Origin of the sequence: Moraxella marmotae (genome assembly GCF_042219885.1) — a bacterium.
In the GTDB taxonomy this organism is placed as follows: domain Bacteria; phylum Pseudomonadota; class Gammaproteobacteria; order Pseudomonadales; family Moraxellaceae; genus Moraxella; species Moraxella marmotae.
On record NZ_JBHJHR010000002.1, the window covers coordinates 576,714 to 807,399 of the forward strand.

Below are 230,686 nucleotides of genomic sequence, written 5' to 3' on the forward strand. Positions count from 1 at the left end.
TTTGGTAAAATAACAAAACCAAATCAGCAAAAATAAAAGCAAGTTTAAATTTAGACTTGCTTTTTTTATTTGATCAAATATGCTAATAAGTCTGGCGGCTGACCGAACCGACATAAATCGCCAACATGGTCAATGTCGCCCCAAACCACTGCATGGCATTGATGGGCTTATGCAACCAAAAATAATCCAAAACCAACGCCGCCACAGGCTCGGTCAGCAGCAGCAATCCTGTCAAGGCAAGGCTCAATTTTGGGATACTATAAGCAATCACACCCCATGCCAAGCACTGCATCACCACGCCATAAACCAAAATCCAGCCAACTTCTGTCATTGACACTGGTAACAATTTATCATAATCAAGCCACAGCATCAAAGGCAGCATCGCTAGCGAACCGCCAATGCCTACCAAGCTCATCAGTGGCAAAATCGCCACCGTCGCCTGCCGATGTGCCTGCCGTATCCAAGTCATCGAGATGGCAAGGCACGCCCCAGAGACAATCCCCGCCACCAAGCCAAAACCTGCCTTGGCATTATGCCCAAACTCAGGGCTGGCAATCAAACCCACGCCAATCACCGCAAGGACTAGGCTTGCCAGCTGAATTTTGCTTTGTTTTTCTTGATAAAACACAAAACCAATCAACGCCAAGAAAAATATCTGCAAGCTGTTTAGCAGCGTTGAGATGCCTGGCCCTAGTGCATAAATGCTTTCATGCCACAGTGCCAAATCCAGTCCCAATGCCGCCCCTGACAGCAGTGCAAATACCATCGCTGGGCGTGATGTGGGGAATTTTTGGCGAAAAATGCACGCCAACAACACAAAAATCAGCGACGACACCACCAACCGCCAAAACGCCATCGCATACGCCCCAAGCGACACATGGGCGACAATCAAGCTGCCCATGCCAAATAGCACACAACCAATCAGCAATCCTGATATCGGTAGCGTCTGCGAAGTTTTGTGCATGGGTTTGCTCCTTTTTATTTTTTGATAAGGTTAAGTTATGACTGATAAATATTCACCAATTTTGGCAAATTATCCGCCCAACTTATCCGCCCAGCCGCTCAAGCAATGCCAAAAATTCATCTTCGCTGACAACGCTCACCCCAAGCGTGGTCGCCTTGTCAAGTTTGCTGCCTGCTTTTTCGCCAGCCAATAGCCGTGTGGTCTTGGCAGAGACGCTGCCTGACACCTTTGCCCCCAGTGCCAGCAGCTTATCTTTGGCTTCATCACGCCCCATCGCACCAAGCGTGCCAGTAATTACCCAGGTCTCACCTGCCAGTGGCAAATCGGCAGTATCAGCGGCGGCAAGCGGCTGCCAAGTTACGCCAGCGGCAAGCAATGCCTGCACCACTTCGATGTTATGCGTGGCACGAAAAAAGTCATAAATTGACTGTGCGGTTACTTCACCAATGTCGGCAACTGCTTGCAAATGCTCAAGTTTGGCGTCCATAATCGGTTGTAAGTCGCCAAATTCTTGAGCGAGCGATAACGCCGTGCTTTCGCCCACACCACGAATGCCTAGAGCGAAAATAAAGCGTGGCAAGGTGGTTTGTTTGGATTTTTCGATGGCGGCAAGCATTTTACTAACCGATTTTTCGCCCAAACCTTCTAAAGTCATCAAATGCTCGGCGTGCGTGTGCAGCTGATAAATATCGGCAACACTTTTGATCAATTTCATCTCAAAAAACTTAATCAGCCACTGACCGCCCAAGCCATCAATGTCCATCGCACGGCGTGCCACAAAGTGGATCAACGCCTCTTGTTGCTGGGCACTGCAGTACAATCCGCCTGTACAGCGTGCCAAAGCCTCGCCCTCTGGCAGCACCACAGGCGAATCACACACAGGGCAAGCCGTAGGCAGAACAATTGGGCGTGCATCACTGGGCCGCAAATCACCAATCACGCCAGAGACCTTGGGAATGACATCGCCAGCACGATGGACATTGACCATATCGCCAATCATCACATCAAGGCGGTTGATTTCACCAAAATTGTGCAAAGTTACATTACTCACCGTCACGCCGCCGACATTGACAGGCTCAAGTTTGCCCACTGGCGTTAGTGTGCCAGTTCGTCCCACTTGCCACTCAACATCAATCAAGCGTGTCGGCACGGTTTCGGCAGGGAATTTGTAAGCGGTTGCCCAGCGTGGCTCACGACTCAAAAAGCCCAAGCGATTTTGTAGTGCCAAATCATTGACCTTAACCACCATGCCGTCAATCTCAAACGGCAAACCGCTGCGAGTTTTGATGACATTTTCATAATAAGCCTGAATTTCATCATGCGTATGAGCGATGGCAAATGGCGAAGTCTCAAAACCCAAATCGCCAAGCCAAGCCATCGCCGATGACTGCGTGGCGATATGCTCAGGCAAGCCTTGATTGACCGAATAGCCAAAAAACGCCAACGGTCTGGCAGCAGCGATGGCAGGATTGAGCTGACGCAATGAGCCTGCTGCTGCATTTCTGGGATTGGCAAAAGTTTTTTCGCCACGCTCGATACTTTGGCGGTTGAGCTTATCAAAACCTGCCTTGGGCATCAGCACCTCGCCACGAATCTCAAGCCATGCAATCTGCTCGCAGCCTGCCAAAGTCAGCGGCAAATTGCGAATGGTTTTGACATTGTGCGTAATGTCCTCGCCAACTTGTCCATCGCCTCGAGTAACCGCCTGCACAAATTTGCCGTGCTGATATTTTAGCGACACCGCCAGCCCATCAAGTTTTAGCTCCATCTCATATTCGCCGATTGGCACGCCGAGCCGCTCATTGGCTCGCCGCAAAAATCCTGCCAAATCTTCACTATTAAAGACATTACCCAAAGACAGCATCGGCACATCGTGTGCCACTTGGGTAAAAAACGGCAACGGCTCACCGCCAACCGTATTAATCGGACTGTCCGCCTGCACCAGCTGGGGGTATTGATTTTCAAGTGCCAACAGCTGCTGACGCAAGCCATCATATTCACCGTCCGAAATGCTCGGCTTATCCAGTACATAATAGGCGTGATTGTGCCGCTTTAGTAGCGTAATCAACGCACGCATTTGCTCGATAATGGTCGATTCGGTTGTCGCTTTGGCTGTGGCTTGATTTGTGCTGCCATCATCGGTAGCGTCATCAAAAAAAGAAATCTGCTGATTTGTCATATCGCTCATCGGTTTGTTATTTATAAAATTTAAATGATAAATTTAACAAAATTATCAATTTATAACACATATTAAAACTTGCATATTTAATCAGCCTTGAGCAAGCAAGTCAATAACAAAGCAGCCACTGCCAAACTTTTATTTATTGGCTGTTCAATTTTTTGTCATCAGATTTTAAGGGATTTTGGCAAATTTGCCCTGTATCATTCAACGCTAAAGTGTAACAATTTGCTTAAATTTTATACAAAATTTTGACTTCGGTGGCAAAGTGCGGTAAATTTGATTAAATTTTGTACCAAATCAAGGGAACTGTCATGGCCAATCACCCAACCAATGCACTGCAATCCGCCCATCTGGCACTAAAAAACCATCTGCAAAAACAAAATATCCACATCTCATGGCAACGCTACGGCATCGAAGCGTTAAATTTTATGGCGTTGGGGTTGTTTTGCTCGTTGATTTTGGGATTGATTATCAAAAATATCGGCACTTGGCTGCAATTATCATGGCTGGTTGAGATTGGTACGCAGGCACAAGCCATGATGGGAGCAGCCATCGGTGCTGGCGTCGCCCACGCACTCAAAGCACCGCCACTGGTGATTTTGACATCGGTCAGTACAGGGTTGGCTGGGGCAAGCATGGGCGGTGCGGTTGGGGCGTTCGTGGCGGCATTAATCGGTGCTGAATTTGGCAAATTTGTCCATCGCACCACGCCGATTGATATCATCGTTACGCCAATGGTAACGCTGATTGTCGGCATGGCGGTCGCTGGCTTTGTCAGCCCTTGGATTGATGCGTTAATGCTGTCACTTGGTGAGCTGATTATGTGGGCGGTCGAGCTGTCGCCTGTGCTGATGAGCGTGGTCGTGGCGGTGGTGATGGGCTTGATGCTGACTTTGCCCATCTCCAGTGCTGCCATCGCCATCAGTCTAAACTTGAGCGGTCTGGCAGCAGGGGCGGCAACCATCGGCTGTGTATCGCAGATGGTCGGCTTTGCAACAATGAGCAAAAAAGACAACGGTATCAGCGGCGTGCTGGCTTGCGGCTTGGGAACGAGCATGATTTTGATGCCAAATATCCTAAAAAATCCCAAAATCTGGCTGCCACCAACCTTGACCAGTGCGGTTTTGGCACCGTTTGCCACCGCCATGTTTGGCATGAGCAATATCCCATCAGGGGCAGGCATGGGGACATCTGGGCTGGTCGGTCAAGTCGGCACGCTAAATGCCATGGGCATGCAGCCGTCTACTTGGGCATTGATGGCGGTGTTTCATTTTATTTTGCCTGCGTTTTTGACTTGGCTGTTTGCCAAATGGTGTTATCACAAAAACTGGATAAAAGCTGGCGATTTGACGCTCAATCAATCTTAGCTCTTGCAGATTTTGGGTGCATTTGGCAAAAGTTTGGCGAATGCTTGGTAGTAAATATTTGGCAACTTACAACCAATCTTGGCACAATGTTATTTGTCCATGCTGCCGATAATATAGCGATAATATTACCGACAATTTGCCCAAAAAAGCCAATCAAAAGTGATGATTTGGCAAATTTTACCGCCAAAGCCAGTGCAATTTTTTGGGAAAATTGGTATCATTGGCGGCATCAATCGCCATGCTCGGCAGGCGAAAACCGCAACCATTTTAAGGTAATCACATGAGCGTCCCATTAAATATCCATGTTATCGACCACCCTTTGGTGCGTCATAAGCTGTCCTTGATGCGTGAAAAAGACACCAGCACCTACAAATTTCGCACCCTGACCAATGAGCTTGGACGGCTGATGGCGTATGAAGCCAGCCGTGATTTTAAGATTGAAAGTTTTCAAATGCAAGGCTGGTGCGGACAAATCACTGGCGAACAAATCAAGGGTAAGACCGTTACCGTTGTGCCGATTTTGCGAGCAGGTCTTGGTATGCTTGATGGTGTGCTGGACCTACTGCCGACCGCCAAAATCTCGGTTGTCGGCTTGCAGCGTGATGAAGAGACGCTTGAGCCTGTACCGTTTTTTGAAAAATTCGTCAATGACATCGACCAACGCCCTGCGTTAATCTTAGATCCGATGCTCGCCACAGGCGGCAGCATGGTCGCCACCATTGATATGCTAAAAAAACACGGCTGCACCAACATCAAAGCCTTGGTACTCGTGGCAGCTCCTGAAGGCGTGCGTCTGGTCAATGATGCTCACCCTGATGTCAAAATCTACACCGCCGCCCTAGACAGCCATCTTAACGAAAACGGCTACATTATCCCCGGCCTTGGCGATGCTGGCGATAAAATCTTTGGCACTAAGCAGTTTGATTGACCAAGTTTTTGGTTTAAATAAACTGGGCAAATGGATTGTTATCTGTTTGCTCGGTTTTTTATGGAATATTGGGAAATGATCAATTTATCAATCATCTAAAAACACCCCAAAATCTCGTATTTGGGGCGTTTTTAAGATTTTTTAGAATTAATGATTAATTTAAATCAACGATCAAAACGGAATGTCATCATCAGCCATGCCTGATGCTGGGGTGATGACATTTTTGTCAGCGGCAGGCGTGGCAGCAGGCGGCGGTGTCGCTGGGGCTGCTGGCGGTGCTGGCGGCTGCTGGAATGAATGGTTTTGTGCCATCGTATTGCCTTGAGCCATGCCTTGGTTTGGTGGATTTTGGGCAAAATTGTCCTGATAACCTTGATTCATCGGAGCGGCATTGCCTTGCGGATAGGTAGGCTGACCGCCAAACTGATTGGCTTGGTTAAAGCCGCCTTGGTTCATGCCGTTGCCCATGTTGTTTTGATAGGCGTTTTGATTACCTGCTTGGCGTGCGTAGTTTTGGTTGCCTGCTTGGTAGCCGCCTTGATTGCGGTAGTCGTTTTGACCGCCAGCGTAGTTATTTTGATAGCCGCCGCCATTGTCATTACCGCCACGAGAGCCAAGCATCTGCATGGTGTCGGCACGCACTTCGGTGCTGTAACGCTCTTGTCCTGTTTGTGCATCTTGCCATTTGCGAGTCCGCAGGCTGCCTTCGACATAGATTTGTGAGCCTTTACGCAGATATTGGGCGGCGATTTCCGCCAGTTTATTATTAAACACCACACGGTGCCACTCGGTATGCTCTTTACGCTCACCTGTGTTGCGGTCATTCCAACGCTCAGAAGTCGCCACCGATACCGTGGCAATCATGCCGCCATTATCAAAATTACGCACTTCTGGGTCGTTGCCCAAATTGCCCACAAGAATGACCTTATTAACGCTCATACGATTTCCTTTGTTGCTTTAAAAAGTTAATAACCAAAAATTTTAGACCAAATTTGATAATTTTTGATATTAAAGATAACGATTGCTCAAATTGTTTACTTTACGAGATTTTGGTCAAAATTGCCATCAATTTTTGCAATTTTTGCCAAATTCACCAAAATAATGGCAAATGGCGTCGCCTAGCTTGCCAGCATCGGCCGCAAAAATCTGCCAGTGTGCGAACGCTCGTCCGCTGCCACCGTCTCAGGCGTGCCAGTGGCGACGATTTGACCGCCATTGCTGCCGCCTTCATAGCCCAAATCAACAATCCAGTCGGCGGTTTTTATCACATCTAAATTATGCTCAATCACCACCACCGTATTGCCACGATCACGCAAAGTGTGCAAAATGTGCAGCAGTTTGGCAATGTCATGAAAATGCAGCCCTGTGGTCGGCTCGTCCAAGATGTACAAAGTCTGCCCTGTGTCTCGCTTAGCAAGCTCTTTGGCAAGTTTGACACGCTGTGCCTCACCGCCTGAGAGCGTCGTCGCTGACTGCCCCAAGCGGATATAGTCCAGCCCCACCTCATGCAGTGCCTCAAGTCGGCGATGAATGGCAGGAATCGCCTCAAAAAACACCATCGCCTCCTCAACCGTCATATCCAGCACATCGCTGATGGATTTGCCCTTGTATAGCACTTCTAAGGTCTCACGGTTATAACGCTTGCCATGGCAGGCATCGCATGGCACATACATATCTGGCAAAAAGTGCATCTCAACCTTAATCAAGCCATCGCCTTGGCAGACCTCACAGCGGCCACCTTTGACATTAAAGCTAAACCGCCCTGCTTTATAGCCTCTGGCTCTGGCCTCTGGCGTCTGGGTGAATAAATCTCGTATCAAGGTAAACACGCCTGTGTAAGTGGCAGGGTTACTGCGTGGTGTGCGTCCGATGGGGCTTTGGTCAATGTCCACCATCTTATCCAAATGCTCAAGCCCTGTGATTTTTTCGTATTTTTCAGGGACCAGCGTGGTGGCGTTATTGAGCGATGTGGCGGCCAGTGGCATCAGCGTGCGGTTAATCAAGGTTGATTTGCCAGAGCCTGACACGCCAGTGATGCAGGTCATCACGCCGATGGGGATTTGCAAATTGACATTTTTTAGGTTATTGCCACTTGCTCCATCAAGGCGGATAAATAGCGGCTCTTGGACGGTTTTTTTGCCTTTTTGGACGCTGATGGTCTTAGGCGTGTGGCGAATGCTTGGCACGGCGATGCGGCGTTTGCCAGACAAATATTCGCCCGTCAATGAGCCTTCGGTATTTGCCACTTCTTCGGCAGTACCTGCCGCCACGATACGGCCGCCATGCACGCCTGCACCGACGCCGATGTCAATGATGTGATCGGCTTGGCGAATGGCATCTTCGTCATGCTCAACGACGACCACCGTATTGCCCAAATCTCGCAAATGCGTCAAAGTGGACAGCAGGCGGTCATTATCACGCTGGTGCAGGCCGATAGACGGCTCATCAAGCACATACATCACGCCCATCAAGCCTGCACCGATTTGGCTGGCAAGTCGTATCCGCTGTGCTTCGCCGCCTGAGAGCGTCTCTGCCGAGCGTGCCAAAGTCAGATATTCCAAGCCGACTTTGGTCAAAAAGCCCAACCGCTCACGGATTTCCTTAAAAATCTTATCGGCAACTTCGCCTTTTGCACCGTCAATTTTAAGATTTTCGTAATAATGCCACGCTTCGCCGATGGGCATTTGGATAATATCACCAATGCCCTTGCCGTCCACACGCACATGGCGAGCGATGTCGTTGAGTCGTACGCCACCGCAGGCATTACAAGTGGTGTCCGACAGATATTGCGACAGCTCATCACGCACCAAATTGCTGGTCGTGGTGGCGTAGCGGCGTTCTAAATAAGGCAAAATGCCTTCAAACGGCACGGTCTTGGTCGTCTTGCGTCCACGCTCATCTGTGAAGTTAAACTCAATTTTATCTTTGCCAGAGCCATTCAAAATCACCGCTTGCTGCTTGGCTGGCAGCGACTGCCACGGCATATCCATATCAATCTGATAATGACGGCAAACGGTGGACAGCAGCCCAAAATAATAAGCGTGCCGCTTATCCCAGCCATGTATCGCCCCTTGGTTGAGCGATTTTTCGGGGTGGGTAACGATGCGTTCGGCAGCGAAATATTGCCGCTTGCCCAAGCCATCACACACAGGACACGCCCCAGCAGGATTATTAAAGCTAAACAATCTTGGCTCAAGCTCACTCACCGCACGGTCGCACACTGGGCAGGAATGTTTGGCGGATAAAATCTGCTCATCATCGCCATCAGGATTGCTGTCCATGTGGTGTAAGATGGCAATGTCATTGCCCAATTTGAGTGCCACTTCCAGACTTTCGGCGACACGATTGCCCAAGTCTGCACGCACCTTAAAGCGATCCACCACCACTTCGATGCTGTGTTTTTTGTTTTTTTCTAGGCTGGGCAAATCGTCCGTTTCATAGATCACGCCATCGATACGAACACGCATAAAACCCTGGCTGGGCAACTGCTCAAGCAGGGCAATATGCTCGCCTTTGCGTTCACGCACCACAGGTGCTAAAATCATCAGCCGTGTATCGTCAGGCAGGCTCATGATACCATCAACCATCTCGCTGATGGTCTGTGCCACCATCGGCTCGCCATGCTCAGGGCAATGCGGCACACCCACCCGAGCAAACAACAGCCGCAGATAATCATACACTTCGGTAATCGTGCCGACCGTTGAGCGTGGATTGTGGTTGGTGGATTTTTGTTCAATGGCGATGGCAGGGGACAAGCCTTCGATGCTGTCCACATCTGGCTTTTGCATTTGGCTCAAAAACTGGCGTGCATACGCCGACAGACTCTCCACATAGCGGCGTTGTCCTTCGGCATACAAGGTATCAAACGCCAGCGACGATTTGCCAGAGCCTGATAAGCCAGTAATCACGACAAATTTATCTCGTGGAATGTCCACATCGATGTTTTTTAGGTTGTGCGTGCGTGCGCCACGAATGGCGATTTTATCGTGAGCCATAAGATGCCTTTTGTTGATTGACTTTTGGTAAATGCTCTTTAATTTAAATTGCTTTTAGATTGCCTTTACATCGTCTTTGGGTTGTTAATTGAATGATCAAATTTCTATAAAACACCCTTATCATGGGGGCGATTGTGGATTTTTAAAGTCATCAATGATGGCATGATGGCGACCAATCATGCCGCTGATTGCCCATAATTCAATAACCTTGTTGTTTTAGCGTTTTATAGCCCAAGCAGCCGTCTTTTGAGCCGTTATCACAGGCTTTGCCGTACCAAGATTTGGCGGCTTTTAGGTTTTTGGCGACGCCTTGCCCATATTCGTGCATCACGCCTAAGCTGTACTGGGCATCTTCGTCATCTTGGGCGGCGGATTTTTGATACCAAGTTCTGGCTTTGGCGTAGTCTTGCTTAACGCCTTGACCATAATAATACATCTCGCCCAGATAATACTGAGCCACCGACTCGCCCTTATTTGCCGCCGAAGTCAGATAACGCAACGCTTCGGTGTTGCTTTGGCGTATCACCGAACCATCAAAATACATCATACCCAAAAACATCTCAGCCACTGGCTGACCTTGTTTGGCAGCTTTTTCGATCCATTCCTTGGCATCAAAACTCATCTCGCTTTCTTCTTCAATGAATGCTATCGCCACCATCAACTGAGCATCGGCATCGCCTGCCATGGCTTTTTGGGCGATTTGCTCGGCGTCAAGTGCCAACAGCTCTGCCGAAGGCTGCCAATCTGCCAGCACAGGCTGGGCAAATACAGCGGCAGCAAGCGACAATAAGGCAAATAATTTTTTCATAGCATCTCCCTAAACTGAATCAACTGACCCAAAATCAGATAAAAAAAATTATAAACAAGACCATATTTGATTGCAAGGTGTGGGGCGATCGGCTTGCCGTCTATACTTGCATTTCTAACGATTGCAAAAAAGCAACCAAAGCTCTTTTTTGGTTTTGGTTAAGATTTTGCCAACTTTGATCCAATTCATCATTACCGTCAGTTTGCTGCATAAAATCGCTGAAAAAATAACTGATGGGCGTTTTTAAAAATGTCGCTATCGTCACCAAATGAGCCACATTAATCTTATTTGTACCCCGCTCATAGCGAGAAAGCTGCGGCTGAGAAATGTCCACTTGTTCGGACAACCATTCAGCTGTATAACCTTTTTCTTTGCGTTTTTGTTGAATCCGCTGACCTATCAAATAATCCACATTGGTAGGGGGAAATTTTGCCATCACAAGCTGCCTTAAAAAAATATTCAATGAATGAATATTTTTCTTTATTTTTATGCTTGATTACAGGAACATAAAAGTATATTATATGAATAAAATATTCTTTTATGTTATATTCACTATTTGTTGCGAGGAAATTATGAATACGCTTAAAAAGTTAATTTTGTGTTTTGCTGGCATTGGTGCTTTACTATGCTCAACTGCCGCAAATGCGTTTGGTGCGTCCGACTTATTTGGGTCAAATGATTTGTTTGGTCCTGGTCCATTTGATAGTCCATCAGGCAATTCATGGGTAAATGCAGACAGAACTGGTTCTGAGGCTCGTGGTTATTCTTACGCTGTTTGCTACTACCAAACTTCAAGTTACTCAAACTTCCCTGATCATAACTTTTCAATAGTTATCAAAGGCAGTGAGTACAACTGCCCATATTCCATTAAATACAACCCTGTAACTGGTCAATGGAAATAATGTTTACGGTTAACTATCTTTTTATCATTTAAAAACACAGACAGATTGGGAGATTTTCTCAATCTGTTTTTTTTAATTTATCATTGATATAAACTTGCTATAATAGCCGAACTCATACGCTATTTTTAGATATATTCATGACCAAAACCATTCGCATCTTTTTGGGTGGCTCGTTTGACCCTATTCATCACGCACATTTGCAGATGGCATTGGCTGTTTATCGCACTTTACAAGCGGCGACACAGCAACCCATCAGCATTCACCTGCTGCCCACCGCTGGCAATCCCTTCAAAAATCCGCCCACGCCTGCGATCCATCGCATCGCCATGATGCAGCGTGCCATCGCATCTTTATTAACTCAAGGCATCGCCATTGGCATTGATACTCGTGAGCTTGAGCAGCCGCCGCCTGTTTATACCATCGATACGGTAGCACAGCTGTGCCAATCTTATGCCGATGACATGCTGATTTTTGTCATCGGTGGCGACAGTCTGGCTGGACTGCATCGCTGGAAGTCGTATGATGCACTGATTCGGCAAATCAAGATTTGGGCATTTGAACGCATCGGCGATGATGGGCAAATTGATGCCGATATTGCCAAGCGATGCACCGATGATTTGGATAAGTTTTTGGCAACAGACAATCAAATTTTTATTGATAAAACACCCATCGCCGCCATGTCGTCAAGCCAAATTCGCACACTGATTGCCCAAAATCATCAACAAGCCGCCGCCACGCTCATCGATGATGATGTTTTGGCGTATATTATGGCAAATCATCTGTACCAAGACGCCAAAACTGTGGTATAATTTACAGTTATCGTGTTAAAAATACTTAAATTATGACCGCATTAACTTTAGAACAAACGCTCAATTTGGTCATTGAGACCTTAGACGACCTAAAAGCCAAAAACATCACCACCTTGACCATCGAGCATCTGACCGAGATTGCCGAGCGAATCGTCATCTGCGACGCCACCAGTAAGCGTCATGTCAAGGCATTGGCGGACAAACTGGGTGCTGCTATGAAAGATGCAGGACTCATGCCACTGGGCCGTGAAGGCGACAAAGACAGCGATTGGACACTGGTGGACTTAGGTTCGGTGGTGGTGCATATCATGACGCCACAAGCTCGTGAGTTTTATGACCTTGAAGGCTTGTGGTCATCGCCAGATACTCTTAAGGCTTTGAGCGTCCAAAAAGACTGACAAAACCGATGGGCGATTGACTGCCCTACCCAAAACCCAAACTGATTTACCCATCATCATACGGATAACTGGACTGACCAAAGGCCCAAGTTATCCGTTTTTATTTGGCTGAATTTTGGTAAGTTTGGCGGGTTTGGTGATTTTAGCAACTTTGAATGGTTTTGATAGCTTTGGTGGTTGTGATAATTTTGCTAAATTGTCTATGCTCGCAAGCGATAATACCACGGATAAGACACGCCATAGCCAATGTGCAAAAAATTTGCCAAAATTTTGCCAGTCAAACCCCAAACCACTTCTGCTTGCCCATCGTGATTGTTGTCAGTGCGACCATCATTAATCAGCCACGCTGGCGTGTGCAGTTTTTGCTTTGTCAATGCCTTTCGATAAAACACATAATCACTGGGCGGTGTGCCGATGAGCTGTGGCAAATCCGCCCAAAACAGACGGCAAATCTCATCTTGACTGGCAACCAGTCGAGACGCCATCTGGCTGGTGATGCTAGCGACCACAGGGCGGACGAGCAGCCCTTTTTGGGAAATCTGCATCGGCAAAAACCCAAGCAAAGTGCTGTCATCAGCCAGTAATCCCACTTCTTCAAACGCTTCTCGCAGTGCCACCTGATAAGATGAGCCATCGCCCACATCACGCTTACCACCCACCAGCGACACTTCACCTGCGTGGCTAGACAGCGTGCTGGCACGGCGAGTGAGCAAAATGCGTGGCGTGTCTTCATCGGTAATCGCCAACAAAACGCAAGCGTGTGGCTGCGGCTTGGCGACCAGTAGCCGCTGATAATCTTGGTGCAGTTTGGCACGCATCGCCTTATCCAGCAAATCATTATCATCAAACAAAAACAAAATGTCCTGACTGCGGTGCTGCATCAGTGCTTGACTTAACGCAAAAAATCGGTGCTGTGGTGCGACGCTGACTGGCGTTTTGTCCAAAAAATCATGAGCAAACAACAAAGGCTTGGTAAGCAAAAAATCATTCATGGCAGATTCATCGATGGCTTTTATTTGTGTTTTTGGTCAAATTATTTTAAACTAAACTTGGCTTTTTGGCTGATTTTTTAGCAAATTTATGGGAATTTTATGCCTTATTGTATGCAATGCGGACACGCCGCCCACCACACCATTCCTGATGGCGACAGTCGGCAACGCCTTGTCTGCCCCAATTGCGGCTTTATCCATTATGACAATCCCAAAATGATCTGTGGCATGTTGGTGTGCCATCACGACCAAATCCTGATGTGTCGGCGTGCCATCGAGCCACGCTATGGCTATTGGACGCTGCCAGCAGGTTTTATGGAAATTGGCGAAACGATGATCGAAGGGGCGTTGCGTGAGACCATCGAAGAAGCCGCCGCCACCGCAAGTGATGCCAAATTGTACTGCTTATTTGACATTCCCTATCTGGGGCAAATCCACGCCATGTATCTGGGCAAGCTGGGACAAGATGGCCGCTTTGGTGTGGGCGTTGAGAGCCTAGAATGTGCCTTAATTGCCCAAAACGACCTGCCTTGGGACGATTTGGCATTTCGCACCATTCGCCTGACACTACAAAAATACCTTGCCGACAAACAAGCGATTATTGATGACGGCAAAGACCCTGACGATTTTGCCAATTATCCATTGCACCAAATCACGCTTGATGAGATTGTCGCCGAAGAATTGCAATAATTTATCGTTAATTTGGTCATTAAGTTAGCGTCAATTTATTGCCAATTTGCCGTCAATTTATCGTCAAATAGCAACGCCGTAATGGTAGTAATGGCAAGGCAAGGGTTAAACTTTAAAATTGCTAAACTTCCAAAATAAAGTTAATCGGGCCATCATTGTGGGCAATCACTTGCATATTTGCCCCAAATTGCCCTGTGGCGACCATCGTGTGGCGTGATTTGGCATAATCCACCAATTTAGCAAACAACGCTGCCGCTTCAAGCGGTGGCATCGCTGGAGCAAAATCAGGGCGGCGACCCTTGTCGGTCAATGCCATCAGCGTAAATTGCGACACCAGCAACAAGCCACCGCCGACATCAACCAGACTCTTGTCCAGCTTGCCCAGCTTGTCGGCATCGGTGGTATTTTCAAAAATGCGATAGCCCAAAATCTTATCCACCAAACGGCACGCTCGCTCATAGTCGTCTGCCTTGGCGATGCCGATATATGCCAGCACGCCGCCATCGATACTGCCGACAATCTGACCATCAACTTCTACTCGTGCCTGATGCACACGCTGTATCAGTGCTTTCATTGGTTTTCCTTGTGAGTTTTTAGTTGGTTGTAAAATTTAATTGCTAAAGTGATTTTAAAGATTGTTCAAATTATCCAGCTTAGGGATATTCCACCACTGTGCCGATGGGTGATGTGCTGCCAGATACACCTGCAAATAACGCTGGGTATCATTGCTAATGATGGCATTATCGCTGTCATCGGCGTGATTATAGGCGATGGCGGCAAGCGTAATGCCACGCTGTGCCAATACCGACAAACTGAGCAAAGTGTGGTTAATGCTGCCCAATCTGCCTGAAGTGACCAAAATCACTGGATAGCCGTTATCAGCAATATAATCAATCATCAAACCGCCATCAACCGTGTCCCAAAGCGGTACCATCAGCCCACCCGCCCCTTCGATTAAGACCACTTCATAACGCTCAGACAGCTGGCGTGTGCAGTCGGCAAGGTGCTTGCCATCGATGGGCTTATTATCCAGTCGGCTCGCCAAATGCGGCGATGCTGGATAGGACAATAACGCAGGCATGGTCAGCTTTGCCTTGTCATCATCAGTCAAGGGCATCGCCATCAGCTGCCGATGCACCAAAATATCATCACTGATGGCATCGCAGCCCGTCTGAACCAGTTTTTGGGTGATGACCGATTTGCCCAGCTGCCTAAGTGCCTTGGCAATCTGACCTGTGGCGATTGTCTTGCCGATGTCGGTATCAATCCCACTGATAAAATAGCAGCCGCTCATCTGTTTCATGCTTGTTGTCCTTGTGGTGCTTGTTGTGTGTTTTTTTTGGGCTTGTTGATGGTTTTGTATGGGTGATTTTGTATGGGCGGTGGCTTGTCAATCGGCTGGCTTGGTGGGCTTATGTGCGATGATCAAAACTGGACAATAAGTCAAAGCATAGCCCAAATCGGTTGCCATGTTGGCATAATCATCACAAAACTTGGCAAGTCGCCCCTTATCCCAACGAAATGCCGCACCAGCAGCGGTTACGCCTGTGGCTTGCATATGCCGAAGTACCGACATCGGCGAATCAAAATACAGCACCGATTGATAAGCGTCCAGTACATCAACCACAAAGCCTGCTTGGACAAATCGACAAGCCAACTCATCGGCAGTGTCATAAGTCAGCCCCTGCCCTGTCAACTGGTGGATTTCGCCAAGATTGCCCTTGACAAAGCTGCCAATCGCCAACACGCCGCCATCTGCCATCGCCTGATACAGCCGTGCCAACAGCTTATCGGCAGGATAAATCCATTGCAGCATCGCCGATGACAGCACCAAATCCAACTGGCTGGGCAATGAAATTGTTTGGATATCGCCAATCAGATAGCGATGATGAGCAGGCGGCGGCGTGAGCGGATTGAGCCGAACCTGCCGATATAAATCGTTCAGATACAGGCGATTGACCGCAAAACGCCCCAAAAAAGCATCTGTCAAAAGCCCACTGCCAACGCCCATCTCCAGTGCTTGATCGATGGGCTTATCCTTGATAAATTCGGACAAATAATCCATCAGACGGCTTGCCATCTCGCCTTGTACGCTGGCATTGGCTCGGTAGCTGGCATATGCCTTGGTAAATCGCTGGGCAAGGCGGTCAGAGTCAATCACAAAAGATGGCGTAGTCATGATACTTGGTCAATGTGTCGGTTATGGCTGTGGTTATGATTGTCGTTGTTGGCTTAGGTTTCATTTTGGCGATGGGTTTTGGCGGTTGCTTGCTGTTTATTATTTATTAATGATTCATTCATGACAAATCAACTTAGGTATCATCAAACACATGCACCGCCCAAATATCGGTACGCATAGACTAATCGGCAAGCTGCTGCTGCAATGTCTGCATAAACGCACTCAGCTCATCATCACCAATGCCAGCATTTAGGCAAATCCGCAGCCGTGCCTGACCTTGCGGTACGGTCGGCGGACGCACAGGCAGTACATAATAGCCTGTCGCCCAGATGTCGGCAGCCAGTTTTAGTACGCTGGCATTATCCCCAATAATCACAGGGACTATTTGGCTTGTCGATGGCGTGGGCAAATTCAGCTCGGTCAGAAGCTGGTTGAGCTTATCGCTCATCGCCGACAGACGCAGGCGTGCATCGTTCATTTGGGTGATTTTGGTCAATACAAAACTCGTCCAAGCGGCATTCATCGGCGGCAAAGCGGTGCTAAAAATCAAAGGACGCACATGGTTAATTAAAAACGCCTTTAAAATTTCATGGCAAATCACATAACCGCCGACAGATGCCAACGCCTTGCCAAACGCTCCGACGATAAAATCAATCTCATCAATCACCCCAAATTCTTCAACGCAGCCCAAGCCACGCTCGCCACGCACACCGATGGCATGGGCTTCATCGACATACAGCATCAGCTGGCGATACCGCCGCTTCATCGCTACCAGTGCAGACAAATCGGTTACATCACCGTCCATACTAAAAATGCTCTCAGTAACCACGACAATGCGGTCAATGCTCGCATCTTGGCTGTATTTTTGGACTAGGCTTTCTAATTGGCTCAAATTTTGGTGCTGATAGCGGACGGTTTTTGTGCCGTTTTGGGCTGCCAGACGCATACCATCAATGATGCTGGCATGTACCAATTTATCCGCCAAAATCAGCGTCCGCCCATCACAAATGGCAGGCAAAATCCCCACATTGGCATGATAGCCGCTGTTAAATAACAAACACGCTCGCCCAAATAACGCCTGCATCTGCATCTCAAGCCGATCCATGCTAGCAAAATTGCCAGTCAATAGCCGTGATGATGACGAACCAAGTGGCTGCATTTGTCCAGCCACGCTCGCCAAAAACTCATCATAATAAGCACGATTTTGGGCGATGCCCAAATAGTCATTGCTCGCCAGATTGAGCATCAAAACATGATGATCGATGCTAATATGGCGAAGGCTATGCTCGGTGTGGCGAAACGCTCGGTAATTGTGCGTCTTTTTTAGCTTATCCAAGCGGTCTGCATAATGGCAAAGCAGCTCATCGTTCATACTTAAGATGCTCCTGACAAATCGCCAATCAGTGCCACAAATTCGCCCAGCAAATAATCCAGCTCATCATCACTGATCACAAATGGCGGCATCAGATAGACCAATTTGCCAAACGGACGAATCCAAATGCCACGCTGTAAGCACTGCTGTTGAATCTTATGCATATCCACCGCAAAATCCAGCTCAACCACCGCAATCGCCCCCAGTACACGACAATCCACCACATAAGGCAGATGTCGAAGTGTCGCCAAAGCCGACTGGCATTGGCGGCTGATATGGGTAACTTTGGCTTGCCAATCGCCATCTAACAGCAGCCGAGTACTGGCAAGAGCAGCGGCACACGCCAAAGGATTTGCCATAAAAGTTGGGCCGTGCATAAACACGCCTGCCTGCCCATCACTGATGGTATGTGCCACCGCCTGCGTGGTCAGTACCGCCGACATGGTCAGATAGCCGCCAGTCAATGCCTTGCCCAGACACATCACATCAGGCACGACGCCAGCATGATGGCAGGCAAATAATTGCCCTGTCCGCCCAAAGCCTGTGGCAATCTCATCAAAAATCAGCAACACATCGTACGCATCGCACAACTGTCTGAGTATTTTTAGATAATTGGGGTGATAAAAACGCATACCGCCTGCCCCTTGCACCACAGGCTCGATGATAAATGCCGCCACGCTGTCATGATGCTGCTCAAACGCCGCTTTTAGCACCGCCGTTTCGTCATCAGACCAAGGCTCATCAAAGCCAATGCTCGGTGCTGGCACAAAGATACGACTGGGCAAACTGCCACCAAAAATCTGGTGCATGCCAGTAACAGGATCGCACACGCTCATGGCATTCCAAGTATCGCCATGATAGCCTGAGCGTGTGGTCATGATGTTGGTTTTGTTGGGTTTTTGGCGAGCGTGCTGATATTGCACTGCCATCTTGAGTGCCACTTCCACCGCCACCGAACCAGAATCGGCATAAAAAATGTGCTGCAGCGGCTCTGGGGTGGTTTGTAAAAGTAACTTGCCCAAGGCAATGGCAGGCTCGTGCGTCAAGCCACCAAACATGATGTGCGACATCTTGCCCAGCTGCTCGGTGATGGCGGCGTTTAGCACAGGGTGATTGTAGCCGTGAATGGCACACCACCACGACGACATGCCGTCAATCAACGCCGTGCCATCATCAAGATAAATCCGACAACCTTCGGCAGATGCCACCTTAAACGCTGGCAAAGGATTGGTCATCGAAGTATAAGGGTGCCACAAATGCTCGGTGTCAAATTGGTCAATCATAAGCTGCAAAACTTGGGACAAATTGGCTTATCATAACGAATTTATACAAAAAATGATAGCCTTTCATTGACCAATCGCCCCAGTATGGGTGTATTGAGCATTAAAACACCAAAAATTAAAATTAAAAATTAAGCATCAGGCAATCTGGCGATCCATATCCCTGCACCGAGTGAAATTGCCGACACCAGCCACGCCAACCATTGTAAATCGCTCGGCAATCGCCAAAACAGCAGCAACGCCGACACGCTCATCATCAGCCAAGCCAGATATTTGGCAAATCGTGGCATCGCTCGGCGTGTCTGCCAATCAATAATCATCTTGCCAAACAATCGATGCGACAACAACCACAGATAAAATCGGCGTGAACTTCTCGCCCAACAATAAGCAGCCAGTAGCACAAAAACCGTCGTCGGCATGCCCGGCACCACCACGCCAACCAAACCCAACGCCAAAAACAGCACACCCAAAGCAAAAAACAGCACACGCATGGGCGTGCTTTGGTAAATCAAATCATCAACAGGGCGTTTGTGCATATTCAAAGCTCCATTTGCTGGCTTGTTGGGCGTTTTTGTTGGGTTTTGTTGGTTTGGCAAATTGGCAAAAATCGATTGGCAAAATCAATCAAAGCATCAAAATTACGCCCATTTTATCGCATTTGCCCCAAATAGGCTATTAAAAAATATAAATTATTCTCATTATCGTTTGTTATATTGTCAATAATGCGGTTTGTGCCTGATGCTTTGTAATTGATGCTTTGCGTTGCGTTGTGTCATTTAAAATGTACAGTTTGCCCAACCAAACGCAAGCGGTGAATTTGTCTGGTATTTTGTGCTAAAATAGGCAAATTTACCAATTTACCAATTTACCAATTTACCAATTTACCAATTTACCAATTTACCAATTTAACAATTTAACAATTTAACAATTTGATTATTTTGTTATTTGATAATTGATTAAAGGATATTTATCGTGAATTTATTTGCCCTAGCCCAAAACATCGTCCCCCAACAGGCATTGAGCGAGCTGGCAGGTGCTTTGGCAGCCAGCAAAAACCCATATCTAAAAAAGGCATTGATTCGCAGCTTTGCCAAGGCATATGATATTGGCTTGGACGAATACGCCCGTGGCAGCTTGGACGATTATGCCAGCTTTAACGACTTTTTTACTCGTGAATTAAAAGACAATGCTCGAGCGATAGACACCGCCAAAGACAGCATCATCTGCCCTGCTGATGGTACGGTATCGCAGGCAGGCGTTATCCGCCAAGGTGCGATTGTCCAAGCCAAAGGGCGTGATTATGAAGTCGGTCAGCTGCTGGCGGATTATGACGATGGGCGTGAGTTTGTCGATGGCAGCTTTGCCACCATTTATCTGGCACCAAGCAACTACCACCGTGTGCATATGCCGTTTGATGGGCGGCTGATTGCCACTCGCTATGTGCCAGGGACGCTGTTTTCGGTCAATGACACCACCGCTCAGTCCGTGCCAGATTTGTTCGCTCGCAATGAACGCTTGGTTTGTCTGTTTGAGACGGCATTTGGGCGAGCGGCCGTGGTGCTGGTTGGTGCGATGATTGTGGCAGGGATTGAGTGCGTCGCCACAGGGCAAATCAAGCGGACGCCTTATATTCAGTACCGCACGCACGATTTGCCACTCACCAAAGGCGACGAGCTGGGCAGATTTTATCTGGGTTCAACCGCCATCGTACTGTTGCCAAAAGCCGCTAGCAACGCTTGGCTGGACGATGTCCGCCACGGTCAAAAAGTGCTGATGGGGCAAGCCATCGGACGCTGTGATTTGGGCAGTATGGGTAATTTGGCTAATGCGGCGGTTAATTCGTCAGACAACCCAGCAGATAGCTGAGCGGATAATTTTGCTAAGATTTTCGCCAAAATTTGCTAACTTTCGCTAATTTTGTCAAAATTTACCAAAGCCAAATCAAAACTGGCAAATAATTAAAATGCCCATTGATGATTTGGCAAATTGGCAACATTACCCAAATAACAGCTTTGGTAATGACAATCAGCGTCAGTCTTGAACGACTTCATCAATATCCACGGCGTGCAGTGCGTCCAATGCATCAATCAACGCACGATAATCAGGACGCATGGCGATAAACTGGCTGGCACTCACCGCCTGAATGTCAGCACGGCATTTTGATTCAAAGGCTTCGGACGCTGCACGCAGTCGTGGCACGCCTGCATAGCGTGCCGCCCCCACCATGCGATGTGCCAGCTCGGACAGCGTGGCACGGTTGCGATCCGCCCACGCACGCTCTAGGGCTTGTTTTTCGTTATCGGCACTATCAATCATCATCTCCAGCAGTTTTTTGGCAAGCTGCGGCTTGTTCGCCGAGCGTTCCAAAGCATCTGCCCAATCCACATCGGATAAGGTGCTAGGTGTGTCGGTCAATTCATCGACAATCGGCAAAGTTTCGCATTCTTCAAGCACATCTGGCGGTGCTTGGGTGTTATCACTGCGATTGAGCCATTTTTGTAGCGTCTGCACCAGCTGCATCTCACCAACTGGCTTGCCCACATAGTCGTTTAGCCCTGATGACACCAAGCGATCTTTTTCGTCAGACAAGCCATGGGCGGTCAATGCCACAATCGGCACAGGCTCAGCCAGATAAGTCTGCTCAATCTTACGAATCTGAATCGATGCTTCTAGCCCTGACATTCTGGGCATTTGCATATCCATAAAAATCATATCAATCGGCGGAATCGCCCCTGTGATGCTTTGGGTCATTTTTTCGATGGCATCAAAGCCGCTGTTTGCCGTGACCACTTCCACACCAAGCTCACCAAGTAAGGCATCAAGCACCAGCAGATTTGGCAAATGATCATCGACCGCTAGGATACGGCGACCGACAAATTTGGCTTGGCGTGTCGGCTGGGCGGCCAAGTTTTGTTGATTTGATAGCATCGCATACAGCTGCCGTCTGTCCATCGGCTCGTATAGGGCGTGCGTCTGATAACGAGCAATTAGCTGCTCATTCATGCCCACTTGATAGCCGTAACTGGCCAGTTTGCCACGATAACGCAGGCGAATCTGCCGTAAAATCGCACCGACATCGTCCTTGGCGGCATCTTGTCCAAAATTATCCACAATCACCCAGTCATACTCGGTGTCGTTTTTGTCCAGTCGCTCCAACAAATCCGCCAAACCGATAGCCACCGTCAGCTGCACTTTGGTATCCATCAGGCTGGCTCTCATCACTTGCAAGGCAGGGGCATGGTTAATCCAAACCAACAGCTGCATCGGCTCATGCAGCACATCAGGTATGCTTTGTAGTCGCTGATCCAGCCAAGTTTCATCATCACCATCGACAATCCCTGTGGGCATCTCAAACCAAAAAGTCGCCCCAGCGTTGGCGATGTTTTCGCTTTGATTGTCAAAAAAGCCAATACTGCCGCCCATCAAATGCGTCAGCTGCTTACAAATCACCAAGCCAAGCCCTGTACCACCATAGCGGCGAGTTACCGACAGATCACCTTGGCTAAAGCTCACAAACAGCTGTGCTTTGTCGCTTTCGCTCACGCCTTTGCCGGTATCTTCCACTTCGATTCGCAAAAAGCCGTGTTTTTTTGCCAAGCTGACACGCACCACCACGCCGCCTGTGTCGGTGAATTTGATGGCATTGCCCACCAGATTGGTCAAGATTTGTTTCACTCGCAAACTGTCGCCGACCACTTGCGTTGGCACATCATCATAAAACAGCACCGCCAGACGCAGGCGTTTTTCTAAGGCGGCAGGCGAGAGCATATCCACCACATCATACACCGTGGCGTACAAGTCAAAATCATGGCTGTCCAAAATCAGCTTGCCTGCTTCCATCTTTGAAAAATCCAGCACATCATTGACCAATGCCAATAGGTGCGCACTGGATTTTTTGATGGTTTGCACATATAAATTTTGTTCGCCAGTCAGCTGGGCTTTGCGTGCCAAAAGATTGATAAAACCGTCAATGCTGTTGAGCGGTGTGCGTAACTCATGGCTGATATTTGCCAAAAATGCCGATTTGGCTTGGCTGGTTGAGATGGCAGCATCTCTGGCGTTGCGGATTGAGATGTTTTGCATTTCCATCTCATCAAAGGCTTGTTGCAAATCTCGCTCGGTTTCTTCGGCATGGGTTTTTAGCTCAGTAAAACTGTTGTCAAGCCGTCTGATGGCACGAGCAAAATCATCACGTAATAGGGCAAATTCGCCATCGGTTTTTAGGTTTGGCACACGAGATAAATTGTCAGCGTCTAGCCGCTGCAAGTACAGCCGCATCTCATAAATCGGTGCAATCCAACGCTTAGAATAGATATTTAAAATCAGCAATAGCAGCAAAATGGTAATCAGCCCTGTGATGGCCAATGCCAGCCCCACACGATAAGAAGCGATGGTAAACGGCGTGCTGTCCATGTCCACGACCAGCCAGTAGCGTTTATTATCAAAGATGAACGACTTGCCATAAGCCATGCCCACTGGCGTCTGCACACGCCAAATCTCTTTGGCCTGTAAATCAAACTCCCCCCAAGACAAATCGGTCTGCATGCCTGTGCTAAACAGTACCTGTCCGATGCCGTCCATCACCGCCACTCTAAGCACATGATGGTTGCGTGATTGTTGTAGTTTGATGAACCAATTTTCATTAACAAAAGGCGATGCTGGCTCTAGGCTGTCCGCCGACTCGCTGTCCATATTGGGCGTGATGACGGTCAAAAGATCATCATCATTCATCTGTGCCACCGTCTGCTCAAGGCGTCTTTGGCGATGCTGCAAATCGGTCAATAGCGGCCGCACGATGTCTTCGTAGCGTACCAGTGCCGCCGTCGCCATGGTGTCTTGTTCGGACAATATCGCTCGGCGTGTCTCGCTCATCACCAGATACGCCCCTGCCATCGCCAAAATGACAATCGGCAAAAACACCAACAAAATCAGCTGCCCATACGCACTTTTTATGCCAAATGCCTTATTAATTTGCATCGCCTTTATCTCTATCCAACCAATCGTCCAAAACGCCCAGATATACCAGCACTATACCAAAAACACCGCCCCAATGACAACCAATCCGCCCAAACAAATTGATCGCAAGTGTTTAACCTGCTTGTTAATATGCTATAATCAAGCGTTATTGGTGATTGTACCATCGGTTTTTTAGTTTATTTAAATTTATTGATTTAAATGATTGATGTTTTGATATTAAACCGATCAATTTACCCATCAATCCACCCATTAAAATGACAACTTGAGCCATCGTTTATGACAACTGACTTTATCCATCACGCCAGCACTTTGTCCGACTGCGTGGGCAGCACGCCACTGGTTGCCCTAAAAAGCCTTGGCAAAGACACGCACGCCACTTTATTTGCCAAACTCGAAGGCAACAACCCAGCAGGCTCGGTTAAGGATCGCCCTGCGTTTAATATGATTTATCAAGCCGAGCAGCGTGGACAAATCAAACCCGGCGACACGCTCATCGAAGCCACCAGTGGCAACACTGGCATCGCACTTGCTATGGTCGCTGCCATGCGTGGCTATCAGATGGTGCTACTGATGCCTGCCAACTCCACCCAAGAACGCAAAGACGCCATGACCGCTTATGGGGCGACATTAATCGAAGTTGAAGAAGGCATGGAAGCGGCTCGAGATTTGGCATTGCAAATGCAAGCAGACGGCAAAGGCATCGTGCTGGATCAGTTTAACAATCCAGACAACAAACAAGCCCACTATCTGACCACTGGCCCTGAACTGTGGCAACAAACTGGCGGTAAGATTACCCATTTTGTCAGCTCAATGGGAACCACTGGCACCATCATGGGTGTCAGCCAATATCTTAAAGAACAAAACCCTAATATCCAAATCATCGGCCTGCAGCCTGACGAAAACTCTGCCATCGCTGGGATTCGCCGCTGGCCAGCAGCGTATTTGCCGGGGATTTTTGAGCCATCATTGGTCGATGTCGTCATGGACATCAACCAAGCCGACGCCGAACGCTATATGCGTAAATTGGCTCGTGAAGAAGGCATCTTTTGTGGCGTATCATCAGGCGGTGCAGCGTGGGCAGCCCACCAAATCGCCAAAACCAACCCCAACGCCCAGATTGCCTTTATCGTCTGCGACCGTGGCGACAGATATTTATCAACAGGGCTGTTTGGCGTTGTTGATGAGTGATTTTTAATGATTTTGATTGATTAATGGTAAAAAAATTTTAATTGATATTTTTAAATATTTTAAAATTTATAATTTTTTTTAAAATGTATTAATAAAAATTATTAATCAATTAAACTTAGCAAATACAGCAAAAGGAACAGCCATCATGCTAAATCATGCACCGATATTGGTTTTTGATATTGAGACTATCCCTGATGTTCAGACTGGCAAACGCCTATATCCCGACATCGCCACGCTGGACGAGCATGATGCACTGACGGCACTGATTGCCCTGCGTCAAGCCGAAGCAGGCACGGATTTTATGCGTCTGCCACTGCACAAAATCGCCTGTTTGTCGTTTTTGTGGTTTGATGGCAATCAATTTCATCTCAAATCATTATCGCTTGAAACGATGGGCGAAAAAGAGATTTTGGCGACTTTTTTGCGAGCCTTTGACAAAAAACCGACGCTGGTCAGCTGGAACGGTGCAGGCTTTGACCTTCCTGTGATGATGTACCGTGCCATGCACCACAAATTAAGCTGTCCTGCCCTGTTTAACTCCGCCCAAAAGCCAGATTATCTGCACCGCTATGGCGAGATGCACATTGATTTGATGGACAAAATGGCACTGTACAACGGCTATCAACGCCAAAAACTTGACACGGTCGCAAGCCTATGCGGTTTTGCTGGCAAAGGCGACATTGACGGCTCGCAAGTGGTGCCGATGGTCGAAAATGGCGAATGGGCAAAACTTTGCACTTATTGCGAATCTGATGTGCTAAACACTTGGCTGATTTATCTGCGATGGCTGATTTTGGTCGGCAGAGCCGATGTGTCGCTGTGTGATGCTTTGATTGATGGCACTTATCAATTTGTCGAATCGCTACAAAACGCCGATGGTACACGCCGCCATCAGAGCTTTTTGGACGCTTGGGTGCGATAACCGTAAAGCGGTGCGATTTCACCATAAAGCTATGCTATAATAGCCAGCCATTTTCATTCAAAATACCCATCTAACGACAGGCAACGCTTTGATATGACAGCACAACATTCTTTAATCGCAAGCCCAAGCAAAAAAGGCAAGTCCAATGCTCGCACCAGAAAACGCTTGGCAGACGCCCCTTTGATTGATTTTACCATCACCAACTTGGCACACGATGGGCGTGGTGTCGCTGTTTATCAAGACAATCACCCAACGCACAATCCTGATAAAGTCGGCAAAAAAGTCTTTATCAGCTTTGCTTTGCCCAATGAGACGGTGTCGGTCAAGCTCACCAACAGCAAAAAAACCTTTGAAGAAGGCGATGCCCAAGCCATCATCGCCAATCCGCACCCAGAACGCCAAACGCCGCCATGTCCGCATTTTGGCGTCTGTGGCGGTTGCAGCTTGCAGCATTGGGACGCTGATGGGCAGATTGCCTTTAAGCAGTCGGTATTATCTGAGCTATTGACGCACCAAGCTGGCGTACAGCCTGAGCATTGGTTGCCGCCTTTGGTGGGTGATCGCTTGGGCTATCGCACCAAGGCACGCATGGGTGTGCGTTATGTCGCCAAAAAACAAACGGCATTGGTTGGCTTTCGTGAGCGTGCCAGTAATTTTTTGGCGGCGTTGGACGAATGTCATATTTTGGATAAACGCATCGGCTTTGAAATTGAAAATCTCAAAGCACTCATCACCAGCCTAGATGCCAAAGACGCCATCGCCCAGCTGGAAGTGGCGATGGGCGAGACTTTGCCACACATCGCCGACAGCCAAAAATCGGTCGCTGTGATTATCCGCCACCTAAGCGAGCTGTCGGACGCTGATATGGACAAATTACGCCAGTTTTTTGATGAGCGTGATTGGCAGCTGTTTTTGCAGCCCAAAGGCTCAGACAGCGTGCATCGCATTGACACCGACAACGCTCGTGCCAGCTCATTGACCGTGCCACCGACTGGCGGACTGTTTTATCATTTGCCAAATTTTGATTTGACTTATGAATTTTCGCCACTGGATTTTACGCAGGTCAATTTGTCCGTCAATCAAAAAATGATGGATTTGGCTTGTCAATTGCTGGATTTGCAAGCTGGCGAGCGTGTGCTGGATTTGTTCTGCGGTTTGGGCAATTTTAGCCTAGCTTTGGCAAGAAAAGTGGGCGAAACTGGCTTTGTGGTTGGTGTCGAAGGCTCAAGCGAGATGACCGAACGAGCCAAAATGAACGCCCATGCCAATGGCATTCATCATGCCGAGTTTTACGCTCAAGATTTGACCCAAGATTTTAGCCATCAGCCGTGGGCGACAGGCGAAAACCGCTTTGATGCCCTGCTGATTGATCCGCCCCGCTCAGGTGCGTGGGAAGTGATGGCGTATCTGCCAAAATTTAACGCCAAACGCATCGTCTATGTCTCGTGCAACCCTGCCACGCTGGCTCGTGATACCAAAGCACTCATCGATGCTGGCTATCGCTTGACGCACGCTGGGGTGATGGATATGTTTAGTCACACAGGGCATGTTGAGAGTATCGCCAGATTTGAGCGTGCCTAACTGGTAATTTTAAAGATTAACATATCATATTAAAAATATATCAAAAATCAAATCGGATTTTGGCGGTCAATTGTCAAATTTTGCAACCTTTTATCATTGACCGCTTGGTTGTTTTGATTAATAATTTTAATCAACATCTAAAGTTTTATGATACAAATAAACACCCCCCCAACGCCTAAGCATTGGGGGTTATTATTGTCATCAATTTACCCAAATGGGCAAAAGCTGCCAAGATTGTCAAATTTACAAATCGCCAAATTTACGCTTGGCTTTTTTGTCCTGACGCTTGGCAAAAAACACTTCTTCGATAACCTTTGGGCGTGGTTTGCCAGCGGATTTGTCAAAACGCTTGGGATTGCCTTGGGTTTTGTTATCTGCAAATTTATTGTCCGCAAATTTGCCACGCTTTGGGCGGTCAAACTCAGCCTTGGCGGTGAATTTGGCAGGCTTGGCAGCTTTGCCAAAACGCTTTTCACGGTTTTCATAATTGCCACGGCTTTCACGACCATCACGACTGTCATAATTGCCACGACTTTCACGACTGTCGGCTTGATAAAAATCACGCTGGCTGCGTGTGCCATCGCCTTGGCGTTCGCCTTGACGGTCTTTGTTGCCAAAGCGTCTGTCGGCTGACTGCTCAAAACGACTACCACGGCTATCAGTACGCTCACGAGTAAAGCGGCTTTCACGGCTGTCATGGTTTTCACGGCTGTCACGACCATCAAAACGGCCATCTGTGCGAGCATCGCCACGCTCACGACCAAATTGACGCTCACCACGCCCAAAACTGCGGCGGTTGTCATTGCGACCACGCCCTTTGCCACGACCACGACGCTCTTTTGGCTCAAAACCAAAATTGCGAGTCGGCTCCATGCCTTCGATGCTTGCCACCGTCATTTGTCGCTTAAGGTAGCGATTGATTTGATCCAATTGGCGGTTGTCCTCGATGCTGCACAAATTCACCGCCACGCCTGTGCGTCCTGCCCGGCCGCAGCGACCGATGCGATGCACATAATCCTCAACTTGGCGGGGCAAATCGTAATTAATCACATGACTGATGGCAGAAATATCAATGCCTCGTGCTGCCACATCGGTGGCAATCAGCAAGTCGCATTTGCCAGCTTTCATGTCGGCAACGATGCGGTTTCGCTTACCCTGTGGCAAATCGCCATGCAAATAGCGCGCCTTGTAGCCTGCTTCGACCAGCTGATTTGCCAGTTTTTCGGTGGATAATTTGGTTGCCGCAAAAATCACCGCCTGCTTAATCTCAGGATTGTTTAGCAATTCTTGCAAGATTTTATTTTTGTGGTGAAAATCATCGCAAAAATACACACTCTCGTCAATGTGTGCCGACTCTACCTTGATAGCGATTTTTTCAGGATTGGTGGTGAAACTTTCGGCAATTTTACCCACTGCACCATCCCAAGTCGCTGACGACATCACCGTCTGGCGAGTGCTTGGCGTGTTTTGTAAAATTTCTTGAATATCATCAGCAAAGCCCATATCCAGCATGCGATCGGCTTCGTCCAAAATCAGCATCTCAAGCCCAGACAAATCCACACGACCTGCTCGCATATGGTCAATCAGTCGCCCCGGTGTGGCAATCACCACCTGCACGCCTTTTTTTAGGGCGCGCAGCTGACCGCCATAAGGCGCACCGCCCACCAAAGGCACGCTAAACATATTACGCATGCCATCACCATAACGGCGGACGCTGTCTTGTACTTGCAGTGCCAGCTCTCGTGTCGGAGTCAAAATCAGTGCATGAATGTGCTTTTCAAGCTTAGGCTTGCGGCTCATTTTGTCCAAAATCGGTAGCACAAACGCCGCCGTCTTGCCTGAGCCTGTCTGTGCTGACAATAGCAAATCTCGGCCGTTTAGTGCATGGGGGATTGCCGCCGCTTGAATGGGTGTTGGAGTGGTGTAACCGCTTTTAATCAGTGCTTTTAGCAGCGGTTTGTTCAGTCCCAAATCGCCAAATTGCACAACAAATTCGCCATCATCGCTCTGGCTTTGGCTGGCTGCTGCATCAATCATATCTGTCATAATTTTCTCAATCGTTTTAATGCCCCACTGATGAGTCAATTTTTGCTACAAAAAAGCAGCACAGACCACCCAAGCTGTCGCTTTGGTCTGCTAAATTGCATTTTGAACTGGTGGCAAGTTGGTCGCTGTTGCTTACTTTTACGCCAGATGCCAAGGCATCGGCACAGACTTTATCCGTCATCATTTTCGGATTGGCAAGCCAAAATCATCGCAACAGTATTATTAAGATAAACTATCAGATAGACTGGGAAAAATCCGCTTAAAGCACATAAACCGTGCTTAAGTGAGATTTGGTCATCGGATAAAATTGATAAAAACTGGACAAACAGACAAAAATCTGTTTCCTATCGGCGGCGATGTCATCAAATAGCGAGTGTGAACAATTCACAGAACGGTCATTATAACACAAATCATGACAAAAAACGCATTTTGTTTTCATTTAAAATAAACAAACACGCCTGCAAGCGATAAGACAGATTTTGGTAAGTAAAATTTACGCTTTTTTGCTTTAAAATTTGCCCACAAGGTGCCATAATACCAAAATAGCAATAGATTTTGTCAAGTTTGCAATCTTTTAGCGTTTGTGAACATTTTTTGAAAAGATACAAGGATTTGCCGTGGTACAGATTCGTGATAGCCTGCCCCTATTGGGCGGCAACAGCAGCAGCATGGATAGTGCAACAATGGCAGCCAGCCTAGTCGCCAAGCAGTTACACCCTGATTTTCGAGCACAGCTTACCAATCACAAGCTAAGCAGCACGCTTGACCACACCGACAGCACGACCACGCCCAGCGAGCTAGATGTTTCAGACATTGATGTGGATACTTGGATTGCCAGCGTCGCCGCTCGCATCGGTAAGACGGATTTGCCCATCTTGCGGCAGGCTTGCCAATTTGTCCAAATCCAAGTCAATAAGCCGCATGTAACTCGCTCAGGGGCGTATATCACTGGCATCGGCATGGCAGATATTTTGGCTTATCTGTTCCAAGATGAGAACGCCCTTGCTGCCGCCATGCTGTATCGCACCGCACGCCGTGAGCTGGTGAGTATCGACACCATCAAAACCAACTTTGGTGAAGACATTGCCCACTTAGTACTAGACACTCTGGCAATGGGTAAATTATCCGAGAGCATCGAGAACAATCAGCGATTGGAAGATTTTTTTGAGTCCAATCAGCGTGATCAATTGTCCAACATTTATAGCATGCTCATCAGCACCACCAACGATGTGCGTGCCGTGCTGATTAAACTTGCCGAGCGAACCTTTGCCATGCGTGAGCTGTCATTTTCGCCACCTGACCGCCAACAGCGAGTCGCACGAGAAGTGATGGCAATTTATGCACCGCTGGCACACCGCTTGTCCATCGCCCAGCTAAAATGGGAATTGGAAGATTTGGCGTTTCGCTATCTTGCCCCTGATGAATACAAAAAAATCGCCGCCTTGCTTGCCGAAAAACGCAGCGAACGAGAAGCGTACATTCAGCTGGTACAGGCCAAACTGGGCGAAGAGCTGAAGCGCGCTGGCATCGAAGGCGAAGTCTCTGGGCGAGTCAAGCACATCTACTCCATCTGGCGTAAGATGAAATCCAAAAATCTGTCCTTTGATCAGCTGTACGACATTCGTGCCTTGCGAGTGCTGGTCAATAGCAACGCCGAGTGCTACTACACGCTAGGCATCGTGCATGGCTTGTGGCGGCATATTCCTGAGCAATTTGACGACTACATCACCAACCCCAAGCCCAATGGCTATAAGTCATTACATACCGCTGTCATCGCCGAAAATCGCACCTTAGAAGTGCAAATTCGCACCTTTGATATGCACTTTGAAGCAGAGCTGGGCAAATGCTCACATGTCAGCTACAAAGAAGGTCTAAAAGCCAAAAAAGACGACTATCTGACCCAAAAAATCAGCTCACTCAGACAACTGCTTGCCAACGACAAAACCGACATCGAAGACGACACCGAGCTTGACATTGACAATGCCGAACGCATCTATGTCTTTAGCCGTGATGGCGATATTACCGAGCTGCCCAAAGGGGCAACGGTGCTGGATTTTGCCTATTATGTGCATACCGAAGTCGGCAACCGAGCCCAAGGTGCGCGTGTCAATGGCCGCTATGTGCCGCTGACGCACCAGCCCAAAACAGGCGATCAGATTGAGATTATCACCAAATCCAGCCGAGAACCCAACCGTGATTGGCTGATGGCATCGCTTGGCTATATCCACACCAATCGAGCCAAATCCAAGCTACGCCAATGGTTTAATAAGCAAGACCGTGATAAAAATATCGAAACTGGCAAAGGTCTGCTCTTGCGTGAATTTGACCGCTTGTCCATCTTGCCCAATCAGGTCAATTTGGCAGAGTATTTTGGTGAGCTTAATGTCAAATCCGAAGACGATTTGTATGTCGCCTTGGTCATCGGCGATGTCAGCGTTACCCAAATCAGCAACCTAGTCGCCCAAAAACTGGAGCTGACCGCACCGCCTGCCGATGAGTCTGCCATTGACATCAAAACCCCGGTACGCACCAACAAATACAAAATCGAGCTTGAAGGCTTTGACAATGTCGAGCTGCACCTTGCCAAATGCTGCAATCCTGTGCATGGCGAGCCAATCGCTGGCTTTATCACCCTATCAAGCGGTGTCAGTATCCACAACCAAGGCTGCCCTGAATATCTACGTTTGGTAGAGCGTGAGCCAGACCGCTCGGTAATCGCACGCTGGCAGGAAAGTTTTGGCCGCTATCAGCCCGTGGTTATCCATGTCGAAGCCCAAAATGCCAATGGGCTGCTGCGTGATTTGGTGCATGTCATCGACCGTGAGAAGGTCAATATTCACCGTGCCGAGACGGTGAGCAATGACGGTGCAATTAGCCATATGAAGTTTTATGTGGAAGTGGCAGGCATTTCGCATTTATCACGCCTGCTCAATAAAATCGAACAACAGCCCGGCGTACTGCACGCTCGCCGAGCCACAGCCTAGGTGCATTATGCCAGAGTTACCTGAAGTTGAGACGACCAAAGCCAGCCTAACGCCGCTTATTGGTAAGACTGTCCGACAAGTACAAATCCGCTACCCAAAGCTACGCTACGAGATTCCAAGCGATTTGCCCAGCTTGGTCGGCTTTCGTCTGACGGCGATACATCGGCGTGCCAAATACCTGCTGCTTGATTTTTATCACGCCAAGGACAATCGCCAAAAAACGCTGCTAATTCATCTGGGCATGTCGGGCAGTTTGCAGCAGCATATCGATGAACCACCTAAAAAGCACGATCATGTGTTGATTGACTTTGGTGATGATGGCGATAACGGCAGTTTGAATAATGGCGACAGCTTAGATAGTATCACCCTGCACTATCACGACCCCAGACGCTTTGGCATGATGCTGTGGGTGGTCAATGACGACTATATCGGCACGCTTGACACTGCCGAACGCTTTTTGGAAAAACTCGGCCCTGAGCCGCTTGGCAATAAGTTTGACCTAAATTACCTAAGACGCATCATTCACCGCACAGGCGAAAAGCACAAAAAACCCATCGCCAAACCCATCAAGGCACTCATCATGGAACAGGCTATCGTGGTCGGTGTCGGCAATATCTATGCCGCCGAGAGTTTGTTTTTGTCAAAGATTCACCCTTTGACGCCAGCGTGTCGGCTTGATGATGATCAGTTGTCGCTGCTGATTGATAATATCAAACAAATCCTACACCGTGCCATCGAGCAAGGCGGCTCAAGCCTAAAGGATTTCACCGTCGGCGAAGGCAAAACTGGCTATTTTCAGCAGACGCTCTTGGTCTATGGGCGTGATGGTCAAAGCTGCACCATGTGCGGCACGATACTTGAAAATGTCAAAATCGCTGGGCGTGCCAGTGTGTATTGTCCGCATTGTCAGCCGCTCACGCCCTAGGTTTGGCATAAAAATAAAAAAAGATGGCTTGGTTGCCATCTTTTTTTTATTATCAATTTTGGACATCAAGCCCAAATGGTTAAATTTTCGATAAGTATATTGAGATAATCAGATTTTTAATTAAAACTAATTGCCGTAATTGTCAGCAATCACCGAACGCAACTTGGCAAAATAAGCATCATCAAGCAAATTGTTATTCTCATCAAGCAAATCGGCGGATAAATCTTGGGCAAGCATATTTGCCACCGACACCATGCTATCAAAGCCACGCAAGGCGTGCTGCTGCGGCAGCGTCAAAAACAGTACCAATCCCAAAAACTGCTCTTCAGGCAGCGTGTTTAGATCAAATCCTCGCACGCCCCTATGCTCCATACCTGCCATACAAAACCACAAATCGCCCGTGCCGTCCTCGTTTTCGTGGCGATAAAACAGATTCATCGCCCCATATTTCATGCCATAAGTGCGGACAATCTCCAGCACCTTTTTGCCAGCCAATCCTGCAAACGAACCTTGCGGCATGATAACGATGGTGATGATTTCTTTGGCGTGTGCCAAGGCGTCATTGTCATGGTTAAACTGCTGACGCTCGTCCAGATGGCGGTCTAGGATTGGTGAGTTTTGCTCAAATTTCATATCTGCCGCCGACAGCTGATATTTGGTGGTGTCGTCATGCTCACTGGCCCAAGCGTCATCGGCTTGGCGATTGTCAGCAGCGGCTTGATGGCTGGTGTGGTGGCTGGTGTGATGATTGTCGTGGTGATAGCCATCGGCTTGGGCAGGCTCTTGATGGACTGGCTCAGTGCTGGCTGCTTGGGTAGGCAGGACAAACTCGTCATCTTGCGGCTCTTCATGGACATCACGCTCTGGCAGCTGTCTGTCTTCTCGTGGAATGATGGGCAAGCCGTATTTGGTCTTCACCCCAAGCTCATCGGCGTCCAGCACCGTATTGGCACGGCGAAGGCTGCGTGCCACCATCAGCACACCCACCAAAACAACCAACAACGCCAAAATCAACCACAGACCATTCCACTGCATAATTACCCCAAAATGTCCCAAAAGCATCTGGCAATACCGATGCCAACTTATCAAAATCCAATCAAAAAATTGTCAAAAAAAACTATAAAAACACGCCCAGCTGTCAAACACTGGCAAGCAACATTAGTCTAGCAGATTTCTGTTTTTTCGTCATCATTTACACAGTAAATCAAGAAAATTGTTACAATTTTTTGGTTGTCAATTGCCCAAATCGTCCACAATTTTCCAAATTGACCACACTTGCCGCAATCATCACAATTGCCACAACCGATTGACTTTATGCCAAATTAAAAAATAAAAAAAAATCGCCCCAATATGGAGCGACTTTTGACAAAGAATAAAAATTATTTTTTGCCACGGTTTGCGAATGCACCAAAACGCTTGTTGAAGCTCGCCACACGACCTTCGTTGGCGGTTTTGCGTTGTTCGCCAGTATAAAATGGGTGTGATGCACTAGAAATATCCAATGGGAAGTATGGGTATTCTTGACCTTCGTACTCACGAGTTGTCTTGGTAGTAACGGTTGAACGAGTCAAAAAGTACACATCAGCATTGGTGTCATGGAACAATACTTCACGGTAATCTGGGTGAATGTCTTTACGCATAATTCATCTCTTATCCAATAAACCTAAGCACCAATAAGCACTGCCAAATCAAGCTTAACAGTGGAACATAGCCACGCCATCACCAACCAACTTCAGCATGTCGCACCATGTTTTTCTGTGTTATTAGCCAACTTAAGTGGGAACATAAAGTCTAAATTTTATCAAAAAGTCCTTTGATTTTCAAGTATCTTTTAATAAAATTACCAATAATAAACAATCACAAAAAATCTCAATCACCTTGGCGGCTGTCAATCCAGCCACGCAGCTTTTGCCCTGCCTTAAAAGTAACCACACGGCGAGCCTGCACAGGGACGCTTTCGCCAGTCTTTGGGTTACGGCCGGGGCGAGATTTTTTGTCTTTAAGCTCAAAATTGCCAAAGCCAGACAGCTTGACTTCTTTGCCTTCGCTCAGGCTTTGGCTAATTTCATCAAAAAAACCATCGACCAGCTTTCTGGCCTGCTGGCGTGTCAATCGCAAGCGAATCGTCAGCTGATCCACCATGTCCGCCTTGGTTAATGCACTCATGATTTATCCTTATTTATCAATAAGTTGATGAAATAATTAATTTATTTGCATTTGATAATTTTACACTTGATGACTTATTAATGCAAATTAATTTTTTAGCCATTGCACATTAACAATGAGCCGCCAGCATCACAGGCAGCCCATTGTCAAGCCATCAAACACCGCAAGCGATGATTGGGTAATTTGGCAAAGCGTCAGACACGCAAAGCATCAATCACGCAAAGTTGCACCGTGATTTTGTGCCAATTTGGCAATCACCTTATCAACAGCGGCTTTGATTTGCTCATCTTCAAGCGTGGCGTGATGGTCTTGGAACACCATGGCAAATGCCAAAGATTTTTTGCCCGCCGGCAGATGCTCACCAGCATAAACATCAAACAGCCACAAATCTTGCAGATATTTGCCCGCCTGCGTATAAATCTCGCCAGCCAGCGTCTGCCAAGTAACATCGATATCGACCAGCACCGCCAAATCACGGCGAACCGATGGGAATTTGCTTGGCGTGGTGATACGCACTTGATGGCGACCAAGGGCAACCAAAGCGTCCAAATTCAACTGAGCCACCCACACTGTCGGCAAATCCAAAGCCTTGGCAACGCTTGGGTGCAACTGACCAAACCAGCCCAGACGCTCGCCATCAACGAGCAGATACGCACTTTGCCCGGGGTGCAAAAACGCAAGTGCGGCACGCTCATACTGCACCGACGCCTTGTCCAGCGTACTTGGTAATAAGCTCTCAATATCACGCTTCAGATCATAAAAATCCATCGCACGAGTGGCGTGGCTTTGTTCGTGCGTGATGTCGCCTGTCGCCACGATGGCAAGGCTTGGCGTCTGTACCAAATTGGCAACATCTGCCCCCACAAAGCTCAAACCTGTTTCAAACAAACGCACTCTGGTTTGTTGGCGGTTTAGATTGTAGCTCACCACTGGCAATAGGCTTGACATCAGCGTACGCCGCATGACCGCCAAATCGCTAGAAATTGGGTTGGCAAGCGGCAAAGTCTCGCCTAGGCTAGCATCATCAAACAACGCTTCAACCTTGGCATCGCTAAAGCTAAAACTCACCGCTTCATGATAGCCTGCGTCCGCTAGGTGCAGCTTGAACTGATGAATCAAATCGGCAGTATCGTCATAACGCATATCCACCGCAAACTCTGGCAAGGCTGGCGAAATGTTGGCATAGCCATAAATGCGTGCGACTTCTTCGATGATGTCTTCAGCGATGGCAATATCAAAGCGATGGCTTGGCGGCTGACAAGTCAAAACACCATCTTGGCAAGTGCTGACAATCTCAAGGCGATTTAAGATGGCGACCATCTCGTCAGCTTTAATGTCTGTACCCAAAAGTTTATTGACCTTTGTCACAGGAACGCTGATGGCACAACGCTTGGGCAAATTGTCCAAACTTTCGACACAAGCGATGGTGCTGGCTTGACCGCCTGCCACGGTGGTAATCAAGCTGGTGGCACGGTCTAGGGCTGCCTGTGGCAACTCAAAATCCACCCCACGCTCAAAACGCTGCGACGCATCGGTATGCAGACCAAAACGGCGCGCTCGCCCAGCGATGCTCAACCGATTAAAATGAGCGCTTTCTAGCACGATGCTGGTGGTATTGTCCGTTACCGCTGAACGCAAGCCACCCATAATCCCTGCCAATGCCAGCACACCGACATCATCGGCAATCACCAGCTCATCGCCAGTTAAGGTAATGGTTTGCTCGTTTAATAATTCGACGCTCTCGCCAGCATTTGCCAAGCGTACACAAATATCACCGACAATTTTATCGGCATCAAAGGCATGCAGCGGCTGACCCAATTCTAGCAAAACATAATTGGTCACATCGACCAAAAAATTATGCACACGCACCCCTGACGCTGTCAATGCATCAGCGATCCAAGCTGGCGTCGGACAAGTGCGATCAATGCCATCGATTCGCTGTGCCAAATAGCGTGGGCAAGCGGCTACTGCTGCCACTTGGATATTTGGGGCGTAATTGGTGCTTGGGTTGGGGCGGTCAATCGCCACGGCATTTAGCGGTATTTGGTTAATTGCCGCAATCTCACGAGCCAAGCCTTTGACACTTAGGCAATCGCCACGGTTTGGCGTGATGGCAATTTCAAAAATTTTGGCGTCCAGATTCAGATACTCACGCACATCAACACCAATCGGTGCATCAGCAGCCAGCTCCATCAGACCATCGATTTTATCTTCTAAGCCAAGCTCGGACGCACCGCAGAGCATACCTTGGGATTCGACACCACGCAGTTTACCCTTTTTAATCTTAAAGCCTTTATCGTCATCGCTGGGCAGCACCGCACCGATGGTCGCCACCACCACTTTTAGGCCGACACGCACATTGGGTGCACCGCAGACGATTTGTAATTGCTCGCCTGTGCCGATGTCCACTTTGGTCACACGCAGGCGGTCGGCATCAGGGTGCTGCTCGCAGGCAAGCACTTGCCCCACCACCACGCCACCAAATGGCGGTGCTACCGTCTCCACGCCGTCCAGCTCAAGCCCTGCCATCGTCAGCTGCTCGCCCAAGGTGTCGCTATCCACGCTTGGGTTTGCCCATTGTCTTAGCCATTGTTCACTAATTTTCATTGTAATCTCGATTCAAATTGATGAAATATGTTTAATTGTTTGACAAAGATAAATTAACCAAATTGTCTTAAAAAGCGTAAATCATTTTGGAAAAATAGGCGTAAATCATCGATGCCATAATACAGCATGGCAAAGCGTTCAATCCCCAAACCAAAAGCAAAGCCAGTGTACTCGTCAGGGTCAATGCCGCAGTTTTTTAGTACTTGTGGGTGTACCATACCGCAGCCCAGCACTTCTAGCCATTTGCCGCTGTCGGATAAGATATCCACTTCCGCCGAAGGTTCGGTAAATGGGAAAAACGATGGGCGAAAACGCACGGTCATTTGTTTGCCAAAAAACGCATTCAAAAACTCATGAATCAAGCCTTTTAATTCGGCAAAATTGCTTGATTTGCTAATCATCAAGCCTTCCATCTGGTGAAACATTGGCGAGTGCGTCTGGTCGCTGTCGCAGCGGTACACACGGCCCGGGCAGATGATGCGAATCGGTGGCTGGCTATCTTGCATGGTGCGAATCTGCACGCCTGATGTGTGCGTCCGCAGCAGATAATGAGCATCAAAATAAAAAGTGTCGTGCATCGCTCGAGCTGGGTGGTGGCTTGGGATATTGAGTGCTTCAAAATTATAATAATCGCTCTCAACTTCAGGTCCTGTCGCCACGCTAAAACCCGCCTGCACAAAAAACTGCTTCATGCGTTCGGTGGTCTGGGTAATCGGGTGCAATCCACCCTTGGCGATGCCACGAGCAGGTAGGCTGATGTCAATTTGTTCGCTGGCAAGTTTGGCGTCAAGTGCCGCCTTGGCAAGCTGCTCACTCTTATTATCCAACGCTTCGCCCAAGCGAGTACGCAGCGTGTGCAAATACGCACCGTATTGTTTTTTTAGCTCGGCATCAAGCGTACCCATTTGCTTGGACAGTGCGGTCAGGGCGGATTTTTTGCCGGTGAGATTCACACGCAGCTGCTGCAAATCACGCTCATCGCTCATCTGATCAATCAAGGCACTTGCCGCATCACCAAAAGCCGTCAGTTCATCTTGGCTGATTTGCTCAAGCGGCTTATCCAGTACAGGTAGAGAAGTAAAATCTGGCTGTATCATAGTATCATCTTTACATTTATTGGCAAAAATACGCAAAAGCACAACTTTGGTGCTTTTATCCTTTGTAATTTATTTTAAAGAATTGAAAAATTTTTGCAAATCTTTTCAAATGCTTTGGCAAAAATAGTCAAGATTTGACCAGTTTGGCTGATTAATTTATCAGTTTATCAACAATTAATTATCAAGTTGTGTTATCAATTGATTCATCATCGGCTGTCTATCATCAGCATATCCGCCCATGATATACAAAAACCCCACTCAAAGAGCAGGGCCTTGTATGTATTGACAAGCAATTATGCCAAAGCAGCTTTTGCTTTTTCTGCGATTGCAGTGAAAGCAGCAGCGTCATGCATCGCAATGTCAGCTAGGATACGGCGGTCAATCTCAATGTTTGCCTTTTTCAGACCATTGATCAGACGGCTGTAGCTTAGGCCATTTAGGCGAGCACCAGCATTGATACGAGCAATCCACAGACGGCGGAAAGAACGCTTTTTGTTACGGCGGTCACGATATGCGTATTGACCAGCTTTCATAACAGCTTGTACTGCTACACGATACACACGAGAGCGTGCACCATAGTAGCCTTTTGCACGAGCTAGAACTTTTTTATGACGGCGATTTGCTTGTACACCACGTTTTACACGAGCCATTTTATTCTCCTAAAATATCCGAAAAGTTGATTAGATGTATGGGCACATACGACGGATAGATGCCACGTCAGATGCGTGAACCATAACGCAACCACGAAGTTGACGGATACGCTTTGGAGATTTTTTGGTCAAAATGTGACGCTTAAATGCTTGCTTACGCTTAAAGCCGTTTGCGGTTTTTTTGAAACGCTTAGCCGCACCACGTTTGGTTTTTAGTTTCATAGTAGCCTCTTAGATTAAGTTGGTTGCCCAACGACAAAACCTTTTTGCCTAGCATCGCTGATGCTGACGGAAGGTGGGAGCCATATTATAGTGGATAATTTGGCCAAAAACAAGCTTATTATACCTTTGATGAGATTGTTTCTTTACTTACAGCATCGCAAGCGGTACAATACCAATGTTTGAATGCATTTTTAAGTATTGGCAAGATAATCACTTTGGTGGCTGGCTTGATTATTGATGGTCGCCGATTTGTCAATTTATCTTGACACATCATCAATCCAACAAGAGCTAAAAGCACATGACAAGCTGGCTTGACACCCTAAAATTTAATGACAATGGCTTGATTCCTGCCATCGCCCAAGACCGCAGCACAGGACAGGTGATGATGGTCGCTTGGCAAAATAAACAAGCCCTGCAGCTGACCTTTGAGACTGGCACGGCGGTGTATTTTTCACGCTCACGGGGCAAGCTGTGGCACAAAGGCGAAAGCTCAGGACACACCCAGATTGTCCACGATATCTACACCGATTGCGACAATGATGTCATCATCTTATCCATCACCCAAATCGGCGGCATCGCTTGCCATACAGGGCGGCAGTCGTGCTTTTTTCAGCGATTGGACAAGGCGGGCAACTGGCAAATCATCAGCGATGTCATCAAAGACCCTGATGAGATTTATGGCAAAGACAGCAAATCAGACCAGCCAAATCCGCACACACCAAGCGTGGCGATCGCAGACAGCCTTGATGTGCTAACCGAACTTGATGCCATCTTGGAGCAACGCAAACAAGCAGACAAAGAAAGCTCGTATGTCGCCAGCTTATACCACAAAGGACTGAACAAAATCCTAGAAAAAGTCGGCGAAGAAGCCATCGAAAGCGTCATCGCCGCCAAAGAGCTGGAGCGTGCCAAAAACGCAGGAACAAATGTCGATGAGATGGCACACGATTTGGTTTATGAAGTGGCAGACACTTGGTTTCATCAGATGGTGGCACTGTCGGCATTGGGACTGTCATCAAAAGATGTGATTAATGAGCTGGCTCGCCGTTTTGGTGTGTCGGGCATTGACGAAAAAAACAGCCGCAGCCAATAAATCACACGGTTTTGACACGGTTTATCGATTATCAAAGATTGATAATCTATTAAATACAGATTGACAATTGGGCATTTTAACAAGCGAAAGGCTAATAAGCATTTTTGATAAATTTAGATAACTGTTTTATTTATCATTGATAAACACATAAGGGGCAAACTATGGGTTCATTATCCATCACACATTGGCTGATTTTGTTGGTGATTGTTGTTGTCGTTTTTGGTACAAGCAAACTTAAAAACGCTGGCAAAGATCTTGGAGCGGCGGTCAAAGGCTTTAAAGACGCCGTCAATGAAGACGACAAACCAAAGATTGACAACGCACCAAAAACCGTCATCGCCGAAGAAATCAAAGCCGAAAAACCCAGCGAGAACAAACCGACTGACTTATGATTGGTAATCTTGGTTTTTTTGAGCTGACGCTGTTTGGCATCATCGCACTGGTTGTGCTAGGCCCTGAAAAACTGCCCATTGCCGCACGCACGGTGGGGCGGTGGTATGGTACTTTTCGCCGTGCCAGCCAGCGGCTACAAAACGAGATTTCTAGCGAATTGCAACTGCTTGAAACCCAAGAGATGCTCAAAAAAGAGCTGGAGCAAATTCGCCAATCTGAACAGCAAATGAAAGCACAAATGGACGCTTTGCAGCAGTCACTCAATCGCAGCAAACAGCACATTGACCACCAAACTGCCGCCACTTGGCAACAAATCAATGCAGCGGCAGATCATTCATCAACAAATAATCCTGCGGCGGTCAGTGTCGAAAATACCACCGCACCGATGAACAATTATTGGTTTTTGCTTGGTGATTATGATCGCCGTCGCCGCTTGCCAAAAGCACCGTTTTTGCCAAATTACACCGCCGATCCGCTTTTATCCCAACCACAGAATCACCCATGAGCCAGCAAGATTTGTCCACCGATGATATGCCTTTGATGTCGCATTTTATTGAATTGCGAAGTCGCTTTATTCGCATTTTTATAGCGATATTGCTGGTATTTTTGGCATTGGTTGGCTTTAGTCGGCAGCTGTACGATTTTATCTCAAATCCGCTGGTCGCCCTACTACCGCACGAAGCCAGCCTGATTGCCACCGATGTCGCATCGGGGTTTTTGGCACCCATTCGTTTGACTTTTTTTATCACTTTGTTTGTAACCGTGCCGTTTATTTTGGCACAAATTTGGGGCTTTATCTCACCGGGGCTGTATAAGCACGAAAAACGAGCTGCCATACCGCTGCTACTTTCATCGATTGTGCTGTTTTATATTGGCGTGGCGTTTGCTTATTTTGTGGTGCTGGTTCCTGCACTGAAATTTTTTGTGATGTTTGCCCCTGATAATGTGCTGCCGATGACTGACATTGACAGTTATCTTGGCTTTGTGATTAAGCTGTTTTTGGTGTTTGGGGTGATGTTTGAAATCCCTGTGGTAACGCTGATTTTGGTGATGATGCGATTGGTGAGCGTCCAAAGTCTGGCCGATAAGCGTCGCTACATCATTGTCGGCTGCTTTGCCATCGCTGCCATCGTTACGCCGCCTGACGGAGCCAGTATGCTGATGCTTGCCATTCCCATGTGTTTGTTGTTCGAATTTGGCCTGATATTGGCACGGATTTTGGTCAAAAACACCGAGCCAAACCCCACCGATGAGCATTTGCCATCAATTCATGAATAACCACGGAGCATTATCGTGAGCGAAAACAATTTGCAAGCCAAACTTGACCATATCCAATCGGTGTACCGTGATTGGCTGTCTGCCAAGTCCGCTCTAGCCGATGCCCAACAAGAGCTGGAGCGAGCATTGAGCTTGATTCAAGAAATCGAAACGGCTTATTACAGTGCCGATTTTGCGGCATTATACCAAGCAGATGCCGAAGGCAAACTCAACACCGCCACCGAAGGCGAGTACAGCGTCATGGGCGAAGATACGATTTATAATGAATTTATCGAAAAAGACCAAATCCTATGGTCAATGCTCAAACTGTGCGTTAAACATTTGGAAAGGTAGTCACAAAAAAACCGCAAAACCATCTTAAAAAAAACAATCTTAAAAAATCATCGCAAAAAACTACATCTGCAACGCTGGCGTATCGTGTATCAGCAAATATCAAATTGCCAAAACGCCTGTATCAAACCCAAAGACAAGAACAAAAAACCATCGCAACAAATCCAAATATGGGTTGCGATGGTTTTTATTTTGGCGGTTATGTTCCATGTGAAACCTAACCGCCATTAGATTAAGTTCAAATATCAATATAATCAAGCATTAATCAAACATCAAGCACTGATTTGATACCGATTAATGATGCGATTCGTGCAAGCGGTTGCGTTCGTTTTCGGCATCGACAATTTTATCAGCAATGCTCATCGCCTGAAAACTGTTGGGGTCAGCAAGTTTCCACATATCATCAAGCACACGGCGACCGCAATCGCCTGTCAATAGCGAACCTGAATCGATAAATTGGTAATGCTCGGATAACAGCTTAATCCAACCGTCTGGCTGACGACGCACGATGTGGTGCGGCTTTAGCTCGGTGGGGTGAGTCAATCCTGCACAGCCGACAATCTCCGCCAAGGCTTTTAGAGTGTTTTGGTGGAAATTTGCCACACGCATTGACTTATCAGGCACATCAAGTGCCTTTTGGCGTGCAGGGTCCTGAGTGGCGACCCCAGTTGGGCATTTGTTGGTGTGGCATGAGCGTGATTGGATACAGCCGACCGCAAACATAAAGCCCCGTGCCGAGTTACACCAGTCAGCCCCCAGACTCATCAGCTTAGCAATGTCAAATCCAGAAATCACCTTGCCGCTCACGCCCACCTTGATTTTGTCACGAATGCCTGCACCGACCAAAGTATTTTGGACAAAAATCAGTGCATCGACCAGCGGCATGCCCACCGAATCCATAAACTCAACTGGTGCTGCCCCAGTGCCACCTTCGGCACCATCAACCACGATAAAATCAGGGTAATTGTCTTCTTCAATCATCGCCTTGACAATCGCCATAAATTCCCACGGCATACCGATGCACAGCTTAAAGCCCACAGGCTTACCGCCTGACAGCTCACGCAAGCGTTGCCAAAACTGCACCAGCTCTTTTGGTGTACTAAACTCTGGGTGCGTTGGCGGTGAGATACAATCCACACCCATCGGAATGTCTCGAGTGGTGGCAATCTCTTCGGTGATTTTTGATGCTGGTAGTACGCCGCCTTTGCCTGGTTTTGCCCCTTGCGACAGCTTAATCTCAATCATCTTCACCTGCGGCAAGCTGGCACGCTGCTTAAAGGTCTCTGGGTTAAATCTGCCGTGCTCATCTCGGCAACCAAAATATGCCGTACCCAGCTGCCAAACCAAATCGCCGCCGTGCTTTTGGTGATAAGGGCTGATACTGCCTTCGCCAGTGTCATGGGCAAAGCCGCCCAATTTCGCCCCTTTGTTTAAGGACTCAATCGCCGCCGCCGATAACGCCCCAAAGCTCATCGCTGAGATATTAAACACCGACAAATCATAAGGCTGCAAACAACGCTCATTGCCCACTTTGACACGAAAATTGTGATCGTCAATTTTATGGCTACGCCCTGAATGCAAAAACCAATCCGTGCCGGGTTTAGTCAAATCGTTCAGACTGCCAAAAGCGGTGGTGCTATTGACATTTTTGGCTCTCTGATAGACGATGGATCGCTGCAAGCGTGAAAACGGCACTTCTTCACGGTCGCCTTCGATAAAATACTGACGCACTTCTGGGCGGAAATTTTCAAACAAAAAACGAATGTGTCCGCTGATGGGATAATTGCGTAAAATCGCATGGCGTTTTTGATTGATGTTATAAATTCCTAGGCAAGTCAAGCAAGTTGCGATAACCAGCAGCCACCAGATTTTAAAAAAAAACGCAATCGGAATCAGGGCGATACATACCCAAAAAATCGCATAGCGGGGCAAGACCAAAAACAGATAATTGGCAGAATCTTGAGATGGTTTTGATGGAGTCATGTGATTTGTATGCTAAGTTGGTGTACACTTGTGTACAATTGTTAATAAATTAAAGCGTTATTATACCACAGCCGATTTATCATAATAATTTGCCAATAATGATAAAGCTATTAAAAAATCAAATAAAATAAATGACTGCCAAGTAAATGCTGCTAAAACGGCACATTTTGCCAAAGTATTTGAAAAATCAATGAAAAAATTGTCAAAATGTATAAAATATTGCAATAAGTTGCTTTATTTTTGTATAAAATTTAGCTACAATGGCGACAATCATTTTCCATTAATTTTTAGCGAAAAGCCAACTTATGCCGAATAAAATTCCTGCTTATCTACGCATTAAGCACGCCATTTTGGACAAAATTCACGCTGGAGCTTGGAAGTCTGGCACTGCCATTCCTGCTGAAGTTACCCTTGCCGAGGACTTCGGTGTCTCACGCATGACGGTCAATCGTGCGGTCAAAGAGCTGGAGGCGGAGCGAGTTTTGGAACGCCGCCAAGGTTCAGGCACTTATGTCGCCCAACAAAAATACAACAACGCCCACATCGAAATCCGTAACATCGTCAAGGATATCAATGAGCATCATGGCAGCTATCATGCCAAGGTGCTGTCGATGACGACACTGGACGCACAGGCGTTGGCGTTGGCGGACAATCTGTGGCTGTCGACGCTGTTTTTTGACAATGTGCTGAGCGACGACGCCAAGCTGTACCGAGTGTGCATCGTGCATTATGGCGATGATTTGCCGATTCAGTACGAAGAGCGTTGGGTCAATGCTCAAATCGTCCCTGAGTTTATCAGTCAAGATTTTCACCAAGTCAATACCAGCGATTATCTGATTGACCATGTGCCACTGGAGTATGGCGATTATCAAATCCACGCCAAACTGCCACCTGAGCCAGTGCGTCAAGCCCTACAAATGCAAGAGTATGAGCCTGCACTGCTGCACGCACGCCACACCAAAGCCCAAGGCGTGTCGGTGGCGTTTGTCAATATGTGGCACCCCAGCAGTCGTTTCTCATTTGGCGGTAAATTGTAAGCCTGCCCAGTTTGATATTGGCATGGTAAGTTCTTGATTTTATTTAAATTGTATTTAATTTAAATCAGCTTATCATGCCAATTTGTCATACCAACTGCCCAAACCAAAGCACCGATACCGCACAAAGCAAATCCCTTATGCCAAAGCTATGGTATAATGGTGTTTTTGTCAAATCAGCGACCGACAATGCCCAGCGACTACCAAAGCCCTGCAATTCACCGCACGCCCACCAATCACACTCGCCCCACGCCAACCCAAGAGCAGCTGGCGGCACTGGATATGGCACGCACAGGGCAATCGTTTAAAATCGTCGCCTACGCTGGTGCTGGCAAGACCACAACCCTAAGCCTAATCAGCGAAAACCTGCGTGGTCGTGGGCTGTATTTGGCATTTAACAAAGCCATCGCTACCGAAGCACAGGGCAAATTTCCTACCAATGTCCGCTGTCAGACTTTTCATTCTTTGGCGTTTCGTCATGTCAATCGCAATATCACCGCCAAAATCAGCCTGCCACGGCTCACGCCCACTCGCCTTGCCGATGAGCTAAAGCTCACCGCCATCAGCACCGAGCGACTGATTGACGGCATCAAAAAACCTGTGGTACTCACGCCTGCCAAACTTGCCAACATCATCAGCGAAGCGATTGGCACTTTTTGTAAGACTTCATCAAGCTACCCTGCTCCACGCCACATCACCGCCCCTAGCTGGATGAGTGAAGCGGACGCAGCAGCACTTCAGCAGACGCTGTATCCTGCCTTTGAGCAGCGGTGGCTACAATCCATCGACCCACGCCACCAAGCAGGCATCAGCCACGACATTTATCTAAAATTGTGGACACTGACAAATCCAGTGATTCCTGCTGATTTTATCTTATTTGACGAAGCCCAAGACGCAGACCCTTTGATGATGGGGGCGTTAATTCGCCAAGACAAACAAACCATCTATGTCGGCGATGCTCATCAGCAGATTTATGAATGGCGTGGGGCATTAAACGCCATGAAACGCCTGCCCTATCCGCAGACGCTATTGACGCAGTCTTTTCGTTTTGGTGAAGCGATTGCTGATGTCGCCAATGTGTTTTTGACCGCCTTACAAGAAACCGTTCCGCTCAAAGGCAATCCCAATTGCCACTCAACCTTGCACAAAAGTCTGGTGCATGGTGCCAAAGATGCCATCTTATGCCGCACCAACGCCACCGCCATGAGCCACCTGCTCGATGGGCTAAAACTTGGGCATAAAGTCGCTTTGCAAGCAGACAGCCAGCGGATTTTGCGGTTTTGTCAGGGGGCAGAGAGCCTAAGAAATGGTAAATCCGCCTATGGTATTCCTGAATTGGCGTATTTTAACCACTGGGCAGAAGTCCAAGAATTTAGCGAAACTGACGAAGGCGGCGATCTAAAAACTTGGGTCAAGCTCATCGAAGAGCACGGCACAGCAACCATCATTAACGCCCTAAACAGCCTAAGTAACCCACACCATGCCGACTATGTGGTCTCAACGGCACACAAATCTAAGGGGCTGGAGTGGAATCGTGTGCAAATCAGCGATGATTTTTTGTATGACATCAATTCTTTGGCGGTCAAAATCACCCCAGAAGAGCTACGCCTGCTGTATGTCGCCTGTACCCGTGGCAAAACGGTGCTGGACATTCACCACATCAGCGAGCTTTTGCACAGTCTGCAGCACAAAAAACTCATTTACGGCTAATGCTTATTGATTTGAATAATTTATTTATAAGTTATTTAAAAATTTATGATAAATTGACAAACCCAAAAACCAAATAACAAACCCCAAAACCAATCCTTAAAAATGAATACCACCATGCCCTTTGCTCATCTGTTTGCCAAACCTGTTCGCCTGCTTGCACCGATGGAAGGCTTGACCGACCCTTTGATGCGGCGGATTTTGACCGACATCGCTGCCACGCTGGATGCACCTTATGATTGGGCGGTCAGTGAGTTTATCCGTGTGACGCATTATCCGCTGCCTGAGCATGTGTTTTATAAATTCGTCCCAGAGCTGCATCACGGCGGCTGCACTGCCAGTGGTACGCCAGTACATGTGCAGCTGTTGGGTAATAATCTTGAGACGATGAGCCAAAGTGCCGCCACTGCTGCCAAACTTGGGGCAAAAGCCATTGATTTGAATTTTGGCTGCCCTGCCAAGACGGTCAATAACCACAAAGGCGGCTCGGTGCTGCTTGAAGAGCCAGACACGCTGTATCGCATCATTCAAGCGGTGCGGCAAGCCGTACCAAGCGATGTGCCAGTCTCTGCCAAAATCCGCCTAGGCTACACCGACACCAGTCTATCGCAGGACATCGGCATGGCGGTGCGTGATGGCGGTGCCAACTGGCTGACCGTCCACGCTCGCACTAAGGTTGATGGCTATAAGCCGCCTGCCTATTGGGAAAAAATCGCCCCTTTTACCGCATTGGGCTTGCCAATCATCGCCAATGGGGAAATCTGGAACAAAGACCATGCCGACCGCTGCATCAGCCAAGCTGGTACGCCCCATCTGATGCTCGGCCGTGGTGCGGTAACACGCCCTGACTTGACGGCACTCATCGCCAGCACAGGGCAGCTAGACTGGGCGGATTTGTGTGCTTATCAATTGCAATTTTTAGCCGACAAGACGGACAATCAAAATGGACTCATCGGACGCTACAAACAATGGCTTGGCATGCTCACCAAAGGCTATCCACAGGCAGAGCAACTGTGGCAAACGGTCAAAAAAATCAAAGACAAAGGCGAAATTGAGCGATTAATTCGCCAAAGCCAAAGCGGTCAGTGATGGGATGTTTTGCTGCCTTGTTATTGTTATTCATTGCCTGCGGTTTTGTTTATCTGCTTGTGGCGTTGTACTGTCAGCACCTTGGTATGATACTCAAGCAAAGTGCTGCGATGGCCGACACTCACCACAACGCTGTGCGGCAAATGCTGAATAATCAACCGATAAGCAAGCTGTTCATTGGCTTCATCAAGTGCTGAAGTCGCTTCGTCCAAAAATAGCACATCAGGACGCACCAGCAATACTCGCACAAAACCAATACGCTGCACCTGCCCTGGTGTCAGCTGCATTTGCCACGGACGCACTTCATCAAGCCGCTTTGCCAGTTTGTGCATACCCAAAACACCAAGCCAATGGCGAATCGTTTCATCATCAGCTTGGATATCAGGATAACAGATAACATCACGCAAGCTGCCTTGGGGAACATAGCTACGCTGCGGCACAAACCAGGTTTTTTTGCCCAAATCAAGCATCATCGCTCCCACAGTCGGCAGCGGATAAATACCCGCCATCGCTCGCAGCAAGCTGCTTTTGCCCACGCCAGATTCACCCTGAATGAGCAGCCGCTCTCCGTGTCCAAGCGACACATCGATAGGCTCAAACAACAAGCCGCCGTCCACCGCAGTCAGTCCAAACTGCTGCAACGCCAACATGGCATTGGCTGGAGTCGGCAAATCTGCTTGATAAGATTTAGGCTGGCTATGCTGCCGCTCGATACACGCAAGCGAATGCAAAAATTCATACAAACGATTGATCCGAGCTTGATACAGGGTAAAACTTTCATAAAACAAACGAAAAAACGACAAAGCACGCATCAGCCGATTAAACGACTGCACTGTCTGATGCACATCGCCCAGCTTAATCTGCCCAGCAAAAAATCTGGGTGCTTGTAGCATAATCGGCATCAACATCGCAAACTGCGTAACGCCTGTATTAAAGCCACCCAAACCAAGCGAACGCTTGATGATAGCCCAGCGGTTATGGATAATGGCATCAAAACATGCCATCAAGGTCAGCCGTTCACGCTTTTCGCCTTGATAAAAAGCGATGCTCTCAGCATGATCTTTAATGCGTACCAATGCGTAGCGATAATCGCCGTGGCGGTGTTCTTTTTCAAAGTTTAGCCAAATCAAAGGCTTGCCAATCCATACTGAGATTGCTGTCGCCGCCAAAATAAATCCATAAACCAAAAATACCGCCCCTTTGGGAATCTCAAAACCTGCCAGCACCAACACGCCTGACAGCCCCCACAAAATCAGCGTAAACTCAATCGATGACAAAATGGCATTTAGCACGCCACGCACCATCTCAAGGGTGTCGGTAATAAAGGCGGTGGCGTCTTGTTCGATACGCTGATCAATATTATCAGGTGCATCGGTGTGCGTGATGCGGTAATAATTTTGGTGATCAAGCCATTTATCCAATAAGACTCGGTTAAGTTTTTCCAACCAGCGAATTTCAAACACTTGTCCAATGAGAATATCGATAATCTCTTGGATAACTTTTAGACCAACCAAACTGGCATTAATCAAAGCAAAAAACCAAAATGCCGCTGGCTGCATCTCTTGCAATGCGGTATAAAGTCCGTTATAAAAAAAGGTGTTCAGCACGCTGATTCGCACTTCGATAAGCACAAAGGCAATCAGTAGCACCACCATCAAAATGACCTTAATCAGGCGTGTGTCTTGCAAGCAAGGTTTGCTGATTGCCCAAAATTTTTGTCCTGTAGTTGTCCAACGCACCAAACCAAACAGACTGATTGCAAACAGCAAACACACCCACGCCAAAGTCTGCCCAAACCATATCAAAGAGCCATTTAGCTCACTTTGCCAATCCATAAAATCCCCATCAAATCACCCAAGTGTCGTTTTATCATCAACCAAAAACCCTTTTTGTCCAAAACAAAAAGGGCTTATCGTTAGCAACAATCGTTAGCAACAACCGCCATCAAAACGCATAAGTGTAGCCGATGGTATAATTGCGACCCCGACCGCCTGAAAATCTGTCCGAAGTCGGCAAAACCGCCGTCGTTAGATAATTCAGATATTCTTTATTTAGCAAGTTATTGACGCCCAAGCTCAATTGACCTTTGCCAAGCGGCTGTCTGTATGACAAATCCACCAAAGTGTAGCCATCAAATTTGGCAGGGTTGGTTGCCGCTGGATAATTTTTTGAGAACAGATGCGTCGCCGTCATCACAAAACGCTTATCGCCTGCCATCGTGTGCGTGATGCCGACACTCAGCTTATCTGGGCTGATATTTCGTGCTGGCATATCAACCATGATGCCATTGCCCAAAGCGTCATATTTGCCTTTGGTGTGAGCGTAGCTGGCACTTAGCTGGGTGCTGTCAGTGGCTTGGTATCGCACGGCAATTTCACCGCCTTTGATGTCGGTTTTTTGGCGTTTGGCTCGATAGCCTTCGACATCGGTATCATATTCTAAGGTTGAACCCATGTCCGATTTGGACTGATACACGCTGGCATCTAAAGTGAGTTTATCATTGACAAAGCGTACACCAACTTCGGCGTTATCTGTAACAATTGGCTCAAGGTTAATGTCATTGACGCTGCGGTTAATGGCATTAATCGCACGCAAAGTACCGCCAACATCTGGCATACCCAGACCCTTGGCATAATTGGCAAAAACTTGGGTATTATCAGTCACATCATAGACCACGCCAACGCTTGGCAGCAGCTCGTCAAATTTTACCTTGCCGCCTGCGACCGCTGTCGGTGTCCATCGGCGATTTTCTTGGCCAAAACGAGTCGCTCGTGTATAGCCTGCTAGCGTTTGATAATCATCGACTTTTAGCTCGCCGTTTTCATAACGCAAGCCAGCAGATAGATTAAGACGCTCTGCCAAGCGAACACGAGCCTGCACAAATGGCGACACATTGCGATAAGTCATCTTGGGCGCCCATACTCGATGATAGCGAATCAAGTTTTGGGCGGTATCATCTTGCATGGCGTCCACGCCTGCGGTAACAGCCAGCTTATCCTGCCACAAATCAGCCTTATGCAGCGATAGCTTAACGCCAGCTTTGGTGGATTCGTTTTGGGATTGGTCAAGTAACTTACCATCTGGCAAAATGGCAATATCTTGGTAATTATTGGCATAGTTGGCACCATAGCGTGCGGTAAAATCATTATAAAATGCCTGTGCCGACAAACGAGTGCCAAAGAAATCTTCGTCATCATAAGCAGCGTTAATGGTCAAGACATCATTATAAGGGTTTTTGCCCTGCTCACCATCGACGGCGGCATCGTATTTGCGAGCTGTGTCGGTATGGCCTGTGGTGCGATCGCCCTTCACATTGACATAATCTTGAGTGCCTTCTAGGTGATAATAATTCACCGAAGCACTGACGGTCTTATTTTCGTCCAAACGATGACTGCCCTTGACCAGCACATCTAGGCTGTCTGAACCTTGGATATCGCCTTGGTTACCGTAGATGCCCATCATGCGGCCATCGGCTTGATAATACATGCCTTCTTTGGCATATTTGATGGCAAATAGGGCATCGCTTTTGTCATTGCCATAGCTGGCTTGATAACGCACATCACCGCCCAGACCTGCTGCAGTCAACTGGTCTGATGAGCTTGCTGATACACGAATTTCTTGGCGGACACCATCGTCTCGGTTGGATTTGGTGATGAAATTCACGATACCGCCTGTTGCACCCAAGCCCTGTTCTGCTGATGCACCATAAACCACTTCGATGCGATCCACCATCGACAAATCAATGGTGCGGCTCTCACGGCTACCGTTACGCAGTGGATTTGACTGCGGTACGCCATCGATCATAAACAGCACATCTCGGCCACGAAAACTCTCGCCTACTGTACCAAGTTTTTCGCTGGCGGGGGCGTAACCTGGGATTAATTTTGCCAATGCTTGCGATGTGTCGCCACTGATTGCCAATTGGTCTTCAAGCTGCTGACGGTTGATAATCAGCACTTTTTGGGCAGATTCTTTAAGCGTAACATGGTTACGCTTGGCGGTTACATATTCGGTTGCCAATACCACGCTTGGTGTCTGCTCAGCAAAGGCAGGCGACATCGCCATCATCAAAGCGATGGACAATGCCGATGGCATTAGGCTTAATTGCTTGGCTGCTAAAGGGTTGCGGTACATCTAAAATTTCCTAAACGATAAATCAATCAAAACTTCGCCATCATTTATCAAATCCAAAATAAAACCCACTTACCGACTGGCAAGTGGTGTTATTTTTCCTAATCGCAAGATGCCTACAAATGATAGCGGTTATCATTATAATTGTATTTGTAAAATAAGTCTATACTTCAATACAAATTTTGTCCGATAAAATCACTTTAGCACGCCCACCCATCACAAAGTATCGACAATAATCGGCTTGCCTTGATGCGTCAAAACCGTCACATCAACTTGGTACAGCTCACGGATATTTTGGGCGGTCAGCACTTCAGATGGTGTGCCGACTGCTTTGATTTGCCCTGATTTCATCATCACCACCGTATCGGCAAACTGTGCCGCTTGGTTAATGTCGTGCAGGACGATGACGATGGTTTTACCCTGTGCTGCCAGCGATTTTAGCTTTCGCATCAACTTGCCAGCGTGGTACATATCCAGATTATTGAGCGGCTCATCAAGCAGCAAATATGGCGTATCTTGGCAAACAACCATCGCAATCAGCACACGCTGCCTTTGACCGCCAGACAAATCACTCAAAAACCGCTCCGCCAACGGCTCAAGCTCAAACGCCGCCATCACCGCAGCGACTTTTTGGGCATCATCGGCAGTGGGGCGACCTTGGTGGTACGGATAACGACCAAACATCAGCAGCTCTTTGACTCGCAATCTGCCTTGGATATGGTTTTCTTGGGTCAGCATAGCAAGCGTCTGAGCCAGCAGGCGATTGTCCGTATCGGCAACCGACAGACCGCCAAACGACACCGAGCCAGTCTGTAAAGGCGTGATGCGAGCCATCAAGCTAAACAGCGTGGATTTGCCAGCACCGTTTGGGCCAATCAACGCCACGACTTGCCCTGTTGGTAAATCCAGATGAATGTCTTGTAAAATGGTGAGCGATGGATTCACCTGATAAGACACGCCAGTAACTGCAATCATAGCACCGCCTTTTTATTATTGTATTGATGAAAAATTATCCACAAAAACACCAAGCCGCCAACCAGCTCAATGACCACTTCGAGTATGCCTGCCATCTTTAGCACTTGCTCAAATACCAACTGCCCTGCCACCAAGCACAGCATGGCAAGCAGCGACACCAGCACCAGACGCACGGCATGGTGCATGCTCGGTGCGATGCGATTTGCCAAGGCACAAACCAACAGCCCAAAAAAAGTGACTGGCCCAACCATCGCTGTCGATACCGCCACAAGTAACGCAATCATCGCCAGCAGCCCCAGCGTCAGCCGATGGTAATTGATGCCAAGATTAATCGCAGGCAAGCGGCCAAGCATCAAAATATCTAGGGGAAATCTGAGCCGATACATCAGCACAGCACAAACCACGCACACAGCGACGCCCACGCCCAACACTTCCGTATTGACCGTATTAAAGCCTGCATAGCTCACCGATTGGATCGTAACAAATTCTTCAGGATCAATCATGCGTGCCACCAAAAACGACAAACTGCGAAACAACAAGCCACAGACCACGCCGACCAAGATAAGCCGTGTCAAATCCTGACTTTGTCGCCCAAAAAGCAGCTGAAACATCAGCAAAGACAAGCCGAGCATGATGGCAACTTCGATGGCAAATTTACCCAAAGTCGGAATCGCTGCCATGCCCACCGAACCCAACACAAACACCATCACGCTTTTGATGAGTAAATACAAACTGTCAAAGCCCAATAGTGCTGGGGTGAGAATGGGGTTATTGGTCAAAGTCTGAAACAGCAAAGTCGATGCACCGATGGCAAAACCGACCGTCATCAGTGCCAAAAGTTTTTTGCTTCGTAGGCTTAGGACAAATTCCCAACTGCCAGACACATTGACGGTCAAAAACAGCACACAGCAGATGATGAGCAAAACAGCAGCCGTCAAAACAGGGTGAGCCTTGAGATGATAAAAAATACCAGACATGGGTATGAACACACTTTACTTAACTATATCAATAAAAATCGATGAAAATATCAAACTATCGCACGGCTTGGTACAAATTTTGCACAGGTTTGGCAGGTTTGTTTTGGCGGTGCGGTTATTTTGGCAGCTTGGTTATTTTTGGCGATATAACAACCACAAAAACACCATCGCCCCCAGCACGCCAAACACCACCGTTACGGGTATCTCAAAAGGATAAATCAGCAATCGCCCAATGATGTCAGACAACAGCACCGCCGATGAGCCAAGCAATGCCACCGCAGGCAATGACAATCGCAGCCGATCACCAACCAAGCGGCTGATGATATTTGGCACGACCAAGCCCACAAAAGGAATCATGCCCACCGTCGCCACCACCACCGAGCTGACCAAAGCCACCATCACCACCGACAGACGCAGCACTGTTTGTTTATTGACCCCAAGGTTGGTGGCAATGTGATCGCCAAGTCCGATGATGGTCAATTTGTCTGCCAATACATAAGCCAGCACCGACACGCCACCGACCAGCCAAAGCAGCTCATATCGCCCTGCCAAAATGCTCGAAAAATCACCAAATCGCCACACGCTCAAGAGCTGCACCATCTCGGTTTGATAAGCGATAAAAGTACTTACCGCATCAATAATACCGCTAAACACGATGCCCACCAGTGGCACCATCAGATAATCGGTGGCTGGCAACCGCTTGACCAATCGCATAAAAACCATCATGCCAAACATCGCACATACGGTGGCAATGGCGATTTTTATGCCGACCGCCGCCGATGGCAATAACAAAGCCGTCAGTAGCATACCCAAGGCGGCACTTTGGGTAGCTCCCACCATCGATGGCTCAACAAAGCGGTTTTTTAGCACCACTTGCATCATCATGCCAGCAATCGCCATGCCTGCCCCTGTTAGGATAATGGCAAGCGTTCTGGGAATGCGGCTTTGGATCAAAATCATGGCGTGATTATCGCCATCATGACCCAAGCCAAACAAACCCTGCCAGCTAAAATCCGCCACACCGACAGACAGGCTCAGCAGCACCAGACCGCCCAAAATCAGCAGACTGATGGCGTTAATCAGCATGGCTTTTTGCCATGCATGGTTGGTGGCGTTGGTTGTCGCCGTGTCAATTTGCCCCATCATCAATCAGATATCCAAAACAAGCACACACCGACCTGCCCACTGGCTTTGTCGCAGTGAGCAGGTGTCGGTTTGTCGATAAATAGCTAAGTAGGCATCAGTTGCCCAAAAAGAATTTAATCCAGTCCGTGATTATTTGGCAGCAAAGGCATCACGCACCAATTTGGCATCGTTGAGCCATTGATAATAGCCGCCAAACGCCAAATAACTGTCAGCACTCAGATAGACGATTTGTTGGTTTTTCCAGGCTTTGGTGCCGTGCATCAAAGGATTGTCCAGCACCGCTTTGGCAGATTGACCTTCTTCACCAATGGCAGCACCACGGTCTAGGACAAATAGCCAATCTGGATCGACTTTTTGTAGGTATTCAAAGCTGATCGGCTGTCCGTGGCGAGCGTCTTGGATATGCTCATCTGCCATCGGAATGCCAAAAGTGGTGTGCAAAAAGCCATAGCGAGAGTTTTTGCCATAGGCGGATAATTTGTTGCCATTGACCAAAATCGCTAAGCCGTTGCCCTTATTTGCCACAGCCGCTTTGGTTTTGGCAATCTCATCGTCAATGCTGGCGATGGCGGCATCAGCTTCGGCTTGTTTGTCAAACAATTTACCAAAATCCGTCAGCTGCTGCTTGGTGGCTTCATAGACATTTTGGGTGTCGATGGTCAGATTGACCACAGGGGCGACTTTGGCGATCTCTTCGCTTTTTTCTGCCATGCGTGAGCCGACAAATACCGCCTTAGGCTGCAAGGTGTTCAAGGCTTCCAAATTCGGCTCAAACACCGTGCCGATATCGGCAGATTCTGGCGTATTTTCCGCTTTGACATTCGCCAGACGCAGATTGGCAGGCATACCTTCGACAGGCACGCCAAGCACGGCAAGGTTTTGTAGTGCCGTCATGTCATAGACCGCCAATGGGTGTGGATTGGCAGGCAAGGCCAGCTCGCCATTGGCAGTGTGAATGCTCACCTGACTTGGGGCATCGCTGGCAGTTTCGGCGGCTTGGGTGCTTTGGTCGCTCTCTGGCTGTGCTGGAGCGGATTTGTCGCAGGCACTCAGACTCATCATCGCCGCCAATGCCATGCCTAGGGGTAAAAATTTATTGGTTGTCATACATCACCTAAATTCAATGGTTGCAAATATTGCAAATGTCTCAATCAAAACAAATCGGCACAATGTCCAAATGTTGTATTATCAAATTTTGCTATTATAAAGCAGTATCGGCAATGATTCAAACCAAATAAGAATATTTTTTATTTGCAAATAATTAATGCTACAAAAAACTACAATTGCGTGATGATTGGGATAAATTTGCCCAAAAATTGCCCATCTTACTTTCTTACTTTGGGCAAAGGTTATTTTGGTGTTAAAAATTTTGAATAAAAAAACACCAAATCGGCGGACTTGGTGTTTACTTTTAATAACTTAACAATTGATTAATTATTACTAATTATTAAGTGATGAGCCATCAGTTGATTGTGGCACGGTATTTGACCACGGCGGTCGCACCGATGCCCAAATCTTCGATGTTCCAACGCAGGGCTTGATATTGGCTAAATGGCACATTTTGCACCACACCATTGACCGTGGTGCGTAGCGGCATAAACACAAAGCGGCCATCGCTGACGCTGGCTTGCGTGCCTAGAGATGGCGAAACATGACCATTAAAACTTGCCCCTTTTGGCAAGCTCAACGCCACCAGCATATTACGCACACGGTCTTTGCCGTTGTTGGTGAGCAGTGTCTGATACTCAATCAAATCGCCAGATTTAATAACGGTATCGGTGGTTACTGGCTCAAGCACTTCTTGACCATCAACCATACGCACGATAAAGGCATTCATCACCGTATCGACATCATTACTGGTAATCACCGTCGGCGTGGTGGTCGGTGTCTGTGCCGCTGCTGGTGCGGTCTTGGCAGGGGTGCTTGGTGCGGTGGTTGGCACTGCCGAACACGCCGCCAAAACCAGTGCAGACAAACTTAATGATAAAATCGCAGAAATTTTCATAAAATTATCCTTATTTGGCAAAATTAACATAAAATCAGCATAAAATTGGCATAAATTTGCTATAAGCATACCACAGCTTGCCCAAAGAGTGAATTTTTTGACTGTTTAATTATAGTAACTTATTCTAATCGCTTGAAAAACGCACAAAAAACTTGGCATTGCCCAAAAACTTTGCTATCTTATCCAGTTATGGCGATGTTTTTGTAACATTCTATCAATCCAGCCATCAGCCCAGCTTGATAGTCATCGCCAGATATTTTTATCATTTATTATTTGTAGCAAATTTACACTGATTTTTTATTGTTGTTATAGCAAACTACTGCCTGTTAGCCTGCCTTGCCATCTGGCTTTGGAGAAAATATGCACCCTATCCAATCATCTGCCGACACTACCACCAATCTTACGCCTGTGCATTGGTTTCGCAATTCTGCACCTTATATTAACACGCACCGCAACAAGACCTTTGTGGTGATGTTTGGCGGTGAAGCGGTCGCTCACGAAAATTTTGTTAGCTTGATTCATGATTTTGCACTGCTGCACAGTTTGGGCATCAAACTGGTGCTGGTGCATGGTGCTCGACCACAAGTCGAGCAAAACCTACAAGGGCGTGGACTGACCGCCAGCCTGCATGACGATGTGCGAGTAACGCCAAAGTCGGCGATGCCTGCCATCTTAGAAGCGGTCGGCTCAATCCGCCTACAAATAGAAGCCCAGTTATCCATGGGGCTTGCCAACTCGCCGATGTACGGCTCTCGCATTGATGCGATTTCAGGCAATTTTGTAACCGCACGCCCCTATGGTATCCGTGATGGCGTGGATTATCAGATGACTGGCGAAGTTCGCTCCATCGATGTCGATGCCATTCGCCACAATTTGGACAATGACCACATTGTTATCCTAGGCCCGACAGGATTTTCGGTAACAGGCGAGATTTTTAATCTGCTTGCCGAAGATGTCGCCTTGACCACTGCGGTGGCATTACAAGCTGATAAGCTGATTTTTTTGGGCAATGAAGATGGCATCATTGGGCGTGATGGTCGCTTATTGCATGAACTGATTCCCAATGAAGTCGATCGCCTGCTCAGAGATCGTGGCGACCAAGAAGAAATCGCCCACTTTTTACGCTGTGCGGCTGCTGCCTGTCGCCAAGGGGTGCATCGCACACACATCATCTCTTATACCAAAGATGGGGCGTTAATCGAAGAGCTGTTTACCAGAGACGGCTCTGGCACTTTGGTGAGCCACGATCCATACGAAGAGATTCGCCGTGCCACCATTCATGATGTGATTGGCTTATTAGAGCTATTAAAGCCGCTCGAAGAACAAGGCATTTTAATCCGCCGCAGCCAAGAGCGACTGGAGCAAGAAATTGAGTTTTATAGCGTGATTGAGCGTGATGGCACGATTTTGGGCTGTGCCGCTTTATATCCGCTCGATGAGCAGTCGGCAGAAGTCGCCAGCCTTGCCATTCACCCAGACTACCGCAAAGGCAGCCGTGGCGCGGATTTGCTGGCGTTTTTGGAGCAGCAGGCACGCAGCCACGGACTGCATCAGTTGTTTGCCCTAACTACGCACACTTCGCATTGGTTTGTTGAGCAGGGTTTTGGCGAAGTGTCGGTGGACGATTTGCCAAACGCTCGCCAAGGCAGCTATGATCACAGTCGCAATTCAAAAGTGCTAAAAAAACAGCTATAAACCGCTGCTAATACTACTCATATCGCTAGTCAGTATTGTTAATCAAAACTTCAAGTTGGACGACTTGAAGTTTTGTGTTTGCTACTGCCAAATTGTCAAAAAGTTATTGCCAAAAATGTGGCTGGCACAACAGCCATCTTTGGCCTTTTAAACGCAATGGCAAAGCAAGTCAGTGCTTGACAAATAAAGCGGTATTGGTAAAAACGGTTATCGTTTATCAAAGCAAGATATAAACTTATCACTTGTAATATCGCAATGCAAAATGTGCAGTAACGCCACAAATTAAAAAATAACCGCCTTAATCAAAGCGTGGATATAATCCAAATCGCCATGATGATTAAGATAAACATCGCTGCCACCAATGCCCGCACCCAGTAGTAATAAAGGGCTGCTTTTACTATTATTTTATTTTTTAATATTTTTAGATATGATAATAGGTGCAACCATTAAGAAGATAAATAACAACCACAATTGTCCATTCGATAACTCAAAAGTTGATTTAATCATCAGGTAAATTACCATTCCTAAACAAACTGGTATCATGTGATTGCTACCAACAATCTTTGTCATCAATTTTCTCATTGTAATATCTCTCATGGTTTGGCAGACTTGCTCTAAGCGAAAAATATTATAATCTTTGGGATTAATATTTTTAAACAAATATTAACATAATGTTTTTAAAAAAGAAAATTCCAACACAACCCCAAACAAAAACCCAAGCGATGACTTGGGTTTTTGCTATCTTAAGTTTGTTGTTTTTAGCGATTATTTGTCGTGTATTCATTGCCAAAATTAGCCAAAAATGCCGATAAAACTTTGCAAAATGGCCACATTCATCAAATCCACAAAAAACGCCCCCACCATCGGCACAATCAAAAACGCCTTATGCGATGGCATATAACGATCGGTAATCGCCTGCATATTGGCGATGGCGGTCGGTGTCGCCCCCAGACCAAAGCCACAATGCCCTGCCGCCAACACCGCCGAATCGTAGTCTTTGCCCATGATACGGAAGGTAACAAAATACGCATAACCAATCATGGCGATGGTCTGTGCCACCAAAACCACCAAAATCGGCCCTGCCAAACCTGTCAATTCCCACAATTTTAGCGATAGCAACGCCATGGCAAGAAATAGCGACAATGCCGCATTGCCAAAGACATCGATGGCACGGTCAAACATATCAAAATTAAACACCATCGTCAAAGCGTTGCGAATCACCACACCGCCAAACAATGCCCAAACAAAGGTCGGCAGCTCAAACCAAGTGTCTTTGGCAAAAGCGGTCATAATGTCGGCAAATGCCAAACAAGCAGCAAATAACGCCAAAGTCTCGATGGCTGATGAAGCGGTGATTAGGCGAATGTTGTCTGGACGCTCAAAAATCTCTTTGTGAGCGGTGTCGTCGCCCAAGTCGTGCTTGGTGCTGTACAGTGATTGATTGTCGGCAAGCTGCTCAACTTGTGAAGGGTTGTCCTTATTGGCGGTTGGCTTGATGCCCAGTTTGTTGGTCAGGCGTTTTGCCACAGGGCCACCGATGATACCGCCAGCAACCAAGCCATAAGTGGCACAAGCGATACCCAAAGTCGTCGCTCCCACCAAGCCGTATTTGTCTTCAAGCGTCGAACCCCACGCCCCTGCCGTACCATGTCCGCCTGTCAGCGAGATAGAGCCTGCCACCAAACCCATCAAAGGATCTAAGCCCAAAGCGGCCGATAGTCCAACGCCGATTAAGTTTTGGAAAATGATAAAACCTGACACCACAAACAAGAAAATCAGCAATGGCTTGCCGCCTGCTTTTAGCCGGCCAAAATCTGCCGACAGACCGATGGACGCAAAAAACATCAGCATGCACGCCGTCTGCAATTCTTTTTGGAAGGTAAAACTGTAACCAAAAAACCAATTTAGGCAATAAATCACCACCGCAGCGATTAAGCCGCCAGCCACAGGTTCTGGGATATTAAAATCGCCCAAAAACTTCACACGCTTTACCAAAAAGCGTCCAAGCAGCAACACCAATGTCGCCAAAATCAATGTATAATAACCGTTTAATACGATTTCCACCACAATCCCCTTTTGAATTTGTAGCACATATAACACCAAAAAGCGTACCGCCAAGGCACGCCGATGGATAACCAAAGGCATTACTAACTATTTAAAAATATTTAAAAATTTATGGATAATTAATAACATAAGCAATGCCATGCACTACAGTATATACAAAGTTGCTGGCATTTGCCAAATAAATCCGCCAATTTTTTGGTTTTTAAAATGTTATTTATCGTTTGTCTGTGCTTTTTTTTGGCGGTTTTTGGGTGATTTTGATAGGTTTGTGGTCATTGCCCATTTGATCATTATCACAAACAAAAACCCAAGTCATCGCTTGGGTTTTTGCAGTAAGTTTTGTGGTGAATTTAGCAAAGATTAACGCAAAAATGCTCGTGCGTTGCGGAACAATCGCATCCAAGCACCGTCATTTACCCAGTCGTTCGGCTTCCAAGAATGGTTCACCGCTCGCAAATTACGCTCTGGGTGCGGCATCATCAAAGTTACACGGCCGTCATTGCTACACACGCCTGTAATGCCTTCGGGTGAGCCGTTCGGATTGAGCGGATAATGCTCGGTTGGCTTGCCTTGGCTGTCCACATAACGCAGGGCGATTTGGCCATGCAATGCCAGCTCGGTCATGGATTTTTCGTCCAAATCGGCATAGCCTTCACCGTGTGCGATGGCAATCGGCAAAATGCTGTCTTGCATGCCTTTTAGCAGTACCGACTTGGTACGCTCAACACGGACATTGACCGTGCGTGCTTCAAAGCGTGCGGATTTGTTGGCTCTAAAGCGTGGGAAATGCTCTGCTCCCACCATCAAATCCTTTAACTGACTCATCATCTGACAGCCATTGCACACGCCTAGGGCAAAGGTCTCAGGGCGGTGGAAAAAGCGAGCAAATTGCATACGCAGCTCGTCATGGAACAGCACTGAATTTGCCCAGCCAGAGCCAGCACCCAGCACATCACCATAACTAAAGCCGCCGCACGCCACCAAACCTTCAAAGTCTCGCAGATTGATGCGTCCGCTCATCAAATCGCTCATATGCACATCAATGGCATCAAAGCCTGCACGCACAAAGCCTGCACCCATCTCCAGATGGCCGTTCACGCCCTGCTCACGCAAGATGGCGACTTTTGGGGTGCTGGTGCGGCTATTGACATACGGTGCTTCGACTGCCAAATCCAAATCATAATTGGCAGCGGCAATCAAGCCATGATGATTGACATCGTCAATTAGGGCAAATTCTTGGTCGGCACAGGCAGGATTATCACGCAAGCTGGCGATGGCATGGCTGACTTTGCTCCATTCTTGTTGCAGCTGGCTGCGGCTGATTGCCAGCGATACGCTTGGCGTGTTGATGCTTAGCACATCTAGCCCTGCACCGCCTGCTGGCGTTTGTTTGGCTTGACCAATTAGGCTAACAAATCGCTCAACGCCACAGTCTTTGACCAATGCCATAAACGCTTCGGTGTCTTCTGGCAGCACCTGCACCACCGCACCCAGCTCTTCGGCGAATAGCTGACCAAGCAAATTGTCATCGCCAAGTGCCAGATTGACCGCCATACGACTGGCAAACTGCATCTCGGCCACCGTCGCCACCAAGCCACCGTCACCGATGTCGTGATAAGCTCTGATTAATTTGGCTTTGGCGGCGGTTTGGATAAAGTTAAAGAATTGGATCAAATCGTCTGGCTGCTCCAAATCTGGGCAGTCATTACCAAGCTGGCTTAAAGTCTGTGCCAAAATCGAGCCGCCCAACCGCAATTTGCCTGCTGATAAATCGATGCGATACAAGGCTGAGTCTTGATTGACCAACGCTGGTGTCAGCGTGTTTGCGACATCTTGGACAGGAGCAAAGGCGGTGATGATCAGACTCATCGGTGATGTGACAGATTTATCCACGCCATCGTCTTGCCAAACGGCTTTCATGGATAAGCTGTCCTTGCCCACAGGAATGGTGATGCCCAGTGCAGGACACAGCTCTTCGCCCACGGCATGCACCGCATCGAACAAGGCGGCATCTTCTTGTGGGTCGCCACATGCTGCCATCCAGTTAGCAGATAGGACGATGTCGCTGATTTTATCAATGCGTGCCGATGCGATGTTGGTTACTGCTTCACCGACTGCCAAGCGTGCCGATGCCTTGGCATCAATCAACGCCACTGGTGCTCGCTCGCCCATCGCCATCGCTTCGCCAGTTTTGGCGTGTAAGCCTGTGCTGGTCACGGCACAGTCTGCCACTGGCACTTGATAGCGGCCGACATATTGATCTTGAGTAACCATACCAGTGATTGAGCGGTCGCCAATGCTGATTAAGAACGATTTGCTGGCAACGGTTGGGTGGCGAAGTACATCTTTGATGCTGCTTGCCAAATCGACCGCTTGGATGTCCAGTGCTTTTAAAGCGACCGCTTGACGCTCAAATTGACGCTGCATTTTTGGCGTGCCACCAAGCAGCACCTGCATTGGCATATCCACTGGCTGCTCTGGCAACAGCGGATCATCAACCACCAACTGACGCACCGCCGTCGCCACGCCCAAAATCGCATATGGGCAACGCTCACGCTGGCAGATTTCATCAAATAACGCTTGGCTGTCTGGGCGAATTGCCAAAACATAACGCTCTTGGGCTTCGTTTGACCAAATGGCCATCGGCGACATGCCTGCTTCTAGCGATGGCACTTGACGCAAGTTTAGGTGTGCGCCCAGCTCGTGATCGTCCACCAGCTCTGGCATGGCGTTTGATAAGCCGCCTGCACCGACATCGTGGATTGAGATGATTGGGTTATTGTCCACGCCATCTTTGGTCATCGCCCAACAAGTGTCAATCACTTCTTGGCAGCGGCGTTCCATCTCGGCGTTGTCACGCTGTACTGATGCAAAATCCAAACCTTCGTCCAGCTCGCCACTGTCCACCGAGCTTGCCGCACCACCGCCCAAGCCAATTTGCATCGCAGGGCCGCCCAGCACGATGAGCAGATCGCCTTCTTGAATGGTGTTTTTTTGTACCAAATCACGCTTGATGTTGCCATAGCCACCAGCGATCATGATCGGCTTATGATAGCCACGCATTTGGCTGCCGTCTTGGGCATCAGAAGTGTCTAGCTGAAAAGTTCTAAAATAGCCGTTCAAGTTTGGGCGACCAAATTCGTTGGCAAATGCCGCACCGCCCAATGGGCCTTCGATCATGATATCCAGCGCTGATGCCATGCGTGCAGGCTTGCTGTAATCGGCTGCTGACACCACCCCAGAAGTTTCCCATTTTTCAGGCATATTTGGCAGGTGCAAATGCGATACGCTAAAGCCAGTCAAGCCAGCTTTTGGTTTGCCGCCACGACCTGTCGCCCCTTCATCACGAATCTCACCGCCTGCCCCAGTCGCCGCCCCAGCAAACGGTGCAATCGCCGTTGGGTGGTTGTGCGTCTCAACTTTCATCAAAATGTCAATTTGCTCATCGTGAAAGCCGTACTGTGCTTCGCCTGCGTCGTTTTTGGTGGGATAAAAACGCTTATCCATAAAGCCTTCCATCACCGCCGCATTGTCCTTATATGCCGACAAGATGCCGTCCGAGTGTTTTTCGTGCGTGTTGCGAATCATCTTAAACAGTGACTTGGGCTGCACCGCACCGTCCACCGTCCATTCGGCATTAAAAATCTTATGGCGGCAATGCTCGGAGTTGGCTTGGGCAAACATCATCAGCTCAACATCGGTCGGATTGCGTCCCAATTTGGTGAAGTTTTCGACCAAATAATCGATGTCTTGGGCAGACAACGCAAAGCCGTATTTGGCGTTGGCATCGATCAAGGCTTGCTTGCCGTGATTGATGATGTCCACCGAGTTTAGATGTTCAGGCTTGCCATCAACGAACAACGCCGACACCGCCGCCAAATCATAAACCAAACTTTGGGTCATGCGGTCGTGTAAAATCGCTTCGGCGGCCGCTGGCAAGCGTGCTGGTAAATCATCGCCAGTCAAGGTATAAACCACCACTCGCTCAACACGGCCAATCGGCACACCGCAGTTATTAAAAATATCGGTCGCCTTTGATGCCCAAGGGCTGATTGTGCCAAAGCGTGGGGCGACAATCACCTGAATTTGATTATCGGCAGCAGGCTGCTGGGTCAGTTTTTGACCTTGATTTAACAAATCAATCGCCTTGTTATAGTCTGGCTCAGACAGCGGTGCATCAAAAACATACACCTGCTGGCTGCTCAAAGCGTGAATTTTCAGCCCAGCTTTGTTGCGAAGTTGATCCGCCAATTTTTGTGCTTGAAAATCTGTCAAAAAACCCAAGCCTGCGATGGTACTCGTCATGGTATTTACCCTTGCAAAAGATGCCAAAATCGTGGTCGTTTCAAAAGGTGGTGGCTAATTTTTAAATATGATTTAAATTATCATTTAATCCATAATATAAAATCTCTGGCATTACCCAAAGCATCGCCACGCCCCAAAATAAATGCTTATCATTATAACAGATTTTTAATGAGAATTTTAACCAAAAACAACAAAGAGAGACGAAAATTTCATCTCTCTTTGCTCATCATCAATCACAAGCACCGCCAAAAATTATTGATAAAAATCAATAATCATTTAATCAGTCAAATCTTAACGCCAAGGACTAACACGCATCGCTTCTTGGATTAAGTTTTCATTTTTGGTGATTCGTTGGCTGATTTCAGCGATTTTATTGGGCAATTCTAACAAATGCTTGCGGGCTTCTTTTTCACTGCCAAAGTTTAGATTATCGCCTTCTTTGAGCTTTTTTAGTTGCTCTTGATAAGTAGCGAGATTTTTCTTGTCCGCTTTGATCAAGCCTTGTAACTTATTGATATTATAGCCATATTCGTTGGCACGATACAGCTTGGGCTGCAGTTGTGCTGGGCAATTGTGGGTGTTAATGTAGCCGCCAGACAGTCCCTTATAATAGGCGTTTGACGGCGTGCAATATTGCACCAGCCCAGCGTCTCGCCCACGCTCCCACGCCGCTTCGTCTGGGACGATGCCCACCTTGGCACAGGCTTTGCCGTGCTGCATCAAGCGTTGCCACGACTCGCCACGGTTGCCGTCTTTGACACCGACAGCGTACCAATCCGCCGAACGGCACTCGTTGGCAGTCATGGTTGCACAGCCTGCCACCATGCCCATTACCGCCAAAATGCCTATCATGATATATTTCATCGTTACTGTCCTTGAATTTTATTAACGATTAAATTAATAGCGAATTATAAAAATTGACAAATGAGCGTGTCAAGTTTTATTCCACGCCAGCCAAGTCCAGTTTTGAGTCAATGCGAAATACCAACCACGCACCGACCACCACCAAAATACTGACAATCATACCCAATTTGACCACAGGATTTAAGTCAAATAAGCCAATGAGCAAACCGCCAAAAATCCCCACCGAAAACTGCAGCGAACCCTGTAAGGCACTTGCCATGCCTGCTCGCTTTTTTTGAAATGCCAAAGCGATGGCGGCGGCGTTCGGCTGAGTAAATCCCAAACCTGCAATACAGCTAAAAATGCTGGCAAAAACCAAATAAAAATTGGCATCACCACCAAAAACAAGCCCAAGCAGCAGCAAGCAGCAAGCAGCCACCAACTGCATCAACGCCCCAAAACGCAAAAGCTGCACCAAGTGAAAGCGTTTGGTCAAAAGCTGATTGACCTGCGTTAAAGCGATAAAGCCAAAGGCATTTAGCCCAAAGGCGATGGCAAATTGTCGCTCATTTAGCCCATAATTGACCATAAACAGCTCGCTTGAGATGGACAAATAGATAAAAAACGCCCCTTGTAGCAGTCCTGCCGCCATCGCTGGCACCATAAATCTTTGGTCTTTCATCAAGCTGACATATTGAACAAAAGTCTGGCTCATCGGCTTGGTGTTGCGGTTTTCTTCAGCCAAAGTTTCTTTTAAAAACAGCTTGGTCAAAATCAGATTGACCACGCCATAAGCCGCCAAAAACCAAAAAATGGCGTGCCATTCGGCGACTTGTAAAATCGCCGCCCCCAAGCTTGGAGCCAAAATCGGTGCTACGCCCATCACCAAAATCATCAAGCTAAACGCTCGTGCCGACTGCACAGGCGTCAGCGTATCACGAATGGCGGCACGACTCACCACCGCCGTAACGCACGCACCCAGTGCTTGCATTGTCCGTGCCGCAAACAGCACATATTCGCTGCTTGTGGTCGCACAAATCATCGACGCTATCACAAAAATCGTCATGCCGATATACATGGGCTTGACCCGCCCCACACGGTCGCTAAACGGCCCATAAAATAACTGCCCCAGCACCAAGCCGACAAAATACGCTGGCACGGATTTGGCGATGCTTGAGACGCTCACCCCAAAATCTGCCGCCATGCTCGGAAAGGACGGCAAATACATATCAATCGACAAAGGGCCGATGGCAATCATCACGCCCAATATCATCACCCACAAGACGGGAAAGTCTGTTTTTCGCTGTTGATTCATGGTTGTCATTGTTGTCTTATCTATTGTAAAAATTTGGGTAAAATGAAAATAAATTTTGGTAAAATAAGTTTGTCTAATTTGCATAAAAGTTGCATTTAAATTTGAATTTCGATAAATAAACTCGAACAAATTGAATAAAAAATTGAGCAAACTTAAGCAAATCAAGACAAACTGGGCAAATAAAACGCACCATTGTAACATATTTTGGGCGGATTTATTTTGGCTAAAATGTCAGCAAACATTGCCCAATTGACAAACCGCACCAACAAGCCAAATCGCTTGGGCAATCCGCTATCATGCTCAGCATTGCCCAAGATTGTTGCATAGCCCAGTATTGTTCGGTATTGCCCAAGATTGTTTTTAACATGAATCATTTGTCATATTTGATTTAAAATTGAATGAAAAGTTTTATAAAATTAAAGAGCCGTTATGCCAAACCCATCGACACTACCGCCGATTGCCCAACTGATTGTCCGCCATCGACTGCTTGAGCCTGCTGTGTTGCAGCAAGCCATCATCGACGCTGCCGCTGCCGAACGCCCTTTGGTGCATCATTTGGTGAGTCAGCGGCTACTGTCTGCTCGTCAGATTGCCGAAATCCAAAGCAAAAGCCAAAATGTCGCCATTTTTGACCTTAGCAGTGCCAATGAATTTGTCGATGCTGGCTGCGATGAGCAGGTGTTTTTGCAGCACCGAGTTTTACCGATTAGCATCAAAAATGGCGTGCTGTCCTTGGCGACCAGCGACCTTGGCGATGCCGCTGCCTTTGCTGCCGTTCGCTTTCATACACGCCTGCAGATTTTGCCGCTTTTGGTTGAAGAAGATAAATTATCGGCACGCTTGGACAGCCTGTATCTAGGGACACAAGTGGCTTTTGATGATGGCAGTGATGAGCTTGATAGTCTTGATGAGCCAAGCCATGCTGTCGATGATGCACCGACCGTGCGTTTTGTTCAAAAGCTGCTTATCGATGCCATTCGCCTAAAAGCATCAGACATTCATTTTGAATTGTACGAAAAAGTGTACCGCATTCGCTTTCGTATCGATGGCGTGATGCAAGTGATACAAACGCCGCCCAAAGCCCAAGCCGCCAGAATCACTTCCTACATCAAAGTCATCTCAGGGCTGGACATTGCCGAAAAACGCCACGCCCAAGACGGACGGCTCAAGTTCTCAACCGCCGATGGGCGTTCGGTGGATTTTCGTGTCAGCACGCTGCCGACCCTATACGGCGAAAAAGTGGTTTTGCGACTGCTGGACTCAGCCCAAGCACTCATCGGACTGGACGCACTGGGCATGAGCGATGTGCAAGTGGCTCAATTTACCCAAGCCCTACAAAAGCCCCAAGGCATGATTTTAATCACCGGCCCCACTGGCTCTGGCAAGACGGTTTCGCTGTACACCGCCATGAGCCTGCTTAATACGCCCACAGTCAATATCCTAAGCTGCGAAGATCCCGTGGAGATTTATTTGACTGGTATCAATCAGGTCAATATCAACCCCAAAATTCAGCTGGATTTTGCCGATGTGCTGCGAGCATTTTTACGCCAAGACCCCGATGTGATCATGATTGGCGAAATCCGTGATAGCGACACCGCCCAGATTGCCACCACCGCCGCCCAAACAGGGCATCTGGTGCTATCGACACTGCACACCAACACCGCCGCCGCTGCCATCACTCGCCTAAACAGCATGGGCGTGCCGTCTTTTCATCTGTCCAGCAGTCTAAGCCTAATCATCGCCCAGCGACTGGCTCGCAAGCTGTGTGAGCATTGTAAGCGTGCCGTATCCATGCCCAGTCAAGCTCTGGCTCAGGCAGGATTTGGCGATGATGACATCGCCAACTGCAGCACGGTCTATGAGCCTGTCGGCTGCCATCATTGCAAAAACGGCTACCGTGGGCGTGTGGGGATTTTTGAGCTGCTGCCTGTGGTGGCTCAGATTGAGACGCTGATTTTGTCTGGAGCATCGGCGGCCGACATCGAAGCGATGAGCCGACAATTGGGCAACGACAGCCTAAAACAAGCTGGCATCAAAAAGGTGATGGCAGGCGAAATTAGCCTGTCTGAGATGCACCGCATCATCAATCAATAACTGTGCAAACATTGTGGATAACTGCTAAAAAATCTATGGAAAATAAAAATAAAACTTATATAAATCAAAAGGTTATAAACAATCACTCAAAGCAAAAATTACCTGTGGATAACTTGTCAAAAAGCCAAAATACAGCCGCAGATACCGTATTTAAATACAAAGCACTCACCGCCCAAGGCAAAACCGTCCATGGTCAAATTAGTGCCAAAAACGCCCTACTGGCAAAGGCACAATTACGCAAGCAAGGCCTTAGTGAGATTGTCCTAAGTGCCAAAGGCGTCGAGTGGCACATTCATCGGCGTATCCCTGCTCGGCAAATTCTGCTGACTTTACGCACACTGAGCACGCTGGTCGGCTCTGGCATCGTGCTATCGACCGCCTTGGGCATCGCTGCCAAGACCACAAACCATGCAAAACTTGCGACCAAAATTCACCAAATCAAAACCGACATCGAACAAGGCAACAGTTTTGGCCATGCCATCGCCAAGCACGCAGAATTTGACACCTTGACCGTCGCTTTGATTAATGCTGGCGAACAATCAGGCAAACTGGACACCATGCTCGATCGTGCCGCACGCCACGCCGCACACCAAGCCCAGCTCAAAGCACAGCTGACTCGTGCCTTACGCTATCCGCTGTTGGTGGCTGTGGTGGCAGTTGTCGTTACTGCCGTTTTATTACTCATGGTTGTGCCAAGTTTTGCCGCCACTTTTGAGAATATGGGCAGCAAGTTGCCCACGATTACCCAGTGGGTGCTTGGGTTGTCAAATTGGCTGGCGGCATATTTTTGGACGCTGCTGATTGCCTTTGGCATCGGCGTGGCAATATTGGCTTATTTGTACAAAACTTCTGCTGCTATCCGCCTTTGGTGGGCATCAAAAAGCCTGTCGCTGCCTGTGTTTGGGCAATTAATCACCGCCGTGAGCAGCGCTCGCTTTGCCAGCACGCTTGCCACGACTTTACAAGCAGGCGTACCCTTAACCAAAAGCATCGATTTGGCAGGACAAGCCGCCAATCAGCCCATCTTTATCAAAGCCAGCCAAGCGATTGCCCTTGATGTCGCAGCAGGCATTTCGCTGGCCGATGCCATGAAAAATGCCCAAATATTCCCCGCAGTCAGCACGCAGATGGTCAGCATCGGTGAAGCGTCAGGCAAACTGAGCGAAATGCTCGAACAAGTCGCCGCTTATCACAACAAACAAGCGGCTGAGCGTACCGATGCATTGGTTGCGATGATTGAGCCTGCCATTATCTTAACCATGGGCGTGCTGATTGGCGGCTTGGTGCTGGCAATGTATTTGCCGATTTTTAATATGGGAGCAGGGCTGTGATGGCGGTGATTGAGACTTTGGCAAACCTACCCCATGGGCTAACGCTTGGCATGGTGGCGGTGGTGGGAGCGGTGATTGGCAGTTTTATTGCACTGGTTATCCATCGCTTGCCCCAGATCATGATGAACGAATGGCATGACGATGTGGCAAATTTTTTGTCCCAAAACGGCATCGATACCGCCAAAATGACTGGCATTACTAAAGACAACAGTACGCACGCCGATACGCACCCAAATCTTAGCCTAAGTTATCCATCATCGCACTGTCCGCACTGCTGCTCATCGATTGCTTATTATGACAATATCCCCATCATCAGCTATCTGATACTACAAGGCAAATGCCGCCACTGCCAAGCTGCTATCTTGCCCATGTATCCACTGGTGGAGCTTGGCTGTGCCGTGCTGTCGGTCTGGGTCGTCATGGTGCAGGGCATGACGGCAGCAGGACTGTTGTCGCTTTTGTTTGTTTGGTTTGGGGTGGCATTGGCAGGCATTGATTGGCGAGTGCAGCTGCTGCCTGATCGCTTGGTGCTGCCGTTTGGCATGATTGGTCTTGTCGCCAATGGCTTTGGGCTGTTTACCGATAGCAGCGATGCCATCTTTGGGGCGGTGGCAGGATTTGTGTTATTATGGGCAATTAACGCCATCTACAAAATCCTGCGTGGTCATGACGGCATGGGGCTGGGCGATGCCAAATTGCTGGCTGCCTTGGGTGCGTGGCTGGGCGTGTGGCAGCTGCCGTGGCTGGTGCTGATGGCGTCTGCGTTTGGCGTGGTCGCTGGCGTGATTGACCGCTACCTGTCAGGCAAGAGCAGAGCCTTTGCCTTTGGGCCATATTTGCTGATTGCTGGATTTATTTTGTTATTATACGGTGAATCATTGACCGATTATTATTTAAAATTATTTTATTAAATTAAATAGATAAATTTAATAAAATTTAAATACCAAAAAGGAAAAATCATGTTTATCTTGGGACTGACTGGCGGCATCGGCAGTGGCAAAACCGCCGCCAGCGATTATTTTGCCGCCCAAGGCATCACGGTGGTCGACGCCGATGTCATCGCTCATCAGCTCACCTGTGCTGGCAGTCCGCTGCTAAATGCATTGCAGGCGGCTTTTGGCGATTGGGTTATCGATGAACACGGCAACTACAACCGCCCCGCCATGCGTCAGTATGTCTTTGACAATCCCACAAAACTTGCTACGCTTAACGCCATCATGCACCCTGCTATCCATCACGCCATCACCAACGCACTAGCACAGGCGGCATCTGCCTATGTCGTGCTGTCCGTGCCGCTACTTTTTGAAGGTCGGCACAAATCGCCCAATTTGCTTGGGCTTTGCCATCAGGTGCTGGTCGTCGATGCGTCAGTAGATACGCAGCTGGAGCGTGCAGCACACCGAGACAACAGCAGCTGTGAGCAAATTGCCGCCATCATCGATAAGCAAATCAGCCGAGCAGACCGCCTTGCCATCGCTGCCCAAATCGGTGCTGACATCGTCAATAATGACGGCGATAAAGACGCCTTGTATGTCAAACTTGCTGCATTGCACGCCAAATATCTGAGCCAAGCGGCAGATTTTGGCAAAGAACAAATTGATAAATAATGTATTGATAAACTGATAAATTGGCCAAATTAACGAAATTAGCTAGCCCAAACCGCCAAAGCAGCCAGCATGCCACTGGCTTAGCGGCTAATCGCCCTTGCGATGGCCAAGTTTTTTGCGGATATGCGTCAGCATTTGCCGAGACATTCTTAAATAAGAACTCAAATCAGACACCGACAGCCGTGCCGCCAGCGTTGGGTTTTCTTGGATAAATTTGACATAGCGAGCCTGAGCGTCGCTGATGAGCAGATTATCAATGCGGTCGGCGTTTTGCGTCAGCACCTGCATCAGATGCTCATTGATGTGCCGATAAAAAAACGGATAACGCTGACAGCAGTCGTGATAGTGCGTCTGGTCGATGGTCAAAATCACACTCGGCTCAATGGTCTGCATGCTGTATTTACAAGGCTCACCATCAAAAAACGCACGATGTTCGATAACGCATTCGCCTTCTTGGATAAACTGCACATTGACCACGCCGCCTTGTTCGTCTTGGTATTCAAGTTTGCCAAGCCCTGCCACCAGCACGCCCATCTGCGTTTGGGATTGTCCTGCCTTGAGCCAATAACTGCGAGCAGGCAAGCGGCACACGCCCCAGCCTGAGACGACATCGACAAGCTCGTCATCACCAAGCTCAGGCACGCTGCGTGCCAAATGTGTCACCCATCGCTTGATGATCTGGGCGTCAGTCAGCCGTTTGGCATCAGCAAATAATGCCAAGCTGTCTTTATCAAACATTGACATAATCCTTTGATTCTGGTAGCCAAGTATTCATAATGGCACTGGCTTTGGCAAGCTTATCAGGCGTGCCAATCAGCTCATGGGCAATTTGCCCTGCCGCTTCAAGCAGCGACTCATCACGCACAATGTCCGCCAAATAATAGCCCATATCGCCCGTTTGTCGCTTGCCAAGCAGCTCGCCTGCCCCACGCAGTGCCAAATCTTTTTGGGCAATGACAAAGCCGTCAGTATGACTTCTTAGCACATTGAGCCGCTCAATGCCTGTTGGGGATAAGGGCGACTGGTACAACAACACACAAAAACTTTTGGCACTGCCACGCCCCACACGCCCACGCAGCTGGTGCAGCTGTGATAAGCCTAGGCGTTCGGCATTTTCGATCACCATCAAAGACGCATTTGGCACATCGACGCCCACTTCGATGACCGTGGTGGCAACGAGCAGATCAATGCTGCCTTCTTTAAAAGCCGTCATCACCGCTTGCTTTTCGGCGGCTTTCATTTTGCCATGCACCAAGCCGATACTGATGTCCAGCCTTTGAGCCAAATCATCATAAGTCAGCTGTGCCGATTGGGCGTCAAGCGTGGCGGATTCTTCGACCAGCGGACAGACCCAATACGCCTGCTTGCCCATTTTGCAATTTTCACGGATACGCTCAATCACTTCATCACGCCGCTCACGGCTGATGGTTACGGTGGTGATGGGCGTACGATTAGGCGGCAGCTCATCAATCACCGACACGTCCATATCGCCATACATACTCATCGCCAAGGTGCGTGGAATGGGCGTGGCGGTCATGGTCAGCTGATGCGGTGTGCTGCCCATCACGCCTTTATTGGTCAGCTTGAGCCGCTGCTCAACGCCAAATCGGTGCTGCTCATCGATAATCACCAAGCCCAGTTTGGCAAATGCCACATTGTCCGAAAACAAAGCATGCGTCCCCACCACGATTTGCACTTGATTGTCGCTGATGGCTGACAGTGCTTGACTGCGAGCTTTGGCGGTTTGTTTGCCGACCAGCCAGCCGACACCGATACCTAAGGGCGTGAACCATTTTTGAAAATTGAGCAAATGCTGCTCTGCCAAAATCTCCGTCGGTGCCATCACCGCCACCTGCCAGCCGCTATCGATGGCATAACAAGCCGTCATCGCCGCCACCAAAGTTTTGCCAGCACCAACATCGCCTTGGATTAGCCTGAGCATCGGCTGCGATGTCGCCATATCCGCCACCGCTTCGCCAATCACTCGCTTTTGGGCGGCGGTCAAGTCAAACGGCAAAGTCGCCAAAATCTTATCCGCCAGCGGGCTTTTGCTGTCGCATTTGGGGGCTTTGTGCCGATAGACATTATTACGGCGAAATAAAAAACTTAACTGATGAGCGACCAGCTCTTCGATAATAATCCGCCGACAAGCAGGGTGCGAACGGTCTTTTAGTCCAGTCAATAATGCCGTCTGGCTAAAAATATCGGCATGAATGCTCGGCAGATGAATCTGTGTCAAAGCTGGCAACAAATCGCCAGACAAATCCACGCCAGCACGCATCAATTCTGCATCGGATAAGCAATGGATACCATCGTGGCGTACCGCTTGTAATGCCAGTCGCACCAGTTGGCGGATTTTATTTTGGTGAAGTCCCTTGACCGCAGGATAAATCGGCAACAGCCCTGTTTGTGCCTGCTGCGTGCCTGTGATGTGGTATTCAGGGTGCGACATCTGCGTACCATAGCGGCTGATTTTGATTTCACCAAAAGCGGTAATCTTCGCCCCAACGCTCATGGTGTTTGTCAGTCCAGCATAAGTCTTAAAAAACCTAAGCACAATCAAGCCAGTATCATCTTCTAGCGTTACCGACAGCCCTGTGCGGTTTTTTTCGACCCAAGTTACCGTCCCTGATACCAATGCACTCATGCCGTGGACGACATCACCGATTGGCACGATGCGGCTACGGTCTTCATAATCTCTGGGCAGGTGCATCAGCATATCAAAAATGCGATAAATGCCCAATTCTGCCAAGCGATTTGCCAACGCCTGCCCCACACCAGTTAGGGCAGTTACAGGCAGATGAATGGTCATGGTCGGCTGAGTCATGGTGGTTTTTTTGTTTTTGTTGTTGGTGTTAGACTGATTTTAAAATAATTTGCCCAAAAAAGCAAAAAGCCGACCAATGATGGCCAGCTTTTTGGCAATATTGTCAAGCATCGGCATCAAAAATCATCAGCATCTTCTGCCAAAATCATACCGCCTGCCACGGTGTGATAAGTCGCTTCATCAATCAAAATAAACGACCCTGTGGCGGTATTGTCAGCATAAGCGGTTGCCAAAATCGGCTTTTGTAGGCTAATGCTCACTTCGCCAATGTCGTTCATGTTTAGGGTGCTTTGGTCGCTAAAGTTTGACAAAGTATGCACGTCCCAAACATGGTGAATCTCGCTAACCTTGGCAAAAACAGTCTGTGTGGTGTGCTTGAGCAGATATTTGCGTGCAGGATTTAGGGCTCTGGCATCAAACCAGCACAAGGTTGCCTTGATACGCTTGGTTGGTAAATTGGCAGTGTCCGCCGCTACGATAGTATCGCCACGAGAGATGTCCACATCGTCCGCCAGACAGACGGTAACTTGCTCGCCCACATAAGCGGCATCGACGATACCATTTGGGCTGATGATTTGCTTGATGCTGCTGGTCTGTGCCGATGGCTCGACACGCACCAAGTCGCCGACAGCGATTTGCCCTGCTTCGATACGCCCTTGATAACCACGAAAATCGTCCTGCTTATCACCATCAGCTCTTAGCACATATTGTACAGGCAAATGAAACGCCGCCTTGTCCGTAACCGCTTGCTCACCGACTGGCAAATTCTCCAAAATCTCAAGCAACGCTCCGCCATCGTACCACGGCGTGTGCTGGCTTTTGTGGACGATGTTATCGCCATTTAATGCCGACACTGGGACAAATTGCACATCGCCCAAATCCAGCTGTGCCGCCAAATCTTGATAAGCACGCACAATCGCCTGAAATTTGTCTTGGCTAAAATCCAGCAAATCCATCTTATTGACCGCCACCAAAATGTGCGGACAACGCAGATGCTTTAAGATTGCCGAATGCCGCTTGGTTTGGGGCAATAATTTGACTGGATTTTCATCAAAATTAATCTGTGAAGCGTCGAGCAAAACCACCGCCGCATGAGCTGTGGACGCTCCTGTTACCATGTTGCGAGTGTACTGCTCGTGGCCTGGGGTATCGGCGATGATGAATTTACGCTTGGCGGTCGAAAAATAGCGATACGCCACATCGATGGTGATGCCCTGCTCACGCTCAGCTTCCAGACCGTCTGTCAATACCGAAAAATCAATGGTATCGCTGGCGTTTTTGGTCTTATCAAGGTTTTTTAGCTGATCGGTCAATAGTGCCTTGCTGTCATAAAGCAGGCGACCGATCAGCGTGCTTTTGCCGTCATCGACACTGCCTGCGGTGATGAATCTTAGCGGTGCATGGGTGTTTAGATTGCTCATTGTTTTATCCTTTTGATAGTCGTCTGGTTTTGGCTGGTTGTGGCTAAATTTGCCTAAGTTTTTATTTGCCTAAATTTTCTCAATTTTGTCAAATTTGCCCAAGTTATTGGCGATTTAACAATTTAACAAATTGGCAATTTGACAGTTAAAAATAGCCTTGTTTTTTGCGTGCTTCCATCGCCGCTTCGCTCACCTGATCGTCCAGACGGGTTGCACTGCGTTCTGAGATTTCCACCACGGCAGTTTCTTGGATAATCTCATCAGGCGTGCTGGCAGTACTCGCCACAGGGCAAGTACAAGAAATGTCGCCCACCGTGCGAAAACGCACCGAACGGATTTGGCTAATCTCGCCGTCTGCCTTTGGTGTCAGTGGCGTAACTGGTACTAGCAGTCCGTTTTTTTCGACCACTTCACGCTCATGAGCATAATAAATTGACGGCAATTCCAGATTTTCACGAGCGATATATTGCCAAATGTCCAGCTCCGTCCAGTTAGAAATCGGAAAAACTCGCATATTCTCGCCTTGGTGATGCTTGGCGTTATACAGCGACCACAACTCTGGACGCTGAGCTTTGGGATCCCATTGACCAAACTCATCACGGAACGAAAAAATCCGCTCTTTGGCACGGGCTTTTTCTTCGTCACGGCGAGCCCCACCCATCAAGGCATCAAACTGATGCTCAGCGATGGTCTCAAGCAAAGTTACCGCCTGAGCGCCATTGCGTGAATCCGTCTCACGGCGTAGCACCACCGTGCCTTTGGCAATCGAATCTTCGACATGACCGACCACCAATCTGGCTCCCAGCTTGGCCACTTGCTCATCACGAAATTGGATCACTTCAGGATAATTATGCCCAGTATCAATATGCACCAAAGGAAATGGCAGGGCAATTTGGCGACCTTCAACGGCAAACGCCTTGCGTGCCAAAGCCAGCAAGACTACCGAATCCTTACCACCTGAGAACAACAACGCAGGGTTGCGACATTCAGCGATGACTTCACGGATAATGTAGATGGACTCGGCTTCAAGCCAATCCAGATGTTGGTTTTGTAGCGTGGCTGATGTTGTCATAATGCTTACCTATAATTAATAAATTTTTACTTAAAATGCTAAATCAATGCTCAAAGGCGATTTGTTCAAAGGTATTAAATCGACTAAAAATCGGCTTATTTATGCAAGCCGCATTCCTTGCTGTCACGATTTTCCCACCACCAGCGACCAGCACGAATGTCTTCGCCTGCCTTGACCGCAATCGTGCATGGCTCGCAGCCGATGGACGGATAGCCTTGATGATACAGCTGATTAAAAGGAATGTTAAACCGCAAAATATATGCCCAAACTTCCTGCTCGCTCCAGTCGTAGATGGGGTTATATTTGGCGATGCCACGGCTGTCGTCCTGCTCGGCAAAATCCAGCGTCGTGCGTGTTACCGACTGCTCACGGCGTTGCCCTGTCAGCCAAGCATCGGCATCGCTTAAGGCACGATTGAGCGGCTCAACTTTACGGATAAAACAGCACTGCTTACGCAAATCCACACTGTCATAAAACGCATTCGCCCCATGCGTCTGCACATAGTCCGCCACCGCCGTTTCATCAGGATAATACAGCTGAAAATTTAGCATCGGATAATGCGACTGCACCTGCTCAATCAACGCCAAAGTCTCGGCGTTTAGCCTGCCTGTCTGCAAAGTAAACACTTCGCCAGTTGAGCCAATCTTTGCCAAAACATCGGTAATCACCATATCTTCGACCGCCAAACTGCTGGCAAATTTGACCTTGTCGTGCTTGGCGTGGATATCGGTTAGGCGTTGGGCTAAGGTGGCGATTTTGGCATCAAGCGTCTGTAACACCAGCTCGCTGGGTGTTGGGATTTGCCATAACGCAGGCTTTATAATCATGATTTTGCTTCCCAAAGGTGGCTGTTGGCATCACTTTTGTGCCATTGGCAATTACATTTACGATTTAATTGATAATCGTGTCATTAGCAATCGCTTGGCTTTGTCAGTGTTGCAAGTTTTGCAAGCGTTGCCAATTTGGCGATACATTTATAAGATATAAGATAAATGAGAATGCGATTGCAAGCATTTCAAACATTTTAGGATACAAAGTACCACCACCCCAGCAAAATCGAAAATAACTTTTTGTAAAAAGTAAATCGCTTTTTGGCATTAGCGATTGATGACTACAAAATGTTTACACAATGCCATACATTTATAAAACATCACCGCCTAAGATGTGCTATATTTTGGCAAATTGGTTTGCTTTTCATTGAATTGGATTGAATTGGATTAATTGAATAAGAATAAGGCTTAATGATGAAACGATACTCGCTTGTTGCCCCTGTACTGCTTGGCTTGGCTGCCTGCACCAGCCACGCACCGACCGCTTTGACGGCTGTTGCCACACCCCAGCCAAAACGCCCCATCGTCGCCTTGGTGTTGGGCGGTGGCGGTGCTCGTGGCTTTGCTCATGTCGGTGCGATACAGTCGCTGGAATCGCACGGTATCCGCCCTGATTTGGTGGTGGGGACGAGCGTTGGGGCGTTGGTCGGTGCGGTCTATGCCAGCGGAAAATCGCCCAGCGAGCTTGAGCATATCGCCACCACCATCACGCCCAAGGACATCATTGACATCAGCCCATCTAAGCAGGGCTTGATCGATGGCACACGCCTGCGGCACTATGTCAATCAGCAGGTCAATCACCGCCCTATCGAAAAATTCCCCATGCGTTATGCCGCTGTCGCTACCTTGGCGACCACCAAGACCGCCACCGCATTCACTCTGGGTGAAGCAGGCATCGCCGTGCAAGCGTCTGCCAGCGTGCCGAATTTATTCATCGCCCCACGCATTCCTGACAAATACGGTCAAAAATACACCGACGGCTCACAGTCTGCCCTGCTGCCTGCCCAAATCGCCAAAAATCTGGGGGCTGATGTGGTGATTGCGGTTGATTTGATGAGCGATAACCGCAGCGATACAGCCAAAGCTAAAACCAAGCCAGCCAAACCAATAACCACCGATAACCCAAGCACCAGCACCGATGATGGCCACCGCATCAGCATCGGACACGACCAGACGCATATCCATGCCCAGTGGGGCGAGCAGCGTGTTGCCATTCCCATCAATTTGGGTCAGCTGAACGAAGCGAGCAAGGCGTTGCCGTTTGAGCTGCCGCTTGGCGATATTGTTGGCAATATCATCAAATCCATACCTGCCAACACCGAGCTTGACATTCCCAAAGGGCTGCCCAATCGGCTGCCGACTAATGCCCATGAGTTTTGGCAAGTCTTTGGCAATATCGGTGCTAACGCCCGAGCCGCCGATGCCGACATCAAAGCCAGCGATGTCATCATCGAGCCTGAGATTGCCGACATCTCGGTGATGGACATGGCAAGCCGCCGCCAGCTGATTGAGCAAGGTAAAATCGCCACCGATGCCAAGATTGACGCCATCAAACAAGCCATCGCCGCCGCCCAAGTTGCCCATACCAAAAGCCCAAGCATTCAATAAATCCCAACAGCCAAATACCAAAAATCCGCCAAACTTGCTCTGATTTGGCGGATTTTTATAATTTTTAGATAAATTAAAAAATAAAATGGCAAAACCCATCATTATAAAATTTGATAAATTTAGTCAAACTTTATAAACTTTGGCTTATTTGCCCACATCATCAACATCGCACCACGGCGTGACAGTCTGTGTATAGCGATATGTAAAATTCAGCCCTTCTGGGAAAAGCTGTGCCAATTCACCATCAAAACTTTGATTGAGCATCATCGCCTTCTTTGGCACTAACGCCACGACACGCAGATAGGCATAAGTTTCTTTGGTCGCCATCTCAGTAACCGCCAGCCGATCTTGGGCAGGTGATAACACATTGATCTCAGTATCTAGCCGCTGATATTTGCCATTTGGCAAACAGCGAAAGCTAATGTTTTCGCCAATGATCAAGCCATTATCCGAGCGGCGAAAACTCACCACAGTACTGGTATCATCGTCCAATGCACTGCCTTTGGGCATCGCCCAGTAACCATCAAAAGCCGCCGCTGGCAGTACATCGGTAGGCAGTTTATCATTGTGCGGTTTGGCAGTAGCGTCAGCGGTCGTCAGTGCCATGCCTACTGCAAACAAGCACGCAAATTGTCGCCATGGTTTCATCGTTTTATCCTTGTTTGTTTTAAAAAGACAACACCCAAACATCTGGCAGATACTTGGGTTTGTCATTAAGCCAATTGGATTGTTAAGATAATTTAATAAGATTAATCTATCAAATAATCATTAATCCAATCATTTATTTAGCAATATTAATCAATCAAACTCGCTCAATGATGGTAGCAATCCCTTGACCCAGACCGATGCACATGGTGGCAAGACCGATTTGGGTGTCTTGTTGCTCCATGACATTGAGCAAAGTTGTGGTGATGCGAGCCCCAGAGCAGCCCAGTGGGTGACCTAAGGCAATCGCACCGCCGTTTAAATTGACGATGTCTTGCTTGTCCAGTAGATCCAAGCCTTTTAGTACCGACAAGCCTTGAGCGGCAAAGGCTTCGTTTAGCTCGATGGTCTGAATGTCAGACAGCGACAAGCCAGCTCGCTTGAGTGCTTTTTGGGTGGCAGGCACAGGGCCATAACCCATGATGGCGGCATCACAGCCTGCCGTTGCCATCGAGCGAATGCGAGCCCGAGCTTTTAGCCCTAAGGCTTTTGCCTTGGCGGCACTCATCACCAGCATCGCCGACGCACCGTCTGACAGTGCCGATGAAGTCCCTGCCGTTACCGTGCCGCCTTTGGGGTCAAAGACAGGACGCAATGCTTCAAATGCCTGCAAATTGGCATCAGGGCGAATCACTTCATCAACCGTACAAAGCTGCAAATTGCCATCGGCATCATGACCTTCAACGCCGACGATTTCGTTAGCAAAGCGGCCTTCTTGGGTGGCTGCCCATGCTTTTTTGTGCGAATTGACCCCAAATTCATCTTGCATCTGGCGAGTGATGCCATTTAAGCGGCCGAGCATCTCGGCGGTTAGCCCCATCATGTTTGACGCTCGAGCGTAGTGCTTGGACGCTTTTAGGTTGGGATCGACACCGTGCATCATCGACACATGACCCATGTGTTCCACGCCGCCGATGATAAACATATCGCCTTGGTTGGTCATAATCTGAGCCGCTGCCGTGTGCAGTGCCTGCATGGACGAGCCGCATAAGCGGTTCACCGTCTGGGCTGGGACAGATTTTGGGACATCGGCCAACAAAGCGGCATAGCGTGCGATGTTCCAGCCCTGCTCTAGCGTCTGATTCACGCAGCCCCAGATGATGTCTTCTAATTCGCTAGGATCGATGCCGTTACGCTCAATGAGTGCCTTAATCAGCTCAGCGGACAAATCGTCCGCACGCACATGGCGGAACATGCCGTTTTTGGTTTTACCCATCGCTGTGCGTACGCCATCAACGATGACCACATCTTTTGGACTTAAAACTGTCATTGTATTTTTCCCTTATTTTTAATATTAATTAAATATTAATTTAAATATCAATCAAGCCGATTAATAAAATGTCTCGCCTTGCTGTGCCATCGTGCGTAGTTTTTCTGGGGCTTGGTACGCCTTGCCAAGATGGGCATATTTATCGCACAACGCCACATAATTTGCCACGCCGATTTGGTCGATATAGCGGCATGGGCCACCACGGAACGGTGGGAAACCCACGCCCATAATCATCGCCATATCCGCTTCGCTGGCACTGGCGACGATGTTATCTTCTAGGCAACGCACGGTTTCATTACAAAACGCAATCATCATGCGATCGATGACTTCTTGTTCATCAAAGGCTTGGCTGCCTGACTGCACTGCTTTTAATAGCTCATAAGTGGCATCATCAGCCAGTTTTTTGGGTTTGCCTTTTTTGTCGGTTTCGTATTTATAAAAGCCGACGCCGTTTTTTTGGCCCAGACGCTGATGCTCATACATCAGCTCAGTCGCCCCTTTGTAGTCAGGTTTCATGCGGTCTGGAAAACCTTCTGCCATCACCTTGGCGGCATGCACGCCAGTATCCATGCCCACGACATCAAGCAGATAAGCAGGACCCATCGGCCAGCCGAATTTTTCCATGATTTTATCAATCTGCACAAAATCAGCACCGTCTTTAATCAGCAAATCAAACGCCCCAAAGTACGGAAACAGCACACGATTCACCAAAAAGCCTGGGCAGTCATTGACCACAATCGGCGTTTTGCCCATTTTTTGGGCAAGGGCAACCGTCGTCGCCACCGCCGCATCGCTGGTTTTTTCGCCACGGATAACTTCCACCAGTGGCATGCGATGCACAGGGTTAAAAAAGTGCATACCCACAAAGTTTTCTGGGCGTTTTAGGGCTTTGGCTAGACGAGTGATGGAGATGGTTGAAGTGTTCGATGCCAAAATCGCATCGTCTTTTGTCAAGCTCTCAACTTCTGCCAGCACCGCTTCTTTGACCGCTGGGTTTTCGACCACCGCTTCAATCACGATGTCCGTTGTACCAAAGTCGCCATAATTAAGCGTTGGGCGGATACGGCTTAGGGTCTCGCCCATCTTGGCAGGGGTAGATTTGCCACGCTCCACTTCTTTGGCAAGCAGTTTACTGGCTTCACTCATGCCCAGCTCCAGCTGCTCGCCTTTGATGTCTTTCATGATAATCGGCAAGCCCTTGGTCGCTGCTTGATAAGCGATGCCGCCGCCCATGATGCCTGCACCCAATACCGCCGCTTGGCTGATGTCGTGGGCGTTTTGGCTGTGAGCTTTGGCCAGTTTTTTGACCGCTTGATCGTTTAAGAATAAGCCGACCAACGCCGCTGCTTGCGGTGTCGTCGCTGCTTTGGCAAAGCCTTTGGCTTCAATCTTGATGGCGTCATCACGGTTTAGATTGGCGTGCTTTTCGATGCTCTCAACAGCAATCGCCACCGCAGGGTATTGTTTTGGATTGGCTTTGGCAAAAATCATGCCCTTAGCGGCATTAAACGCCATCGCCTGCTCCAGCTGATTGAGCTTGACAGGTTGTAGCTTTTCGGCACGCTTGGCTTGCCAGTCCAGCTCGCCTGCGATGCATTTTTTGACCAAATCTGTCGCCGATGCCAGCAGAGCATCATCAGCGACCACCGCATCGACCAAGCCCATTTTTAGGGCATCGGCAGGCTTATACGCCTTGCCTGTGGCGATGGCTTCTAGGGCGTTATCGATGCCCAATAAGCGTGGCGTCCGCACCGAACCACCGAAGCCCGGGAAAATGCCAAGTTTGGTCTCAGGCAAGCCAATCTGTGCCGATGTGCCAGCCACTCGGTATTCACAGACCAAAGTCATCTCACAGCCACCGCCCAGTGCTGCCCCATTGACCGCAGCGACTTTTGGGAATGGCAAATCTTCAAAGCGGTTAAAGGTGTCGTTAATGTCAAGCAACCACGCTTCTAGCTCGCTGGGATCTTTTTTGAAATAATCGACAAACTCGGTGATGTCCGCCCCAGCGATAAAGACTTTTTTGGCAGAAGTAACGATTAAGCCCTTGATGTCCGTGGCTTGCTCCAGTGCAGTAACGGCATCGATAAATTCTTGGTTAGTGGTTTTGTCAAATTTATTCACGCTTTCGCCGACAGCATCAAAACGAAATTCGACAATGCCTGCCGATTGGTCGAGATAGTCCACGCCAATGGTTTTTCCTTGATAAATCATGAATACTCCTTCTGAGTGCTAAAAACTAAGCTGCAAGCCGCCCTACACACCAAAGTGGGGCAAACCGCCTGCAACAACACGCCTAATATAGCACACCGCCATACAGATTTCATCTACTTAGCCGACCTGCGATCATGACCAATGGGTCATCAATAAATACAGCCAAATGGCAGCATCTTGTGCTAATTGACGGTAAATTTTGCCAAAATCTTAAAGACAGATTTACAACAATCTCAATTTTTTGTAAGATAGCTGATAAGACAAATGCGATGCGATTGTTAATCAATGTGATTGTTAAAACTGTTATAAGTTGTCAAAATGAGCCAACAAACTTACTACGATATTTTGGGCATCTCGCCAACGGCAGAGACGGCGGTTATCCATGCCGCTTATCACGCCTTGAGCAAAAAATACGCCAACCCATCGGCGGACACCGCCCACATGGCAAGCATACTCAGACAAGCCTATGAAGTGCTGTCTGATGCCAAAAAGCGTGCCGACTACGATGCTTGGCTACGCCAGCAGTCAGCACAGCAAGGCAGTGCCAATGCCGCACCGCCACCGATAAACCCTTATCAGTCGCCCAATCCGTACGCATCGACCAATGATAATAAGCCATCAGGCATTACCAGTTATCGCACAGCAAACCGCTCGGATAAATTGGTAGCCTTTTGGCTGGTCGGTATCGTGCTGGTACTCATCATCGCAGCGGTAGCGATGGCGGCTTATTTATTCTTATCACAGGACACCACCACTGATGACGAACCTGTCGCCCCCATCGCCACCGAGCAACTCGCACCGAGTGAGCCGCCACCGCTGATGCCAGTTGAGCCGACTGTCAGCGTGCCGACTATCTCCCCAGAGCAGCAAAACGCCTATACCCAAGCCCATGCCGACTATCTGGCAGCGGTCAGACGCATTAATGCTGTATGGAATAGCCTGCCCAAGTCCACCAAAGACGCCCTACGCACCGAGCAGCGTGCCATCAACGCCAACCGAGAAGCCTTCTGCCAATCTCAGGCCGCCAGTCAGTACACCGCCGACATCGACATCAAGACCGCTCGCTACTACTGCGAAGTGCCACAGCTGGACGCACGCACCGAAGAGCTAAAAGTCTATGCCGCCACGGTAAACGCACGCCCAAGCAGTATCACGCCTGAGTATCAGATCGATGACACGCCCAGCTACCAAGCACCCAGCAACGACCCTGTGGACAATACCACGCCTGCCGAAGCTCGCGCCCTGTACGATGACGCAGTCGCCAATATCAACGCCATCTGGAACAGCCTGCCTGACGACATCAAAGACGAGCTAAGAGCCGAGCAGCGTGCCATCAACAGCGATCGTGAATCACGCTGCAAGGCATACGCCAAAGCCGCCTACACCAGCCGCCAAGACCAAAGCGTCGCTCGCTATCTGTGCGAAGTGCCAGAGCTGGACAGCCGAGCCATCGAGCTACAAGAATACTACTGATAACCAACAACAGACGATGCACAACAGATACACAACAACGGAGAACACCATGCAACGCCTAGCCATCACACGCCCACTCACCGCCCTACTGGCGGCGGCTACCATCACCGCTACCCTACCTGCACAGGCGGCTGAGTGGGTAGAGATCGATGCCAGTGGTGTCGTGGACAAGGAAACTCGCTATGCCGACTACGACAGCCTACAACAACACAGCTTTGGTTATGGCAGTGGCAACTATTACACCATTTGGTTAAAGACAACCTACCCCAAAGCCCAAAAACTAGCCGATGGCAAACTGTATCGAGAAGCCAAAAGCTACTATTATATCGACTGTCAAAATAAAAGGTTGATTAGTGATGCTGTCCATTATTACACCAGTACAGGCAACACAGTGGACAGTGTCAGCCAATATGTCAGCACCAGCTCATCAAGCAACTGGAGCCGTGCCATTCCTGATAGTGTTGGCGATGGCATCGTTAATAGCGTCTGTAAGCTGGCGAATATCAAATTCGGTCCGCTCTGATTCTGACGATCATCACACGGATAGTCATACCAAGATACCACCAATAAAAATCCGCCTGATTTGGCTGTCAGGCGGATTTTAGCTGTCATAGCTGACAGCTTAGGGCTTGAGTGTCGGCTCATCGCCGTGGGTGATCACTTGCTCATTGACGATAATCTCGCTCACCCCCTGCATGCTTGGCAGCTCGTACATGGTCTCTAGCAGGGCATTTTCGATGATTGACCGCAGACCCCGTGCGCCAGTCTTACGCTCCATCGCACGCTTGGCGATGGCGGTGAGTGCGGCAGGCTCAAAGGACAGCTTGACGCCTTCCATACCAAACAGATATTGGTACTGCTTGACCAGTGCGTTTTTTGGCTCGGTCAAGATCTGCACCAGTGCCGCTTCGTCCAGCTCTTCTAGGCTGGCAATCACTGGCAAGCGGCCGATCAGCTCTGGAATGATACCAAATTTGATCAAATCTTCGGCTTCGACATCACGAAACAGCTCGGTGATGTTGGACTCTTCTTTGGCTTTGACATCGGCATTAAAGCCAATGCCAGTTTTTTCGGTGCGTTGGCGAATCACACGATCCAGCCCAGCAAATGCCCCACCGACAATCATCAAAATATTACTGGTGTCCACCTGTATCATCTCTTGGCGTGGGTGCTTGCGGCCGCCCTGCGGTGGGATATTTGCCACCGTGCCTTCGATGAGCTTGAGTAGTGCCTGCTGCACGCCTTCGCCTGAGACATCACGAGTGATGGACGGATTTTCGCTTTTGCGTGAGATTTTATCAATCTCATCGATATAAATGATGCCTTTTTGGGCTTTTTCGACATCATAATCGGACGCTTGCAGCAGCTTTTGGACGATATTTTCCACATCTTCGCCGACATAGCCTGCTTCGGTGAGCGTCGTGGCGTCCGCCATCGCAAACGGCACATCTAGCATTTTTGCCAAAGTCTGTGCCAGTAGGGTCTTGCCTGAGCCAGTCGGCCCAATGAGCAAAATGTTACTTTTGTTCAGCTCGACACGCTCGCTGTTACCGCTTTCATCATTGCTTGTGTCATCAGCGGCGACTTTTAGGCGTTTGTAGTGGTTGTACACCGCCACCGACAGGGCTTTTTTGGCGGCATCTTGACCGATGACATACTCGTCCAGATGGGCTCGCAGCTCTTTGGGTTTGGGCAGTGGCTTGTTGAGCCATTCGCTGTCGCTGTTTGGCGTGTCAGGGTCATATGATGCTTTTGGCTCGGATTTGTCGGCTTTATCAGCCTTGTCTTTTGTCGATTGGGCAGGCTTTAATAAATCGCCGCACGCTTCGATACATTCATTACAAATATTGGCATTGTCGCCTGCGATGAGTTTTTTGACTTCGTCTTTTGATTTGCCACAGAACGAACAGCTTGGCACTTCGGTTTTGGTCATGATTTATCCTTATTTGGCAAATGGGTTGATGCTTGGACTATAAATTTTGTTGATTGCTTGATTGATTAGTTTATCAGTCAATCACAACGCTTTTGGACGCTTATCCAGCACCACATCAACCAAGCCGTATTCACGAGCTTGCTCGGCACTCATAAAGTTATCACGGTCGGTATCACGCTCCAGTTTTTCAAAAGGCTGACCAGTATGCTCTGCCAACAGGCGGTTTAATTTGGCTTTTAGCTCAATGATTTCTCGTGCGTGAATCTCAATGTCTGACGCTTGACCACGGAATCCGCCCAGCGGCTGATGAATCATCACTCGTGAGTTTGCCAAGGCGTAGCGTTTGCCTTTTTCGCCTGCCGACAACAAAAACGAACCCATCGAACAGGCTTGACCCAAGCAAATGGTCGAAACATCTGGCTTGATAAAATTCATGGTGTCATAGATCGCCATGCCTGCCGTAACCACGCCGCCCGGTGAGTTGATATACAGATGAATGTCTTTGTCTGGATTGTCCGCTTCCAAAAATAGCAGCTGGGCGACGATCAGATTTGCCATGTTATCTTCGACTTGACCTGTCAAAAAAATGACACGCTCACGCAATAATCTTGAGAAAATATCAAATGAGCGTTCGCCACGGCCTGACTGCTCGATAACCATCGGCACTAGGGCATTTTGGGGAGCGTACAGGGCGTCGCTTAATTGATCATAAAATGGGTTTTGTTTGATGTGATTCATAATGTTCCTTGTTGCCATCAGGCGTTGGTATTCTTGAATTTTAAGCTGTTATTAAGCCGTTATTAAGCTGTTGAAATGTTCGGCAGCTTAAGATTTGGCTATCTGCAAGAACAAAAACCCCACGCATACGCTTGGGGCATTTGTCCAAATCACTCAAAACGAGCAATCTGCAACACAGTGTGATTATACAGCTTGTTGTTGTGCTGCCACCAACAAATCTTGGTATTTCACTTGTTTTTCGCTGACTTTAGCTTGGCCAAGCAGATAATCAACCACTTGATCTTCTAACACCACAGACTCAACTTGAGCGCGCTGGGCTTTGTCGTTGGTGTAGTATTCGATGACTTCTTGTGGGTCTTCGTAGTTTTCGGCAGCTTCAGCGATAAAGGCGGTAACACGCTCTTGATCCACTTGCAGCTCTTGGGTTTCGATGATTTGGCTAACCAATACACCCAAACGCACTGCACGCAATGCTTGATCTTCAAACAGCTCATTTGGCAGCATGTTTGAGTCAAAAGTCGCTGGGTTTTGGCCAAATTGTTGGGCAAAGCGGTTTAGCATCATTTGACGCTGGCGGTCAATTTCTTGCTCTAACATCGCTTTTGGCACATCAAATTCGTTCTTTTCTAGCAAAGCATCAAACGCTGCTTGCTTGACTTGGTTGCGGCCAGCGTGCTTAACTTCACGCTCCATGTTTTTGCGGACATCGGCTTTTAGCTTGTCTAGGCCGCCTTCGGTAACGCCGAACAGAGCAAAAAACTCATCGTTCAACTCTGGCAAAGTCGCTACTTTGACTTCTTTGACAGTGATGATAAATTGGGCTTCTTTGCCAGCTAGGTTTGCGGCTTGATAATCTTCTGGGAAGGTTACGGTGATGGTTTTTTCTTCGCCAGCTTTCATGCCTTTCATGCCGTCTTCAAAGCCAGGAATCATGCGGCCTGAGCCGATAACTAGGTTATAATTTTCGGCACTGCCGCCTTCGAATTTTTCGCCATCGATAGAGCCGACAAAGTCAAAAGTCGCTTGGTCGCCGTCTTCTAACGCACCGTCTTTGGTTTCAAAGGTTTGGCGTTGTTTTTGCAAGTTTTCGATCATGCCATCGACATCTTCGTCAGAAACGCTAGCAACTTGGCGTTCAACTTCGATTTCGCCCAAGCCTTGGATTTCAACTTTTGGGAAAGTCTCAACAGTGGCTTGATATACCAAAAAGTCGTCTTCTAGCTTGACATCGTCAATGTTTGGCACGCCAACCACACGGATTTTTTCGTTTGCTAGAGCTTCAAAAACGGTATCACGAATCACATCATTGATGACTTCTTGTTGGATACCTGCACCGTATTGGGCACGAATGTGCGATACTGGCACTTTGCCTTTGCGAAAACCGTCGATTTTGGCGGTTTTCGCCACGCTGCGGATACGGCTTTCAACTTTGCTTTGGATATTGCCCACTGGTACTTTGACGGTCAATTGGGTTTCTTTGTCAGATAAAACATTGACAGCTACTTGTAAATCGCTCATAACTCACCTTAAATAATGTAGAAAAATAAAAAAATGGTCGGTCCAAAGACCAAAATCTGGTTGTATCATTACTGGTTATGCAATTATTATCCATTCTGATTTTAGAACAATTAATAATGAACATTAATAATGTACACATAAATCTATTATAAGCAATACAGTATAGCCAATCATCGCCAAAATTACAACCATTACCGCATCTAAAACCACATCTAAAGCACAAAATAAGGCACAAAAGTTTGCCAAAGTTTATCAGCAAATGACCGCCAAATCAGCTGCCCAGCGTTCGGCAAATGCGCGTTGAAAATGTACATCGATTTTTTGGTCAATTGCTGATAAATTGTCAATAAAACACTGGCAAATTACGGCACGCCAGCGGCAATCTTAAGCGTCCGCTTGTAGCTGTGCCAGTAGGCTTTGCAGGGCTTTGGCACGGTGGCTGATGGCGTTTTTGGCACGCTTTTCAAGCTCGGCGGCACTTTTACCAAGACTTGGCACAAAAAACAGCGGATCATAACCAAAACCATGCTCGCCACAAGGTGCGGTCAGTACTTGCCCATGCCATTTGCCGATGGCAATCAGCGGCATCGGATCGGTGGCGTGTCGCACCAATGCCAGCACGCACACAAAAAACGCTTCGATTGGCTCATCACCACGAAAAGGCAACAAGTCGCTCAGCAGTTTGGCGTTATTGGCAGCATCATCGCCGTGCGTGCCAGCATAGCGTGCCGAATAGATGCCGGGGGCGTTGCCCAGCACAGGCACGCACAGCCCTGAATCATCAGCGATGGCAGGCAGTCCGCTGGCATCGGCAGCGTGGCGTGCCTTGATGATGGCGTTTTCGATAAAACTTGCCCCATCTTCGATGGCATCGCCAATGCCCAAGCTGCCTTGGGTGATGATTTGCACATCTAAGGCGGCGGCATCAAATAACGCCTGAAATTCTGCCACTTTGCCTTGATTATTACTTGCCAAAACCCAACGCTGGGCGGTTGTCTGATTCATGATTTATCCTTAATTTTCATAACAAGTTAACCAAAATTTTGCTCATCTGACAGCAGCGAGACGACGGCACTGATTGGCAAATGATCCGATAAGACAGACCACGGCACGCCATCATGCACCATCGCACGCTGCACCGCCAAGCCACGCACATAGATGCGATCTAGGCTTAAGATGGGCATCTTGGCAGGAAAAGTCGCTGGCTGGCTGGTTTGCACTTGCCCAAACACTTCTGTCATGCCAAGCGATGCCAGAGCTTGGCAGGATTTTTTTGACCAATCATTAAAATCCCCTGCCAGTATCAAAGGCAGCTTTGGCGGCAATTTGGCAATATAATCACCAATCGCACGGTACTGCTTGATACGATCTTGGTGTCGCAAATTCAGATGACAGCACAGCACAATCACAGGCTTCGCCCAGCCATCAGGCTGCACTTGGCAATGCAGCACGCCCCGCCGCTCTAGGCGATTGACGCTGATGTCCAGATTGTGCCAAAAATGCAGCGGATAATGCGACAGCACGGCATTACCATGATGACCATGTGGATATTGGGCGTTTTTGCCGTAATGACAAGTCGCCCCCAGCGATTGGGCGAGCCATTGATGCTGCACGCCATCAGCAAACTGGCGTAACTTATCGATACGCTTTAGGTTTTGCCCTTGCACTTCTTGTAGGCAAAGCACATCAGAGCCAAGCGTCGCCAATGCTGCCGCCATCTGACCCAGACGCACCTGCCGATTTAGCGGCGACATGCCTTTATGGATATTATAACTGGTGATGGTGATGGCTTTCATATGTGCGTGAGTTTGGGCAGATTTGGGCAAACTTGAGTGAATTTGGGCAAATGTGAGCAAATTAACAGCATCAATTAGCCAAAAAACACAAATATTGTAGCACAAATTGACGGCTGATTTGCCAATATTGCTAAGATTTGGCAAAATATTGCCCATGCCACTTGTAAAATCCAAAATCGTACGCACTTATTATGGTACGCTTTTTACGATATGCTTTTGCTTTGATGATATATTTGATCACATACTTGCCGACTTTTGCCCAGATGGATTGATTTGGCAAACTTGAGCTTGGCAAATTTATCTGACAATGAGCGACTTGATTTAATTTTAATTTAATTTGATTTAACTTAAGGATATGACATGACAACGCCGACTCAAACACACATCAATTTGACCGACAGCCCGCTTGATGCCGCCTTGCAGTTGGTGGATTTTGATAAAGCCACACCAGACACGCTGCTAGTGCTTATCCAAGACGCCTTGGCAGCTGCCAACGCCAAACTGGACGCCATCGAGTCAAGCGATCGCCCTGGTACTGCCACCGCTGCCTTGGCGGTGATTGATGAATTTCATGCACTCAATGAGCAAATCGAGCGACATTTTGGCATCTTATCGCACCTAAACAGTGTCGCCAGCACCGATGACATTCGCCATGCCCATCATGAGATTTTGCCAAGCCTATCCGCCTTTGGCACACGAGTGGGGCAATCGGTGGCTTTGTTTGAGCTGTATCAACTGCTTGATGAGCAATTTGGCACGCTGCCAGCTGATAAGCAAAGTGCCGCCCAAAAACAAGCCATCAAAAAAGCCCTGCAAAGTTTTCGTCTGTCAGGAGTGGCGTTAAGCGATGATAAAAAAGCGAAATTTGCCGAAATCCAAAGCAAATTATCCCTAGCATCTGCCAAATTTGCCGACAATATCATGGACGCCACACGCCACTTTGTCCGTCCGCTACAAGCCGATGAGTTGTCTGGCATCAGCGACAATGGCTTGGCACTGCTAAAATCAGCTGGCGATGCCTATCGTGCCAAGCACCCAGATGCCACTTTGCCGACCGACTATGTCGCCACGCTAGATGTGCCGATGTATCTGGCGGTGATGCAATTTGCCGACAACCGAGAGCTAAGACAGGCACTGTATCACGCTTATAACACTCGTGCGTCCGACCAAAGCCCTGATACCAAAGACTTTGACAATGCCGCCATCATGGTGGAGATTCTTAATCTACGCACCCAAAAAGCACAGCTTTTGGGCATGGCAGATTATAGCGAATATTCTTTGGCGACCAAAATGGCAGACAACAGCGATGAGATTGAGAAATTTTTGCTGACGCTGACCGCCGCCGCCAAGCCGCAAGCCATCGCAGAATATCAGCAGCTACAAGACTACGCCAAAAAACTTGGCTTGGGTGAGCTACAGCCGTGGGATATCGCCTATGTGAGCGAAAAAATCCGCCAAGACCAGTTTAGCCTAACCAGCGATGAGCTAAGACCGTTTTTCCCATTGCCTGTGGTGCTTGATGGCTTGTTTGAGATTTGCCGTGCGTTGTTTGACATTGACATTCGTACGGTGGATAAGCGTGCGTATTCGGCATGGCATGACGATGTGCTGTTTTGTGAAGTGTACGACAACGCCAGCGGTCAGCTCTTAGGCGGTATGTACTTGGATTTATTTGCACGCACTGGCAAACAAGGCGGTGCTTGGCTTGACGATTTCCAAAAACGCCAAATCAAAGGCAACAACAAACGCCTGCCTGTGGGCTTTGTGGTGGGTAATTTTGCCCCACCGACAGGCGACAAGCCAAGCCTGCTGTCGTTTGACGAAGCCAATACCCTATTCCACGAATTTGGCCATGCCCTGCACCATCTTTTGACCGAAGTGGACATTGCCGATGTCGCTGGCATCAGCGGCGTGGAGTGGGACGCTGTCGAGCTGCCCAGCCAGTTTATGGAAAATTTTGCCATCACTGACGAAGGTATCCGCCTAATCAGCCGCCATGTCGAGACTGGCGAGCCGTTGCCTGATGACAAAAAAGCCGCTCTCATCGCCGCCAAAAATTTCCAAACTGGACTACAAACGCTGCGTCAGATGGAATTTGGCTTGTTTGATTTGCGACTGCACACCAAAACCATGCCAAACTTTGGTGATATTGGCTATCAAGACATTTTAAATGTCGCCGACACCGTGCGAGATGAAGTCGCAGTCGCCATACCGCCTGCCTATCAGCGGTTTGGTAATGGCTTTAGCCACATTTTTGCTGGCGGCTATGCGTCAGGCTATTATTCTTATATTTGGGCAGAAGTGCTGTCGGCAGATGCGTTTGGCAAATTTGAAGAAGACGGCATCTATAATGCCGACACAGGTCTGTCATTTAGAAAGCAAATTCTGGCAAAGGGCAGCTCTCGTGATGCCAAGGCAAACTACATCGCCTTTCGTGGGCGTGAAGCAACGGTCGATGCCCTGCTGCGTCATCGTGGTCTGAGCAGTCAATAAGCCAAGCATAAGGATAAATCATGCGTTATCAATCAAAACGCCCAAAACGGCAATTTTTGGCATCGGTCGCTTGCCCAAACTGCCAAAAAACCGATGTCATCGTGCAGGTGCAGATTTTTGAACCTGTTGCCGATGAGTACATCGAGTGCATCGAATGCGGCCATCAAGAACGCCGCCCAACGCCAGAAGAGACGCTGATTATCCAACAAAACAACGCCCAAGCGGACGGCGTGGGCGTGGTGAAATTTAAATAATCATCAATCAACCTGACGGAATATCTTCAGCGTCCGTCAGGTTTTTTTTTTGCTATGATTGATAAAATTGATAAATTTAGACAATTTGACCAAATGATTAAATCGACAAATTTAATCATTTGAGCAAATCAAAATTAAATCAAGCCCAATCTACTGGGTAATTTGCCAAATCGTCTCCACGCATTGCTTTAATAATTGCAGGCTCGGATTGTCTTCGTATTCGTGGGTATAAATAAAATGCAGCGGCAGGGTCTGGCGATATTTTTCGATAACCGCAATCGGTCGCCCTTCGTCAATGGCTGCATCTGCTTTATTGCTTGGCACCATCGCCACGCCGATGCCATTTGCCACCAAGTCAATAATCGTCTGCGGATAATCGCACCAAATTTGTCGCTTGGGCAGCAGGCGGTTGGCTCGCCAAAATTTGTGCAAATGCTTGTGGCTGCTTGCCACGCCAGACATCTCAATCCAAATATAGCTTTCAAGTGCTGCTGGCAAATTTTGCTGAATATTGTCGTATTCTTGTTTTGGGCAAATCAGCGAATAAGCAATGTCCTGCAAAAACAACGCCCGAATGCCCCGATGTTCAGGATAACCCAAGAAAAATCCGCCGTGCAGCGTTTTGTGCTGAATCCGACTCAAAATCTCGCCGCTCATGCCGTACTGAATGTGCAGCTGCGTGCGTGGTGCAGCATTATCAATCATCGCCGTAACGGCAGCCAATTTGTCCGAATCCACGGGGTGAATCAGTCCCAATTTGACTTCTTCGGCATAATTTTCTGCCAGCGTTCTGGCAAAATAGTCCAGTTTGTGCTTATGGCGTAAAAACGCCTCCGCCTCAGGCAAAAATGTCTCGCCTGCCCGTGTCAATACCATACCGCTGCTGGTGCGAATAAACAACGCAACGCCCAGCTTGCCCTCCAGTGCTTTAATCTGTGCCGATACCGCTGGCTGAGATAGGCAAAGTTGCTCCGATGCCTGTGTCAAATTGCCCTGATGAGCGACGGTAACAAACGATTTGAGCTGGTTGGTATCCATTCTTTCTCCCTTTTTGTCCATTTGTTGCTTTTTGCAACAAATCTTTTTACCATATTTTTACCAACTATCCAAGCAAAATTTTTATAAAAATCAAAACCCTTTGCCCTATCCATCAGCAAAACTGATGGCTTTCATTAAAAAATAAGATTAGCATTCATCGCCATAGTGCTTTTAAATATCAGCAACAGTGGAAACTGTTGTTAATATAATTAAGGAGAAAGATATGGAACAGCAAACGGTGCATAACATTTTGCGTCATCAGGAGTTTCAAAAAATGGCGCGTCAAAAGGCTTTGCTGGGCTGGGGATTTTCGGCGGTGATTTTTTTTATGTATGTCGCCTATATTTGGATTATCGGCAGTATGCCAGAGTTGCTAAAAGTGCCTGTTTCACCAGACGGTATCACCACTTGGGGCATTTATGCTGGTATTTTTGTCATCATTTTTTCATTCATTACCACTGGGATTTATGTCAAAATCGCCAACGGCAAATTTGACAAAATGACGCAAGATGTCGTCAAAACTGCACAGGGAGAGTTATCATGACCAAAGCAAAATGGCTGGCAGCAGCAGCGGCATTATTTGCCCATAATTGGGCTTATGCCGACGCCATCAGTGGCGAAGTAACCAAGCAACCTTTGAACATTCCTGCCATTGTGATGTTTTTTGTCTTTGTGGGTTTTACGCTTGGGATTACCGCATGGGCTTCTAAGAAAAACAAATCCACCAAAGACTACTACACCGCTGGCGGTGGCATCTCAGGTTTCCAAAACGGCTTGGCGATTGCAGGCGACTTCATGTCGGCAGCGTCATTTTTGGGCATCTCAGCGATGGTGTTTTCTAACGGCTATGACGGCTTGATTTATTCTACTGGCTTTTTGGTCGGCTGGCCGATTGTACTGTTTTTGATTGCCGAGCGTCTGCGTAACTTGGGCAAATTTACCTTTTCAGATGTGGCCGCTTATCGCTTAGAACAAACGCCTGTCCGCTTGTTTGCCGCTTCTGGCTCGATTTTGGTGGTGATTTTTTATCTCATCGCTCAGATGGTCGGTGCAGGCAAATTGATTCAGCTATTGTTCGGTATGGATTATCTGTATGCCGTTGTTTTGGTTGGATTTTTGATGGTGTGCTATGTGCTGTTTGGCGGTATGCTGGCGACCACTTGGGTACAGATTATCAAGGCGGTAATGCTGCTGGCTGGGGCAAGTTTTATGGCATTTGTTATCCTAAAAAATGCTGGCTTTAGCCTTGAAACCATGTTCCAACAAGCCGTTGATATTCACGAAAAAGGCGTGGACATCTTAGGTCCCGGCTCATTGGTACAAAACCCAATTGACGCATTGTCATTAGGCTTGGCGTTGATGTTTGGTACAGCAGGTTTGCCACATATTTTGATGCGGTTTTTCACCGTGCCTGATGCCAAAGAAGCTCGCAAATCGGTCTTTGTCGCCACTGGCTTTATCGGCTATTTCTATCTTTTGACCTTTGTGATTGGTTTTGGTGCGATTATCTTTGTTACCAAGGACAACCCACACTTCTTTACCGAGATGATCAAAGAAGGCAAAACGGTCTTTGAAATGGTTGGCGGCACAAACATGGCGGCAATCCACCTATCAGAAGCCCTTGGCGGTAACTTGTTCCTAGGCTTTATCTCTGCCGTTGCTTTTGCCACCATCTTGGCGGTCGTTGCAGGCTTGGCATTGTCAGGTGCATCAGCAATTAGCCACGACATTTATTCATCAGTTATCCGTAAAGGCAAAGCCACTCAACAAGAAGAAATGCGTGTCTCTAAGGCTACAACCTTGGCGTTGGGCGTGTTGGCGGTGTTATTCGGCGTGATGTTCGAAAAACAAAATGTCGCCTTTATGGTTGGCTTGGCGTTCTCTATCGCTGCCTCTGCCAACTTCCCAATCTTGATGTTGTCAATGTTCTGGAAAGGCTTGACCACAAGGGGTGCGGTTGTCGGTGGCTTTACAGGTCTGATTTTGGCTGTTGGCTTGATTGTCCTAGGCCCAACCGTTTGGGTCAGCGTACTGGGTCATGAGCAAGCGATTTTCCCATACGCCAACCCTGCGATTTTCAGTATTCCAGCAGCGTTCATCGTCAGCTGGCTGGTGTCAGTGTCTGACAACTCTGCTCGCAGTAAGCAAGACAAAGCTGGCTTTGAGAGCCAATATGTCCGCTCAATGACAGGCATCGGTGCTGCCGAAGCGTCTGATCACTGATCGACAGTCGTCTTGTACTCATCAGGCAATGGTCAGTCCATTGCCTGATTTTTTTACGCTCCATTTTGCCAGCTTATCGCACGCCCAAGATGGCAACAAATCAAATCCAGCCAGTCATGGATTGATTGCCGATTGAGTGATAAAATAAAATGGATTAATAGGCTTTGGCGTATTTGTCTTATGTTTTATATAAAGAATGAATATTAAATGACTTAAAAATAAAAATGGGAAAATGCAAGAATGAACGATAATAAAACAAGCTTTTTAGAACATAAAGAAACCTACGATAAGCCCATGTTCTAAAAAAAATATCTTTTTATTTTTAAATCCTGCCGTTACCTGTTTAAGTTTTTTATTAATGGGGTTTTATAGTATTGTCATCACCGCTGTTTGTCTGTATGCCACCATGATGGTTTTTGGTAAAAAAATCATTGCCCTTGGTGTCATCAGCCGTTTTTTATATACAGAGCATGGGATATGTGGGGTTGATTTTATTTTTCAAAGCCAATGTATCAACTGCGGACTATGAGCCGCCAACTAAATAAAGCAAGCACGACAAATACCGCAAAATTTAGATAACCAAAAATAAAAACAGCCCCAATTTTCACTAGGGCTGTTTTTAACGCTTGATATTGGATTATTTGCGTTTTTTGCGTTGGATAGCGTGAATCGCACGACCATCAGCAGACAATGCCGCTTCGTGTACCGCTTCTGACACGGTTGGGTGGGCAAAGGTCATCAATTGCAAATCTTCGATACTAGAAACGAACTCCATCGCAATCATGCCTTGATGGACGATGTCGCCTGCACCAACAGCCACAGCGTGCATGCCTAGCAAGCGGTCAGTCTTAGCATCGGCAACGACTTTAATCAAGCCCACGCCTTCGCCTTGAGCCAAAGCACGGCCGTTAGCAGCTAGGCTAAATGAGCCAGTTTTGACTTCGTAGCCTTTTTCGATGGCCGCTTGCTCAGACAAGCCAACCCACGCAATCTCAGGGTGAGTATAAATCACGCTGATGATGGTGTCATAATTGACTTGGGCTTTTTCGCCATGAATGCGTTCAACCGCCATCATGCCTTCTTCCATCGCTTTGTGGGCAAGCATTGGACCACGCACCAAGTCGCCGATGGCATAGACACCATCAAGGTTGGTTTTGCATTGATCATCAACCGCCACCAAGCCACGCTCGGTAAGCTCGATGCCACAGCCTTCGGCAAGCAGTTTTTCGCTATAAGCACGGCGACCGACACAGACAATCAGCTTATCAAAGGTTTCTGTTTTGGTCTCGCCTTTGACATCGATGGTAACGACCACTTCACCATTGACCACTTCAGCATTGGTCACTTTGGTATCGACACGGATATCCAAGCCTTGTTTTTTGAGCAGTTTTGCCGCTTCTTTTGAGATTTCTTTATCCGCTACCGCCAAAAACTCTGGCATCGCTTCATAAACAACCACTTCAGCACCCAAACGACGCCATACCGAACCCAGCTCCAGACCGATAACGCCAGCACCGATAACGCCCAGACGCTTTGGCACTTCCGAAAATTCCAACGCACCTGTTGAATCGACGATAAATTCGCCGTCAGTTTTGGCAACTGGGATTTCGATTGGCACAGAGCCTGCCGCCAAGATGACATATTTGGCGGTGATTTCGGTTTCGGCATCGTCTGCCAAAGCGGTAAATTTGACTTTTTTGTCCGCTGATTTGCCATCAACCAGCGTACCCCAGCCTTGTAGCCAGTCCACGCCATTGCCTTTTAATAGGCCAGCGACGCCAGCGGTCAAGCCTTTGACGATGCTGTCTTTACGCTCTAGCATCTTGGCAATGTCAATATTTACATCGCCAGTGCTGATGCCGTGATCTGCCAACTCGTGCTTGGTGGCTTCGTAGCGGTGTGAGCTGTCAAGCAAGGCTTTTGATGGGATACAGCCGACATTTAGGCAAGTACCGCCCAATGCAGGCTCTCCTTTGTGAACACGCTTTTCGATACAAGCCACGCTAAAGCCAAGTTGCGCACCACGAATGGCAGCTTCATAACCGCCCGGACCACCGCCAATCACGACTAAATCATAAGAAGTTTTCATAAGTATCTCTTTTGTGAAATTTTACCACACAAACAACTGCCAGTTGATGCCAGCAATTGTTTGCCAATTTATATTGCGTATGATAAGTATTTGGGATAAATATCAATCAATATTAATCAATTAATCAATTACAAATCTAGCAATAGCATTGATGGATCTTCGATAAGCTCTTTGATGGTAACAAGGAACTGTACCGCTTCTTTACCATCAATCAAGCGATGGTCATAAGACAATGCCAAATACATCATCGGCAAAATCACCACTTCGCCATTGACTGCCATTGGTCGCTCGTTGATGGCGTGCATACCTAGGATAGCGGTTTGTGGTGGGTTGATGATTGGTGTTGATAGCAGTGAGCCGAACACACCACCGTTAGTGATGGTGAATGTGCCGCCAGTCATCTCTTCGATTGCCAATTTGCCTTCACGGGCTTTGATGGCATAATCACGGATACCTGCTTCGACATCTGCCATGCTCATGCGATCGGTATCACGCAATACCGGCACAACCAAGCCACGATCTGACGATACCGCCACACCCACATCATAAAAACCATGATAGATGATGTCGTTGCCGTCAATCGAAGCGTTCACCGCTGGGAAGCGTTTTAGGGCTTCGGTGGCTGCCTTAACAAATAGCGACATAAAGCCCAATTTTACGCCGTGGCGTTTTTCAAAGCGGTCTTTGTACTTGGCACGCAAGTCCATCAACGGCTTCATGTTCACTTCGTTAAAGGTGGTCAGCATCGCTGTTTCTTGAGTGGCTGATAGCAGACGCTCAGCGATACGCTTACGCAAGCGAGTCATCGGCTCACGCTTCTCGACACGCTGACCGACCGCTGTGGCAATCACTTGGCCATTGTCAGATTTTAGGGTTGGGTTGACCATATCTGACTTGGTTACACGGCCGCCACGACCTGTGCCTTGGACATCGGCAGGATTGACGCCAGTTTCTTTGGCAGCTTTACGCACGGCTGGGCTTTGATCTTTGTATTCAGCTTCGGCAGCAGCATCTTTTGGCTGCACTGGAGCTGCAACTGATGATGGGTTTACAGTAGTATTGCCGTCAGCTTCGTCTGTGCTGGCAACTTTGGTTTCACCAACTGGAGCAGCAGCACCCGCTTCAAAGATAGCAACCACTTCGGCTGATAGTACGGTGTCGTCCACATTTTTGACGATGCTGGTGATCACGCCATCATCAGGGGCAACGATTTCTAGCACAACTTTATCGGTTTCAACTTCAGCAAGCAACTGATCACGGCTAACCGCTTCACCTTCGGCAACATGCCACTCAACGATTGTACCGTCTTGAACTGATTCTGGAAATACTGGGGCTTTGATTTCAGCCATGATAAACTCCTTAAAGTTTATAAATCATTAAAAATGAATTTATTTATAAAAAGAAATAATAGCCAAACCACCCCAAGTGATTTGGCTAAAAATATCACTTCAAATCTTCGACACGAACACCCAAAGCATCAGCAATTAACGCTTTTTGTTGGTCTGCGTGCATTTTTGGCGAACCTGTCGCTGGTGCTGCTGCCGCTGGGCGTGCAGATGGCGACACAATCGTCAAGCCTTGTGGCACAATGCGATACAGCTCAGGTGCCAAGTAATACCACGCACCTTGGTTCAGCGGCTCTTCTTGCGACCAGATGATTTCTTTTAGATTTGGATACTTGGCAATTTCGTCCAAAATGCGTTGTTCTGGTAGCGGATATAGCTGCTCGATACGCACGATGGCGACATGGTCTTGTCCCAATTTGCGGCGTTGGTCTAGCAAATCGTAGTACACCTTACCACCGCACAAAATCAAGCGAGTAACTTTGCTGTTGTCCATCGCATCAATCTCTGGCAACACCGTCTCAAACTTGCCTTGTGCCAGCTCTTCTAGGTTTGAAGTTGCCAATGGGTGACGCAGCAAGCTCTTTGGTGACATCACAATCAGCGGTTTGCGGATTGGGCGTACCACTTGGCGACGCAACGCATGGAAAATCTGTGCTGGTGTTGTCGGCGTGATGACTTGCATATTGTCTTCGGCACACAGCTGCAAGAATCGCTCTAGGCGTGCTGATGAATGCTCAGGACCTTGACCTTCAAAGCCGTGCGGCAATAGCATGGTCAAGCCACAGACACGCTGCCACTTGGTTTCGCCAGATGAGATGAATTGGTCAATCACCACCTGCGCACCGTTCACAAAGTCACCAAATTGGGCTTCCCAAATAATCAAAGCATTTGGCACTGTTGTGGCATAGCCGTATTCAAACGCCAATACCGCTTCTTCTGACAACAATGAGTTATAAGTGGCAAAGCGTGCTTGATTTGGCGAAATGTGCTGCAACGGAATGTACATACTGCCATCATTCATATTGTACAGCTCAGAATGACGGTGTGAGAAAGTACCACGACCCACATCTTCACCTGTGATACGCACCAGTGAACCTTCGTCAGCTAGGCTGGCATATGCCAAAGTCTCGGCAGCACCCCAGTTAAGCGGCTCTTCGCCAGTTTGCATTGCCAAGCGTTGTTCAACGACTTTTGCCACTTGACGCTGCAAAGTAAAACCTTCTGGAATTTTTGCCATCGCACGGCCGTAGGCTTTGAGTTTTTCGATATCAACGCCAGTTTCCCAGTCGTCTTGCAATTGATGACCCAAATATGGCTTCCAATTGACAAACAGCTCTGTGTTTGGCTCACTGACCAAGCCGCCAGCGACGAACTCACCACGGTCTAGCGACTCACGGTAATTGTCTTCAAATTTGGCTCCTTCTTCGGCGGTGATGATGCCTTCTTTGACCAATTTTTCGACATATTGCGTGCGTGTGGTTGGTAGTTTTTTGATGACGGCATACATCAGCGGCTGAGTGGCTGAAGGCTCATCAGATTCGTTATGACCGTTGCGGCGGTAGCAGAAAATATCCAGTACCACATCTTTGCCAAATTCACGGCGATAATCCACCGCCAACTGGGCAGCAAAGACAACCGCTTCAGGATCGTCGCCATTGACATGTAAAATCGGGGCATGCACCATCTTGGCAACATCGGTACAGTATTCGGTTGAACGAGCATCTTCCATGCGTGATGTGGTAAAGCCCACTTGGTTATTAATCACGATATGCACTGTGCCGCCTGTTCTGTAAGCACGAGTTTGCGACATTTGGAAGGTTTCTTGGTTGACGCCTTGACCAGCAAACGCTGCATCACCATGCACCACAAGCGGCATGACGGTGCTGTTGTCAATATCAAAGCCATAATGCTCTGAGCGGCGAGCTTGGCGTGCACGCACCGAGCCTTGTAGCACTGGCGAGACAATCTCAAGATGCGATGGGTTAAACGCCAAAGCAAGATGCATCTCACCGCCCGGGGTCATTACATTCGATGAAAAACCGTTGTGGTATTTGACATCGCCTGAGCCTTGTACTGGCTGGATTTTGCCGTCAAATTCGTCAAACAAATCGCTTGGATTTTTACCCAAGATATTGACCAATAGGTTTAGGCGGCCACGGTGTGCCATGCCGATAACGACTTCTTTTGAGCCATAACCACCAGCACGCTGCACCATTTCATGCACCGCAGGGATAAAGCTTTCGCCGCCTTCTAGACCAAAGCGTTTGACACCTGTGTATTTGCGAGCCAAATATTTTTCCAAACCTTCGGCAGCGGTCAGACGCTCCAAAATTTCCAATTTTTTGTCTTTGCTAAATTGCAGATGACCGTGGTTAGACTCGATGTAATTTTCGATCCAGCTTTTTTCGGTCGCAGTAAAGACATGCATGTACTCATAGCCGATGCTGCGGCAGTACACACGCTCTAGGATTTCGATGATTTCACGCAGCTTGGCTTCTGGCTTACCAATTGCCAAATCGCTGGTAGGAAATACTGTGTCCAAATCCGCTTCGCTCAAGCCATGGAATTGTAGGCTCAAATCTTCGACTTCTGGGCGTGGGTGTAGCCCTAGCGGATCTAAGTTGGCTTTGCGGTGACCACGGCGGCGATAGGCAGAAATCAATGACGATACTGCCATTTGTTTTGGGTCGCAATCGCCAGTAATCACAGTCGATACGGCTGTCGCTCCTGTTTGGTTGCGTGCCAACAACAAAAACTGCTCTTTGATTGCGTTATGTGGTGCATCGCTATCTTGACGATAATCGGCAAAATAACGCTGCCATTCTTCGCTCACACTTTGGCTGTCCGCCATGTATTGTTCATACAGTGTCTCAACATAGGCTGCACTGTCTGCAGCCAATTCGGTGTTCAAAAACGCCACCTTATCTTTACTGTTTGTCATGTGTCTTTCGCCATTTATTTATTAGAAAAATTGACTGTGTTATGCAAAAAACTGATGCAAATACACAACTTTCCACAAGCATCAAAAATTGACGCACATTACTGCATAGTGTACGCCATTTGAATAAATATAACAAGGGCATGATGTATTTTTGAAACAGAATAATTTATTTAAAAATACCAATTCAACCACCCATTGACAGCGATTTTCGCCATTTAGCTATACTTTAAGCCAATTTACCGACGCCATGCGATTGGTCATACTGGGCATCACGATTGAGTCTAGCCATCAGCCTTGGCTTGTGCAACTGCCATTCGTCCGCCAGCATACTGTACGCCACCGTATCACGAACGCTGCCATCTTTTCGCAAAGCATGATGGCGTAAGATACCGTCTTTTTTGGCTCCCAGCCTTTCGATTGCACGCTGACTGTTGATGTTCAAAATATCCGTACGCCAGCCAACCACAGGGCAGCCCAGCGTCTCAAAAGCGTGCGTCAAAAGCATTACTTTACAAGCGGTATTGACATGCGTTTTTTGAGCGGATTTGGCATACCAAGTGTAGCCGATTTCCACTCGCTTGATGCCATCAATAATGTCATGATAACTGGTACTGCCCAGCACTTTGCCTGTGGTTTCATCAATCACCGCAAAGGCAAATCGGTTACTCATCATCAACGCCGTGTCAATATAATCCTGCACTTGCTCAGGACTTGGAGCGGAAGTAACGATCAGCTCCCACAGCTTGCCATCTTGCACCGCCGCCGCCAAGCCGTCTCGATGCTGACTGCCCAACGGCTCTAGGCGGACACCGCATAAGGACAATTCAACAGGCTTAACCAAAGTTTGCATCGCTTTTCCCAGTTTGTGTTAAATGATGGTAATTTACCAAAAAAACCAATTTATTCAAAAAACCTATCCAAAAATCAAAAAATAAATCAAGCCGTATCCAGCTGGACACGGCTTTTGGATTGGTTAATTTGTCTAAACAATTAGCCCGCTTGGTCAAGTAGCATGCTACGGATATGACCGATGGCTTTGGTTGGGTTTAGACCTTTTGGACAGACGCTCACGCAGTTCATGATACCACGGCAGCGGAACAGGCTAAATGGGTCGTCTAGGCGGGCTAGGCGTGCCTGAGTGTCGGTATCACGGCTGTCGATGATAAAGCGATAGCCATTTAGCAAGGCTGATGGGCCTAGGAATTTTTCAGGGTTCCACCAGAAAGATGGGCATGAAGTTGAGCAGCATGCACATAGGATACACTCATAAAGACCGTTCATTTTTTCACGATCTTCAGGTGATTGCAGACGCTCTTTTGGTGGTGCAGGCTGATTGTTGATCAAATATGGGTGAACTTTTTCGTATTGCTCATAAAATTGGTTCATATCCACAACCAAATCTTTAATCACAGGCAACCCTGGCAATGGGCGAATGGTGATTTTGTTTGGTAGGGTGTTCATATTGATCAGACAAGCCAAGCCGTTCTTGCCGTTGATGTTCATGCCGTCAGAACCACAGATACCTTCACGGCATGAGCGGCGGAAAGTTAGGGTTTCGTCTTCACGCTTTAGGCGTAACAGAACATCAAGCAACATACGGTCTGAATCCAACAGCTCAACGGTGTATGTTTGCATGTATGGGGCTTTGTCTTTGTCTGGGTCGTAGCGATAGATCTCTACGATGCGTGTGCCTCGACTCATTATTTTTCTCCAGTAATTGGTTGGATATGGCTGGCGATACACCAGCCCTCCGATATTTGGCTAATGAAATTAGAAAGTACGGACTCTCGGTTCGCAATAATCAACAGTCAGCGGCTTTCTGCGAACTGGCTTATACACCACCTTGTTACCTTCTGAGTACCATAGGGTGTGTTTCATCCATTCACGGTCGTTACGACCCAATGGGGCTGGTTCATAATCCGCTGGGTGTTCATAATCAACCACCATGTGCGCACCACGGCACTCGTGGCGTAGCGATGCAGAAATCATGGTTGCTTTTGCCACTTCGTACAAGTTCGCCACTTCCAAGGCTTCGATGCGTGCGGTGTTAAATACTTGTGATTTGTCCGCAAGGTGGATTTGATTGACTTTTGGTTCAAGTGCCAAAATACGCTCAACACCTTTATCCATCAGCTCTTGGGTGCGGAATACGCCAGCATGGGCTTGCATGATTTGGCGGATTTCGTCACCGATTTCTTGGGCGTTAAAGCCTTCGGTAGATGCTTGTAGCTTGTCTAGGCGTGCCACGGTAAAGTCAAGCACACGGGGGCTTAGCGGCTTATAAGTGTGGTCGGTGTTGTGGAATTGGTCAAGGATATGCTGACCTGCTGCACGACCAAATACCACCAAGTCAAGCAGTGAGTTTGTGCCTAGGCGGTTAGCACCATGCACCGAAACGCAAGCACATTCACCGATGGCATATAGACCTTTGACAACTTTGCCTTCGGTGTATAGACCTTGCTCGTCCACTGGACCTTCTAGATTTGGTACAGTTACCTGACCATGGATATTGGTTGGGATACCGCCCATCATGTAGTGAATGGTTGGTACAACAGGTACTGGCTCTTTGGTGATGTCCACATTACCGAAGTTTTTGCTGATTTCAAATACCGATGGCAAACGCTTCATCAAGGTCTCAGCACCCAAATGCGTCATGTCCATGACGATGTAGTCGCCATTTGGACCGCAGCCACGGCCTTCTTTGATTTCTTGGTCCATTGAGCGAGAAACGAAGTCACGAGGCGCCAAGTCTTTTAGTGTTGGGGCATAGCGTTCCATAAAGGCTTCGCCATGTTTGTTACGCAAAATCGCACCTTCACCACGGCAGCCTTCGGTCAAAAGCACGCCTGCACCAGCGACACCTGTTGGGTGGAATTGCCAAAATTCCATGTCTTGTAGTGGAATGCCTGCACGCACCGCCATGCCCAAGCCGTCGCCTGTGTTGATGTAGGCATTGGTTGATGCACGGAAAATACGACCAGCACCGCCTGTTGCCAGTACAGTGGTGTGTGCTTGGAATACTGATACATTACCAGTTTCTTGTTCAAGGGCGATAACGCCATTGATGTTGCCGTCGGCATCTTTGATCAGATCAAGAGCGATCCACTCAACGAAAAATTGTGTGCCTTTTTCAAGGTTCTTTTGATATAGCGTGTGCAATAGTGCATGGCCAGTACGGTCAGCGGCTGCACAAGCACGAGGTACAGGTTTTTCGCCGTAGTTTGAGCTATGACCACCGAATGGACGCTGATAAATCGTGCCATCAGCGTTACGGTCAAATGGCATACCCATATGCTCAAGCTCATAAACCACTTTTGGGGCTTCACGGCACATGTATTCGATGGCGTCTTGGTCGCCCAGCCAGTCAGAGCCTTTGACTGTGTCATAAAAATGGAAATGCCAGTTGTCGTTGCTCATGTTGCCCAATGACGCACCGATACCGCCCTGTGCTGCCACGGTGTGCGAGCGAGTTGGGAATACTTTGGTGATGACAGCCACTTTCATGCCGCCATTGACCAGTTGTAGCGATGCACGCATGCCTGAGCCACCGCCGCCAACGATGACAGCGTCAAAGTTTAGCGTTGGGATATTATTAATTGTATTATCTTGGTTTGTTGCCATGTTAGTTCCTAATTATTTCACTTTAGTGTTAATGGTTTGGGTGGCAAAAACTGCCACAGATTTTTGGTCAATTACCAAAAAATCATCACACCCCAAAACAAATACACCAAAACAGCGATAATCACCAATGCTTGAATCACCAAACGCAGACCTGATGATTTGACATAGTCGGTCAATACTGTCCACATACCCACCCATGCGTGGAATACCAAAGACAAAATCGCCACCAAGCTAAACAGCTTCATTGGTAGGCTTAGCATAAAGCCTTGCCATGCTTCAAAATTGACATCATTGAATAGGAAAAAACCTACCACAACAACACTATATACCGCCAATACCACAGCACTCAGACGCTGCAAGACCCAATCACGAGAACCTGAGCCAGTTAAGCCGGTCGCACTTTTAATACCAGAATTATTTCTCATTAGAACATCACCCATACAAACGATGCGACAATCAGTACAGCAGCGACAATAAAGCTAATCACCGCAGCGGTACGCCCAGAATTGAACTCTTCGTTCATACCAAGGTCAGCAAGCAAGTGCTTGATACCCATCACAAAATGATAAGCCGTTGCTGCCACAAAAATCCAAGCCACAAAACGCAAGGCAATATTATCAAAAACAGCAGCAAAACCTTCAGCTGAAGACAAAGAGGTCTGAAGAATACATAACATCACAGGAACGAGCAAAAACAGCACAATCCCAGAAACACGATGCAAAATAGAGGCCATAGCGATTGGTGATTTTGCGTTCACCGCAAGCACTTGGCTTAACGATAGGTTAATCGGTCGGTTGCTTTTCACAGCGGGCATCCTTATCTAATTTACGCCGAAAAATGGCAAGGAGTAGCTGGCTGGCCAAGTAAGTAAAAATTAAATTTGGCAACGGCGGATAAATTCGCCCACCAACTTAATTCACACTCACCACTTATAAAAATCATACTTGCTTATAAGTTCAGCGAGCACCACAAAAAAATACAAATTCCATCACGAACCAGCGGCATTTTTTGACCGTATCAAATCATCGGTGCCAAACTGCCACCGCCAAAAGCCTTAAGATGCAACTGATTATCGTTTAGAAAAATGCGTACAATAAATAATTTAAATTATAAAACGCTTGGTCAATAATTACAAACAAATTCCGACATTTTGTGCAAAATTTCCGTGATTTATTAAAAAAATGGTACAAAAACGGTGGATTTAATTGTTACAAATGGTGTCAGTCGCCCAAAACCACTTGCCAAGCTGTCCAAGGACTTTTAAAATCAATTTTTACATTTTGGATAAATCTTTAAGAAAATTTCGCCAAAACACGAAAAGTGCTTGTAACTTTGTCAAAGTTTTTGTATTATCGAAGATACTCAGATCCATTGAGTACTTCTGCATGATTTACCCGCAGATGTCAATTTATAAAACAACAAGGATGACACATAAGTATGAGCTGATGGCTTAGCTGGCTTGTGTGAAATTTTCGTCTGATTGCATCGTGCATCATCAAGCACCCCAAGGAAGCAGGTGGCTCTTTTTTATGTACTGTGCAAAGCATTCAGGCGTTATCTAACCCCAAATGAGGTCAATTATGTCAAAGAAAGTTACCCTTACGGTCGATGGGACCGAATATGAAATGCCAGTGCTGGAGAGCACGCTTGGTCGCCCTGTGCTTGATGTGAGTGCAATTGCCAAAGCAGGTCTGTGGACTTATGACCCTGGCTTTATGGCAACTGCCCCAGTTGAATCAAAAATCACCTACATTGATGGCGAAAAAGGCGAATTACTACACCGTGGCTATGCCATCGATGAATTGGCATCAAACGCCGACTATCTGGAAGTTTGCTACGCCTTGTTGTACGGCGATTTGCCAAATGCTGAACAAAAACAAGCTTTCTACGCTCGCATCTCTGATCATATGTCCGTGCATGATCAGCTGCGTAAATTCTTTGAAGGTTTCCGCCGTGATGCTCACCCAATGGCGATTATGGTCGGTGTGGTCGGTGCGTTGTCTGCCTTCTACCACAACCATCTGGACATCTCTGATCCTGCACACCGTGATGACACGGCAGTGGATTTGGTAGCTAAGATGCCAACTTTGGCGGCGATGAGCTATAAGTACTCAATCGGCGAACCGTTCATGTATCCACGCAAAGACTTCAGCTATGCCGAAAACTTCCTATACATGATGTTTGCCACACCGGGTGAGCCAAATTACAAGGTCAATCCTGTGCTGGTCAAAGCGATGGACAAAATCTTTACGCTACACGCTGACCACGAACAAAACGCTTCAACTTCTACCGTGCGTCTGGCTGGCTCAACAGGTGCTAACCCTTATGCGTGTATCGCTGCTGGTATCGTCGCCCTATGGGGTCCATCACATGGCGGTGCTAACGAAGCGGTACTAGAAATGCTGGACGAAATCGGCTCTGTTGAACATGTCGAAGAGTTCATGGAAAAAGTCAAACGCAAAGAAGTCAAACTGATGGGCTTTGGTCATCGTGTCTATCGTAACTTTGACCCACGAGCCAAAGTAATGAAAGAGACTTGCGATGAAGTGCTGGGTGCATTGGGCATCAATGATCCTAAGCTAGAGCTTGCCATGAAACTGGAAAAAATCGCCCTAGAAGACCCATACTTTGTTGAGCGTAAGCTGTATCCAAATGTGGACTTCTACTCTGGCATTATCCTAAAAGCCATCGGTATCCCAACTTCAATGTTTACCGTAATCTTTGCCTTGGCTCGTACGGTAGGCTGGATCAGCCACTGGACAGAAATGCACTCTGAACCATTCAAAATCGGTCGTCCACGCCAGCGCTACACTGGTGCAACACACCGTCCATTTGTTAAACTTGAAGACCGCAAATAATTTATTTGGTAATTCAAACAAAATTCCTTCAGTTCGCTGGGGGAATTTTTTTATTTTTAGCTTGTGCTTTTAGCTTGTGCTTTTAGCTTGTGGCTTTTAGAACTTTTAGCTTTTGATTGTTTTATTACCCAAAATAAGCAACTCACAGGTCAATCGCATGGGTGAATAAAAACAAAACCTGCCAAAGACATTCGGCAGGTTTTGTTTTGATGGTGAGCAGATTAAGACTTGCCCAAGCCAGCTTGTTGTAATAACGCCCCAAAGCTGCCCATAGTTTTTGCAGGTTTTGGTTTGTTGGCGGATTTGGCAGGCTTTTTATCGCCAGCCTTACGCTCAAACTTACCGCCTGCTTTGCCGTCTTTGGCTTTTGGCGATTTGTCCTTGGCAGACTTTTGGTTATCGGCTTTGGCACGGTCGCTTTTCATACTAAAGCCGATGCGTCCCCGAGCTTCATCAACCAAAATCACTCGCACCGTGACAATGTCTTGTGGCTTGACCACGGTGGCAGGATTTTCGACATAATCGTCCGACAGCTCAGAGATATGCACCAATCCGTCTTGATGCACACCAACATCAACAAAGCAGCCAAAGGCGGTCACATTAGTTACCACACCTTCAAGCACCATGCCGATTTGTAAGTCTTTGATTTCATTGACATCATCACGGAATTTGGCGGTGCGAAACTCGCCACGGGGATCGTGTGCTGGCTTGACAAGCTCAGCAAGCACGGTAGCAAGCTGACTAAAGCTGTCGCTGCTGTCATTGAGCGACTTTGCCAGCGTCTCGTTGCCCAGCACTTCGTCCAGTGGCTTATTGTGCTTGGTCAATATCTCATAAACCAAGCCATAGCTCTCAGGGTGTACACCTGTGGCGTCCAGTGGCTCATCGCCGTCCTTAATACGCAAAAAACCTGCCGACTGCTCAAAGGTCTTCACGCCTAAGCGTGGGACATTTTTTAGCTGCTCACGATTGGTAAATGCCCCATTGACACGGCGATATTCAACGATTTGTTGTGCCACATTTTTATTCAATCCAGAAATGTGTGCCAAAATCGCCGCACTTGCGGTATTAACATCGACACCGACGGCATTGACGCAGTCTTCGGTAACTTTATCCAGACTGATTTCAAGCTCGGTTTGATTGACATCGTGTTGATATTGACCAACACCGATGGCTTTTGGCTCAACCTTGACCAGCTCGGACAAAGGATCTTGTAAGCGGCGAGCGATGGATACCGCACCACGCACCGACACATCCAGATCAGGCAGCTCGTTAGAAGCGATTTCGCTGGCGGAGTACACCGACGCCCCTGCTTCGGACACCACCAACGCCGTCGCTGGCAATGACGCATCACGAATGACGGATTTGACCAAGTTTTCGGTCTCTCGGCTGGCAGTACCGTTGCCGATGGCCACCAGTTGCACCTGATACTCACGGATCAGATCTGCGATACGCAAACGAGCCTGCTCAAGCTGATTGTGTGGATTAAACGGATACACCGTCTCAGTTGCCAGCACTTCGCCAGTGCTGTCAATGACCGCCATTTTGACGCCGTGGCGAATCCCCGGATCGACACCCAAAATCACCTTACGCCCAGCAGGGGCAACCATCAATAGATGCTTAAGGTTTTCGGCAAAAACAGCGATGGCATCAGACTCTGCTGCCAAGCGACGCTCGGTCAATAGGCGATGCTCAATCTGCGGCCGCCATTTGACTGACCACAGTTTTTTGGCGGTGTCGGTCAAAAACTCACCATTTGCCGCCTGCCTATCAACAGCAAAATGGCTGATGATGGCATCAATAAACGGCTCATCTTCGCCATCAACATGCAGCACCAGCACATTTTGCTGACGGCCACGCAGCATCGCCAACAAACGATGGTTGGACAACTTAGCAAAAGGCTCGCTATGCTCAAAATAATCCTTGAATTTTTCGCCAACTTCTCGCTTTTCTTCGCCAATCAGCACCGAACGAATGCTGGCGGTGGCATTAAAGCCAGTACGCACCTTATCAAGCAAATCCAACGCCGTCGCCCACTCGTCCAAAACAATCGCCTGCACGCCTGCCAATTGCTTATCAAAACTGGCAAAATCCGCCTCAAACACTTCGCCTGACTCATCGGTCAGTGTCTGGGGAGCGACAAAACCTGCCAGTGCCTCGCTGGGGTTTGTCCCTGCCAAAACTGCCTCGGCAATCGCCCCAAGCCCTGCCAATTTTGCTTTGGCAGCGACCGAGCGGCGGCGTGGGCGATACGGCTGATAAATCTCTTCAAGCTCAATCTTGCTGGCAGCATCATTGACACGCTGGGCAAGCTCATCGCTTAGGGCATTTTGAGCGGTCAATAAATCCAAAATCTTTTGGCGGCGAGCTGCCAATTCTCGCTCAGCAATGAGTGATTTTTCAAGTTTACGCAAAATTTCATCGTCCAAGCCGCCAGTCTGCTCTTTGCGATAGCGAGCGATAAACGGCACGCTGGCACCTTCATCAAGCAATTTGGCAAAGGCTTCAATCTGCGATGCTCTGACGGCGTGCGTACTGGCAAGTTTGGTATAGATGGCATGCTGGTCGATGCCAACATCAATCTCGGTGGTCGGATATGTCATAGTACTTCTTTTGATTACGCCAAATGGCAGGGAAAGATTTGCCCATTATAGCAAGTTTCGCCAAAAATACCAAAACCTAACACACCAAGCTGTGCCCAAATTTATCCACGCCAGTCAGAGAAAATCTGAGCCAAATTGGCAGAATGTGGTATGATAAGGAAAATTAACATAAAAACAGTTACATTTTTTTGTGCAATATTGTACACTAATCAGATAATAATCAATCCAAATGAGCATAACATAAGGATAATCGTATGACAGAAACTTTAGACAACATGACGCACCGCATTTTGGTGGTCGATGACGATGCTCGCCTGCGTACGCTGTTGCAGCGTTTTTTGGAAGATGATGGCTATGTGGTGCGTGTGGCACATGACGGCAAGCAGATGGATAAGCTGATTGCTCGTGAGATGTTTTCGCTGATTGTGCTGGATTTGATGCTGCCTGATGAAGATGGCATCGCCATTTGTAAGCGTCTGCGTGCCGAAAATTCGGGCATTCCCATCATCATGCTGACCGCCAAAGGTTCGGACGCTGACCGCATCGCAGGGCTAGAAGCCGGTGCTGATGATTATCTGCCCAAGCCATTTAACCCAAAAGAACTCTTGGCACGCATCAAAGCGGTGCTACGCCGCCACAACCGTGAGCTGCCCGGCGCTCCCAGCCAGCAGGTTGAAGTGGTGGATTTTGGCCCTTGGACGCTGGATTTATCGACACGCACGCTCAGACGAGACGGCAATGTCGTTACCCTAACCACTGGCGAATTTAGCGTACTAAAAGCCCTAGTCCAGCACCCCCGTGAGCCGCTGACTCGTGATAAGCTGATGAATCTGGCTCGTGGTCGTGAATGGGGTGCGATGGAACGCTCTATCGATGTGCAAGTCTCTCGCTTGCGTCGCTTAATCGAAGACAATCCATCACAAGCACGCTATATCCAGACGGTCTGGGGCGTGGGCTATGTGTTCGTGCCAGACGGTGCCGAAGGCTAATGCCAAATTCACCGACTGACAAATGTGCTATAATGGGGTAAATTTATTTGCCCCATTGTCTTATATCCCATGCAGCTTAACCCCATCACGCAGACACCGACTACCATCATTACTGGCTTTCTCGGTGCTGGCAAAACCACACTTATCAACCAACTACTCGCCCACAAAGACGCACAGCCTTGGGCGTTATTGATCAATGAATTTGGCAAAATTGGCGTTGATGGCGATTTGATCACCAAGGACAGCACCCTTGCCATCAAAGAAGTCAGCGGTGGCTGCATCTGCTGCACCAGTCAGCTGCCATTACAAATCGCCTTGGTGCGGCTTTTGGCGGAGCATCGCCCCCATCGGCTGATGATTGAGCCGACAGGGCTGGCACACCCTGATGAGCTGCTTGAACAATTAAGCCAACCACATTGGCAAACCAGCCTAAAGCTGACGGCAGTGATTTGCGTTCTATCCGCTGCCCAGTGGCAACAAGACAAATACCGCCAGCACGATGGCTACATTGCCCATGTTCGCCATGCCGATGCCGTGGTAGTGAACCGCTTGGATTGCCTAGAGCGTCCTGATGAGCTGATGGCGTGGCTCAATGACATCAGCCCCACCGCCCAGATTTTTACCGATACCATCGATGCGGCAGCGGCAACAAAGCTACTGGATATGCCACATCACACCAAAACTGCCAAACGCCAAGTACCTTTAACCCTTATCCGCCCTGCCAGTCAGCAGATGAGCAAGCCAAGCGATGACACCGATGGTACTTTGCCCTATCGCTACCACGAGTCCATGGCGGGTTATCAAGTCGGTGGCTGGCGGCTGCCTGATGATTGGCAATTTGACAGCTATGAATTACAAAAATGGCTGCTGGCTCGCCCCAACTATCTGCGTATCAAAGGCATTGTCCACACCAATGAAGGCTGGCTAGCACTCAACATCACCGCCGACAGCATCAGTATCAGCGACAGCACGCCGCACAGCGACACCAAGATTGAGCTGATATTTGACAGCAAAGACAGTCTAAGCGATGACACATGGCAAGATTGGGATAACCAATTAATGACGCTGATTTGTGCAGATAGTTAAATTTTTATTAAATATAAATTTATCAAAATTTTCAGCAAATAAAAAAATACCTTGAGCCATCGCCAAGGTATTTTTGATCAAGATATTTTGATAAATCAATCAATTAGCCACGATGGGCAAATTTGGGATCTGCCGCTGCGGTAAACAGCACATCGGTCGATGAGTTCAACGCTGTCTCTGCCGAGTCCTGCACCACACCGATGATAAAGCCGATGGCAACCACTTGCATGGCGACATCATTTGGGATATTAAACAAGCTGCACGCCAACGGAATCAAAAGCAGCGAACCGCCTGCCACGCCAGACGCACCGCACGCTGACAAACTGCCCACGACCGCCAGCAACAATGCCGCCCCAAAGCTCACTTCGATGCCCAAAGTGTGTGCCGCCGCCAAGGTCAGCACATTGATTGTAATCGCTGCTCCTGCCATGTTGATGGTTGCTCCCAGCGGAATACTGACCGAGTAGGTATCTTCGCTTAAGCCCAATTTGCGTGCAAGGTTCATATTCACTGGGATATTTGCCGCCGATGAGCGTGTAAAAAACGCCGTCACGCCAGACTCACGCAGACAAGTCAGCACCAAGGGATAAGGGTTTTTGCGAGTGATGGCTGCCACGATGATGGGATTGACCACCAAAGCAATAAACAACATCGAGCCAAGCAGCACCGCAAGCAAGCGTGCATAGCCCATCAAAGCATCAATACCCGTCTCGGCAACGGTCGATGCCACCAAGCCCAAAATACCAAACGGTGCCAAAGCAATAATCCACTTAACGACACTGGTTACTGCCACGCCCAAATCAGAAACCACTTGGCGAGTACTCTGCTCCACATGACGCAACGCCAAGCCGATCAAAATCGCCCAAGTCAAAATGCCCATGTAGTTGGCATTGGCAAGCGATGCCACAGGGTTTGCGACCAGATTCATCAACAAATTGGTCAAAACTTCTTTTAGGCTTTGTGGAGCGGCTTGTTGAACACTGTCAATATTTGTCAAAACCAGCTCGGTTGGGAACATAAAGCTGGCACCGACCGCCACCAACGCCGCCGAAAATGTGCCAATCAAGTACAAAAACAAAATGGGCTTAATGTGCGTATCAGCACCGATTCGCTGACCAGACACCGCCGCCAACACCAGTATAAATACCAGTACAGGGGCGACCGCCTTTAATGCACCAACAAAAATCGAACCCAAAATGCCCAAACTTAGCCCCACCGCTGGTGCTGCCATGCCAATAATCGTCCCAACAATCAATGCCGCCACAATCATCGGCACCAGCCCCAGACGCAAATAACCATTCACAATCGAACGCATAATTTTTCCTAAAATAAACGAACAAAATCGCCAATCAAGCCATTGATTGAGTTTTGTTAATAAAAATTTTTACCAGATGATTGGTATAGTCAGAATTTGGCAATGAGTATATCAAAAATAACTTCAATAAACTATCATTTATCATGCAATTATCGTGCAATTTATGGTGTAGATACCAAAAATACCAATAAAGCCATAAAGACAGCCTATAAAATCCAAAGGCACGGTTTACCAATGGGGCAAATTGGCTTAGCGGCTTGATATTGATAATGCAATTTAAAAATTGGCGGTTTTATCAATTGTAATTGATTTGATAAACTTGGACAAATGGCTTAAAAATAGTGTTTTGCGTGTTGTTTTTGGGTGTTATCTGTAAATACAGTTCAAAGTGTTGGCAATTTGCCCAAAACCATCGGCACGATCTTGGGCAAATTTGGTAAATTTAGGACAGATGGGCAAATTGTGCAAATGGTTTGGCAAATCTTAATAAAATCGGCGAAATGACAAAATCAGCACGACCGCCAAGCTCATTCACTCGCCAAAAAGCCGCCGCTTTGTCTTGCCCACAGCGATGCGTACACGCCATTTTTGGCAATCAATTCATCATGGCTGCCCATCTCAACGATACGCCCTTGGTCCATCACCACCAGTCTGTCCATCGAAGCGATGGTTGATAGGCGATGGGCGATGGCGATGACCGTTTTGCCGACCATCATATCGTCCAGACTTTGGGTAATGGCATGCTCAACTTCACTGTCCAAAGCACTGGTCGCTTCATCAAGCAATAAAATCGGTGCGTTTTTTAGCATCACACGAGCAATAGCGATACGCTGACGCTGACCGCCAGACAGCTTGACGCCACGCTCACCCACTTGGGTGTCCAGTCCTGTGTTGCCGTTTTTGTCTTGCAGCGTTTGGATAAAATCCCAAGCGTGTGCCGCCTTGGCCGCAGCGATGATTTGCTCATCAGTGGCATCAGGTCGTCCGTAGGCGATGTTTTGGCGGACGGTGCGATGCAATAGCGAAGTGTCTTGGGTTACCATGCCGATGTTTTGGCGTAAGGATTCTTGGGTCACTTGGCTGATGTCTTGCCCATCAATACAAATGCTGCCGCCATCGACATCATAAAACCGAAGCAGCAGATTGACCAAAGTGGATTTGCCTGCTCCAGAACGCCCCACCAAGCCGACTTTTTCGCCTGCTTGAATCGTCAGGCTAAACGAATCGAGCAGCGGTGCGTGATTGGTTTTGCCATAATTGAACGCCACTTGCGAAAAAACGATGTTGCCCTGTTCCACATGAAACGCCTTGGCATCAGGTTTGTCAGTCACTTTGTGTGGCGTGGTCAAGGTCAACATGCCGTCTTGGACAGTACCCAGATGCTCAAACAAACCTGCCGTCTCCCACAGCACCCAATGTGTTATCCCTTGTAAGCGAATGGCAAGTGCCGCTGCTACCGCCACCGCACCTGCACTGACATAGCCTATCAGCCACAGATACACGCCCATCGCAATCGAGCCTGTTACCGTTACCACCGCAATCACCGACACCAAAATCTCAAGCAGTGACACCAATCGCATCTGCTGATGTACCGTTCCCAAAAAATGCCGCATCGCTTCTTTGGCATAGCCAGACTCACGGCGTGAATGGCTAAACAGCTTGACTGTGCTGATATTGGCATAGGCATCGGTGATACGCCCTGTCATCAAAGCACGAGCGTCCGCCTGCTGACGGCTGGTTTTTTGTAATTTTGGCAAGACAAATATCAACAGCCCCACCACCGCCAAAACCCAAAACACAAAAGGTATCGCCAGCAGTGGGTGAATGCCTGTCAATATCGTACCAGCACCCACCAAAAATGTTACGATAAACACAAACACGCCAATGACGGTCATCACCACATCTCGCACCGACAGTGCCGTCTGCATGACCTTGGCTGAGACACGCCCAGAAAATTCATCTTGATAAAACTGCATCGACTGACCCAGCATATGCCGATGAAAAATCCACCGCAGACGCATCGGCACCACGCCTTGTAGCACCTGATGATGCACCATCGTCTCAAACAGCAGCACCACAGGAATGCAAGCACTGATGGCAAGCATCATCAACAAATCGGATTGTTTTTGTTGCCAAAGCTCTGTGGGCGTATAAGTGGTGAGCCAATCAACAATTTGCCCAACCCAAGCATAGACATACGCCCAATAAATGCCAGAAATTGCCGTCAATACAGTAAACAGCAACAGCCAGCCACGAAAACCAAAAGTGCAAGCATAAATGAACGACAGCAACGAGCCTGAATGCTTGGGCAAGCGGACATCAGGAAAGGACTCTAAGCGTCTCTCAAAATACGAAAACAGCGACATGGGATAACCAATTTATGAATCAAATTTCCCATTATAACAGAATTTTTGTCAAATTTGCCGATACAACTGACCGCCTTGTTCGTGAAATTTTTCTTTCATCTGCTGCAAACCTTGTTCGATATTCAAGCCTTCGGCGTATTCACGCACATTTTGGGTGATTTTCATCGAGCAGAACTTGGGGCCGCACATAGAACAAAAATGTGCCGATTTGTGGGCTTGTTTTGGCATGGTTTCATCATGCATACTGCGTGCGGTGTCAGGGTCAAGTGCCAGATTGAACTGATCTTCCCAACGAAACTCAAAGCGTGCCTTGGATAGAGCATTATCACGCACTGCCGCCGCTGGGTGTCCTTTGGCAAGGTCGGCGGCGTGGGCGGCGATTTTATAAGTGATGATGCCGTCTTTGACATCTTTTTTATTGGGCAAGCCCAAATGCTCTTTTGGAGTAACATAACAAAGCATCGCCGTGCCATACCAGCCAATCATCGCCGCCCCAATGGCAGAAGTGATGTGGTCATAACCTGGAGCAATGTCTGTCGTCAAAGGCCCCAGCGTATAAAACGGTGCTTCATGACACAGCTTTAGCTGCAAATCCATATTTTGCTTAATCATCTGCATCGGCACATGACCGGGGCCTTCGATCATCACTTGCACATCGTGCTGCCATGCCTTGGCGGTCAGCTCACCCAAAGTCGCAAGCTCGCTAAACTGCGCTTCATCGTTGGCATCTTGGATACAGCCTGGACGCAAGCCATCGCCTAGGCTTAAAGACACATCATACGCCTTGGCGATTTCGCAAATCTCATCAAAATGCGTGTACAAAAAATTCTCTTGATGATGTGCCAAGCACCAGCCTGCCATGATTGAGCCGCCACGAGAGACGATGCCTGTCAAGCGGTTTGCGGTCAATGGCACATAGCGAAGCAGCACGCCTGCGTGAATGGTAAAATAATCCACGCCCTGCTCGGCCTGCTCAATCAAAGTGTCTTTAAAAATCTCCCAATTTAAATCCTTGGCGATGCCGTCCACTTTTTCAAGTGCTTGATAAATTGGCACAGTGCCGATAGGAACGGGGGAATTGCGGATAATCCATTCACGAGTTTCGTGGATATTTTTGCCAGTGGATAAATCCATGATGGTATCCGCACCCCAGCGTGTCGCCCAAGTCATCTTTGCCACTTCTTCATCGATGCTTGAGCCTAATGCCGAATTGCCGATGTTGGCATTAATTTTTACCAAAAAATTTCGGCCAATAATCATCGGCTCGCATTCAGGGTGATTGATATTGGCAGGGATAATCGCCCGTCCAGCCGCCACTTCTTGCCGCACAAACTCTGGGGTGATGACTTGCAGATTTTTTGCCCCAAAATTCTCGCCAGCGTGCTGACGCATGTCCACACCAGCGCGCTGTTTTTGGTTTTCACGAATGGCGATGTATTCCATCTCAGGGGTGATGATGCCTGCTTTGGCGTAGTGCATTTGGGTGATGTTTTTGCCTGCTTTGGCTCGTCTGGGCTTGGCGATGTGGGCAAAGCGAATGTCGGCTGTGCGAATGTCGCTTTGTCGTCTTCGCCCAAAATCTGAACTGGGGGCGTCCAGCTGCTCGGTATCATCACGCTCAACAATCCAGTTTTGGCGGATATGTGGCAGCCCTTGATTCAGATCAATCGCCACATCAGGATCGGTATAGACGCCAGATGTGTCATAGACCAAAATCGGCTCGTTTGGCTCACCGCCATTGGCAAGACCTGTCGGCGTGTCGCTGAGTGTGATTTGCCGAAACGGCACTCGGATATCGGCTCGTGAGCCTTGCACATAGATTTTTTTGGACGCTGGCAAAATGCGTGTCAAATCCTTGGCATCTTGTTCATACTGGGCGATGACAGGGCTTTGATTTGTATTGGGATTAGAATTGGGGTTGGTGTTGGGTGAATGGGTTGGATTTGTTAATTGGCTCATGATATTTTCCTTAACTTAGCTTTAACAAATCAAGCCATTAAAGAAAATTAATCAATGGTATTGCCAAAAATTGAGAATTTTAACTTTAATTAACTTGATTCCTACGCAGGTCTTAACCTTCAGGTTCAACGGTATCTGCCTGCAATCTTAAAGTTAAATTTCACATTAAAAATCTAAAATCTAAGATAAGGCAATCTCAACAGCTGCTTGGCTGTACTCCGTCAAGTTAGGTGCAGTATAACACGATTTTGGGCAAAGTGAATATTTTTTGGGCAGATTGTGTTTATCGCTTGTCAGTCGTTATGGCTGCCTGTTATCATATAGCCACCAGACATATCGCAACCCAATGTGATTTTATTAGGAATTAACATGAAAGTTTTAGTCCTAGGCGGTGGCGTCATCGGCACGACCACTGCGTATTTTCTTGCCAAACAAGGGGTGGAAGTTACCGTCATCGAACGCCAGCACGCTGTCGCCGAAGAGACCAGCTTTGGTAATGCTGGGCAAATTTCACCCGGCTACTCGACACCGTGGGCAGCCCCACAAATCCCTACCAAAGCCATCAAATGGCTGTTTCAAAAGCACGCACCACTTGCCATTCGTCCTGATGGCAGTGCTTTTCAGATGGCGTGGATGGCTCAGATGCTCAAAAACTGCACCGATGAGCGTTACGCCATCAACAAAGAACGCATGATGCGAGTTGCCGAATACAGCCGTGATTGCTTGCGTCAGCTGCGTGCTGATACCGACATCAACTATGAGCATCGCACGCTTGGCACTTTGCAGCTGTTTCGTAGTCAAGCCCAGCTTGAGCAAGTCGGCAAAGACATCGAAGTGCTAAAAGAATGTGGCGTGGCGTACGAACTGCTTGACAAAAACAGCCTAAGCCAAGCCGAACCTGCTCTGGCACACGCTGCTGCCGAACTGGTTGGCGGTCTAAGATTGCCACATGATGAAACAGGCGATTGTAATTTATTCACCAAAGCCTTGGCCAAGATTTGCCAAGATATGGGCGTGAAATTCTTATTTAACACCACCGTTGAGCGTATCACCACCGACGGCAGCCAAATCACAGGCGTCATCGCAAATGGCGAGTCGCTCACTGCCGATAACTATGTGCTGGCTTTGGGCAGCTATTCTCGTGCGATGGCGTTATCCTTAGGGCTAAAATTGCCCGTATATCCTGTCAAAGGCTATTCTTTGACCGTGCCGATTGTCGATGAAACACTCGCCCCACGCTCGACTGTCTTGGACGAAACCTACAAAGTCGCCATCACTCGCTTTGATGAGCGGATTCGTGTCGGTGGCATGGCGGAGCTGAGTGGATTTGATTTGTCGCTCAAACAAAGCCGCCGTGAGACACTCGAGATGGTGGTCTCTAGCCTGTTTGCTGGCGGTGATTTGCCAAACGCCACCTTTTGGACTGGCCTGCGTCCGATGACCCCAGACGGCACGCCCATCATCGGCAAAACGCATCTAAACAACCTATATCTAAACACTGGACACGGCACGCTAGGCTGGACAATGTCCTGCGGCTCAGGCAGTCTGATTGGCGATATCATCACTGGCAAAACACCCGCCATCAGCCTAGAAGGTCTGTCGATTGAGCGTTATCGCTGATTTTGGTTTTATCGCCAAAGCAATTTGGCATGATTTGATGATTTAATTTTACTTTTAATTTAAATTTAGTTTTTAGTTTTAATGTTAGGAAAACTTATGACAACAATCGAAAAATTTGACAGTGGCGAAGTGTTGAGCGAAGTTGCCGTGCATAACGGCGTGGTGTATCTGGCAGGACAAGTGCCTGATGATGATAGCCTAGACATCGTGGGTCAATCACGCCAAGTATTTGCCAACATTGACAAAGCACTGGCACAAGCTGGCACGGACAAGCACCGCCTGCTGTCGGCTCAGGTGTTTATCAAGGATTTGGCGGACTTTGAAGGCTTTAACCAAGAATGGAAAAACTGGGTGGCTGGCACAACACCGCCTGTGCGTGCCACCATTCAGGCAAATTTGGTCAATCCCAACTGGCTGGTTGAGATTATGGTCATCGCCGCCAAATAACTTACTGGCAAGCATTTTATCGCCATGCCCAAAATCCGTACGATTTGTGCGGATTTTGGGTTTTTATGGATTGGTAGATTGGTCAGTTAGTAAAAATGCAAATACCAGATAGCAATTAGATTAAAGTTGTTATTATTTTTATCATAATTTTTAATAATAACACTTGTATTTTTGACATACTATTGGTTATTATATAACCCAATTTTTCCCATCAAGTAGTGATGGTGCTTTTTGACAAGGATAGACCAAGGAGAGATGTCTATGAAGTTATCACAAGTCAGCCTATGTGTGCTACTATCTGTTATCAGCGTCAATGCCTTTGCCGAAGCAAAAATTTATGGCACATTTTATGCCAAAGCCTTTGGCACGCATACCAGCACAACCGACAAAGCAACTGGTGTAACAACCACTGGCTTTGACCGCCCTGGCTTTTATGATGATGCTTCTCGTGCTGGCATACGCGGCAGCGAAAAATTAAACGACACCTATGAAGTGCAGTACCGCCTAGAATATCGCATTCCTTTTGATAATGAGAAACGCAGCCTAGAACAGCGTGATACTTGGCTGGCTGTTAAGCACAAAAAATACGGCACAATCAAAGCAGGTCGCCTACTAAGCCCAGAGCCATACTTAGAATACTCTCTACAAAGTACAGATGCGGACGGCTATCGCACCAATAACAGCTTTCGCTACGAATCGCCCACCATCAAAGACACACAGCTGTGGGTGCAGTATTTTATGGACGAAAACAGCGACAAGGACAGTGTCGGCAGCGATGGTTTTGCCGTCATGCTTAAGCAAGAAAAAAGCAAATACGGCATCGGTGTTGCCTATATCCGTGCCACCGCCACCAAATCGCTGCACGGCTATAAGCTCGATGACGCTTTGCGACTGTCTGGCTACTACCAAGCCACGCCAAAGGTTCGCCTAAGTACGCTGTATCAGCACAACAACCATGTGGATTTCCCTACCGAAAAAGGCATCACTGCCACCATTGAGCATACCAACGATCACGAAGTTGGCAAAAATATCTGGGTATCATACACCGACAATCATGTCGGCTATGGCGAATCTGGTGGCACGCAGTACGGCATCGGTGTGGGTGCTAATAAAAACTTAAGTAAAAGCGTCAATGTCAGTGCAGACCTAGAGTACTATCACAGCAGCTATCCTGCCAAGGTCGTCCGAGAAACTGGCCTGTATTTGGGTGCATCTTATCGCTTCTAAGCTGTTTTTGGATTATATACAAAGCTTGCCATCATATTGGTGGCAGGCTTTTTTTTGACATTTATACCCAATCAAAACACCCCAAAGACGCTGATCTTTGGGGTGTTTTGGCAGATTGCGATAAATCATGACAGATTGGACGCTTGCACCAGCATGCGAGTGTAGTCCTGCTGTGGCTGATGGAAAATCTGCTCGGCAGTACCCATTTCCACCACTTCGCCACGACTCATCACGATCACACGGTCGGACAAAGCCTTGACCACCGACAGATCATGACTGATAAAGATATAGCTTAGACCGTATTTACGCTGCAAGTCGTTTAGTAGCTCAACCACCATGATTTGGGTAGAGCGGTCTAGGGCAGATGTCGGCTCGTCCAGCATGACAAATTTCGGCTCTAGGATAATCGCTCGTGCGATGGCGATACGCTGACGCTGACCACCTGAAAACTCGTGCGGATAGCGGTTAATCATCGCAGGCGACAGATTGACTTCGGTCAGCGTTTTGGCGACTTTTTGGCGACGCTCTTGCTTAGTCATGTGCGGAAAATGCACAATCAAACCTTCTTCGATAATCTCGCCTACTGTCAGACGGGGCGATAGCGAATTGAAGGGATCTTGGAACACCATCTGCATGTCTTTTTTTAGACGCTGGCGTTCTGCCTTTGATAAATTTTTAATCTCTTTGCCATCAAAGCAGATTTTGCCTTCAGACTCGATGATTTGCATAATCGCTCGTCCAAGCGTGGATTTGCCCGAACCTGACTCACCGACAATGCCCAGCGTCTCACCGACTTTGAGATCTAAGCTAATGCCTTTGACAGCATTAAAAAACTTGCTGGGCTTACCAAGAAAATTACGCTTGACCACATAATTGACCACCACATTATCAGCGGTGATGATGCGTGGTGCGTCATCAGGCAAGGCAGGCTTAAACTCGGTCGGAATTGGCGTCAGCAGCTCTTTGGTATAAGGGTGCTGCGGATTGTCAAAGACTTCTTGGGTCGTGCCACGCTCAATAATCACGCCGTATTGCATCACGCACACATCATCGCTGTAACGACGCACCAGACGCAAGTCATGCGAAATCAGGATAATCGCCATGCCCATATCCTGCTGCAGCTCTTTCATGAGATCCAAAATCTCTGCCTGCGTGGTAACATCTAGGGCAGTGGTCGGCTCGTCAGCGATGAGCAAATCAGGCTGATTGACAATCGCCATGGCAATCATAATCCGCTGCAACTGACCGCCTGAAAACTCATGCGGATAGCAGTTCATTTTTTTGTCAGCTTCAGGGATTTTTACCTTTTGTAGCATTTGCAATGCCATCTGTCTGGCTTGTGCCTTGCTGACCAACTTGTCATGAAAACTGACCGCTTCAGCGACTTGATCGCCGATTTTCATATAGGGATTTAGCGATGTCATCGGCTCTTGGAAAATCATCGCCACTCGGTTGCCACGAATCTCTTGCATCTGACGATCAGACATGCCGAGCAACTCTTTGCCATCAAACAACACCGATGAGTTTTGGCTGTGGCTGACGATTTTTGATGGCAAAAGCTTCATCACCGCCATCGATGTTACCGATTTGCCCGAACCTGACTCACCGACGATGGCAAGTGTGCGGCCTTTTTCAACACTGAATGACGAATCTTTGACAGCGTGTACCACTTCCCCATCGGTTTTTAGGTAAACATCTAAGTTTTTGACTTCTAATAATTTCATGGTGAATCCTATTTATCTTTAGGGTCTAGTGCGTCCCTGAGTCCATCGCCTAAAAAGTTAAAGCAAAACAATGTCGTTACCAAAAATACCGATGGCACCAAAATCTGCCAAGGGGCGACTTGCATCGACTGCGCACCTTCTTGGAGCAATGCACCCCAGCTGGTCATTGGCTCTTGGACACCCAAGCCCAAAAAGCTTAGGAATGATTCAAACAAAATCATGCCCGGCACAATCAGCGACGCATAGACCACCACCACACCCAAGACATTGGGAATGATATGGCGAGTGATGATGCTGCGATTGGACACACCAGTAACACGAGCCGCTTCGATGAACTCTTTGTTTTTTAGGCTCAAAGTCTGACCACGCACCATGCGAGCGACATCTAGCCACGAAACCAAACCGATGGCAACAAAAATCAGAAAAATGTTACGCCCAAACAGCGTTACCAATAAAATCACAAAAAACATAAAAGGAAAGGCGCTTAAGACTTCGATCAGACGCATCATGACGATATCTACTTTGCCGCCAGCATAGCCTGAGATTGCCCCATAAATCGTACCAATCAGCACGGCGACAAATGCCCCAGCCACGCCCACCATGAGCGAAATACGCCCACCGATGGCAACTCGCACGAGCAAATCTCGACCCAAGGAATCCGTACCAAAATAGTGCTTGCTCTCAATCGATGGTGCTGCACCCATGTGAGCCCAGTCAGTGTCGGCATAGCCAAATGGCACAAGGCTTGGCGTTACGATAACAAAAACGGTGATAATCGCCAAAATAATCAAACTGGCGATGGCCGCTTTATTGCGTTTAAAGCGTTGAAAGGCGTCCTGCCAAAGGCTGCGACCTTCAGGGGTGGTAATAGTGTCAGTTGTAGTTGCTGTAACAGACATATCCATTCCTTTTTAGTATTTGATTTTTGGGTCAATTACGGCATATAGGATATCCACTACCGCATTAAAGAAAATCGTCAAAACGCCCACCAAAATGGTCAGGCTGAGCACCAAGCTATAATCACGGTTCAATGCACCATTGACGAACAGCTGTCCGATACCCGGCAAGCCAAAAACCGTCTCAATGACAATTGAGCCTGTGATGATGCCCACAAAGGCAGAACCCAAAAACGAAATCACTGGCAACATCGCTGGGCGTAATGCGTGCTTAAAGACAATGTGCGAAGTCGGCAAGCCTTTTGCTTTGGCTGTGCGAATAAAAGGACTGTTTAGCACTTCGATCATCGAACCCCGTGTTACCCTAGCGATACTCGATGTGTAGGCAATCGCCAGCGTACCAACAGGCAGGATAAGGTTTGGGATAGCACCGCCATTCCAGCCGCCAGCAGGCAGCCATTTTAGCGTTACAGAAAACAGCAGCACCAATAAGGGTGCTTTGACAAAACTTGGCATCACCACGCCAGTCATCGCAAAGGTCATCAAGGTATAATCAAAAAAACTGTTTTGGCGAAGTGCGGCGATAATCCCCAGCGTGATACCCAATACCAAAGCGATGATGAATGCGTACAAGCCAATCTCCACCGACACTGGCAAGGCCTGAGACAGCAGTTCATTGATGGTGTGATCTTTGTATTTAAACGATGGCCCAAAATCACCCATAAACAGCTGTTTTAGGTAGTTTAGATATTGTAGCCACATTGGGTCGTTTAGGTGGTATTTGGCTTCGATATTTGCCAATACCGCAGGGGGCAGATTGCGTTCGCCAGTAAATGGACTGCCCGGAGCCAGTCGCATGGCAAAAAATGAAATGGTAATCAAAAGCAGCATGGTTGGAATCGCTTCAAACACACGCTTAATGATAAGTTTGAACATAAAAACCTCGTTGTCTTCCTTAGACTGACATGATGGCAAATGGCGATTTGGGTGCTTTTTGGTGCTACATTGGTCAATACTCACCAAAATCCCATATCCATTTGGCTAGCTGAAATCCTAAGCGATCAGCCCTACTTTGGAGTCGTCCAACAATATCCACCTAGGCAGATGCGTAGGTGGATTTTTAATTATAACCCATAATATTACACTCGTGTAGCAAATATTTTGCCAGACTGCGACTTTATTGCGGTTATTTTTCAATATATTTATTAAAATATCCGATATATCGGCAGTATCCACGGCAAATGCTTGGGCGTGCTATTATTTCACAATTTTGGCATTTTGACCATACAAATATGCTACAAAAAAACACACATCTGCGGTAGATGTGTGTTTTTGGCGTTTTGCCATAGCACTTGGTGCTGGCAATTATTCGATGTACCAATCTTTAATCAGCCAGTTGCTCGCTGGATCTTTAAGCGAGACGGCTTTTAGGTTGGATTTGACCAAGCCTGATGATACAGGCTGATAAATAAAGGCAGCAGGGACATCTTGTTGTAGTAGTCGCTCGGCTTCGTAGTATTTATCTAGGCGAGCTTCTGTTGAGATATCGCCGTCCAAGGCTTGATCCAGTAAGGCATCGTAAGCAGGGTTGGCATAGAACGCTGAGTTATTGCCGCCGCCTGTGCGGAACAAGTTATAAAAACTTGACGGCTCATTATAATCCGAGCACCAGCCTGCTAGAGCAGATTGGTATTTGCCTTTGCGGCGAGTGTCTAGTGAGATTTTCCATTCTTGGTTTAGAGCGGTGGCATCAACCACGCCTGATTCTTTTAGCATGGCGACTGTGGCGGTGGTGAATTTTTTGCCAATGTCGCTGGTGCTGTATAGCAAATCAAATTTTAGCGGCTTAGACTCATTATAGCCTGCTTCAGCAAGCAGTTTTTTGGCCGCTTCGATACGAGCTGGTCTGTCTAGAGCTGCCCATGCTGGCTTGATTTCTTTCATGCCTTGGACATTGGTCGGCGTCAGCTGATACACAGGCACTTCACCACGACCCAAAATCTGCTCAGTCATCACTTCACGGTCGATCAGCATGGAGACAGCTTGGCGGACTCGCTGATCGGTAAACGGTGCTTTTTGGGTGTTAAATTCATAATAAAACACGCACTGCTTAGGATAGCTCTGCACTTCGTCTGGGCGTTCAGCTTTCATTTGCTCAAAGCGTTCGGCAGGCAAGGCGGCAATATCAATCTCGCCTGCTTTGTAGCGGTTGATGTTAGTGTCGCCACCTGAAACGATAACAAAATTAAAGCTGTCAATCTTGGTGTTGGCGTTATCATAATAATTTGGGTTACGCTCCAAAGCAGTGTGGCTATTGACCACTTTTTCTTTGAGTTTATACGCACCGCTCACCACGATATTGGCAGGGTCTGTCCATTTGTCGCCATAAGTTTCGACGGTTTTTTGATGCACGGCATAAGTAACTGGCAAGGCAAGCACATCGACCAAATACGGCACAGATTCGGTTAAGGTGATTTGTAAGGTATAATCATCTAGGGCTTTGACACCTAAGGTCTCAAGGTCAGCTTTGCCTTCGCTGATGGCTTTGGCATTGGCGACTTTGGCATCGACCAGATACGCACCATAAGGCGAGTCGTTCTTTGGATCGGTCAAGCGACGCATCGTATAAACAAAGTCATGGGCAGTAATCGGATCGCCATTAGACCATGTCATGCCTTGGCGGATTTTGAATGTCCAAATTTTACCACCTTCATCTGACCAGCTTTCTGCCCCCGTAGGAACGGTCTTACCATCTTTATCCGAGCCGACCAAGCCGATAAACATCTGGCGGATAATGTCAAACGACAGCGTTTCTGATGCTCGCTGTGGGTCAAGCGACTCAGGCTCTGTCGGCTGGGCAAAGTTAAAATGCGTCTTTGATGCGGTTTTTAGCGGTTCGCCACTGCCAGTGTCATCACCACAGCCTGATAAAGCAAACGCCCCTGCGATGACGGCAGCAGCAAGCAGTGATTGTGTGGGTACAAATTTTTTCATGATATCTCCTTATATAAATAAAGCAAAAACAAAGACCGATGGCAGACATCGACCGCCATCAGTCCAAAAATAAATCAGTGTTTCAAGATTTTTAGGTCTTTGACATGATAAAAATTCATGGCATCAGACTCGGAGAATCCAGCCACATAAGGCTTGACCAAGCGTGGTGCAGTGTAATGATACACAAAAATGGTCGATGCGTCTTTATCCAGCACCGCTTCGGCTTGGCGATACAGCTCGCCACGCTGCTCTGGGGTGATATTAGCATCGAGCGTTTGGTTAAGCAGCTTATCAAACTCGGCATTTTTATATTTGCCGTTATTGTTACCGCTGCCGCTGGTAAAGGTCAAAAGAAATGACGATGGTTCGTTATAATCGGCACACCAGCCGCCACGAGCCATTTGGAAGTTTTGCTTAGAGCGGTTATCCAGATAGGTTTTCCATTCTTGGTTGGCTAGGCTGATATCCACAAAGCCCAAAGCATCTTTATAAAACGACGCCACTGCCACCGCCAAAGTTCTGTGGTTTTCGTTGGTGTTATATAGCAGTTCAAATTTTAGTGGGTTAGACTGGCTGTAACCTGCTTCGGTGAGCAGTTTTTTGGCTTCGGCGATACGCTTATCTCTATCCCATGCCTGCCATTCTGGGGTGAAGTTTTTCATGCCTTGGGTAAAGGTCGGCACATATTGATAGGCGGCAGTCTGACCTTGGCGTAGGATTTTATCGGTGATGGTCTCACGATCCATCGCCAATGCCAACGCCTTACGCACACGCACATCATTAAACGGCGGTTTGGTGTGGTTAAATTCATAGTAATAAGTACACAGTCTTGGCTGTACATTCACTTGACTGCCAAGCTCTGCTTTTAGCTGCTCAAACTGCTCTGGTGGCAGCTCTTCATAAGTGATGTCCACTTCGCCTGCCTTGTAGCGTGCCACATCGGTGGTGGCTTGTGGAATCGCCAAGAAAGTCACTTCATTAATGGTAGTATTGGCATCGTCAAAGTACGCAGTATTACGCTCTAGGACGATTTTTTCGTTAATTTTCCAGTCTTTGATGTTATAAGGGCCATTGACGACAAAGTTACCCGGTGATGTGAATTTATCGCCATGAGCTTCGACAGATTTTTGATGCACAGGCATCACTGATGAGTGGAACATGGCATCAGGCAAATATGGCACAGGCTCGGTCAGGGTAATCTGCAAAGTCTTATCATCTAGGGCTTTGACGCCTAGGGTCTCGGTTTTTGCCTTGCCTGCATTGATGGCTTCAGCATTAAGCACTTTTAGACCGACCAAATAAGTTGCATAATCGCTGGTGTTGCTTGGGTCAGTCAGACGGCGAAAGCTGTACACAAAATCATGGGCGGTAACAGGGTCGCCATTGGACCATTTGGCATCTCTCAGCTTAAATGTCCACACTTTATTATCAGGGCTAGACCACTCGGTCGCCATGCCGGGGACAGTTTTACCGTCTTTATCTGAATCGGTCAAGCCAACGAGCATTTGCCGCAAGATGTTACTCTCGCCCACGCCTTTTGCCTTTTGGGGGTCTAAGGTTTCAGGTTCAGCACCATTATTGATAACAATGGTTTGGGTATCTGCCAGCTCGCCTGTGGTTGATACCGTGCTGGCGTCATTACTGGTGCTGCCACTACCACCGCAGCCCACCAATGCCAAGCCAACAGCGACGCTAAGAGTGCTGAGTGCAAGTTTTAAGGTCATAAATTTTCCTTTTAATCAACAAAAACCTAAATTATCTGGCAAAATTCCTTTACCAACTGTTACCAAAGTTAAGTGTTATATATATAATCCAAAGACGACATAAAGTCAATACAGCAACGAAAAAATACCCACAGGCAAGCCATCAGCGTGGTTTTATTTTTTAAAATAGCAAACAAAACCCACCCAAAGCCGTGTCAGCCTTAGATGGGTTCAATTGATGGGTTCAATTTTTGCTTTTATGATTTTGGTTTGATTGATTACCACCAAATAAATTGTCACCGAATAATTATCACCAAAGACAATTTACCAAATCAGCGACAATCATAAATGGCACGCACCACTTCACCGATGGTGGCGATGCCTTTATCCAAAGTCGCATCGTCTTGGGCGATAGATAAGCGAATACACTCACGAGCGTGCGGATAATCGGCGGTATCCATACCCACAAAAAAATGCTCACTTGGGATAATCAGCGTGCCTTTTTGCTTGAGTATCTGATACAGCTCGGTGGTGGAAATTGGCAGATTTTCAAACCACACCCACAAGAAAATCGCCCCTTCTGGCTTATGGATATGCACCGAATAATCGGCAAATTCTTGCTGCAAGCGGCGAATGGCAAAACTCGCCTGCGTCTGATAAAACGGCTGGATAATCTCATCAGAGATGCGTTTGATTTCGTCATTTTCGAACAATGGCGTGGCAATCGCCGCCCCAAAACGCACTGGCGACAGATTGACGATGGCGTTCATATTGCTGATGGTTTTGACGATTTTTGGATCAGCGATGATGATGCCTGTCCGCACACCGGGCAGTCCGATTTTTGATAAGCTAAAGCACAAAATCGTGTCCGTATCCCAAGTCAAAGTCGTGTCCGAATGGATAATGTTCGGAAATGGCATGCCGTACGCATTATCAATAATCAGCGGAATGTCGTGTCGCTTGGCGATTTGCTTTAGGTGTGCCATCTCGTCATCGGTCAGCACATTGCCCGTGGGGTTGGTTGGGCGTGAGCAGCAGATGGCACCGATTTCGTTATTTTTTAGACTTTCTAAATTTTCTAAAGCATCAAAATCCACTTTATATTTAAAAAACCCTTCGCTGCCATCGTGGCTGACTTTTTCGATGATTGGCGGCAATGATACAAAATTTGACCCTTCAACCTGCACATCGGCATAGCCAACATATTCAGGTGCCAGTGGCAATAAAATGGATTTTTGGCTGCCATCATCAAAGCTGCCTGCAAATAGGTTAAACAGATAAAAAAAGGCGTTTTGTGAGCCATTGGTTAAGACAATATTATCAGCGGTCAAGTTCCATTGATAATGTCGGTTAAAAAATGCCACCAACGCTGCGATAAACTTGGCATCACCCTGCGGTGCAGCATAATTGCTCACGCTTTCAACGGCAGTCGACTTAGCAACGATTTGCTCAAGCGTCGCCTGAAAGACCGCCGACACTTCAGGAATGTTGGCAGGATTGCCACCGCCTAGCATATTGACAGGTGTTGGGCTGTTTAGGGCATTGCCCAAGTCGTCCATCAGTTGCAAAATGGGGCTGTCTTTGGTGAATTTTTGCCCAAAATTAGAAAATTTCATAGTTTACCTTAATTATCTGTATTGTGCTTACTTATGAAAGGCTGGTATTACTCGATGTATTTGACTTTGAGCGGCGGAAAGCCGTTAAACTCCACCGATGAATACGAATTGGTATAAGCCCCTGTGGTCAGCCAGTACAGTTTGTCGCCAATTTCAAGGTTTTGGGGCAGTTTATAGGCGGCGTGTTCGTACATGATGTCGGTGCTGTCACAGGTCGGCCCTGCCAAAATCACCGTGCCTTTTTCGGTGGCAGTTTCCATTTTTGGGGTATAAACTGGGTATTTGATCGCTTCGCCCAAAGTCTCTATCAAACCTTGGAACAAGCCGACATCGGTATAGACCCAGCGAGTCAAATCGGTGCGAGATTTGCGGCTAATCAGCACCACTTCACTGACCAAAACGCCACTGTCGCCAACCATCGAGCGGCCCGGCTCTAGGATAATCTCTGGCATCTCATCTTCATCAAAATCTTCGGACAAATAGCGGTGGATCTCTTCGGCATAGACACGGATTGGGTTGACTTCGCTGATGTAATTGGTCGGAAAACCACCGCCCAAATTAATCATTTGCAGCTTGATATTTTCTTCGTACTTCATCCAGTCAAACATATATTTGACCTTGGCAAGGGCATCGTCCCACGCAGCGACATCTTTTTGTTGGCTGCCGACATGAAACGAGATGCCATAAGGGATTAGCCCCAAGTTTTTGGCTTGCACCAACAAATCAATCGCCATATCAGGGTGGCAGCCGAATTTGCGTGATAATGGCCACTCGGCGGTGTCCGCCCCATGCACCAAAATGCGGACAAATACCTTTGAGCCGGGTGCATTGTTGGCGATATTGATAAGATCTGCTTTAGAATCTGTGGCATATAAGGTGATGCCTTTGTCATAGGCGTATTTGACATGGCTGGCTTTTTTGATGGTATTGCCGTACGAGATACGCTCAGGCGAGACACCGCACGCCAGCACTCGATCCAGCTCATAGATGGACGCACAGTCAAAATTTGAACCCAAATTTGCCAAATATTCCACCACTTCGGTGGCAGGGTTGGCTTTCATCGCATAATGAATTTTTGCCTTGGGAAATAGCGTTATCATCTCATCGTATCTGGCTTTGATACGGCTAAGATCAACCACGAGCAGCGGCGTTTCTTGACCTTGTGCCGCTTGGGTGAATTTTTGCCATTGTTGCTGGCTAAAATATTGATCAATCTTAATCACGAAGGCTTACTCCTATAAAACCACAGTCAAAGACAGCCAAAATGCCAAACCGACTGCCATTTGTTCAAAAATATCAAAAGCCTGCCATCATTATAGCAGGCTTTGGCAACTTGGGCGATAATTTTGGGCAAGTCTGGGCAAATTTGGCACACAAACACAGCCAAAACCTGCCCAAATTTTACAAGTTTAATTTCACAAGTTTAATCGTTAATCATCACGAGTGCGAACTTCAAGCAAAGTGATAATAAAGCGTAAATCCGAATTTGGCGGAATCTTGCCCACCGTGCGTTCGCCATACGCCAAATGTGCTGGCACAATCAGCTGTCTGGTACCGCCGACTTTCATCGGAGCGATGTGCTGCTCACCATCATCAAAGCCCAACACGCCCAAATCCCAGCCCTTAATCACACGCCCTGTGCCAATCACGCACTCAAAGGCACGCCCACGACTGGCAGACGAATCAAACACCGTACCGTCCATCAGATAGCCTGTGTACTCGGTGCAAATCAACGCCCCTTTGACGGCGGTTTTGCCATCGCCGATGACCGTATCTTGTACTTGTATCATCATCGATTACTCACTGGTGGCTGACAGATTGCCCGCCAAGGTGATGCGAGTGGTGCGGACGGTTTTTAGTGGCTCTTGGCTGGCAAAGGCATCATTTTTGGCGATTTGCTCAGCAGCCAGATTGCCTTGACTTGGCTCAAATTGGCTTGGCTCAAGTCCGCCCTGCTCATCAGCCGCCAGCATCGATGACTCCACTGGCGTGATGGTTACTTTGGCACGCCCCTGCCCCAAGGGTGCGATTTTGGCAAATGCCGCTTTTGACAAATCTAAACTCACGCCATATTTATTAAAGCCGCCACGATCATTGACACGGCAGATGACCGATTTGCCATTGGCGGTGTTGGTAACTTTTAGGTGCGTGCCGAATTTGTGGCTGTTTGACGCACAGGTCAAGGCGTTTTGGTTAAATCGCTCACCGCTTGCAGTTTTGCGGCCATGAAATCTGTCGCCATAATAAGTTACTGATGCCGCCTGAGCGGTACACGCCGCCAAAGCAATCGCCGCCACCAAAATCTTTTTCATAAATTATCTCCACCAAAACTGGACGCTTGAGCATGATGTTTTGGTATTGTTTAATTTTGCATTTAAATTCAATTAATTTAACTGAAATATCTACATTTATTGACGAATTATGATAGCCAATCACTGCCAAAAATACAAGTTTTTCGGGCGATTTTGACAGTTTTATAACAATTGCTATTTAATATTGCTCAATTATTACTGTCGCCAGCACTCAATTGCCAATACCAAAGCAAACAAAACCCCAAAAATTTTGCCTTTTGGGGTTTTGTAGTTTTAGTTTAGACAGCAGCTTGCAATTGGTGATGGTTAATATCTCACTGCATTCGCTATTGATTAGTAAAACTTAATAAATAGCAGCAAGCATTAGTAAACATTTACAGAATTGTCAAAAATTTCTACCGTCACATAAGGGTTGCCATTGACGATATTTCTGATGACCGCTGGCGATAGGTTGCTGCGGCGAACTTTGGCTTCGAACTTGGCACGGTTGTTGGTGTTGTGCAGACCGCACGCCGTTGAGCCTGAATACACACGGTTTTGGCGTAAAATCGCCGCCGCTGAACTCTTGCTCACCGAGCTGCCCAGATAGACGCCATTGCTGTTGTATTTATCGCCATCGTCGATGTAGGTTGAATAACTGCAATAATAGGCAAAAGTGCTGGAGCTGGCAAGCATTAACAGTGCTGCTACAAGTGATTTTTTCATCGTCAAATCCTTAAACACAGATTAAAAAACTTAGTGATAAAAATGTACCACAATCAAAAAAAAAAAAAAAAACAATCTGAATTTTTAAAAATTTCACCAAAATGACAATAAATTGCCCAAAAATCACCGATTTGACAACCTGCTTTTATCAATCGCTCGCTTTGATAAAATGTACCCAAAAAACAAACCGCCAATCAAGCAACTGGCGGTTTTGTGGTATCTCAATCACCTACAACAATCGGCAAAAGCGGCGTGGATTATTCCCATTCAATCGTCGCTGGTGGCTTGCTGGACACATCGTACACCACACGAGAGACATCTTTGATTTCGTTCATGATGCGAGTTGAGATTTTGTCCACCAATTCATAAGGCAAATGGGCAAAGCGTGCGGTCATAAAGTCCACCGTTTCCACCGCACGCAGGGCAATCACCCACGCATAGCGGCGGCCGTCGCCGACCACGCCGACCGATTTGACTGGCTGAAATACGGCAAAGGCTTGGGCAGTCTTATCGTACCAGCCAGACGCTCGCAGCTCCTGCATAAAAATATCATCAGCCAGACGCAAAATGTCGGCGTATTCTTTTTTGACTTCGCCCAAGATACGCACGCCCAAGCCCGGCCCCGGGAATGGGTGGCGGTAAATCATGTGATGCGGAATGCCCAACGCCACACCCAGTTTTCGCACTTCGTCCTTGAACAAATCACGCAGCGGCTCAACCAGCTCAAACGCCAAATCATCAGGCAATCCACCGACATTGTGGTGCGACTTGATGACATGAGCCTTGCCTTGCTTGCTGGCTGCCGACTCGATCACATCAGGGTAAATCGTCCCTTGTGCCAAGAATTTGACGCCGTCCAACTTGCGAGCTTCTTGGCTAAAGACTTCGATAAACTCTCGGCCGATGATTTTTCGCTTGGCTTCAGGGTCGGTTACGCCTGCCAATGCCCCCAAAAAGCGGTCTTCGGCATCGGCACGAATCACACGGATACCCATGTTATCGGCAAACATCTGCATCACTTGGTCGCCTTCGTTTAGGCGTAACAAGCCATTATCCACAAACACGCAAGTCAGCTGATCGCCGATGGCACGGTGCAACAATGCTGCCACCACCGAGCTGTCCACACCACCTGACAAGCCAAGCAGGACTTTTTGGTCGCCGATTTGCTCTTGTAGCTGGGCGATACGCATCTCGATGATGTTCTCAGAATTCCACAAATTGGCACAGCCACAGATGATATGCACAAAATTAGAAATCAGCTCAACGCCACGAGCTGTGTGCGTTACCTCTGGGTGAAACTGCACGCCATAAAAACCACGGCTCTCATCACTGGCAGACGCAAACGGACAGCTTGGCGTGCTAGAAGTCGTCACAAAGCCCTCTGGCAGACGAGCCACCTTGTCGCCATGACTCATCCAAACTTGTGATTGGTTGTTGTCATCGCCAATTTTGCTAAGTAGCTTGTCTTGGTGCAAAATATCAATTTCGGCATAACCAAACTCATGCACCAAACCTGCTTCTACCTTACCACCCAACTGCTCTGACATGGTCTGAAAGCCATAACAGATGCCCAGCACTGGCACGCCCAATTCAAACACAATCTGCGGTGCTCTGGGACTGCCTGCCTCATGCACGCTTTCAGGGCCGCCTGATAAGATGATGCCTTTTGGGTTAAAGGCTTTGATGTCTTCGGCAGACATATCATAAGCGTGCAATTCAGAATACACGCCTGCCTCACGCACACGGCGGGCAATCAGCTGGCTGTATTGTGAGCCAAAATCTAAAATAAGAATACGATCAGAAGTGATGTTGGTCATGACAAACAATTTCCATCTTGAGTGAACTTGGGTAAACTTGGGTAAATGTGGCGATATTTTAACATTATTTTAGCATTTTTTATGAATAAACATAAGTGGGCTTTGCAATTTCCTAATAAAATCGTTAGCCGCTGCACAGTTTATACTATCAATCAAGTTATATTAGCAATCAAGCCAAATATCACACCAGCCAACCAAAGCAAAAAACCAAGTCTTGAGCAGCTCAAAACTTGGTTTAATTTGACCAATTGGTTGTCTTGGTGTCTTGATATTTTGGTATTGTAGCGTTTTGGTGTTTTATGCCAAATTGACCAAAATCAATCCAAGGTTTGACAAATTAGTGGATTTGGATATGGTCAGCGTCGATTTTGACCACTTTGCCAAAGTTTTTGTCCACTTCGCCATAGATGGTAACGGTTTTGCCAACCAGCTCTTGTGGGTTGTAGTAGTAATCGTCATCGATATCTACCACGATGGTGCCAGTGCGGTCTTGCAGTTCAAATTTTTCGTTGCCCAAAAAGCGAACCAATTTGCCCTTAACGGTGATGTGTGCGTCATCGTGAGCGGCTTTGGCGGTGGCAACGGTGCTGATGCCTGAAGTTGCCGACACAGGGTGAGCGTTGGCGGTGCAAGCGGTCAAAACAGCGATGGCAAAGGCTGATGCAGCGATTTTATTTAGTTTCATAATAAACTCCGAGAATAAAAATTTACAATTATTTGCAATTAAAGCATCTGATTAAAGTGTGTGATTTTGATTATCTCAATAATCCAAACAAACTTGGCGAATGCTTACAACAGCGACTGCTTGCAATGTTGTATAGCGTTCTTTGTTTTGTTGAGCATATTAAACCACATCAACCTTAAGCGAATCTTAAGCAAGCCAAATAAATTGTAAAAATTACAAAAATGTCTATAACTGTTTGATTTTTAGGGAATTTAAAATCACCAATAAACTGTGCTGTGATAAATTTGAGCTTTTTTGGGTCTTTTTATGCCCAAATTTGACCAAACTTTGCCCAAAATGTGTATTTTTGTCGCAAAAAAGCATCAAAAATCGCCAGCGAAATTTGATTGCCCAAGTTTTGGCTGGTAAAATTTGTCGCTGCTTTATCGCCATTTTGTCGCTGAAATGAATGCCCAAAAAGACTCAAATCAGTGGTTCTTTTGCGACAATGATGCCGTTATTGTCGGCATAAATATAGTCGCCATCGTGAATGCTGACACCGCCAAAATACAGCGTAATGCCTGTTTCGCCCACGCCTTTGCGGGTGGATTTTTGGGGAATGCTCGCCAATGCCTGCACGCCCAAATCCATCGTCGCCAGCTGATCGACATCACGCACGCAGCCATAGACGATAACGCCTGCCCAGCCATGCTGCACTGCCGACTCAGCAATCATATCGCCCAATAACGCACAACGCATGGACGCACCGCCATCAACCACCAGCACTCGCCCCATGCCATCGGTTGCCAGTAGTTCTTTGACACGAGAATTGTCTTCAAAGCATTTGACAGTAACGGCAGCACCGCCAAAACTGTGCCGTCCGCCAAAATTTCTAAAACTTTTGCCGTCAATCGATGGGCTAATCACGCCGATGGTTTTGTCGCCATTATCGTCCAATAAATCACAGGTGACAAACTGGGCTGTTGTATTCATACCGCACTCCTTTGTTGATGTTGTGGATTGGCTGTTGGTTTTGTGCAATTTGGTTTGAATTTTAAGATAAAATTAAGACGAAAAGTAAACTAAATTCAAATTAACTTCAAATTTAAAAAATTCAAACGCAACAAGCACGGTTTTAAACCATTTGCCAAAGTTTACTATAATCGCCCAAGCTGACTTTGTCAAATTTAACAAATGCCAAATATTCACTGCTAAATGCCAAAGCCAGTCAAAACTAATCAAGCACTGGCAGATTGGTAAAATCCAACTCAAATCCAGACTCAAACGCCATCGCTTCGCCTGTGATGGGATCGGTGAACGCCAAGGATTTGGCAAGTAGCTGCAAGGGGCTACCAAAATCGTCTTGGGCTTTGTGGCGTACCTGTGGGTAAAACGAATCGTGAGCAATCGGTATGCCCAAGTGATTCAGATGTACTCGCAGCTGATGCAGCTTGCCTGTACTGGGGCAGAGCTGATATTTTGCCCATTTGCCATCATCGCTGTATGCCAGCACATCGATGTCGGTGTGCGTGTTTGGCACGCCGTCCGTAACTGCCATGGTGTAAAACGGCTCGCCACGCTCAAGGCGTAACGCCACCGACAAGGGAAAGCGGTGCGTACTGGCAGGAGCGATGGCGTGATAGACCTTGTGGATTTGACGACTGGCAAAGAGCGACTGATAAGCGGTGCGTGCCGCCATCGTCTTGGCAAATAAAATCAGCCCTGCCGTCTCACGATCCAACCGATGCACAGGCGAAATGTCGGCATTGCCCGTCTGTGCTTTTAGGCGAGTCAAAAGCGTCTGCTGCACATATCGCCCAGCTGGAGCAACGGTCAAAAAATGCGGCTTATCCACCACCAAAAGCTGCTCATTTTCAAAAATCACTCGATGAGCAAACGGCACAGCCACTTCATCGGGCAGCTGCCGATAATACTGTATCGTTACGCCATGCTGATAAGGGCTGTCAATATCCAGTGGCTTATCATCACACACCACCAAGCCATCGGCAAATCTGGCACGCCAAATGTCAGCACCGATATGGGGAAATTTGGTACACACATACGCAAAAATCGTCGGTGGTGCATGGTCAAGCTTGGGCAGATACAGCTTACTGGGTGAGACACCTGCTCGCATCATCGCTTGATGCCCAATTTGGGTAATCGCATCGCCAAACCAGCCATCATTGTGGTGCGTGGTCGATGCAATAAGCGGTATAAGGCACGGCAGTTAGGCGACCTTCGTCAATCAGCTCACCGCACTCCACGCAGCTGCCGTATTCGCCTTCTTCGATGCGTCTTAATGCACCATTGACCTGCCCCAAGCCCTGCTCTGCTTCGAGCAATAACGCCTTTCTCATCTCATCACGGCTGGCAGCGACCGCCTGATCGTCCCAGTGCTGCTGCAGCTGGTCTTGGGGGTGGGCGATGTGGTCGCTGATTTTGTCAATGCGGGCTTGATATTCTTGCTTTAGGGTTAATAACGCTTGCTTGTAGCTGTCGATATTTTGCATCACAAAACTCCTTGGTTGGCGATAATTGGCTTATCTTTCTACAAAATATTATTCATCAAATACACAAAAAAGGCAATAGCCAGATGTGCTATTGCCTAAGGTTTTTGGGTGATTTTGGGGATTGACCTGACGCATTGACCAGTTAAAGATTGGTCAATCGGCTCAATGCAAGCGGTTAAAATTGCCAATTGATACCAAAATTGACGCTGCGTCCCATCTGCGGAATGTACGACAAAAACGATGCGTGATTGTACACTTTGGCGTTGGTCAAATTATAGCCATTGATAAACGCTGAATAAGGATAACGCCCTGCCACGCCGTCATAGTGCAGCCCTGCATTTAGCAGTGTATGCCCTTTGGTGGGATTTTCTAGGATTGCCACATGATTTTGGTCAAAAGTATGCACCACTTCGGCACTGGCTGTGATGCCGTTATTCCATGTCGCCGTGCCACGCAAACCCAAGCGAGCCGCCGGGATTCTTGGGGCATCGCCATCAGGCTGCGTGCGATAGCCCAGCACTTCATCGCTGCGATATTTATAGCCTGTTGGCAAGGCAGGCAAATCAAACAATTTGCCACGCACATAATCGCCAAACACGCTGGCATGATAAGTTTTGTTAAATTGATAACCAATCTTGGCTTCAATACCATAAATCTTGGCTCGAGACTGGTTATAGCGGTTGAGTCTTAGGCTGTATTTGTCATTTAACGCACGGCTGCAGCGTCTGCCAAGTTTTGGATAACAGATGGCATTATTTAGGGTTGCCAAATAAATGTAATTATCAAAATCATTATAATAAGTGGCAAATTTGCCGTCCCATTTATCGCCAGTCAGTGCATAGCCGAATTCGATGTTATTTGACCGCTCTTTGCTCAGATTTTTATTGCCTGTGTCAAAGGTATTGGTTGCCAAATGCTTGCCGTGAGCGTACAGCTCTTGGGCGTTTGGCAGGCGTTCTTGATGCGACCAAATCAAGCTAAAGCGGTGCTTGGCAGTCGGCTCAAAACTTAGGCTGGCAGCATAAGAATGGGCGGTAGCCTGATGGGGCTGTTTGAGCTCATCAGGGGCGTCTTCGTTTTGGAATTTGCCCAAATCTTGGTTAAATGCCATTTGGATTTTTTGTTTTTCAAGGCGTGAACCAAAGTTTAGCTGCCATTTATCAAATGCCAGCTGCTCCACCCAAAACAGGCTTTTTTGGCTGGCGGTGTGGTCTTGTAGCAGATGCTGGCGGCGGTGGTTTTGTGTCTTATTATCCAGTGCGTGAGACGACTGGGTCAGATATTGCCCACCAAAGACCCCTGTCAATTTGCCAGCACCGACCGACATCGGCAAATGCGTCAGCTCCAGTCGCCAGTTTTTGCCTTGGTTTTTAAAGGCATTATCCACCACTGAGTCGGTTTTTTCGTCATGGCGATAGCGGACAAAGCCAGCGTTTAGGCTAATGTCTTGTATGCCCAACGCATTGGCACGCCATTGCCCCCGTATATCCCATCGCTTGGTGCGTAAGTCAATATGGGGACTGCCATGCTCGTGCTGTGATTCATCTTGGCTGCTGTCGGTATCATAATTATAGTTATGACCATGGTTATGCTCATCATCGCACAGGTTGCCATGCGAGTGATAGCCTTTGGTGATGCACTGAATGCCGGGGTTATTATAATTGATGTCCGTCTCTTCCATCAAAAACGGATAATGCTTTAAATAGGGCTTTTGATCTGGCCATGTTTTTTCGATAGGAATGATATCCAGATAATATTTTTCGTACAAATGCGTATGAGCTGGCAAGCCATATTTATCCTGACGCTCGCTGTACGCCACGCCCACATAGCCATCATCACCAATCCAAGATGCCCCAAGACTGCCACTTTTGGCGTCCGAAAAGCTGTCTTTTAGTCGCTTGAGCGTTTGGTTTTGATATTCATAAGTCGGCGTGCGATAATCTTTGGCATCACGATTTAGCCCTTGGGCGTGGATAGCGATGTGCTGACCTACCGCCGACTGTGCCGACAGACTGACCAGCTTTTCTTGGCTGGCGGTGTCAAATCGCAGCCCCAGCTCAGCACTGGCACGCTCAGGCAGCTGGGTTGGGATTTTATCATCTGCCACATTGACCACGCCTGCTGAGTTGCCTGAGCTGTATCGCAAGGTCTCCACGCCACGCACGACTTGTACTTGGTGAGCCAAGACACTATCGACCGTTACCGCATGGTCTGGCGACATAAACGACATATCCAGCGTCTCACTACCATGGCTTAAAATCTTGATACGCTTGCCTTCTTGACCACGGATAACTGGCGCTGATGCCCCACCGCCAAACTGATTGGCATGCACGCCCAGCTCACCTGCCAACGCATCGCCCAGATTGACCCCACGCTGTTTTAGAACATCTTTATTGATGCGGATATCTGATGGCGATGTACTCATAAAAACGCCAGCCGTCCCCTGTGTCGTGCTGACAACTTGCTCAGTCGGCAGCACTACCGATGGCAGTTTACTGTCAAAATCAGTGGCAGGCAAATCATCGTCTGCATACGCCACCGGTGCGATGATGGATAAAATGGCAACAAATAACGGGTGTTTTTTGGTCATGTCGATACTCTAACTGCTTATCTTAAATCTTAAAAATACTTGTCTTAATTTGCTCTTAATGACAATTTATAAAACAAAAAATAAAAGCATTGGCAGTCGGTTGCTATAAGCTGATGAACTGCCAACGCCATGGGCTGATTAATAATCAGGCAAAATGTTATAACATTACTATAAAATAGTCAATCAATTTGTCCAATTTTTATGCAAAATATTGCAAAAAATTATCATTTGCCAATCATTTGTATCCAATAAGCGAAAAATGCCAAGATTTTGGCTGGATTTTTGGCAATTGTTGGTAAGTTTTTTTTTGACCTTTAAACGATTTGTAAGAAATCTCTTACAAGCATTGATGACTTTTGCCACTATCGGTGGCGGTGGCAGTTTGGCATAATACACCCAAGCAGCAAGGAGATGATACAGGTAAGTATCCATGGACGAATCGCTGCCACTAAGGACAGAACTTAAGGAAATCGCAAGTAATGCACCAAAAAAACCACAGGCATCATGCTTGTGGTTTTTGCTTTTTTGGGCGATTTTTATTTTAGGATTTATTACCAAAAACACCCCTAATTATCAAACTTGGCACAATTTTTGTTCTTTTTTACCTTGCAAAAATCCCATAAATTATTTAATTAATTTTATTAATAAAGTAAGCAATACTACTAATTTATTAGCCATATTAATTTTATTTTTTGCTTATTTTACAATGAGTTATCGCAGGTTTTATTTAGCACTAAATTGCATCAAATAGTCATAAAAACCACTTGACTAAACCGCCCAAGCAAGGTATAAAATAAACATATGTACATTAATAAAAAAATGTATGTTTATACAAAACAAAAATCTAATAATTGAGAAATTTGGTGTTTTTATGTCTGGTTCAATCATTTTTAAAAAAGCCATTTTGGCAGCGTCGATTGCTGCCGCCATTCACACTTCTCATGCTGCATTTGTGCGTAATGATATTGACTACCAATATTTCCGTGATTTTGCCGAAAATAAAGGAGTCTTTGCGGTCGGTGCCAGCAATGTGGCAATTTTTAATCAACAGGGGCAAATGATTGGCACGGCTTTGCCCAATGTCCCCATGCCAAATCTTGAAGCCATCGTCAAAACCGAAGGCATGGCGACCTTAATCGATCCGCAATATGTCGTGAGCGTCAGACACAATAGCGGCTATCAATCCGTCCAATTTGGTGATGACACACGAAGTCCAGATGCACATTTGTTTGATTACAAATTGGTTGCCAGAAATGAGCATTCGCAATACGACCTACACACCCCAAGATTGCATAAAATGGTTACTGAAGTTGTGCCAATGCAAATGAGTACGGCACATACAGAAGCTGGGGCGAATATTGCCACTTATTTAAATAAACAGCGTTTTCCTGTCTTTGTGCGTGTTGGTAGCGGTATGCAGTGGCAGCGAGACACCGCTGGGCGTAATACCTTCTTAAAAGCCGCCTATGTCAGCAAAACTGGCGGTGCACCGCTCACTTTACAAGAAGCCAATAACAATCAACTGGTTACCGAAGGCTCTGTATTTGATACCACTTATGGGCCTATTGCAACCTATGGCGCACCGGGGGACAGTGGCTCGTCTTTGCTGGCTTTTGATACCAAATTAAACCAATGGCGAGTGATTGCGGTAACCAGAACCTACACAGGCGAAGAAGGTTCTCGCAATACTTATACAGGCGTTTTACCCAATGAATTTGCACAAACCAAAGCCAACGATGGCGTCAGTATTAACAGCCAAGATCAAAATGCGTTCATCAACTGGAAAGATCTTGGCAACGGACAAAGCGAGTTGCGTCGCCAAAATGCCAATACCTATTTGACCGTTGGCGTGCGTCGTGGTGCGGATTTACAGCACGGCAAAAATATCTCGTTTAACCAAAGCCCAGCCACATTGGTGCTACAAAGCAACATCAACCAAGGTGCAGGTGCTTTGATTTTTAACACCGATTTTACCGTAAAACCACAAAGTAACCAAACTTGGGTTGGCTCTGGTATCGTCGTTGAACAGGGCAAACAAGTCAATTGGGCAACGCCAAACCCCAAAGGGGATCGTATTTCTAAATTGGGGCAAGGCCGCCTAAACATCAACGGCACAGGTGCGAATCAAGGCAGTATCAGCGTTGGCGATGGCACAGTTTTTCTTAACCAAAATGCAGATGCCAGCGGACGCAAACAAGCCTTTGGCGAAGTGGGCATTGTCAGTGGTCGCCCAACGGTGATTTTGGCTGATAGCAATCAAGCCATCAGCGATAACATTTATTTTGGCAATGGCGGTGGGCGGCTTGATGTGAATGGCAATGACATTGCCTTTTCCAGAATTCAAAATGTGGACGCAGGGGCGCAGATTGTCAATCACAATCCCGGCCACCCCGCAGAAGTGCTAATCTCCGATTTACAGAGCATTGGCGGGCATAAAATTGAATGGGCAAAATGGCATAACGCCCCAAAAACCAATCTGGCACTTTATGAATACACAAACCCCTACCAAAACTATCGCAAGGATTATTTTTTCTTAAAAGGCGATCCAACGGCTTATTTTCCAACCAATGGCACCAGCAACAGCCATTGGGAATATCTTGGCAGCGATAAAACTCAAGCGGTCAATCGGCTAATGACCAATCATTTGCCACGCAATTTTTTCAGTCAAGATATCGAATGGGTGCAATGGAGCGAATACCCAACCAGCAAATTGGCACTTTATGAATACATTAATACGCACAAAAATAATCGTAAAGATTACTTTATCCTAAAAAATAATCCAAAAGCCTATTTCCCAACGGACGCAACCAGCAATGAACATTGGGAATTTGTGGGTCATGACAGAACACAGGCGATTAATAAATTATTGCTCAAACAAACTGGCTCAAATTACGATACTTTTAATGGTTATTTTGGCGAAACTGATCCAAACCGTCCTAATGGCGTGTTAAATGTCACCTATGATAGCCCTAAAAAATTGCACTTAATTTCAGGCGGCACAAAATTAAACGGCACATTACATGTACAAAGTGGTAGCCTGTTGTTATCAGGTCGCCCAATGCCGCACGCCAGAGATTATCAAAAAAACCAAGATGTTATTCGTGATGATGAATGGCTAAACCGCCAATTCCAAGCCAATACCTTTGCAGTTACCAATAACGGCGTGCTTTACTCGGGGCGTAATGTGTCTGATATTCAGGGCAATTTTTTGGCAAGATCACAAGGTAAAATTCAACTTGGCTTTGTGCAAGGTAAAACCCCGCTTTGCACAAGATCTGATTTTTCTGGCGAAACGCAATGTAATCTGCAAGCTCATTTATCCACCGCCATTTTTAATAGCATTCCAAGCACTCGCATTATCGGCAATGTGGATTTGTTGGACAATACGCAATTTACTCTGGGCAAGGCACAGCTGTTTGGTCGGATTAATGCAACGCCAAATACCAAAGTCAGCCTAGAAGAGCAGAGCCATTGGACGATGCGAAACGACAGCCAGTTGGGGCATTTGTCGCTAAACGATGGGCAAATCACCCTAAATCCTGCTTTTGCGACGGCAAATAAAAATAGCCGCATTGCAAAATTTAACACTTTGCAGGTTAATGGCGAATTAAATGGCTATGGGCGTTTTAATTATCTTATCAATGCCGCCGATTCTCAAGGGGATCGAGTGGTTGTTAATGGTTTGGCAAAGGGGCGTTTTGAGCTTGATGTAAAAAACACTGGTGCAGAACCAACTACGGTCAGCCCAGTCAGCTTATTGCGTTTGGCCAATCCAAAACAGCAAGCCGACTCGGTCAGTGTCAGCCTAGTCAATCATTATGTGGATCTTGGTGCTTATCGTTATATCCTAAAAAATCTAAATAATGATTACCGCTTATATAGCCCTGTGCGTGATGCACAAATTCAAACACCACTACAAACGCCAAATACCGCCGCTTATAGACGAGCGGTCAATTGGGCAAAACTAAAAACCAATGATGTCGTTCGTAGCTCAAAAGATGTCGCCTACAAACAAAGCTTACTCGACACCGCCAAACAAAAAGTGGCAGATCAAGAGCGTGAACTTGCTCAAAAAACGGCAGACGAACAACGAGCCAGACAAAATCTGTCACAGCCAAACCTATCTCGTGTCCAAATTCGTCAATTAACCACGGCATTAAGACGAGCTGAAGCACAGACTCGCCGAGCCAGAAGTTATCTGAACACGGTCAAAAACCGAGAAAGCAGCCAACAACGCATCTTAAACAATGCCCTAAATTCATTAGAAAAAGCAAAAAATATATTAATACAAGCAGAACAAAGTGTAGAAAAACTCAAATACGCCAATGGCCGTGAAGATATCCGAACACAGGCACAAAAATTCTGCACGCAATCACAGTACAGCGAGCAAGTCTGTGCAGAAGTGGCACAAAATATCTCTGCCCAAGTTGATGCCAATCTTGACGATTTGGCGGTGCAAATAGACACCCTAAATCAAGCGACTCAGGCTTATGAAGCGGCTTTGGCCAATCTTGATGCAGCAAAACAAAGCAATGATGAAACGCAAATTCGTCTGGCCGAAGAAGCCGTTGAATACGCCGCCAATATTTTGCAAATGGCGACACAAAATGTTGAACAGCCTGTATCATTGGCGGCAGCACTGGCTGACAATTTGGATTTAAATACCAATCCAAATCAAGCGGATTTTGGCACCAGTAATGCCCAAAGCCATGCCGCACAAGCCACTTGGATCAGCCAATATACCAACACGGCATTATCCGAGCTGTCGGCACAGACCAACCAAATGCTGCGTGTTGGGCATAACCTTGATCGCCAATTGTTATCACTGGATAAGCCTGCCAGTGGCTCAGTGTGGGCAAATGTCGAAACTTTGCGTACCAAAGACACATCACCCATGCACCGTGATTATGAGCAAGAGCAGACCAACACCCAAATCGGCGGTGAGCTGTCGGTGGACGACCGCTTGAGCGTCGGTGCGGTATTCTCACATTCGCTGGCACAAAATGACTTTGCTGATAATTATAAAGGCAAAGGCAAACTGGCATCGCTGCACGCTTATGCCAAAGCCAGCAATGAGCAAGGCTGGTTCGGCACGGCAGATTTGGGCTATGCCCACACCACCAACCGCCTTGACAAGCAACGAGATGAGTTGGCTCGATTTGGTCGTGATATTGGTAGTATCGGTGTCAATGCTGGCAAGCAATGGCAGCTGGCTGGGGCAACCGTTCAGCCATCGGCAGGCGTTCGCTATTATCATATCTCTGGCGTGGATTATGAACTGGATCAGGCTCAAGTACATCAAGATTCATTTGGTTTGATGAGCTATCATGTGGGTGTCAAACTGGGCAAGCCGCTGCAACTGGGGCAATTTGAACTCACGCCAACACTCGGCAGCCAATATGTCAATACTCGCACCGTCCACGGCAGTGCTGGCAAATTGTCCGTCAATAACCACGCCTTTGACACCGCCGATGGGCATTATTTTAACCACGAATTGAGCCTAAACGCCAAGCACAAACAATGGCAAATTGCCGCTCATGTCGGACAGATGAACGGTGATGAAATCGGCAAACAAAACACCGCTGGTCTAAAAATCGGCTATGTTTGGTAAGGCTGATTGATTCGCCAAAAAAATCCGCTTTGGTAATCAAGGCGGATTTTTGTCATCAAAAATATCATAAAATCAACCAATAAGCTTGGCTACACTGGCTCATCAACCACGCCATGCACGCCCAAACTTGCCACAAACTCTGGCACTTTGGCAGCGTCAATCTGTGCCTTTAGATGCACTTGCGTGTCATAATCCACCGCCAGTATCTCGCCACCGACTGCGTCCACCAAATAGCGTACCTGAGCTTCGTTGGCAAAATCGCTACGCACGGTCACGCTCTGACGCAGCACAAACTGGGTCAAAACCATCGCATCAACCGCCATCTGTGCGGCTGCGGCATAGGCACGAGTCAAGCCGCCCGCCCCCAGCTTGATGCCGCCAAAATATCGCACCACCACGATGATACAATTGCCAATCGCCTTATGCTGCAAGACATTGAGAATCGGCCTGCCTGCCGTGCCGTTTGGCTCACCATCATCATCAAAGCCTGCACTGGTGGTATTGTGCGGATCACCGATGATGTAGCCGTAGCAGTGATGGCGAGCGTCAGGATAGGACGCTCTGAGCGATTGCACATGGCTCATCGCCTGTTCACGGCTGTCAATCGGATAAGCAAATGCCAAAAATTCGCTTTTTTTGATTTCATAAACGGCTTGGCACGGCTGGCTTGGGGTTTGGTAGCTCACAATCTGGCTCACATAATAAAAGATGTGTCATTTTCCCACATTTTGGGGTTTTGTACAATTCGCTTGAATTTACTTGGCGGATTATTGGCAGATTATCGATAAATGGTCAATAAAATCATGCACAAAATATTAACAAACTTGCTAAAAATTAACCATTTTTACCAATTATTATTAATACATATTAATTACACTGGCAAATTATACTAAAATTATCAAACTTTAGCAAAACCAGTGCAAAATATGCTAAACTAATTGGTTTTAGTCTGATTATTCTTGGAAAATGCCCATGCGTCTGGATAAATTTCTTAGCAAAGCCACCGAACTGTCTCGCAAAGACGCCAAAAAAGTCTTGCACGCTGGCGAGATTACGGTCAATGATGTCATCATCAAAGACGGCAGCCATCACATTGATGTCGCTTGTGATGAAGTGCTGTGGGCAGGCGAGCCGCTCAGTGTCGCCGATGGCAACCGCTACATTTTGCTGTATAAGCCAGACGGCTTTGAATGCACGCTAAAGCCCAAAGAATACCCCATCGTTACCGACCTTATCGCTGTGCCTGAAGTAGCAAGCCTACGCATCGCAGGCAGGCTCGATGTCGATACCACAGGGGCGTTGCTGCTGTCTGACGATGGCGCATGGCTGCACCGAGTGACCAGCCCCAAGCACCATCAGCCCAAGCGTTATCAGCTCACCCTAGCCGACCCCATGGACAGCGATGCCCAAGCACACGCCATCAAACAAGTGGCAAATGGTATCTTGCTTGACGGTGAAACCCAAAAAACCCACCCTGCCGAGCTGTCCTTTGACGATGAGACGCATGCGGTGCTGACACTCACCGAAGGCAAATACCATCAAGTCAAACGCATGATGGCATATTTTGGCAATAAAGTCATCGCCCTACACCGAGCCAGTATCGGCACTATCACCCTTGACGGTCTGGAGATGGGCGAGTGCCGCTTTTTGAGTGCCGATGAGATTGCCCAATTTTAATTTTTGATCAGATTGCCAAAACTTTTGATGCCAACACGCCTGCCAAAATTTGTCTGTTGAACAAAGTGGCGGGCGTGTTTTATTTTGGCTCAGTTTTGCCAAGTCAAGTTTGGTCAATAAGTTTGGTCAATTTAAGCCCAATTTGGTAAATCAACCAACCAAATCATCGCAAATTCATCGTGCCAATATTTGGAATTTGAGATTTGGGCAATGTTAAAAGTTTCATGTGAAACATCGTTTTTGCAAATCTGGTCAATTGGCAATTTGACAAATTGGTAAATCGATAAATTGGTAAATTAACAATTTGAAAAATCGCCCACCAAAATCCGACCAAAACCGCACAAATGCCAAGATTGGTAAAGATTTTTTGGGTTTTGGCTTGATAAATGCAACAAAGAACACCATATTGAGCAATATTTTGACTGATTTTAATTGTAAATTTATTGTAAATTGTATTGAGTTTTGGATATGAGCAAAGATTTTTATGAGATTTTGGGCGTGAGTCGCTCTGCCGACGAAAAAGAAATTAAAAAGGCATTTCGCAAAATTGCGATGAAATACCACCCTGACCGCAACCCAGACAATCCAGAAGCCGAAGAAAAACTCAAAGAAGCCACCAAAGCCTACGAGACTCTAAGCGACGCCGACAAGCGTGCCACCTACGACCGTGTGGGGCATGCCGCCTACGAGCAAGGCATGGGTGCTGGCGGCTTTGGCGGTGGTGGTTTTGGTGGTGGCAGTAGTGGCTTTAATGACATCTTTGGTGATATTTTTGGCCAAGCGTTTGGCGGTGGTTTTGGTGGTGGCAGCTCACGCCGTCAAGCTCGCCAAGGGGCAAACTTACTGTACAACATCACCTTGACACTCGAAGAAGCGGTCAAAGGCTGCAAAAAACAAATCACCTATCACACATCAACCACTTGCGGCACTTGCCATGGTAAAGGTGCGGTCAAAGACAGCGACATCGTCACTTGCTCGCACTGTCATGGTCAAGGTCAGGTGCGTATGCAGCAAGGGTTTTTTGTGATGCAGCAGACTTGCCCTGAGTGTCATGGCACTGGCAAACAAATCAAAAACCCTTGCCCAGATTGCCACGGCAACGGCAAAAAACAAGAGCAGCAAACTCTAGAAATCAGCATTCCTGCCGGTGTCGATGATGGCGACCGTGTGCGTCTGGCTGGCAAGGGCGAAGCTGGCGATCACGGTATGCCAAGCGGCGATCTGTATGTGGAAGTGCGTGTCAAGCCGCACGAGATTTTCACCCGAAACGGTGCTGATCTGCACATGGACGTCCCAGTATCGATGGTGTCAGCAGCACTGGGTGATGAAATCGAAATCCCAACTCTAGATGGCAAAATCAAAATCAAAATCGCCGAAGGTACGCAGTCAGGCAAACTTTTGCGTGTGCGTGGCAAAGGTGTTACCACCGTTCAAGGGCGAATGCTGGGTGATTTGATTTGTCGCATCATCGTGCAGACGCCAGTCAATCTCACCAGCGAGCAGCGTGATTTGCTCAGACAGCTACAAGGTACTTTGAGCAGCGACAATCAAGGCGAAGCCAAGAAAAAAGGCTTTTTTGACAAAATCAAAGACGATGTCAAAGATTTGTTTGATTGATCCTTTTTTGTTGTTTTTTATTTTAAATATAAAAAACCATCGCTTGTCGTGCAGGCGATGGTTTTTGGTTTTTGATTTGTGTTTGATTTGGCTAGATAAAAACGGCGAACTTGGTGTTTTTTACATTTTTAAATCACTCAATCGTCATTTGATAATTATTTGACAATTAAACAATTACACATCACGCATGGATTCGTAAATTTGCAATTGGCTTTTTTGGTGCAAGGACTTGCGTTGATAATAATACACACCGCCACCAACGACAAGCCACACCGCCAAAGCACACCACGCAGGCAAACTCAGCACCGCTGGCGAAAACGGCAACACCAACAACGCCAAAAACCCAAGGCTAACCACACAGCCCAACGCACCGATGATCGCTTGAGTGCGATTTGGCGACTGGAACACTTTGCCAGACAGTTTGCCTGTTTTGCCCAAGCGATACGCACAAAAACACGCATAAAAAAAGGTGATGGCGATGCCGACACTGGTCATGTCCACAACCCACAATAACGCCGCTCTGCCAAACCATGGACTGATCAGACACACTGCCATCACCGCATAAATCGCCACCGATGGCGTGCCGTGTTTTGGGTGCAGTCTGGCAAAAGTCGCTGGCAGCATCTTGGCTCGCCCCATGGTCAATAAAATCCGACTGGACGCCAAATAAAAGCCATTTAGCCCTGTCAGCACGCCCATGCTCACCGCCACAATCAAAATCACCAAGCCCGCTGTTCCCATGACATCACCAATGGCAGCCCCTGTTGCCCATGATTGACTGGCAAAATCCGCCAAATCCGTGCCAAAAGCAAACGCACTGGCAACCACCATCGCCAAATATAAGGCGGTGGCACTGACGACGCTGGCGATGAGCAATTTCATGATTTTTTTGGTCGAAAAATTAAACTCGCCTGCCATCTGTGGAATGCTATCAAAACCAATATACGCCCAAGGTGCAAATGCCACAATCGCCGCCACCGCCGACCAAAAAGCCGTGCCAGCAGGCGGCTGCCAAGGCAAAACACTGCCATATTGCACAAAATGAGTACCCGTCCCCAGCACAATCACACCCACTGCAAATAACATCAATAGCACCGCCAAAAACTGCACACGCCCCGAAAAAGCGGTATTTTTGACATTCAAATAAGCAAAAATCAACAAAAACAGCGATGAAGCCAGCACTTCAGGGGCATAAATCACCCAATCGGCGACCTGATATAGGGCAAATTGCTGCATCACATCTGGCATAATCAGCCGCAGCACCAACGCCACCGCAGACGCATTTAGGGCGACGATACCCATATAGCCAAGCATCAGCGACCAGCCAGCGATAAACCCATGCCGATGCCCCAATGCCAATAAAGCAAAAACCACCCCACCGCCAGTAACTGGCAGTTTGCAAGTGGCGTAGCCGTAGTTAATCGCCACCACGCCAATCAGCACTGTCGCTAGCATAAAACCCGCCACCACCGCCAAAAGCCCAGCCGACGACAGCCATTGATAAGGCAGCACAAACGCTCCCCAGCCCACCGCCGAACCCACTGCCATCGCATACACTGAGCTTAATTTTAGGCTGCGACTTAAGGTTGATTTTGACACAATTTATCCTTTTGTTCATGTAATGATCACTTTTAAAAATGCAAAAATTCATTGCGGATAACGGTTTTATCCGCAATGTCATCAGCTGGCAAAATGGCTGGCAGATGGGCGATTTAATTAATCAAATCAACCAAATTGACCAATTAAACCAAATGAACCAAAGCCGTCAATCAGTTGGCCTTGTAATACGGCTCATCGCCATTGACCGTGGCACGGTGCATGATGCGGTGAGCATCGCCATAGTCAAATAACGCCTTATGCTGGGTTGAGCGGTTGTCCCAAATCGCCACATCGCCTTCTTGCCATTGCCAGCGTAGGTGGAACTCTTCTTTGACGGCGTGCTGGGTCAAAAACGATAGCAGCTCTGCAGATTCGCTCTCGTCCAGTCCGTTAATCTTGGCGGTAAAGCCTTCGCTGACAAACAAAATCGGCTCGCCAGTCTCAGGGTGCGTGCGTACCACAGGGTGCGTGACTGGGGGATTTTTGGCGAATACTTCTTCGAGTCTGGCACGCTCTTCATCGCTATAACCAAACCGCTCCACAGGGAACGACAAGCGAATATCATGCTCGGCGGTCAGCGGCGTGATTTTGTCCTGAATGTCTTTATCCAGTGCCTTAAATGCCGCAATGCCGCTCGCCCACAGTGTATCGCCGCCATGTTCTGGGATTTTTACCGCACGCAGCACGCAGCCCATCGGTGGCGTTTTGCTAAAAGTTACATCGGTATGCCACAGCTCATTATCTCGCAAATCCAGCTTATGACTGTCCAGCACAATCACTTCTGGCACATCAGGCACAGTTGGGAAAATCGGGTGAATGTGCAAATCGCCAAAACTTCTGGCAAGGCGAACTTGTGCCTTAGAAGTCAAATCTTGATTGCGAAAAAAAATCACATGATGCTTTAGCAGTGCCTGCTTAATAAACGCCAACAACGCATCATCTACTTGATTCAAATCAATGCCATCAATCACCGCACCGATGGTCGGTTTGATGGGATTGATGGTCGGTTGGTTGCTTTGGCTGCTCATGGCTTGCTCCTAATAATATTAAGATTATCTTAAATAATTTTAAATGATATAAAACTTATCTGGCATGTCAATCTAAAATTTGGGCAAAATCATGCCACTTTTTGATACTGCTATATATTAAAGCGTTCACAGGTATATTGAAAAATCCATTTGTACCTTTTGATATGCGATTTTTTCATAATTTAACCTTTGCCAACGAGCAGGTTGGTGGATTTTGGTAAATTGTGGCAAATTTGTGGTGCATTTGTGGCAAATCTTGGTAAAAGGCACGCCATCACCAAGCACGCCCAAGCGTCAGCCATGGCGTAAAATGTTTTGATTCGGGCAAATTTTTGGGTATAATCTTGGTATCTGTTTTATTTGGCTTTTGGTGTTTGGATTATCCAAGCGACAAATTTATCATCATTATCAAAAGAGGATTTTATGGCAGCAATCAATATCGGCATCATGGGTGCATCAGGACGCATGGGGCGTATGCTCATCGAAGCCACCCTAAACAACCCCAATACCAACCTTGGCGGTGCGTATGTCCGCAGTATCTCAAGTTTAATCGGTGTGGACGCTGGCGAATTTATCGGCAGCAAAAAAGCAGGCGTGCTGCTCTCCACCCTAGACGCTGCCAAGATTGATGCGATGATTGATTTTAGCTTGCCTGAAGCACTCGATGAAGTGCTTGAGCAGTGCATCACGCACAAAATCCCACTGGTGATGGGCGTAACTGGTCTTAGTAGTGAACAAGAAGCCAAGCTGCACGATGCCGCCAAACACATCGCCATCGTCTATGCTGGCAACTACTCAACAGGGGTCAATCTGTCCCTAAATCTGCTACAAACCACTGCACGAGTACTGAGCTTGGACGCTGATGTTGAGATTATCGAGCATCATCACAAGCACAAGATTGACGCACCATCAGGCACGGCGATGATGATGGCAAAGGCTGTAGCAAATGCCCGTGGGCAGCAGCTGAATAATGTCGCCGTGCATGGCCGTGAAGGTGTCGCCAAGCGTCAAGCAGGCGATATTGGTATCCATGCGGTGCGTGGCGGCGAGATTGTCGGTGAGCATACGGTTGAATTTATCATGGACGGCGAGATTATCGAAATCACCCACAAAGCCCAAAGCCGTGCCACCTTTGCCACAGGGGCGGTGCGTGCTGCACTGTGGGCAGCCACACAGCCAGCAGGTCTTTACGATATGCAAGATGTGCTGGGGCTAAAGGGTTGAGTATTTTAAATCATCATTTAAAATATTGATAAAAATAAAACAAAGCCAAGATGGTTTTAAACTTATCTTGGCTTTTTGATTTTTAAATAAATTGGACAATGAATACAATCAATCTATCAAATTGGCGGCTGCGTTGTCATCATTGACCATCACTGCCCAATGAATGTTATAATGGTTGCAATATACAAAAACAATGAAAAAATAAATCCCAAGAACCTGTAAATCTGCCCATCGCTACTTTTTATTGACGAAAAAGATATAAAATCCTTCCCAAGAAAGTAATCCTTCATGGACGATGAAAACACATACAAACCCATTGATGCTATAACAAAGCCTTTCATATCAATATAGTATTTTTTACCAAAATCTACCGAGATCAGCACAGCAATCAATATATTTAATATCACCACCACAGTCCATAAAGACGCCTTCTTATTTTTCATTTTTGTCGATTTATCGCCCTAATTATCCGCAAAAAACGCCAGTGCCGTGCGTGCGACATAGCCTAAGTCAAATTGCCGTGCTTGATAATCATAATCCACAAAGCCGATATGACCACCAAAGCGTGTATCTAGCAAACAAACATCAGCCGACACATCGCCCGGCTCGGCTGTCACGCCCAAAAACGGATCGTCCTTGGCGGTGATGATGAGTGTCGGCTTGGCAATCTGTGCCAAATAAGGCAAGGCAGATGCTTGGCGGTAATAGTCGTTTTTTGAGCGGTAGCCGTGGCGTGGTGCGGTAAAGGCATTGTCAAAATCTGCCATGCGTTTGGCGGATTTTAGTGCTTGGATTTCATCGCTACTAAGCTGATTGTCCAAAGCTTTTTTGATGATTGGATTGAGCAAATACGGCGTATAGACATGGCGACCAAGCAGCCGCTCCATCGCTACCGATGCACTCGCCAAATCCACAGGTGCTGAGACGATGGCGGATTTTTGGGCGATGGCGTCCGTGCCACGCTCGCCCATGTATTTGGCAAGGGCATTGCCGCCCAGCGACACGCCCACGGCATAGATTGTGGTGAATTGTTTTTGTAGTATTTGTAAATTATGTGCCACTTCGGCAGTGTCGCCAGCATTATAAAACACCTTGCCAGACACCGCCACGCCGCCGCATGAGCGAAAATGCACCACCACAAAATGCCAACCACGATGGCTGACATGCTGTGCCAAAGTGCGAGCATAGTGGCTCTGGCTTGAGCCTTCCATACCATGAAACAGCACCACCACAGGCGTGGTGTATCTGCCATCGGCATCTTTATTGTCATCAGATAGCAGATAATCAAAGGCGACATCGCTTTGATCTAGCGAATCTTTGACCAGTTGTCGCTCATAATTGGGCGTGTATTTGATTAAAAATCTTGGCAAAATGGTTTGTAAATGTGGGTTTTTTAGCCAAATTGGTGGAGAAAAAGTTGATTGATTCATAATGACTGACAAAAACTTAAAAAGCTCTATTTTAGCATTATTTCAAAACTATTTTTTTAAAATAATACGCCACAAGATGATTTTGTATTTACAAATACCACACAGGCAACGCCACCAAATCTTTGTCCAACCACAGTCTGTCTGGATATTGATTGATAATAACACCAGTGCCAACACTAATTTCATTGTCTGGCAATTGCTCTTTTAGGGTATTAAAGTGTGCGGCGTGCTTTTTGGTAGGCTTGGCGGTCATTTTTATTTCCACAGGGTAGACGACACCATCTTCTTCGATGATGACATCAATCTCTTTTTGGTTAGTGTCTCGATAAAAATAAACAGGCGGCTCAATGCCCTGATTGTAGAAAGATTTTAAAATCTCTGCCACCACAAAACTTTCAAAAAATTGCCCATTTTTGGCACCATGTTGTAACACCTCTGGGGTCAGCCACTTGGTTAGGTATGCCATAAGTCCTGTGTCTAACATATAGATTTTTGGGGTTTTAATGGCTCTTTTTAGGTGATTGTGATGATAAGGTTTTAATAAATAAACAATGCCTGAAGTTTCCAAAATCGTAATCCAGCGTTTAACCGTATCCACAGACACGCCCACCTCTTGGGCAATGTTATTATAATTTAACAACTCACCACTTCGTGCAGCCACCGCTACCATAAAGCGAGTAAAGTCGTTTAAATCTCTGATATTGGCAATGTGGCGAACATCTCTTTGCAGATAAGTACTAACATAAGAAGCATAATAAATCTCCCAGTGTGTTTCTTGCTCATATAATCTTGGCATTTGTCCTTTGTGAATCATCTGCCACAGCGTATCTTGTCTGCCTTGCCCATCTTGCATCGCCATGGCAGACTCATATGCCTTTAAATAATCTTGTGTTGGCACAAACCCATCAAAAAACTCCACGCCCCGAATTTCACGGTAAGACAAACCCAACAGTCTTAAAACTGCCACACGCCCTGCCAGACTTTCATTAACATGCGTCATCAGACTGAATGCTTGAGAGCCTGACAATAAAAACAGACCATTTTGCTTTTTTTGATCAATGTGCAGTTTTAACACCGAAAACAGCTTGGGAGCATATTGTACTTCATCTAAAACCAGACGCCCTGCATGATTCATCATAAAAAGCATGGGGTCATTTTGGGCTTGATCTAAACGCATTGGGTCGTCAAAGGTGACATAGTCATACTTTTCATCTTGCTGACTGGCGGTGTGCTGTAACAAAGTGGACTTACCCACCTGTCTTGCCCCTGTGACCATAACCGCAGGGAACTGAGCAATGAGCTTTGTTAAAATGTAATGTAAGTGGCGTGGAATGTACATAAGCGTTAAATCTAGTTTAATTTAAGATTATATCGTAAATTAAACTAGATTTAAAGTCAATTGGCTTCACAAACCAATTTGCATATGATTATCAATGACAGCACCATTGGTATGGTATGTAAAAACACTATCATTTAAGTTATTTTTTAAACAGTAGTATTTTTACAAGATTTTGATAAAATTGACCCTAGAAAAATCAATGTTTTTCACAACAAAAAACACTACTGTTGAAGCACCTCAATAAAACACACTACTTCGCTACAAAGCTACTAAACACAGGCTGAATTAATGTATCAGATTGTTTTAAATCTTCAACAAAGCGATCTTCAAACATCAGTCGGACAACCAAATCTTGAAATACCAAGATTTTCATTGCAATGCGATGATAAATTTTTAAATCATCAATTTGCTCAATAAGGCGATATTTATCAATGCTTAAGATGGCATGATCTGAAAAATCATCTGCGTACTCAACTTTTTTATCCAAATCAATCCAATCGTGAGCGAAATGCCAATAATGCAAAATACACTGATTCATCAAATAGGCACAATAATGCTCTAAATTTTTATTATCATAGCGACTGTACGCACGCACAAACAGCGACTTACTCGGGGGCAAATCATAATCTTCGGGGTGATAGAAAATTTCAAATTCTTCTGCTTCACCTGAGCTTAAATCTGATGAAATGTCTGGTTGGGGAATGTGTGCAAAAATCCAATGCTGACTGATTTTAAAATGCCAACGCTGCGATTCAACAATTTTAATTTCATCAAGATAGCTGTCGTCCATTGGTGGTATCTCTGCTTGCATATAGCGATCACTCACCAGATGAAAAGTTGGTCTGTCATACAACTCCAAATAAGGGCTTTGCTCAGGAATGTCAATAACTCGCTCAAGGGCATTTTCTTTATCAACATCTTGAAAAAACCGCCAGCCATTAATGTCAAACACACGATCGGCACGCCAAAAGGCAAAAGGGTGAATTGCATTGGCAACTTGCTTACGGATTTTATTGGTGCGTTCTGGCTGCTCAAACACTTCTTGGATATTCTCGGTGAGCTGAATATACACATGATGTTCGGAAATTTGTTTGACATAATAAGCAGGACAATTTAGCAAATTTTGCAAGCCAAACAATGCTACATACGGCTTACCAAAAACAACTCCCCAAGGCATCTCAGGAAAGTAATATTTTAGCTCATGTGTGACAGGGTGAATGCTTGGTAGCTCTCTCATGTTTTCTGGGATTTGCTGACTTTTATTCATATCAATAACCGCCAAGTCGGCATCAAAAGCTACGCAGGTATGTGTAACATAATCAATAATTTGTTGCTGCGGGACTTGTGTATATTCGCAACACAGATATTCGGTTGAGTGGGTTTTGCCAGCATAAGAAGGGCTAAAGTCGCCTTTGGCACGCATCTTTTTGGTGCGTTGCCAATACAATGTGTCAGCAGCACCGCCCAAATGGCGTGGAATTAATATGTCCTTATTAAGCTCAAATACGGTATTTGGATTGCCAAAGCCAAATTTTTCAGGATAAAGTTGGGGCATCGTCTCGCAAAAATGGCGTACACGAACCATGAATAATTCAGGATCTCGCAACATTTCTTTGGTGTAAATCGTGGCGTAGATTGGGGTTTTTATTTTAATCATGCGTTTCCTTAACCATCAAATGCACGATAAAATACCCCGCCGTGTCCGCCAGTGGCAGCCCTTGCCCATGCAGCACAATCTTGGCAGGATAGCTGCCTTTGGGCGGAATGGCAAGCCGTAGCGAGAGTGGCTCTGGCAAGGTGATGCTCGTGCCGTTTTTTGCCTGCGTTTGACTTAAATTGACCGTATAATGGACATCGCTGCCGATGATTTGTACAGACGGCGTACTGATTTTGATTTGGATACGCACTGGCACGCCAGCACACTGCACGCTGATGATTTCGCCATCGCCAAGACCTTTGGGCAAGGTGGCTTGATAGCTGACACCAGCCACCACAATCGCCACCTGACCGCCTTGATAAGCGGTGCTTAGGCTGATTTGGCAAATGGCATCGGCTGCAGGCTTTGTCGCTGCGTCCGCCATCTTATGCCAGATATTTTGCAGATGCCGCACCACTTTGGCTGCTTGATTGGCTGCCTTGGCGGTGGCAAAGTGCCTGTGCGTGCCAAACGGCTCGATTTTACCAAACTGCCGAGCAACAGACGCCACGACAGTAGCCAGCTGCGTCCGCTTGTCATCAAGCCAACGCTGCTGGCGTCGCTTGCGTAATTGACGGTCATAATCGGCACGAGCATCATTATCTTTGAGCGTGGCATATGCCAAATTCAGCCGCCTGACCATCTCATCATTAGCATCGCCGCCGTGCCTATCAGGGTGGTGATGGGCGATTTTTTGGCGGTAGGCACGCTTGATGGTGGCAATATCGGCATCATCGGCAACGCCAAGCAGTTGATAATAATCGCTCATAAGCACTCATACCAAGCCACTTTCGGCAGTCTCAAGCTCGTCCATCGCCATCAATAAGCTGTCTTCTAGCTCGTCAATCTGCATCTTTAATGTGCTTTGGGTGTTCAGCTTATCGAGCAGCACCGCTTTATTGGCATCGTCATAAAGGGCAGTGTCTGATAAGGCGTCTTCGATGGCGGCAAGTTTATCGGTGAGCTGACTTAGCTGCTGCTCCAGCGTGCTGATGCGTTTTCTTAGTGGTGCGGTCTGCTCACGGATTTGGGCATTTTTTTTGCGGCGTTCTTCTTTGCTTAATTGAGCGATAGGCTCTGATGACTCATTGGGCGTGGCTTTGTCGACGTGCTTATTTGACAGATTTGCCAAATTTGCCTTGTCCGACTTATCCGCCTTATGCTGCGTTTGGCGATTTTGACGCACCTGCTTGAGATGCTCGGCATAATCACGCATATCGCCAGCAAATTCTTCGGCACGACCATCAGCAACCAAAAGCAGCTCATCGCACACCGATAAAATCAAATCACGATCGTGCGACACCAAAATCAACGCCCCAGCAAAGTCTTGCAGTGCCAGCATTAACGCATTTCGCATTTGTAAATCTAGGTGGTTGGTCGGCTCGTCAAGCACCAGCACATTGGGACGCTGCCACACCAACAATGCCAGCATCAATCTGGCTCGCTCACCGCCTGAGAACAGACGGCTGGGCGTATCGATTCGCTCACCACGAAAATCAAAACTGCCCAAAAACGCTCGCAAATCAGCGTCCGATGTCTGCTTGGCAATGCGTCTTAGCATCACCATCGGCGTGGCATCGTCATCTAGGCTGTCCATCTGATGCTGATTAAAATAGCCCAATTTGAGCGTCTCAGACAGCTTGTGCGTGCCACTAATAAGCGGCAACTCACCGACCAGCGCCTTGATCAGTGTGGATTTGCCAGCACCATTTGCCCCTAGGATACCCAGTCGTTTGCTTGGGGTGATTTGTAAATTGACTCGATGAATCATCGGCTGACCGTCATAGCCGATGGTGGCATTATCTAGGCTAATAAGCGGCGATGCCATATGCGATGGCTCATAAAAGCGAAAACTAAACGCACTGTCTGCCATCACAGGCGACAGCTCGGCCATGCGATCTAGCTGCTTGATGCGGCTTTGGGCTTGTTTTGCCTTGGTTGCTTTGGCACGAAAACGGCGGATATAATCTTCTAAGTGAGCCTTAACCGCTTGTTGTTTTTGGTAGGCTTGCTGCTCTTGTGCCAGTCTTTGGGCTCGTGTCTGCACAAACTGGCTATAATTGCCCGTGTATAGGGTGATTTTGCCCTGCTCAATGTGCAAAATATGCCCACACACCGTATCCATAAACGCCTGATCGTGGCTGACCAATAAAATCAACCCATCAAACTTTGCCAACCATTCTTCTAGCCACAATATCGCATCTAAATCCAAATGGTTGGTCGGCTCATCAAGCAGTAAAATCTCGGCTCGGTGCATCAAAGTGCGTGCCAGATTGAGCCGCATTCGCCAGCCGCCCGAAAACTGCTTGACCAATTTGTCAAATTCCATCTCGGCAAAGCCCAGCCCTGCCAAAATCGTCGCCGCTTTTGCCTTGGTGCGATAACCGTCAATCTCATCAAACCGCTGATAAATCGGAGCAATCTGCGACTCGCTCAAAGTGTCCTGCTGGCTGATTTGCTCGTTTAATTGCCACCACTCATCATCACCAGACAGCACATAATCCATCGCACTCATCTGCACCGCTTGCACTTCTTGTGCCATGTGTGCAATCTGCCAAGTCTCAGGCAGACTGATATTACCCATATCCGTGCCATGCTCGCCCAAAATGGTGGCAAACAGCGTGGATTTGCCCGTGCCGTTATTGCCTGTCAAGCCGATTTTTTGCCCTTTGTGCAGTTGCAAATTGACATCGCTAAATAGCAAGCGACCTTCTCGGCGTACCGCTACATTTTTAAACTCAATCATCTTTTGTGTGTTTATTTGCCAAAATTTGCCCTATTTTAGCATATTTTGATCTACAAATTTGATCCATAAAATAAGCTGCCACCACGCGCCTGCCCAATGCCCAAATCACCACCAATCGCCAAACTTACCCAATCAAAAAAACTTTCAGCAAACCGATTTCGCCAACGATAAACAGCTCATATTCCAATGACGCACAGATAATTACCAAAAAGCACTTATTTTCATACGCCAAACCTTGTATAATGAACAATCGAACTTATTTAGATAAAAACATTAAATCAACAAATCACATCACATTAACGCATTGATAAAATTACAGGTTATTATGAATACTGGACTCATTCTTACTGATAGTGCCGCTGCTAAACTCGCCAAACTCAAAGCCGCCGAAGGTAATGATGCTTTGATGCTGCGTGTCTATGTGACAGGTGGTGGCTGCTCAGGCTTTAGCTATGGCTTTGATTTTGCTGAAGAATTGGGCGATGATGACGCCACTTTTGATAACGGTCAAGAGATTTTGGTGGTCGATTCGCTAAGCTATCAATATCTGGTCGGCTCAACCATCGACTACACCGAAGGACTCGAAGGCTCACGCTTTACCGTAACCAACCCAAATGCCACCACCACTTGCGGCTGCGGCTCGTCATTTTCGATTTGATGACAATTTGGCGGTTTGACATCGGCGGTTTTTTCACATTTGCCAGACAATTAAGACGATAAATTAATATCGGCAACTGGCATCTGGATTGACACAATCACTGACACCATCGCCGTGGAACGGACACGCTTATTGTTATCATCAGTTGAATAGACCAATTGGCTGGCATAAGCTTTTACCCATTTACCAAAAATAATTTCACCAAGCAAGTATCCATCATGACACAACAGACATTTACATTGCCCACATGGTTTGCACCGCATTTGGTTGCAGGTATGCAGCGTGGCATCGAAAAAGAAGGCCTAAGAATGCAGCCAGACGGCTATTCTGCCAAGACTTTTCACCCTGCCAAACTCGGCTCAAAACTCACCCACCCATACATCACCACCGATTATTCAGAAAACCTGCTGGAGCTGATTACCGAACCTAAGCCGTCCATCAAGCAGGCGTTGGATATGCTCAGGGATTTGCATGTGTTGGTGCATCGCTCGCTTGAAAATGATGAGCTGATTTGGCCTTTGTCCATGCCGTGCATGACTTCAGACACTGATGGCGACATTCCGCTGGCGGATTATGGTTCGTCTAACGCTGGACGACTAAAAACCTTGTACCGCTCGGGCCTAGGCGTGCGTTATGGGCGTAAAATGCAGACCATCGCAGGGCTGCACTATAATTTGTCCATCGGCGATGATTTGTTTGGTGCATGGTTTGAAGCAAGCGGCACAGGCAGCCTAAGCGACTTTAAAAATGAAAAATATCTGGCACTCATACGCAACTTTAAGCGACTAACACCCCTAGTGCTGTATCTGCTCGGTGCTAGCCCTGCGGTGTGTGGCACATTTATCAGTGGCCGTGAGCATAATTTGGTGCCGCTGGGCAAAACTTGCAGCTATCATCAGCCCAATGGCACCAGCCTACGCATGGGCAAACTTGGCTACACCAACAGCGTCCAAGAAGATTTGGACATTCGTTATAACCATTTGGACGAGTATGTCCGTGGGCTACAAGCGGCCATCGGTACGCCATTTGCCGATTTTGCTGCCATTGGTGTCGATGACGACAAGGGCAATCCGATTCAGATTAATAGCCACATTTTACAAATCGAAAACGAGTATTACAGCCCAATCCGCCCAAAACAAACCACCAAAGCTGGCGAGACGCCAACCGCGGCACTGGCGGCACGGGGTATTGCTTATGTGGAATTTCGTGCCATTGACTTAGATCCGTATTCAGACATCGGTATCAAAATCTCAACTGCTTGCTTTTTGGAAGTTTTGGCATTGTATTGCCTACTTACCGATTCGCCATATCTGATGCCAGACGAAGAAAAACGCCTAAACGAAAATATCGACACTGTGGTCAATCACGGCAGACAAGCAGGCATCAGTATCCGCACCGAGCATGGCGAACAAAACTTACACGACTGGATTGTCCATCATCTGACCCAGATGCAGGTTATCGCCGATGCCTTTGATGCTCATCACGGCGGCAACGACTACCGCACGGCACTGGCGATGATGCAGGGCAAGGCCACCAATCCTGACTTTACTCTATCAGCACAAATCATCGCTGATTCATATCGTGTGGGCGGCACTTGGTCGTTGGGTAAATTACTTGCCCAAAAGCACCAAACCGAGCTGTTAGGCCACGCTCTAAGTCATGAAGATGAAGCCAAATTTGACGCCATCGCCTTGGCATCTGTCGAAGAGCAAGCACGGCTTGAAGCCAGTGATGATGTGGATTTTTATGACTATGTGCAGGCGTATCGCTAGGCTTGGCGTGTTTTTTTAGATAATGTTTTAAAGAAAATTTTTAGATAAAATATTAATAAATTTTATCGTTGGGCAATGATCCAACCAAATTGACATTGAGTTTTTTATGAGCAAACTGACCTACCGAACGCTCAACTGGCTGCTGACTTTGATTATGATTGTCGCCAGTATTTTTGCCATCGGCTATCTACAAAATCATCTACTGCTTGATCCTTGTCCGTTGTGCATTTTTCAACGCATTGGGCTGTGGATTATGGGGCTGTTTGCCCTGATTGCTGCACTGATTAATCCCAAAAACACAGCCGTCCGCCTGCTGCTGTGGCTGTGTGGCATGGCTGGCACGCTGTGGGGCATGGGCGTCGCTGCACGCCATACTTGGATTCATTATGTGCCATCTGCCGAGCCGCCTGCTTGTGGGCCGGGCTTGGAATACTGGGTGCAGACCATGCCGATGGGCGATGTGCTGACCACAGTATTGACCGCCAACGGCGACTGTGCGATGATTGATTGGACTTTATTTGGCTTGTCCATTCCAGCACAGACATTGATTTTATTTGTGGTGATTTTTGTCATCCAATTGTTCGTTTTACAAAAAATTCGACAAAAGCACGCTTAATTTTTTACTGATTTATAAGGTTTATCATGCACATTCATATTTTGGGCATTTGTGGCACTTTCATGGGTTCTTTGGCACTGTTGGCACGAGATTTGGGTCATACGGTAACAGGCTCAGACACCAACATTTATCCGCCCATGAGTACGCAGCTTGCCGATGCTGGCATTGAAATTTGGGAAGGCTACAAAGCTGCACACCTAGACCCTGCACCAGATTTGGTCGTGGTCGGCAACGCCTGCAAGCGTGGCATGGAAGCGGTGGAGTATATGCTCGATCAGCGTCTGCCTTATACTTCAGGTCCGCAATTTTTGTACGAAACGGTGCTAAAAAATCGCCATGTCTTGGCAGTGGCTGGCACGCACGGCAAAACCACAACCACAACCATGCTGTCATGGATTTTGCAATTTGCTGGTATCGATACAGGATTTTTGATTGGTGGTGTGCCACTGGTAAACACCGAAGATACTCGCCTGCAAGCGGCTTTTGCCCACTCAAGTCATCTGGGTGAGCGTTATTTTGTCATCGAAGCGGACGAGTACGATTCGGCATTTTTTGACAAACGTTCAAAATTTGTGCATTATCGCCCAACGACCGCCATTTTAAATAACCTTGAATTTGACCACGCCGATATTTTTGCGGATTTGGACGCCATCGCCACCCAATTTCACCACATGATTCGCATGATACCGTCAAACGGTCAAATCATCATGCCAGCACACACCCCAAGCCTAGAAGACACGCTCAAAAAAGGCGTGTGGACGCCTGTGGCTTATACCGCCGTCGATGGCGATACCGATGCCGATTGGCAGGCCAAGTTGGTCGCTGTCGATGGTTCGGTGTTTTTGGTACGCCATGGTGATGAGACTGGCGAAGTCCACTGGGGCATGAGCGGACTGCACAATGTCAATAACGGCCTTGCTGCCATCGCCGCAGCTCATCATATCGGCATCAGCGTGCAGGTGGCATGCCAAGCGTTGTCAAACTTCGGCGGTATCAAACGCCGCATGGAGTTGATTGGTGATGTTGGCGATATTTTGGTGTTTGATGATTTTGCCCATCACCCAACCGCCATCACCACCACCTTGGACGGTGCCAAAAAAAGCCTGAGCAATCGCCGCATTTGGGCGATTATCGAACCGCGCTCAAACACCATGAAACTGGGCAGCCACCGCAGTCAGCTGGCATCATCAGCCGCCCTTGCCGACCATGTCATCTGGTATGAGCCAAAAAACCTAAGCTGGGGCTTGGGCGATGCCATCGGCGATGCCGCCAATCAAATCGTCCTAGACAGCGTGGACGCCATCATTGACCATATCACCGCCCACGCCCAAGCTGGCGATGCCATCATTATCATGTCAAATGGCGGCTTTGAAGGCATTCATGGTCGGCTGGTCGCTGCGTTATCATGATTACGCCGAGCCGTGCTTGATTTAAATTGCTCAATTTATCGAATTGGTCGAATTAAAAAACACCCCAAACGCTCGATGATTTGGGGTGTTTTGATGTTATGATAAAATTTTAAAATCTTTGGCAATTTGGCAAACCGTCAAAATCACGGCTTGTCAAACGCTCGACCTTCAAAATTTTCAATCAATTTGCGTTCAGCGTCCGACCATGCCACCTTTGCCATCTGGCTGTCAGTCCGCACAATCGCCGCTTCACCTGTGGCGACCACCGCTTGCTGGGCTTGGCTGTATATGGCATATTCTTGGACGACGCTGGTGTTGCCCAGATGCTTAATCCGCACCGCCACCAACAGCGTGTCTGGATACACCACAGGGCGGCGATATTGCATTGATGAACCTGCCAAAATCGTCAGCAAATCTTCTCTGGCCTGCAAAAAACCAATCGCTCGCATATAACTGATGCGTGCCGACTCAGCATAGCGATAATAGGCGACATTATTGACATGGTTAAAGCCGTCCATATCGCCCCAAGCCACTGGCTGCACATGCACCACTGGATAATCACGCAACGCATCAGGTCTGGCATCGCCCATCAAAATCGGCTCAAAAACATCATCAATTTTTAGCATATCGTATCCTTGATCATCAGTGCGTTAGCTTTTTGGGGTAAAGCCGTGCGGTTTTTGATAATCGGCATTATCCAAAAATTTCTCACGCTGCTCGTTGATAAACGCCTTGGCCTGTGGGTCAATCATGCTCAAGTGATTTTCGTTAATCAGCATGGTTTGTAGCTCCAGCCACTCATTCCAAGCCTTAGCGGAGACGGTGTTTTGGATTTCTTGGCCTTTGGCATTAGGAAAAGGCGGATTTGGCAATTTAGGCAAATTTTGTTGATATTTGCGGCAAAATACCATGTGTTCGGCAGGATTAAAGGTTTGCATAATTACTCTCAACGGTTGGCTAAATAACGCTTCTGATTATAACAAAAAATCCTGACACTTGTCGCTAGGATTACACCCAAAGCCCAAAAAATGCTATGATAGGCTTTTGGGCTTATTGCCATCATCGTATCATTTTAAGTGAATTTAAGTTCATGACTTGTTTGTCATTTTGGGGAAGTTTGGCAAAGTTTTTACAGCTTTTAAAATGGTTTTTAAACAGCTTTTAAGATGACTGTTAAGGCAATTTTACGATAATTTTGCAACAATTTGGGAAAATATTATGGGTAACCGCTTATCAAAAATCACCACACGCACAGGCGACGATGGTAGCACAGGCTTGGGCGATGGCTCTCGCCTGCCAAAGACCGATTTACGCTTTGATGCGATGGGCGTGGTCGATGGGCTAAACGCACAGCTGGGACTACTGCAGGCTTATGTGATGGACAGCAATCCATCAATCGTCCATCAAATCAGCATCATTCAGCACAAACTGTTTAATATCGGCGGTGAGATTGCCCTGCCAAATCACGCCGACATCGGCTACATCGCCATCACGCCAGATGACATCACCACACTTGAGCAGTGGACGGATACGCATAACGATGGATTGCCTTATCTAAAAGAGTTTATCCTGCCAGCTGGCTCTGTTGCCACCGCCCAAACGCATATCGCTCGTGCCACTTGCCGTGATGCCGAGCGAGTACTGCTGCGTCTGGCTGCTCGTGATGGCAATATCAACCGCCAAAGCACCCAATACCTAAACCGCCTGTCGGATTATCTGTTCGTGCTGGCTCGTGTCATCGCACGCATGGACGGCGGCAGCGAAGTGCTTTGGCAAGCTGATTTAAAACCTGCCTAAAACTCTGGTACGCTGGCTGTGCGACTTAGCCCATAAGTGCCAAATTTGCCCACCGCTGGCTCTGACAGCTGTGTTTTGGCGATGAACAGCGGAAAATACTGCCCATTAGAGCTGCTTTTGATGCGGATAAAAGGGTAGGCGATGTCGTCTGTGGGCTTTTTTGGATAATCCTGAAAATATGCCGCCACTTCATCAATGCTCGCCTGATGTCGGCGTGCCTGATGAGCAATTCGCTGACTCAGGCTCATCTTTGGGATAGCCCGATGATAGCAGGCGTAACCCTTGATTTCGCTCGGCACTGCTCGGATACTGCTGATATGCACATAGTCGGCCAATCGCTCAAGGCGTTTATCCAAATCCAGCCGCTGCAAGTCGCTTTGGCTTGGGGCAAAGATGCGACACTTAAAGCCCAGCACAGCAAGATTTTTATCCGCCACTGTGCGATATTGGGGAAATGCCACACCATAAACCACCTTATCATCGGCGTCTTTTTGCTCAACAAAGGCAATGTGTAGGTGGGTGTAAAGCTCTTGCCAAATCGCATGCGGCTCAATTTCTGGCTGGGCAATTAGGGTAATCTCTTGGTAGGCTTGCATTATTCTTTTCCGCCTTTACTAAACACACCGCCACGGATTAGGTTGCTGACCACATAGGCCTGCTGCTCTGCGTCGATTTGCTCGCCACAAACCCAGTCCAACATCAAAGTGTATAAATCATTACCACTTTTGCGATAAGCTTCTCCACGCTGAGTTACCGCACCGTATGGCTCGGCAGCGATTGGAAATGGTGCGTCTTGTGTGTACCAAGTATCCACCGTGCGTAGTGCATTGCCAATCTTGACATTGTGCATCGCTGCTTGATTTTTGATTTTGAACAATGATTTGCGTTTTTCGCCCATGTTCATCTCTTGAGATGGGAAAATGTGCTGTCCTGTTCCCAATTGCACATAAGCATCCACTTGCATAAAACAAAAATCTTGTTCGTTATTCAATCCTTGTTTGATGGTTTGGGTCAAAATTGCCAATTGCTCATCATGCTGATTAAAATCATTCAATTTGTAGTCATAAGCATTAAATTGCAACGGCTTGTCTTGCCCGTGGATATTTACAACAATCAAAATGGACGCTGCGCCCACACGGTTTCGCCACAAAAACCGTCCATTGGCGATATTCATGGCATAGCGTTTTGCCAATTCATCAAACATCTCATCTTGTTTAAACTGGCTGACTTTTTCGACAATGGCTTGCTCAAACGCTGGGGCATTGCACGCAAATGGCACACCCAAATCACCAATGACACGCAGCGAAAAACTCAATTTTAGGGTGTCATGCTCCAGTGGCAAATTGGCATCGTCATTACTGGCAGACACAGGGTTGGGCTTGGTTTTGCTGTCATCAGAAATGCCATGTGCGCTTTGTGTTGAGCGGTTAAAGCGTGGAATAATCGCAATCGGCTGCCACAAAGCCGTTTTATCATCTTGCTCATTGCATTGTTTTTGGACATTTTCCCATTTGCCCGAAAACATCAAACCGTCCGAATTTTCTAGCTTACGCTCAAATGATAATAGGGTTGGCAAATCGATGCTGCTAATCTTACTCATAAAAAACTCCTAGTTTTATTTAAAATACACACTTGAAAAACTGATTAAAAATCATAATCATCAAACACTAAAGCTTGTGGCGGTGATGCCGTGTCAGGTGCTTGCTGCTGGCACAAATACCAGTGTGGCTGATAATGGTAATGCCACAAAGACTGTGCCAAATCGGCATAATCTTTGATGTGGTGCGTGCCTCGCCATTCGGCCAAAGTATGCACCGCTTCCACAAAGCAGACTGTATCATCAGGGTTTGTGGTGCGACTGCCCACAACTTGGCTAGCAGGCAAAGTCTCACCAATGGCTTTATAGCCGCACATCATCGGCACAAAATAGCCTTTTTTTGGCTTGGGCAGATACGCCCATTGTGCCTGTGTTTTTGTGCTGGGATTTTGATAATTTTGCCACTCATTTAAGAGTGCCTTGTGGCTTTTGAGATTGGCGTAATTTTGCAGATTTTCAAAATAATTATCCAAAATTTGCGGAATTTGTGTGCCATAAGGCTGTGCCAAATGTGCCTGCCATGCTGTCTGCACTTCCAGCTGATCTGTCAATTGCTTGATGTGCCGATCAATCACGGTATGGCTTGGGCGTGCTACACTCTTGATGCTGATAAAATCAATCAACGCATCGATGGTGTCTTTTTCTGGGTGGTTGTGCTGATATTCTGCCAATATATCACTGCGTTGATACGGCATAAAACTTGGCAACAGCGGACGCAATAACTGTCTGATGACTGTTTTGCCGTGATTGTCGTTGGGTATTTGCCAAAGTTTAATCGCATCAATCTTAAAAATACTGCCACCAGCAAAACGCTGGCGATAACTTTGCTGCATCAGATGCTGGACAAAGTCGCTTTGCACTTCTGGAAAAATATCACCTTGATAGCCAATCAATAACGACAGCTCAACCTGCATTTTGCCTTCTTCGATGACAGGTGCTGTTTTGGATTTTTTATCATCAGCCAAGCCGTGCAATGCTGGTGGATTGCGTGATTGCAAAAATTTGAGTGCATGATGATCATTATAAAATGTACGCAATTCATAATCATGCACAAGCACCGCACAGGCGTTTAATTGAATGTCGGCAAAATGCTTGTGGTGTTTTAAAGATCTTTGTAAGGCATGCACAAAACCCATCGCCGCAACGATGCTGATGCCGCCATAAGTCTGCCCAGCAGTCGCATTCATATCCTGAACAAAAATACGCTGAATACTGATTAATTTCATCGCAATCCCCATCAACCCCATTGCTCTACATATTCTCGCAATCTGTCGGCAAATACTCGACGCCAAATGCGGCTATGATCCTGATTAACGCTAAACTGCTCGTCTTTATGACGCAGTCGCCCATTTAGCCAATGCACAAAATCGCTCACGATTTGTGCCTGCCAATCGCTTTGTTTTTTGATTACAAACATTTCATCATCACGATGCACATCAAGTAGGATTTGATAAGCATCGGACAAACAACCGTCCGCTTGCTCACTCCAACCACTGGGCAATGCCCACAGTCTTTGGGTATAATCAAACACATCATCAATAATGGCATTGAGCCAATTGATGATGCCTTGTAGGCGTTTTGGCTCTTTAAAGCTGATATTGGCTTTATCAAAAGTCATCAGCATCTGCTGCAAGCCTGCGATATTTTCTGAACACATACGATTTAGTAGGCGATCGGTGAACATCGTTTTGTGGCGAATCGGTGCAACAAGCTGACTTTGCCACTTGGGTGGACTGGCACACAGCAGGCGAATGTTACCGCCCCGACTGCCGTGATTGACCGAGACATTTTGGGGTTGGCTAGCGACGGTTGAGAAAGTCAAAACATTGGGGATTTGTACCAAAACATCGGCGTGATATTTGTCTGCATTACGCTGTTTTTCGATTTTGGTTCGCCATTCACGCACTTCTTTGACAAAAAACCGCTGATGGATTTCTTGTATTAAACTGGACGAATACAAAATCACCAACTGATGATAATCAGCACCAACAGGGAAATAAACCTGCTTTATCAAGGCATCGGCTGCCAAAGGTGCGTTTAATTTTTGGTAAAATCCATCGCCAATTTGGCGTAATTGCTCAGCATCAAACAACGCACTGAGCGGTGTATAATCGCCTTGTTTGAGCAATAAACCCAATGGCGTATCATCAATACTCAGCAATAAAAACTTGGCAATCTTTGATAAGCTGGCGTTAGGATACGCCCCATCATAAATTGGACTGGCCAACTGGCTGGTGGTCAAAAACCCAGCTTTGGTGTCATCAATACCATCAACCATCGCCGATCCGCCACTGCTGGAGTGGGTGATTTTGGCAATGTGTGTCGCTGGCGTAACGCCACTGGCAGATAGCAGGGCATGACTTACCCACAGGCGATAAAAATTTTGCTCTTGAGTAATTTGGTCAATTTGTAACTGCGTTTGGGTGATGACATCATCGCTTAGCCATTGGTTTTGCACACAATGTTGATACAGCTGGCGTGCCGCAGCCAAGGACTTGTCGGTCAGTTTTAGTGATTCTGCCCGTTTGCAAGTTCTGTCCAGCTCTTTTTGCTGCTTGGTAAGCTGCTTATTATCACCGCCTGTCGCATCTGCAACCAATGACAAATTTGCTTGAGCCATGCCATTTTTATAAGCCGCAACTTGCAGCACCGCCTGCATTTCTTCTTGCTTACCCTGCTTGTCTTGCTCCTGCAAGCCATCGATATAGCTTTTTATTATCTCGTGCCATTGCACACTGTGATCGTGATTGCTTTTTTGCATATTTTCCCCTTTTGTGAGCCATTTTTTTGATTATAAAATAACTTTTTAAAAAAATCAATATCCATATTATTTTTTATTTTATGATTTATAGATAATGATGGCGTTGAATCCAAATCCATGTTTGTCATACCATCTTTGATTTGTGATATAATTAGGCCCTATCTGCACAGATAGCTTAGAAAATATTATTTTTAATTTTTAATTTCGGCCGCACAGGCTGCTTAATCTTTGGGTCTTACAGGCTCAAAGATACCAAATTGTTCATAAAACTCAAAATCTTGGGTTGTGTGTTTTTGTGAAATGACAAAACTACCAAAACGCTGGCTAATCTGAGCAAGGCTTAATGATTCGCCCTGCTCTGCCAGCTCATCTTGCAGCTGCTGATAAATCGCCACTGGCGACAAATCAAACCAAAACCCACTGCCCATGCCCAAAGTCGGCTGTGTCATCTGATTAAACCGCAGACCCACACTGCCTGTGGGCTTAAATTGAGCCATGTTTGTGCTGTCTTTTGGCTCGCACCACTTAAATTCAACATTTGACCAAGCCGCTTCAATCCACAGATAGCAAGTTTCGTCCGTGCTGCTGTCTTGTCTGCGAAATGGCTGGCGAAATGGTATTTCTGCCGCCCAATGCACCCAAGGATTTGACCACCAAATCGCCGCACCATCATGCCTTGAAAACAAGCGATGACGCAAAGCAACCTGCTCATAAATTGACAAATCATCAAGGGGCTTATCTAAGTTGTCTAATATTGCTTTGAAATTTTGGATTGGGCGGATTTTTGGTATGGCAGAAATGGCCTGATAATCAGCCTGCTGTAAAATTTGCTGTAAATCGTGCGATGCCAATGCCGACGCCAAACCATCTTGCTCAAAACCCGGCTTAGTAAAACAAACTTTTTCGCCCTTTAGTGCCTTGATATTTTGATTTAATAAATGAACATTGCTGCCATCAGGGATAATATCACGATGGCGAAGGATACGCCCTGCCAACTGAACAATCGAACGCACGGAGCTTGGCTCAACCACCGCCCAATCATAATCATGATCTCGCCCCACTTCTGCCACAGGCGATGCGATGACCACAAAAATATGATGCTTGGCTGAACTATGACAAATGTGCTGTCTGATGATTGCATTTTGCCAAATGGCGTCGGGTTGTTTGCGTTTTAGTATGCTGTCCAATTGCTTTTCGATATGCGAACGCATAAGCAGCGGATAACGACCGTGATAGACACAATAATGAATTTGGGTGTCATCTGGTGCATCTTTGGCAATCAGTGCCTTTGCCACAGCAATCATCGGATTGATATTTGCCATGCGTACCAAACCAAAAGACAGCGTCTTATCAGTCTGTTGATTGCTAGGTGCGTTGCTGGGCGTATTACCAAGTGTATTGTTGTGGCGATGTCGTCTATCAAGCTCAATGATACTATCAAAAATCCGATTTGCCACACTTTGGTAGAGATTACAGCCTTGATTATGCTCGATATGGACAATTTTACCCAAGCGTCTTGGGGCTAGGTTTGACAATTGTGCGATACGCTTATCCACAAAGCTATCATGCTGCTTTTGAAAAACCTTAATATCTGCCAACAAATCCTGACAGGGCTTGTGCCACTCATCAAACCACGCACACTGGATTTTGCCGTCCCAGCTGGGTAAGTTGGCTTTGGCAAAAGCCGCCCAGCCTACTCGATAAGCTTCAAAGCAAGCATAAGCCAGCATCGGCGGCATGGTAGCGGTCGATAGTAGCACTCGACTGCCCAGCATGCCCGCCCAATGCACCAAGCGACACAAAGCAGGCAAATCAGCAATGTCAAAATCATCAGGTTCGTCCAGCACCAAATCTGAGCTTAACAGGCGTAATATCGGCACAATCTGATGGCCGCCACGAGTACCTTCTGTTGCGGCAATCAGATGGTCGATGGTGCAGACCAACACAGGGGCTTGTAGCAGCTTGTCGGCTTTTGGCTCGTTTTTTGTCCACTGATATAAAGCGTGCGGCTCACTTTTGCCTGTATAATGCACAAAAATTTCTGGATTTAGCGTTTCGTCAATCGACTCACTGCCTGACGGTTGTGCTTGATTGTCGATTTGCCCTTGTGATTGTCCAGCATGATTGGCATTTTGGTTGATGTGAAATAAGCTCTTGACCGAAACACCGCCCACCACAATGGACAAATCATTATCATCAAGCCCCAGCAGTCGCTGAAACTCTTGACCTGTTTGTAAGGTCAAAGTTCTAAGTCCCAACGCAACGCTAAATCTCACCTTGCCTGTCTGCTGACCCAGTGCGTACATGATTTTGGCATTGGCGATCGTCTTGCCGCAGCCTGTCGATGCCATATTAATGCCAAAAAATCCATGCTCGGCGGTGTGCTTGGCGATGTCTTGGGCTGTTTTTTGGGCGGCGTTTTGCCATTGAAATTGCGGTAATTTTTTGTCCACTTTGGCTTGCAAATGATCATTATCCAAGCCTACCAAAGATGGGCGAAATTTTGGCAGTGCATCGACAATCTGCACCGCCGTTTTGGCAACGCCAATCAGATGCTCGTCCAATTGCTGTTTATAGGCTCTTTGGCCATTATCCAGATAATGGGTATTGGCATAAATGTGGTAAGTATTACTACGCCTGCCGATCTCTTGCGACTTGGCAAAAGATAATGATGAAAAATAACGATCCGCCAGCATAAGTGCCAAGCGTGATAAGTGCGATGTAAAAATATCTTCGGTTAAGCCATCAAAAGACCCAGATGCCAGCTGCTTTTTGGCCAAATCCGCATAATTACAAACCATGGCTCGCCAAATCGCACTGTGGTTTGGTAAGGCATGATCAGCAAATCGCCAATTGTCATCAACTCTGGGCTTTTGTTCATCATCATAGCAATTTGGCGAGTTCCACAAAGCATGAAAATAATGCGTCAGCCATTTGTCTCGGCTGTCATAAGCTGGCGGATTGGCATATTTCCAGGTCGGATACAAAGGCAATCTGTGGTGAGCGACAATCAGCCACGCCACAAGCTGGGCAAAAGGCAAATGCGACAAACGCCGCAACGGACTGCTTTTGGTGTCATCATTATCCTTAATCAGATGACAAAAATCATCAAACTGGGCATTGATCAGTTTATCCAGCCATTCGTTGTCTGTTTGGCAAGATTGGGTGAGTGTTTCAAACAAACGCAGCGACACCCATTCATGGCGATATGGTTCAAAGTGTGCTGTTTTTAGTGCGGGGTTGAGTTTGTTTTGAAACAGTATGTTCGCCTTGCCAATGTCGTGAAACAGCCCTGCCATCGCCACGGCAGCACTCATCACATTCTTATCACGCCATTGATAATTGTCATAAAAATCTGAAATGTCTTGTTCGGTATAATTCACCGCCACCCAGCCACATTCATTGAATCGGTTTCGGTTGCCCACTATCCATAACAGCTCGCTGTGCTTGCGTGTGTGAAAACGATAACAGCTCACCGCCGTGTTTTTGCTCGCCGTTTGCGACAGTAGCTTTTTGACCATCGCCAAGCCTTCTTCGGTGATCACCGTCTGCCAAGTAAAATCACCAATGCGATTGGCGAACGCATCTAACACTTGCCGAGTGCGGTTGATGGCTTTTTTCTGACATTGGGAAATAAAAGTAACAATCATCTGTCATATCCCTTGACTGCCGTCAAATCTCGTCTGCTGTGGCGTTATTTTGCAAAGCAGCCGCTTTTACAGTGTCAAACATAAAATCCAAGGCTTTATGTTGGGTGAATTTTTGTAGGATTTTTTGGCGAAATTCTTGCTCGCTAAATCCGTCCTTGGCACAGACAAACGCCCACGGCAACACGATGGCGTCTTTGATCAAATCCGCTACATCAAACACCAACGCCCCACGCCGTGTCTTGCCGTGCATCACCGCAAAACCATGCCCAATGCCTAGCACCCACAAAGTGCAAGCACCCAAACCATACGCCAAATAATTGCCGTGATTTAAAAAATTATTGGCAAGATCGCCCTGATTAAAATCCCTTTGAAACACCAAGCCGCAACGGCTTGCCGCCGCCTTATACAGCTGCTTGGTCATCATCGCTTCAGCCAGCAGTAAATCCTTGACCGAATCCGTCTTATCTATTTGATTTTTATAGCGTTGGCAAGCGACGGCGATGTCATCGGCATCAATATCAAAGCCTTCTTCGTGCAATTCATTGTCCTTTGCCCAGACCTTTTGGATAAAATTTACTCGCTCATGCTGAAAGCGTTTGGCGACCGCCAGCCGCTTGGCATCATCAAACCAAAACGACAGCCAGCCTTGGACATATTCGGTGGGGCGGTACTCGCTTTGGGGCGTGAGCCACTCAATCTCACTGCCTGCAAACAGCGGCGTCGCCCCACCACCACAAAAACCAACCAGCACGCCAGCACTCGCCAACAGCCGCATCGCCGCCTGTGTGATCGATGTGCCAGTACCCAGTAAGATAACTGTTGTATTTGCAATAGGTATGTTATAGTAAAGATTTTCTTTTTTGGCTTCGGTCAAATACAAAATACGACCGTCTTTTTGCATCACTCGGCAATGCTCAAGATAAAATAGATTGGCTCGCTTAGAGTGCAAAATCGCTTTTAAATCCGTGGGCTTAAGTGTATCCATAACCGCTTGCACAAAGTCCTAAATCGTGGCGTTCTCTCAATTATAGGCGAAATATCGTACAAATTAAAGTCTTTTTTTGGCCATTTTTCTTGCAATTTAATAAACAAATCCTTTAAGATAATCATGTCGGCAAACTCACGCCGCACCAAAAAAAATATCGGCAAACCCTTTATTTTTTGACTATTTAAAAACTTGAATATTTTCAATCAGTTATAACAGGTGGATTTTTGATTGGTTTTTTGGGCAAAATCAATGCCAAACGCTTGTTATTGCTGGTTATTTTGTTTTATAATAACAGTTCCCAGCCGCACAGGCTGCTTAGAAAGTGAACCTGTAGCATTTTTCATTTTATCCAAGGTTCCCAGCCGCACAGGCTGCTTAGAAATATGGACAGCATACATGGCGTGGCTTGCGTGAGTTCCCAGCCGCACAGGCTGCTTAGAAACATTGCTCGATCAGCTCTTTTTGGGCATCGTCGTTCCCAGCCGCACAGGCTGCTTAGAAAAGTATTCGGCACGGTTATAAACATGTCGGACAGTTCCCAGCCGCACAGGCTGCTTAGAAATGTTGCGTTATCCACCGTTTACCGCTTGGGCAGTTCCCAGCCGCACAGGCTGCTTAGAAATGCAGAGCGATTGTTGTTAGCTTATCTGTTGCGTTCCCAGCCGCACAGGCTGCTTAGAAAAATATAAGGACGTTTGGTTACCAATATAAGGAGTTCCCAGCCGCACAGGCTGCTTAGAAAATCAACCAGTGATAATGCGGTGTTTGCTTGCGGTTCCCAGCCGCACAGGCTGCTTAGAAAAAACGAAGATTTTGGTTCAAAATCTGGGCTTCGTTCCCAGCCGCACAGGCTGCTTAGAAATTGGGAATTTGGCTCATATCGCTTACCGCACCGTTCCCAGCCGCACAGGCTGCTTAGAAATATTTGCGTAATTTTATAAATAATAAGGATTTGTTCCCAGCCGCACAGGCTGCTTAGAAAGCCAAGGGTGAAGTTGAGCGTCCGCCTATCAAGTTCCCAGCCGCACAGGCTGCTTAGAAAGCCAATCACGGCTTGGCGTTTGCCGTGTATCAGTTCCCAGCCGCACAGGCTGCTTAGAAAGCAAAGCGTCTAACTTGTTATCTGTTGTTCGCGTTCCCAGCCGCACAGGCTGCTTAGAAACGGCGAAATTCGGCATATGACTTGGTCGCAAATGTTCCCAGCCGCACAGGCTGCTTAGAAAGTTAACATTAAAACAGGCGAAGTAATTACGGAGTTCCCAGCCGCACAGGCTGCTTAGAAAAGCTTCTGGAATGTCTTTTTGGAACCAAAATAGTTCCCAGCCGCACAGGCTGCTTAGAAAGCTTTGGACAAGTCCACGCCATATTTACCAAAGTTCCCAGCCGCACAGGCTGCTTAGAAAATCGCCCGGCTTCTGGAATGTCTTTTTGAAACGTTCCCAGCCGCACAGGCTGCTTAGAAAATCATGTGAGCCACGCCAACCGCCGTTACGATGTTCCCAGCCGCACAGGCTGCTTAGAAAGGCTTTTTCAATCGGTTTTAGTACAAGCATTAGTTCCCAGCCGCACAGGCTGCTTAGAAATTTCTAGAAATAACGGTATATCTTGAATATACGTTCCCAGCCGCACAGGCTGCTTAGAAAGTCTATATGACGGCGATGGGTTGGTGATGAATGTTCCCAGCCGCACAGGCTGCTTAGAAATAGACCCCAACAAGGTAGGTTTAATCAATGTCGTTCCCAGCCGCACAGGCTGCTTAGAAATAGGATAAAAACACCGATTGCCATATTAACCAGTTCCCAGCCGCACAGGCTGCTTAGAAAGTCTTATTACACACATTCTGCCAAGACAGACAGTTCCCAGCCGCACAGGCTGCTTAGAAATTCTAAAAATGGGGATAATTTGCTCATATCAAGTTCCCAGCCGCACAGGCTGCTTAGAAACGTGTGCGGTCGTTTGTTTTTGCATAAGTAAAGTTCCCAGCCGCACAGGCTGCTTAGAAAGGCACAGGAAGCATTACCAATTCACAGTAGCCGTTCCCAGCCGCACAGGCTGCTTAGAAATGAATTGCTTGTTATGACACTAAGTAGAAATAGTTCCCAGCCGCACAGGCTGCTTAGAAAATGCCAAAGTTGCCTGAATTGCTTGTTATGACGTTCCCAGCCGCACAGGCTGCTTAGAAAATAGAGCAGCTGGATAAGAGAACCACCGCAATGTTCCCAGCCGCACAGGCTGCTTAGAAATGTTTGCCTTGGCGGTTATTATCGGTGAAGCAGTTCCCAGCCGCACAGGCTGCTTAGAAAGCCGTCAGGCATACGATACAGACGCTTGCACAGTTCCCAGCCGCACAGGCTGCTTAGAAATTGGGCATTTTTTGCTTGGACTTCACGCAATCGTTCCCAGCCGCACAGGCTGCTTAGAAAGATTTACTGGCAAAACTCGTGGCACAGGTGCCGTTCCCAGCCGCACAGGCTGCTTAGAAAAATCACATCATCAAGCACAGTTTCGACCAGCGGTTCCCAGCCGCACAGGCTGCTTAAAAAGTGATGATATGATGGGCGAGCTTGATGTGCCTGTTCCCAGCCGCACAGGCTGCTTAGAAAAAAACAACAGCTACGAACACGGCTATCTTGCTGTTCCCAGCCGCACAGGCTGCTTAGAAAAAACCAGCTCGCACACGCAAGCCAAGAGAGCAGTTCCCAGCCGCACAGGCTGCTTAGAAACAATGGCCGTGCGATTTCGGCAAGCTCTCGCAGTTCCCAGCCGCACAGGCTGCTTAGAAAATAGCGTCATTACTGTATGATACATTTTCCACGTTCCCAGCCGCACAGGCTGCTTAGAAAACTGTTAGCCGTGAACCATGAAATACACTCAAGTTCCCAGCCGCACAGGCTGCTTAGAAAATAATAGTTACCTTTATATGTTTACATTTCCGCGTTCCCAGCCGCACAGGCTGCTTAGAAAGCCATGGCATCACCATGTCATGAAACAATCTAGTTCCCAGCCGCACAGGCTGCTTAGAAACATCTGTCGATGACCAAACCAAATCTTTAATCAGTTCCCAGCCGCACAGGCTGCTTAGAAAAGTGCCACGCTTGCCACGGTTATTTGTCACATGTTCCCAGCCGCACAGGCTGCTTAGAAAGTCCACAATTGGCGTAATACAGACTATGTTATGTTCCCAGCCGCACAGGCTGCTTAGAAAAACACGCCCTAACTTGTGCGTCAAACAGCCACGTTCCCAGCCGCACAGGCTGCTTAGAAATATCAAGCCACATACTACGCCGACAAATTCCAGTTCCCAGCCGCACAGGCTGCTTAGAAATCTTTAATGGCTTTATCGCCGATTTGGGGCAAGTTCCCAGCCGCACAGGCTGCTTAGAAAATTCAAGTATCCAATTATTTTTTAAAAATTCTGTTCCCAGCCGCACAGGCTGCTTAGAAAACGCACTGACCGCATCGCATGACGAAAAATCAGTTCCCAGCCGCACAGGCTGCTTAGAAATTGGGAATTTGGCTCATATCGCTTACCGCACCGTTCCCAGCCGCACAGGCTGCTTAGAAAAACACGCCTTAACTTGTGCGAGCAATTCACACGTTCCCAGCCGCACAGGCTGCTTAGAAATTTGACAAAAAAGCGACCATGATGTTGCTTGGTGTTCCCAGCCGCACAGGCTGCTTAGAAAGTAGAAGTACGCACTGGCAAACGCAAAATCACGTTCCCAGCCGCACAGGCTGCTTAGAAACTTCAATGAAAAATAAGCGGTGTTTGTTGTACGTTCCCAGCCGCACAGGCTGCTTAGAAACTAAAATCTCTCGGGCTGGTTGCCACAGATTGGTTCCCAGCCGCACAGGCTGCTTAGAAATTTGACCACGGTAGAAATTTGTCCTTAGCTTTGTTCCCAGCCGCACAGGCTGCTTAGAAATCTGACCAACGACGCCAAGACCAAATTTATAGGTTCCCAGCCGCACAGGCTGCTTAGAAAATCGGCAAACTGCTTAATATCAGGGTCAGCACGTTCCCAGCCGCACAGGCTGCTTAGAAAAAAAAGCATGTGCAAAATCTCGCCACAATTGTTCCCAGCCGCACAGGCTGCTTAGAAACAAAACGTATGCCGTTATAATCAACCCACCAAGTTCCCAGCCGCACAGGCTGCTTAGAAAAATCACTTGCTGACGCCAATTTCACACCAGTAGTTCCCAGCCGCACAGGCTGCTTAGAAACAGAACACATGACAGTTATAACAAAGGGCAAGGTTCCCAGCCGCACAGGCTGCTTAGAAAAGCGAGAACGCTGATTTTCTAGCTCTAAAACCGTTCCCAGCCGCACAGGCTGCTTAGAAAAGCTTTCCGCCATCTGTCAAATGTTGAACGATGTTCCCAGCCGCACAGGCTGCTTAGAAAGTGCAAAGGTCTCTACTCGTGTGAAGGTGATTGTTCCCAGCCGCACAGGCTGCTTAGAAAATGCTACAACAAAAACAAGCAAAGTCAAGTAAGTTCCCAGCCGCACAGGCTGCTTAGAAAATTGTCATCAAACACTGGCTTACCGCTCTCAAGTTCCCAGCCGCACAGGCTGCTTAGAAAGTGAACTTTTGGAACAAAATCCGCTGGGCTTGGTTCCCAGCCGCACAGGCTGCTTAGAAAAAAGTCCGAAACCGACCATTTACACCCAACCCGTTCCCAGCCGCACAGGCTGCTTAGAAAGTGCAAAGGTCTCTACTCGTGTAAAAGTAATTGTTCCCAGCCGCACAGGCTGCTTAGAAAGAATTCATTGTGAGTTGGTTGCTGAGCTTTTTGTTCCCAGCCGCACAGGCTGCTTAGAAATCGCTTCTGGAGCTGGCTGGCAATATGCTGTAGTTCCCAGCCGCACAGGCTGCTTAGAAAATCATCACCAACATAACACGGCACAAACTTCTGTTCCCAGCCGCACAGGCTGCTTAGAAATGCCGTTGCTGTCTCTTACTTGATGCCCTAATGTTCCCAGCCGCACAGGCTGCTTAGAAAAATTGGCGGCACAAGAACACGCATTTAGAATTGTTCCCAGCCGCACAGGCTGCTTAGAAAGATTGAAAAAGCCGGGCATTTTGCAAAATTAGGTTCCCAGCCGCACAGGCTGCTTAGAAAACTAATCGTGCCAATCAAAGGCTTGGCGATAAGTTCCCAGCCGCACAGGCTGCTTAGAAAAGCACGAGAAATTCTAGGGCAAGCGATGCACAGTTCCCAGCCGCACAGGCTGCTTAGAAAATCTTGGCAGACAGCAAAAACATTGTTGATACGTTCCCAGCCGCACAGGCTGCTTAGAAATTTAGAATACATTGTGAGTTGGTTGCCGAGCTGTTCCCAGCCGCACAGGCTGCTTAGAAATGTTGCGTTATCCACCGTTTACCGCTTGGGCAGTTCCCAGCCGCACAGGCTGCTTAGAAAGTGTATCAAGTGATACATTCATACCATCGGCAGTTCCCAGCCGCACAGGCTGCTTAGAAAGTCTTCAATGAAAAATAAGCGGTGTTTGTTGTGTTCCCAGCCGCACAGGCTGCTTAGAAAAGTGCCACGCTTGCCACGATTATTTGTCACATGTTCCCAGCCGCACAGGCTGCTTAGAAATATCAATCACGCCAGAGATTTGACGCTTGATGGTTCCCAGCCGCACAGGCTGCTTAGAAAGTAACAAGTGGGGTTTTTGTTATTCAAAATCAGTTCCCAGCCGCACAGGCTGCTTAGAAATATAAAAATTCGCAAGCTCTTATCAAAATTCAGTTCCCAGCCGCACAGGCTGCTTAGAAATTTGATTTCATTAGATTTTTGGTTAGTTGAGTGTTCCCAGCCGCACAGGCTGCTTAGAAATTTGATTTCATTAGATTTTTGGTTAGTTGAGTGTTCCCAGCCGCACAGGCTGCTTAGAAAGTGAACCTGTAGCATTTTTCATTTTATCCAAGGTTCCCAGCCGCACAGGCTGCTTAGAAAAACGGCAAAAAATACTGGTACTACCGCTTTTCAGTTCCCAGCCGCACAGGCTGCTTAGAAACAAATCAAAAATCTTAAACCCACCGACAAAGTGTTCCCAGCCGCACAGGCTGCTTAGAAAATTTTCAAACTTTGACCAATTCGAGCGATTGAGTTCCCAGCCGCACAGGCTGCTTAGAAAATTCTGCAAAAACGCTCTTAAAGTCATTGCTAGTTCCCAGCCGCACAGGCTGCTTAGAAATTGCCGCCAATAACTTGATAGCCAGTCGTTGGGTTCCCAGCCGCACAGGCTGCTTAGAAATGTTTGCCTTGGCGGTTATTATCGGTGAAGCAGTTCCCAGCCGCACAGGCTGCTTAGAAAATTTGTAGATTGATATGCTGCGTGTCATAGCCGTTCCCAGCCGCACAGGCTGCTTAGAAATTTAAGCATTAAAAACTCCCAATTCAAAGGCTGTTCCCAGCCGCACAGGCTGCTTAGAAAATCATCGCCCATGCCAAATTACCCACCGACACGTTCCCAGCCGCACAGGCTGCTTAGAAATTTCTAGAAATAACGGTATGTCTTGAATATACGTTCCCAGCCGCACAGGCTGCTTAGAAAAAAGCACAGGCTGGGGCTTAGATTTGGACGGCGTTCCCAGCCGCACAGGCTGCTTAGAAATGTCGATATTATAACGGGCGAAGTAATTACGGGTTCCCAGCCGCACAGGCTGCTTAGAAAAAAAATCCAACAAAATCAAAGGGATATGTTTAGTTCCCAGCCGCACAGGCTGCTTAGAAAACAGCTGAATAGTAAGGTGGGCGGAGCGGCAAGTTCCCAGCCGCACAGGCTGCTTAGAAAAATAAATTAAAAATAAAATCCGTGCAAAGGTTGTTCCCAGCCGCACAGGCTGCTTAGAAAAAAACTCAACCGCTCTTACTTCGACTTCGCTAGTTCCCAGCCGCACAGGCTGCTTAGAAAACTGCTTGAATTAATTGTTTTAAATCGTCGATTGTTCCCAGCCGCACAGGCTGCTTAGAAAAGCCAATTGGCAAAATGACGGTAAACGGAGCCGTTCCCAGCCGCACAGGCTGCTTAGAAATATCACTATCATCACGCCCAAATTTTTCCCAAGTTCCCAGCCGCACAGGCTGCTTAGAAATGCAGAGCGATTGTTGCTAACTTACCTGTTGCGTTCCCAGCCGCACAGGCTGCTTAGAAAATTGGAATGCAGGTGTGTAAATGACTTATAGTGTTCCCAGCCGCACAGGCTGCTTAGAAAACTAACCGACCCCACACTAAATTTTTCTTTGCGTTCCCAGCCGCACAGGCTGCTTAGAAAACAAAACTCTGTGCCGTTTTGCTTTTGCAATTGTTCCCAGCCGCACAGGCTGCTTAGAAAAAAATGTTGGTTGGCTCTGAAGCGTTGCCAGTGTTCCCAGCCGCACAGGCTGCTTAGAAAGATGGCGTCGTTTTGCATGTCTTTGGCAACTTGTTCCCAGCCGCACAGGCTGCTTAGAAAAGTATCCCATCACAAATCATTAACGCTTAATAGTTCCCAGCCGCACAGGCTGCTTAGAAAAGCGATGAGTTTGGCAGATGCACGCAAACTTTGTTCCCAGCCGCACAGGCTGCTTAGAAATAGAAGCATCTTTCAACGAATTGAGAATGCAGGTTCCCAGCCGCACAGGCTGCTTAGAAAGTCTTATGGCGGTGTCGGTTAGCATGATTTGCGTTCCCAGCCGCACAGGCTGCTTAGAAAAGCACACCAGCCCAAGCGGTTGCGGATAGCGTGTTCCCAGCCGCACAGGCTGCTTAGAAACAGCCTTTGCGTGAGTGGCTAGAAGTATCACTGTTCCCAGCCGCACAGGCTGCTTAGAAAGCCAATCACGGCTTGGCGTTTGCCGTGTATCAGTTCCCAGCCGCACAGGCTGCTTAGAAACAACACCGTGCTACGGTCGCCTGCTTCATCTAGTTCCCAGCCGCACAGGCTGCTTAGAAAAAAGAAATTGACGATTTGTTAGCCAAACATACGTTCCCAGCCGCACAGGCTGCTTAGAAAAACCGAAATTGAATTTGGATAAGAGTTTGCGAGTTCCCAGCCGCACAGGCTGCTTAGAAAAAAAATCGCTCATCTCATCAGCGGATAAGGCTGTTCCCAGCCGCACAGGCTGCTTAGAAAAGCCTTGGCGGTACTCTTCATCGCCCATCTCAGTTCCCAGCCGCACAGGCTGCTTAGAAATAGATTGTAAAGTGGTAGGCGTAAACAAAACCGTTCCCAGCCGCACAGGCTGCTTAGAAATATCAATCACGCCAGAGATTTGACGCTTGATGGTTCCCAGCCGCACAGGCTGCTTAGAAAGACTGGCTCACCACCGCCCCAGCTCCAGTGCAGTTCCCAGCCGCACAGGCTGCTTAGAAAATCATGTGAGCTACGCCAACCGCCGTTACGATGTTCCCAGCCGCACAGGCTGCTTAGAAACCATCGCCGTCATATAGACGGTATAACTTGTCGTTCCCAGCCGCACAGGCTGCTTAGAAATTTTGGGGTGATATTCATCACCAACCCATCGCGTTCCCAGCCGCACAGGCTGCTTAGAAAAATTTATGGGCAGAGTTTGCCGCTCCGCCCACGTTCCCAGCCGCACAGGCTGCTTAGAAATTATCACCAACTTTAAATTTATTCATTTTTCATGTTCCCAGCCGCACAGGCTGCTTAGAAAAACTCCAGATATTGATTATCTCGCATGTACTCGTTCCCAGCCGCACAGGCTGCTTAGAAATTTTTTCGCTTACTTTTTTCACCAATTAAGCCGTTCCCAGCCGCACAGGCTGCTTAGAAATGATCGCCCTACTTCGCCCCACCAAATCGCCTGTTCCCAGCCGCACAGGCTGCTTAGAAAGAGTATTGCCAAATTTTGGGCAGTGAAAATCAGTTCCCAGCCGCACAGGCTGCTTAGAAAAACAGCAATCTGGCAGCGACGATATGGGTATGCGTTCCCAGCCGCACAGGCTGCTTAGAAAACATGAAAGATTATCAAAGGGTATATATTCTAAGTTCCCAGCCGCACAGGCTGCTTAGAAAATGACCGCAGGCAAGCTCGATGTCCTTATAAAGTTCCCAGCCGCACAGGCTGCTTAGAAATAAGACCGCAAACTGTCCAAATAATCCGCCCAGTTCCCAGCCGCACAGGCTGCTTAGAAATCCAATTCTTGGGTGCATCTGGGCTATAAGCAGTTCCCAGCCGCACAGGCTGCTTAGAAATGCACGAGAAATTTTAGGGCAAGCGATGCACAGTTCCCAGCCGCACAGGCTGCTTAGAAAGACATTAATGGCAATGCTTACAATCGCACTTCGTTCCCAGCCGCACAGGCTGCTTAGAAAGGGGTTAATTCTGTTATTTTATAACTCCCAAAGTTCCCAGCCGCACAGGCTGCTTAGAAACCATGTATTGAATGGGGTTTATTGTTTACCACGTTCCCAGCCGCACAGGCTGCTTAGAAATTAAACAAAAAGCGGCGGTTGCTGTCGGTAATTGTTCCCAGCCGCACAGGCTGCTTAGAAAAAAATTCGGCAACACTCGGCAAATCGTGCAATGTTCCCAGCCGCACAGGCTGCTTAGAAACCCAACGAAAAGCCAGTATCTTTAATGGTAGAGGTTCCCAGCCGCACAGGCTGCTTAGAAAGCTGTACTGGGCTTGCCAGCGTGCTTTGATTTGTTCCCAGCCGCACAGGCTGCTTAGAAAAAGCCCAATTTTTGGTTTTTGGCTGAATATAAGTTCCCAGCCGCACAGGCTGCTTAGAAAAGAAGCGAGGAATGGCAGTGTGTCTCGGTAGTGTTTCCAGCCGCACAGGCTGCTTAGAAAATCACCACAAAGCCAAACATTAACCAAAGAGATGCATCGCCCCAAGCCCCAACGCCAATTGACCATTTAACACAGGAGAGAATCAATGCACTATCCAGCCACTTTAACCCTGCATGATACAGGTTTTATGGTTACTTTTCGTAATATTCCAGAAGCCATCACCGAAGGGGCAACCCTAGAAGAAGCCCTAGAAATGGCAGCTGATGCCCTAGCGGTGGCGATGGAATTTTATATTGACGATAACCGAGCCGTACCCATGCCAAGCGAGCCACAAGACGGCGAGCAGTTGGTAGGTTTACCGCCGTCTGTTTGGGCAAAGGTGCTACTGCTTAATGAAATGCTTGCCCAAAATGTCAGCCAAGCCGAACTTGCCAAACGCATGGGTATTATTCCCCAAAAGGTAACACGCCTTGTGGACTTATCACACGCCACCAAAATTGACACTTTGGCACAGGCATTTGACAAACTTGGCAAGCGTCTGCACATCAGTTTGGTGTCTTAAATTCTTGACTTGTTTTCATGAGATTTACCCAATAAAAAACCGCCCTTGCACAATGCAAAAGCGGTGAAATTTAGACAACAAAAAAGCCAAATAATTCACAACTTTTATAAAAAAGTGTAGAAATTACTTGACTTTTGTTGTAGGATTACATATAATATACACAACAAGGCAAGGGGATCAGCCTTGCCTTGCTAGGTTAAACGGTTTACCTAAGGGAAATAACCGCCAACCGATGTAAGGAGCATACGATGAAAGCAGTTAAAATCATCATCGTTTTGGTCTTTATCTTGTATAGCTTAGCAGCTTACTAAGATAAACGCCTAAGTCATCAGCAGATGATACGGCGGAGCGGACAGGAAACACCGCTCACCCCCTTACTTAACCCCTATCATACCATAACACAGGAAAAAGTCAAATGCCAAAGATTGTCAAAACCCCCAAAACTCGCCGTGAAATTAACGAAGCGTCCATGGCACGCCGTGGTATTGTCACCAAATCATTTAAAATGCCAGAGACGAGCGTGCAGATGATTAAGCAATTATCAGAAACCACAGGCAAATCACAAACCCAACTGATTACTGAAGCGATTGAGCTGTTATGTGAGCGGTATGCCTAACCACCATCGCCGTCCGCTTGAACCAGCTTTTGTAAAGTTGTTTTTGGTTCCCAGCCGCACAGGCTGCTTAGAAGGCGAATGCCAAACCCACCCCCAAGCCTGCCGCAGCCAGCACTTGAGCGTATGGATGTTGGTAGCTTTGCTGAATTGGTGGGCGAGATGATTGGTTTTTTGGGGGACAATCACGACACGGCTGCCCCAGACGAGTTGAAGAAGTAGTCGCTAATTTGGGGTGGTTTTTGGCTGGACGCCCATTGATTGTTATGACATGACCGTCGATGAGTTGATGGGCTGGAATACATTGGCTGTGGAGCGATGCGAATAGAAAGCATAAAAAAGCCTAAGCTAGCAAAGGCTTAGGTTTTTTTTTAATAGGGTGGTTATATGAGTACAGAAAAAACAATAAACAATATCAGTATCACCACACAAAGCGCAAGAAGAGCAAGTGCAGCATAAACACAACTGAGAAAAAATTCCATCAAATCAAAGATGAAGTCAATCATAAGCACACCAACAAACAAAAATAGATATATTTGTTATAATGAGTGTTTTAATCTTAAATATCAAGTTTAACGGCGATGATAAGCTGTCTGGATTAAAACAAGCAGAGATTAAAGCAGATAAATTTATCAAAATTAAAAAAAAGATTTTGATAAAGCTACTACCAAGCTTTTTTATTTCAGCCGCACAGGCTGCTTAAGCAAAACAATTTGTTAAGTAATAGTAATTTTTGCTACACTATCGCAAATACATCATTTTGCAAATATTATGACTTATAAAATCATCATTGATGGCAAGACAAGCCAAGAAATTGACGATAAAGCAATTGCTTACGCCAATTATCGTGCGGTGTGTAGAGATTATGCCAACAAACCCAAAAAGGTTGAGCTTGTGCATCATGAGGCGCTGATAACAAACAAAGCGGCACATTTACAACTGCTTGATGATAATGATGTGTTTAGTGCCAATGATGTGCTCAAACACATGATGCAATTGCAAAATCTCAATATCAAATCACTCAAAGACAAAATCAAAACCAGCCAACTAAAACTGTCAAACAGTCGCATTGATGGCTGGTTGCGTACCACTGACGACAGGCACTACACACAGATGCACAATGACGAACTCATCGCCGTGTTAAGCATACTGATGAGTGATACCCAAGCACAAATCAAGTCGCCAGCCAATATTGTTGCACTCAGACAAAAGCTAGGACTTACCCAATCTGAGCTTGCTGAAAAACTTGGTATGGCATCTTCTCATCGCCAAGTTGCCAGATGGGAAGCAGGCGATGCTGAAATGCCTGATACTAAATGGCAAAAAATGCAGAATTTATGAAAAGAAAATCTCATTTACAATAGGAATATTCTTGGTTTTATTTAAAATCAAGAATGATAATCATATGCCATTAATTGACTTGATACCACGCAGCACAATTACCTTTGATGGAGCTTAAACAATGTACTACCCAGCAATTTTTACCCCAGATACTAACGGCACGCTTTTGGTAACTTTTCGTGATATTCCAGAAGCCATCACCGTTGCCGATAATGAGCAGCAAGCTCAAGAAGCGGCGTTGGCGGCGTTGCTTGCCCATTTTGGCTTTTTGATGGAAGACAGAACAGCCATTCCCACCCCAAGCGAGCAACAAGAAGGTGAACACGCCATTTATCTGCCTGCGTCTGTGTCCGCCAAACTTGCCTTGTATCACGAAATGATTAGTCAAAAGGTCAGTAAAGCCGAGCTTGCACGCCGCCTAAAGTGCAATCAAAAACAAATTGATAGACTTTGGGATTTGAACCACGCAAGCAAACTTGAAGCCTTAGAAAAAGCCTTTTTGATGCTTGGTAAACGCTTGTCATTCACTGTCAGTTAGGTTGATATTATGCTAGGATTACTCGCTTTGGTCGTTGGATTTTTGCTTGCACTCTACCTACTGCCCATCGTGCTTGCTCCTGTGATTGCCTTCGGTGTGGCTTTGTTCAGCTTTTTTAAGGGGTTTTTTGGTGCATTGATTAAGCCCTTTTTTAAAAAATCAAACTGAATAAAAACCCATCTTTACCATCTTTAATGGTTTTATTTAAGATATAATTAAAAACAATCCCTTTGGGTGCTTTGGTTAAAAAGTTGTTAATTGGTAAATCGTGGGTTAGATTTGAACAATTTGTCCAACTCATCTTTATACTTTGCCAAATTCTCATCATCTTGGCAAGCTTGCATGGTTAGATGATAGGCGTAGTTAAAATGTTCGGCATTCAAGTGTTTAATACTTAAAAAACCCACCATCAGCTGACCATACTCTTTTTCATCACGAAAATCACCACCTATTATCTCACTAAGCGGTACAATTACTTTTTCAAAATATGTGGTCAAGTAGTAAGCTAAATACAAAGGCTCACTGTCTTTGCCTACATACAAATACCCTTTGCCGTCAGCCATTAATATCACCTGTGATAAAAACCCCATTTGGTGCTTTGGTAAAGTTAATACATCTCGCCATCATGCGGTATGTAAGTTACGCCATCTAAAGGTATGCCTTGCTCTTTGTAGTAATCGGCAACACGATTACCGCCGTATTGATGGAATATTTTATAGCCATTTTTTATGCCCTTTTCCAAAAATAACTTAATTTGGGCTTTAAGTTCGGTTGCATCAATGCCGACTTCAATCTCAGCTTCTTCTGGATAATATTCATCATTACTCAACCAAATCGTCCCATAAACAGCACCCCTATCTGGCGGATTGCCGTGCCGGTATAATTTATGATACGCATCCACATATTCTTTTGCTGTGATTTTATCGGCGAAAAAATCATCAATCAAACCTTGTAAACTGGCTACCATAAAATGCCTTTCTATAAATCACACAAAATAATATGTCAAGTTTTATCAGCATCTTGACGCTTATTTCGCCCAAGTGGTAAGTTTCGTTTTTTGGTGTGGTTTTTGGCGTATTCATAAGCTTCTTTTAGGTCTTGCCGCAAATCGTGTATCTCAGACGGCGTCAAAAGCGTGCCGAAAAATCTATCTTGCACAGTATCTTGCTTTAGATTTTCTGGATTTTTTAAATGCTTAGAAGTCATTGCTATCACTATTGCCTTTACTTATTATAATCATCACAGCTTACTTTCACTGCTCTGACTTTTAAGATATTTCACTTTAAATTTTTAGAAATTATCATAAATAAAATTACCCTTTATTTATTATGAACATTTTTGTAAAAATATCAAGCACCCAACCCACGCACGCACGCAAATTTTTACAAAATTTATCCCATGGACTTGAAAAATCGCCACTTTACCCTTATCAATATGGGGAATTAATAAAACTTTTGGGATAATGTAATTATGACCGAGCAAACCACCGAACAAACCGTCAACACGGACGAAACCTTAGAAACCCTAGCCACTGACGCCCAGCCTGAGCAGGACGAAGTGGCCAGCCTAAAAGCCGACATCGCCGCCCTACAAGACGAAGTCAAACAGGCCAAAGAAGCTGCCGCTCGTGCCAATGCCGACAGCTATAACGCCCAACGCCGCATGGAGCAAGAAACCGAAAAAGCCAAAAGATTCGCCCTACAAAAGTTCGCCAAAGAGCTGCTTGATGTGGTGGACAACCTAGAGCGTGCCATCGACAATGGCGAAAAAACAGGTACTGACGAAGCTGCCCTAGAAGGCATTCGCCTAACGCACAAATCACTGCTTGGCGTACTCGAAAAAAATGGCGTCGTCGCTGTCGGTGCTGCTGGTGATGCATTCAACCCTGAGATCCACGAAGCGGTGGGCATTTTCCCAGAAGCTGCCAAAGACACCATCGGACAGGTGCTACAAAAAGGCTATATGCTCAACGAACGCACCCTGCGCCCTGCGATGGTTTTAGTCGGTGCTTGATGGCGATTGGGGATTTATTGAACATTTTCAATGGATTAAAAACGATAAAAATTTCAAAAAAGTTTAATTTTTCCCCTTGAAAACAAAATAAACAGACAAATATAGCAGTTATCGCTTGGCAAGATTTAGATAAACTTTAAAACTTAGCTAAGCAAAACCATCTTAACATTAAAATAATTTTAAAATTGGAGTAAATTATGGCTAAAGTTATTGGTATCGACCTAGGCACCACCAACTCATGTGTGGCAGTGCTTGAAGGCGACAAAGTCAAAGTTATCGAAAACGCAGAAGGTGCTCGCACTACGCCGTCCATTGTCGCCTTTAAAGACGGTGAGACTTTGGTGGGTCAATCGGCCAAGCGTCAAGCGGTAACCAACCCAAAAAACACCCTATTTGCCATCAAACGCCTAATCGGTCGCCGTTTTGAAGACAAAGAAGTCCAAAAAGACATCAGCCTTGTGCCATTTAAAATCGTCAAAGCTGACAATGGCGATGCGTGGGTAGAAGTCAATGACAAAAAACAAGCACCACCACAAATCAGTGCCGAAGTGCTACGCAAAATGAAAAAAACCGCCGAAGATTACTTGGGCGAAACCGTTACCGAAGCGGTTGTTACCGTACCTGCTTACTTTAACGATGCCCAACGCCAAGCCACCAAAGACGCTGGTAAAATCGCAGGCTTAGATGTTAAACGCATCATCAACGAGCCAACCGCAGCGGCATTGGCTTACGGCATGGACAAAAAAGGCGGCGACAAAACTGTCGTGGTCTATGACCTAGGCGGTGGTACTTTTGATGTGTCAATCATCGAGATTGCCGATGTTGATGGCGAGCAACAATTTGAAGTACTGGCGACCAATGGCGACACGCACTTGGGCGGTGAAGATTTTGACTTGGCGTTGATTGATTATTTGGTTGAAGAATTCAAAAAAGACCAAAATGTCAACCTAAAAGGCGATCCATTGGCAATGCAACGCCTAAAAGAAGCTGCCGAAAAAGCCAAAATCGAGCTATCAAGCAGCCAATCAACCGAAGTGAATTTGCCATACATCACCGCTGACGCCACAGGTCCAAAACACTTGGTAGTAACCATCAGCCGCGCAAAACTTGAGTCACTGACCGAAGAGATGGTCGCACGCACCATTATCCCATGCCAAACTGCCCTAGCAGACGCAGGTCTGTCAGCCAGCGACATTGACGATGTAATCTTGGTTGGTGGTCAGACTCGTATGCCACTTGTTCAACAAAAAGTGCAGGAATTTTTTGGTAAAGAGCCAAGAAAAGATGTCAACCCTGACGAAGCGGTAGCAATGGGTGCAGCGATTCAAGGTGCGGTACTGTCTGGCGACAAAAAAGATGTTCTGCTGCTTGATGTTACTCCACTAACCCTAGGCATCGAGACCATGGGTGGCGTAATGACGGCAATCATCGAGAAAAACACCATGATTCCTACCAAAAAATCACAGGTATTCTCAACCGCTGCCGACAACCAACCTGCGGTCAGTATTCAGGTCTATCAAGGTGAGCGTAAAATCGCCAACCAAAACAAACTGCTGGGCAACTTTGACCTGACTGACATTCCGCCAGCACCCCGTGGCGTGCCGCAGATTGAAGTAACCTTTGACATCAACGCTGACGGTATCATGAACATCTCTGCCAAAGACAAAGGCACAGGCAAATCACAGTCTATCCAAATCAAAGCAGACTCTGGTCTATCAGATGCCGAAATCGAAGAAATGATTCGCACTGCCGAAGCCAACGCTGCCGAAGATGAAAAATTTGCTGCTCTGGCGAACGCTCGCAACGAAGCCGATGGTCGTATCCATGCCGTCCAAAAAGCCCTAAAAGACGCTGAAGGCAAAGCCACTGACGAAGAAAAAGCCGCCGTTGAAGCTGCGATCAGTGCCTTGGAAACTGCCACCAAAGAAGACGATGTTGATGACATCAAGGCAAAACTTGAAGCACTGGACAACGCCTTCTTGCCAATCGGTCAAAAAATCTACGCCGATGCTGGTGCCACAGGCGGTCAGCCACAACCAGAACAAGCCAAACCTGCCGATGATGGCGTGGTAGATGCTGAGTTCACCGAAGTCAAAGACAAATAATTGTCGGCGATTTTAATCGATAAAAACAGCTTGCTTTGGCGGGCTGTTTTTTTTATTTGGCAAATCAGACCAAATCAACAAACCAAAACCAAGCCGACCAGCCTTGAAAATTGCAAATAATTACAATGGTGTAATATCAACGATGGCATAACGGTGCTATAATAACGCCAAATACTGGTATTGCCACCATTACTATTTATATTCACCGCCAACAGCATAGGTAACACAATGAACGACCTGCTTAGCCAATTTATGCCGATATTTTTAGTCACTTTTGGTATTTTTGTGTTGTTTTTCTTATTTATGGGTGTGGGTTATTTTGTCAAAAAACAGCCCCTAAAAGGCTCATGCGGTGGCGTGGCAAATTTGATGGGCGATGAATATTGCCAGTTTTGTGGTAACGACCCCAACAAATGTGAAAGCCAAGCAAAACTGGATAACGACACCAAAGCCAAGGCAGGCGATTTATCCAAGCCAGCTTAATGGGTTGAATTAATTTTTAATGACAAACAAAAGCATGGCAAAAAACCACGCTTTTATTTTTGGTGTCATTTGCCACGCCGCTGACGAAATACTTCGTACAGCATCATGCCTGTGGCAACGCTGACATTTAGGCTCTGCGGACGATCGGCAATCTCTACCATCGGAATGTACACCAAAGTATCGCACAGCTCTTGGGTCAACCGACGCATGCCTTCGCCTTCTGAACCCATGATGATGGCAACTTTACCGCCAAAATCACAATCATAAGCCGCCTTGGCAGTCTCGTCCAATGCCGTACCGAACACAAAAACACCAGCTTTTTTGAGCTTATCCAAGGTGCGTGCCAAATTGGTTACTGTTACCACATCGATCACTTCTGATGCCCCTACTGAAACCTTAGCCACCGTAGCGGTCATTGGTGCCGACTGATGGCGTGGGATAATCACCGCATCAACACCCATCGCACACGCCGAACGCAGGCACGCCCCCAGATTGTGGGCGTCGGTAATCTGATCAAGCACCAAAAACAACGCATCAGGCTTTTCTGCCAATTTATCCAACAAGCCTTCATCTGCCATCGGTGTCGCTTTGGCGGCAGCGACCACGCCTTGGTGCTGATGACTATCACACAGCTCGGCAAGTCGATCCTTGTGCGTGCTTTGTACGCTGATACCAAACGCCTGTGCCAACTGGGCGATACGCTGATGCTCATCGCTCATCTGTCCATCATCACGAGCTTGCAAAAATAGATTTAGCACATCTTCAGGGCGACGCTTTAGCAGCATCGTTACGGCATGAATGCCATAAAAATAAGGGTTTTTTGGGCGGTTGGCTTTGGGTGATTTTGACTTTTCTTTAAATTTATTCTTAGCATTGTCATTAAATTTACCTTGAGCAAAGGACGCAGATTTGGCGTGCTTGGCAGATGGGTAATAGTCAGCTTTTGATGTGTGCTTTTTTTTCATAATGGATTGGTGATGCTTGGATAATTAAAATGTATGATAATTTTTACTAAAAATTTATTTGATAGTACTAAATAAATCGACCAATTGGGCAGTCGTCAATGGATAACCGTCAAGGCATGCCCAATTGCTCGTCTGATGTCGTCAGGATTTAGTGTGTCAATTTGGCTAACGGCAGATGCTGGCTTGGCAGCTTTGATAAGACCACTAAGCCGCTCACCCAACGCCAGATAATGCACGCAATTAAGCTGTGGCAGACTGCACCAGCTCTCAAACGCCATCTGACTGCTGATGATAACATAAATGGGCTGTTTGTTGTCATTAAGTTGTAACTGGGCAAATGCCTGCGGCAAATCCTTTGGCACTCGTCGCTCGTACCAGCAGACGGCATCGATCTGCACACCACGAGCCACCAAGGTATCATGAAGTAGCCTGCGACCGCCCACACCACGCCAAATCAGCAGCCGATCGCCTGCCGTCAATGCGTCAATCTGTGGCAGTGCCAGCATGCCTTCGTTATTGGCGGTCTGCGGCAAAATCACCGACAAGCCACGAGCTGTCAGCACTTTGGCGGTGGCAGCTCCGACAGCGATGATGGGGCTTTGATGGGTGGTTTGCCAATGGGCAGCCTGCTTATCCAGCCACGCCACCGCTCGGCGAGCCGCTTCGACACTGGTGATGACCAATGCCGCATAGTCGCCTGCCAGCCACGATTTCATCATCTCTTGCTCATCTTGCGTAATGGATAAAGAGATAATCTCAAGCAGCGGCAAATCAAGCACCTGCATATCCGCCATTTGGCGAATGGCATCGCCACGGTGCTGTGGGCGAGTGTTGATAAGTATCGGCAAATTCATGACAATCTTAGCTGTCTTGATAAACAGCTTTTAAGATGGCATCTGCCCCTTGTGCCAGCAGTGCTTGGGCGATTTGGACACCCAGACGCTCGGCGGCAGGCTCGTCCTGCTCATCGCCTGTCAGTGTGATGCTGTCTTGGGCTTTTAGTAGCGTCACGCCATCGATCGAACCCACTCGACCACGCAGCGTTAATGTATCATCACTGATGGTCGCAAAACCAGCGATTGGCACTTGGCAGCCGCCTTCTAAGGTGCGATTCATCGCACGCTCCGCCACGACGCATAGGCGAGTTGCTGTATGGTTAAGCGGTGCAAGCAGCGACTGGATTTCTTGGTCATCGCTGCGGCACTCGATGGCAAGCGCCCCTTGACCGACCGCAGGCAGACTCAGCTCTTCGTCCAATTCATGGCGAATGCGTGTCTGCAAGCCTAAACGCTCAAGTCCGCTGGTCGCCAAAATAATCGCATCATATTCGCCAGCATCAAGTTTGGCTAGGCGTGTGCCGACATTGCCACGCAGGCTTTTGATGGTCAAATCAGAGCGAGCATGACGCAACTGACACTCACGGCGTAGGCTGGAAGTCCCCAGCACTGCACCCGCTGGCAGTTTATCCAAGCTGTCATAATCATTGGACACAAAAGCATCGGTCGGACGGTGACGCTGACAATATGCTCCAAGCATCAGCCCTGTCGGCAGCACCATCGGCACATCTTTTAAAGAATGCACCGCCAAATCGGCACGCTTATCATACAATGCCTGCTCAAGCTCTTTGACAAACAGCCCCTTACCGCCGATTTTGGCAAGTGGCGTGTCCAAAATCTTATCGCCACGAGTAACCATCTCAAGCAGCTGCACCGTCAATGTCGGATACAGACGCTCAAGCTCATCTTTGATAAAATTTGCCTGCCACAGAGCAAGTGGGCTTTGGCGAGTGGCAATGGTTAGGGTACGCTTGTTCATAATTTATCCAAAATCATCAGGTTAGATTTGATATTATAAAAGTTTTGGCGATAAAATACCAATTTGTTACACGGTGTGCGATTTTTTACCGCTTTTGTGTATCGTGTGTGGTCAGATATGATATACTTTTACAGATAATTTGATAAATTTTACCCATCTAAGATAAGGAATTGGCTATGAGTAAGCAAACTTCGAGCATGTGGGGCGGACGCTTTAGCGAAGCCACTGACGGCTTTGTGGCAGAATTTACCGCTTCGGTGAATTTTGACAAACGCATGGCAAAACAAGACATTCAAGGCTCTATCGCCCACGCCACCATGCTGGGACAATGCGGCATCATCACCGCAGGCGAAAGTCGCAGCATCGTTGATGGTCTAAAACAAGTGCAAGCTGAGATTGACAGCGGTGATTTTCAGTGGTCGGTCGCCTTAGAAGATGTGCATATGAATGTCGAAAGCCGTTTGACGGCACTGATTGGAGATGTCGGCAAAAAGTTGCACACAGGACGCAGTCGTAACGATCAAGTGGCGACCGATATCCGCCTGTGGCTGCGTGATGAAACCGACAATATTTTGGCACTGTTAAATAAACTGCAATCAGGGCTGCTTGACTTGGCTCAAAAGCACACTCAGACCATCATGCCCGGTTTTACTCACTTACAAACCGCACAGCCTGTGTCATTTGCCCATCATGTGATGGCGTGGTTTGAGATGCTAAGCCGTGACAGCGAACGCTTTGTTGATACTCGCCGCCGCATCAACCAAATGCCGCTTGGCTCGGCTGCTTTGGCAGGGACGACTTATCCGATTGATCGCACCATCACCGCTGATTTGCTAGGCTTTGAAGGCATTTGCCAAAACTCGCTCGATGCGGTGTCGGATCGTGATTTTGCCATCGAATTTACCGCCAATGCCAGCATTTTGATGATGCATTTATCACGCATGAGCGAAGAGCTGATTTTGTGGATGAGCGCCCAATTTGGCTTTATTCACATTCCTGACCGTTTCTGCACTGGCTCATCAATCATGCCCCAAAAGAAAAACCCCGATGTGCCAGAGCTGGTGCGTGGCAAGGCGGCCCGAGTATTTGGGCAATTAACCACGCTTTTGACTTTGATGAAAAATCAGCCACTGGCGTATAACAAAGACAACCAAGAAGACAAAGAGCCACTGTTTGACTGCGTGGATACGCTGACAGGCAGTCTTTTGGCATTTGCCGATATGCTGCCAAACTTAGTGCCAAACCAAGAAAATATGCGTGCAGCGACCATGAAAGGCTATGCCACGGCGACCGATTTGGCAGACTATCTGGTCAAAAAAGGCTTGCCGTTTCGTGATGCTCATGAAGTTGTCGGTAAAGCAGTTGGCTTGGGCGTCGCCAAAGGCGTGGATTTGAGTGAATTGAGCTTGGCTGAGTTACAAAGTTTTAGCCCATTGATTGGCGATGATGTCTTTGAATGCTTGACGCTTGAAGGTTCGCTAAATGCTCGCAATCACATTGGCGGCACAGCCCCAAACCAAGTACAGCAAGCCATCGAGCGTGCCAGAACCAAAATCGCCCAATGATTGCGGCTGGATAATTCTTAAAATCAGCACAAATAAAACCAAGCTTGCTATAACAAACTTGGTTTTATTTTTGGCTTTATTTTATCAATATCACTGGTGATTAATTAAATTATATAAATTTATAAATAACTAATACCAAGTAATAAGATTAGGCATCAATGTCGGCATTTAACGCATTTTCTTCGATAAAAATACGGCGTGGCTCGACATCATCACCCATCAAGCAGCTGAACAAATGGTCTGCTTTGATGGCATCTTCGATGGTGATTTTTAGCATGCGGCGATTTTCTGGATCCATGGTGGTTTCCCACAGTTGTTCCTTGTTCATCTCGCCCAAACCTTTATAACGCTGCACATCGACACCACGGCGTGCCGCCATCATCAGCTGCTGCCATAGGTGGTCAAAGTTTTTGATTGCCAAATCTTTATCGCCACGGCGTAAAAACGCATCGTCAGACAGCACGGTGTTCCATTCAGCCGTCAGACGCAGCAAGCGAGCGTAATCCGCCGACGCCAAAAAGCCCAAATCCAGCAAATACTGATGTGGCAAGCGATGAATGTACACCGTCACACGGGGCAGCCATTGTCCATGACTGCCATCTTCACCCAGCACCTGCACGGCTTCGACTTTGGCGTCAAACTTCGGTGCAATCAGATTCAGGCGGTCTTGTAGTGCCTTTGCCCACGACTCGACCAGCTCACGATTATTCAAATTTGCCGCATCAAATTTTGGCAAAAAGCTCAAAGCGTCCAGCAGTTCGGACGGATATTTTGCCTGCATGTGGCTTTTGACCGCTTGGCTTTGACTGTAACTTTTGAGCAGTTTTTCTAGTGCCAAGCCTGTTACTGGCGGCGTGTCTTTGCTCAAAAACAGCTGATGATCGTCGATGGTTGATGACAGCAGATAAGCGTCCAAAGCTTCAGCGTCTTTGAGATAAACTTCCTGCTTGCCACGCTTGATTTTATAAAGCGGTGGCTGAGCGATATAGATATAGCCACGCTCAATCAGCTCTGGCATTTGACGGAAAAAGAAAGTCAACAGCAAAGTACGAATGTGCGAACCGTCCACATCAGCATCGGTCATGATGATGATTTTGTGATAGCGGATTTTGTCAGGGTTATATTCATCTGGGCCAATGCCTGTACCCAGTGCGGTAATCAGCGTTCCCACTTCGGCACTGGATAGCATCTTGTCAAATCTGGCTCGCTCCACATTCAAAATCTTACCTTTTAGTGGCAAAATCGCCTGCATTTTGCGGTTACGCCCCTGCTTGGCAGAGCCGCCCGCCGAGTCACCTTCGACAATGAACAGCTCAGACAGTGCTGGGTCTTTTTCTTGGCAGTCTGCCAATTTGCCCGGCAAGCCAGCAATGTCCAGCGTGCTTTTGCGGCGAGTCATTTCACGAGCCTTACGAGCGGCATCTCTGGCACGAGCGGCATCGATGATTTTGCCAGCGATGGCTTTGGCGGCAGTAGGATTTTCAAGCAGATACTCAGACAGACGCTCATGCATGGCGGTCTCAACCACCGATTTGACTTCGCTAGATACCAGCTTGTCTTTGGTCTGCGAGCTAAATTTAGGGTCTGGGACTTTTACCGAAATAATCGCCGTCAAGCCTTCTCTGGCATCATCGCCAGTGACTTGTACTTTTTCTTTTTTGGTGATGTTTTCGCTGTCCATGTAGTGATTTAGGCAGCGTGTCAGTGCCGAGCGAAATCCTGACAAATGCGTGCCACCGTCTTTTTGGGGAATGTTATTGGTAAAGCACAGCACTTTTTCGTTATAACTGTCCGACCATTGCAAGGCAACTTCGACACCGATACCATCGGCACCATCAGCAGTAAAGTGGAAAATGTCATTGAGTGTTTGTTTGCTGCCATTGATATAGCCGACAAATTCAGACAAACCGCCTTTGTGCTCAAAAACTTGACTCGCCCCAGTTCGCTCATCGGTCAGTACGATTCGCACGCCAGAGTTTAAAAATGACAATTCACGCAACCGCTTAGCAAGAATTTCATAATCAAAAATCGTAACGCCCTTAAAAATCTCAAAACTTGGATAAAACCGCACCTGCGTGCCAGTTTGGGTGGACGGCTCAAGTTTGGCAAGCGGTGCATCTGCCACGCCATCAGTGTAGCTTTGGCTGTGTGCATAGCCATCACGCCAGATATTAAGCACCAATTTTTTGGACAAGGCATTGACCACCGACACGCCCACACCGTGCAAACCGCCAGAGACTTTATAAGAATTGTCATCAAATTTACCGCCAGCGTGCAGCACCGTCATAATTACTTCGGCAGCCGATACGCCTTCTTCGGGGTGAATATCCACAGGAATGCCACGCCCATTGTCCATCACCGAGACCGATTCGTCATCGTGGATAATGATGTTAATCTCATCACAATGCCCTGCCAACGCCTCGTCAATGGCATTATCCACCACCTCAAAGACCATGTGGTGCAAGCCTGTGCCATCATCGGTGTCACCAATATACATACCCGGGCGGACACGGACAGCCTCAAGCCCCCGCAGGACACGGACATTTTTGGCGGTATATTCAACATTTTGTGCATCGACCTGTTGGCTATTGCTTGTGGTTTCGGTCATGGCAAATCCTTAAAATGGGGTAAAAAATCAGGGAAATTTCCCCAAAAAATCACTAAAAAATTGCCCGTTATTATAACATTTTTTTTATAAAAAGTCATTGACTTGGCAAAATGGTTGTCTTAATCATCACAAATAACAGATTATCAAATACACGCCAAAAACCAAGCCATGACAACAAGTCACACCGCCTTATCGCCCAAGTTTTGATTTGTCCGTTTGTCCATCGTATCCATCTCAATCTTATCCATCAGCGACAATTTGCCCTGTTCCACATGAAACATATGATAAGTTTTGGGCTGGCAAATGGCAGTCGGTGTTTTTGTGGTGATTTGCTTTGACAAAGTATCATCGGCGGTACATTGGACAAACTTTGCCGCCAAATCGTCCAGTTTTTGGGTGATTTTGTGGTGAATTTGCGGATTTAGGCTGCTAATCAGACTCTGGCAAGGCAAGGACAGCACCGTATCTAGCAACACATCAATGGCGTGATTATCAAGCTCGGCATCAATATCATCAATCAGCACCATCGGCGGATTATTTAGTGTAATCTGCCCCCTACTCATCGCCTGACAGATCAGTTGCAGCTGCGACAGTCGCAATGCTGTAATCAAAAGCTTTTTTTCGCCACGAGATAATACGTGCGTCGCCTGTTCACGCAGTTTTTGACCATCACTATTTGTCTGTTTTAAAATCACCAAAACATCTGCCCGGTGCGCTCCGATGCGAGTGTATCCCAGCTCGATGTCTTGATTCAGCCTATTATTTAAAATATCTAATAAATTATCTTTGGTATCAAAACCTGCCAGATACTGCAAGGACAGCTTGTCTTGATAAGCAGGCAGCAGCTTTTTGAGCATGTCATCAAAGCAAGCTACCCACTGCTCAAACACCTCATAGCGATAATGATGTAACGCTACAGCACAGTCGGACAATTGTCGATCCCAAGCGGACAATTCGCCCAAATGCCGATGAATCGCTGGGTTTTTTAGCAATGCGTTTCTTTGCTTGAGCAATCTTTGGTACTGTAGCCACTGCTGATAAAATTCAGGTTTCATGTGAAACGCCAGCCAATCCAACAGCTGCCGCCGTGAAGTACTGCCCTCATCAAGCAAACCCATGCCCACAGGATCAATCAATAGCACCGGCAGGTGTAAGCTCAGCACACTTTGGCTTGTGGCTGTTTGTTCATTATATCTTAATAATGTGTCTGATTTGCCAACGGCGTTGATTTGCTTTTGGATCGCCAGAGATGCCAAGTCTTGACCATCAAAAGTAGTCGCCCACACCGTGCAAGCCGTCTGATGATGGCAAATGTATCGCTTGGATTCATGATGGCGAAAACTTTTGCCTCGAGATAACAAAAACACCGCCTCCAATAGCGATGTTTTGCCGCTGCCATTAGCACCAATGACCAAATTACAAGCCGCCAAATTAATGGCAACTTGCTCAAGATTACGCAGATTGTGGATTTGTAATTTATTAATCACTACTTAACCATCACAGTCGCATCGGCATCACAACATATTGATGTAAATCATCGCCCACTTGATAAATCAGTGCCGGCGAGCTGGGCTGATTCATCTCAAGGCAAATCTCACCATCAAGCACATTAAGCACCGCTCTTAAATAAGCCTCATTAAAAGTTAGCTCGATGCCATCGCCACGATAACCGACATTAAGCACTTCTTCTGCCTCGCCGTGGGCTTTGTTGGTCACACCAACTTTACACAAATCTGTGCCGTCAAAATTTAACAAAACCCCCGGATTTTCTTTGCTGTTTAGCACCGAAATGCGGCGTAGCACATCCATCGCTTCATCTTTATTAAATGACGCCACTTTGTCGTTATTGGTCGGCAGTACTCGCTGATAATCAGGGAATTTACCAGCAATCAGTCGAGCCGATAAGCTAACTTGTAAAGCCGTGCCAGTCTCTTCGTCTTGCAGTGCCAAGCCAACTTGCAAAAACTCATCATCAAAACCCAGCTCAACGACATTGCTGTCTTCTGTGGTCTTGGCAAGCTCAAGCAATAGCCGCTCAAGCTCCGCCACTGCCTTGCCAGGAATAATCACTTTGTTGGCTTGGTATGACTCACCAAGCAAGCGATGTGCCACCGCCAAGCGATGGCCATCGGTTGCCACAGCGGTCAATTTGTTATCATTCATATCAAACAGCATACCAGTCAGATACTGACGCACATCTTGGGTTGCCATCGCAAAGCGAGTATGATGAATCAACCCAATCAAATCGCCCTGAGCAATCTTAATCGCTGTCGATACCGCCGCCATACCAATGCTTGGAAAATCCTGTGCTGGCAGCACGCTCAAAGTATAGCGACCTTTACCGCTAGTAATCACACAGCGGCTCGTCTCATCAGGTGCATCAATCACTACCAAATCTTCGGACAAGGATTTGCAAATATTAAAAAACATCTCCGCTGGCAAAGTCGTCGCCCCCGACTGAATGCACGCCCCTGCTGGAATAGCAAAACGGGTGGTCAGCTCAAGCTCCAAATCCGTCGCCGTCAAAGTCAAAAACTGCTCATCTAATACCAATTTGATATTGGCCAAAATCGGAAAACGATGCCGTTTATCCGCCGCCTTGACCACCATATTGATGGCCTTGATTAATAATTCACGATTGATGGATAATTTCATAAAACTTACGCCATGATTGAAATTTGATGATAAATTCGATGGTTTGATTGGGTGATTTACTTAATTGTATTCTAACATCATTTTTAAAGAATGATAATCTTTTTGGATATTGGCATCAGTTGTCAGCAGCTCTTTGACCTTATCGCAAGCGTGCATCACTGTGCTGTGATCACGACCGCCAAACACTTGCCCAATCTCAGGATAGCTGTCTTCGATCAGCTCACGAATCAGTGCCATGGCTATCTGGCGTGGGCGTGCGATGTGGCGAGCGCGCTTTTTGCCCATCAAATCCTTGGGTGATAACTGATAATATTCAGCCACCAAATCACGGATACTCTCGGCATTCATCGCACGGGCGCGAGTCTGCACTTGATCTTTGATGGAATCTTTGACCAAAGGCAAAGACACTGGCTCATTGCGTAAAATCTGTGCCGACAGCTGCACTCGCTTTAACGCCCCTTCAAGGCCACGCACATCGGATGGCAAATTTTGTGCCATGTATAACGCACATTCTCTGGGCAATTCCAAATTGAGCAAACTGGCTTTTTTCTCCAAAATCTGCACACGCATTTCCATATCTGGCGGCTCAATCGCCAACTGCAAACAAGCCGACAAGCGTGACACATACCGCTCGCCAAAGCTGGTCATCTGCGACGGCGGACGATCGGACGCCAGCACCACTTGCTTGCCGCTGCCTTTGACCGAAAAAGCGTCAAACAATTTCATCAAAATCTCGGTAACTTTGGGTGCTTTGGCACCGCTGACCATATGCACATCATCGATGATTAACAAATCTGCCTTACAAATTTCTTTTTGCATTTGTTCAATATGATTGGTGCGAAATGCGTCCAAGGTGATTTGATAAAAATGATCTTTGGTGAAATAAAAAAACTGCTTGCCGTATTTTTGGTAGCGGTGTGCCATGGCATGCATCAGGTGCGTCTTGCCAAGCCCTGACGAACCATAAACAAAAATCGGCCCATAATTGTGCTTAATGTCTTTTTTGGACAACTCATTACAAGCATTATAAGCGGCGGCATTGGGTTTGCCTTTGACAAAAGTATCAAAACTGAACGCTGGATCAATCGGCAGACCTTCGACCAGTCCCTTGACTTGTTTTTTGGCTTTGGGTTTTTTGTCGTCGCTGGGCTTATTGGGTGTGGTGCTGACCGCCATCTCGATGCGTACCGCTTGCACCTGACCGCCACCATATTCCAAAACCAGCTTACTGATCATCGACAAATAATGCTCTTTGACGTGCTTGACCCACATCATGTTGGGTGCCAAAAGCAACAGCATGCCATCATTGAGTTCGGCTTTTAGCGGTGCAATCCATTGGCGATAGTCTTTTTCTGCCAGCTGAAATTGCAGCTCTGACAAACATTCTTGCCACAAGCTACCACCACCATCTGATGATGGCGATTGTTCTGGTGCCGCTGTATCTTCAAACAAACCCATGATTGATCCTAAAACCCAAAAAATTACCCAATTTGTCAATAATAAATAACTACTAAAATAAAACTTAAATTAAATTTATCTTTGGCAATCACAAAAGCCCAAACCCAAGCTTTTTGATGTCTAAATACTAACACAATTTTGGCAAATATCAAGCATTATTTTTTGTGGATAACTTTATGAAAAACTCTGTGGATAACTCAAAATACGAAGTTTTGCACAAAATTTTAACAAGTTACTAACATCAATTTCCACAATATAACTTAATGATTTTTAATATAAAAATAGACTTATCAACAGATTTTGCCTGTGTATATTATTGTTATATCTTGTGTTAAATTTTAACAATAAAGGATTGAAAATATTGTGGATAACTTTTTTGTAACAGATAAAAATCACAAAATTTTTGCCAAAATTTAAGCCATTTTCCAAACATTTTTCAAATAAAAACTTTGCATGACTGACCAACAAAATCGTATTTGTGTAAAAATCTTGACTTTAACTTTGGCTTTTGGTAGAATTTTTAGGCTTTTATCTTTTTAAAAGCAAACTTAACTAGTTAATGTTCCTGTTAATTGGTCATTTGACCCAATTAACATCAGTCCAAAAGGGCTAACATCTTTAAAGGTGATTTATGAAACGTACATTTCAACCAAGCGTTCTAAAACGCAAGCGTACTCACGGTTTCCGTGCTCGCATGGCGACCAAAAAAGGCCGTCAAGTCTTGGCTCGTCGTCGTGCCAAAGGCCGTCATCGTTTGACTGTGTAATCATCACACAGCAAATCATGCAAAAGCACCGCTTCTGTCGGTGCTTTTTTTTGTGCCAAGTGATTTATTTGGACGAACTGCCACAAAAACCGTGCTACAATGATTGATTTTAGCACAACAACTGACGACAAAACCAACGATTATGCAAACACAGACGACGACACATGGTTTTACAAAAACCGATCGGTTATTAACCGCTGGCGAGTTTCAGCGGGTTTTTGCCGCACCGATAAAAAAAATCCACACCGCACATTTGCTGGCTTTTATTGCCAAAAATGATGGTAACACTGCAAGGCTTGGTCTTGCCATCACCAAAAAAAAGCTCAAAAAAGCGGTGGATCGCAATCGCATCAAGCGGCTGACTCGTGAGCAATTTCGCCAATCAAAAACCAATTTGGCTGGTATTGATATGGTGGTGATTGTCAAAGTTGGTTATGACAGAGCCTTTGACATCGCCCCTGAAGTCGCTGAAATGTTTAGTAAAATTAATAAATTGTACGGAAAATAATTTTCACGATAAGGATTTATTAATTAGATATGATTAAAAATCTGATTTTATTGATAATTCGCTGTTATCAGCAATACATCAGCCCGATGCTCTCGCCACGCTGCCGTTATTACCCGACTTGCTCAACTTATGGCAAGCAGGCGATTATTTGGCATGGTGTCGGTCGGGGCTTGCCTTTGCTGCTGTGTCGTATCGGTCGCTGCCACCCATGGGGCGGCTCAGGCATTGATTTTGTGCCATTGCCTTTGTATCGCTATCACTATACGCCAGCTTGTGTCGCGTTTGCATTGCCTTATCGTGATCGACAAAGTTATGTATCTAGACTCAATCATTTGATGGCAAACAGCTAGGCAGGCAGATAAACTGCTTAAAAATTCATCAAAAATCTGATTTGCTTGAATCTATACTTTATAAATATGAATATTTTCTAGGATTTTGGCCGTATTTTTAGTACAATAAAGGGTTTGGTAATTAATCTAGGCTCAAGCTTTGTGCCATTTATCGCTTAATGGATTTGAAATTTATGCAAAAAATTCTTCGGATTTTAATCATCGTGGCGATGCTGATTACAGCATATCTGCTGATTTTGGCATGGCGTGATGATTATGCAGGCACACCTGCAACCACACAGCCTGTGGCAACTCAAAGTACGCACGCTGACATACCAACTGCTCAAGGTGGCGATGTTCCAAGTCTAACCGCCGATGTGGCTGCCGATACGCAGGCGACTGCCGATCAGCTGATCAGCGTCAGCACTGACCGCTATGACATCAAAATCAATCCAGTGGGCGGTGATATCGTCTATGCGGCATTAAAGCAATACAATGCCACCAAAGGCAGCGATGAGCCATTTGTGCTGCTTGAACAAACCAATGCACGCACTTATGTGGCACAATCAGGCTTGATTGGGCGTGATGGCATCGATACCGCCGAATCTCGAGCGGTGTATCGCAGTCCACGCAGCAGCTATGAGCTGGATACGGCGGCAGGTTCATTGCAAGTGCCTTTGATTTATCAAAAAGACGGCGTAACCATCACCAAGACCTATACCTTTAATGCTGGTCAATACCCAATTAACCTAAGCTACAATATCAATAACAATTCTGATAAGCCGTGGCAGGGTCAAATGTATGCCCAGCTAAAACGAGATGCCAGCAAAGATCCGGGGCTACAAGATAAGGGCATGCTTAGCATGGCGACTTATTTGGGTGGTGCTTGGGGTGTGCCAAGCGATCCTTATAATAAGCTAAAATTCACCAATTTTGGCGACGGCTTGAACATCAAGAGCAAAGACGGCTGGGTGGCGATTGTGCAGCATTATTTTGTTTCTGCTTGGACGCCGTCAAGCAGCTTTGATGCTCAATTTTTTGCACGCACCACAGGCAATGATTTTTATATCGGCTATAATAGCCCAGTGGTCAATGTGGCGGCGAACAAGCAAATCACCCTAAATAGCACCTTATACGCTGGCCCAAAAGTACAATCTGAAATGGCACCAGTGGCAGAAGGCTTAAATAAAACAGTGGATTATGGCTTATTATGGCCAATCTCCAAAGTGCTGTTTGCCATTTTGGACAATGTCCATAAGGTGCTTGGCAACTGGGGCTGGTCAATCATTGCCTTGACTTTGATTGTTAAAATTGCCTTATTTTGGCTATCAAACAAAAGTTACACTTCGATGGCAAAAATGCGTGCTATCGCTCCAAAATTGCAAGCACTTAAAGACAAACACGGCGATGATCGCATGGCAATGAGCCAAGAGATGATGCAGATTTATCGTGACGAAAAAGTCAATCCGATGGCAGGCTGCTTGCCGATTTTGATTCAGATGCCGATTTTCTTATCTTTGTACTGGGTATTGGTTGAATCCATTGAGCTGCGTCATGCCCCCTGGATATTGTGGATTACCGACTTGTCAGCGATGGATCCTTGGTTTATTTTGCCGATTTTTATGGGTGCTACGATGTTTGTCCAACAAATGCTTAACCCACAACCGACCGATCCGATGCAGGCCAAAATGATGAAAATTTTGCCAGTGGTATTTTCGATCTTTATGCTGTGGTTCCCAGCAGGTTTGGTGCTGTACTGGACGGTAAACAACCTGTTTAGCATGACGCATCAGCATTTGGTCAATAAGCGTGTCGAGCGTGAAATGCAAGCACGACAAGCCAATTAATTGCTCTTAATGATAAAAATCCCGCAGTTCTAGCAACTGTGGGATTTTTTTTGTTGGCAATTATTCATTTAAAAATGATAGAATAAAAGGTTAATTTTTGCAAATTTTATCAAAATTATGACAATACTTTCTCAGCAGCCGACCATTGCCGCCATTGCTACGCCGATTGGTCAAGGCGGTGTCGGTGTGATTCGCCTGTCAGGTAAGCATGCCTATCAAATTGGCTGTGCCATCACACGGCGTGATTTCTTGACGCCACGAAAGGCACACTTTAGCGGTTTTTATGGCCAAGATGCCATTATTGACGAAGGGGTGGTGATTTATTTTCAAGCACCGCATTCGTTCACTGGCGAAGATGTGGTTGAGCTGCAGGGGCATGGCGGCATGGTGCTGCAAAATATGCTGCTGGCTCGTGCGTTTGAGCTGGGGGCTCGGCAGGCGACAGCAGGCGAATTTTCGTATCGTGCTTTTGAAAATGATAAGATTGATTTGGTGCAAGCCGAAGCAATCAGCGACGCCATTGCTGCCACTTCGGTAGCACAAGCCAGCAGTGCAATCCGCTCATTGACTGGCGAATTTTCCAATAAAATCAATCAGTTATCTGATAATCTGACCCATTTGCGACTGTATGTTGAAGCAGCAATCGATTTTCCTGATGAAGAAGATGTGGATTTTTTGTCCGATGGTGTGATTGAGAATAAATTAAATCATATTCTATCAGGTATTGATGATATTTTGGCAACTGCCAAGCAAGGTCAGCTCTTGCGTGATGGCGTGCATGTGGTGCTGGCAGGCAAGCCCAATGCTGGCAAATCCAGTCTGCTCAACCGACTGTCTGGCACGGACAGGGCCATCGTTACCGACATCGCTGGTACCACTCGTGATACGCTAGAAGAAACGCTGGTGCTGGGCGGCTTGACCGTGCATTTGACGGATACCGCAGGACTGCGACAAACTGCCGACAAGGTAGAGCAAATCGGCATTCAGCGTGCATTTGATGCGATTAATAAAGCCGATGTGCTGCTGATGGTTTATGATGTGACTGCAGAGTCTGACCCTGTGGCACTGGCTCATGAATTGTTTGCTGATGAATTGGCGGTGGATTTGTCCGAGATGATGCAGCAAAAGCTGATTATGGTGGCAAATAAATGCGATTTATTGACGGGTAAGCCTGTTGATACAGTTTCATGTAAAACTGATACATTGCCTACCGTTGTTCATGTTTCATGTGAAACCACAGAAGGCATCGATAAACTGGTGCAGGTTTTGAGTGATAAAGCGGGCTTTCACCCACCTGAAAACAGTTTGATTGCCCGTACTCGCCACATCGATGCACTAAAGCGTGCTAAGCAACACGCCATGCAAGCTCACGAGCAGCTGACTTATTATCACGCAGGTGAGTTGGTAGCAGAAAGCCTAAGACAGGCCCAACAGTCTTTGGGTGAGATTACAGGGCAGCTGAGTGCCGATGAGCTTTTGGGGAAAATTTTCTCAAGTTTTTGTATTGGCAAGTAATGAATTTTACTTTATTAAATTGTTAGTTAATTTAGTAAAATTATCATCATTGTCTAAATAATCAAAAATCAAATAAAAAGTTCAGATTTTTGTATTTTTAACATTTTTCTAAATAATCAAAATTAAAAGGAGTGGCAATGCACTGCCCTTTTTGTAATGCAGATGATACCAAGGTCATGGATTCTCGATTGGCAGCGGCGGGTGCCCAGGTACGCCGTCGCCGTCAGTGCATGGCGTGCGGTGAGCGTTTTACCACTTTTGAGGTGTGTGAGGTGGTCATGCCACGCATCATCAAAGCCAGTGGACGCATTGAGCCTTATGACCAGAACAAATTACGCCGTTCGATTGCTCTACCACTACAAAAACGCCCCATCAGTGCCGATGAGATAGAAATTAGCATCAACCACATTGAGCAGGCTCTGCGTAAGCTGGGTGAGCGAGAGGTGGCAAGTAAGGTGCTGGGTGAGATTGTGATGAGTGAGCTTAAGGCGTTGGACGATGTGGCTTATGTTCGCTTTGCCAGCATTTATCGAGATTTTCAGGATATCAGCCAGTTTCAAGAGGAATTGGACAAGATTAATCTGCCAAAAAATGGTGAAATTTCATGAACTTATCCAAGTTCTCATCATCGCAAGATGTTTATTTTATGATGTTGGCGATTGATGAAGCCAAAAAGGGCATTTTTACCACTCGCCCAAATCCTGCAGTCGGCTGCGTATTGGTCAAAGATGGGCAAATCATCGGCACAGGCTACCACCCCAAGGCTGGCGAGCCGCACGCTGAGAGATTTGCCTTGCGTGCTGCTAACAATCAAGGCTTTGACACCACTGGAGCAACAGCCTATGTGACGCTTGAGCCATGCAGCCACACTGGACGCACGCCGCCTTGTGCCGATGCGCTGATTGATGCCAAAGTGGCTCGTGTGGTGATTGCAAGCCTAGATACCAACCCCAAAGTTGCTGGCAATGGCGTCAAAAAATTGCAAGCTGCCGGCATAGAAGTTGTTACAGGTGTTTGTGAGTTTGAGGCCGTGCAGCTAAATCGTGGGTTTTTAAAGGCGATGGCAACAGGTATGCCTTATGTCCGCCTAAAAGTCGCTGGCAGTTTGGACGGCCGCACTGCCATGGCGTCTGGTGAGTCCAAGTGGATTACTGGCAGCGGTGCCAGAGAAGATGTGCAGCAGCTGCGTGCCAAAAGTGCCGCCATCATCACAGGCTCTGGCACGATTATCGCTGACAACCCTGCCTTAACGGTGCGTAGCAGTCGCTTGGGCATCGCCAGCGAACAAATCCCCATGCCAAAAATTGTCGTTGTCGATCGCAGCTGTCGCCTTCAGTTGGGTGATGATTATCAAGTGTGCCAAAATGCCAATACACTGCTTTGGCGAGATGATTTGGCGAGTCTTTTGGCGACTTTGGTTCATCAATACCAGTGCTACGATGTGTTGGTCGAAGCAGGCAGCAGGCTGTCTGGGGCATTTGTCGCCGCTGGATTGGTCGATGAATTGATTGTTTATCAAGCACCGTGTATTTTGGGGGCGACAGCACAGCCGATGTTTGGCTGTCAGCTTGAGCAGTTGTGCGATCAGTACCGTTTTGCGCTACACGCTGTCGATAGAATTGACCAAGACATTCGCCTAATTTATCATAAATTAGCTTAATAAATCGTGTAATAAAATTTAGAGATAAAGCAGTTATCCACAGACTGATTTTAATAAAAAATTCTGAAAATTTTGTGATAATGATAAATTTTAGCTTGTGGATAACTGATGAAATCACGATAAATTTTAGCAATAATTTATACATAACTGATTGATTTTTATTTACTTTTTAAGTAAGTGAAGTCATAAAAATTTTAAAATTTTAGCTTGTGGATAACTTGTGTTTTTGATTATCACACCAAAATAGATTTTGATAACAAGTTAAGTTATCCACAAATATCGGAGAGCTGTGATGTTTACAGGAATTATTGAGATCACTGGCACTATCAAGGCGATTAATCAAGTCGGTGGTGATGTGCAATTGGTGATTTATGCACCAGATATGGATTTTGGTGATGTTCAGCTGGGCGATTCTATTGCATCAAATGGCATTTGTTTGACGGTGGTATCAATCGGCAATCAAACCTATGCGGTCGATGTTTCCCGTGAAACTTTGAGCAAGTCTACCCTGCATCAGTGGCGAGTTGGCGACACCATCAATCTGGAAAAGGCCATGCTACCAACCACACGCTTTGGCGGACATATTGTGGCAGGTCATGTTGATGGTGTGGGTGTGGTGCAGCACATCGCCAAAGATGCTCGCTCAATTTATATCGAGATCAAAATCCCAGCCGAGTTGATGCGTTATACAGCGGACAAAGGCTCAATCACGGTGGACGGCATCAGCTTGACAACCAACGCCATCAAGCCTGAGCAAAATTTGGTTTGCTTAAACATCATTCCACATACCGCCGAACGCACCAATATTGCTCGGCATTGGTCGGTGGGGGCGTTGGTAAATATTGAAGTGGATTTGGTTGCCAGATACCTAGAGCGGTTATTGCTTGGTCAAAAAGATGCCAAATCAGCCACCAACATCACCGAAGAGACACTTGCCAAAGCAGGTTTTTATTTATAATTATTTAAATAAAATAAATAATTATAAGGTTAAAAATTATCATATTTAAAATATAATAGTTTATTAATATTTGATAATTTTAATTTTACTATATGTTTTTATAAATTAGAAAAACTACATAAAAGGTCAATTATGACAATATCACAAAATAATCAAAGCAACCAAAATGGCAAATTGCGAGTGGTCTTTGCTGGCACACCAGAATTTGCTGCCGTCAGCTTACAACGATTAATCGCCATGCAATCTGAGCTAAATATCGAGATTGTCGCTGTCTATACTCAGCCTGATCGCAAGTCTGGCAGGGGACAAAAGCTTACCGCTTCAGCAGTAAAACAAGTAGCACTGGCACACGATATTCCTGTGGAGCAGCCTGTCAGCTTTAGCCTAAAATATGAGCCAGACGATGGCACTGGCGGTAAGTTTTCACGTGAAACATTGGCAAAATACCGCCCTGATGTGATGGTTGTGGCGGCATACGGCTTGATTTTGCCATTGGGTGTACTAAATACACCGACATTTGGCTGTCTTAATATCCATGGTTCGCTACTACCAAGATGGCGGGGAGCGGCGCCGATTCATCGTGCGATACTCTCAGGCGATACTGAGACTGGCATTACCATCATGCAGATGGCTCAAGGGCTGGATACTGGCGACATGCTGTATAAGGTAGCATGCCCAATTGACGAAACGGACACGACGGTAACTTTACATGATAAATTGGCCGATTTGGGTGCAGATGCGATTGTTGCGGTTTTGCAGGATTTGCCAAAATATCAAGCGATGGCAGAAGTCCAAGACGACAGTCAAGCCAACTATGCCGAAAAAATCCACACCCAAGACGGTCAGATCGATTGGCAAAATGATGCGTATTTCATTCATCGTCAAATCCGTGCGGTCAATGCATTTTCTCATCTAAATGGTGAGCGAATTAAAGTTATTTCTGCCAAGCTCATCAAGGCAGATCAGACAACTTGTGAATCTGCTGGTAAAGTTGTTAGCGTGGGCAAAAATGCCATTTTGGTTTCATGTGGAACATCTGATGATGGCATACAGCATTTGATTAATCTGACCAGTTTACAATGGCCGGGCGGCAAACCTTTAAATGCAGAACAAATTGCCAATTCAGATAAAGTTAATGATGGCGATATTTTTGAGATGATAACAAATGTCTGATAATTTTAATAAACTTAACAATAAAACGCTATCTGTTCGTGCTAAAGTTATCTTAGTTATTGAAGAAATACTAAACGGCAAGTCATTATCATCACACCTTGAGCCTTTGCTTGTGTCTGTTGGTGATAATAACCGTGGTTTTGTGCATGAGATGCTTTTGGGGACATTACGCCAGTGGTGGGCGTTGGCACGAATTACCGACAGTCTGATTGAAAGACCAGTTTCGGATAAAGGTGTTTTGGCGGCATTACACATCGGTCTGTATCAGCTACTTTATATGAATACGGCAGAATATGCGGCGATTAATGATACGGTTAATGCGCTCAAAGAGCTTAATAAGGACTACGGCACAGGCTTGGTAAATGCCATTTTGCGAAAAGTGCAAAAATCGGCCGGCAAATACCGCAAAAAAGTACAAAAAAATCACAGCCTGCCCAATTGGCTTGCCAAAGAACTCAAGCAAGATTGGCCAATGGTTTATGATGAGCTGGGTACTTCTTTAAGACAGCCTGCACCGATATTTTTGCGAACCAATGTCAAGTTTACCACTTTGGATAATTATTTAGTTTTACTAAATAATTTTAATGTTGATTTTGAAGTTGTGCCACTTGGTGTGAGTGATGAGCATGGCATATTATTAAAAGACGCAATAAAAATCAAAAACCTGCCAAACTTTTTACAGGGTCATGCCAGCGTACAAGATCGCCATGCACAGATTTTGGGGCATTTATTAAAATCGGTAAATCCGCCCAAAAATTTTAGAATGTTGGACGCTTGCACTGCCCCCGGTGGGAAATTGACCCAAGTGCTAGAGTTGGCGACAAGTGGCGTGTTTCATGTGGAACATATCACCGCCCTTGATAGCGACAGCGAGCGACTTAAGCGAGTGCATGATAATTTGTCAAGATCACAAGTGGCTGACATGGCAGATGTGATTTGTGCCGATGGTACAACTTATCAAGCGGACGCACCCTTTGATGTGATTGTGCTTGATGCACCTTGCACCGCCACAGGGGTGATTCGTCGACACCCTGATATTGCTCTTTTGCGGACAAAAGACGATGTCCAGCAGACGGTTGAATTGCAAGCTGAGATTTTGCAAAATTTATGGAAAAATCTGGCGGTGGGCGGCCATCTACTGTATGTTACTTGCTCGCTGCTTAAGGCAGAAAATGCCATACAGATTGAGAATTTTTTGGCAAAAATGCCTGATGCTGCGGCGGTGGATTTTACTTTGACTTTGCCAAATCAAATCAAGCAATCTGTGGGCTATCAATGCCTGCCGCTGTCAAAAGACGACGGCGATGGTTTTTATTATGCGGTGTTACAAAAGCGGTAAAAGTATCCAAAATCGTGGATATGATTGATTTTGGTTGTCAGCCAGTTTGGTTGGTTAAGTTTGGCTGGGCTGTGTGATTATTGTCCGTGATGATGGTTTTGGCTTTGATGATTTTATAAAAATATTGCCAAAAGTCTTAACGAATTTTGGTCAAATTATGCTACAATTTATTTATGTGAAAATCTGTTAATTTGGGAAAAATTATGAAATATATTAGCACTCGTGGGCAGACAGCACCGATGTCATTTAGCGATGTTCTTTTGATGGGTTTGGCACCAGATGGTGGCTTGATGTTGCCCGAAAGCTATCCGCATATCGATGGCGATACGCTGAATCGCTGGCGTAAACTGAGCTATACTGAGCTGGCTTTTGAGATTATGTCATTATTTGCTACCGACATTCCTGCCGATGATTTGCGTGAAATTATTAAGAAAACCTACACAAAACAAGCCTTTGGTAGCGATGAAATTATCCCAGTAACCAAGCTGTATGACAATTTGTCTTTGCTTGAGCTGTCCAATGGCCCAACGCTTGCCTTTAAAGATGTGGCGATGCAGTTTTTGGGTAATGCCTTTGAATATGTCCTAAAACAAAAAAATGAACGCTTAACCATCATCGGTGCCACCAGCGGCGATACAGGCAGTGCTGCCGAATATGCACTGCGTGGCAAACAAAATATTGAAGTGTTTATGATGTCGCCAAATGGCAAAATGAGTGCTTTTCAGCGCGCCCAAATGTACAGCCTAGACGATGCCAATATTCACAATATCGCTGTCGAAGGTATGTTTGACGATTGCCAAGATATTGTTAAAGCCTTGCAAGAAGATGCGGCATTTAAGGCAAAATACAGCCTTGGCACGGTCAATTCGATCAACTGGGGTCGTATTTTGGCACAGATTGTCTATTATTTTAAGGGATATTTTGCAGCGACGACGGACAATTCACAACAGGTGAGCTTTTGTGTGCCGTCTGGCAATTTTGGCAATGTCTGTGCTGGACATATCGCCAGAGAAATGGGCTTGCCGATTGCTCGCTTAATCGTGGCGACTAACGAAAACGATGTGTTAAACGAGTTTTTTAACACTGGCAAATACACCCCACGCAAATCCAGCGAAACTTATGTAACTTCTAGCCCATCGATGGACATTTCAAAGGCGTCAAACTTTGAGCGATTTGTCTTTTTATTATTAAATAAAGACAGTGAGCAAGTGGCGAAATTGTTCAATGATGTCAAAAATGGGCAGGGTTTTGATTTGTCGGACAAATTGGCGACGGTGGCGGACAGATTTGGCTTTGTCGCTGGCAAATCCACACACCAAGACCGCCTAAATACCATCAAAAAAGTCTATGACGAAACCCAACGACTCATCGATCCGCACACCGCCGATGGCGTCAAGGTGGCTCAGGAAGTCCAAAACGCTGGCGAATATATTTTGGTGGCGGAGACGGCATTGCCTGCCAAATTTGAAGAAACCATCGCTTTGGCGGTCGGTGATGTGCCACTACCAAGACCTGAGCATACTGTGGGACTTGAGAATAAGCCGCAGTATGTTACCGTCGTCCCAAATGACGCCAAAGCTGTGGCGGCATTGATTGAGCAGCACATTATCGCACGCTAAGTGATGGCTTATTCATCATTATCCGCCAAGCAGTCAGTGTTGGCACTTTGGTATGTGACCAACACTTCGCTGATTTCTTATTATAAATTAATCAAGCACTGCGGTGATGCACAGGTAGCACTGACGGCTGACGGGTCGCTGTGGAAAAATTTGGCGATTCATGCTGCACACATCAAGCGTTGGCAAGATGTCGCCGATGTGCTGGCTTTTATTGATAAGGTTACTCGTGAAACTGCCATCGGTAGCTATGAGATGTGTTTTTTTGGTGATGACAATTATCCACCAATGCTGAACGACATTTACGATCCGCCGCCAGTGCTGTTTTATCGTGGCAATGTTCAAAGGCTGAGCGATCGGCAAATTGCCATCGTCGGCAGCCGAAACCCCACCCCTGATGCCGAAAAAATCACTTTTGATTTGGCACAATATCTGGTGCAGTCAGGCTATACAATTACCAGCGGCTTGGCACAGGGTGTGGATCGGCAGGCACATTTGGGGGCGTTGGCACAGTTGCCGAGCATGGCAGGCCACACGGTGGGCGTGATGGGAACAGGCATCGATGTTTGTTATCCACGCAATCACAATGCACTGTTTGCTCAGATTGTCCAAGATGGCGGCTGCTTGATTACTGAGCTGTTGCCAGCGACGCCAGCCAGTAAGCATACTTTTCCTAGGCGTAATCGCTTGGTGGCTGGGCTGTCATTGGCGACGGTGGTGACAGAAGCTGCCCTACAAAGTGGCTCACTGATTACCGCACGGCTGTCTGCCGAGCAGGGCAAGCAGGTTTTTGCTATACCAAGTCATATCAATAATCAAAATGCCGAAGGCTGCCACCATTTGATTCGTGAAGGGGCGACTTTGGTGTACCACCCCAATCAGATTTTGGAAGATTTAAGCCGTCAAAGTGCCGAGTTTTTTAACGCTTTACCCAAGCATTTTGGCGAAGGCTTGTCAGTTTATGGCGAAATGTCGGCAACGGCTGAGCCAGCATTTACCCAGTCGCAGCCATCACAGCCTTTGGCGGATACGCACGCAGCCACCGCCACAAATACAAACCAAACGCCTTTTGTACCTGAACATCTGTCAAAGCTGTATGCTTGCCTAGATAAACCATGTGATTTGGACAGTTTGGTGGCAGCAAGTCAAAGCGATGTCGCCACCATCTTGGCGGGCTTGATGGAGCTTGAGATTTTGGGGCTGATTGCCCAAAGCGGTGGACGCTATGCCAAAGTCTAAGCTGATTTTTACACCAGATGAGTTGCCTGCCACTGCCGATTATCTAAAACAAGGCGGCGTGCTGGCTTATCCCAGTGAAAGCGTGTGGGGCATCGGCTGTGATGCCTTTGATGAAGTGGCATTATCCCAAATTGTCGCCCTAAAAAACCGCAATTTGGGCAAGGGTTTGATTGTCCTGACCGATACTGCCGAGCGATTATTGCCACTGTTTGCCGATGTTTCACATGAAACCGCCCAACGATACCTTCAGCACATTCAGAGTCAATCACTGCACTTTGTCCAAGAGCATCAGCGAGCGATAACTTGGCTTGTGCCTGTGGCAAAGGATAAGCTGCCACGCATTTTGACTGGCGACTTTGGGACGCTGGCGGTGCGTATCACGCCACACCCCATCTTACAAAAACTGTGCCAAAACTTGGTATCAGACGCCAATCCTTATGGTTTTTTGGTTTCAACCAGCTGCAACCCATCAGGGCAATTACCTGCCAAAAATTTGACGCAGGCGGTTAAATATTTTGGTCATCGGCTGGCGTATCTGGACGCTGTCGGCTTGGGATTTGTCCAGCCCAGCTGCATCATGGACTTGGTTACTGGGCAAGTCGTCCGCTAGGGGCGGATTGGGTGTTTGGTTTGGATTTTCTTCTAAATCTTCTAAATCGCCTCCAGTTTTATTGCTATTATCAGACAAATTATCAGGTGATGTTAGGCTGATAATCAATGCGTGCAGTCGCTGTTTTTCTTGACTAAGTTGTTGTTTTTGTTCATAAAAATAATTATCCCAATCATCAATCGCCACCACAGTTTGATAACTTGAGCTTTGTTTGATTTCGTTGATGCTTTGAATTAACTGGCTAAGCTTGTGATTCAGCTGTTGTTTGGTGATTTTGAGCTTATCAATCTGGGTGACGGTTTGGCTGCGTGATTTGAACACGCCTTTTTCAAGGTCAGCCAAAATCTTTGTAACCCTTGCCAGATCATTTTCTTCATAGGCTTGACGCAAATCAGAAAACACCTGCTCTGCCAGTGCTTTTTGTTCTTCGGGTACACGGTCAGGGTGGCACAGCTGAGATGCTTTTTTATAGCTCTTTTTGAGCTGTTGTTTTTGGTCATTGGTTAGCTCATGGCGGACTTTGGTTTTTTGTTCGTCCCATGTTTCGTGGTATTCTTTTTCGTCTTGGCAGGCTTCCTTGTAGGCTTGCTCGTTTTTTTGTAGTTTGGCAAGCTGTTTATTCATCGCCAAAATTTCAGCAATCAAATCCCCCAGCTCCATGCTGTGACGATGGTTAAAGTCCGCCAGCAGTTTTTCTAGCTCGGTGCGTTCGTCGTCGTACAGCGTGATTTCATGCTCCAACAGGCGGATTTCTAGCTTGAGTGCCACCACATTGGCATCTTGATAGACGCTGATGCTGTGATATTTTTTGATAAAATCATCAATCCGCTCAATCGCCACGCCAAACTGCCGCTCACCGATGGCACGCACGATTTCGGCGATGTCCGCATCGTGGTTGTAGGTTTTTAGCTTGTGGTTTTCTCGGCTGATGTCGTCTAGGTCTTCTAGTGCCACATAGTTTTTGAGAATCTGCAGACGCTTGATGATATTGGCGATGGGCAGGGCATCATCTTGGGCGGCTGTATTGGGCGTTTGTCCGATGATTTTATAAAACTGTGCCACAAAGGCTTTTGCCAAGATGTCATCACGGCTGATGGTGATGTTTTCGTGGTTTGACTCGGCTTTGATGCTCCAGTTATACGAGCCTGTGATGACGGTGTGCTTGTCAATGACACAAAATTTATTGTGCATCAGATTGGTGTCGCCATCGCCGAACCAATGCACCGCACCACCTGCCGATAGCAGTCTGTCATGGTCAAGTCTGGCACGGCGGTTAATCTTATCATTTGACAAGATAAGCTTGACGGTGATGCCCTGTTTGGCTTTGGCTAATAAAATCTCAAACAATCTGGCATTGGTAAACCATGCCACCGCCACATAGATGCTGTCTGTGGCACAGGATAGCTCGGCGGCGATATGCTCGCTGATATTCTCAAAAATCGCTTCGGTGCTTATGTTTACTCAAAAATCAATATCACAATTTGGTAATTGTTCTCTGAGCCAATCAACCTGCTCTGGCGGGATTGGGTTGTTATTTAAGTAGAGACGTTTTAAATTCACCAAACTTTGTAATTTGGAAATATCTGTGATTTGGTTATTGTTCAAATCAAGCCAATCTAATTGCGTTAAATTTTGCAAAACAGAAATATCTGCAATGTGGCTATCGCCCAAACAAAGGTTTTCTAAATTCGCTAAACCTTGTAATTTGGAAATGTCGGTGATTTGATTGTAACCTAAATCAAGATCGGTCAACTGCGTTAAATTCTGTAACACAGAAATATCGGTGATTTGATTGTAACCTAAATCAAGATCGGTCAACTGCGTCAAATGTTGTAAAGCAGAAATGTCGGTGATTTGGTTATTTTGCCAGCCTAAATTGGGATAACAACCTAGCCAGAGCCTGTTCAACTGCGTCAAATGTTGTAAAGCGGAAATATCGGTAATTTGGTTACCTTGCAAATAAAGTTCAGTTAATTTTGTTAAATTCTGTAACACAGAAATATCGGTGATTTGGTTATAACTTAAATTAAGGAGAGTTAATTGCGTAAAATTTCGCAACACAGAAATATCTGTAATTTTACTTCCGTTTAGTGACACATAAAGCTCAGTTAATTGCGTCAGATACTTTAAATGATCCCAAACGACAGATTTATCTAGCCAATCAAAATCTGCTCGATAATCAATTGATTTGTCATAGGGCTTATGATCCCAACCAAGGGGAAGCCAGACATTTTGTAAAAGCAAAAACTGCCATTTATCATCTAGCTCACACCACCATTGCCATAGCTCATCATCGTTCATATCGGCAATGCCTTTGGGTTGAATATCCGCCATAGTTTATCTCCTTGTGTGCATTTGTCTTGATTATAACAAAAAAAGACAGTCAAGAAAAACACCGCCCAAAATCTTGGGCGGTGCTTGGATGGACAGACGAGATTAGTTGTCAGATTTGGCAAAGGTCAGTTTGACAATCTGCCATGAAACCGTTACTGCACCTGTGATAAAGACCACATCGCCAAAGGTACGCACCCAACGCAGCGTCTCAAGGAAACCTTGTTGCATAAAGCCTTCGCTGCGAGCATACCATAAGCCTTCGGTCATCGCTGCATGAGCTTGGTAGATACCAATTGGCAGCAAGCTGGTAGAAATCATCAGCACCAGACCTGCGTTCAATGCCCAAAAGCCCACTTTCATCCAGCCATCATCAAAGGCATGGTTTGGACGCAGATAGCGAACGATAAGCAGGACAAAGCCAAGTGCCAAGAAACCATAGACACCGAACAAGGCTGCGTGTGCGTGGACTGCGGTGGTGTTTAGACCTTGTAGGTAGAATAGCGAGATTGGTGGGTTAATCATAAAGCCGAACACACCAGCACCCATCATATTCCAAAACGCCACAGCGGTGAAAAATAGGATTGGCCATTTGAGTTTTTGCATCCAAGGGGCTTGGTGCTGTTTTGACCAATGCTCATAACCTTCGTAGCCCAATACCACCAAAGGCACGACTTCTAGGGCAGAGAATGATGCACCCATTGCCATGATTGGCGTGGTAGTACCTGTAAAGTACAAGTGGTGGAATGTGCCGGGGATACCGCCAACTAGGAACAAAGCTGCCGATGCAATCGCCGACGCTGTCGCTGTGCGGTAGCTGACCAAGCCTAAGTTATAGAAAATAAAGGCAAATGATGCGGTGGCAAAGACTTCAAAGAAACCTTCAACCCACAGATGCACCACCCACCAACGCCAGTATTCCATGATGGCGATGTTGGTGCGTTCGCCGTAGAACAGACCTGAGCCGTAGAACAAGCCTACACAGACCACTGACGCCACAAAGATGGCAAGTAGGTTTTTGTCGCCACGCTGTTTAAAGCCATGCACCCAACCACGAGTCATCAGCACCAGCCAAATCAACACACCGACCCATTTTAGAATCTGCCAGAAACGACCCAAATCAACATATTCATAACCTTGATGGCCGAACCAGAAGTTAAGATTGGCAGGCAATACTTGAGCAATGGCAAGATATTGTGAGATAAACGAACCAACGCAGACGATGATTAGGGCAACCCATAGAATGTCCACGCCCAGTTTTTGGAATTTTGGATCTTTGCCGCCATTGATAATTGGGGTAAGGAACAGACCTGCCGCCAAAAACGCCGTGGCAATCCAGAACAGTGCCAGCTGAATGTGCCAAGTACGCAGCAGCGAATATGGCAAATAATCAGACAGCTGAATGCCGTAGAAAGTCTGACCTTCGACCGTGTAGTGAGCGACCACACCAGCGACAAAGACCTGTGCCACGAACAAAGCAGCGACCAATAGACCATATTTGCCCAGTGCTTTTTGAGAAGGGGTCAGGCTAAGTTTGGTCAAAGGATCGGCAGCAGGTGCGGTAATGTGTTCTTCTTCAGACTTGCTAAATGCCCACATCCAGATCATCAGACCCACACCAGCGATTAAGAACACCACCGAAGCGATTGACCAAATGATATTTTCTGCCGTTGGCACATTGTCAATCAATGGCTCATGTGGCCAGTTGTTGGTAAATGTCGCATCGGTATTTGGGCGTTCAGCCGAAGCAATCCAGCTGGTCCAAAAGAAAAAGTCGCTCAAGCGTTCTCGTGCGGTCAAGTCAGGCAAGGTGTTATTTTTCATTGCAAAACTTTCACGAGAACTTGCCAATTCTGGTGAATCGCCATACAAATCGATGTAATAAGGGGCGACGGTTTGGATTGCTTGAATACGAGTGTCGGACAAGACCACGCTGTCTGTGCCATTGTCGGCACTGTTGCGGTATTCTTTTTTCATCTCGTCATTGATGCCTGCTTGTTCGCTGGCACTCAATGCGTCAAACTCTTTGCCGTACAGGGCTTGGGCTTTGATATTTTGATAAGCCACCAGCTCACGATGCAGCCAGTCGGCAGTCCAGTCAGGGGCTTGATATGCACCGTGACCTAAGATTGAACCCAATTGCATACCGCCAGTGGTTTGCCAAGCGGATTGACCATCTAGGATTTGCTCTTTGGTCATGATGACATCGCCATTGGCACTGACGAATTGATTTGGAATTGGTGGAGCGTTGCGATAAACTTCGACACCGCCCCAGCCGAGTAGGGTGAAGGCAACAATCAGCGTACCGACAAGCCAACACCAATATTTTTTATAATTTCCCATCTCTTGCTCCTTTGGCTGGATTGGGGATAATCAGGTGATTTTAGTCAAATTGACTGTTGAAATTGAAAAGATATATTTTAAATGTATCTTTATAGGGACAATTTTACTACATAACTGGTAAAAATCAAGTGATGATTGCTTAACAAAAGGGAAAGTTTGCTGATTTTTTGGTCAAATTGATGATAAAGATCAAAATTTTTGCCAAAACGGCGGTTGTTTGGACAAATTTGGCAACAGTTTTGGCAGCGGTTGGCTTGGTGAATTATTGCAACAACTCAAACAGCTCGCCTTTATTTTTTAAAAAATCTTCCAAAGTGTAGCGATCTAACACCGCAATAAATGCCTGCGTGGCTTCGGCGATGGCGGCTTTTAGGGTGCAAGCAGGGGCGATGATGCAGTGCTGGGTGCTGGCGGTGTCAAAATTGACCGTGGGAATGATGGCAGGGTGATCGATTTTGCGTTCGCTGTTGATTTCTTCAAAGCACTCCACCAAGCTAAAATCGTTCTCGGTGTGGCGAATCAGCTGCCCAATGTTAATGTCTCGTGGTCGCATGGCAAGGCGAATGCCACCATTTTTGCCACGCAAGGTGTCGATATAGCCCAGTTTACCCAGCTGATGAATGATTTTGGTCAGGTGGCTTTTTGAGATGTTGTAGCTGTTGGCGATGTCGGCAATATTGACAAATTCGGTGGCTTGTGGTTTGACAGCTAAGTATATCAAAGATCGCAGGGCAAAATCGCTATAATTGGTTAGCCTCATGATGCTCTCAGATGTTGATGATGTTGGATTGAATATCATGATTTATTATGATAACAAATATCATAACAAGCAAATTTTATTTTGTAAATGATGCGATGGCGATTTGATAAAAGTCTGTATCGATAAAAACACAAGTAAAGGCAAAAATAAAAGCACCCAAAAAGTGCTTTTATTGATGATTTTTATTAGCTATCATTAATAATGACAAATCCATCACAGATGACGCTTACAAATGGCATTAGGAACGCTTGCCTGCCAGTAGCTCATAGACAAACAGAATAATCATCGCCCCAATCACCGAAAAAATCAGGTAGCTAAAGCCTGATTCGGCATTGACGCCGATAAAGTTTGCCAAAAATGCTCCCACATAAGCCCCAGCAATACCCAAAATAATGGTCAAAATCCAGCCCATGCTATCAGCACCCGGCTTGATGGCTCGTGCCAATAAACCCACAACCAAACCCACAATCAATGCCCAAATCATCGTTTTTCTCCCAGTCAGTTATCTGACATTTGATTTAATATTTAAAATTTAACATTTAAAATCTGATTAAAAATCGCTTGATGCTTGATAATCAAATCATCAGCTCATGGTTTATTATACGAACTTGGGCGTTTGATGTGCTTTATAATCCTGTAACTTAAGTTGGGCTTGTGTGAGTAACCTTACGCCAGCCTGTCTTACTGTCGTGGGTGTAAGGTTATTTGTATTGTTAAATGACCAAAGATACATTGCCAAATGATTAATTTTCCAAGTGGTTGAATGGTCAATCACTTATCCACGGTCTCAACGACATTCAGACCAAAGCCAGATAAGGCGTTGAACTTGACAGGGCTAGATAGCAGACGCATGTCTTTGACGCCCAAATATTTTAAAATCTGAGCACCGACACCGATGGTCTGATAAGGGGCTCGGCGGCTAGGTTGGCTTGGCTGCTGATTTTTTAGGGCATCAAAGGCATCAGACAGACCCATCTCATCGCCATGACCGATCCACACCAGCACGCCATGCTCGGCAGTGGCAAGCTCGGCCAAGGCATGCTGGATACTCCAGCGGCTGCCGCCAGTGTGAATGCCGAACAAGTCTTTCATCGGTGAAAAACTGTGTACACGCACGGTGCTGATGCCGCCTGTCGCTTGCCCTTTGACAAAAGCCAAATGCGTATCGTCTGAGCCAAATTCGCTAAAGCGGTAAGCGGTAAATTCGCCATGCTCGGTCTGCACGGTAAAATGCTCAATCTCGCTGACCGTCTGCTCAGTTGCCATGCGATATTGGATCAAATCGGCGATGGTGCCGATTTTGATGCCGTGTTCTTTGGCAAAAATTTCCAAATCATCACGGCGTGCCATCTCGCCATCAGGCTTGATAATCTCAACAATCACCGACGCTGGCTCAAGCCCTGCCAGTCTTGCCAAGTCGCAGCCTGCTTCGGTATGACCTGCTCGGTGCAGTACGCCGCCTTTTTTTGCCATGATGGGAAAAATATGCCCCGGCTGCACGATGTCGGACGGCTGGGCGTTGGCCGCCACTGCCGCACGAATGGTTGTGGCACGATCAGACGCTGAAATGCCAGTGGTTACGCCTTCGGCAGCTTCGATGGACAGGGTGAAATTGGTGCTGAATTTGGCACCGTTTTTGTCGCTCATCAGTGGCAGATTGAGCTGTCGGCAGCGATCTTCGCTCAAGGTCAGGCACACCAAACCACGAGCGTGCGTAATCATAAAATTGATTGCATCAGGCGTGATGTGGTTTGCTGCCATGATCAGATCGCCTTCATTTTCACGGTCTTCATCGTCCATTAAGATGACCATTTTGCCTGCTTTGATGTCTTCGATGATTTCAGGAATGGTATTGAGTGCCATAATCGTATCTCGTTGGTGGTTTGTTATGTTGAATGGGGGTGGATTTTATTTTATAAAGAGCCATCAAAAAATTAATCTTGATGGCAAGTTTCGTACGCTACCGCCAGCTGATTGATGGTATCGACCACCCAGCAGACTAAAGCATCGCCATCTTTGCCATGACTGTCTGTAAATTTATCCAGCTCGTCAGCACGGATAAATTTGCCCAAGCGATAATGACCGTCCAAGTTTAGCATATCATCAGCCAGCTGCGATATTGGCAAAAATGCCGCTTCATCAGGCACACTCATCAAGGTGCTGCTGTGCCAATAATAGCAGTCGGCAAATTGGCTGGCATCGATGGCATCAAGCCAGTTTTGGTACATGGGCAGCGTGCTTGATGAGCTGTCCTGTCGGTAGCTGTGCCAATCTAGGCTGACAATCAGCCGCTTGGGATTGACGATGATGCTGATGATGGGTGCATTTGCCAAATAACGCTCATATTTATAATAAGCAAAAAAGTGGCGACGAATCTCCCAGCCGTTGCACCATTTTTCGATGTGCGGTGGGGCAAAATCGTGTGGCAATTTGTCAAGCACTGCCAAATTAAATGCCTTAAAATCCTGCCAAGCGGATTTGTGGGCAGCTTTGATGGCGTCCAGCTGCTCAGGGCAATATCGCTTGAGATCTTTGATTTGCGAATATGGCTTGATGAGCGTGGCGGCGTGAGCAGATGTGAGCATGGGTTTGTGATAATTAGGTTTGATAGTAATTTAATATTAATTTAATTCAAATAACCATTTAACTTTTTAGCCAATTGATAAAGGCAAAACTTGCCTGCTCTTTTTGGTTGTCGGCAAATTCATAAAATCGCACACCAAGCAGGCTGTCAGGCAGATACTGTTGTGGGTGGTAGTGGTTGGGGTAGTCGTGCGGATAGATGTAGCCTGCACCGTAGCCTTCGGCCTGCATGAGCTTGGTAACGCCATTTCGTAGGTGTAGCGGCACGGCGGCTTGATCGGTCTCGGCAAGTTTTAAGGCACGGTTGATGGCGTTATAGCTGCTGTTTGATTTGGGGCTATTGGCAAGATAAATAATCACTTGCCCTAGGATAATCCGAGCTTCTGGC

The 230,686-nt window shown here is 47.1% G+C and carries 183 protein-coding genes, 1 pseudogene and 1 CRISPR repeat array (1 of these 185 running past the window's edge); of the genes and pseudogenes, 71 read left to right on the plus strand and 113 right to left on the minus strand.

Going from position 1 to position 230,686, the window contains the following annotated elements:
* Nucleotides 1–82 precede the first annotated feature (82 nt).
* Both ACFBZI_RS02910 and ligA read right to left on the minus strand, forming a co-directional pair.
* Nucleotides 83–964 (minus strand): DMT family transporter, encoded by an 882-nt coding sequence (locus ACFBZI_RS02910; RefSeq protein WP_375714946.1) that lies wholly within the window; start codon nt 962–964, stop codon nt 83–85.
* Between the two features lie 82 nt (nt 965–1,046).
* Nucleotides 1,047–3,143, minus strand: coding sequence for an NAD-dependent DNA ligase LigA (gene ligA / locus ACFBZI_RS02915; protein WP_511381401.1), 2,097 nt, complete (start codon nt 3,141–3,143; stop codon nt 1,047–1,049).
* A gap of 314 nt (nt 3,144–3,457) precedes the next feature.
* Between ligA and ACFBZI_RS02920 the strand changes: the two genes are divergently transcribed.
* A complete protein-coding gene (locus ACFBZI_RS02920) occupies nt 3,458–4,513 on the plus strand; it encodes a PTS sugar transporter subunit IIC (RefSeq protein ID WP_375714947.1) in 1,056 nt (351 codons plus the stop codon).
* Nucleotides 4,514–4,793: 280 nt separating this feature from the next.
* Nucleotides 4,794–5,441 (plus strand): uracil phosphoribosyltransferase, encoded by a 648-nt coding sequence (gene upp, locus ACFBZI_RS02925; protein ID WP_375714948.1) that lies wholly within the window; start codon nt 4,794–4,796, stop codon nt 5,439–5,441.
* Nucleotides 5,442–5,612: 171 nt separating this feature from the next.
* On the opposite strand, the gene ssb is transcribed toward upp, so the two are convergent.
* The 4 genes from ssb to ACFBZI_RS02945 form a co-directional block, all read right to left on the minus strand.
* On the minus strand, nt 5,613–6,380 hold the full coding sequence (ssb, locus tag ACFBZI_RS02930) for a single-stranded DNA-binding protein (protein WP_375714949.1): 768 nt from the start codon (nt 6,378–6,380) through the stop codon (nt 5,613–5,615).
* A 179-nt stretch (nt 6,381–6,559) separates the two neighbouring features.
* Nucleotides 6,560–9,436 carry an excinuclease ABC subunit UvrA gene (uvrA, locus tag ACFBZI_RS02935; RefSeq protein WP_375714950.1) on the minus strand — a complete coding sequence of 959 codons (2,877 nt, stop codon included), beginning with the start codon at nt 9,434–9,436 and terminating at the stop codon, nt 6,560–6,562.
* Between the two features lie 199 nt (nt 9,437–9,635).
* Entirely contained in the window at nt 9,636–10,244 is a 609-nt protein-coding gene (locus ACFBZI_RS02940; RefSeq protein WP_375714951.1) for a tetratricopeptide repeat protein, read from the minus strand.
* Nucleotides 10,245–10,344: 100 nt separating this feature from the next.
* Complete coding sequence (locus ACFBZI_RS02945) at nt 10,345–10,680, minus strand: helix-turn-helix domain-containing protein (RefSeq protein ID WP_375714952.1); 336 nt, start codon at nt 10,678–10,680, stop codon at nt 10,345–10,347.
* 136 nt (nt 10,681–10,816) lie between these two features.
* Here ACFBZI_RS02945 and ACFBZI_RS02950 point away from each other — a divergent pair, with 136 nt between their 5' ends.
* The 3 genes from ACFBZI_RS02950 to rsfS all read left to right on the plus strand — a co-directional run bounded on the left by ACFBZI_RS02950 (nt 10,817) and on the right by rsfS (nt 12,353).
* Nucleotides 10,817–11,146 carry a hypothetical protein gene (locus ACFBZI_RS02950; protein ID WP_375714953.1) on the plus strand — a complete coding sequence of 110 codons (330 nt, stop codon included), beginning with the start codon at nt 10,817–10,819 and terminating at the stop codon, nt 11,144–11,146.
* A 137-nt stretch (nt 11,147–11,283) separates the two neighbouring features.
* Nucleotides 11,284–11,955: a nicotinate (nicotinamide) nucleotide adenylyltransferase gene (gene nadD, locus ACFBZI_RS02955; protein WP_375714954.1), complete on the plus strand. Its 672-nt coding sequence runs from the start codon at nt 11,284–11,286 to the stop codon at nt 11,953–11,955.
* 32 nt (nt 11,956–11,987) lie between these two features.
* Nucleotides 11,988–12,353, plus strand: coding sequence for a ribosome silencing factor (gene rsfS / locus ACFBZI_RS02960; RefSeq protein WP_375714955.1), 366 nt, complete (start codon nt 11,988–11,990; stop codon nt 12,351–12,353).
* Between the two features lie 200 nt (nt 12,354–12,553).
* Here rsfS and ACFBZI_RS02965 read toward each other — a convergent pair whose 3' ends face one another.
* Nucleotides 12,554–13,345, minus strand: coding sequence for an NUDIX hydrolase (locus tag ACFBZI_RS02965; protein WP_375714956.1), 792 nt, complete (start codon nt 13,343–13,345; stop codon nt 12,554–12,556).
* A 99-nt stretch (nt 13,346–13,444) separates the two neighbouring features.
* Here ACFBZI_RS02965 and ACFBZI_RS02970 point away from each other — a divergent pair, with 99 nt between their 5' ends.
* Nucleotides 13,445–14,032, plus strand: a complete 588-nt coding sequence (locus tag ACFBZI_RS02970) for an NUDIX hydrolase (protein WP_375714957.1) — start codon at nt 13,445–13,447, stop codon at nt 14,030–14,032.
* 121 nt (nt 14,033–14,153) lie between these two features.
* On the opposite strand, the gene dtd is transcribed toward ACFBZI_RS02970, so the two are convergent.
* From dtd to ACFBZI_RS03000, 6 genes are all read right to left on the minus strand, one after another.
* Nucleotides 14,154–14,606, minus strand: a complete 453-nt coding sequence (gene dtd / locus ACFBZI_RS02975) for a D-aminoacyl-tRNA deacylase (RefSeq protein WP_375714958.1) — start codon at nt 14,604–14,606, stop codon at nt 14,154–14,156.
* A 54-nt stretch (nt 14,607–14,660) separates the two neighbouring features.
* Nucleotides 14,661–15,326 carry a dethiobiotin synthase gene (bioD, locus tag ACFBZI_RS02980; RefSeq protein ID WP_375716296.1) on the minus strand — a complete coding sequence of 222 codons (666 nt, stop codon included), beginning with the start codon at nt 15,324–15,326 and terminating at the stop codon, nt 14,661–14,663.
* 96 nt (nt 15,327–15,422) lie between these two features.
* Nucleotides 15,423–16,211, minus strand: coding sequence for a methyltransferase domain-containing protein (locus ACFBZI_RS02985; RefSeq protein WP_375714959.1), 789 nt, complete (start codon nt 16,209–16,211; stop codon nt 15,423–15,425).
* A 181-nt stretch (nt 16,212–16,392) separates the two neighbouring features.
* Entirely contained in the window at nt 16,393–17,583 is a 1,191-nt protein-coding gene (locus ACFBZI_RS02990; protein WP_375714960.1) for an aminotransferase class I/II-fold pyridoxal phosphate-dependent enzyme, read from the minus strand.
* 2 nt (nt 17,584–17,585) lie between these two features.
* Nucleotides 17,586–18,866: an adenosylmethionine--8-amino-7-oxononanoate transaminase gene (gene bioA, locus ACFBZI_RS02995; RefSeq protein WP_375714961.1), complete on the minus strand. Its 1,281-nt coding sequence runs from the start codon at nt 18,864–18,866 to the stop codon at nt 17,586–17,588.
* A gap of 128 nt (nt 18,867–18,994) precedes the next feature.
* Nucleotides 18,995–19,399, minus strand: coding sequence for a YbaN family protein (locus ACFBZI_RS03000; protein ID WP_375714962.1), 405 nt, complete (start codon nt 19,397–19,399; stop codon nt 18,995–18,997).
* 436 nt (nt 19,400–19,835) lie between these two features.
* On the opposite strand from ACFBZI_RS03000, the gene asd reads away from it, so the two are divergent.
* The gene (gene asd, locus ACFBZI_RS03005; RefSeq protein ID WP_375714963.1) at nt 19,836–20,729 is read left to right on the plus strand and encodes an archaetidylserine decarboxylase; all 894 of its coding nucleotides are present in this window, start codon (nt 19,836–19,838) and stop codon (nt 20,727–20,729) included.
* Between the two features lie 165 nt (nt 20,730–20,894).
* Here asd and ACFBZI_RS03010 read toward each other — a convergent pair whose 3' ends face one another.
* Nucleotides 20,895–23,840, minus strand: coding sequence for a hybrid sensor histidine kinase/response regulator (locus ACFBZI_RS03010; RefSeq protein WP_375714964.1), 2,946 nt, complete (start codon nt 23,838–23,840; stop codon nt 20,895–20,897).
* Between the two features lie 276 nt (nt 23,841–24,116).
* Here ACFBZI_RS03010 and cysM point away from each other — a divergent pair, with 276 nt between their 5' ends.
* From cysM to rlmD, 3 genes are all read left to right on the plus strand, one after another.
* Nucleotides 24,117–25,028, plus strand: a complete 912-nt coding sequence (gene cysM, locus ACFBZI_RS03015) for a cysteine synthase CysM (protein ID WP_375714965.1) — start codon at nt 24,117–24,119, stop codon at nt 25,026–25,028.
* Between the two features lie 145 nt (nt 25,029–25,173).
* Complete coding sequence (locus ACFBZI_RS03020; RefSeq protein ID WP_375714966.1) at nt 25,174–25,950, plus strand: 3'-5' exonuclease; 777 nt, start codon at nt 25,174–25,176, stop codon at nt 25,948–25,950.
* A gap of 93 nt (nt 25,951–26,043) precedes the next feature.
* A complete protein-coding gene (rlmD, locus tag ACFBZI_RS03025; protein ID WP_375714967.1) occupies nt 26,044–27,531 on the plus strand; it encodes a 23S rRNA (uracil(1939)-C(5))-methyltransferase RlmD in 1,488 nt (495 codons plus the stop codon).
* Between the two features lie 243 nt (nt 27,532–27,774).
* On the opposite strand, the gene ACFBZI_RS03030 is transcribed toward rlmD, so the two are convergent.
* The 3 genes from ACFBZI_RS03030 to ACFBZI_RS03040 form a co-directional block, all read right to left on the minus strand.
* Nucleotides 27,775–29,568 (minus strand): DEAD/DEAH box helicase, encoded by a 1,794-nt coding sequence (locus ACFBZI_RS03030; RefSeq protein ID WP_375716297.1) that lies wholly within the window; start codon nt 29,566–29,568, stop codon nt 27,775–27,777.
* 25 nt (nt 29,569–29,593) lie between these two features.
* Nucleotides 29,594–29,761 (minus strand): hypothetical protein, encoded by a 168-nt coding sequence (locus ACFBZI_RS03035; protein WP_375714968.1) that lies wholly within the window; start codon nt 29,759–29,761, stop codon nt 29,594–29,596.
* Between the two features lie 75 nt (nt 29,762–29,836).
* Nucleotides 29,837–29,965 carry a hypothetical protein gene (locus ACFBZI_RS03040; protein ID WP_375714969.1) on the minus strand — a complete coding sequence of 43 codons (129 nt, stop codon included), beginning with the start codon at nt 29,963–29,965 and terminating at the stop codon, nt 29,837–29,839.
* A gap of 229 nt (nt 29,966–30,194) precedes the next feature.
* Between ACFBZI_RS03040 and ACFBZI_RS03045 the strand changes: the two genes are divergently transcribed.
* Together ACFBZI_RS03045 and mutM are read left to right on the plus strand one after the other, a co-directional pair.
* The gene (locus tag ACFBZI_RS03045) at nt 30,195–32,561 is read left to right on the plus strand and encodes a RelA/SpoT family protein (RefSeq protein ID WP_375714970.1); all 2,367 of its coding nucleotides are present in this window, start codon (nt 30,195–30,197) and stop codon (nt 32,559–32,561) included.
* Nucleotides 32,562–32,568: 7 nt separating this feature from the next.
* Nucleotides 32,569–33,486: a bifunctional DNA-formamidopyrimidine glycosylase/DNA-(apurinic or apyrimidinic site) lyase gene (gene mutM / locus ACFBZI_RS03050; protein WP_375714971.1), complete on the plus strand. Its 918-nt coding sequence runs from the start codon at nt 32,569–32,571 to the stop codon at nt 33,484–33,486.
* A 126-nt stretch (nt 33,487–33,612) separates the two neighbouring features.
* Here mutM and ACFBZI_RS03055 read toward each other — a convergent pair whose 3' ends face one another.
* From ACFBZI_RS03055 to rpmI, 7 genes are all read right to left on the minus strand, one after another.
* Nucleotides 33,613–34,521, minus strand: a complete 909-nt coding sequence (locus ACFBZI_RS03055; protein ID WP_375714972.1) for a cell division protein ZipA C-terminal FtsZ-binding domain-containing protein — start codon at nt 34,519–34,521, stop codon at nt 33,613–33,615.
* A 344-nt stretch (nt 34,522–34,865) separates the two neighbouring features.
* The gene (locus tag ACFBZI_RS03060) at nt 34,866–35,126 is read right to left on the minus strand and encodes a type B 50S ribosomal protein L31 (protein ID WP_375714973.1); all 261 of its coding nucleotides are present in this window, start codon (nt 35,124–35,126) and stop codon (nt 34,866–34,868) included.
* A gap of 229 nt (nt 35,127–35,355) precedes the next feature.
* On the minus strand, nt 35,356–35,652 hold the full coding sequence (locus ACFBZI_RS03065; protein ID WP_375714974.1) for an integration host factor subunit alpha: 297 nt from the start codon (nt 35,650–35,652) through the stop codon (nt 35,356–35,358).
* A 210-nt stretch (nt 35,653–35,862) separates the two neighbouring features.
* Complete coding sequence (gene pheT / locus ACFBZI_RS03070) at nt 35,863–38,259, minus strand: phenylalanine--tRNA ligase subunit beta (protein ID WP_375714975.1); 2,397 nt, start codon at nt 38,257–38,259, stop codon at nt 35,863–35,865.
* A gap of 53 nt (nt 38,260–38,312) precedes the next feature.
* A complete protein-coding gene (pheS, locus tag ACFBZI_RS03075; RefSeq protein WP_446221232.1) occupies nt 38,313–39,356 on the minus strand; it encodes a phenylalanine--tRNA ligase subunit alpha in 1,044 nt (347 codons plus the stop codon).
* Between the two features lie 293 nt (nt 39,357–39,649).
* A complete protein-coding gene (rplT, locus tag ACFBZI_RS03080) occupies nt 39,650–40,006 on the minus strand; it encodes a 50S ribosomal protein L20 (RefSeq protein ID WP_049238130.1) in 357 nt (118 codons plus the stop codon).
* Nucleotides 40,007–40,036: 30 nt separating this feature from the next.
* Nucleotides 40,037–40,228: a 50S ribosomal protein L35 gene (gene rpmI, locus ACFBZI_RS03085; RefSeq protein ID WP_003661131.1), complete on the minus strand. Its 192-nt coding sequence runs from the start codon at nt 40,226–40,228 to the stop codon at nt 40,037–40,039.
* A gap of 298 nt (nt 40,229–40,526) precedes the next feature.
* On the opposite strand from rpmI, the gene hisIE reads away from it, so the two are divergent.
* The 5 genes from hisIE to ACFBZI_RS03110 all read left to right on the plus strand — a co-directional run bounded on the left by hisIE (nt 40,527) and on the right by ACFBZI_RS03110 (nt 43,325).
* Nucleotides 40,527–41,321 carry a bifunctional phosphoribosyl-AMP cyclohydrolase/phosphoribosyl-ATP diphosphatase HisIE gene (gene hisIE, locus ACFBZI_RS03090; protein ID WP_375714976.1) on the plus strand — a complete coding sequence of 265 codons (795 nt, stop codon included), beginning with the start codon at nt 40,527–40,529 and terminating at the stop codon, nt 41,319–41,321.
* A 161-nt stretch (nt 41,322–41,482) separates the two neighbouring features.
* On the plus strand, nt 41,483–41,713 hold the full coding sequence (gene tatA, locus ACFBZI_RS03095; protein WP_375714977.1) for a Sec-independent protein translocase subunit TatA: 231 nt from the start codon (nt 41,483–41,485) through the stop codon (nt 41,711–41,713).
* Nucleotides 41,710–42,219 (plus strand): Sec-independent protein translocase protein TatB, encoded by a 510-nt coding sequence (gene tatB, locus ACFBZI_RS03100; RefSeq protein WP_375714978.1) that lies wholly within the window; start codon nt 41,710–41,712, stop codon nt 42,217–42,219. Before tatA ends, tatB begins: the two co-directional genes overlap by 4 nt.
* On the plus strand, nt 42,216–42,992 hold the full coding sequence (tatC, locus tag ACFBZI_RS03105) for a twin-arginine translocase subunit TatC (RefSeq protein WP_375714979.1): 777 nt from the start codon (nt 42,216–42,218) through the stop codon (nt 42,990–42,992). Before tatB ends, tatC begins: the two co-directional genes overlap by 4 nt.
* A gap of 15 nt (nt 42,993–43,007) precedes the next feature.
* Nucleotides 43,008–43,325, plus strand: a complete 318-nt coding sequence (locus tag ACFBZI_RS03110; RefSeq protein ID WP_375714980.1) for a DUF4298 domain-containing protein — start codon at nt 43,008–43,010, stop codon at nt 43,323–43,325.
* 291 nt (nt 43,326–43,616) lie between these two features.
* Here ACFBZI_RS03110 and ACFBZI_RS03115 read toward each other — a convergent pair whose 3' ends face one another.
* On the minus strand, nt 43,617–45,305 hold the full coding sequence (locus tag ACFBZI_RS03115) for an FMN-binding glutamate synthase family protein (RefSeq protein WP_375714981.1): 1,689 nt from the start codon (nt 45,303–45,305) through the stop codon (nt 43,617–43,619).
* 305 nt (nt 45,306–45,610) lie between these two features.
* Between ACFBZI_RS03115 and hutC the strand changes: the two genes are divergently transcribed.
* The 3 genes from hutC to ACFBZI_RS03130 all read left to right on the plus strand — a co-directional run bounded on the left by hutC (nt 45,611) and on the right by ACFBZI_RS03130 (nt 49,135).
* On the plus strand, nt 45,611–46,342 hold the full coding sequence (gene hutC / locus ACFBZI_RS03120; RefSeq protein ID WP_375714982.1) for a histidine utilization transcriptional repressor HutC: 732 nt from the start codon (nt 45,611–45,613) through the stop codon (nt 46,340–46,342).
* 186 nt (nt 46,343–46,528) lie between these two features.
* Complete coding sequence (locus tag ACFBZI_RS03125; protein ID WP_375716299.1) at nt 46,529–48,049, plus strand: UvrD-helicase domain-containing protein; 1,521 nt, start codon at nt 46,529–46,531, stop codon at nt 48,047–48,049.
* A gap of 114 nt (nt 48,050–48,163) precedes the next feature.
* A complete protein-coding gene (locus ACFBZI_RS03130) occupies nt 48,164–49,135 on the plus strand; it encodes a tRNA dihydrouridine synthase (protein WP_375716300.1) in 972 nt (323 codons plus the stop codon).
* Between the two features lie 26 nt (nt 49,136–49,161).
* On the opposite strand, the gene ACFBZI_RS03135 is transcribed toward ACFBZI_RS03130, so the two are convergent.
* From ACFBZI_RS03135 to ACFBZI_RS03165, 7 genes are all read right to left on the minus strand, one after another.
* Complete coding sequence (locus ACFBZI_RS03135) at nt 49,162–50,970, minus strand: ABC transporter ATP-binding protein/permease (protein WP_375714983.1); 1,809 nt, start codon at nt 50,968–50,970, stop codon at nt 49,162–49,164.
* Nucleotides 50,971–51,079: 109 nt separating this feature from the next.
* Nucleotides 51,080–53,269: a TonB-dependent receptor gene (locus ACFBZI_RS03140; RefSeq protein ID WP_375714984.1), complete on the minus strand. Its 2,190-nt coding sequence runs from the start codon at nt 53,267–53,269 to the stop codon at nt 51,080–51,082.
* Nucleotides 53,270–53,482: 213 nt separating this feature from the next.
* Nucleotides 53,483–54,241, minus strand: coding sequence for an iron ABC transporter ATP-binding protein (locus ACFBZI_RS03145; protein ID WP_375714985.1), 759 nt, complete (start codon nt 54,239–54,241; stop codon nt 53,483–53,485).
* Complete coding sequence (locus ACFBZI_RS03150) at nt 54,238–55,218, minus strand: iron chelate uptake ABC transporter family permease subunit (protein WP_375714986.1); 981 nt, start codon at nt 55,216–55,218, stop codon at nt 54,238–54,240. The genes ACFBZI_RS03145 and ACFBZI_RS03150 overlap by 4 nt, the downstream gene beginning before the upstream one ends.
* 132 nt (nt 55,219–55,350) lie before the next feature.
* Nucleotides 55,351–56,364 carry an ABC transporter permease gene (locus ACFBZI_RS03155; RefSeq protein ID WP_375716301.1) on the minus strand — a complete coding sequence of 338 codons (1,014 nt, stop codon included), beginning with the start codon at nt 56,362–56,364 and terminating at the stop codon, nt 55,351–55,353.
* A 129-nt stretch (nt 56,365–56,493) separates the two neighbouring features.
* Nucleotides 56,494–57,471 carry a siderophore ABC transporter substrate-binding protein gene (locus tag ACFBZI_RS03160; protein WP_375714987.1) on the minus strand — a complete coding sequence of 326 codons (978 nt, stop codon included), beginning with the start codon at nt 57,469–57,471 and terminating at the stop codon, nt 56,494–56,496.
* 355 nt (nt 57,472–57,826) lie between these two features.
* Nucleotides 57,827–58,369 carry a hypothetical protein gene (locus tag ACFBZI_RS03165; protein ID WP_375714988.1) on the minus strand — a complete coding sequence of 181 codons (543 nt, stop codon included), beginning with the start codon at nt 58,367–58,369 and terminating at the stop codon, nt 57,827–57,829.
* Between the two features lie 360 nt (nt 58,370–58,729).
* Between ACFBZI_RS03165 and argA the strand changes: the two genes are divergently transcribed.
* Complete coding sequence (gene argA / locus ACFBZI_RS03170; RefSeq protein ID WP_375714989.1) at nt 58,730–60,064, plus strand: amino-acid N-acetyltransferase; 1,335 nt, start codon at nt 58,730–58,732, stop codon at nt 60,062–60,064.
* 792 nt (nt 60,065–60,856) lie between these two features.
* Here argA and gltS read toward each other — a convergent pair.
* The 4 genes from gltS to ACFBZI_RS03190 form a co-directional block, all read right to left on the minus strand.
* On the minus strand, nt 60,857–62,128 hold the full coding sequence (gene gltS / locus ACFBZI_RS03175) for a sodium/glutamate symporter (RefSeq protein ID WP_375716302.1): 1,272 nt from the start codon (nt 62,126–62,128) through the stop codon (nt 60,857–60,859).
* 360 nt (nt 62,129–62,488) lie between these two features.
* Complete coding sequence (purL, locus tag ACFBZI_RS03180; protein WP_375714990.1) at nt 62,489–66,433, minus strand: phosphoribosylformylglycinamidine synthase; 3,945 nt, start codon at nt 66,431–66,433, stop codon at nt 62,489–62,491.
* Nucleotides 66,434–66,724: 291 nt separating this feature from the next.
* Entirely contained in the window at nt 66,725–67,297 is a 573-nt protein-coding gene (locus tag ACFBZI_RS03185) for a DUF2799 domain-containing protein (protein ID WP_375714991.1), read from the minus strand.
* A gap of 76 nt (nt 67,298–67,373) precedes the next feature.
* Nucleotides 67,374–68,591 (minus strand): multidrug effflux MFS transporter, encoded by a 1,218-nt coding sequence (locus tag ACFBZI_RS03190; protein WP_375714992.1) that lies wholly within the window; start codon nt 68,589–68,591, stop codon nt 67,374–67,376.
* A 429-nt stretch (nt 68,592–69,020) separates the two neighbouring features.
* Between ACFBZI_RS03190 and ACFBZI_RS03195 the strand changes: the two genes are divergently transcribed.
* The 4 genes from ACFBZI_RS03195 to coaE all read left to right on the plus strand — a co-directional run bounded on the left by ACFBZI_RS03195 (nt 69,021) and on the right by coaE (nt 73,623).
* On the plus strand, nt 69,021–70,685 hold the full coding sequence (locus tag ACFBZI_RS03195; RefSeq protein ID WP_375714993.1) for a GspE/PulE family protein: 1,665 nt from the start codon (nt 69,021–69,023) through the stop codon (nt 70,683–70,685).
* 104 nt (nt 70,686–70,789) lie between these two features.
* On the plus strand, nt 70,790–72,016 hold the full coding sequence (locus tag ACFBZI_RS03200) for a type II secretion system F family protein (RefSeq protein ID WP_375714994.1): 1,227 nt from the start codon (nt 70,790–70,792) through the stop codon (nt 72,014–72,016).
* On the plus strand, nt 72,016–72,927 hold the full coding sequence (locus ACFBZI_RS03205; RefSeq protein ID WP_375716303.1) for a prepilin peptidase: 912 nt from the start codon (nt 72,016–72,018) through the stop codon (nt 72,925–72,927). The genes ACFBZI_RS03200 and ACFBZI_RS03205 overlap by 1 nt, the downstream gene beginning before the upstream one ends.
* A 48-nt stretch (nt 72,928–72,975) precedes the next feature.
* Nucleotides 72,976–73,623: a dephospho-CoA kinase gene (gene coaE, locus ACFBZI_RS03210; RefSeq protein ID WP_375714995.1), complete on the plus strand. Its 648-nt coding sequence runs from the start codon at nt 72,976–72,978 to the stop codon at nt 73,621–73,623.
* An 87-nt stretch (nt 73,624–73,710) separates the two neighbouring features.
* On the opposite strand, the gene ACFBZI_RS03215 is transcribed toward coaE, so the two are convergent.
* The 5 genes from ACFBZI_RS03215 to ACFBZI_RS03235 all read right to left on the minus strand — a co-directional run bounded on the left by ACFBZI_RS03215 (nt 73,711) and on the right by ACFBZI_RS03235 (nt 79,770).
* Nucleotides 73,711–74,361, minus strand: coding sequence for a Crp/Fnr family transcriptional regulator (locus tag ACFBZI_RS03215; protein ID WP_375714996.1), 651 nt, complete (start codon nt 74,359–74,361; stop codon nt 73,711–73,713).
* The gene (recG, locus tag ACFBZI_RS03220) at nt 74,354–76,450 is read right to left on the minus strand and encodes an ATP-dependent DNA helicase RecG (protein WP_375714997.1); all 2,097 of its coding nucleotides are present in this window, start codon (nt 76,448–76,450) and stop codon (nt 74,354–74,356) included. Before recG ends, ACFBZI_RS03215 begins: the two co-directional genes overlap by 8 nt.
* Before the next feature lie 116 nt (nt 76,451–76,566).
* A complete protein-coding gene (locus tag ACFBZI_RS03225) occupies nt 76,567–77,871 on the minus strand; it encodes a sulfate adenylyltransferase subunit 1 (protein ID WP_375714998.1) in 1,305 nt (434 codons plus the stop codon).
* Nucleotides 77,872–78,016: 145 nt separating this feature from the next.
* Nucleotides 78,017–78,943, minus strand: a complete 927-nt coding sequence (gene cysD, locus ACFBZI_RS03230) for a sulfate adenylyltransferase subunit CysD (protein WP_375714999.1) — start codon at nt 78,941–78,943, stop codon at nt 78,017–78,019.
* Nucleotides 78,944–79,038: 95 nt separating this feature from the next.
* A complete protein-coding gene (locus ACFBZI_RS03235; protein WP_375715000.1) occupies nt 79,039–79,770 on the minus strand; it encodes a phosphoadenylyl-sulfate reductase in 732 nt (243 codons plus the stop codon).
* Between the two features lie 417 nt (nt 79,771–80,187).
* Between ACFBZI_RS03235 and ACFBZI_RS03240 the strand changes: the two genes are divergently transcribed.
* Nucleotides 80,188–81,381, plus strand: a complete 1,194-nt coding sequence (locus tag ACFBZI_RS03240) for a patatin-like phospholipase family protein (protein WP_375715001.1) — start codon at nt 80,188–80,190, stop codon at nt 81,379–81,381.
* Nucleotides 81,382–81,525: 144 nt separating this feature from the next.
* Here the strand turns inward: ACFBZI_RS03240 and ACFBZI_RS03245 are convergent, their stop codons facing one another.
* From ACFBZI_RS03245 to fadB, 3 genes are all read right to left on the minus strand, one after another.
* Nucleotides 81,526–82,029 (minus strand): hypothetical protein, encoded by a 504-nt coding sequence (locus tag ACFBZI_RS03245; RefSeq protein ID WP_375715002.1) that lies wholly within the window; start codon nt 82,027–82,029, stop codon nt 81,526–81,528.
* Between the two features lie 154 nt (nt 82,030–82,183).
* On the minus strand, nt 82,184–83,356 hold the full coding sequence (gene fadA / locus ACFBZI_RS03250; protein ID WP_375715003.1) for an acetyl-CoA C-acyltransferase FadA: 1,173 nt from the start codon (nt 83,354–83,356) through the stop codon (nt 82,184–82,186).
* A 60-nt stretch (nt 83,357–83,416) separates the two neighbouring features.
* Nucleotides 83,417–85,570: a fatty acid oxidation complex subunit alpha FadB gene (gene fadB / locus ACFBZI_RS03255; RefSeq protein ID WP_375715004.1), complete on the minus strand. Its 2,154-nt coding sequence runs from the start codon at nt 85,568–85,570 to the stop codon at nt 83,417–83,419.
* A gap of 318 nt (nt 85,571–85,888) precedes the next feature.
* Here fadB and ACFBZI_RS03260 point away from each other — a divergent pair, with 318 nt between their 5' ends.
* Both ACFBZI_RS03260 and ACFBZI_RS03265 read left to right on the plus strand, forming a co-directional pair.
* Nucleotides 85,889–87,043, plus strand: coding sequence for a DnaJ domain-containing protein (locus tag ACFBZI_RS03260; protein ID WP_375715005.1), 1,155 nt, complete (start codon nt 85,889–85,891; stop codon nt 87,041–87,043).
* 16 nt (nt 87,044–87,059) lie between these two features.
* Nucleotides 87,060–87,566, plus strand: coding sequence for a surface-adhesin E family protein (locus ACFBZI_RS03265; protein WP_375715006.1), 507 nt, complete (start codon nt 87,060–87,062; stop codon nt 87,564–87,566).
* A gap of 99 nt (nt 87,567–87,665) precedes the next feature.
* Here the strand turns inward: ACFBZI_RS03265 and clpX are convergent, their stop codons facing one another.
* From clpX to ACFBZI_RS03290, 5 genes are all read right to left on the minus strand, one after another.
* Entirely contained in the window at nt 87,666–88,976 is a 1,311-nt protein-coding gene (gene clpX, locus ACFBZI_RS03270) for an ATP-dependent protease ATP-binding subunit ClpX (protein WP_375715007.1), read from the minus strand.
* Nucleotides 88,977–89,057: 81 nt separating this feature from the next.
* Nucleotides 89,058–89,714, minus strand: coding sequence for an ATP-dependent Clp endopeptidase proteolytic subunit ClpP (clpP, locus tag ACFBZI_RS03275; protein ID WP_375715008.1), 657 nt, complete (start codon nt 89,712–89,714; stop codon nt 89,058–89,060).
* 183 nt (nt 89,715–89,897) lie between these two features.
* A complete protein-coding gene (tig, locus tag ACFBZI_RS03280) occupies nt 89,898–91,232 on the minus strand; it encodes a trigger factor (RefSeq protein WP_375715009.1) in 1,335 nt (444 codons plus the stop codon).
* Nucleotides 91,233–91,616: 384 nt separating this feature from the next.
* Nucleotides 91,617–92,237, minus strand: coding sequence for an RdgB/HAM1 family non-canonical purine NTP pyrophosphatase (gene rdgB / locus ACFBZI_RS03285; RefSeq protein ID WP_375715010.1), 621 nt, complete (start codon nt 92,235–92,237; stop codon nt 91,617–91,619).
* 26 nt (nt 92,238–92,263) lie between these two features.
* Nucleotides 92,264–93,028 (minus strand): endonuclease/exonuclease/phosphatase family protein, encoded by a 765-nt coding sequence (locus ACFBZI_RS03290; RefSeq protein WP_375716304.1) that lies wholly within the window; start codon nt 93,026–93,028, stop codon nt 92,264–92,266.
* A 360-nt stretch (nt 93,029–93,388) separates the two neighbouring features.
* On the opposite strand from ACFBZI_RS03290, the gene ACFBZI_RS03295 reads away from it, so the two are divergent.
* Together ACFBZI_RS03295 and ACFBZI_RS03300 are read left to right on the plus strand one after the other, a co-directional pair.
* Nucleotides 93,389–95,521: a M3 family metallopeptidase gene (locus ACFBZI_RS03295; RefSeq protein WP_375715011.1), complete on the plus strand. Its 2,133-nt coding sequence runs from the start codon at nt 93,389–93,391 to the stop codon at nt 95,519–95,521.
* Nucleotides 95,522–95,541: 20 nt separating this feature from the next.
* Nucleotides 95,542–95,775, plus strand: a complete 234-nt coding sequence (locus ACFBZI_RS03300; RefSeq protein WP_375715012.1) for a YheV family putative metal-binding protein — start codon at nt 95,542–95,544, stop codon at nt 95,773–95,775.
* A 150-nt stretch (nt 95,776–95,925) separates the two neighbouring features.
* On the opposite strand, the gene ACFBZI_RS03305 is transcribed toward ACFBZI_RS03300, so the two are convergent.
* The gene (locus ACFBZI_RS03305) at nt 95,926–96,813 is read right to left on the minus strand and encodes a LysR family transcriptional regulator (protein ID WP_375715013.1); all 888 of its coding nucleotides are present in this window, start codon (nt 96,811–96,813) and stop codon (nt 95,926–95,928) included.
* A gap of 223 nt (nt 96,814–97,036) precedes the next feature.
* Here ACFBZI_RS03305 and ACFBZI_RS03310 point away from each other — a divergent pair, with 223 nt between their 5' ends.
* The gene (locus ACFBZI_RS03310; RefSeq protein WP_375715014.1) at nt 97,037–97,357 is read left to right on the plus strand and encodes a DUF485 domain-containing protein; all 321 of its coding nucleotides are present in this window, start codon (nt 97,037–97,039) and stop codon (nt 97,355–97,357) included.
* Nucleotides 97,354–99,036, plus strand: a complete 1,683-nt coding sequence (locus tag ACFBZI_RS03315) for a cation acetate symporter (protein ID WP_375715015.1) — start codon at nt 97,354–97,356, stop codon at nt 99,034–99,036. Before ACFBZI_RS03310 ends, ACFBZI_RS03315 begins: the two co-directional genes overlap by 4 nt.
* A 637-nt stretch (nt 99,037–99,673) precedes the next feature.
* Here the strand turns inward: ACFBZI_RS03315 and lpdA are convergent.
* The 8 genes from lpdA to sdhC form a co-directional block, all read right to left on the minus strand.
* Nucleotides 99,674–101,125, minus strand: coding sequence for a dihydrolipoyl dehydrogenase (gene lpdA / locus ACFBZI_RS03320; protein WP_375715016.1), 1,452 nt, complete (start codon nt 101,123–101,125; stop codon nt 99,674–99,676).
* Nucleotides 101,126–101,253: 128 nt separating this feature from the next.
* Nucleotides 101,254–102,474 (minus strand): 2-oxoglutarate dehydrogenase complex dihydrolipoyllysine-residue succinyltransferase, encoded by a 1,221-nt coding sequence (odhB, locus tag ACFBZI_RS03325; protein ID WP_375715017.1) that lies wholly within the window; start codon nt 102,472–102,474, stop codon nt 101,254–101,256.
* A gap of 94 nt (nt 102,475–102,568) precedes the next feature.
* Entirely contained in the window at nt 102,569–105,412 is a 2,844-nt protein-coding gene (locus ACFBZI_RS03330; RefSeq protein WP_375715018.1) for a 2-oxoglutarate dehydrogenase E1 component, read from the minus strand.
* Nucleotides 105,413–105,638: 226 nt separating this feature from the next.
* The gene (locus tag ACFBZI_RS03335; protein ID WP_375715019.1) at nt 105,639–106,262 is read right to left on the minus strand and encodes a GNAT family N-acetyltransferase; all 624 of its coding nucleotides are present in this window, start codon (nt 106,260–106,262) and stop codon (nt 105,639–105,641) included.
* A 140-nt stretch (nt 106,263–106,402) separates the two neighbouring features.
* Nucleotides 106,403–107,113, minus strand: coding sequence for a succinate dehydrogenase iron-sulfur subunit (locus ACFBZI_RS03340; protein ID WP_375715020.1), 711 nt, complete (start codon nt 107,111–107,113; stop codon nt 106,403–106,405).
* Nucleotides 107,114–107,182: 69 nt separating this feature from the next.
* The gene (gene sdhA, locus ACFBZI_RS03345) at nt 107,183–109,033 is read right to left on the minus strand and encodes a succinate dehydrogenase flavoprotein subunit (protein ID WP_375715021.1); all 1,851 of its coding nucleotides are present in this window, start codon (nt 109,031–109,033) and stop codon (nt 107,183–107,185) included.
* A gap of 71 nt (nt 109,034–109,104) precedes the next feature.
* On the minus strand, nt 109,105–109,440 hold the full coding sequence (gene sdhD / locus ACFBZI_RS03350; RefSeq protein WP_375716305.1) for a succinate dehydrogenase, hydrophobic membrane anchor protein: 336 nt from the start codon (nt 109,438–109,440) through the stop codon (nt 109,105–109,107).
* 17 nt (nt 109,441–109,457) lie between these two features.
* Complete coding sequence (sdhC, locus tag ACFBZI_RS03355) at nt 109,458–109,847, minus strand: succinate dehydrogenase, cytochrome b556 subunit (RefSeq protein ID WP_375715022.1); 390 nt, start codon at nt 109,845–109,847, stop codon at nt 109,458–109,460.
* Between the two features lie 754 nt (nt 109,848–110,601).
* Between sdhC and gltA the strand changes: the two genes are divergently transcribed.
* The gene (gltA, locus tag ACFBZI_RS03360) at nt 110,602–111,891 is read left to right on the plus strand and encodes a citrate synthase (protein WP_375715023.1); all 1,290 of its coding nucleotides are present in this window, start codon (nt 110,602–110,604) and stop codon (nt 111,889–111,891) included.
* Between the two features lie 221 nt (nt 111,892–112,112).
* On the opposite strand, the gene ACFBZI_RS03365 is transcribed toward gltA, so the two are convergent.
* Nucleotides 112,113–114,494, minus strand: coding sequence for a helix-hairpin-helix domain-containing protein (locus ACFBZI_RS03365; RefSeq protein WP_375715024.1), 2,382 nt, complete (start codon nt 114,492–114,494; stop codon nt 112,113–112,115).
* Nucleotides 114,495–114,748: 254 nt separating this feature from the next.
* On the opposite strand from ACFBZI_RS03365, the gene ompR reads away from it, so the two are divergent.
* Both ompR and ACFBZI_RS03375 read left to right on the plus strand, forming a co-directional pair.
* Complete coding sequence (gene ompR / locus ACFBZI_RS03370; RefSeq protein WP_375715025.1) at nt 114,749–115,483, plus strand: osmolarity response regulator transcription factor OmpR; 735 nt, start codon at nt 114,749–114,751, stop codon at nt 115,481–115,483.
* A gap of 69 nt (nt 115,484–115,552) precedes the next feature.
* Nucleotides 115,553–116,569 (plus strand): CobW family GTP-binding protein, encoded by a 1,017-nt coding sequence (locus tag ACFBZI_RS03375; RefSeq protein WP_375715026.1) that lies wholly within the window; start codon nt 115,553–115,555, stop codon nt 116,567–116,569.
* A gap of 103 nt (nt 116,570–116,672) precedes the next feature.
* Here the strand turns inward: ACFBZI_RS03375 and sstT are convergent, their stop codons facing one another.
* The 3 genes from sstT to thiC form a co-directional block, all read right to left on the minus strand.
* A complete protein-coding gene (gene sstT / locus ACFBZI_RS03380; protein ID WP_375715027.1) occupies nt 116,673–117,884 on the minus strand; it encodes a serine/threonine transporter SstT in 1,212 nt (403 codons plus the stop codon).
* 527 nt (nt 117,885–118,411) lie between these two features.
* On the minus strand, nt 118,412–120,250 hold the full coding sequence (locus tag ACFBZI_RS03385; RefSeq protein ID WP_375715028.1) for an ABC transporter ATP-binding protein: 1,839 nt from the start codon (nt 120,248–120,250) through the stop codon (nt 118,412–118,414).
* A gap of 48 nt (nt 120,251–120,298) precedes the next feature.
* Nucleotides 120,299–122,209, minus strand: coding sequence for a phosphomethylpyrimidine synthase ThiC (gene thiC / locus ACFBZI_RS03390; RefSeq protein ID WP_375715029.1), 1,911 nt, complete (start codon nt 122,207–122,209; stop codon nt 120,299–120,301).
* Between the two features lie 369 nt (nt 122,210–122,578).
* On the opposite strand from thiC, the gene ACFBZI_RS03395 reads away from it, so the two are divergent.
* The 3 genes from ACFBZI_RS03395 (at nt 122,579) to ACFBZI_RS03405 (ending at nt 125,503) form a co-directional block, all read left to right on the plus strand.
* Nucleotides 122,579–123,829: a D-amino acid dehydrogenase gene (locus ACFBZI_RS03395; RefSeq protein WP_375715030.1), complete on the plus strand. Its 1,251-nt coding sequence runs from the start codon at nt 122,579–122,581 to the stop codon at nt 123,827–123,829.
* A gap of 96 nt (nt 123,830–123,925) precedes the next feature.
* Nucleotides 123,926–124,276, plus strand: coding sequence for a RidA family protein (locus ACFBZI_RS03400; protein ID WP_375715031.1), 351 nt, complete (start codon nt 123,926–123,928; stop codon nt 124,274–124,276).
* A gap of 261 nt (nt 124,277–124,537) precedes the next feature.
* Nucleotides 124,538–125,503 (plus strand): porin, encoded by a 966-nt coding sequence (locus ACFBZI_RS03405; protein ID WP_375715032.1) that lies wholly within the window; start codon nt 124,538–124,540, stop codon nt 125,501–125,503.
* 125 nt (nt 125,504–125,628) lie between these two features.
* Here ACFBZI_RS03405 and ACFBZI_RS03410 read toward each other — a convergent pair whose 3' ends face one another.
* The 17 genes from ACFBZI_RS03410 to ACFBZI_RS03490 form a co-directional block, all read right to left on the minus strand.
* Nucleotides 125,629–127,227 (minus strand): ABC transporter ATP-binding protein, encoded by a 1,599-nt coding sequence (locus tag ACFBZI_RS03410; protein WP_375715033.1) that lies wholly within the window; start codon nt 127,225–127,227, stop codon nt 125,629–125,631.
* A gap of 8 nt (nt 127,228–127,235) precedes the next feature.
* The gene (gene oppC, locus ACFBZI_RS03415; RefSeq protein ID WP_375715034.1) at nt 127,236–128,126 is read right to left on the minus strand and encodes an oligopeptide ABC transporter permease OppC; all 891 of its coding nucleotides are present in this window, start codon (nt 128,124–128,126) and stop codon (nt 127,236–127,238) included.
* Between the two features lie 12 nt (nt 128,127–128,138).
* A complete protein-coding gene (oppB, locus tag ACFBZI_RS03420; protein WP_375715035.1) occupies nt 128,139–129,059 on the minus strand; it encodes an oligopeptide ABC transporter permease OppB in 921 nt (306 codons plus the stop codon).
* Nucleotides 129,060–129,488: 429 nt separating this feature from the next.
* Complete coding sequence (locus tag ACFBZI_RS03425) at nt 129,489–131,117, minus strand: peptide ABC transporter substrate-binding protein (RefSeq protein WP_375715036.1); 1,629 nt, start codon at nt 131,115–131,117, stop codon at nt 129,489–129,491.
* A gap of 74 nt (nt 131,118–131,191) precedes the next feature.
* Nucleotides 131,192–132,841 carry an ABC transporter substrate-binding protein gene (locus tag ACFBZI_RS03430; protein WP_375715037.1) on the minus strand — a complete coding sequence of 550 codons (1,650 nt, stop codon included), beginning with the start codon at nt 132,839–132,841 and terminating at the stop codon, nt 131,192–131,194.
* Between the two features lie 311 nt (nt 132,842–133,152).
* Nucleotides 133,153–134,436, minus strand: a complete 1,284-nt coding sequence (locus tag ACFBZI_RS03435; protein ID WP_375715038.1) for a valine--pyruvate transaminase — start codon at nt 134,434–134,436, stop codon at nt 133,153–133,155.
* Nucleotides 134,437–134,483: 47 nt separating this feature from the next.
* Complete coding sequence (locus ACFBZI_RS03440; RefSeq protein WP_375715039.1) at nt 134,484–135,659, minus strand: type III PLP-dependent enzyme; 1,176 nt, start codon at nt 135,657–135,659, stop codon at nt 134,484–134,486.
* Nucleotides 135,660–135,866: 207 nt separating this feature from the next.
* The gene (locus ACFBZI_RS03445) at nt 135,867–136,226 is read right to left on the minus strand and encodes an FKBP-type peptidyl-prolyl cis-trans isomerase (RefSeq protein WP_446221240.1); all 360 of its coding nucleotides are present in this window, start codon (nt 136,224–136,226) and stop codon (nt 135,867–135,869) included.
* 6 nt (nt 136,227–136,232) lie between these two features.
* Entirely contained in the window at nt 136,233–136,748 is a 516-nt protein-coding gene (locus ACFBZI_RS03450) for a septal ring lytic transglycosylase RlpA family protein (protein ID WP_375715041.1), read from the minus strand.
* Between the two features lie 363 nt (nt 136,749–137,111).
* A complete protein-coding gene (locus ACFBZI_RS03455; protein WP_375715042.1) occupies nt 137,112–137,453 on the minus strand; it encodes a hypothetical protein in 342 nt (113 codons plus the stop codon).
* 257 nt (nt 137,454–137,710) lie between these two features.
* On the minus strand, nt 137,711–139,270 hold the full coding sequence (guaA, locus tag ACFBZI_RS03460; RefSeq protein ID WP_375715043.1) for a glutamine-hydrolyzing GMP synthase: 1,560 nt from the start codon (nt 139,268–139,270) through the stop codon (nt 137,711–137,713).
* A gap of 337 nt (nt 139,271–139,607) precedes the next feature.
* Nucleotides 139,608–139,955 carry a NirD/YgiW/YdeI family stress tolerance protein gene (locus ACFBZI_RS03465; RefSeq protein WP_375715044.1) on the minus strand — a complete coding sequence of 116 codons (348 nt, stop codon included), beginning with the start codon at nt 139,953–139,955 and terminating at the stop codon, nt 139,608–139,610.
* A 462-nt stretch (nt 139,956–140,417) separates the two neighbouring features.
* Nucleotides 140,418–140,927 carry a ribonuclease E activity regulator RraA gene (gene rraA / locus ACFBZI_RS03470; RefSeq protein WP_375715045.1) on the minus strand — a complete coding sequence of 170 codons (510 nt, stop codon included), beginning with the start codon at nt 140,925–140,927 and terminating at the stop codon, nt 140,418–140,420.
* A gap of 241 nt (nt 140,928–141,168) precedes the next feature.
* Nucleotides 141,169–142,071 (minus strand): pseudouridine synthase, encoded by a 903-nt coding sequence (locus ACFBZI_RS03475; protein WP_375715046.1) that lies wholly within the window; start codon nt 142,069–142,071, stop codon nt 141,169–141,171.
* Nucleotides 142,072–142,114: 43 nt separating this feature from the next.
* Nucleotides 142,115–142,444: a TraR/DksA family transcriptional regulator gene (locus tag ACFBZI_RS03480; RefSeq protein WP_375715047.1), complete on the minus strand. Its 330-nt coding sequence runs from the start codon at nt 142,442–142,444 to the stop codon at nt 142,115–142,117.
* Nucleotides 142,445–142,619: 175 nt separating this feature from the next.
* Complete coding sequence (locus tag ACFBZI_RS03485; RefSeq protein WP_375715048.1) at nt 142,620–145,034, minus strand: TonB-dependent receptor; 2,415 nt, start codon at nt 145,032–145,034, stop codon at nt 142,620–142,622.
* 183 nt (nt 145,035–145,217) lie between these two features.
* A complete protein-coding gene (locus tag ACFBZI_RS03490) occupies nt 145,218–145,592 on the minus strand; it encodes a hypothetical protein (protein WP_375715049.1) in 375 nt (124 codons plus the stop codon).
* A 313-nt stretch (nt 145,593–145,905) separates the two neighbouring features.
* Between ACFBZI_RS03490 and ACFBZI_RS03495 the strand changes: the two genes are divergently transcribed.
* On the plus strand, nt 145,906–150,645 hold the full coding sequence (locus ACFBZI_RS03495) for a S6 family peptidase (RefSeq protein WP_375715050.1): 4,740 nt from the start codon (nt 145,906–145,908) through the stop codon (nt 150,643–150,645).
* 89 nt (nt 150,646–150,734) lie between these two features.
* Here the strand turns inward: ACFBZI_RS03495 and ACFBZI_RS03500 are convergent, their stop codons facing one another.
* A complete protein-coding gene (locus tag ACFBZI_RS03500; protein WP_375715051.1) occupies nt 150,735–151,331 on the minus strand; it encodes a YigZ family protein in 597 nt (198 codons plus the stop codon).
* Nucleotides 151,332–151,617: 286 nt separating this feature from the next.
* Between ACFBZI_RS03500 and ACFBZI_RS03505 the strand changes: the two genes are divergently transcribed.
* Together ACFBZI_RS03505 and dnaJ are read left to right on the plus strand one after the other, a co-directional pair.
* Nucleotides 151,618–152,322: a pseudouridine synthase gene (locus ACFBZI_RS03505; RefSeq protein ID WP_375715052.1), complete on the plus strand. Its 705-nt coding sequence runs from the start codon at nt 151,618–151,620 to the stop codon at nt 152,320–152,322.
* 468 nt (nt 152,323–152,790) lie between these two features.
* Nucleotides 152,791–153,939 (plus strand): molecular chaperone DnaJ, encoded by a 1,149-nt coding sequence (gene dnaJ / locus ACFBZI_RS03510; RefSeq protein ID WP_375715053.1) that lies wholly within the window; start codon nt 152,791–152,793, stop codon nt 153,937–153,939.
* Between the two features lie 174 nt (nt 153,940–154,113).
* On the opposite strand, the gene ACFBZI_RS03515 is transcribed toward dnaJ, so the two are convergent.
* Together ACFBZI_RS03515 and tauD are read right to left on the minus strand one after the other, a co-directional pair.
* A complete protein-coding gene (locus tag ACFBZI_RS03515) occupies nt 154,114–155,538 on the minus strand; it encodes an APC family permease (protein ID WP_375715054.1) in 1,425 nt (474 codons plus the stop codon).
* 170 nt (nt 155,539–155,708) lie between these two features.
* A complete protein-coding gene (gene tauD, locus ACFBZI_RS03520) occupies nt 155,709–156,566 on the minus strand; it encodes a taurine dioxygenase (protein WP_375715055.1) in 858 nt (285 codons plus the stop codon).
* A gap of 423 nt (nt 156,567–156,989) precedes the next feature.
* Between tauD and dapB the strand changes: the two genes are divergently transcribed.
* On the plus strand, nt 156,990–157,790 hold the full coding sequence (gene dapB, locus ACFBZI_RS03525) for a 4-hydroxy-tetrahydrodipicolinate reductase (RefSeq protein WP_375715056.1): 801 nt from the start codon (nt 156,990–156,992) through the stop codon (nt 157,788–157,790).
* 461 nt (nt 157,791–158,251) lie between these two features.
* Here dapB and ACFBZI_RS03530 read toward each other — a convergent pair whose 3' ends face one another.
* The 5 genes from ACFBZI_RS03530 to ACFBZI_RS03550 form a co-directional block, all read right to left on the minus strand.
* Nucleotides 158,252–159,220: a YheT family hydrolase gene (locus ACFBZI_RS03530; RefSeq protein WP_375715057.1), complete on the minus strand. Its 969-nt coding sequence runs from the start codon at nt 159,218–159,220 to the stop codon at nt 158,252–158,254.
* 88 nt (nt 159,221–159,308) lie between these two features.
* Entirely contained in the window at nt 159,309–160,559 is a 1,251-nt protein-coding gene (locus ACFBZI_RS03535; RefSeq protein WP_375715058.1) for an ATP-binding protein, read from the minus strand.
* 250 nt (nt 160,560–160,809) lie between these two features.
* A complete protein-coding gene (locus ACFBZI_RS03540; RefSeq protein WP_375715059.1) occupies nt 160,810–162,216 on the minus strand; it encodes a hypothetical protein in 1,407 nt (468 codons plus the stop codon).
* Nucleotides 162,209–163,024 (minus strand): J domain-containing protein, encoded by an 816-nt coding sequence (locus ACFBZI_RS03545; protein WP_375715060.1) that lies wholly within the window; start codon nt 163,022–163,024, stop codon nt 162,209–162,211. The genes ACFBZI_RS03540 and ACFBZI_RS03545 overlap by 8 nt, the downstream gene beginning before the upstream one ends.
* A gap of 6 nt (nt 163,025–163,030) precedes the next feature.
* Nucleotides 163,031–165,001: an ABC-F family ATP-binding cassette domain-containing protein gene (locus ACFBZI_RS03550; protein ID WP_375715061.1), complete on the minus strand. Its 1,971-nt coding sequence runs from the start codon at nt 164,999–165,001 to the stop codon at nt 163,031–163,033.
* Nucleotides 165,002–165,326: 325 nt separating this feature from the next.
* Here ACFBZI_RS03550 and erpA point away from each other — a divergent pair, with 325 nt between their 5' ends.
* From erpA to mpl, 4 genes are all read left to right on the plus strand, one after another.
* Complete coding sequence (gene erpA / locus ACFBZI_RS03555; RefSeq protein ID WP_375715062.1) at nt 165,327–165,659, plus strand: iron-sulfur cluster insertion protein ErpA; 333 nt, start codon at nt 165,327–165,329, stop codon at nt 165,657–165,659.
* A 218-nt stretch (nt 165,660–165,877) separates the two neighbouring features.
* The gene (gene gshA, locus ACFBZI_RS03560; protein WP_375715063.1) at nt 165,878–167,431 is read left to right on the plus strand and encodes a glutamate--cysteine ligase; all 1,554 of its coding nucleotides are present in this window, start codon (nt 165,878–165,880) and stop codon (nt 167,429–167,431) included.
* Between the two features lie 106 nt (nt 167,432–167,537).
* Complete coding sequence (locus ACFBZI_RS03565; protein WP_375715064.1) at nt 167,538–168,047, plus strand: disulfide bond formation protein B; 510 nt, start codon at nt 167,538–167,540, stop codon at nt 168,045–168,047.
* Between the two features lie 26 nt (nt 168,048–168,073).
* Nucleotides 168,074–169,456 carry a UDP-N-acetylmuramate:L-alanyl-gamma-D-glutamyl-meso-diaminopimelate ligase gene (gene mpl, locus ACFBZI_RS03570; protein ID WP_375715065.1) on the plus strand — a complete coding sequence of 461 codons (1,383 nt, stop codon included), beginning with the start codon at nt 168,074–168,076 and terminating at the stop codon, nt 169,454–169,456.
* Between the two features lie 143 nt (nt 169,457–169,599).
* On the opposite strand, the gene ACFBZI_RS03575 is transcribed toward mpl, so the two are convergent.
* Nucleotides 169,600–170,082, minus strand: a complete 483-nt coding sequence (locus ACFBZI_RS03575) for an acyl-CoA thioesterase (RefSeq protein WP_375715066.1) — start codon at nt 170,080–170,082, stop codon at nt 169,600–169,602.
* A 24-nt stretch (nt 170,083–170,106) separates the two neighbouring features.
* The gene (locus ACFBZI_RS03580; RefSeq protein ID WP_375715067.1) at nt 170,107–170,394 is read right to left on the minus strand and encodes an oxidative damage protection protein; all 288 of its coding nucleotides are present in this window, start codon (nt 170,392–170,394) and stop codon (nt 170,107–170,109) included.
* A gap of 280 nt (nt 170,395–170,674) precedes the next feature.
* On the opposite strand from ACFBZI_RS03580, the gene ACFBZI_RS03585 reads away from it, so the two are divergent.
* Nucleotides 170,675–171,253 (plus strand): cob(I)yrinic acid a,c-diamide adenosyltransferase, encoded by a 579-nt coding sequence (locus ACFBZI_RS03585; protein ID WP_375715068.1) that lies wholly within the window; start codon nt 170,675–170,677, stop codon nt 171,251–171,253.
* Here the strand turns inward: ACFBZI_RS03585 and cas6f are convergent.
* From cas6f to cas1f, 6 genes are all read right to left on the minus strand, one after another.
* Nucleotides 171,250–171,849 carry a type I-F CRISPR-associated endoribonuclease Cas6/Csy4 gene (cas6f, locus tag ACFBZI_RS03590; protein ID WP_375715069.1) on the minus strand — a complete coding sequence of 200 codons (600 nt, stop codon included), beginning with the start codon at nt 171,847–171,849 and terminating at the stop codon, nt 171,250–171,252. The two genes, ACFBZI_RS03585 and cas6f, sit on opposite strands and share 4 nt — an antisense overlap.
* Nucleotides 171,849–172,853, minus strand: a complete 1,005-nt coding sequence (gene csy3 / locus ACFBZI_RS03595; RefSeq protein WP_375715070.1) for a type I-F CRISPR-associated protein Csy3 — start codon at nt 172,851–172,853, stop codon at nt 171,849–171,851. The genes cas6f and csy3 overlap by 1 nt, the downstream gene beginning before the upstream one ends.
* A gap of 44 nt (nt 172,854–172,897) precedes the next feature.
* Nucleotides 172,898–174,076, minus strand: a complete 1,179-nt coding sequence (locus tag ACFBZI_RS03600) for a type I-F CRISPR-associated protein Csy2 (protein ID WP_375715071.1) — start codon at nt 174,074–174,076, stop codon at nt 172,898–172,900.
* 11 nt (nt 174,077–174,087) lie between these two features.
* Nucleotides 174,088–175,611, minus strand: a complete 1,524-nt coding sequence (gene csy1, locus ACFBZI_RS03605) for a type I-F CRISPR-associated protein Csy1 (RefSeq protein ID WP_375715072.1) — start codon at nt 175,609–175,611, stop codon at nt 174,088–174,090.
* A 221-nt stretch (nt 175,612–175,832) separates the two neighbouring features.
* Entirely contained in the window at nt 175,833–179,261 is a 3,429-nt protein-coding gene (cas3f, locus tag ACFBZI_RS03610; protein WP_375715073.1) for a type I-F CRISPR-associated helicase Cas3f, read from the minus strand.
* Nucleotides 179,262–179,283: 22 nt separating this feature from the next.
* Entirely contained in the window at nt 179,284–180,246 is a 963-nt protein-coding gene (cas1f, locus tag ACFBZI_RS03615) for a type I-F CRISPR-associated endonuclease Cas1f (protein WP_375715074.1), read from the minus strand.
* Between the two features lie 297 nt (nt 180,247–180,543).
* Nucleotides 180,544–190,060: a CRISPR direct-repeat array (repeat unit 28 nt; unit sequence GTTCCCAGCCGCACAGGCTGCTTAGAAA).
* 85 nt (nt 190,061–190,145) lie between these two features.
* Here cas1f and ACFBZI_RS03620 point away from each other — a divergent pair.
* From ACFBZI_RS03620 to ACFBZI_RS03650, 7 genes are all read left to right on the plus strand, one after another.
* Nucleotides 190,146–190,562, plus strand: a complete 417-nt coding sequence (locus ACFBZI_RS03620; RefSeq protein WP_375715075.1) for a type II toxin-antitoxin system HicB family antitoxin — start codon at nt 190,146–190,148, stop codon at nt 190,560–190,562.
* Nucleotides 190,563–190,977: 415 nt separating this feature from the next.
* A complete protein-coding gene (locus ACFBZI_RS03625; RefSeq protein WP_375715076.1) occupies nt 190,978–191,178 on the plus strand; it encodes a ribbon-helix-helix domain-containing protein in 201 nt (66 codons plus the stop codon).
* Between the two features lie 78 nt (nt 191,179–191,256).
* Nucleotides 191,257–191,397, plus strand: coding sequence for a hypothetical protein (locus ACFBZI_RS03630; RefSeq protein ID WP_375715077.1), 141 nt, complete (start codon nt 191,257–191,259; stop codon nt 191,395–191,397).
* 13 nt (nt 191,398–191,410) lie between these two features.
* On the plus strand, nt 191,411–191,503 hold the full coding sequence (locus ACFBZI_RS03635; RefSeq protein ID WP_375715078.1) for a GpE family phage tail protein: 93 nt from the start codon (nt 191,411–191,413) through the stop codon (nt 191,501–191,503).
* A gap of 443 nt (nt 191,504–191,946) precedes the next feature.
* A complete protein-coding gene (locus ACFBZI_RS03640) occupies nt 191,947–192,516 on the plus strand; it encodes a helix-turn-helix domain-containing protein (RefSeq protein ID WP_375715079.1) in 570 nt (189 codons plus the stop codon).
* A gap of 121 nt (nt 192,517–192,637) precedes the next feature.
* Nucleotides 192,638–193,054 carry a type II toxin-antitoxin system HicB family antitoxin gene (locus ACFBZI_RS03645; protein WP_375715080.1) on the plus strand — a complete coding sequence of 139 codons (417 nt, stop codon included), beginning with the start codon at nt 192,638–192,640 and terminating at the stop codon, nt 193,052–193,054.
* Nucleotides 193,055–193,063: 9 nt separating this feature from the next.
* The gene (locus ACFBZI_RS03650) at nt 193,064–193,222 is read left to right on the plus strand and encodes a hypothetical protein (RefSeq protein WP_375715081.1); all 159 of its coding nucleotides are present in this window, start codon (nt 193,064–193,066) and stop codon (nt 193,220–193,222) included.
* 86 nt (nt 193,223–193,308) lie between these two features.
* On the opposite strand, the gene ACFBZI_RS03655 is transcribed toward ACFBZI_RS03650, so the two are convergent.
* Genes ACFBZI_RS03655 through ACFBZI_RS03665 form a run of 3 tightly spaced genes read right to left on the minus strand, consistent with a single transcriptional unit; the run spans nt 193,309 to nt 194,260 of the window.
* Nucleotides 193,309–193,617, minus strand: a complete 309-nt coding sequence (locus ACFBZI_RS03655; RefSeq protein ID WP_375715082.1) for a hypothetical protein — start codon at nt 193,615–193,617, stop codon at nt 193,309–193,311.
* A 44-nt stretch (nt 193,618–193,661) separates the two neighbouring features.
* Nucleotides 193,662–194,021 (minus strand): hypothetical protein, encoded by a 360-nt coding sequence (locus ACFBZI_RS03660; RefSeq protein ID WP_375715083.1) that lies wholly within the window; start codon nt 194,019–194,021, stop codon nt 193,662–193,664.
* A gap of 35 nt (nt 194,022–194,056) precedes the next feature.
* Nucleotides 194,057–194,260 (minus strand): hypothetical protein, encoded by a 204-nt coding sequence (locus ACFBZI_RS03665; RefSeq protein ID WP_375715084.1) that lies wholly within the window; start codon nt 194,258–194,260, stop codon nt 194,057–194,059.
* A gap of 264 nt (nt 194,261–194,524) precedes the next feature.
* Between ACFBZI_RS03665 and grpE the strand changes: the two genes are divergently transcribed.
* The 3 genes from grpE to nqrM all read left to right on the plus strand — a co-directional run bounded on the left by grpE (nt 194,525) and on the right by nqrM (nt 197,655).
* The gene (gene grpE, locus ACFBZI_RS03670; protein WP_375715085.1) at nt 194,525–195,067 is read left to right on the plus strand and encodes a nucleotide exchange factor GrpE; all 543 of its coding nucleotides are present in this window, start codon (nt 194,525–194,527) and stop codon (nt 195,065–195,067) included.
* 197 nt (nt 195,068–195,264) lie between these two features.
* Nucleotides 195,265–197,172: a molecular chaperone DnaK gene (gene dnaK / locus ACFBZI_RS03675; RefSeq protein ID WP_375715086.1), complete on the plus strand. Its 1,908-nt coding sequence runs from the start codon at nt 195,265–195,267 to the stop codon at nt 197,170–197,172.
* A 228-nt stretch (nt 197,173–197,400) separates the two neighbouring features.
* Nucleotides 197,401–197,655, plus strand: coding sequence for a (Na+)-NQR maturation NqrM (nqrM, locus tag ACFBZI_RS03680; protein WP_375715087.1), 255 nt, complete (start codon nt 197,401–197,403; stop codon nt 197,653–197,655).
* 65 nt (nt 197,656–197,720) lie between these two features.
* Here the strand turns inward: nqrM and rlmB are convergent, their stop codons facing one another.
* From rlmB to hemC, 3 genes are all read right to left on the minus strand, one after another.
* Complete coding sequence (gene rlmB / locus ACFBZI_RS03685) at nt 197,721–198,620, minus strand: 23S rRNA (guanosine(2251)-2'-O)-methyltransferase RlmB (RefSeq protein WP_375715088.1); 900 nt, start codon at nt 198,618–198,620, stop codon at nt 197,721–197,723.
* A gap of 95 nt (nt 198,621–198,715) precedes the next feature.
* Nucleotides 198,716–199,474, minus strand: a complete 759-nt coding sequence (locus tag ACFBZI_RS03690; protein WP_375715089.1) for a uroporphyrinogen-III synthase — start codon at nt 199,472–199,474, stop codon at nt 198,716–198,718.
* A 7-nt stretch (nt 199,475–199,481) separates the two neighbouring features.
* Entirely contained in the window at nt 199,482–200,435 is a 954-nt protein-coding gene (hemC, locus tag ACFBZI_RS03695) for a hydroxymethylbilane synthase (protein ID WP_375715090.1), read from the minus strand.
* A 176-nt stretch (nt 200,436–200,611) separates the two neighbouring features.
* Here hemC and argH point away from each other — a divergent pair, with 176 nt between their 5' ends.
* The gene (argH, locus tag ACFBZI_RS03700) at nt 200,612–202,000 is read left to right on the plus strand and encodes an argininosuccinate lyase (RefSeq protein ID WP_375715091.1); all 1,389 of its coding nucleotides are present in this window, start codon (nt 200,612–200,614) and stop codon (nt 201,998–202,000) included.
* Between the two features lie 148 nt (nt 202,001–202,148).
* Here argH and gyrB read toward each other — a convergent pair whose 3' ends face one another.
* The 4 genes from gyrB to dnaA form a co-directional block, all read right to left on the minus strand.
* Nucleotides 202,149–204,608 carry a DNA topoisomerase (ATP-hydrolyzing) subunit B gene (gyrB, locus tag ACFBZI_RS03705; protein ID WP_375715092.1) on the minus strand — a complete coding sequence of 820 codons (2,460 nt, stop codon included), beginning with the start codon at nt 204,606–204,608 and terminating at the stop codon, nt 202,149–202,151.
* 179 nt (nt 204,609–204,787) lie between these two features.
* Complete coding sequence (gene recF / locus ACFBZI_RS03710; RefSeq protein ID WP_375715093.1) at nt 204,788–206,095, minus strand: DNA replication/repair protein RecF; 1,308 nt, start codon at nt 206,093–206,095, stop codon at nt 204,788–204,790.
* Nucleotides 206,096–206,105: 10 nt separating this feature from the next.
* The gene (dnaN, locus tag ACFBZI_RS03715) at nt 206,106–207,263 is read right to left on the minus strand and encodes a DNA polymerase III subunit beta (protein ID WP_375715094.1); all 1,158 of its coding nucleotides are present in this window, start codon (nt 207,261–207,263) and stop codon (nt 206,106–206,108) included.
* 60 nt (nt 207,264–207,323) lie between these two features.
* On the minus strand, nt 207,324–208,721 hold the full coding sequence (gene dnaA / locus ACFBZI_RS03720; RefSeq protein ID WP_375715095.1) for a chromosomal replication initiator protein DnaA: 1,398 nt from the start codon (nt 208,719–208,721) through the stop codon (nt 207,324–207,326).
* Nucleotides 208,722–209,352: 631 nt separating this feature from the next.
* On the opposite strand from dnaA, the gene rpmH reads away from it, so the two are divergent.
* The 13 genes from rpmH (at nt 209,353) to ACFBZI_RS03785 (ending at nt 222,281) form a co-directional block, all read left to right on the plus strand.
* Nucleotides 209,353–209,487, plus strand: coding sequence for a 50S ribosomal protein L34 (rpmH, locus tag ACFBZI_RS03725; protein ID WP_003662232.1), 135 nt, complete (start codon nt 209,353–209,355; stop codon nt 209,485–209,487).
* 142 nt (nt 209,488–209,629) lie between these two features.
* Nucleotides 209,630–209,995, plus strand: a complete 366-nt coding sequence (gene rnpA / locus ACFBZI_RS03730) for a ribonuclease P protein component (RefSeq protein WP_375715096.1) — start codon at nt 209,630–209,632, stop codon at nt 209,993–209,995.
* Between the two features lie 29 nt (nt 209,996–210,024).
* Nucleotides 210,025–210,345, plus strand: coding sequence for a membrane protein insertion efficiency factor YidD (gene yidD, locus ACFBZI_RS03735; RefSeq protein WP_375715097.1), 321 nt, complete (start codon nt 210,025–210,027; stop codon nt 210,343–210,345).
* A gap of 173 nt (nt 210,346–210,518) precedes the next feature.
* A complete protein-coding gene (gene yidC, locus ACFBZI_RS03740; RefSeq protein WP_375715098.1) occupies nt 210,519–212,171 on the plus strand; it encodes a membrane protein insertase YidC in 1,653 nt (550 codons plus the stop codon).
* Between the two features lie 117 nt (nt 212,172–212,288).
* Nucleotides 212,289–213,686, plus strand: coding sequence for a tRNA uridine-5-carboxymethylaminomethyl(34) synthesis GTPase MnmE (gene mnmE / locus ACFBZI_RS03745; protein WP_375715099.1), 1,398 nt, complete (start codon nt 212,289–212,291; stop codon nt 213,684–213,686).
* A 137-nt stretch (nt 213,687–213,823) separates the two neighbouring features.
* Nucleotides 213,824–214,294, plus strand: coding sequence for a transcriptional regulator NrdR (nrdR, locus tag ACFBZI_RS03750; protein WP_375715100.1), 471 nt, complete (start codon nt 213,824–213,826; stop codon nt 214,292–214,294).
* Nucleotides 214,291–215,346, plus strand: a complete 1,056-nt coding sequence (gene ribD / locus ACFBZI_RS03755; protein WP_375715101.1) for a bifunctional diaminohydroxyphosphoribosylaminopyrimidine deaminase/5-amino-6-(5-phosphoribosylamino)uracil reductase RibD — start codon at nt 214,291–214,293, stop codon at nt 215,344–215,346. The genes nrdR and ribD overlap by 4 nt, the downstream gene beginning before the upstream one ends.
* A gap of 292 nt (nt 215,347–215,638) precedes the next feature.
* Nucleotides 215,639–216,304: a riboflavin synthase gene (locus ACFBZI_RS03760; RefSeq protein WP_375715102.1), complete on the plus strand. Its 666-nt coding sequence runs from the start codon at nt 215,639–215,641 to the stop codon at nt 216,302–216,304.
* Nucleotides 216,305–216,436: 132 nt separating this feature from the next.
* Complete coding sequence (gene fmt, locus ACFBZI_RS03765) at nt 216,437–217,477, plus strand: methionyl-tRNA formyltransferase (protein ID WP_375715103.1); 1,041 nt, start codon at nt 216,437–216,439, stop codon at nt 217,475–217,477.
* Nucleotides 217,470–218,816 (plus strand): 16S rRNA (cytosine(967)-C(5))-methyltransferase RsmB, encoded by a 1,347-nt coding sequence (gene rsmB / locus ACFBZI_RS03770; protein WP_375715104.1) that lies wholly within the window; start codon nt 217,470–217,472, stop codon nt 218,814–218,816. The genes fmt and rsmB overlap by 8 nt, the downstream gene beginning before the upstream one ends.
* Nucleotides 218,817–219,019: 203 nt before the next feature.
* Complete coding sequence (gene thrC, locus ACFBZI_RS03775; protein ID WP_375715105.1) at nt 219,020–220,435, plus strand: threonine synthase; 1,416 nt, start codon at nt 219,020–219,022, stop codon at nt 220,433–220,435.
* A 3-nt stretch (nt 220,436–220,438) separates the two neighbouring features.
* Nucleotides 220,439–221,671, plus strand: coding sequence for a DNA-processing protein DprA (dprA, locus tag ACFBZI_RS03780; protein WP_375715106.1), 1,233 nt, complete (start codon nt 220,439–220,441; stop codon nt 221,669–221,671).
* Nucleotides 221,658–222,281, plus strand: a complete 624-nt coding sequence (locus ACFBZI_RS03785; protein WP_375715107.1) for an L-threonylcarbamoyladenylate synthase — start codon at nt 221,658–221,660, stop codon at nt 222,279–222,281. The genes dprA and ACFBZI_RS03785 overlap by 14 nt, the downstream gene beginning before the upstream one ends.
* A 1,056-nt stretch (nt 222,282–223,337) precedes the next feature.
* On the opposite strand, the pseudogene ACFBZI_RS03790 reads toward ACFBZI_RS03785, so the two are convergent.
* The 8 genes and pseudogenes from ACFBZI_RS03790 to ACFBZI_RS03825 all read right to left on the minus strand — a co-directional run.
* A pseudogene (locus ACFBZI_RS03790) lies at nt 223,338–223,736 on the minus strand (phospholipase D-like domain-containing protein); the annotation flags it as partial.
* 6 nt (nt 223,737–223,742) lie between these two features.
* Nucleotides 223,743–224,615 (minus strand): leucine-rich repeat domain-containing protein, encoded by an 873-nt coding sequence (locus ACFBZI_RS03795; protein WP_375715108.1) that lies wholly within the window; start codon nt 224,613–224,615, stop codon nt 223,743–223,745.
* A 102-nt stretch (nt 224,616–224,717) separates the two neighbouring features.
* On the minus strand, nt 224,718–226,955 hold the full coding sequence (locus ACFBZI_RS03800; RefSeq protein ID WP_375715109.1) for a nitric-oxide reductase large subunit: 2,238 nt from the start codon (nt 226,953–226,955) through the stop codon (nt 224,718–224,720).
* A 262-nt stretch (nt 226,956–227,217) separates the two neighbouring features.
* Entirely contained in the window at nt 227,218–227,715 is a 498-nt protein-coding gene (locus tag ACFBZI_RS03805) for an Rrf2 family transcriptional regulator (protein WP_375715110.1), read from the minus strand.
* A 238-nt stretch (nt 227,716–227,953) separates the two neighbouring features.
* Nucleotides 227,954–228,199, minus strand: coding sequence for a GlsB/YeaQ/YmgE family stress response membrane protein (locus ACFBZI_RS03810; RefSeq protein ID WP_375715111.1), 246 nt, complete (start codon nt 228,197–228,199; stop codon nt 227,954–227,956).
* A gap of 287 nt (nt 228,200–228,486) precedes the next feature.
* The gene (gene ribBA, locus ACFBZI_RS03815) at nt 228,487–229,578 is read right to left on the minus strand and encodes a bifunctional 3,4-dihydroxy-2-butanone-4-phosphate synthase/GTP cyclohydrolase II (RefSeq protein WP_375715112.1); all 1,092 of its coding nucleotides are present in this window, start codon (nt 229,576–229,578) and stop codon (nt 228,487–228,489) included.
* A gap of 71 nt (nt 229,579–229,649) precedes the next feature.
* Complete coding sequence (locus tag ACFBZI_RS03820; RefSeq protein ID WP_375715113.1) at nt 229,650–230,300, minus strand: HI_0552 family protein; 651 nt, start codon at nt 230,298–230,300, stop codon at nt 229,650–229,652.
* Between the two features lie 58 nt (nt 230,301–230,358).
* Nucleotides 230,359–230,686 carry the final stretch of a replication-associated recombination protein A gene (locus ACFBZI_RS03825; RefSeq protein WP_375715114.1) on the minus strand. It continues 923 nt past the right edge of the window, so the window shows 328 of its 1,251 coding nt (coding positions 924–1,251); the start codon falls outside the window, past its right edge; the stop codon is at nt 230,359–230,361.

Excerpts from the sequence above, each read along its gene's own strand:
- ACFBZI_RS02950 (WP_375714953.1), top strand. The coding sequence starts at position 10,817 with ATGAATACGCTTAAAAAGTTAATTTTGTGTTTTGCTGGCATTGGTGCT.
- ACFBZI_RS03000 (WP_375714962.1), bottom strand. The coding sequence starts at position 19,399 with ATGCACAAACGCCCTGTTGATGATTTGATTTACCAAAGCACGCCCATG.
- gltA (WP_375715023.1), top strand. The coding sequence starts at position 110,602 with ATGAGGTCAATTATGTCAAAGAAAGTTACCCTTACGGTCGATGGGACC.
- nadD (WP_375714954.1), top strand. The coding sequence starts at position 11,284 with ATGACCAAAACCATTCGCATCTTTTTGGGTGGCTCGTTTGACCCTATT.
- argA (WP_375714989.1), top strand. The coding sequence starts at position 58,730 with ATGCACCCTATCCAATCATCTGCCGACACTACCACCAATCTTACGCCT.
- thrC (WP_375715105.1), top strand. The coding sequence starts at position 219,020 with ATGAAATATATTAGCACTCGTGGGCAGACAGCACCGATGTCATTTAGC.
- pheS (WP_446221232.1), bottom strand. The coding sequence starts at position 39,356 with ATGATACAGCCAGATTTTACTTCTCTACCTGTACTGGATAAGCCGCTT.
- rraA (WP_375715045.1), bottom strand. The coding sequence starts at position 140,927 with ATGAATACAACAGCCCAGTTTGTCACCTGTGATTTATTGGACGATAAT.
- ACFBZI_RS03155 (WP_375716301.1), bottom strand. The coding sequence starts at position 56,364 with ATGATGGGGCAAATTGACACGGCGACAACCAACGCCACCAACCATGCA.
- grpE (WP_375715085.1), top strand. The coding sequence starts at position 194,525 with ATGACCGAGCAAACCACCGAACAAACCGTCAACACGGACGAAACCTTA.
- purL (WP_375714990.1), bottom strand. The coding sequence starts at position 66,433 with ATGACGAGTACCATCGCAGGCTTGGGTTTTTTGACAGATTTTCAAGCA.
- ACFBZI_RS03260 (WP_375715005.1), top strand. The coding sequence starts at position 85,889 with ATGAGCCAACAAACTTACTACGATATTTTGGGCATCTCGCCAACGGCA.
- ACFBZI_RS03660 (WP_375715083.1), bottom strand. The coding sequence starts at position 194,021 with ATGGTAGCCAGTTTACAAGGTTTGATTGATGATTTTTTCGCCGATAAA.
- ssb (WP_375714949.1), bottom strand. The coding sequence starts at position 6,380 with ATGAGCGTTAATAAGGTCATTCTTGTGGGCAATTTGGGCAACGACCCA.
- dnaA (WP_375715095.1), bottom strand. The coding sequence starts at position 208,721 with ATGGGTTTGTTTGAAGATACAGCGGCACCAGAACAATCGCCATCATCA.
- ACFBZI_RS03240 (WP_375715001.1), top strand. The coding sequence starts at position 80,188 with ATGAAACGATACTCGCTTGTTGCCCCTGTACTGCTTGGCTTGGCTGCC.
- ACFBZI_RS03310 (WP_375715014.1), top strand. The coding sequence starts at position 97,037 with ATGGAACAGCAAACGGTGCATAACATTTTGCGTCATCAGGAGTTTCAA.
- ACFBZI_RS03190 (WP_375714992.1), bottom strand. The coding sequence starts at position 68,591 with ATGAATCAACAGCGAAAAACAGACTTTCCCGTCTTGTGGGTGATGATA.
- ompR (WP_375715025.1), top strand. The coding sequence starts at position 114,749 with ATGACAGAAACTTTAGACAACATGACGCACCGCATTTTGGTGGTCGAT.
- hisIE (WP_375714976.1), top strand. The coding sequence starts at position 40,527 with ATGACAAGCTGGCTTGACACCCTAAAATTTAATGACAATGGCTTGATT.
- ligA (WP_511381401.1), bottom strand. The coding sequence starts at position 3,143 with ATGACAAATCAGCAGATTTCTTTTTTTGATGACGCTACCGATGATGGC.
- yidD (WP_375715097.1), top strand. The coding sequence starts at position 210,025 with ATGATTAAAAATCTGATTTTATTGATAATTCGCTGTTATCAGCAATAC.
- ACFBZI_RS03645 (WP_375715080.1), top strand. The coding sequence starts at position 192,638 with ATGTACTACCCAGCAATTTTTACCCCAGATACTAACGGCACGCTTTTG.
- ACFBZI_RS02985 (WP_375714959.1), bottom strand. The coding sequence starts at position 16,211 with ATGACTACGCCATCTTTTGTGATTGACTCTGACCGCCTTGCCCAGCGA.
- ACFBZI_RS02920 (WP_375714947.1), top strand. The coding sequence starts at position 3,458 with ATGGCCAATCACCCAACCAATGCACTGCAATCCGCCCATCTGGCACTA.
- ACFBZI_RS03530 (WP_375715057.1), bottom strand. The coding sequence starts at position 159,220 with ATGAATCAATCAACTTTTTCTCCACCAATTTGGCTAAAAAACCCACAT.
- rdgB (WP_375715010.1), bottom strand. The coding sequence starts at position 92,237 with ATGAATCAGACAACCGCCCAGCGTTGGGTTTTGGCAAGTAATAATCAA.
- fadB (WP_375715004.1), bottom strand. The coding sequence starts at position 85,570 with ATGATTTATCAAGGAAAAACCATTGGCGTGGACTATCTCGACCAATCG.
- ACFBZI_RS03140 (WP_375714984.1), bottom strand. The coding sequence starts at position 53,269 with ATGTACCGCAACCCTTTAGCAGCCAAGCAATTAAGCCTAATGCCATCG.
- rlmD (WP_375714967.1), top strand. The coding sequence starts at position 26,044 with ATGACAGCACAACATTCTTTAATCGCAAGCCCAAGCAAAAAAGGCAAG.
- ACFBZI_RS03465 (WP_375715044.1), bottom strand. The coding sequence starts at position 139,955 with ATGAAACTAAATAAAATCGCTGCATCAGCCTTTGCCATCGCTGTTTTG.
- ACFBZI_RS03225 (WP_375714998.1), bottom strand. The coding sequence starts at position 77,871 with ATGAGCAATCTAAACACCCATGCACCGCTAAGATTCATCACCGCAGGC.
- argH (WP_375715091.1), top strand. The coding sequence starts at position 200,612 with ATGAGTAAGCAAACTTCGAGCATGTGGGGCGGACGCTTTAGCGAAGCC.
- dtd (WP_375714958.1), bottom strand. The coding sequence starts at position 14,606 with ATGAAAGCACTGATACAGCGTGTGCATCAGGCACGAGTAGAAGTTGAT.
- rpmI (WP_003661131.1), bottom strand. The coding sequence starts at position 40,228 with ATGAAACTAAAAACCAAACGTGGTGCGGCTAAGCGTTTCAAAAAAACC.
- ACFBZI_RS03305 (WP_375715013.1), bottom strand. The coding sequence starts at position 96,813 with ATGGATACCAACCAGCTCAAATCGTTTGTTACCGTCGCTCATCAGGGC.
- ACFBZI_RS03295 (WP_375715011.1), top strand. The coding sequence starts at position 93,389 with ATGACAACGCCGACTCAAACACACATCAATTTGACCGACAGCCCGCTT.
- ACFBZI_RS03035 (WP_375714968.1), bottom strand. The coding sequence starts at position 29,761 with ATGATGACGGATAAAGTCTGTGCCGATGCCTTGGCATCTGGCGTAAAA.
- ACFBZI_RS03020 (WP_375714966.1), top strand. The coding sequence starts at position 25,174 with ATGCTAAATCATGCACCGATATTGGTTTTTGATATTGAGACTATCCCT.
- ACFBZI_RS03060 (WP_375714973.1), bottom strand. The coding sequence starts at position 35,126 with ATGCGTAAAGACATTCACCCAGATTACCGTGAAGTATTGTTCCATGAC.
- ACFBZI_RS03030 (WP_375716297.1), bottom strand. The coding sequence starts at position 29,568 with ATGATTGATGCAGCAGCCAGCCAAAGCCAGAGCGATGATGGCGAATTT.
- dnaJ (WP_375715053.1), top strand. The coding sequence starts at position 152,791 with ATGAGCAAAGATTTTTATGAGATTTTGGGCGTGAGTCGCTCTGCCGAC.
- dnaN (WP_375715094.1), bottom strand. The coding sequence starts at position 207,263 with ATGAAATTATCCATCAATCGTGAATTATTAATCAAGGCCATCAATATG.
- cas1f (WP_375715074.1), bottom strand. The coding sequence starts at position 180,246 with ATGGATACACTTAAGCCCACGGATTTAAAAGCGATTTTGCACTCTAAG.
- dprA (WP_375715106.1), top strand. The coding sequence starts at position 220,439 with ATGGCTTATTCATCATTATCCGCCAAGCAGTCAGTGTTGGCACTTTGG.
- ACFBZI_RS03810 (WP_375715111.1), bottom strand. The coding sequence starts at position 228,199 with ATGATTTGGGCATTGATTGTGGGTTTGGTTGTGGGTTTATTGGCACGA.
- ACFBZI_RS03620 (WP_375715075.1), top strand. The coding sequence starts at position 190,146 with ATGCACTATCCAGCCACTTTAACCCTGCATGATACAGGTTTTATGGTT.
- ACFBZI_RS03785 (WP_375715107.1), top strand. The coding sequence starts at position 221,658 with ATGCCAAAGTCTAAGCTGATTTTTACACCAGATGAGTTGCCTGCCACT.
- thiC (WP_375715029.1), bottom strand. The coding sequence starts at position 122,209 with ATGAGCCAATTAACAAATCCAACCCATTCACCCAACACCAACCCCAAT.
- ACFBZI_RS03550 (WP_375715061.1), bottom strand. The coding sequence starts at position 165,001 with ATGATTGAGTTTAAAAATGTAGCGGTACGCCGAGAAGGTCGCTTGCTA.
- ACFBZI_RS03150 (WP_375714986.1), bottom strand. The coding sequence starts at position 55,218 with ATGTCTGGTATTTTTTATCATCTCAAGGCTCACCCTGTTTTGACGGCT.
- ACFBZI_RS02965 (WP_375714956.1), bottom strand. The coding sequence starts at position 13,345 with ATGAATGATTTTTTGCTTACCAAGCCTTTGTTGTTTGCTCATGATTTT.
- bioA (WP_375714961.1), bottom strand. The coding sequence starts at position 18,866 with ATGATTGACCAATTTGACACCGAGCATTTGTGGCACCCTTATACTTCG.
- ACFBZI_RS02945 (WP_375714952.1), bottom strand. The coding sequence starts at position 10,680 with ATGGCAAAATTTCCCCCTACCAATGTGGATTATTTGATAGGTCAGCGG.
- ACFBZI_RS03820 (WP_375715113.1), bottom strand. The coding sequence starts at position 230,300 with ATGCTCACATCTGCTCACGCCGCCACGCTCATCAAGCCATATTCGCAA.
- tig (WP_375715009.1), bottom strand. The coding sequence starts at position 91,232 with ATGAGCGATTTACAAGTAGCTGTCAATGTTTTATCTGACAAAGAAACC.
- ACFBZI_RS03160 (WP_375714987.1), bottom strand. The coding sequence starts at position 57,471 with ATGACAACCAATAAATTTTTACCCCTAGGCATGGCATTGGCGGCGATG.
- ACFBZI_RS03055 (WP_375714972.1), bottom strand. The coding sequence starts at position 34,521 with ATGCAGTGGAATGGTCTGTGGTTGATTTTGGCGTTGTTGGTTGTTTTG.
- ACFBZI_RS03445 (WP_446221240.1), bottom strand. The coding sequence starts at position 136,226 with ATGATACAAGTACAAGATACGGTCATCGGCGATGGCAAAACCGCCGTC.
- ACFBZI_RS03410 (WP_375715033.1), bottom strand. The coding sequence starts at position 127,227 with ATGAAATTATTAGAAGTCAAAAACTTAGATGTTTACCTAAAAACCGAT.
- sdhC (WP_375715022.1), bottom strand. The coding sequence starts at position 109,847 with ATGCCCGCTGTGAAAAGCAACCGACCGATTAACCTATCGTTAAGCCAA.
- ACFBZI_RS03655 (WP_375715082.1), bottom strand. The coding sequence starts at position 193,617 with ATGGCTGACGGCAAAGGGTATTTGTATGTAGGCAAAGACAGTGAGCCT.
- ACFBZI_RS03205 (WP_375716303.1), top strand. The coding sequence starts at position 72,016 with ATGGCGGTGATTGAGACTTTGGCAAACCTACCCCATGGGCTAACGCTT.
- ACFBZI_RS03665 (WP_375715084.1), bottom strand. The coding sequence starts at position 194,260 with ATGACTTCTAAGCATTTAAAAAATCCAGAAAATCTAAAGCAAGATACT.
- ACFBZI_RS03575 (WP_375715066.1), bottom strand. The coding sequence starts at position 170,082 with ATGCTAAAAATTGATGATGTTTTTGAGCCGATTTTGATGGGCGATGCC.
- ACFBZI_RS03330 (WP_375715018.1), bottom strand. The coding sequence starts at position 105,412 with ATGACAAACAGTAAAGATAAGGTGGCGTTTTTGAACACCGAATTGGCT.
- rsfS (WP_375714955.1), top strand. The coding sequence starts at position 11,988 with ATGACCGCATTAACTTTAGAACAAACGCTCAATTTGGTCATTGAGACC.
- tauD (WP_375715055.1), bottom strand. The coding sequence starts at position 156,566 with ATGAGCAGCCAAAGCAACCAACCGACCATCAATCCCATCAAACCGACC.
- ACFBZI_RS03540 (WP_375715059.1), bottom strand. The coding sequence starts at position 162,216 with ATGATTAAAATAAAAACCCCAATCTACGCCACGATTTACACCAAAGAA.
- ACFBZI_RS03065 (WP_375714974.1), bottom strand. The coding sequence starts at position 35,652 with ATGAGTGCATTAACCAAGGCGGACATGGTGGATCAGCTGACGATTCGC.
- ACFBZI_RS03165 (WP_375714988.1), bottom strand. The coding sequence starts at position 58,369 with ATGAAAATTTCTGCGATTTTATCATTAAGTTTGTCTGCACTGGTTTTG.
- sdhA (WP_375715021.1), bottom strand. The coding sequence starts at position 109,033 with ATGGCAACAAACCAAGATAATACAATTAATAATATCCCAACGCTAAAC.
- ACFBZI_RS03475 (WP_375715046.1), bottom strand. The coding sequence starts at position 142,071 with ATGATGCGAGCAGGTGTCTCACCCAGTAAGCTGTATCTGCCCAAGCTT.
- dnaK (WP_375715086.1), top strand. The coding sequence starts at position 195,265 with ATGGCTAAAGTTATTGGTATCGACCTAGGCACCACCAACTCATGTGTG.
- hemC (WP_375715090.1), bottom strand. The coding sequence starts at position 200,435 with ATGAACAAGCGTACCCTAACCATTGCCACTCGCCAAAGCCCACTTGCT.
- ACFBZI_RS03430 (WP_375715037.1), bottom strand. The coding sequence starts at position 132,841 with ATGACCTTAAAACTTGCACTCAGCACTCTTAGCGTCGCTGTTGGCTTG.
- yidC (WP_375715098.1), top strand. The coding sequence starts at position 210,519 with ATGCAAAAAATTCTTCGGATTTTAATCATCGTGGCGATGCTGATTACA.
- uvrA (WP_375714950.1), bottom strand. The coding sequence starts at position 9,436 with ATGGCTCACGATAAAATCGCCATTCGTGGCGCACGCACGCACAACCTA.
- ACFBZI_RS03450 (WP_375715041.1), bottom strand. The coding sequence starts at position 136,748 with ATGAAAAAGATTTTGGTGGCGGCGATTGCTTTGGCGGCGTGTACCGCT.
- ACFBZI_RS03565 (WP_375715064.1), top strand. The coding sequence starts at position 167,538 with ATGAGCAAACTGACCTACCGAACGCTCAACTGGCTGCTGACTTTGATT.
- ACFBZI_RS03315 (WP_375715015.1), top strand. The coding sequence starts at position 97,354 with ATGACCAAAGCAAAATGGCTGGCAGCAGCAGCGGCATTATTTGCCCAT.
- cas6f (WP_375715069.1), bottom strand. The coding sequence starts at position 171,849 with ATGCAAGCCTACCAAGAGATTACCCTAATTGCCCAGCCAGAAATTGAG.
- rpmH (WP_003662232.1), top strand. The coding sequence starts at position 209,353 with ATGAAACGTACATTTCAACCAAGCGTTCTAAAACGCAAGCGTACTCAC.
- ACFBZI_RS03795 (WP_375715108.1), bottom strand. The coding sequence starts at position 224,615 with ATGGCGGATATTCAACCCAAAGGCATTGCCGATATGAACGATGATGAG.
- ACFBZI_RS03435 (WP_375715038.1), bottom strand. The coding sequence starts at position 134,436 with ATGAAATTTTCTAATTTTGGGCAAAAATTCACCAAAGACAGCCCCATT.
- csy3 (WP_375715070.1), bottom strand. The coding sequence starts at position 172,853 with ATGAGTAAGATTAGCAGCATCGATTTGCCAACCCTATTATCATTTGAG.
- ACFBZI_RS03145 (WP_375714985.1), bottom strand. The coding sequence starts at position 54,241 with ATGATTGCAGTTACTGGCGTGTCTTATCAGGTGAATCCATCGCTCACC.
- ACFBZI_RS03625 (WP_375715076.1), top strand. The coding sequence starts at position 190,978 with ATGCCAAAGATTGTCAAAACCCCCAAAACTCGCCGTGAAATTAACGAA.
- ACFBZI_RS03185 (WP_375714991.1), bottom strand. The coding sequence starts at position 67,297 with ATGAAATATATCATGATAGGCATTTTGGCGGTAATGGGCATGGTGGCA.
- cysD (WP_375714999.1), bottom strand. The coding sequence starts at position 78,943 with ATGACAACATCAGCCACGCTACAAAACCAACATCTGGATTGGCTTGAA.
- rlmB (WP_375715088.1), bottom strand. The coding sequence starts at position 198,620 with ATGAAAAAAAAGCACACATCAAAAGCTGACTATTACCCATCTGCCAAG.
- mpl (WP_375715065.1), top strand. The coding sequence starts at position 168,074 with ATGCACATTCATATTTTGGGCATTTGTGGCACTTTCATGGGTTCTTTG.
- upp (WP_375714948.1), top strand. The coding sequence starts at position 4,794 with ATGAGCGTCCCATTAAATATCCATGTTATCGACCACCCTTTGGTGCGT.
- ACFBZI_RS03365 (WP_375715024.1), bottom strand. The coding sequence starts at position 114,494 with ATGACATATCCGACCACCGAGATTGATGTTGGCATCGACCAGCATGCC.
- ACFBZI_RS03010 (WP_375714964.1), bottom strand. The coding sequence starts at position 23,840 with ATGCAAATTAATAAGGCATTTGGCATAAAAAGTGCGTATGGGCAGCTG.
- clpX (WP_375715007.1), bottom strand. The coding sequence starts at position 88,976 with ATGACCAAAACCGAAGTGCCAAGCTGTTCGTTCTGTGGCAAATCAAAA.
- ACFBZI_RS03495 (WP_375715050.1), top strand. The coding sequence starts at position 145,906 with ATGTCTGGTTCAATCATTTTTAAAAAAGCCATTTTGGCAGCGTCGATT.
- ACFBZI_RS02990 (WP_375714960.1), bottom strand. The coding sequence starts at position 17,583 with ATGAACGATGAGCTGCTTTGCCATTATGCAGACCGCTTGGATAAGCTA.
- ACFBZI_RS03245 (WP_375715002.1), bottom strand. The coding sequence starts at position 82,029 with ATGAAACCATGGCGACAATTTGCGTGCTTGTTTGCAGTAGGCATGGCA.
- ACFBZI_RS03760 (WP_375715102.1), top strand. The coding sequence starts at position 215,639 with ATGTTTACAGGAATTATTGAGATCACTGGCACTATCAAGGCGATTAAT.
- ACFBZI_RS03335 (WP_375715019.1), bottom strand. The coding sequence starts at position 106,262 with ATGCAAACTTTGGTTAAGCCTGTTGAATTGTCCTTATGCGGTGTCCGC.
- ACFBZI_RS03135 (WP_375714983.1), bottom strand. The coding sequence starts at position 50,970 with ATGGATTGGCAAAGTGAGCTAAATGGCTCTTTGATATGGTTTGGGCAG.
- sstT (WP_375715027.1), bottom strand. The coding sequence starts at position 117,884 with ATGCGTTCGATTGTGAATGGTTATTTGCGTCTGGGGCTGGTGCCGATG.
- ACFBZI_RS03535 (WP_375715058.1), bottom strand. The coding sequence starts at position 160,559 with ATGTACATTCCACGCCACTTACATTACATTTTAACAAAGCTCATTGCT.
- tatC (WP_375714979.1), top strand. The coding sequence starts at position 42,216 with ATGAGCCAGCAAGATTTGTCCACCGATGATATGCCTTTGATGTCGCAT.
- rsmB (WP_375715104.1), top strand. The coding sequence starts at position 217,470 with ATGTCTGATAATTTTAATAAACTTAACAATAAAACGCTATCTGTTCGT.
- csy1 (WP_375715072.1), bottom strand. The coding sequence starts at position 175,611 with ATGCAAAAAAGCAATCACGATCACAGTGTGCAATGGCACGAGATAATA.
- ACFBZI_RS03480 (WP_375715047.1), bottom strand. The coding sequence starts at position 142,444 with ATGCAAAATATCGACAGCTACAAGCAAGCGTTATTAACCCTAAAGCAA.
- ribD (WP_375715101.1), top strand. The coding sequence starts at position 214,291 with ATGAACTTATCCAAGTTCTCATCATCGCAAGATGTTTATTTTATGATG.
- ACFBZI_RS03580 (WP_375715067.1), bottom strand. The coding sequence starts at position 170,394 with ATGCAAACCTTTAATCCTGCCGAACACATGGTATTTTGCCGCAAATAT.
- ACFBZI_RS03405 (WP_375715032.1), top strand. The coding sequence starts at position 124,538 with ATGAAGTTATCACAAGTCAGCCTATGTGTGCTACTATCTGTTATCAGC.
- oppC (WP_375715034.1), bottom strand. The coding sequence starts at position 128,126 with ATGTCTGTTACAGCAACTACAACTGACACTATTACCACCCCTGAAGGT.
- tatA (WP_375714977.1), top strand. The coding sequence starts at position 41,483 with ATGGGTTCATTATCCATCACACATTGGCTGATTTTGTTGGTGATTGTT.
- pheT (WP_375714975.1), bottom strand. The coding sequence starts at position 38,259 with ATGAAAATTAGTGAACAATGGCTAAGACAATGGGCAAACCCAAGCGTG.
- ribBA (WP_375715112.1), bottom strand. The coding sequence starts at position 229,578 with ATGGCACTCAATACCATTCCTGAAATCATCGAAGACATCAAAGCAGGC.
- ACFBZI_RS03805 (WP_375715110.1), bottom strand. The coding sequence starts at position 227,715 with ATGAGGCTAACCAATTATAGCGATTTTGCCCTGCGATCTTTGATATAC.
- ACFBZI_RS03375 (WP_375715026.1), top strand. The coding sequence starts at position 115,553 with ATGCAGCTTAACCCCATCACGCAGACACCGACTACCATCATTACTGGC.
- ACFBZI_RS03485 (WP_375715048.1), bottom strand. The coding sequence starts at position 145,034 with ATGACCAAAAAACACCCGTTATTTGTTGCCATTTTATCCATCATCGCA.
- tatB (WP_375714978.1), top strand. The coding sequence starts at position 41,710 with ATGATTGGTAATCTTGGTTTTTTTGAGCTGACGCTGTTTGGCATCATC.
- ACFBZI_RS03455 (WP_375715042.1), bottom strand. The coding sequence starts at position 137,453 with ATGAAAAAATCACTTGTAGCAGCACTGTTAATGCTTGCCAGCTCCAGC.
- mnmE (WP_375715099.1), top strand. The coding sequence starts at position 212,289 with ATGACAATACTTTCTCAGCAGCCGACCATTGCCGCCATTGCTACGCCG.
- nqrM (WP_375715087.1), top strand. The coding sequence starts at position 197,401 with ATGAACGACCTGCTTAGCCAATTTATGCCGATATTTTTAGTCACTTTT.
- ACFBZI_RS03290 (WP_375716304.1), bottom strand. The coding sequence starts at position 93,028 with ATGAAAGCCATCACCATCACCAGTTATAATATCCATAAAGGCATGTCG.
- ACFBZI_RS03130 (WP_375716300.1), top strand. The coding sequence starts at position 48,164 with ATGCCCTTTGCTCATCTGTTTGCCAAACCTGTTCGCCTGCTTGCACCG.
- rplT (WP_049238130.1), bottom strand. The coding sequence starts at position 40,006 with ATGGCTCGTGTAAAACGTGGTGTACAAGCAAATCGCCGTCATAAAAAA.
- ACFBZI_RS03630 (WP_375715077.1), top strand. The coding sequence starts at position 191,257 with ATGCCAAACCCACCCCCAAGCCTGCCGCAGCCAGCACTTGAGCGTATG.
- ACFBZI_RS03340 (WP_375715020.1), bottom strand. The coding sequence starts at position 107,113 with ATGAGTCGAGGCACACGCATCGTAGAGATCTATCGCTACGACCCAGAC.
- ACFBZI_RS03505 (WP_375715052.1), top strand. The coding sequence starts at position 151,618 with ATGCGTCTGGATAAATTTCTTAGCAAAGCCACCGAACTGTCTCGCAAA.
- oppB (WP_375715035.1), bottom strand. The coding sequence starts at position 129,059 with ATGTTCAAACTTATCATTAAGCGTGTGTTTGAAGCGATTCCAACCATG.
- ACFBZI_RS03650 (WP_375715081.1), top strand. The coding sequence starts at position 193,064 with ATGCTAGGATTACTCGCTTTGGTCGTTGGATTTTTGCTTGCACTCTAC.
- cas3f (WP_375715073.1), bottom strand. The coding sequence starts at position 179,261 with ATGATTGTTACTTTTATTTCCCAATGTCAGAAAAAAGCCATCAACCGC.
- clpP (WP_375715008.1), bottom strand. The coding sequence starts at position 89,714 with ATGAATCACATCAAACAAAACCCATTTTATGATCAATTAAGCGACGCC.
- gshA (WP_375715063.1), top strand. The coding sequence starts at position 165,878 with ATGACACAACAGACATTTACATTGCCCACATGGTTTGCACCGCATTTG.
- gyrB (WP_375715092.1), bottom strand. The coding sequence starts at position 204,608 with ATGACCGAAACCACAAGCAATAGCCAACAGGTCGATGCACAAAATGTT.
- mutM (WP_375714971.1), top strand. The coding sequence starts at position 32,569 with ATGCCAGAGTTACCTGAAGTTGAGACGACCAAAGCCAGCCTAACGCCG.
- ACFBZI_RS03265 (WP_375715006.1), top strand. The coding sequence starts at position 87,060 with ATGCACAACAGATACACAACAACGGAGAACACCATGCAACGCCTAGCC.
- ACFBZI_RS03235 (WP_375715000.1), bottom strand. The coding sequence starts at position 79,770 with ATGATTATAAAGCCTGCGTTATGGCAAATCCCAACACCCAGCGAGCTG.
- ACFBZI_RS03545 (WP_375715060.1), bottom strand. The coding sequence starts at position 163,024 with ATGAGCGATTATTATCAACTGCTTGGCGTTGCCGATGATGCCGATATT.
- ACFBZI_RS03425 (WP_375715036.1), bottom strand. The coding sequence starts at position 131,117 with ATGAAAAAATTTGTACCCACACAATCACTGCTTGCTGCTGCCGTCATC.
- lpdA (WP_375715016.1), bottom strand. The coding sequence starts at position 101,125 with ATGAAAACTTCTTATGATTTAGTCGTGATTGGCGGTGGTCCGGGCGGT.
- coaE (WP_375714995.1), top strand. The coding sequence starts at position 72,976 with ATGTTTATCTTGGGACTGACTGGCGGCATCGGCAGTGGCAAAACCGCC.
- fadA (WP_375715003.1), bottom strand. The coding sequence starts at position 83,356 with ATGACAGTTTTAAGTCCAAAAGATGTGGTCATCGTTGATGGCGTACGC.
- hutC (WP_375714982.1), top strand. The coding sequence starts at position 45,611 with ATGCCGAATAAAATTCCTGCTTATCTACGCATTAAGCACGCCATTTTG.
- odhB (WP_375715017.1), bottom strand. The coding sequence starts at position 102,474 with ATGGCTGAAATCAAAGCCCCAGTATTTCCAGAATCAGTTCAAGACGGT.
- ACFBZI_RS02940 (WP_375714951.1), bottom strand. The coding sequence starts at position 10,244 with ATGAAAAAATTATTTGCCTTATTGTCGCTTGCTGCCGCTGTATTTGCC.
- ACFBZI_RS03215 (WP_375714996.1), bottom strand. The coding sequence starts at position 74,361 with ATGTTTGATAAAGACAGCTTGGCATTATTTGCTGATGCCAAACGGCTG.
- nrdR (WP_375715100.1), top strand. The coding sequence starts at position 213,824 with ATGCACTGCCCTTTTTGTAATGCAGATGATACCAAGGTCATGGATTCT.
- dapB (WP_375715056.1), top strand. The coding sequence starts at position 156,990 with ATGGCAGCAATCAATATCGGCATCATGGGTGCATCAGGACGCATGGGG.
- rnpA (WP_375715096.1), top strand. The coding sequence starts at position 209,630 with ATGCAAACACAGACGACGACACATGGTTTTACAAAAACCGATCGGTTA.
- ACFBZI_RS03395 (WP_375715030.1), top strand. The coding sequence starts at position 122,579 with ATGAAAGTTTTAGTCCTAGGCGGTGGCGTCATCGGCACGACCACTGCG.
- ACFBZI_RS03600 (WP_375715071.1), bottom strand. The coding sequence starts at position 174,076 with ATGAAATTAATCAGTATTCAGCGTATTTTTGTTCAGGATATGAATGCG.
- ACFBZI_RS03690 (WP_375715089.1), bottom strand. The coding sequence starts at position 199,474 with ATGAATTTGCCGATACTTATCAACACTCGCCCACAGCACCGTGGCGAT.
- ACFBZI_RS03300 (WP_375715012.1), top strand. The coding sequence starts at position 95,542 with ATGCGTTATCAATCAAAACGCCCAAAACGGCAATTTTTGGCATCGGTC.
- recG (WP_375714997.1), bottom strand. The coding sequence starts at position 76,450 with ATGACTCAGCCGACCATGACCATTCATCTGCCTGTAACTGCCCTAACT.
- erpA (WP_375715062.1), top strand. The coding sequence starts at position 165,327 with ATGAATACTGGACTCATTCTTACTGATAGTGCCGCTGCTAAACTCGCC.
- ACFBZI_RS03585 (WP_375715068.1), top strand. The coding sequence starts at position 170,675 with ATGGGTAACCGCTTATCAAAAATCACCACACGCACAGGCGACGATGGT.
- fmt (WP_375715103.1), top strand. The coding sequence starts at position 216,437 with ATGACAATATCACAAAATAATCAAAGCAACCAAAATGGCAAATTGCGA.
- ACFBZI_RS02910 (WP_375714946.1), bottom strand. The coding sequence starts at position 964 with ATGCACAAAACTTCGCAGACGCTACCGATATCAGGATTGCTGATTGGT.
- cysM (WP_375714965.1), top strand. The coding sequence starts at position 24,117 with ATGACAACTGACTTTATCCATCACGCCAGCACTTTGTCCGACTGCGTG.
- ACFBZI_RS03400 (WP_375715031.1), top strand. The coding sequence starts at position 123,926 with ATGACAACAATCGAAAAATTTGACAGTGGCGAAGTGTTGAGCGAAGTT.
- ACFBZI_RS03115 (WP_375714981.1), bottom strand. The coding sequence starts at position 45,305 with ATGACTCCATCAAAACCATCTCAAGATTCTGCCAATTATCTGTTTTTG.
- ACFBZI_RS03125 (WP_375716299.1), top strand. The coding sequence starts at position 46,529 with ATGCCCAGCGACTACCAAAGCCCTGCAATTCACCGCACGCCCACCAAT.
- ACFBZI_RS03640 (WP_375715079.1), top strand. The coding sequence starts at position 191,947 with ATGACTTATAAAATCATCATTGATGGCAAGACAAGCCAAGAAATTGAC.
- ACFBZI_RS02970 (WP_375714957.1), top strand. The coding sequence starts at position 13,445 with ATGCCTTATTGTATGCAATGCGGACACGCCGCCCACCACACCATTCCT.
- ACFBZI_RS03385 (WP_375715028.1), bottom strand. The coding sequence starts at position 120,250 with ATGTCGCTGTTTTCGTATTTTGAGAGACGCTTAGAGTCCTTTCCTGAT.
- bioD (WP_375716296.1), bottom strand. The coding sequence starts at position 15,326 with ATGAGCGGCTGCTATTTTATCAGTGGGATTGATACCGACATCGGCAAG.
- guaA (WP_375715043.1), bottom strand. The coding sequence starts at position 139,270 with ATGACCAACATCACTTCTGATCGTATTCTTATTTTAGATTTTGGCTCA.
- ACFBZI_RS03800 (WP_375715109.1), bottom strand. The coding sequence starts at position 226,955 with ATGGGAAATTATAAAAAATATTGGTGTTGGCTTGTCGGTACGCTGATT.
- ACFBZI_RS03195 (WP_375714993.1), top strand. The coding sequence starts at position 69,021 with ATGCCAAACCCATCGACACTACCGCCGATTGCCCAACTGATTGTCCGC.